Source organism: Pseudomonas sp. GW821-FHT09C10, assembly GCF_059418085.1.
Window position 1 is genome coordinate 171,735 of record NZ_JBWKPE010000006.1, and the last position, 163,876, is coordinate 335,610.

The window sequence follows — 163,876 nt, forward strand, 5'->3', positions numbered from 1 at the left end:
GTCCGACGAGCCAGTAGGGCTAAGCCTACTGGCTATTCAGAAAGCAGCTAAAAGCTCCCCAAAAAGAGCTGTTGTTTCATGGCCAGCAAAACCGATCCTTTTCAGTTGCAGGACGTTTCCTAGAGAATCCAACGGCCTTGTTTCCGTCGGCTCAGGTAGCCAGTCTCGCTCCGCCATCGAATGTTCGGTGACCTGAGGGGGCTTGCCCCCGATGATGCCAGTTGCCGCACTGCCGAGGGACCCGCTTGTTCTCTCCCTTGGGATTTGGAATGTTCAGGGGAAGACTGGCACTTTACCGAATCAAAAAGTCTATTCAGGATTTCCTCCAGTAACTACGCTGGGGGGTTGGTCAACAGGTAGACTAGGGCTTTAGGCGCCGGTCTGGAGATCTCATGGGCACGCAGAAAAATATGGCGAGTGCCGGAATAAATTCGCTTCGGCTTTCGCGGTTGCGGCTACGTGATTTCCGCTGCTTCGAAACAATGGATATAGACTTCCATCCGCAGTTGACCGTGCTGGTTGCGGCCAACGGTACGGGTAAGACGTCCATCCTGGACGCCATCGCTGTCGCTTTCGGCCCCTACGTGGGAGCGTTCGATGAGGCGGTAGGCAAACACCTTGAACCCAGCGATATCCGCCAGTTTCGTGCCAGGCGAACCACAACCAACGAAATGGAATACGCGCCCCAAGGGGCTCGGATCGAGGCGACAGGGGTCATTCCTGGAAGCTTGATGGATCAGTTGTCCGATGATCTATCGACCATTTGGCGCCGTCATTTATCAAGCACGACCAAGACCAAGACCTCGATCAAGGATGCCAAGGAGCTGGTGAGCTACGGCAAGCGCATGCAGGAAGCGGCGCGCACTCCGGGCACCGAAGTTGTTCTGCCACTCATCGCGTACTACGGTACGGGGCGACTGTGGCAGCAGAAGAAACTGACAGACGCAAAGAACATTCAACGCACCTCCAGAACCGTGGGCTATACCGATTGCCTGGATCCGGCCTCTAGCTATAAATCGTTTGTGCAGTGGTTTCGCTACTGGAGCCTGAATGCCAAGGAGGCCCAACTCAAAGCTCTTGAAGCTGGGGCCAGCATTGCCAAAACTGAATTCGACGACTACATCCAGTCAGTTAGTCGCGCGGTGAATGCGTGTATCCAACCAGCAGGTTGGAGCGGCATTCAATATTCGTTCACTCGTGACGCATTGGTCGCTCGCCATGAGCAATTTGGAGAGTTGCCGGTCGAGTGGCTTAGCGACGGCATTCGCAACATGATTGGCATGGTTGCCGATATCGCGTTCCGTGCGACCAAGCTCAACGGGCACCTTGGTGCACAGGCAGCTCAAGAGACTCCCGGCGTGTTGCTGATAGACGAAGTCGACATGCATCTGCATCCGGAATGGCAGCAAGTGGTGCTGCTCAACCTGACCGAAGCATTTCCGGCCATGCAGCTTATCGTTACTACCCACAGTCCTCAGGTGTTGAGCACCGTATCCTCGGACAGCGTCCGAATCTTGCGTACCGAAATCGATCCTGAGACCTCTAGTCGAATTACCAGCGTCAGCGAGCCACAGTGGCAGACCCGAGGGGTTGCCAGTTCCGACCTGCTCGCTCGTATCATGGGTGTGGACCCCGTTCCTGATGTGCCTGAGGCATCATGGGTTTCTGACTATCAGGCACTGATTCAGCAAAATCTCCACGAGCAGACTGCCGGACTCGCGTTGAGAACAAAGCTGGAGTCTCATTTCGGCGCTGACCATCCAGTTATTCGCGAATGTGAGCGGCAAATTCGATTGCAGGTCATTAAGCAGCGTCTTCCGCGCGACCTCGGCAACCGGGAGTATTGAGATGCGTCGTCTACGTCGGCAGGATGAACCTCCCTCGGGGCTGAAGCGTTACCGACACGGCCGAGACAGATGGACTCGCACATGCCCAACGCAAGAGGAACGCGACGGTATTTGGGCATCTTTAGAGCTCATGCAAGGTCCACGGTGCGCCTACTGTGAAGGACCGATCAGCCCAGGAAACCGTCATATTGAGCACTTCCGCCAACGGGATCGGTATCCGCAAGGTACTTATGACTGGAACAATCTGTTCGGCTCATGCGAGCGCGCCGGCACCTGCGGGAAGGCCAAAGACCGATGTGGAATCTACCCACCGGACGTTCTGATTAAACCGGATATAGAAGACCCCGATGCTTTTCTAGTATTCACACCCGGTGGAACGGTGGAACCACGGGCAGGCTTGAGCGCACGCGATCATCTTCGTGCACGCGAGACAATCCGTATTCTCGGTCTGGACGGCGCGCTGAATGAAATTCGGCGCGCGGAACTTAGCGGCTACCTCCAGACCATGGATTATTTTGTTGAAATCGCCGAAGCATTTCCCGAAGACGAGGAATGGATACAGGAGTTACAGCAGGAGGTGAGTAACGCTGCACACTTACCGTACGCGACGGCGATCAGACATGTTCTTACTCGACAGAGTGAATAATGGAAAAGACTGTGCCGAAGGGTCTGACGGAGCGATAAGACTCAACCTACTGACTACTCCGAGAATTTGTAAAACCCCTCTCAAAGGTCTGACTTTTAAGTGGCCAGCAAGACCGGTCCCTTTCATTTGCGGGACGTTTCCGAGAGAATCCCACGGCCTTGTTTCCGTCGGATCAGGTAGCTAGTCTCGCCCAGTCATCGAATGTTCGATGACCGGACGTGCAAGTCCGATCAGTGGAAAATGCGCAAAAGCCTTACCGTCCTATGCCAGCTTTTCAGGCATTGGCATGCTATGGCAGTTGTGCGCGGGAGGCCATTCGGCCTGCTGGGTTTTCCGCCCCGGTCTTGCACACCCGCGTACTGCTGCCACCCTAATTCGTGTGCAAGCGAACGGTTGCAGCTTCAAACCTAGCGGAAGGATTTACAACATGGTCAAAGTCACCCCCGATCCACCCAGTTTCCTCAGCGAAGACGCCCTGCTCAATCGCCGAGCCATCGACTACTACCTCAAAGCTTGCGCCCCGGATGCCCCGCCCTTCATCCTGAATGACAACCTGAGCCTCGAGGATGCACTCGCCCATGCGGCGGATTTGCTGCATTGCGCGGTGGGCTCTGCGCACTCGTCGGGCAAAGCGATGGATGTGCAGCAGCGGGCGGCGATGCATTTGGTGGAGATGGCGAAGGGGGTGGTGGATCGGGCGTTGGAGTGTGTGCAGCCTCGATGAACGACAGATAACCAATGTGGGAGGGGCGGTGCGACGATTCGACTTGCCCCCGATAGCAGTGGATCAGTCAGCTTATGTGTGGCTGACCCGCCGCAATCGGGAGCAAGCCCCCTCCCACATTTTTTTGAACGGCGTTGTTCTATCAGAACCCGCGATGTTTCTTCAGATGCTCATTGATCTTCGCCGCCGGCACTTTCTGCAGGGTGCACAGCAGGTCGTGGGACAGTTCGCGCAAGCCATGGGTACGCCGCAGTTCCTGGGCCAGGTGCGCCGTGAGGTTGGCGGCCATTTCCGCATCCGCCAGCGCGCGGTGGGCCTGGCCGGTGTGGGGCAGTTTCGCGTAGGCGTTGAGCGTGCCGAGCTTGTGGTTGGGCGCAGCCGGCATCAGGCGGCGGGCCAGCAGCAGGGAGCAGGCGAATTTTTGCAGGCGGGTGCGGCGGATCAAGCCCAGTTCGAAATCCCAGAACTTCTGGTCGAACGCGGCGTTGTGCGCCATCAGCGGCGTGGTGCCGACGAATTCGTTGACTTCGTTCATCACCCGCTCGGCCGGCGGGGCGCTGCGCAGCATGGCGTTGCTGATGCCGGTGAGTTGCTCGATAAAACCGGGCACGCGCACACCGGCGTTCATCAGGCTCTGGTAGCGGTCCACGATCTGGCCGCGTTCGAGGATAACCACCGCGATTTCCGTGGCCCGGCAGTGGCTGCTCGGGGTGATGCCGGTGGTTTCAAAGTCGATGACCGCTATACGTTCCAAACCTGTTCCAACTCCGTCTAACCCTTTATTTATTAAGCCGCCGTGCTTATTTGAGCAGCAACGCGCCTTCGATCGGCACGTAGCGGCTGGCGGCACGTATCAATGAGTTGGCCGTCAGCCCCGGTACACCGTAGGCCACGGCGTCGACGCCGTGCTTGTGGATGATGCGGTCGAGCAGCATGTCGAAATCGCCGTCACCCGAGGCCAGCACAATTTCGTCGACGTGGTCGGCGGCGTCCATGATGTCGATGGTGATGCCCACATCCCAGTCGCCCTTGGCCGAGCCGTCGCTGCGCTGGATATACGGCTTGAGTTTTACCGTGAACCCCAGGTTGCGCAGGATCTGCTGGAACTGCTGCTGCTTGCTGTCACCGCGGTCGATGGCATACGCATAGGCCTCGACGATCTGCCCACGCGAGCTGATATCAGCCCACAGGGCGGCGTAGTTGAAATGGCAGCCATAGGCCTGGCGGACGGTGTAGTAGAGGTTTTGTACATCGGCGAACACTGCAATTTTCTTCACCGCACTTCCCCATGACAGCCAGGCGCCAGGGCCCGGAAAGGGTGCCAGTATGCCAGCCGCGAGAAGGTTGCCGGGAAAAATCAGACCGGGGCGGCTCAGCGCCCCGGGCCGGGAGGGTCAGACGAAGGAATCGTCGTCGCCGAAGGAAGAGGAATCGTCGGAATAGTCGCTGTCGGCAAAGCTGTCCGAGGCATTGTCGCTGCCCCAGCTGTCATTGCCGGCGAACTTCTGGTCGTCGTTGCCCCAGTTGCCGTTGTCACTGGCGGGCGCCGGCTCTTCACGGATGATCTCTTCCACCACCTGCGGCTGTTGCGAGTTGTGGTTGAACAGGCTGCTGATGCCTTCGGCCAGCAACACACCGCCGGCCACGCCGGCGGCGGTTTTCATCGCTCCACCCAAGAACCCGCTGCCAATGGGGGCGGCGGCCGGTTGCTGCGGCTGTTGATAGTTCTGTTGCGGCGCTGGCTGGCCAAAGGACGGCCGCGCCGGTTCACGCCAGCCACCGCCCGACGATGCCGGAGCGCTCTGGGCCGGTTGCGGGTCACGGGAACCGCCGCCAAAGATGCTCGACAGGAAACCACCGCCGCTCGCCGGGGCCGGTTGCGCAGACTTGGCCCGCTGCAACTCATCCTGCAATTGCTGGATCTGCTGCGCCTGTTGCTTGTTCTGCGCGTCGAGACTCTTGAGCGCGTGTTCCTGCACCAGGATCGACTGGGTCATGTAGTACCCGGCGGCCGGTTGGCGAGTCATATGCTCCTTGATCCGCGCTTCTGCTTGCGCATCGCGCGGGGCTGAGTCCGTTTCGGCTTGCTGCAACCGTGAAAACAGTCCATCGATCAGGGTTTGCTCTTCGCTGTTCATGGCGACCTCGTTAGATTGCCGGTAGAAATCGTGGCCTTGCCTGTGATCAGGCCAGGTGCTTAACCGTTATGGGGGTGTTACGAGTTGTTTCAATGGTCTTTACTCAAGGTTTACATTTGCTTACCGCTGGCCATGATCGGTTAAAGTGTTGCCCTTGCTTTCAGGCCTGCGATGAACCCGATGAATCCGTTAGACGTATTGCGCGACTCCTTCCGTTTTACCCGAGGCAACCTGGGCGCAATCGTCCAACTTTGCCTGCCATTGGTGATCCTCGAAGCCCTGTTGCAACAGCTGCTCGACCACACGCTCGGCGCGGATGCGTTCCCCGGCTACAGCGTGGTGGTGGGTTTGCTGGTGTACCCGCTGTACACCGGTGCCTTGATCCTGTTTCTCGACGCCCGCACCCGCGGCGAGTCGCCGCGCACCAAGGACATTTGGGCCATGGCCCTGACCCTGTGGCCGCGCTTCGCCCTGCTGACCGCCATGAGCACCCTCCTGATTTTGCTGGGCCTGTCGCTGTATTTCCTTCCGGGGCTGTGGCTGATGGTGGTGTTGGCGTTCGCAGAGTACCTGCTGGTATTGCGCGGCATGCCGGCGCTGGAGGCGATGAAGGAAAGTTTGCGCCTGACCCGTGGGCATTTCTGGCGAATCCTGGTGTGCCTGCTGTGTGTCATGACGCCCCTGTGGCTGCTCAAAGGCGCCAGCGTCGCGGCCTATCCCAACCCCGCGCCGTTGCTGGGACTGCTGATGGACAGCGCCCACAGCTTCCTGCAACTGTTCACCAGCGTGGTGCTGTTCCGTTTATTCATGCTGATCGGTGGCGATGCCGACGCGCGGTGATATGCTCCACGCCACTCCTGAAACGCCATAAGCCGAGCCGATGACCCGTTTATTGCGCATCACCCTGCTGGGCCTGCTGATCGTCGCAGGCCTGCTGACGGCCCTGATCTACAGCCTGACCTGGCGCCCCGCCGCCAAGGAAACCCTGCCCGTCAGCTGCGTCGCGCCCCGTGCGCCAACCCTGTTGCCCGGGCAGGCGCTCAAGGTCATGACCTGGAACGTGCAATACCTGGCCGGCAAGAACTACGTGTTCTGGTACGACACCGCCGACGGCAGCGGCCCGGACGACCGCCCCACCGCAGAGGACATGGCCGCCAGCCTCGACGAAGTGGCACGGGTGATTCGCGACGAACAACCCGACATCCTGCTGTTGCAGGAACTCGACGAAAACGCCAAGCCTTCCCACTATCAGGACCAGCTGACGCTTTTGCAGGAGCGCCTGGTCGACCTCTACCCGTGCAGCGCCCAGGCCTTCGACTGGAAAGCCGACTTCGTGCCCGACCGGCATATCTTCGGCAGCGTCGGCCGCAAGCTGGCGACCCTGAGCCGCTACCAGATCGAACACGCCGAGCGCCTGCAATTGCCGGCCCCGGACGCCAACATCCTCAGCCGCCAGTTCCAACCCAAGCCGGCCTTGCTGCTGACCTACCTGCCCCTGAGCGATGGCGGCCAACTGGCGGTGCTCAACACCCGCCTGGATGGCGACGCGCCGGGGCGCAGTGCGGTGCAGGAGCAGGTGCAAACGACGGTGAAGCTGCTGGACAAGTTCGAAGGCCGTGGCACGCCCTGGCTGATCGGCGGGGATTTCAACCTGCTGCCCCTGGGGCAATTCCTGCGTTTGGAGGCGGGCAAGCGCGGGCAGTATTCGCCGGACAGTGAGCTGCATTTACTGTGGGACAAGTACCCGATGATCCCGAGCAACAGCCAATCCAGCGGGATTGATCGTGAGAAATGGCTGACGTATTTCCCCAATGACCCGAGCCTCGATGGTCCGGATCGCACCGTCGATTACCTGTTCTACAGCCCGCGGATCAAGCGGGTGGAGGCGAAGGTGAGGCAGGAGGATACGTTGCGTATCTCCAACCATCTGCCGGTGATTGCACGGTTCCTGCTGCCCGCGGCGCAATAACCCACACAACAGGATTAATGTGGGAGGGGCGGTGCGACGATTCGACTTGCTCCCGATGGCGGTGTGTCAGTCAGCTCATCTGTAATGGATCCACCGCCATCGGGAGCAAGCCCCCTCCCACATTTGGATCTTTGGCGTTACGACTTCCGGGGTTTGATCCGCGCGGTCGGCTCGGCTATCAGCGGATCATCCGGCCAGTAATGCTTGGGATACCTGCCCTTCAGATCCTTCTTCACTTCGGCGTAGGTACTGCGCCAGAAGTTCGCCAGATCCTGCGTCACCTGCACCGGCCGCCGTGCCGGGGACAGCAGGTGTAACTTCACCACCTGCCGCCCGCCGGCAATGCGCGGGGTGTCGGCCAGGCCGAACAGTTCCTGCAAGCGCACCGCCAGGATCGGCGGCTGTTCGCTGTAGTCCAACCGCACCGACGAGCCCGATGGCACCTTCACATGCTGCGGCGCCAGCTCGTCCAGACGCTGGGGCAGCGGCCAGGGCAGCAGGTTGTGCAGGTAGCTGGAGATATCCAGGTTGGCGAAGTGACTCAGCCGCGAGACTTTGCCCAGGTAGGGCATCAGCCAGTGCTCCAGGCTGGTGAGCAAGGCGCTGTCGCTGACGTCGGGCCATTCGCTGGTGTTGCCGGCGTCCAACTGGCGCAGCAGCAGGACGCGGGATTGCCATTGGCGCAGCTCCGGGGTCCAGGGCAGCAGCTCCAGGCCTTTGCGCCGCACCAGGTTGACCAGCGCCTGGCTGCGCGCGGCTTCGTCGAGGCCGGTGAGCGGTTCGCGGCTGAGCACCAGTTCACCGACTTTGCGCTGGCGTTCGGCGCGCAGCACGCCTTCGCGCTCGTCCCAGTCCAGTTGATCGACGTTGCGCACTTGTTCCGCGAGCACCGTGTCGAACAGCGCCGGATCGAAGTCCGCCGCCAGATAAATACGTTCTTCACGCTGGCCCTGGCGGCTGCCGAGGTCGGCGATCACCAGCCATGGCTGTTTCATCAGGCTGTCGGCCTCGGCGAATAATGCCGCGCGGCCATTGGCCAGGCGATATTCGGCACCCCCGGGGCGACGTTGCTGGGCGACACGGTCCGGGTAGGCCAGTGCCAGCAAGGCGCCGAGCCAGCGCGGGTGGTCGGGGTCGGCCACCGGCCGGGTCGCCTGGCCTCTCAAATAACCACGGTATTGCCGCGCCAGTTGCTTGGCGCGTTGCACGCCGCCTTGAGTACCGCGCGCACGCTCTTCACCGGACATCAGCGCCAGGCGGCTGTGCAAATCCGCGCCGCCACCGCGCAAAATATCGCGCTCGCCCAACAGTGCCGCGACATCACAGGCCGTGGCCGCCAGCCCCAGGTCCTGCCCGCGCAACAGCAAATGGGCGATGCGTGGATGGGCCGGCAACTCGGCCATCTTCTGGCCATGTGCCGTGAGTTTTTCGTCATTCAAGGCCCCGAGGCGTACCAGCAAATCCTGGGCCTGGGCATAGGCGGCGGTGGGTGGCACGTCGAGCCACACGAGCTGCGTGGGCGTGACGCCCCAGCGCGCCAGCTGCAAGGCCAGGCCGGCGAGGTCTGCGGCGAGGATTTCCGCACTGCCATACGCGGCCAGCCCTTCATGCTGGTCTTCGGACCACAACCGATAACACACCCCCGACTCCAAGCGCCCGGCCCGGCCCGCGCGCTGGGTGGCGCTGGCGCGGGAGATGCGCTGAGTGTCGAGGCGGGTCATGCCGCTGCCGGGGTCGAAACGCGGCACCCGCGCCAACCCGACATCGATCACCACACGCACGCCGTTGATGGTCAGGCTGGTCTCGGCGATGTTGGTGGCGAGCACCACTTTGCGTTTGCCGGCCGGTGCCGGATCGATGGCCGCGCGCTGGGCGTTGAGGTCCAACTCGCCATGCAGCGGGCAGAGCAACACGTCAGGGCTGTGCCCCAGGGCGTCGGCCAGTTGCTGATTGACCCGGCGAATTTCCGCCTGGCCCGGCAGGAACACCAGCACGCTGCCGGTTTGGTCATGCAGGGCTTCGAGGATGGTTTGCACCACACGCGGCTCGATAAATTCACCGGCCTGGTACGGCCGCCCCCAGCGCATCTGCACCGGGAACATGCGCCCCTCGCTGCGCAGGATCGGCGCGTCGTCCAGCAGGCTGGCCAGGCGCTCGCCTTCGAGGGTGGCGGACATCAGCAGGATTTTCAGCGGTTGCTCGTCGCGAAACAGGTCGCGGCCGTTCAGGCTCAGGGCCAGTGCCAGGTCGGCGTCGAGGCTGCGCTCGTGGAATTCGTCGAAGATCAGCAGACCGACACCGTCCAATGCCGGATCGTCCTGCAAACGACGGGTGAGGATGCCTTCGGTAACCACTTCGATGCGCGTGTGGGGCCCGACCTTGCTGTCGAGACGGATGCGATAGCCGACGGTTTCACCGACTTTCTCCCCCAGTTCGCTGGCCAGGCGTTCCGCGGCGGCACGGGCGGCCAGGCGCCGGGGCTCGAGCATCAGGATGGTCTGCCCGGCCAGCCAGGGCTCATTCAACAAGGCCAAGGGCACGCGGGTGGTTTTACCGGCGCCGGGCGGCGCTTCCAGCACGGCTTCATGGCGATTCGCCAAGGCGTCACGCAGGGCGGGTAAAACATCATCGATCGGCAACGAATTCATACTGGCTCCAAAGCAGAGCGGCGAGTATAACGGCGAACTGCCGGATGCCGACGCTGGTCTCAATGGCAGTGCTATATAGTCCCGTATCAACCGTGTTCAGGAGAGTCTCCATGCGTATCGCTTCCCGTGTCATCGGCGGTGTCCTCGCCGTCACCCTGCTGAGCCAACTCACCGCCTGCGGGTCGATTTTCTACCCCGACCGCCGCGGCCAGATCGATGGCAAGATCGACCCGACCATTGCCGTGCTCGATGCCGTTGGCCTGCTGTTCTACGTGATCCCTGGCCTGATCGCGTTCGGCGTCGACTTCGCCACGGGCGCGATCTATTTCGAACCCGGCAAGACTGCCCAGGTTGACCCGGAAAAACTCCACGAAGCCATCGGCGCTGACGGCAAGGTCGACAACGCCAAGCTGCAAAGCATCATCCAGAAGGAAACCGGCCGCACCCTGCCGCTGGACGATCCACGCATGATCCAGTTCAAGGGCAGCGTGCAACAACTCGCGTCCCTGGGCCTGAAACCCGCCGCCTAAGGAACGCTTATGACCAGCAGTCCCGAACACGCCCGGCTGTTGCGCCTGGCCACCCGCGCCTCGGTGGGTGTGGCCTGTGCGTTGATCGTCACCAAGGCGATTGCCTGGTGGCTCAGCGGCTCGGTGAGCATGCTCGCCGGGTTGACCGACTCACTGCTCGATGGCGTGACCTCGCTGCTGAACCTGCTGGCCGTGCATTACGCCCTGCGCCCGGCCGATGACGATCACCGTTACGGCCATGGCAAGGCGGAGTCGCTGGCGGGCATGGCCCAGGCGTTGTTCATCGGTGGCAGTGCGGTGTTGATCGCCTTGCAGGCCTACGAGCGCCTGCAGCATCCGGAACCGGTCGGCGCGCCGTGGCTGAGCATCGGGGTGATCGTGTTTTCCCTGGTACTGACCGTGGCGCTGCTGATGCTGCAACACCGGGTTGTGCGCGAAACCGGCTCCAATGCCGTGCGGGCAGACTCGTTGCACTACCGCTCGGACTTGCTGCTCAACGGCAGCATCCTGGTGGCGCTGGTGCTGGCGGGCATGGGCTTTCATCAGGTCGACGCCTGGTTCGGCCTGGGCATCGCTGCCTACATTTTGTGGAGCGCGATCCAGATCGCCAGGGAAAGCTTTGCGGTGTTGATGGACGAGGAACTGCCGCCGGACGTCAGCCAGCACATGCTGGAACTGGCGCGAGGCGTACCGGGGGTGTTGGGTGCCCATGACCTGCGCACGCGCATCTCCGGCAACCATTGGTTCGTGCAGTTGCACCTGGAACTGCCGGGGGAGTTGACGCTGTCAGTGGCCCACGGCATCAGCGACCAGGCCGCCGATGCCATTCACGCAGCCTACCCGCGCGCCGAAGTGCTGGTGCACGCCGACCCGCGAGAAGTGGTCACGGGCGCCAAGGCCTAGTACTGCACCTGATACCCGCGACTGCTCAGGCAGTTGCCCTGGGCCTGGCGGTAGGTTTGCACCACCGCCGGATCAGGGGCGTAGGTGACCGCCTGCGGGTCGAAGCCGCTTTGTTGCACTGCCCAGCGATAACAGTCGTAGCCGTCCTGCTGCACTTGCGCCGGTGACTGCCCGTTGGCGGGATAGGCCACCACGTCATAGCCATTGCCTTGGGGTGCTGGCTGCGGTGCCGGCACTTGCGTCGGCGGTTGCACCACCACGTATTGCTGGGTGCTTTGTTCGTAGGCGTAGTAGGCGCCAGCGGCCAGGAACAGCAGCGAGCCACCTACCCACACTTCGCGCGCATAGTCCGGCAGGTAATGCACGCGGATGCCATACGGCGGCGCCACGACCACATAGCGCGGGCCTTGGGGGCGGTACCAGTAGCCGCCGGAGAAGAAGTAATCCTGGCCACGGTACGGCACCCGGTAGTTGCGGTCGGGGAAGCGGTCGACGACATAGCCAGGCCGATACTGCGGGCCAGGCCCCCAGCCGTTGCCATGGCCGTCGGGGCGACCTGGCCAGCGGTTATCGTTGGGATGCCCGTTGTAGCCAGGCCGCGAACCTGGGCCGCCGGCCTCCCAATTGCGGTTATCGTCGTTGCGTCGAGGAATGTCACGGTAGTAACCCTGACGCGGTTCCTGGGTCTGGCGCACGGTATCGGGGCGACTCTGGATCGGCAGGTTGTTCGCAGGCTGCGGGGCTGGCCGAGGCTGTTCGGCACCTTGCGGGCGACCTTGCCACTGCCCGCCACCGTGGGGCGATTGCTCGGCGCGATCAAAATGCGGGTTCTGTGGACGTGGCTGATTATTTTCCGGCCGGGGTTGATTGTTCTGGGGCTGCGGGCGCGGTTGGTTATTTTGCGGGCGCGGTTGTTCGTTACCTTGACCTTGCCGACCGCCCTCCGGCCCTCTTTCATGCTGGCCGCCACCCTCAGGGCGCGGCTCGTCGGCCATCACTTGCGTGCCGACGGTGACCATCAGCAAACCTACACCTGCCATACGCCAGATGCGCTTCATGCTATTCCTCACTGCGGATAAGGGCCTGGAAGGTCCGGCCTCATAGATGAGACTGGAAAAGCCTCGCCCGGTTCTGAGACAGGTTATCAGTCACAAGAACAATTTTCTTAAGGCAAAAGAAAAGGGGTGACCCGTCGGCCACCCCTTGAGAACTTCGTCCATGCTCAACGCTTTTGACGTTGGCTCACCTCACGCCGTCTTGTGGACAGTGTGCAGCCTGGAGGCCGGCTCGACCCTGCTGGGGTGGCGGCCGCAGCACGCCTGATTGAGCGAGCTGCTGTGGACTGTTGTCCAGGCGGTGATTCTGTTGATAACGATACAGGCCAGCGCCGGACAGATGATTGCGAAGATTGCGTCAATAAACAGTGCTTGCGCAATTTTTAACCCTTCATGGATAATTCACCGCAATAGTTACGACAAAGGCCAACCCAATGAGCAAGCTTGACCGATACGACCTGAGTATTTTGGCGGAATTGCAGCGCGACGCGAGGATCTCCAACCAAGAGTTGGCCGAGCGTATCGGCCTGTCGCCTTCGCCCTGCTCGCGCCGGGTCAAGCAGTTGGAGGACGACGGCTACATCGCGCGCCAGGTCGCCCTGCTCGACCGCAAGATGCTCGGCCTGAGCCTCACCGCCTATGTGCTGATCGGCATGGACCGCCACACCCCCGAGCGTTTCGAGAACTTCGAAGCGGCCATCCGCACCCTGCCCCAGGTGCTGGAATGCAGCCTGGTCACCGGGATGGATGCGGACTATCAGTTGAAAGTGGTGGTGCCGGACATGGACCACTATCAGAAACTGCTGCTGGGCCACCTCACCCGGATCGAAGGCGTGACCAGCGTGCGCTCGAGCTTTGTGCTCAACCAAGTGCTCAACAGCACCGAATTGCCGCTGACCCACCTGCGCACCTGATCCCATGAACAATGAAGATCAAATGTGGGAGGGGGCTTGCCCCCGATGGAGTATCAGTCACCAGATACACAGCCTGACACACCGCTATCGGGGGCAAGCCCCCTCCCACATTTGGCCTGTGTTTCAACAGTGAAGTCTGCGTGCGACGCACCGACGCAGGTCAATGTTGCGCCTGTGACGCTGCCGTATACTTGCCGCCTGTCCCGTTGGAAGAGCCCATGAACAACATCGACCCCGCCCTGTTCGAAGAATGGATGATGACCGGCCTGGTCACTATCCTGATCATTTTCATGGGCTTTATCGTCTGGGACCTGGCAAAGAAATCCAAGGCCGGGCGCTTTGGTTCGTTCATCCTGTTTTTCGTACTGGGCCTGGGCGTGGCCGCGTTCATCATCAAGAGCGTGGTGATCGGCCTGATCGAGTCCGGCGCTTTATAAACGCGCGGGTACTTCCTTCCATTGGCCTTGGTCCAGGCCGTCGATTGTCCAATCGCCGATACGCACCCGCACCAGACGCAAGGTCGGCAGGCCCACGGCGGCGGTCATGCGCCGAACCTGGCGGTTACGCCCCTCTCGAATCACCAGTTCAAGCCAGTACGTCGGTAGGTTTTTGCGAAAGCGCACCGGCGGGTTGCGCGGCCATAACGCCGGCTCATCCAAACGCCGGGCCTCGGCGGGCAAGGTTTTGCCGTCGTTGAGTTCCACCCCGTCACGCAGGCGTTGCAGCAATGCTTCGGTGGGTTCGCCTTCCACCTGCACCCAGTAGGTTTTCGCCAGCTTGTGCTTGGGATCGGCAATACGCGCCTGCAACTGGCCGTCGTTGGTCAGCAGCAACAGGCCTTCGCTGTCACGGTCCAGGCGGCCTGCCGGGTAGATGCCGGGGATGTCGATAAAGTCCTTGAGCGTCGCGCGCCCGCCTTCGTCGCTGAACTGGGTCAGCACATCGAAAGGTTTATTGAACAGGACCAACTTCGGCTCGACCGGTGGCGCCTTGGCAACACGGCGCGCGGCAGAATACGGAGGTTTCACGCCAGGGCGGCGCGAATCGGGACGGGTGGGACGGGACATGGCAAAGGAACATCTAACGGTCAGGACCGACAATGCTAGTGGCCTGACCGCCAAATGACCATCCCAACCGCTTAGCGGAACGGCGGCTCGTCGAAGCTGCGCAGTTTGCGCGAGTGCAACGAGTTGAGTTCGGTGCGCAACAGGTCCACCGCCTCGATGCCGATCTTCAAGTGCTGGCTGACCGCACGTTCGTAGAACGCGTTGGCCGAGCCCGGCAGCTTGATCTCGCTGTGCAGCGGCTTGTCCGACACACACAACAACGTGCCGTACGGTACGCGCAAGCGGTAGCCCTGGGCGGCGATGGTACCGCTTTCCATGTCCACCGCCACGGCGCGGGACAGGTTGATCAACGGCCGTTCCTGGGCCCAGCGCAGTTCCCAGTTGCGGTCGTCGTAGGTCAGCACGGTGCCGGTACGCAGGCGTTTTTTCAGTTCTTCGCCTTTCTCACCGGTGACATTCGCCGCCGCCTGCTGCAAGGCCATCTGCACTTCGGCCAGGGCGGGGATCGGGATGTTCGGCGGTACCACCCGGTCGAGAATCCCATCGCGGCGCATATAGGCGTGGGCCAGTACGTAGTCGCCGATGGTCTGGGATTGGCGCAGGCCGCCACAGTGGCCAATCATCAGCCAGCAATGCGGACGCAGCACCGCCAGGTGGTCGGTGATGTTCTTGGCGTTGGACGGGCCCACACCGATGTTCACCAGGGTCACGCCGTGGCCATCGCTGGCCTGCAGGTGATAGGCCGGCATCTGGTAGCGGTGCCACACTACGCCGGCGGCAATCGCCGAGGCTTCGCCGTGGTCCATGCTCTTGTCGATGATGACGTTGCCCGGCAGCACCATGCGGATAAAACGCGGGTCGCTGCGCAGTTGTTCCAGGCCATGCAGGATGAACTGGTCGACATAGCGGTGGTAGTTGGTCAGCAGGATCCACGGCTGCACATGGCGCCAGTCGCTGCCGGTGTAATGCACCAGCCGGCGCAGGGAAAAGTCCACGCGCGCCGCATCGAACAGCGCCAGGGGCAGCGGGTCGGTGTTTTCCCAGTCGTACAGGCCATCGGCGATGCCGTCGGTGGCGGCCGACAGGTCGGTGCTGGGGAACACGCGCGCCAAGGTCGCGGCGGTCACACCGGAGCCGGCCAGTTCGTCGCCCTGCTCCACCACGTACGGATAAGGAATGTTCTGCTGGCTGACGCCCACTTCCACGGTCACGGTGAAGTCGTGCATCAGCGGCACCAGTTGTTCCAGCAAATACTTACGGAACGCCGCCGGATGCGTGACGGTTACGCTGTAGGTCCCAGGTAACTGGACCTTGGCATACGCCCGGGTAGTCTGTGGGACTTCGCCGTGGCAGTGGTAAGTCAGGCGCAGTTCCGGGTAGCGAAACAGCGCGCGTTGTTCGGCGTCGGGTTCGACGCGGTCCTTGAGGTATTGCTTGAGGGCTTGATTGAGCGCGCCGGTAGCCCGCTCATGCAGGGCCGCCAGCCGATCCACGGCTTCTTCGGCGGTTTGAACGACAACAAAAGCTTCGGTCACGGTAAGCATCCTGTGTTCTGACTTGCAGGCCTTTATCTTGCCTGTATCCCTGTCAGACGCAAACCTTGAATTGGAGTGCCCTCTCAAGATCGCTGCAAGCCCCCTCCCACATGTGGACCGTGTTTATTCAGAGACATTGGGACTTGACCGCGCGACGATGGCCCCGACATCGACGCCACGTGGCAAGGTGCCGTAGACGCGGCCAGACGACTGGCCCAAACGGCTGGCGATAAAACCATCGCTGACTGCGGTGTTACCCGCCTCCAGCAACAGCTTGGCCTGCAAAGCCACGGCAATATCCTCGGTCAACTGCCGCGCGCGGTACTGGATGTCCTGGGTGTCCATGAACGCCGACTTCAGGTGTTCGATATGCTGTGCCAGTTGCCTATCGCCATGCCCGTCACCGAGTTCGACAAACAGCGCTTCCAGCACGCCGGGCTCCTTGGACAGTACGCGCAGCACGTCCAGGCATTGCACATTGCCGGAACCTTCCCACGTCGAATTCACCGGCGCTTCACGGTACAGGCGCGGCAGAATGCTGTCCTCCACATAGCCCGCGCCGCCCATGCACTCGGCGGCTTCGTTGATCATCGCCGGGGCGCGCTTGCAGATCCAATACTTGCCCACCGCCGTTACCAGCCGAGCGAACTTGGCTTCGCGCTCATCGCCCAGGTTGTCCAGGGCGCAGCCCATGCGCATGCTCAAGGCCAGCGAGGCTTCGCTTTCCAGGGCGAGGTCGGCCAGCACGTTTTGCATCAGCGGCTGCTCGCTGAGCACACGGCCACCGACCCGGCGATGAGCACAGTGATGGCTGGCCTGGGTCAGCGCCTGGCGCATCAAGGCACTGGAACCGACCATGCAATCGAAGCGTGTCATGGCGACCATCTCGATGATGGTGGGCACGCCACGCCCCTCTTCGCCGATCATCCAGGCCAGGGCCCCACGAAACTCCACTTCACTGGACGCATTGGAGCAGTTGCCCAATTTGTTTTTCAGGCGCTGGATATAGAACTCGTTGCGGGTGTCATCCGGGCGATGCCGGGGCAGCAGGAAACAGGTCAGGCCTTTGTCGGTCTGGGCCAGGGTCAGGAAGGCGTCGCACATCGGCGCCGAGCAGAACCACTTGTGACCGACCAGTTCATAGGCTTGCCCGGGCCCGCCGGCGCCCACCGGATAGGCGCGGGTGGTGTTGGCGCGCACGTCGGTGCCGCCCTGCTTCTCCGTCATCGCCATGCCGATGGTTGCACCGGCCTTGTGGGCAATGCCGACATTGCGCGGGTCATAGTGGGTGCTGAGGATTTTCGGCAGCCAGGCCTGCGCCAGGTCGGGTTGCAAGCGCAGGGCCGGGACGCAGGCAAAAGTCATGGTCAGCGGGCAGCCGGTGCCGGCCTCAGCCTGACTGTGCAGGTAGGTCATGGCCGCACGCGCCACATGGGCACCGGACTGTGGATGGGCCCACGGCAGCGACGGCAGGCCATGCTCGACCGCGGTGCGCATCAGCTCGTGGTAGGCCGGGTGAAACTCCACAAGGTCGATGCGATGCCCATACCGGTCATGGCTGCTGAACACCGGTTTGTTCTGGTTGGCCAGGAACCCGGCCGCCATCAGCGGCCCGCCGGCCAACGCCCCGTACGCATCGATGCGCGCCTGCGCCCAGCCGGCGCCAAAGCGCCGCGACCAGTCTTGCAGGGGCACGTCGATGCGGTACAGGTTGGTGCCGTCCAGGGAGGGCGGCTGGTTGGTGACGTCGTGGGTTTCGGCGAACTGATGCAGGTTCATGACGGGCCTCCTGGAAAAAGGCCCTGTCGAATGCGCACCTACCCATAAAGAAAGGCGCAGATCGATTGAGGCCGGTTTTTTCAGTTAAGCACCGTCATCCGGGTTAAAAAAGTGGCATACCCGCCGAATGCCCGGCGCTTTCGCCCTCGAGCGCGCTCAACAAGCGGCGCTCCAGTACCGACTGCAGCGCCTCGAAGCGCACCGGCTTGGCCAGACGGTCGGTGATGCCGACGCCATGGCTGCGCTCGCGCTCGGACGTGTGCAGCGACGCACTCAAGGCGATCACCGGCAATTCACCGCAGCCCGGCAGTGCACGGATCTGACAACACAACGAGAAGCCGCCTTCGGGCACATCCAGCAAGACCGCGTCGAAGCTTTGTCCCTGCAAGGCCGCCAACGCCGCCGGGCCACTGTCCACGGTTTTCACCCGGTAACCCAGCTTGAGCAACATGCCGCGCACCGCCAACTGGCCCACGCTGTTGTCATCCACCAGCAATACCGCGCAATCCTGGGGCGCGCGTTGCCGGCCGGGCACCGGTTTTGCCTCGATCGGCACCGGGCTGACGTTCACGTCCAGCTGGAAGCGGCTGCCCTTGTGCGGCTCGGAATGATGGGTAAGGCGCCCGCCCAACAGCTCGATCAATTGCCGGCAGATGGCCAGGCCGATGCCCAGGCCGCCGTATTCGCGGGTCATGGAGCCATCGAGTTGGAAAAAGCGCTGGTACAAGGTCGCCTCGTCAAGGAAGGCGAAGCCAATACCGGTGTCGGTCACAATGAAGCTCAGGCGCACATCGCCGTCACTGTGAGGCACACCCACCACCCGCAGGCGAACGGAACCTTCACGGGTGAACTTGAACGCATTGTCCAACAGGCAATCCAGGCACTGGAGCAGTTTGTCGGCGTCGCCCACCATGCGGTCTGGCAGCTCATCGGCCACATCGATGGAAAACGCCAGGCCTTTGCCTTGGGCACTGGTGGTGAATTGCTGGCGCAGGGTGTCGAGCACGCCCCGCAGGCTGAATACCCGAGGCTGGGCACTCAGGCGCCCGGCCTGCAATTCGGTGAGGGTGAGGATGCCGTTGACCATGCGCATCATATCCCGTGCCGAACCGGCGGCCGTTTGCTGGTACTGCGCCAGGTCGTCGTCCAGCGGCACCGTTTGCATCAGCTCAAGGGAGCCGATCACACCGTTCATGGGCGTGCGCAGTTCGTGGGTCAGCGTCGCGAGGAATTCATCCTTGAGACGGTTGCTGCGGGCCAGTTGCTGGTTGAGCACTTCGAGCTTCTGGCTGGCATCGAACAGGATCTGTGCCTGTTGTTCACGCATGGCATTGATGCGGTCGGCGAGGGCCAGGGATAACAGCGCCACTTCAATTGCCGAGCCGATCTGGCTGGCGTACATGGTGAGGAACACATTGGGCAAGTAGCCCAGCACCATCAGCGTGTTCACCACGCCACCCAGCAGGAACGCCGACCAGGCGATGATGAAATACCGCGCCACTCGCTGGCCGCAGTACCAGGCCTTGATGGCGGCGACGAAGATCGTCACGGTGAATACCAGCGCCAGGCCGGTCGCCAGGCGCAAGGCCAGGGCGTAGCTGGTCAGCAGCGCCAGCGCCATCACTACGCCGCCGCACACCGCCAGTGCCAGCAAGAGCCGGTTGAGCCAGCGGCTGTGCTGCGCGGTATGCAGGAAGCTGCGGGCAAACAGGCTGCCGAACAGCGCCGCCGAACCGATCAGCAACGGCACCGCCGCATTCGCCCACCACGGGTTGTTCGGCCAGAAGTACTGCACGGCCACGCCATTGACCGACAGCTGGTACAGGCCAAACGAGGCGATATAGAGGATGTAATACAGGTAGCTGGTATCGCGCACGCTCAGGTAGATGAACAGGTTGTAGACCAGCATCCCCAGCAATACGCCATAGATCACCCCCAGCACAGACAGGCGCAGCGGTTGTTGCTCCAGGTAAGCGGTGCCGGCCCAGAGCGTCAACGGCGCCTGGATCGAGCCCTCGCTTTGCAGGCGCAGGTAGAGCGTTTGCTGCTGGTCGGGCACGAAATTGAGCTTGAACAGGTAGTTGCTCTGGCTGACCTCACGGCTGGAAAAAGGCAGCGCACTGCCGGTACGGCTGGCCAGCCGATAGTTGCCGGTGCCATCATTCTGGTACAGGTCCAGATGATTCAGCGGCGGGTAAGCCAACTCCAGGAACCAGGTGCGGGGGGCACGGGGGTCCTTGGCCACGTAATGCAGGTCGACCTTGAGCCAGAACACCGAGCGCGAATAGCCGGCGTTGAGGGTGGCTTTGTCATGGTGCTTGAATTGAGCGGCGTAGGCGGGGGAGCTTACTTCGGCGATGGTGAGGGCATCGGTGGGGTCTTCGAGCACTTGCATGGCTCGGCCCAGCGGCAGGCTTCGGGTGTCCTGGTTGAACTCGATGGCGCTGGCGAGCATCGGTAGCCCGCACAACAATAAGATCAGCAAATAGCGCATGCGAGCCCCAGCGTGGCCTGTCCGGTTATGTCAAAAGCCCCCCATTCCTTTTGAGAAGACGTACACCGGCGGTACAGTTAAGTTGTTTGAATCCACTTTAGCATAGCCGCTAAAGGCCATTGGACACCATTGAAATAATTTTTTGAAAGGCTCTAGAACAAGGCTTTCAGAGCGTTTTCGCAGCCGAGAAAACGCCAAAAAAGCGGCGTTCGCGCGACAACATTCAACCATCGCCCGAAGGCCCCGCCAAAAGCGTTTGGTGGTAAGCTCGCGCACCATGAATATCTACAGCTCTCGCCCCGTTGTCCTCTGTCTCTCCGGCCATGATCCCAGTGGTGGCGCCGGCTTGCAGGCAGATATCGAAGCCCTCCTCGCCCAAGGCTGCCATGCGGCCCCGGCCGTCACTGCCCTGACCGTGCAGAACACCGTCAATGTCAGCGATTTCCGCGTACTGGACCGTGAGTGGGTAATGGCCCAGGCCAATGCCGTCCTCGGTGACTCCGACGTGGCGGCGGTCAAGCTGGGCATGCTCGGCTCCACCGCGATGGTCGACACCGTGGTCGAACTGCTGCAGGCGCACCCGCACCTGCCGGTGGTGTGCGACCCGGTGCTGCGCGCCGGCGGCGGTGGCAGCCTGGGCAAGGACGAAGTCGGCTACGCCATGCGCGAGCGGCTGCTGCCGTTGTCGCTGATCGCCACGCCGAACCTGCCTGAAGCCCGTATCCTCGCCGAACTGCCCGAGGGCACCGCCGACGAATGCGCCGCGAAGCTGTTGCCGTTTATCAAGCACCTGTTGATCACTGGCGGCCATGGCGATGAGCACGAAGTGCACAACCGTCTCTACAGCCGTGATGGCACGCGCCAGACCTTTACCTGCCAGCGCCTGCCCGGCAGCTATCACGGGTCGGGCTGCACCCTGGCCAGCGCCCTGGCCGGACGGATCGCCCAAGGCGAAGGGCTGGTGAGTGCGGTGCAGTCGGCACTTAACTACACTTGGCGCACCCTGCGTGACGCCGAACAACTCGGCCAGGGCCAGTTCGTACCGCGCCGTCTGCCACTGGATTTCTGCTCGTAACTATCTGCTCTTAACAGCAAGAGGCCTGCCCGATGAAACTACGTGGCCTTTACGCCATTACCGACAGCCAACTGTTGGCCGGCAAGTTCCTCGCCTATGTCGAAGCGGCATTGGACGGTGGCGTGACCCTACTGCAGTACCGCGACAAAAGCAGCGACGAAGCCCGGCGCCTGCGCGAAGCCGAAAAACTGCGGGAGCTGTGCTCGCGCTACAAGACCCAGCTTATTATCAATGATGACTTCGACCTGGCCGCCCGCCTGGGCGTCGGCGTGCACCTGGGCCAGACCGACGGCCCACTGACACCGGCCCGTGCGTTGCTCGGTTCCAAGGCGATCATCGGCGCCACTTGCCACGGCCAGATCGAACTGGCCGAACAGGCGGCGAAGGAAGGCGCCAGTTATGTCGCCTTCGGCCGCTTCTTCAATTCCAACACCAAGCCGGGCGCTCCGGCCGCCACCGTTGAAATGCTCGCCGAGGCCCGCAAGCGCCTGCATGTGCCGATCTGCGTGATCGGCGGCATCACCCTGGAAAACGCCGCACCGCTGGTGGCCCAGGGTGCCGACCTGCTGGCCGTGGTCCACGGCCTGTTCGGTGCCGACAGTACCCAGGAAGTCACGCGCCGCGCCCGCGCCTTCAACGAACTCATCAAATCCTGAATTCAGAGAGCCCTCACCATGTCTCGTTCCGAAACCCTGTTTGCCGATGCCCAGAAACACATCCCCGGCGGTGTGAACTCCCCCGTGCGTGCGTTCAAAAGCGTGGGCGGCACGCCGTTGTTCTTCAAGCATGCCGAAGGCGCCTACGTCACCGACGAAGATGACAAGCGCTACGTGGATTACGTCGGCTCCTGGGGCCCGATGATCCTCGGCCACAGCCACCCCGACGTGCTGGACGCCGTGCGCAGGCAACTGGAGCACGGCCTGTCCTACGGCGCGCCGACCGCCATGGAAACCGAGATGGCCGATCTGGTCTGCAGCATCGTGCCGTCGATGGAGATGGTGCGCATGGTCAGCTCCGGCACCGAAGCCACCATGAGTGCGATTCGCCTGGCCCGTGGTTTCACCGGCCGCGACAGCATCATCAAGTTCGAAGGCTGCTACCACGGCCATTCCGACAGCCTGCTGGTCAAAGCCGGTTCCGGCGCGCTGACCCAAGGCGTACCCAGCTCGGCCGGCGTACCGGCAGCGTTCGCCAAACACACCCTGACCCTGCCGTTCAACGACATCGGCGCCGTCGAGCAGATGCTCAGCGAAGTCGGCCAGGACGTAGCGTGCATCATCGTCGAGCCGGTGGCCGGCAACATGAACTGCGTGCCGCCCGCCCCGGGCTTTCTGGAAGGCCTGCGCGAACAGTGCGACAAGCATGGCGTGGTGCTGATTTTCGACGAAGTGATGACCGGCTTCCGCGTTGCCCTCGGCGGCGCCCAGGCGCACTACGGCGTCACGCCGGACCTGAGCACGTTCGGCAAGATCATCGGGGGCGGCATGCCCGTGGGCTGCTTCGGCGGCAAGCGCGAAATCATGCAGCACATCGCGCCGCTGGGCCCGGTGTACCAGGCCGGCACGCTCTCGGGTAACCCGCTGGCCATGGCGGCCGGCCTGACCACCCTGCGCCTGATCAGCCGCCCGGGCTTCCACGCCGAGCTGACCGACTACACCACCCGCCTGCTGGACGGCCTGCAACAGCGCGCCGATGCCGCCGGTATCCCGTTCGTGACCACGCAAGCGGGCGGCATGTTTGGCCTGTACTTCAGCGGCGCCGATGACATCGTCACCTTTGATGATGTGATGGGCAGCGATGCCGACCTGTTCAAGCGCTTCTTCCACCTGATGCTGGAGGGCGGCGTGTACCTGGCGCCGAGCGCCTTCGAAGCCGGCTTCACCTCGATCGCCCATGGCGATGCCGAGCTGAAACTGACCCTGGATGCCGCCGAGCGCGCCTTCGCCGCACTGAAATAAGCCGGAGCAAAAACCTGACGTCGCTGCGGGCGGCGTCAGATTTGCTACTTTGCCTACAGGGATTTCCTTATTTTTCCGAGAATTTACCTGCAATCCGGCAGATAACTTGCCTAAGCAGCAGAAAAACGAGTAAAGACTTTGTAAGCAGAGGCCTGCTTATTTCATAATGCGCGCTTATTGGATCCCGAGAGGGTCCGCGCGCCCCGTCAGAGGTAAGTCGATTCCCATGAAACGCACCGGCCGCACCCTGGTACTGGGCTGCCTGTTGCTCCTTCAGCCGCTGCTGGCACATGCCCAGGCAGGCGGCAACTCGTTGTTAATCCCAGCGATGGGTCGTTGCACCCTCAATACCCAGCCGGACAGCCAGGCCGAAGCCCTGAGCGCGTGTCAGAAACAGGCCGACGGTGGGGATGCGCAGGCGCAATACGAGTTGGGCGAGTACTACCACGACAGCAAGAACCCGGCCCGTGACCTCAACAAAGCCTTGAGCTACTTCGAGAAAGCCTCGTTGCAGGGCCACGCCCAGGCGCAATTCCAGTTGGGCACCATGTTCTTCAAAGGCGAAGGCGTGCCGGCCAATAACGTCCAGGCCTATATCGTGCTGAAAATGGCCGCGGTCAACGGCGCCGAAGACGCGCTGGACACTGCCGACGAAGTCGCCGAGCACATGCAACGCGATGAATTGGAAGTGGCCACCCAGGTCCTGGGGCAGATTTTCCGCAACTACCTGCTGGAGCTGCAGAGTGCCGATGGGCGCTCGCCCTTCTCACCCCTGCCCTGACACCCCGCCTACTTTTCAGGCATCGGCATCGGAAACGGCATGACATTGCTCATGCCCCGGGCTTCGCTGATTTTCGGCGTGCCCAGGCGCTCGACTTCGTCGATGCGCACGATCGAATGCATCGGCACAAAACTGCGCACCACGCCTTCGAACTGGGCCTTGAGCTTTTCCTCGCCCGGGTCGACGACCAGCTGTGTGCGCTCGCCAAAGACGAACTCTTCCACTTCCAGGAAACCCCACAGATCACTTTGATAGATCTGCTTGGCGTACATTTCGAACACCTGGCCCTGGTTGAGGAAAATCACCTTATAGATTGGAGCTTCACGTTTGGTCATGGTGGGTGAGGAACACATGGGGGATATAAAAGAGGGCGCGAACTATAGCATGGCACCCGATGCACAGTGCTAGGAACCGATGGGCATGACCCCTATAATGCGCGGTTCTTTACCACCAGTTGACGATTCCCATGGCCAAGAAGCTTTATATCGAAACCCACGGTTGCCAGATGAACGAGTACGACAGCTCGCGCATGGTCGACCTGCTGGGTGAACACCAGGCCCTGGAAGTCACCGCCCGCGCCGAAGATGCCGACGTGATCCTGCTCAATACCTGCTCGATCCGCGAGCGGGCCCAGGACCGTGTGTACTCGCAGTTGGGCCGCTGGCGCGAATTGAAACTGGCCAACCCGGACATGGTGATCGCCGTCGGCGGTTGCGTCGCCAGCCAGGAAGGCGCCGCGATCCGCGACCGTGCGCCGTATGTCGACGTGGTCTTCGGCCCACAGACCCTGCACCGCCTGCCGGAAATGATCGACGCCGCACGCATCACCAAGCTGCCCCAGGTCGACGTCTCGTTCCCGGAAATCGAAAAATTCGACCACTTGCCCGAACCGCGCATCGACGGGCCGAGCGCCTACGTGTCGGTGATGGAAGGCTGCAGCAAGTACTGCACCTTCTGTGTGGTGCCCTACACCCGTGGTGAAGAGGTCAGCCGGCCGTTTGACGACGTGCTCGCAGAAATCATCCACCTGGCCGAAAACGGTGTGCGCGAAGTGACCCTGCTGGGCCAGAACGTCAACGGCTATCGCGGCCTGACCCACGACGGGCGCCTGGCTGACCTGGCGGAGTTGATCCGCGTGGTCGCTGCGGTGGATGGCATCGAGCGCATTCGCTACACCACCTCACACCCGCTGGAGTTCTCCGACAGCCTGATCCAGGCCCATGCCGATGTGCCGGAACTGGTCAAGCACCTGCATTTGCCGGTGCAATCGGGCTCGGACCGCATCCTCTCGGCGATGAAACGCAACCACACCGCCCTGGAGTACAAATCCAAACTGCGCAAATTGCGTGCAGCCGTGCCGGGCATCTGCATCAGTTCGGACTTTATCGTCGGCTTCCCTGGCGAAACCGAGAAAGACTTCCAGCAGACCATGAAGCTGATCGAAGACGTCGGTTTCGACTTCTCCTACTCGTTCGTCTACAGCCAGCGCCCCGGCACCCCGGCGGCGGACCTGCTGGACGAAACCCCGGAAGCACTGAAAAAAGAGCGCTTGAACGCGCTGCAACATCGCCTTAACCAGCAGGGTTTCGAGATCAGCCGACAAATGGTCGGTTCGATCCAGCGCATCCTGGTCACCGACTACTCGAAAAAAGACCCTGGCGAATTGCAGGGCCGTACCGAGAACAACCGGATCGTCAACTTCCGTTGCGATAATCCGACATTGATCGGTCAGTTTGCCGACGTGCATATCGATGCGGCGCAACCGCACTCGTTGCGCGGGTCTCTGATCCAATAAACCAAGTTTCTGTAGGAGCGAGCTTGCTCGCGAAAAACCTGAGGGCACCGCGTATATTCAGGCTGCACGCGTTATCGTTGACGTTTTTCGCGAGCAAGCTCGCTCCTACAGAATCGCCGTCAGCCAATATGCTCCGTTTAAGTGCTTTCGCACCCGGCGTGCTGGCGTTATCCTCTCTTTCACCTAAACAGCCAAAGGGCGGCTAAAAGCAACCTTGAACGCACCCATAGCAGAACCCCATCGTTTTCTCCTCGAGCCCTTTGAGGCTCGCCGTTTCGCCAACCTGTGCGGACAGTTCGACGAGCACCTGCGCCTGATCGAACAACGCCTGAGCATCGAGATCCGCAATCGCGGCAATCAGTTCGAGCTTATTGGTGAACCCCAACACACCACGTCTGCAGAAAACCTGCTGCGCCGCCTCTACCGCGAAACCAAGGGTAGTGAGCTGTCGCCGGAAACGGTGCACCTGTACCTGCAGGAATCCGCCGTGGAAGACCTGGCCAACAACCCGGTGGCCGAAGCCAGCGTGGCCCTGCGCACCAAAAAAGGCATGATTCGCCCGCGCGGCTTGAATCAGCAGCGCTACGTCAAGGAAATCCTCGGCAACGACATCAACTTTGGCATCGGCCCCGCCGGTACCGGCAAGACCTACCTGGCCGTGGCCTGTGCGGTCGACGCCCTGGAGCGTGAGCAAGTACGCCGTATCCTGCTGGTGCGCCCAGCGGTCGAGGCCGGTGAAAAACTCGGCTTCCTGCCCGGCGACCTGGCCCAGAAGATCGACCCGTACCTGCGCCCGCTCTACGACGCCCTGTACGAGATGCTCGGCTTTGAATACGTGGCCAAGCTGATCGAGCGCCAGGTGATCGAGATCGCCCCGCTGGCCTACATGCGCGGCCGCACCTTGAACAACAGCTTCATCATCCTCGACGAAAGCCAGAACACCACCGTCGAGCAGATGAAGATGTTCCTCACCCGGATCGGTTTCGGCTCCACCGCCGTGATCACCGGTGACGTCACCCAGGTCGACCTGCCCAAGGGCACCAAGTCCGGCCTGGCCCAGGTGATCGAGGTGCTCAAGGACGTGCCGGGTATCAGCTTCACGCACTTCATGCCCAAGGACGTGGTCCGCCACCCGCTGGTGCAGCGCATTGTCGAAGCCTACGAGCGCTTCGACCACCGCGATGACGCACCGGCCAAGGACGTTCGCCGCGATGCTTGAGCTTGACCTGCAGCTGGCCACCGAAGCGCCCGCCCCCAGCGAAGCCCAATTCCGCGAGTGGTGCGCCCTGGCCCTGCGCCAGCGCAGCGCCGACTCGGAACTGACCATCCGCCTGGTGGACGAGCCCGAGGGCCGCGAGCTGAACCACACCTGGCGCCAGAAGGACTACGCGACCAACGTGCTGTCGTTTCCCGCCGATGTACCCGATGAGTTGCTGGATATCCCCCTGCTGGGCGACCTGGTGATCTGCGTCGAGGTGGTCGAGCGTGAAGCGAAGGAACAAGGTAAGGAACTTGAGGCTCACTGGGCCCATCTAGTCATCCACGGCTGCTTGCATCTCTTGGGTTACGACCATATAGACGATGAAGAAGCCGAGGAAATGGAAGCACTGGAACGAACGTTGCTTGCAGAATTGGGTCACCCGGATCCATATGCAGACGACGAAAACTGATCAACACTCAACTGTCACATCAAAGGATTTAGAGTAATCGCTATGAGCGAAGACCGATCGAGCAACGGGCAAAAGTCATGGCTGGGTAAACTGACCCAGGCTTTTGCCCACGAGCCGAAAAACCGCCAGGAGCTGCTGGAGCTGCTGCGCGAGGCCCACCAGAACAAGTTGCTGGACAGCGAAGCGCTGGCCATCGTCGAAGGCGCCATCCAGGTGGCTGACCTGCAGGTTCGGGACATCATGGTCCCGCGCTCGCAGATGATCAGCATCAAGGCGACCCAGACCCCACGGGAATTCCTCCCGGCCGTGATCGACTCCGCGCACTCGCGCTACCCGGTTATCGGCGAAAGCCATGACGACGTCATGGGTGTCCTGCTGGCCAAGGACCTGCTGCCGCTGATCCTCAAGGAGAACGGTGACAGCTTCAACATCAAGGACCTGCTGCGCCCGGCCACCTTCGTGCCCGAATCCAAGCGCCTGAATGTGCTGCTGCGCGAATTTCGCGCCAACCACAATCACATGGCCATTGTGATCGACGAATACGGCGGCGTGGCGGGCCTGGTGACCATCGAAGACGTGCTGGAACAGATCGTCGGCGACATCGAAGACGAACACGACGTCGAAGAAGACAGCTATATCAAGCCGCTGCCCAGCGGTGACTTCCTGGTCAAGGCGCTGACGCCGATCGAGAACTTCAATGAATTTTTCGACAGCGAATTCTCCGACGACGAGTTCGACACCGTCGGTGGCCTGGTGATGAGTGCGTTCGGGCACCTGCCAAAGCGTAACGAAACCACCGAGATCGGCGCCTATCGCTTCCGCATCCTGAATGCCGACAGCCGCCGCATCCACTTGATTCGCCTGACACCTATTGCCCGCTAAGGATTGATATGCGCCGTCTGACCCGCCCCGGCTGGCCCGGTAATCTGCTGGCCGTGGTGGCCGGCGCCATCACCACCCTGGCGCTGGCGCCGTTCGACCTGTGGCCGTTTGCATTGGTCGCAGTCGGATTGTTCTATGTCGGGCTGCGGGAACTGACGCCGCGCCAGGCCCTGGGCCGTGGCTGGTGCTTCGGGTTCGGCCTGTTTGGCGCCGGCACCAGCTGGATCTACTACAGCATCCACCATTTCGGCGGCGCGTCGGTGCTGCTGGCGGGGTTCCTGATGCTGCTGTTCACCGCCGCCATTGCCTGGTTCTTCGCCCTGCCCGCCTGGCTGTGGGCGCGCTGGCTGCGTCGCAATGAAGCGCCGTTGGCGGATGCGCTCACGTTTGCCGCGTTGTGGGTCGGCCAGGAAGCCTTTCGCGGCTGGTTCCTCACCGGATTCCCGTGGTTGTACTCCGGTTACAGCCAGCTCGACGGCCCCCTCACCGGCCTGGCGCCAGTGGGCGGGATGTGGCTGATTTCCTTTGCCCTGGCACTGACGGCGGCCCTGCTGTGCAACCTGCCACGCCTGTTGGCCGGCAAACGCAATGGGTTTATCGGCGCCGGCCTGGTGTTACTGGTAGCGCCCTGGGCCATCGGCCTGGCGCTCAAGCATCATGCCTGGACCACCCCCTCCGGCGCGCCGCTGAAGGTCGCCGCGATTCAGGGTAACGTCGAACAAAGCATGAAGTGGGACCCGGAGCAGCTCAATGCGCAGCTCGCGCTGTACCGCGACATGAGCTTCAGCTCCAAGCCGGTCGACCTGCTGGTGTGGCCGGAAACGGCCGTGCCGGTGCTCAAGGAATCCGTCGAGGGCTACCTGGGAATGATGGGCAAGTTTGCGGCCGACCGGCACACCGCGCTGATCACCGGCGTGCCGATTCGCCAGGAAGTGCATCACCAGAAGCGCTACTTCAACGGCATCACCGTGGTGGGTGAAGGTGACGGCACCTACCTCAAGCAGAAACTGGTGCCGTTTGGCGAGTACGTGCCGCTGCAGGACATGTTGCGCGGCCTGATTGCCTTCTTCGACCTGCCCATGTCGGACTTCGCCCGGGGCCCTGCCGACCAGCCGATGCTGCAAGCCAAGGGCTATCAGATTGCGCCGTTCATTTGCTACGAAGTGGTATACCCGGAGTTCGCCGCCGGCCTTTCAGCCCAGAGCGACCTGCTGCTGACCATCAGCAATGACACCTGGTTCGGCCGCTCCATCGGCCCCTTGCAGCACCTGCAAATGGCACAGATGCGTGCGCTGGAGGCTGGCCGCTGGATGATCCGCGCCACCAACAATGGCGTGACCGGCCTGATCAACCCGTTTGGGCAGATCACCGTGCAGATCCCGCAGTTCGAACGCGGCATTCTCTACGGCGAAGTGGTGCCGATGCACAACATGACGCCGTACCTGCAATGGCGCTCGTGGCCGCTGATCATCGTGTGCCTGGCGCTGTTTGGTTGGGCGTTGCTGGCAGGCCGGATGGCCAAAACCGTTTAACAGCCAACGCGAAAAAAAATGTGGGAGGGGGCAAGCCCCCTCCCACACTTTGATCTGCATTTTAATCAGCAGGGTTATCGATAGAACAACCGGTAGCCTAGCTGTCCCACCGCTTCATTGATCAACTGCCCGCTCTGCCACACCGACTTGAACTCCGGCATCCAGCCGCCCAGCGGCCGGGCGTTGTCCACGCCGAGGAACCCCACCGGCGCCGGCACCACGGTGAAGCCGGCCTTTTCAAAACTCCACACCGACCGCGGCATGTGCCAGGCCTGGGTCACCACCACCACACGCTTGATGCCCTCGGGCAATAGAATCCCGGCACTCATCTGCGCGTTTTCCCAGGTGGTGCGGCTGCGTTCTTCCTTCCAGCGCACAGCAACGCCGAAGTCATCCTGCATCGACACCGCCATCAACTGCGCCTCGCTGGGCGGAGTGCCGTAATGCAGGCCACCGGTCGTCAACACCGGCAGCCCGGAGGCCTTGGCCAGCCGCGCGGCATACCGCTGGCGCTCCAGGCCGATACCGGTCGGCTGATCAGAACCCCAGGCCGGGTCGCCGCGCTCGCGTCCCGAGCCCAGCACCACAATGGCATCGGCGCGCTGGGCCAGGGTCGACCAGTCTTCACGGGCCAACGGTGGTTCGGTCTCCAGGGCACGTGCGCCCCACTCCACCGCCACCGGCAGGCTGATCAACCACATGCCGCCAAACCCGAGGGCAAAACAGCAGCCGGCCAAACGGGGGCGGCTGCGACGAAACCACCAGGCAAGGGCCAGCAGCAGCAAGAGAATGCCGGGTGGCAGGAGCAGTTGTTTGATGAAATAACGAATAGGCATCGGGCATCTCCATAGATGCCCGAAGCCTAAGGTGTAACGGGGTTTAGCGACAATCTTTACAGTGACATGGCACGATGATGTGTTCCTGGGGAGTGAACTACTTGAAGCGGGCGGACCGGAGCCTTTCCGGGCCACGACCGGCCGACAAGTCCTTGAGCCACACCACCTTGGCTGAGTGCGTAGGTTCTTTGGCTGGCGGGGTTGCCACCCAAGGAGGCGCACTGCGCCTATTACGTTCCAGGTAAGCTTTGATCAGTTCCAGCTCCGCACGGCTCAAGCCGCGCAGTTCCAACTCGACGGGCCGTTCATCACGCAATCGGCCCGCGGTCCTCGCTGCATCCAATGCACGACCCAATCGGTCGATCAGTCCTTCGTAGATTTCCGGTTTCGTTGCGATTCGCTGCGATTCAACCATCCCCTCACCTCATTGAAGAAAGACTTGCTCCCCAATAAACAGCGTAGTCCCCGTGGGTGCGCCTGCCCGGCGCCGCGACAGACGGCCCTTGCCGCGCAATCAGGGTTTCCCTCGATAGAGTGGGGTCATGTATGCTACGGCGCTTCCTGTAACTCCACTTCCCGCAGGGTTTGGGCACGGACGCGCCGCTTTTTGGTGTCGAACAACCTGAACGTTGCACCGAAGAGGATTAGGCCACCCCTATTCAGTTCAAAAGTAGCCATGCACGAACAATATCAGCCCCGTGAAATAGAAAATGCCGCCCAAACCTTCTGGGACGAGCAAAAGTCCTTTGAAGTCAGTGAACAGCCAGGCAAGGAGACGTTCTACTGCCTGTCGATGTTCCCTTACCCCAGCGGCAAGCTACACATGGGGCATGTGCGTAACTACACCATCGGCGACGTCATCTCCCGCTACCAGCGCATGCAAGGCAAGAACGTCCTGCAACCCATGGGTTGGGACGCCTTCGGCATGCCGGCGGAAAACGCCGCGATGAAAAACAACGTGGCCCCCGCCAAGTGGACCTACGAAAACATCGCCTACATGAAGACCCAGCTGCGCAGCCTGGGCCTGGCGGTAGACTGGTCCCGCGAAGTCACCACCTGCAAGCCGGATTACTACCGTTGGGAACAATGGCTGTTCACCCGCCTGTTCGAAAAAGGTGTGATCTACAAAAAAAGCGGCACCGTGAACTGGGACCCGATCGACCAGACCGTCCTCGCCAACGAACAGGTGATCGACGGTCGCGGCTGGCGCTCCGGCGCGCTGATCGAAAAGCGCGAAATCCCGATGTACTACTTCAAGATCACCGCCTACGCGGATGAACTGTTGTCGAGCCTCGACGATTTGCCGGGCTGGCCTGAACAGGTCAAGACCATGCAGCGCAACTGGATCGGCAAGTCAAAGGGCATGGAAGTGCAGTTCCCCTACAACGTCGACTCCATCGGCGAAGCAGGCGCACTCAAAGTCTTCACCACCCGTCCGGACACCCTGATGGGCGCGACCTACGTCGCCGTGGCCGCCGAGCACCCGCTGGCTACCCAGGCCGCACAGAACAATCCTGAGCTGCAGGCGTTCATCGCCGAATGCAAAGGCGGCAGCGTGGCCGAAGCCGACGTCGCCACCCAGGAGAAAAAAGGCCTGCCGACCGGCCTGTTCGTCGAGCACCCGCTGACCGGCGAGAAGTTGCCGGTATGGGTCGCCAACTACGTGCTGATGCACTACGGCGATGGCGCAGTAATGGCTGTGCCGGCCCACGACGAGCGCGATTTTGAATTTGCGGTCAAATACAACCTGCCGATCAAGTCCGTGGTCCGGACCAGTTCGGGCGACACCAACCCGGCCCCATGGCAGGACGCTTACAACGAGCACGGCACGCTGATCAACTCCGGTGAGTTCGACGGCCTGGACTTCGCCGGTGCCTTCGACGCCATCGAAGTCGCATTGATCAAGAAGAATCTCGGTGCCTCGCGCACCCAGTTCCGCCTGCGCGACTGGGGCATCAGCCGCCAGCGCTACTGGGGCTGCCCGATCCCGATCATCCACTGCCAGACCTGCGGTGACGTACCGGTGCCGGAAGACCAGTTGCCGGTCGTCCTGCCGGAAGACGTGGTGCCGGACGGCGCCGGTTCGCCATTGGCGCGCATGCCCGAGTTCTACGAATGCAGTTGCCCGAAATGCGGCCAGCCTGCCAAGCGTGAAACCGACACCATGGACACCTTCGTCGAGTCCTCGTGGTACTACGCCCGCTACGCCTCGCCGCACTACGAGGGCGGCCTGGTAGAGAAATCCGCAGCCGACCACTGGTTGCCGGTGGATCAGTACATCGGCGGTATCGAACACGCCATCCTTCACCTGCTGTATGCGCGCTTCTTCCACAAGCTGATGCGCGACGAAGGCCTGGTGAGTTCCAACGAACCGTTCAAGAACCTGCTGACCCAGGGCATGGTGATCGCCGAGACCTACTATCGTCGCGAAGCCAATGGCGCCTACACCTGGTTCAACCCGGCTGACGTCGAGCTTGAGCGCGACAGCAAAGCCAAGGTCATCAGCGCCAGACTGATCGCCGACGGCCTGCCGGTGGAAATCGGTGGCACCGAGAAGATGGCCAAGTCGAAGAACAACGGCGTCGACCCCCAGTCGATGATCGACCAGTTCGGCGCCGACACCTGCCGCCTGTTCATGATGTTCGCCTCGCCGCCTGACATGAGCGCCGAATGGTCCGATTCCGGCGTCGAAGGCTCGCACCGTTTCCTCAAGCGCGTCTGGCGCCTGGCGCACGCCCATGTCAGCCAGGGCCTGCCGGCCAAGCTGGACGTGGCGTCGTTGAGCGACGAGCAGAAACTCATTCGCCGCAGCACTCACCTGGCCATCAAGCAAGCCAGCCAGGACGTGGGCCAGAACCACAAGTTCAACACCGCCATCGCCCAGGTGATGACGCTGATGAACGTGCTGGAAAAAGCCCCGCAAGCCACCGCACAGGATCGCGCACTGGTACAGGAAGGCCTGGAAACGGTCACCCTGCTGCTGGCGCCGATCACGCCGCACATCAGCCACGAACTGTGGAGCCGCCTGGGCCACACAGATGCTGTGATTGATGCGCGCTGGCCAGTACAGGATGACAGCGCCCTGGTACAGGACACGCTGCAACTGGTGATCCAGGTCAACGGTAAACTGCGCGGCCAGATCGACATGCCCGCCAGTGCCAGCCGTGAAGAAGTCGAAGCGGCCGCACGGGTCAACGAGAACGTACTGCGCTTTACCGAAGGCCTGACGATCCGCAAGGTGATCGTGGTGCCTGGCAAACTGGTCAATATCGTCGCTAGCTAATCGGATCGGGCGTGGGGCTCAAGCCCTGCGCCGAACAAAGCCTTCAGGGCCTCGATAAGGCCCACATGGTTTCAAGGGGAGCAACAAAATGATCAAACGCAATCTGCTGGTTATGGGTCTCGCCGTACTGCTGAGCGCTTGCGGCTTCCAGCTGCGCGGCACCGGCACCAATAACCTGACGATCAAGGAACTGGACCTCAGCGCTCGCGACGCCTACAGCGAAACAGTGACCCAACTGCGGCAGGTTCTGGAAAACAGCGGCGTGCACGTCTATACCGGCGCGACCTACAAGCTGTTCCTGGCTAACGAGAAAGAAACCCAGCGCAGCCTGAGCTACGCCAGCGCCGGGCGTGCGTCCGATGTCGAACTGAGCACCGTGCTCAGTTTTGAAATCCAGGGCCGCGACCACCTGCCGTTGATGAATGACAACATCCAGGTGCAGAAGATCGTCAGCCACGACGGTAACAACTTGGTGGGTTCGGACTCCGAAATCATCCAGGTACGCCAGGAAATGCGTCGCGAACTGGTGCAACGCATGATGCTGCGCCTGTCGATGCTGACTCCGCAACAACTCGAAACCTTGCAGCAACGTGCTGACGACAAGGCCAAGGCCGATGCCGACGCGCTGAAAGCAGCGAAAGAGTACGAAGACAACACGCCGAAACAATCGCCTGTTGAAGTCCCTGTCGAGTAAGCCAGACGGGGCGCCCCAGGCGCCCCGTTCACCCTGCCTATGAAACTCGCCCCCGCCCAGCTCGCCAAACACCTGCAAGGTAGCCTCGCGCCTGTCTACATCGTCAGCGGTGATGACCCGCTGCTGTGCCAGGAGGCCGCCGACGCCATCCGTACCGCCGCACGCCAGCAGGGCTTCGATGAACGCCAGGTATTCAGCGCCGACGCCAGTTTCGACTGGGGCACGCTGCTGCAAGCCGGTGCAAGCATGTCGCTGTTCGCCGAAAAACGCCTGCTGGAGCTGCGCCTGCCGTCGGGCAAGCCCGGTGATAAGGGCGCGGCTGCACTGATGGAATACTGCTCGCGGCCCGCCGAAGACACGGTGTTGCTGATCAGCCTGCCCAAGCTCGACGGCAGCGCGCAGAAGACCAAGTGGGGCAAGGCCCTGGTGGAAGGAGCGCAGACCCAGTTCATCCAGATCTGGCCAGTGGACAGCAATCAGCTGCCGCAATGGATTCGCCAACGCCTGTCACAGGCGGGCCTGTCCGCAACACAGGATGCAGTGGAGCTGATCGCCGCGCGGGTCGAAGGCAACTTGCTTGCCGCCGCCCAGGAGATCGAAAAGCTCAAGCTGATGGCCGAAGACGGGCAGATTACCGTCGAGACCGTCCAGGGCGCCGTGGCAGACAGTGCACGTTTTGACGTGTTCGGGCTGGTGGATGCGATTCTCAATGGCGAGCCCGCCCATGCCCTGCGCATGCTCGAAGGCCTGCGTGGCGAAGGTGTGGAGCCACCGGTGATTCTCTGGGCCCTGGCCCGGGAGTTGCGGGTACTGGCCAATATTGCCCTGCAATACAGCCAGGGCACGCCGCTGGACAAGTGCTTCAGCCAGGCGCGACCACCAGTGTGGGACAAGCGCAAACCCCTGATGAGCAAAGCCCTGCAACGGCACTCGGCGCAACGCTGGGCGCAGCTGTTGCTGGAAGCGCAGCGCATTGATGCACAGATCAAGGGCCAGGCGGCGGGTTCGCCGTGGATGAGCTTGAGCCGTTTGTCGCTGTTGATGGCCGGACAACGCCTGGCACTTCCCGCCGAATAACCCCTCTCTTAAAAACACTGCAAAACCAATGTGGGAGGGGCTTGCCCCCGATAGCGGCGTGTCAGCCACTGCATTGTTGACTGAGCCACAGCTATCGGGAGCAAGCCCCCACATTTTTGAGTGCGTTTACAATTCATGGGCTTTACAGCGACCTGACTTCGGCAGATTATTTGCGCCGCACCTCCCCCTATCAAGAGCATCGACCATGAGCAAAAAGCCATCCAAGCATGGCCCCAACAAGGCCAAATCCATCATCGCCCAGCCACTGTTCCGCAGCCGTCAGGAACGCGCCGGCAAGGGCAAAGGCAGCTACCGCCGCGAAGCCTTCCAGTCTAATAGCTGGGAGGCTTCTTACTTTCTGGCCGCCTGAAGGCAAGCGCCCCTCTGGCATGATAAGGTCTGTGCCTGATTTGTAATTCCTGGACCTGTGCATGCCCTCTTGTCTTTCCCGTCGTTGGCACCTTCGCCAATTGATCGCTGCCTCCAGCCTCATTCTGCTTGTCGCCTGCGCGGAAAAACCCACCGCCGCCGATGCCCAACCCTTGCCGAAGCTCCAGACCGCCCCCGTGGTGGCCCCTGCCGTCGTGGCCCCGCTGGCCGTGGATAATCTCGACATCCAACCGACCCAGACCTTTGCTGAATGGCAGGCCGGTTTTCGCGCGCAAGCCCTGCAAGCCGGCATCACGGCCGACGTTTTCGACACCGCATTCGCCAATGTCACCCCTGATATGGCGGTGATCCGCGCCGACCGCAGCCAGCCGGAGTTTTCCCGCCCTGTGTGGGAATACCTCGACGGCGCCCTGTCGCCTGTGCGCGTACGCAATGGCCAGGCGCTGCTGATCAAGTACGCTGACATCCTGCAAAGCATCGAGCAGCGTTATGGCGTCGACCGCCAGGCGCTGGTCTCGGTATGGGGCATGGAAAGTAACTTCGGCCAGTTCCAGGGCAATAATTCGGTGATCCGCTCCCTGGCGACCCTGGCCTATGAAGGCCGTCGCCCGGCCTTTGCCCAGGCGCAATTGCTGGCGGCGTTGCAGATCATCCAGCACGGCGACATCGCCGCCGACCAGATGAAGGGTTCCTGGGCCGGGGCCATGGGTCAGACCCAGTTCATTCCGACCACTTACAACACCCACGCGGTAGACTTCGATGGCGACGGTCGTCGCGACATCTGGAACAGCCCGGCCGACGCCCTCGCATCGACCGCGCACTACCTGCAAAGCTCCGGCTGGCAGAAGGGCCAGCCGTGGGGCTTTGAAGTCAAGCAATTGCCGGCGAACTTCGACTACGCCCTGGCTGACGGCGGCGTGCGCAAGAGCATTGCCGATTGGATGAAACTGGGCATTCAGCTGCCACCGGGCGCGAGCATGCCGCCGAACGTCGACCAACTGTCCGCTGCCCTGCTGCTGCCGGCAGGCTACCGTGGCCCGGCGTTCCTGGTGCTGGATAACTTCCGTGCGATCCTCAAGTACAACAACTCGTCGTCCTACGCACTGGCGGTGGGCCTGTTGTCGGAGCGCTTTGGCGGCGGCGGTGTGATCCGTGGTGACTGGCCCAAGGATGAGCTGCCGCTGAGTCGCTCCCAGCGCATTGATCTGCAGACGGCGTTGAGCGCCAATGGTTATGACGCGGGCAACCCGGACGGGATTATCGGCGCCAACACGCGCAAGGCGATTCGGGCGGCGCAGCAGGCGTTGGGCTGGCCGGCGGATGGGTATCCGACAGTGAAGTTGCTGGAGTCGCTGCAAAACCGATAGATCCGCCTATGGCGACTACCGCAATCGGGGGCAAGCCCCCGATTGCGGTTTAGCAAACGCCAGCAGATTCAGGACCTGAAGACTACATCCTGCTCCAACACCACCCGCTGCTCCCCCGCATCCAGTCGTACCAAGGCGCCCATGGGCAGCGTCAGGTTCGGATCGCAATGCCCGCTGCGCCAGCCGGCCAGCACCGGTATGCGCAATGGCTCGAACGTCTGCGTCAGCAAGCGCTCCAGCGCCACGTTATCCACACCCGCCACATCCCCGACCAGTACACCGGCGACCTGGGCCAACTTGCCCGCCAGGCGCAGGTGGGTCAGCAGACGGTCGATGCGGTAGATCGGCTCGTTGACGTCTTCGATAAACAGGATGATGCCTTCTGCATCGATTTCGTATGGTGTGCCCATGACCGCCGCAATCATCGACAGATTCCCCCCCAGCAAGCGCCCACAGGCAATGCCAGGCTCGATCGTGGTCAGCGGGTACGCCACCGGGTGCGCAAGCACGCTGCCGGCGCCCAACTGGCCGCGCAGAAGGCTGAACAATGACGACTCGGTAGGAGGTTGCTTGCCGCCGAGCAGGTCGGCGTTGAGCATCGGGCCGTGAAAGGTCACGAAACCGGCGTAACGGTTGATTGCCAGGTGCAGGGCGGTGATATCGCTATAGCCGACGAACGGCTTGGGATTGGCACGCAGCAGGTCGAAATCCAGCGCGTCGAGCAGCCGTGGCGTGCCGTAACCACCGCGCAGACACAAGATAGCGTCGATATGCGGATCGGCAAAAGCCGCGTGCAGGTCACGCAGGCGCACGGCATCGCTGCCGGCGAGGTAGCCGTCGCGCTCATAGACACCGGGGAAAATTCGCAGATCGTAGCCGCGCGTGCGCATCCATTGGCCGGCCTTTTCAACATCCAGCACGGCGGGGCCGGCGGGGGCGATCAGGGCGATGGTGCCTTCAGAACGAAGGGCTGGAACGGCAGCGGTCATACACAACTCTCCCTAACTAACGCGGAGCGAAATGTGGGAGGGGGCTTGCCCCCGATAGCGGTGGATCAGCCAGCACATGTGGCGACTGACATACCGCAATCGGGGGCAAGCCCCCTCCCACACTGGGTCTGAACCCCGATCAGGAAACCAGGCTAGCCTTGACCAGCTTGGCCTGCTCATCGGCGTGGTACGAAGAACGTACCAGCGGGCCCGAGGCGACGTTCTTGAAGCCCATCTTGTAGCCTTCCTCGGCGAACCAGGCGAAGGTGTCCGGGTGCACGAAACGCTGCACCGGCAAGTGGCTGCGCGACGGCTGCAGGTATTGGCCCAGGGTCAGCATGTCGATGTCATGTTCGCGCATGCGCTTCATGACTTCGATCACTTCTTCGTCGGTCTCGCCCAGGCCGAGCATCAAGCCGGATTTGGTCGGGATGTGCGGCATCATCTGCTTGAATTTCTGCAGCAGGGTCAGCGACCACTGGTAGTCCGAGCCTGGACGCGCGGCCTTGTACAGGCGAGGCACGGTTTCCAGGTTGTGGTTGAACACATCCGGCGGCTCGGCAGCGGTGATTTCCAGCGCGACGTCCATGCGGCCACGGTAGTCCGGCACCAGGGTTTCGAGCATCACGTTCGGCGACAGTTTGCGGATTTCGCGGATGCAGTCGGCAAAGTGCTGGGCACCGCCGTCGCGCAGGTCATCACGGTCAACCGAGGTGATCACAACGTATTTGAGTTTCAGGTCGGCGATGGCGATGGCCAGGCTTTCCGGTTCGTTGACGTCCAGTGGCTTCGGCCGGCCATGGCCGACGTCGCAGAACGGGCAACGACGGGTGCAGATGTCACCCATGATCATGAAGGTGGCGGTGCCGCCGGAGAAGCATTCGCCCAGGTTCGGGCAGGAGGCTTCTTCGCACACGCTGTGCAGCTTGTGCTTGCGCAGCAGGGCCTTGATACGGTCGACTTCCGGCGAAACCGGGATGCGCACGCGGATCCAGTCGGGCTTCTTCGGCAACTCGGTGGTCGGGATGATCTTGACCGGGATGCGTGCAACCTTCTCGGCGCCGCGCAGCTTGACGCCGGCTTCCACCTTGGCACGCGGGGCCGGGGCCGGACGCTCGGTGATGTCCAGCGTCGGGATCATGGTTTGCACTGCATCAGTAGTCATAATCAGTCGATTCCGCCCGTGAGGGTCGTCTGCTCAGCATAGTCGAGGTGTTTGACGAGCTGCGCACGCAGCCGGGCACTTACCTCGGCAAATTTAATCGGTGTGGCGTGGTCGCTCAGTTGGGTCATTGCCAGCCCGGCATAACCGCAAGGGTTGATGCGCCGGAACGGTGCCAGGTCCATGTCCACGTTCAGGGCCAGGCCATGAAAGGAACAACCGTGGCGAATGCGCAAACCGAGGGAGGCGATTTTCGCGCCGTCCACATACACACCGGGTGCATCGGGCTTGGCCGCGGCGCTCACGCCGTAACTGGCCAACAGCTCGATCAGGCAAGCCTCCATGCGGCTCACCAGGTCGCGCACGCCAAAACCCAGCTTGCGCACGTCCAGTAGCAGGTACGCCACCAGTTGACCGGGCCCATGGTAAGTCACTTGGCCACCTCGGTCGACCTGCACCACCGGAATATCCCCCGGCAGCAGCAGATGTTCGGCCTTGCCGGCCTGGCCCTGGGTGAACACCGGCGGGTGCTCCACCAGCCAGATTTCATCGGGCGCCGAAGTACCGCGTTCATTCGTGAACCGCTGCATGGCGTGCCAGACGGGCTCGTAGTCCATCCGGCCGAGCTCGCGAAAGCCCAGGACTTGTGACATCACAGCACCATGTGCACGAAGCCGGTGGCCCGCAGTTCGCTATTGATGTCGTAGAGCTGGTCTTGACCGGTCGCAACGATGTGCAACTGGATCGTGGTGTACTTACCGTTGGTGCTCGAACGCTCGTCCACCCGGTTGTCATTGATCGTCGCGTGTTTACGCACGATATCCAGGATTCTGTCTTTGTTGCCTACACCGGTATCGCTGATCACCTTGACGGGATAATCCGTCACCGGGAATTCGATCTTTGGCGCCTTTACTTCTTTATCGGTCATGGCAGAACGGCCTCGTAAGCGGTAAGCCGTGGCGACGGCAAAGCCCCGCGTCGGATCAACGCGGGGCTTTGCAGGTGCACACAATCAGTTGAACAAGCCGTAGAAGAATAGACGGATGCTATCCCACACGCGGCGGAAGATACCACCTTCGTCGACGGCGTCCAGCGCGATCAGGTCGGCGCTGTGCACCACCTTATCGTCCAGTTTCACTTCGACTTTACCGATCACGTCGCCCTTGGCGATTGGCGCAACCAATTGCGGGTTCATGGTCATGCTGGCGGCGAGCTTTTTCAGCTGGCCTTTTGGCATGGTCAGGGTCAGGTCTTCAGCCAGGCCGGCCTTGACCTGTGAGGTCGCGCCTTTCCATACCGGCGCGGTCGCCAGTTCAGCACCCTTCTGGTAGAAGGTCTGGGTTTCGAAGAAGCGGAAACCGTAGGTCAGCAGTTTTTGCGTCTCGGCCGCACGGGCCTGCTCGCTGTTGGTACCGAAGACCACGGCGATCAGGCGCTGGCCATCACGTACCGCGGACGACACCATGCAGTAGCCGGCTTCGTCGGTGTGGCCGGTTTTCAGGCCATCGACGGTCTTGTCGCGCCACAGCAACAGGTTGCGGTTAGGCTGCTTGATGTTGTTCCAGAAGAATTCCTTCTGGGAGTAGATCGCGTAGTGCACCGGGTCGACACGAATGATCGCGCGCGCCAGGATCGCCATGTCGTGAGCCGACGAGTAGTGCTCAGGGTTTGGCAGGCCGGTCGGGTTCATGAAGTGGCTGTTGGTCATGCCCAGGTCGGCCACGGTTTTGTTCATCATGTCGGCGAACGCGTCTTCGCTGCCGGCGATGTGCTCGGCCAGGGCGACGCTGGCGTCGTTACCGGACTGGATGATGATGCCGTGCAGCAGGTCGCTCACAGTGACTTGCGAGCCGACCTTGATGAACATCCGCGAACCGCCGGTACGCCAGGCGTTTTCGCTGACGGTCACCGGGTCGTTTTCGCCGATCTGGCCGCGACGGATTTCCAGGGTCGCGATGTAGGCGGTCATCAGCTTGGTCAGGCTGGCCGGTGGCAGGCGCTGGTCACCATTGCTCTCGACCAGCACGTTGCCACTGGCGGCATCCATGAGGACCCAGGACTTGGCGGCCAGTTGCGGTGAAGCCGGTACCATTTCAACCGCCCAGGCGGCCGGGGTGATGATCAGCGAAAGAAGCAGGCACGTGCGTTTGGCTAAGGTGGTGATGTTCATCCGTCTCTCGAAATTGCTTATGGAAACTTGCCCTCGCGGGCAAAACTTATTCAGACAGCCCGCTACCAGACTGTCGCGTGTTCGGTTGCCCGCTCACCCCTTGCCCCTGGGTTTTATTGTTCAACGAGCCAACAACCAGGGTCCAGGCCCGTATGCGAGCCTCAACCATCAATTTATTATTCGGCAGTGACCACGCTGGGTTGCCCCAAGTTGGCCAGGCGCACACTGTTCTGCACTTGCGCAACCTCGCTCGGCGAACCGATCGGGCCCATGCGCACACGGTGCAACGTTTGCTGGTTACGCACGATGGAGCTGATGAATACCGGCGCGCTGACCATGCTGCTGAGCTTGGACCTTAACAGTTCTGCCGCATCCGGGTTGGCGAAAGCCCCCACTTGCAGGTATTGCCCGCCCGCGACCGCGGCGCCCGGTGCCGCATGGGGCACGACCACCGTATCCGGTGCGTGCTGCTGCGGTGGCGGTGTCCATTGTTCGATCTTGCCGGTGGATGCCGTCACTTGCGGCTGCGCACTCTGCGGCTCGTTGAGCATCAACGGCGCGGGCTTGCCACGCTGGGCCCAGTACTGCGCCGGATCGATGCCTTCGACCTTGACCCGCGCGGTACCGGTTTCGGCATAGCCGAGTTTTTTCGCGGCGGCGTAGGACAAGTCGATAATGCGATCCGAATAGAACGGCCCACGGTCGTTGACCCGCAGGATCACCGTGCGGTTGTTGTCCAGGTTGGTCACGCGAACATAGCTGGGCAGCGGCAGGGTCTTGTGGGCCGCGCTCATGCCGTACAGGTCATAGACTTCGCCGTTGGCGGTGTTCTGGCCGTGGAACTTGGTGCCATACCAGGACGCCGTGCCCGATTGCACATAGGTCTTGGAGTCCTGCAGCGGGAAGTAGGACTTGCCCAGCACCGTATAGGGGTTGGCCTTGTACGGGCCGGTGTGCAGGGTCGGCGTGGCGTCCGGGATCTTCGACACGTCGACATCCCACCACGGTGCGCCATCTTTGTGCGCGCGGTTGATGTCCAGCCCTGGCTGGGAACGCACCGCGGTGCCGCCGGACTTCTGTACCGGGCCACGGCTGGTGGAACAACTGACGACGAGCAGGGACAACGCGGCGAACGCCACCAGCTTGAGCGGTTGATTGAACGGCGATGCCCGCATTACTTGTTGCCCCGTGCTTGGACCAGCATGTCTGACAGCTGATGCACGGCCATGGCGTACATCACACTGCGGTTATAACGCGTGATTGCGTAGAAATTCTTCAGGCCCATCCAGTATTCAGGGCCGTTTTCACCTTCGAGGCGGAATGCCGTCACCGGCATATCGTCGCGTGGCGCATTCTGACTCGACCAGCCCAGCGCCCGCAACTCCCCGACGGTCTTGGCCGGCTCGATACCCTGGGTCAGGCCTTCATCGGCACGCTCCCCGCTGACGTCGGCGCGGATCACCACCGGCTCGCCACCGACCCAGCCATGGCGCTTGAAGTAGCTGGCCACACTGCCGATGGCATCGTCCGGATTGCTCCATATATTGATGTGCCCGTCACCGTCGAAATCCACCGCGTAGGCGCGAAAGCTGCTCGGCATGAACTGCGGCAAGCCCATCGCACCGGCGTAGGAACCCTTGAGGGTCAGCGGGTCGACCTGCTCTTCACGGGCCAACAGCAGGAACTCACGCAGTTCCTTGCGGAAAAAGTCGGCGCGCGGCGGGTAATCGAAGCCCAGGGTCGACAAAGCGTCGATCACCCGGTAACTGCCGGTATTGCGCCCGTAGAAGGTTTCAATACCAATGATCGCAACGATGACCTGGGCCGGCACGCCGTATTCCTGCTCGGCGCGGGCCAACACGGCCTCGTGCTGGCGCCAGAAGTCCACCCCCCGGGCCACGCGGGCGTCGGTGAGGAACATCGGACGGTATTCCTTCCACTGTTTCACGCGCTCGGCGGGGCGAGAAATCGCGTCGAGGATCGCCTGCTTGCGCTGGGCTTCGCGGAACACGCCCATCAGCTGTTCACCGGCGAAGCCGTAGTCGCGGGTCATTTCACCGACGAATTCGGCGACCTGGGGTGAGCCATCGTAGTCACCGGCCTGCGCCTCGTGCGTTGCCCCCAGCAGCCCAATCAGGCCCATCCAGGACGCATGCCGAGTCGCCCAGCCGCGCATTACTTGCATTGACATCTTCACCTTATTCAAACCTGTGCGATCCACTTGCGATGCGTATGAATCGACATCAAAACCCCAAACGCTGACAGCAATGTCACCAGCGAAGTTCCGCCGTAGCTAATGAACGGCAACGGCACCCCAACCACCGGCAGCAGGCCACTGACCATACCGATGTTGACGAAAACGTAAACAAAAAAAGTCATGGTCAGGCTGCCGGCGAGCAATTTGCCGAACAGCGTCTGCGCCTGTGCGGTAATCACCAGGCCACGACCAATCAATAGCAAATAGATCAGCAACAACGCGCAAATGCCCACCAGGCCGAACTCTTCGCCCATCACCGCAATGATGAAGTCGGTGTGGCTTTCGGGCAGAAAGTCCAAATGCGACTGGGTGCCGAGCAGCCAGCCCTTGCCAAATACACCGCCGGAACCGATGGCCGCCTTCGACTGGATAATGTTCCAACCGGTGCCGAGCGGGTCGCTTTCGGGATCCAGGAACGTCAGGATCCGCTGTTTCTGGTAGTCGTGCATAAAGAAGAACCACATGGCCACGGCCACCGGCACTGCCGCCGCCAGCACGCTGAGGATCCAGCGCCAGCGCAGCCCGCCCATGAACAGCACGAACGCACCGCCGGCCAGGATCAGCAGCGAAGTACCGAGGTCCGGCTGGCGCACGATCAGCACAAAGGGGATGCCGATCAGAATCAGGCTGATCCCCACATGCTTGAGCTGCGGCGGCAAGGTGCGCTTGGACAGGTACCAGGCGATCGTCGCCGGCATCAGGATTTTCATGAATTCCGACGGCTGGAAGCGAATCACCCCCGGAATGTTGATCCAGCGGGTCGCGCCCATGGCGTTGTGGCCCATGACGTCCACCACCACCAGCAGCAACACCCCGGCCACATAGCCAAGCGGCACCCAGCGCGCCATGAAACGCGGCTCCAGCTGGGCGATCACGACCATGGACAGCAGGCCCAGGCCAAACGACGAAGCCTGCTTGATCAGCAAGTCCCAGTTCTTACCGCTGGCCGAATACAGCACGAACAGGCTGCCGGCCGCCAGGGTCAGCAGCAGGATCAGCAACGGGCCATCAATGTGCATGCGCTGCAACAAAGTCGCGCGGCGACGCATCACATCCTCGCTGGAGAGGATGCGGTCAAAATTACTCTTCACTGGCCGTAACCTCTGGGGTTGAAGGGGGGCCGCCATATTCGGGCTTGAGCCTGCCGTCGTCGGCCAGCAACCAGGCGTCCATCACCTGGCGCACCACAGGCGCCGCCACACCGGAGCCGGACTCGCCGTTCTCGACCATCACCGCCACCACGATTTTCGGGTCGTCGGCCGGGGCAAAACCCACAAACAAGGCGTGGTCGCGGTGGCGTTCCTGGACCTTGGAACGGTCGTACTTCTCGCCCTGCTTGATCGCCACCACCTGGGCGGTACCACTCTTGCCGGCGATACGGTATTGCGCACCGATCGCCGCCTTGCGCGCGGTCCCGCGTGCGCCGTGCATCACCTGCTGCATGCCGTGGTTGACCTTGGTCCAGTCGGACGGGTCGCGCAGTACGATGTCGGGGATCGGGTTTTCATCCACAGGCTTTTCGCCTTCGATGGTCCGGGCCAGGTGCGGACGGTTCCAGATGCCTTTGTTGGCCACCAGCGCCGTGGCCTGGGCCAGTTGCAAAGGCGTGGCCTGCATATAGCCCTGGCCGATGCCGAGGATCAGGGTTTCGCCCGGGAACCATGCCTGGCGGCGGGTCGCACGCTTCCACTCCCGCGATGGCATCAGGCCAGGGGATTCTTCGAACATATCCAGGGAGACTTTCTGACCGAGGCCGAACTTGCCCATGTAGGCGGACAAGCGGTCGATCCCGAGCTTGTGGGCCAGGTCGTAAAAATAGGTGTCGTTGGAACGCATGATCGCGGTATCCAGGTCGACATAGCCGTCACCGGTACGGTTCCAGTTGCGGTACTTGTGGTCGTAGTTGGGCAGCATGTAGTAGCCCGGGTCGAATACCCGGCTGGAAGCCGTGACCACGCCCGCGTCCAAACCGGCAATCGCCACCGCCGGCTTGATGGTCGAACCCGGCGGGTACAGGCCGCGCAACACGCGGTTGAACAGCGGCCGGTCGATGGAGTCGCGCAACTCGGCGTAGGCCTTGAAGCTGATCCCGGTCACGAACAGGTTGGGGTCGAAACTCGGCTGGCTGACCATGGCCAAGACTTCGCCGGTCTTCGGGTCCAGCGCCACCACCGCGCCACGCCGGCCACCCAGGGCCATCTCGGCGGCTTCCTGCAGCTTGATGTCCAGGCTCAGCACAATGTCCTTGCCCGGCACCGGGTCGGTACGCTTGAGCACCCGCAGCACGCGGCCGCGAGCGTTGGTCTCGACTTCTTCGTAACCCACCTGGCCGTGCAGTTCGGGCTCGTAGAAACGCTCGATGCCGGTCTTGCCGATATGGTGGGTGCCGCTGTAATTGACAGGATCGAGGCTTTTAAGCTCTTTCTCGTTGATCCGCCCCATATAGCCGACGGAGTGGGCAAAGTGCGGCCCTTGGGGATAGTGGCGCACCAGCTGCGCCACCACTTCCACACCCGGCAGGCGGAACTGGTTCACCGCGATCCGCGCAATCTGCTCTTCGGTCAGCTCGAACAGGATCGGCACCGGTTCGAACGGCCGACGCCCCTGCTTCATGCGTTTTTCGAAGATCGCCCGATCTTCCGGGGTCAACTGCAGCACCTCGACGATGACATCGAGGACCTGCTGCCAGTCGCCGGAACGCTCGCGGGTCATGCTCAGGCTGAAGCTGGGCCGGTTATCCGCCACCACCACGCCATTGCGGTCGAAGATCAGCCCACGGGTCGGCGGAATCGGCTGCACATGCACGCGGTTGTTTTCCGACAACGTGGAGTGGTAGTCGTACTGGATCACCTGCAGGAAATACAGGCGCGCAATCAGCACCCCGATCAGCGCCACCACCATGATCGCGCCAAACACCACCCGCGCGCGTACCAGACGTGCGTCTTTCTCGTGGTCCTTGATGCGGATCGGCTGGGTCATCGGGAGGGGCGCAGATTATTTGTGGTAAGGGTGCCCGGACAGAACTGTCCAGGCGCGATACAGCTGTTCACCGATCAGGATCCTTACCAACGGGTGCGGCAGCGTCAGCGCCGACAGCGACCAGCGCTGGTCCGCCCGCGCGCAGACTTCCGGCGCCAGCCCTTCGGGGCCGCCGACCATGAAGTTGACGGTGCGTGAGTCCAGGCGCCAGCGATCCAGTTCCACCGCCAGTTGCTCGGTGCTCCAGGGTTTGCCGTGCACTTCGAGGGTGACGATGCGCTCGTTGGGGCCGACCTTGGCCAGCATCGCCTCGCCTTCCTGACGGATGAAGCGCGCCACGTCGGCATTCTTGCCCCGGGTGTTGAGCGGTATCTCCACCAGTTCCAGCGACAGCTCGGCGGGCAGACGCTTGGCATACTCGTGCCAGCCTTCTTCCACCCACTTGGGCATGCGTGAACCGACAGCAATCAGACGCAGGCGCACAGCCGTTCCTTATTCCTGGTCTTTGTTGAGCTTGTCGAAGTGCGCGTGGCCCACTTCCGGGCTGTGGTGCTTGCCATCGGCGGCACGGCTCTGCTCGGCGCCTTTCCACAGACGCTCCAGGTCGTAGAACTGGCGGGCATTGCTGGTCATCATGTGAACGATCACGTCGTCCATGTCCAGCAGCACCCAGTCGCTGTCGCCCTTGCCTTCTTCACCCAGTGGCTTCACGCCTTGGGCTTTGACGGCTTCGCGAACCTTGTCCAGCATCGCGCCGATCTGGCGGTTGGAGGTACCGGTGGCGATGATCATGAAGTCGGTGATGCTCTGCTTGTCGCGTACGTCCAGGACCTGGATGTCCTGGGCCTTCACGTCTTCCAGGGCGGCAACGGCGACTTTCACCAGCTCTTCGCCAGCCAGTTCCGGGCCAACGTGGGCTTCAACCGGCAGCGGGGCGCTTTTGAACGTGCCTTTGCGTTTTACTTTGCTTACGTCTTTGTTCGTCATAAAAAACTCGTTTTGCTCATATGTTCGGGCGCTCGCTGCACGAGTGTTCGTGCGTTCAAGCGCGCCTTTTCAGTTCGACGCACGGTAAAGCCCGTGCGCATCGATGTAGGCCAGGACCGCGTCAGGCACCAGGAAACGTACCGACTTCCCGCTGGCCAGCAGTTGACGGATCTGGGTGGCGGACACCGCAAGCGGGGTCTGCCAGACGAATGCAATATTCCCGTTCGGCCCGGTCAGGGCCAAGGGGTCACTTACCGACCGCGCGGCCAGCAGGTTGCGCAAGGCATCCGGCGGTTCGCTGTCGGCATCCGGGCGTTGCAAAACCAGGATGTGGCAGTGCTGGAGGAGTTCCTCCCAGCGATGCCAAGAGGGCAGGCCGCAAAATGCGTCCCAGCCCAAAAGCAGAAACAACTGGTCATCCGCGGCCAACTCGGCGCGCATCAGCTCCAGGGTGTCGACAGTGTAGGACGGTTTATCGCGCTTGAGCTCACGATCGTCCACCACCAGCGGCGGTATGCCTTCTACGGCCAGGCGCACCATTTCCAGGCGCTGCTGCGGCGACACCTGCGGGGTATCGCGATGGGGCGGCCGGAAATTAGGGATCAGGCGCAGTTCATCCAGCGCCAAGGCATCCGCGACTTCCAGGGCACTGCGCAAATGGCCGATGTGCACGGGGTCGAAGGTACCGCCGAGCAGCCCGATGCGTTTAGCCATCAAGTGCGCACATGACCGTCGCCGAACACCACGTACTTCTCGCTGGTCAGGCCTTCCAGGCCAACCGGGCCGCGTGCGTGGAGCTTGTCGGTGGAGATGCCGATCTCCGCCCCCAGGCCGTACTCGAAGCCGTCGGCAAAGCGCGTCGAGGCGTTGATCATCACCGAAGCGGAGTCCACTTCGGTGAGGAAACGCCGGGCATCGCTGAAATGCTCGGAGACAATGGCGTCGGTGTGCTTGGAGCCGTACGTGTTGATGTGTTCGATGGCCTGGTCCAGGTCGTCGACGATACGGATCGACAGGATCGGCGCCGTGTACTCGGTGTACCAGTCCTGCTCGGTGGCTTCGATCACGTCCGCGCCCAACAGCGCACGGGTGCGTTCGCAACCGCGCAGCTCCACGCCCTTGTCACGGTAGATGGCAGCCAGCGGCGGCAGCACGCGCTCGGCAATGCCGACGTGCACCAGCAGGGTTTCCATGGTGTTGCACGGCGCGTAGCGGTGGGTCTTGGCGTTGTCGGCGATGCGGATCGCCTTGTCGATGTCGGCGGCGATGTCGATGTACACGTGGCACACGCCGTCCAGGTGCTTGATCACTGGCACCTTGGCATCGCGGCTGACGCGCTCGATCAGGCTCTTGCCACCGCGCGGCACGATCACGTCGACGAATTCCGGCATGGTGATCAGCGCGCCGACAGCGGCGCGGTCGGTGGTTTCCACCACTTGCACCACTTCGGCCGGCAACTCGGCCACGGCCAGGCCCTGCTGGATGCAGGCGGCGATGGCGCGGTTGGAATTGATCGCCTCGGAACCGCCACGCAGGATGGTGGCGTTGCCCGACTTGAGGCACAGGCTCGCGGCGTCGATGGTCACGTTCGGGCGCGACTCATAGATGATGCCGATCACGCCCAGGGGCACGCGCATCTTGCCGACCTGGATACCGGACGGCAGGTAACGCATATCGCGAATTTCACCGATGGGGTCAGGCAGCTTGGCCACCTGACGCAACCCTTCGATCATGTCGTCGATACGTGCCGGCGTCAGCGCCAGGCGGTCCAGCAAGGCGGGCTCGAGGCCATTGGCGCGGCCGTTGGCCAGGTCCAGTTCGTTGGCGGCAGTCAGCTCGGAGCGCGAAGCGTCCAGAGCATCCGCGGCGGCCAGCAGGGCACGGTTCTTCTGCGCGGTGCTCGCACGGGCGATCAACCGCGAGGCCTGACGGGCAGCGCGACCCAGGCGGGTCATGTAGTCAAGAACGGACTCAGTCATGGTCAGGGAGTCTTGGCAAAGAGGAAAGCGGCAGATTATAGCTGTGACGCCGCCCGACTGACAGCGGTGAGGGGCGGATGGTCGAAATGAACTGTAAAAACCTGGGGTTCAGCCGTAATTAAGGTGGGAGTTGTTATTATTCCGTCACATTTAGCCGTATTAACCCCAGGCCACCATGCCCAGTTCTTCACCCCAACTCCCCGCCAGCGCGCTGCCTGACAGCTTCTTCGACCGTGACGCGCAAATACTCGCGCGAGATTTGCTTGGAAAAGTCATCCGCCATCGCGTCGGCGATAGCTGGCTTTCGGCGCGAATTATTGAAACCGAAGCCTATTACGTGGCCGAAAAAGGCAGCCACGCCTCACTCGGCTACACAGAAAAGCGTAAGGCTTTGTTTCTGGATGGCGGGCATATCTATATGTACTACGCCCGTGGCGGCGATTCGCTGAACTTCAGCGCGCAGGGGCCAGGCAATGCCGTGCTGATCAAATCGGCCTACCCCTGGGTCGATGAAACCTCCGGCCCCGCCAGCCTGGCGCAGATGCTGCTGAACAACCCGAATGCCGATGGCAGCCCGCGCGCGTCGCAAAAGCTGTGTGCCGGCCAGACGTTGCTGTGCAAGGCGCTGGGCCTGAAGGTGCCGATGTGGGATGCCAAGCGCTTTGATCAAGAAGGGCTCTATGTCGAAGACGTCGGCCAGACACCGATACAGATCATCCAGACCACCCGCCTGGGCATCCCCAGCGGCCGTGACGAGCACTTGATGTACCGCTTCGTCGATGCTGGCTATGCGCCCTACTGCACGCGGAACCCGCTGCGCCGGGGCCAGGTCGAAGGCCGCGACTATTTCCTGATTTGAATCTGTGGCGATGGAGTAACGATTTATGGGCCAATGGCTCGATAGCATTACCGGCTGGCTGACCGTCAACCCGCAATGGCTGGCGGCGGCGGTGTTTATCGTCGCGTGCGTGGAATGCCTGGCCATTGCCGGGCTGATCGTGCCGGGCACGGTGCTGCTGTTTGCCATTGCGGCAATGGCTGGCAGCGGCGCCTTGTCCCTGAGTGAAACCCTGCTGCTGGGGTTCCTGGGAGGCTTGTTGGGCGACGGGGTTTCCTACTTCCTGGGCCGACACTTCCATCAGAACATCCGCCGCCTGCCCGGCCTGCGCCACCACCCGGAATGGATGAGCGGCGCGGAAACCTACTTCCACAAATACGGCATCGCCAGCCTGCTGGTGGGACGTTTCATCGGACCATTGCGGCCAATGCTGCCGATGGTGGCCGGGATGTGCGACATGCCGTTTCCGCGTTTCGCCCTGGTCAGCCTGCTGGCGGCAGCCGGTTGGTCGGTCGCCTACCTGCTGCCAGGCTGGGCAACCGGCGCCGCGTTCCGCCTGCCATTGCCGGAAGGGTTCTGGCCTGAGGCGGGTGTTGTTACAGCCTGCCTGGCAGCCATGCTGGGACTGAGCCTGCACACCAGCGTGCGCGGCCATCGTCGCGCGACCTTGTGGATAGGGTGCGCCAGCCTGACATTATTGATCGCTCTGTTTATCGGCTATACCCACCTGGATGACTTTGACCAGGGCCTGAGCGCGCTGGTACAGGAACATCGCAGCCCCTGGCTGGACCACACCATGGTGATGGTGACCCAACTGGGTGAGTTCAAGAAAATGTTCTTCGCCAGCGCCGTATTCACCGCGCTGCTGCTACTGGCGCGGCAATGGCGTCATGCCGTGTTTGTCGGCGCAACACTGGCCGGGGCGGCGGTGATCAATACCGGGACCAAACTGTTTTTCGCCCGTGGCCGCCCGGAAATCCTCACCGACCCATTGACCAGCTTCAGCATGCCCAGCGGCCACGCCTCCGGTGCGTTTGCGTTTTTCCTGGCGTTGGCGGTGCTGGCCGGTCGTGGACAACCCACGCGCCTGCGCCTGACCTGGATGTTGCTGGGCTGTATTCCTGCAGCCTTCATCGCACTGTCACGGGTCTACCTCGGCGCCCATTGGCCCACCGACATCCTGGCTGGCACGCTGCTGGCAATGACTGTGTGCGCATTCAGCCTTACCGTCTGCCAGTACCGCAGCCCACTGCCGCCGATGCCGCAGAAGGCCTGGTGGCTGGTATTACCCGCGGTGGTGGCGGTGCTCGGTTTCATTGCCTTTACCGGCACCCCCCACGCGCTGCTCAGGTATGCCTATTGACCCTGAGCCGGACCGAGCCAGTCAACGGGTGCGGCGCGGCGTTCAATACACCGCTCGCGTCGTTCCAGCAACATCTCATCCGCTATTTCCGCGGCGCGTTCAGCGATGTATTCCGGACCGCGCTTGGCGTCCAACCGCAGCAATTGCACGGCAATATTGCCAAAAAAAACGTCCCAGGCTGCCTGCTCCGATTGCGCTAGCCGAATCATGCTCATCCCCGATCATTGTTGAGTGATCGGCGACTATTTCAGCCCTCGCACCGGGAGCAACGAAGAAACGTCTGAACGAGGTGCAGGACTGATCCGAAACTCAGGTGAACAACTCCCCCTGAAGCTCATCGAGCAGCATCTGGATCGCATCCAGCCGCTGCTGCGGGTCGTCGAGTTGCAGCAGGTCGATCTTGTCGGCCTCAGTGAACGGCAAGAGATAAGCCAGTTGATTGCCCAAGGCTTGCTGGCCATCGGCGTGAGTGTCCATGTCCAGCGACGCGACCATCGGGTGTTCGGCCAGGGCCTGGAGCAAGGCCAGCAGGTCGGCATCCTCTTCTTCCAGCGCCTGGTCCGGCAGTTCTTCCAGCCATTGCACCTCGGCCACCAGCAACTGGTCCTTCTGCACGCCGGCGTCTCGCACGCGGAAGCGCCGCCCGCCTTCGACGCGAATCCCCAGCAGGCCGTTGTCCTGCTGCTTGAAGTCGCGAATCAACGCTTCACAGCCGATCAAGGCATAGCCATCCGGAGCCATGCCCACCTCCTTGCCATCGAGGATGCACACCACGCCGAAGCTTTCGCCCTTTTTCATGCAGCGGCTGATCATGTCCAGGTAGCGCGCCTCGAACAGTTGCAGGTCGAGGATGCAGCCAGGGAACAGCACGGTATTGAGGGGGAACAGCGCCAGACTCATAAAGGCTTCCTTAAACCCGGTTTAAACAATCACTGACACGGCCAGCGGCAGGAATACCGCTGTGGCTACGCCCATCAGACTCATGGCCAGCGCCGCAAAGGCGCCACACTCTTCGCTTTCCTGCAGGGCCACCGAGGTGCCGACGGCGTGGGCAGTCATGCCCAGCGCCATACCGCGCGCCTCGGGACTGTGCACCCCAAGACGCGAGAGTAACGCCGGGCCAACCATCGCGCCCACCACCCCGGTAATCAGCACAAACACCGCCGCCAAGGCTGCCACACCGCCGATCTGTTCGGCCACCAGCATGGCAATCGGCGAGGTCACCGACTTCGGTGCCATGGTCATCAACATCCTGTGTTCGGCGCCGAACCACCAGCCCAGCAGTACGCACAGGCCGGTGGCCAACACGCCGCCTATCACCAGCGTAGTAAAAATCGGCCAGAACAATTGCCGAATCCGCCGCAGGTTCAGATAGAGCGGCACCGCCAGGGCCACCGTCGCCGGGCCCAGCAGGATCCCCATGATCTCCGTGCTCTTGCGGTACTCGGCGTAGCTCAGGCCGCACGTGAGCAACACGCCGATCACCAGCAGCATGGAGACCAGCACCGGTTGCAGGAAAATCCAACGGGTTTTCTCGAAACCCGCCAGCACCAGCTGATAGGCGCCCAGGGTGATCCCGATACCGAACAGCGGGTGATGAATCACCGCCGTCCATGCGCCGTGCCAGTCGAAGATCATTGATCCTGCTCCTTGCGCTTGACCATGCGTTCCATCAACAGCCCGACAAAGCCCATGGCGATCACCAGCGACAACACCAGTGCACCGACGATGGCCCAGAAATCGGCGGCAATATCCCTGGCATACACCATCACCCCCACCGCCGGCGGCACCAGCAGCAACGGCAAGTAGCGCAACAGGCTGCTGGCCGCCAGGCTCAGGGGCTCGCCGACTTCGCCACGCCAGATCAGGAACCCGAGCATCAACAGCAGGCCGATGATCGGCCCCGGCAGTACCGGCACCAGCAAATGATTGATCGCCGTGCCGATCAATTGAAACAGCACCAGCCATGTCAGACCACGTAACAGCATCCGTCCTCTCCCCCCTCAAGACCCGCCCGCATTATAAGCATGCCCGCCCTATGCTCCGGCATTCGCCAAAAGCATGGTGGGTTGACCGGGCTGGTTGGCCATGATGATCTACATTGGTTCTCTGTAACCCATAACAACAGCACCGATGAACCAAGGAGAGACGCAATGCCCTATGTACCCGTAGCGCAGCTCAAAGATTATGTCGGCAAGGAACTGGGACGTTCCGAATGGCTCACCATCGACCAGGCACGTATCAACCTGTTCGCCGAGGCCACTGGCGATCATCAGTTCATCCACGTCGACCCGGTCAAGGCCGCGCAAACCCCGTTCGGCACCACCATTGCCCACGGCTTCCTGTCGCTGTCGCTGATGCCCAAGCTGATGGAAGATATCCTGATCGTGCCCGAAGGCCTGAAGATGGCCGTCAACTATGGCCTGGACAGCGTGCGCTTTATCCAGCCGGTGAAAGTCAATTCCAAGGTGCGCCTGAACGTGACGCTCACCGACGTCACCGAGAAAAAGCCCGGCCAATGGCTGCTCAAGGCCACCGCCACCCTGGAAATCGATGGCCAGGAAAAACCCGCTTACGTCGCCGAGTCGTTGTCGCTCTACTTCGTGTAAGCCCATCCCTGTGGCGAGCCACTGAAACTCGCCACAGGGTATGTAAATTTATGTATGAATCTCGCAGCTGCGGCATACTCGGCGCTCAATTATCCGGATCCCGCTATGCGCCCACTCGCTCCCCTTGCCCTTGCCCTGTTGCTCACCGCTTGCGGAGACGGCGAATCGCTGTTGCCGCCCGATGCGCGCCTGCCCGATGGCGGTCGTTACCGGGGCGATGTGGTCAATGGTCTGCTGCAAGGCCAGGGCCGCGTGGATTATCCCAACGGCAGCTGGTACGCCGGGCAGTTCGACAAAGGCCAGTGGCACGGCCAGGGCGAATGGCATGGCAGCAACGGCGAAGTCTATAAAGGCCAGTTCCAGCAAGGTCTGTTCGATGGCCAGGGCAGCCTGACCACGGCCGGCAGCCACTATGTGGGCGGGTTCAAGAACGGTCGGCGCAACGGCGAAGGCACCCTCAAAGAAGGGCAGATGACCTATCGCGGCGAATTCAAGGACGACCAGTATTCCGGCCTCGGCCGCCTGGAACTGGCGGATGGCAGCCAGTATCAGGGCCAGTTCGCCCACGGCAAGCCGAACGGTGAAGGCCAGCGCAATGACGACAGCGGCAACCAATTCAGCGGCCACTTCGTCGACGGCCAGTTGGAGGGCAACGGTACATTCAACAGCGCCGACGGCGACATCTATGTCGGCCAGTTCAAACAGAACCAGCTCAACGGCAAGGGCCGTTATGAAAACGCCGATGGCGACGTGTGGATCGGCCAGTTCAAGGAAGGCGCCCTGAGCGGCAAGGGCGAGCTGATCGGCGTGGATGGCAGCCACTACGTCGGCCAGTTCAGCGACTGGCGCTTTACCGGCGAAGGCCGCCTGAACCTGACTGACGGCAGCTTCTATATCGGCGGCTTCGACAGCGACAACTATCAAGGCCGCGGCACCCTGGTACTCACCGACGGCACCGTGCAGGCCGGTACCTGGGTCAACGGCATGCGCGTGCGTGATGCCGACGGCAAGCTGTTGCCCGACCCGCTGGAAATCGGCGTACTGGCTCAGGGCCGCCTGCTGGACACCGCCCTCGCCGCCGTGCCCGCCTCCACCTCGGCCGTGGAGCTGTACACCCTGGCCGTGGCCGGCGACGGTAAACAAAGCGTGTTCCTGCGCGAAGCCGATTACGTCAGCAATATGCTCGCCACCCGCTTCGGCGCCCGTGGGCAGATCCGCCTGGTCAACCACCGCGACCATATCGCCGACCGACCACTGGCCACCCGCGAAAGCCTGCGCCGGGCCGTGCAGACCCTGGCCGAGCGCACCGGCCCGGAAGACCTGGTGTTTATCTACATGACCAGCCACGGCACCCACGAACACGAACTGGTGCTGGACCAACCGCGCATGGAGCTGGCCGACCTGCCCGCCGATGAACTGGCCGCCGTGCTCGCGCCGCTGAAAAACCGCGACAAGATCGTGGTGATTTCAGCCTGCTACTCCGGCGGCTTCATCCCGGCGCTCAAAGACGAACGCACCCTGATCATGACCGCCTCGCGTGCCGACCGCGTGTCCTTCGGCTGTTCCGAAGAGGCCGACTTCACCTACTTCGGCGACGCCCTCTTCGCCCAAGCCTTCAACCAGACCGACGATTTGCAGCAAGCCTTCAAGCTGGCGCAGCTGCATGTGAGCGAACGCGAACAGGCAGACAACTTCGAAGCATCCGAACCGCAGATCTGGGCCCCCAAAGGCGTGATCGCCCATTGGCAATTATTACGCAAACAGCAGGCACGAAAGGCGCTGGAAAGCGTCTCAATGAATAGCAAGGAAGCCAAAGGCAACTAAGCTGTAACGTGTAACGAGGGGGAAACACCATGTACCTGACACCTCAGCATATCCTGCTCGCTGGCGCCTCTGGCCTGACCGGCGAACACCTGCTCGACCGCCTGCTCAACGAACCCACCGTGACCCGCGTGCTGGCGCCCAGCCGCAAGCCGCTGGCCGAGCATCCGCACTTGGAAAACCCGGTGGGCGACCCGGCGGTGTTCCTGCCGCAACTGAGCGGCCAGGTGGATATTGCCTTCTGCTGCCTGGGTACCACCATCAAGAAAGCCGGTTCGGAAGAAGCTTTTCGTGCCGTCGACCTGGATATGGTCGTGGCCTTTGCCAAGCGCGCGCGGGAGATGGGCGCGCGGCACCTGATCGTGATCAGTGCGATTGGCGCCGACCCGAAATCCTCGGTGTTCTACAACCGGGTCAAAGGGGAAATGGAACAGGCACTCAAGGCGCAGGACTGGCCGCAACTGACCATCGTGCGGCCTTCGTTGCTGCTGGGGGAACGGCTGGAGCCCCGCTTGGCCGAGCAACTGGCCGGGCCGCTGTCACGGTTGATTCCGGGGAAATACCACGGCATTGAAGTCTGCGAACTGGCCCGGGCCATGTGGCGCCTGGCGCTGGAAGAGCAGGACGGGGTGCGGGTGGTGGAGTCGGACGAACTGCGCAAGCTCGGTAAGTAAGGCCTCCCACATTAGTTTTGTGGTGCCCAGGTCAGCGCTAGAGCCCGCCCGTGGCGTTAAATCCCACACCGAGCACCGTCAACACTGACAGCGGCAATAAAAGCGTGTCGAGCAACGCGCTGGCCGGCAGGTCGACGCCGGGATAGCTGGGCGCCTCGGCACCGAACCGGTCCTTGGCACAGCAGCCTCCGTTCATTGCATACAAATCCAATCGCGTGCCGGCATACACCACCGGCGCGCCGGGCTGCGCGGCGTCCAGGGTCCGCGCGGTGGCGCAGCCGGCCAGTTGCAGCGCCAGTATCACCAACAGCGCCTTATTCATCGCTGCTCAAATGGTGTTCGCCCCAACGCGGCAGCATGTCCTGGGGGATATTCAACAGGTTGAGAATGCGCGCCACCACGAAATCCACCAGGTCATCGATGGTCTGCGGCTGGTGATAGAAGCCGGGCGACGCTGGCAGGATGGTCACCCCCAGGTTCGACAGCTTGAGCATGTGCTCCAGATGAATGCTCGAGTACGGCGCCTCACGCGGCACGAGGATCAACTGGCGGCGCTCCTTCAGCGTCACGTCGGCGGCGCGTTCGATCAGGTTGTTGCAAGCGCCGGTGGCAATCGCCGACAGCGTACCGGTGGAGCACGGCACCACGACCATTGCCGCCGGCGCACCGGAGCCCGAAGCCACCGGCGACATCCAGTCTTCCTTGCCGTAGACCTTGATCTGCCCCGCCGCCGCACCGGTGTACTCGGTGAGGAAGGCTTGCATCATCTGCACCTTGGCTGGCAGCGCGACATCAGTCTCGGTGGCCATCACCAACTGCGCGGCCTTGGAGATCAGAAAGTGCACCTCACGGTCTTCACGCACCAGGCAATCGAGCAGGCGCAAGCCATAGGGCGCGCCGGATGCGCCGGTCATCGCCAGGGTGACGCGCTCCGGGCCACTCATTTCAGGGCCTCGGCCAGTTTGCCGTGCAAGCCGCCGAAGCCGCCGTTGCTCATCACCACCACATGGGTGCCAGGCTTGGCCTGGTGCTTGACGAACGCAATGATGCCCTCGATGGAGTCACAGACTTTCGACGGCACCGTGCACTGCGCCGCAATCGCCGGCAGGTCCCAGCCCAGGTTGGCAGGGGCATACCACACCACCTGGTCGGCATCGTTAACGCTTTCCGGCAGGCCGTCGCGGTGTGCGCCGAGCTTCATGGAGTTTGAGCGCGGCTCGACAATCGCAATGATCGGGGCATCGCCAACGCGTTTGCGCAGGCCGTCGAGGGTGGTGGCAATGGCCGTTGGATGGTGGGCAAAGTCGTCGTAGATGGTAATCCCATTCACGTCGGCGACCTTTTCCATACGGCGCTTCACGCTCTTGAATGCGCTCAACGCAGCAATGCCCATGGACGGCACCACGCCCACATGCCGCGCGGCCGCCAGGGTGACCAAGGCATTGGCGACGTTGTGCTGGCCAGTCATGTCCCACTCGACGATGCCTTGGGCCTCGCCTTCAAACAGCACTTCAAACCGGGAACCGTCTTCACTGAGCAACTTGACCTGCCATTGCCCACCCGCGCCGGTGGTTTGCACCGGGGTCCAGCAGCCCATCTCGATCACGCGTTGCAAGGCCGGCTCGGTGGTCGGGTGGATGACCAGGCCTTCGCTCGGAATGGTGCGTACCAAATGGTGGAACTGGCGCTCGATGGCCGCCAGGTCGGGGAAGATGTCGGCGTGATCGAACTCAAGGTTGTTGAGGATCGCGGTGCGCGGACGGTAGTGGACGAATTTGGAGCGCTTGTCGAAGAACGCACTGTCGTACTCGTCGGCTTCGATCACGAAGAACGGCGTATCCCCCAAGCGCGCCGACACCGAGAAGTTCTGCGGCACGCCGCCGATCAGGAAGCCCGGGCTCATGCCCGCGTGTTCCAGCACCCAGGCGAGCATGCTGCTGGTGGTGGTCTTGCCGTGGGTGCCGGCAACGGCCAATACCCAGCGACCTTGCAACACATGGTCGGCCAGCCACTGTGGACCGGACACGTAAGGCAAGCCTTTGTTGAGCACGTATTCGACAGCCGGATTGCCCCGGGACATGGCATTGCCGATCACCACCAGGTCCGGCACCGGGTCGAATTGCGCCGGGTCGTAACCCTGGGTCAGCTCAATGCCCTGGGCCTCGAGTTGCGTGCTCATGGGTGGGTAAACATTGGCATCGGAGCCCGTTACGTGATGGCCCAGTTCTTTGGCCAGAACCGCCATCGAACCCATGAAGGTGCCGCAAATACCAAGAATATGAATGTGCATAGTCGACCTCGTAAACATCGAGGCAGGTTAGCGCAGGGGGGCGAAAATCGCACTCTTTAGCTGTAGGACCGATCTATGGAGCCGCCCGTGCAATGCCGTGCCGGCGCAGCTTTCTATACAGCGTGTTACGGCTGACACCCAGCTGCTCCGCCGTATGGGTCATGTGCCAGCGTTGTTGCTCCAGGGCCGTGAGCAGGGCGAGTCGCTCGGCGTCGCCCAGGGGCGACTCTGCAAGCCTGGCCTCGGCCACTGCTTGCGGCCGTGCCTGGCGAATCAACGCGGGCAAATCCTCAAGGCCGACCCGCCCGTCGTCGCACAGCGCCGCCAGCGTACGCAACACCGTGCGCAGTTGCCGGACGTTGCCGGGCCAGGGGTAGGTCAGCAGCGCCGAACGCGCCGCCGGGTCGAGTTTTATGCTCTGGCCGCCCGCCTCCTGCGCCAGCAGGAAATCCAGCAACTGAGGCTTATCGCTGCGTTCACGCAACGCTGGCAAACCGACTTCCAGGCCGTTGAGGCGGTAATACAGGTCTTCCCGAAAACTTCCGTCCTGCACGCGCTCCAGCAAATTCCGGTGAGTCGCGCTGATAATTCTGACATCAACCGCCTGGGGCTCGCCGCCGATGGGCACCACCATGCGGTCCTCCAGCACCCTTAACAGGCGCGTCTGCAGCGCCAACGGCATATCGCCGATTTCATCGAGGAACAGCGTACCGCCGTCAGCCTGCTGCAACTTACCCTGCATGCCGTCCTTGCGCGCGCCGGTAAAGCTGCCGCCGCGATAGCCGAACAGCTCGCTTTCGATCAGGCTTTCCGGGATGGCGGCGCAGTTGAGGGCAACGAACGCCTTGTCGGCACGCTGGCTGGCGTGATGCACCGCCTTGGCGAAGGCCTCTTTGCCGGAGCCGGTTTCGCCGTTGATCAGCAAGGGCACATCGCGCTCGAATACCCGCAGCGCTTTGCGGAAGTCGCTCTGCAGCGCCGGGTCGCCGAGGCAGATACCGGCCAGGCGCACGGGCTCAGGCTTGGCGATGGGCGCGGGCACACTGCGTGATTGACCACGCAAGGCCGCGAACAAGTGCCGGCCATCCCGCGTGCGCAATGGCCAACTGGCGGTGGCATTGGCACTGGCGCGACCGAGCAGTTGGTCCAGGGAACACTCGAACAACGCCTCCACCGGTTGCCCCAGCAACCCGCCACGCACCTGCCCCAGCAGGTTGAGTGCGCTCTGGTTGACGGCACATATCCGCCCTTCGCCGTCAAACGCCAACAACCCTTCGCTGAACAGGCCCACCGACTCGGCCTGCAGGTGAAAGCGCAGCAGCCAATGGTTTTCGAAGTGACGCAGGAAGTAGCAACTCTCGATCATCTTCGCCGACAGGTTGACCAGCGCCATGGTGTGGAACTGGCTCTGGCGCGACACCTCCTCCCGGGCCGACGACACGTCCAGCACCGCCAAGAGGTCGCCGTGGGGGTCGAACACCGGGCTCGCCGAACAGGTCAGCCCGGTGTGGCGCCCACGAAAATGTTCATCGCGATGAATGGTCAACGACTGGCGTTCCACCAGGCAGGTGCCGATGCCGTTGGTGCCCTCGCACGCTTCGCTCCAATCGGCACCGAGCCACAACCCGGCGCGTTCGAAAATCTTGCGCTCGGACGGCGCCGTGACACAGTTGAGGATCACCCCACGGGCATCGGTCAGCAGCACCGCATGGCCCGCGCCCGACAGCTGCTGGTGCAGGCTGTTCATCTCGCTGCCGGCGATATGCAGCACCTGTTGCAGGCGCTCGCGGCTTTCCAGCAGACGGCCGTGCTCAAGCACCGTAGGGGCGATGGTCTGGGCAGGATCGAGGTGGTAGTCCTCCAGGCAGCGCAGCCAGGATCGGGCGATGGACGGGTCACTCGACGGGTCGCGCCCACGGGCCACAGTGAGGACTTGCTGGGCATGGCGACTGAAATGATCGTTGTGCATGTTCTTATTATTCTCCCTGCGTGAGAGCCCCCAGCATCCCCCAGGCACCCAGCCAATGCAATCCCGGACCGACTCGCCGGTCACGGCCTGTACCGTTTATGGCACAAACTGTCACAGCGCCTGTACCACCCGTGTCACAGCAATGCCTTGCAACAAACCCCAAGCCCTTGATTTTCCTGGCCTGCAAAGCAGTGGCCCAACCTTTGCTCTACGCTTTATCAAGCGCTTGCGCGCTGCACTCCAATAAACATAAAAGCCAGGAGATACCCACCATGCGTTACGCACACCCCGGTACTGAAGGCGCGATCGTTTCGTTCAAGGCCAAGTACGGCAACTACATTGGTGGCGAATTCGTTGCCCCGGTCGATGGCAACTATTTCACCAACACCTCGCCGGTCAACGGGAAGCCTATCGCCGAATTCCCGCGCTCCACTGCCAAAGACATCGACAAGGCGCTGGACGCCGCCCACGCTGCCGCTGACGCCTGGGGCAAGACCTCGGCCCAGGACCGCTCGCTGGTGCTGCTGAAAATTGCCGACCGCATCGAACAGAACCTCGAACTGCTGGCCATCACCGAAACCTGGGACAACGGCAAGGCCGTGCGTGAAACCCTCAACGCCGACATCCCGCTGGCCGCCGACCACTTCCGCTACTTCGCCGGTTGCATCCGCGCCCAGGAAGGCACCAGCGCCGAGATCAACGAACACACCGCGTCCTATCACTTCCACGAGCCGCTGGGCGTGGTCGGCCAGATCATCCCGTGGAACTTCCCGCTGCTGATGGCCGCGTGGAAACTCGCCCCGGCCCTGGCCGCCGGCAACTGCGTGGTGCTCAAGCCTGCCGAGCAAACACCGCTGGGCATCAACGTGCTGCTGGAAGTCATCGGCGACCTGCTGCCACCGGGCGTGCTGAACGTGGTGCACGGCTTCGGCAAGGAGGCCGGCGAAGCCCTGGCCACCAGCAAGCGCATCGCCAAGATCGCCTTCACCGGCTCCACCCCGGTGGGCTCGCACATCATGCATGCGGCGGCCGAGAACATCATTCCGTCGACCGTCGAGCTGGGCGGCAAGTCGCCGAACATCTTCTTCGCCGACATCATGAAAGCCGAACCGTCGTTCATCGAGAAAGCCGCCGAAGGCCTGGTGCTGGCGTTCTTCAACCAGGGCGAAGTGTGCACCTGCCCATCCCGCGCGCTGGTGGAAGAGTCGATCTACGACGATTTCATGAAAGCAGTGATGAAGAAAGTCGAGCAGATCAAGCGCGGCGACCCGCTGGACACCGACACCATGGTCGGCGCCCAGGCGTCCGAGCAGCAGTTCGACAAGATCCTGTCCTACCTGGAAATCGCCAAGGGCGAAGGCGCGCAATTGCTCACCGGCGGCAAGGTCGAGCAGCTCACCGGCGATATGGCTGGCGGCTATTACATCCAGCCGACCCTGCTCAAGGGCACCAATGAAATGCGCGTGTTCCAGGAAGAAATCTTCGGCCCGGTGGTGAGCATCACCACCTTCAAGGACGAAGCCGAAGCCCTGGCGATTGCCAACGACACCGAGTTCGGCCTGGGCGCCGGTGTGTGGACCCGCGACATCAACCGCGCCTACCGCATGGGCCGCGCGATCAAGGCGGGCCGCGTGTGGACCAACTGCTACCACCTGTACCCGGCGCATGCCGCGTTTGGCGGTTACAAGAAGTCCGGCGTGGGCCGTGAGACCCACAAGATGATGCTGGATCACTACCAGCAGACCAAGAACCTGCTGGTGAGCTACGACATTAATCCGTTGGGCTTCTTCTAACTAACCCCTCCCACAGTTGAAATGCACTCAAATGTGGGAGGGGCTTGCCCTCTCCCACACTTAGCTCTCCACAAGTACTTGCCAATTGCATTCGGCACACAGAGGCCGAGTTAAAAAACAATAACAATGAAAGGTACTTTCCCATGCCTAGCGAACCGACTGGATCTTCTGTCGACTTCGAAAAAGTCGACTCCCAATACTTCCAACAACGCGAACTGAAAAAAGGCGCCGCCGGCTGGGTCCTGCTGGTTGGCCTTGGCGTTGCCTACGTCATCTCCGGCGACTACGCCGGCTGGAACTTCGGCCTGGCCCAGGGTGGCTGGGGTGGGATGTTCCTCGCCACATTGCTGATGGCCACCATGTACCTGTGCATGTGCTTTTCCCTGGCCGAACTGTCTTCCATGATCCCCACCGCCGGCGGTGGCTACGGTTTTGCCCGCAGTGCCTTCGGGCCCTGGGGCGGGTTCCTGACGGGCACCGCCATCCTGATCGAATACGCCATCGCCCCCGCCGCCATCGCGGTGTTTATCGGCGCCTATTGCGAGTCGCTGTTCGGCATCGGCGGCTGGATGATTTACCTGGCGTTCTACATCATCTTTATCGGCATCCATATCTTTGGCGTCGGCGAAGCCTTGAAGCTGATGTTCGTGATCACCGCCATCGCCGCGATTGCGCTGGGCGTGTTCCTGGTGTCGATGGTGCCGCACTTCAATGTCGCCAACCTGCTGGATATTCCGGTGACCGAGGCCAAGGGCGCCAGCACCTTCCTGCCATTTGGCTATGTTGGCGTGTGGGCGGCGATCCCCTATGCGATCTGGTTTTTCCTCGCCGTAGAGGGCGTGCCGCTGGCCGCCGAAGAAACCAAGAACCCCAAGCGCGACCTGCCCCGGGGCCTGATCGGCGCCATTGTGGTGCTGACCAGCTTTGCCCTGTTGATCCTGGTGATCGCACCGGGCGGCGCGGGCACTTACGCACTGGTCAAATCCGGTAACCCGCTGGTGGAAGCGCTGGCGCTGTCCTATGGCGGTTCGACCTGGATGGGCAGTTTCGTCAACCTGGTCGGCCTGGCCGGCTTGATCGCGAGCTTTTTCTCGATTATCTACGCCTATTCGCGGCAGATCTTCGCCTTGTCCCGTGCCGGCTACCTACCGCGCAAACTGTCCCAGACCAATAAGAGCAAGGCCCCGGTACTGGCGCTGGTGATCCCCGGGATTATCGGCTTCGGCCTGTCGCTGACCGGCCAGGGGGACTTGTTGATCCTGGTGGCGGTGTTTGGCGCGACCATTTCCTACGTGCTGATGATGGCCGCGCACATTACCCTGCGCATCCGTCGCCCCAAAATGGACCGGCCTTATCGCACGCCGGGCGGCATCTTCACCTCCGGTGTCGCCCTGGTACTGGCCTGCGTGGCCGTCGTTGCGGGCTTTTTGGTGGATCCGCGGGTGGTGATTGGCGCCGCGATCATCTATGGAGTATTAATTGCTTACTTTGCTTTCTACAGCCGGCATCACTTGGTAGCAGGCACGCCCGAAGAAGAATTCGCCGCGATCCAGGCCGCAGAGGCCGCCTTGCACTAACTGCCGTAAACCTCGACGCGGGTTCCTCTCCTGCCCGCGTCGTCAAGGAGACACTGTATGGCAAGCTTTTCCCACGCGGTGGGTGCACAGACCTACCGCTTCGACAGCCTCAAGGACGTGATGGCCAAGGCCAGCCCCGCGCGCTCCGGGGACTTTCTCGCCGGCGTCGCCGCGCAGAACGACGGTGAGCGGGTGGCGGCACAAATGGCCTTGGCCAATATTCCGCTCAAGCACTTCCTCGAAGAAGCGCTGATCCCCTATGAAAGCGATGAAGTCACGCGGCTGATCATCGACACCCACGACAAGCAGGCTTTCGCCGTGGTCAGCCACCTGACCGTCGGCGGCCTGCGCGACTGGCTGCTCAGCGACGCCGCCGATGAACAATCCCTACGCGCATTGGCGCCGGGGCTGACACCGGAAATGGCCGCGGCCGTATCCAAGATCATGCGCGTGCAGGACCTGGTCCTGGTGGCGCAGAAGATCCGAGTGGTTACCCGGTTTCGCGGCACCCTGGGCCTGCGTGGGCGCCTGTCGACCCGCCTGCAACCCAACCACCCGACCGACGAACCGGCGGGCATCGCTGCGAGCATTCTCGATGGCCTGCTTTACGGCAACGGCGACGCCATGATCGGCATCAACCCGGCCACCGACAGCATCGCCTCGATCTGCGCCATGCTGGAGATGCTCGATGCGATCATCCAGCGCTACGAAATCCCCACCCAGGCCTGTGTGCTGACCCACGTCACCACTTCCATCGAAGCCATCAACCGCGGCGTGCCGCTGGACCTGGTGTTCCAGTCGATTGCCGGCACCGAGGCGGCCAATGCCAGTTTCGGCATCAGCCTGAGCGTGCTGCAGGAAGGTTACGAGGCGGGCTTGAGCCTGAACCGGGGCACCCTGGGCCAGAACCTGATGTATTTCGAAACCGGCCAGGGCAGCGCCTTGTCGGCCAACGCGCATTTTGGCGTCGACCAGCAAACCTGCGAAACCCGCGCCTATGCGGTGGCCCGCCATTTCAAGCCGTTTCTGGTCAACACCGTGGTCGGCTTTATCGGCCCCGAGTACCTGTACAACGGCAAGCAGATCATCCGCGCCGGCCTTGAAGACCACTTCTGCGGCAAGCTGCTGGGCGTGCCCATGGGCTGCGACATCTGCTACACCAACCACGCCGAAGCCGATCAGGACGACATGGACACCCTGCTGACCCTGCTGGGTGTTGCCGGGATCAACTTCATCATGGGCATCCCCGGCTCCGACGACATCATGCTCAACTACCAGACCACCTCGTTCCACGACGCCTTGTACGCTCGCCAGACATTGGGTTTAAAACCGGCGCCGGAGTTTGAACAGTGGCTGGCCAAAATGGGCATCTTTACGCAAGCCGACGGCAAGGTGCGCTTCGGCAACAGCCTGCCACCGGCGTTTCGCCACGCCCTGGCGCAATTGGGATGAAGGAGCCGCCTGTGCAACTCGACCTGCCTGAAAACCCGTGGCTGGAACTGCGCCGCCTGACCCCGGCGCGAATTGCCCTGGGCCGCACCGGCACCAGCATTCCCACCAACGCCCAACTTGATTTCCAATTTGCCCACGCCCAGGCACGGGACGCGGTGCACCTGCCCTTCGACCATGCCGGCCTGAGCAGTCAGTTGGCCGAGCGTGGGCGCGATAGCCTGTTGCTGCACAGTGCCGCAACCGACCGGCACAGCTACCTGCAACGTCCGGATCTGGGGCGGCGCCTGAGTGACGAGTCGGCCCAGCGCCTGCGGGATTACGCGGCTGCGCATCCGGGCGGCATGGACCTGGCAGTCGTGGTGGCGGACGGTCTGTCGGCGCTGGCAGTGCATAAACATACGCTGCCATTTCTGACGCGCATGGAAGAACAGACCCACGCCGAAGGGTGGTCCTTGTCGCCGGTGATCCTGGTGGAACAAGGCCGCGTGGCGGTCGCGGATGAAATCGGGCAACTGCTCGGCGCCAAGATGGTGGTGATCCTCATCGGTGAACGGCCGGGGCTCAGTTCGCCGGATAGCCTGGGCCTGTACTTCACCTATAACCCCAAGGTCGGCCTCACCGATGCCTATCGCAACTGCATTTCCAATGTACGCCTGGAAGGCCTGAGCTATGGCATGGCGGCCCATCGCCTGCTGTACTTGATGAGAGAGGCGTGTCGCCGGCAACTGTCGGGGGTCAATCTGAAGGACGAGGCGCAGGTTCAGACCCTTGAATCCGACGATCCGGACCTGATGAAGGGCAATTTCCTGCTCAGCCCACCCACCGACTGATCCCGGCACGATTGCGCTTTTTCGCGCCTTTAGGCAGCATCAAGTCACGGCCGCTCGTGTGGTCATACCCCATTTGGAAGTTGAGGCCTGGCATGCGGATTACTCAAGCGACCCTGGAACACCTGGACCTGTTGACCCCGTTGTTCGTCAAGTACCGCGAGTTCTACGGGGCCCTGCCCTTTCCGGATTCGTCACGGGCCTTCCTGGAAAAGCGCCTGCGCCGCAAGGAGTCGGTGATCTACCTGGCCCTCGCCGATGACGACGACAAACGCGTGCTCGGGTTTTGCCAGCTTTACCCGAGCTTTTCCTCGCTGTCGCTTAAACGCGTGTGGATCCTCAACGACATCTATGTGGCCGAAGACGCGCGCCGGCAACTGGTGGCGGATAACCTGATGCGCACGGCGAAGAAAATGGCCAAGGAAACCCACGCGGTGCGGCTGCGGGTATCGACCAGCAGTGACAACCAAGTGGCGCAGAAGACGTACGAGTCCATCGGGTTTCGTGAAGACACCGAGTTCAAGAACTACACCTTGCCGATCAGCGAAGACTGACGCCCTGACAGCATGGACACCTTGTGGGAGGGGGCTTGCCCCCGATGGCGGCTGGTCAGTCAGACTATTTATAACTGACCCACCGCTTTCGCGAGCAAGCCCGCTTCCACATTGAGTTTCTGGCGATCTTCAGACCTCACGCCACGACATCCCCCGCTACAAAACCAACAGGCTTTTCACCTCTCAATCCGTATAATGCGGACCTTTCAGGGTTGTAAGAAACACTACATACACGTGTAGCCTTATTACCCGAGCTTCCGCACAGGCCTGCCGAGTCGGGCCGTTCACACAGGTGCCATCCATGGATTTCAACCCGCTCGACCTTATCCTGCATCTCGACGTGTACCTCGACATGCTGGTAACCAATTATGGTCCGTGGATATACGCCATTCTGTTCCTGGTTATCTTTTGCGAAACCGGCCTGGTGGTCATGCCGTTCCTGCCGGGTGATTCGCTGCTGTTTATCGCCGGCGCCGTGGCAGCAGGCGGTGGCATGGACCCGGTATTGCTGGGCGGGCTGCTGATGCTGGCGGCAATCCTCGGTGACAGTACCAATTACGTGATCGGGCGAACGGCGGGAGAACGCCTGTTCAGCAACCCGAACTCGAAAATCTTCCGCCGCGACTACCTGCAAAAGACCCACGATTTCTACGACAGGCACGGCGGCAAAACCGTGACCCTAGCGCGCTTCCTGCCGATCCTGCGCACCTTTGCGCCGTTCGTCGCCGGCATCGCGAAAATGCCCTATGCACGGTTCTTCGGTTTCAGCGTGCTGGGCACCATCCTCTGGGTCGGCGGCCTGGTGACCCTGGGCTATTTCTTCGGCAACGTGCCATTTATCAAGAAAAACCTCTCGCTGCTGGTGGTGTTCATCATCCTGCTGTCGCTGGTGCCGATGATCATTGGCGTGTTCCGCAGCCGCTTTGGTCGCACGTCTTCAGAAGCCAAGTCGCAGTAACCCGGCATGTGGTCCCTCAGTGCCTGGCGGCGCCGGCGCCTGCTGGCCAAGCACCCGATTGCCGATGACACCTGGCAGCGGGTGCGCCACCACCTGACCCTCCTCGACGGCATCAGTGCCGAGCAGGATCAGTGGCTGCGCGAAGCCTGTGTGGTGTTCCTCGCCGAAAAACACCTCACCGCCCTGCCCGGCGTCGAGCTGCACCAGGAACAACGCCTGCTGCTCGCCGCCCAGGCGCAATTGCCGCTGATGAACCTGGGCGACCTCGACTGGTACCAGGGCTTCCATGAAATCGTGCTGTACCCCGACGACTTCCTCAGCCCCCAGCGCCATCGCGACAGCAGCGGCATCGAACACGAGTGGGACGGCGAACACAGCGGCGAGGCCTGGCAGCAAGGCCCGGTGATTCTTGCCTGGCCCGGCGTACTGGCCAGCGGTCAGTGGGAAGGCTACAACCTGGTGATCCACGAACTGGCCCACAAGCTGGACATGCTCAACGGCGACGCCAACGGCCTGCCGCCGCTGCACCACGACATGCGCGTGCAGGAGTGGGCCAGCGTGATGCAGGGTGCTTATGACGACCTCAATCGCCAGCTGGACGCCAACCCCGACGCCGAGACGGAGATAGACCCGTACGCGGCGGAAAACCCGGCGGAGTTCTTTGCCGTCACCAGCGAATATTTTTTCAGTGCCCCGGATTTACTCGTCAACAGTTATCCACAGGTGTACGCCCAACTCAGCCGCTTTTACCGCCAGGATCCCTTGGCCCGCCTGACCCGACTGCAAGCGCACGACCCGCGTTATCAGCCACAAGGCGAATGACCGTACGACGTCTGGCGCATGGCATCGCCGTCAGAATATGCCTATAATCGCCGCCACTTTTAGGCCAATCCGGCCATGTCATATGGCCAACTACGGGGGCAACGCCCAATGAGCTACAGCAAGATTCCGGCTGGCAAAGACCTGCCGAACGACATCTACGTCGCCATCGAGATTCCGGCCAACCACGCGCCGATCAAATACGAAATCGACAAAGACAGCGACTGCCTGTTCGTTGACCGTTTCATGGCCACCCCGATGTTCTACCCGGCCAACTACGGTTTTATCCCGAACACCCTGGCCGACGACGGCGACCCCCTCGACGTGCTGGTCGTAACCCCTTACCCGGTTACCCCAGGCTCGGTCATCCGCGCTCGCCCAGTCGGCATCCTGAACATGACCGACGACGGCGGTGGCGATGCCAAAGTGATCGCCGTGCCACACGACAAGCTGTCCCAGCTGTACGTGGACGTGAAGGAATACACCGACTTGCCGCCACTGCTGCTGGAACAGATCAAGCACTTCTTCGAGAACTACAAAGACCTCGAAAAAGGCAAATGGGTGAAGATCGACGGTTGGGGCAACGCAGACGCCGCCCGCGCCGAAATCATGAAGTCGGTCGCTGCCTACAAAGACTGATACCTGCTACTCATTGCCTCGGCAATTGAAAAAGCCCCGATTATTCGGGGCTTTTTTTGTGGGAAAAATTAAACGACAAGTTCAATATTTTATAGACTTAGTTTAATCACCATTAAAATCCGAAGCGCCAAGCTACAACTAAGCAAAAACCTACAGACCCAACTCAACGCATGGTTTATTTGATGTATTTTTCCGGCCAGTAAACTCTGCGTTTATGAATACATCAGGTGATCGCTTAAAAGCGCTATTACGGGAAGTTCATCTTTCCGCTTCCGACTTCGCCAAGAACCGTGGTGTCACACCTCAACACGTGAACAACTGGTTCAAACGCGGTGTACCCATGGGCCGACTCAACGAGATCGCAGAACTGCTATGCATCTCCAGCCGTTGGCTACGCACCGGCGAAGGCCCCAAACACCCACCGGCCAACTTCCTGCTGGAAGGCCCCGGCACCAGGAAAGGACTCCTCACCCGCGAAGAAACTGGCAAATACCTCACAGGCCCCGCCTGCCGCCCGGAAAAAATCGACGTGGAAATCCCCCTCCACCCCACCTTCACCTCAACCGAACGCATCCGCGTCTCCCTGCACACCCTCGAAACCCTCAACGTCAACCCCGACCGCGCGCTGGGCGCCTACATGGTCGACAACAGCATGATCGACATCATCCAACAAGGCGCCACGCTCGCCATCGACAAAGGCCGCACCCAAATCATCGACGGCGAAATCTACGCCGTCGAACACGATGGAATGCTACGCATCAAATACCTCTACAACCGCCCAGGGGGTGGCTTGCGCATGCGCAGCCACAATGCCGGTGAACATCCGGACGAATACCTGAGCCACGAACAACGGTTTGAGCAGAACTTCCAGATCGTGGGGTGGGTGTTCTGGTGGTCCACCCTGAATAACCGCCGCCCACCCGTGCCGCTGGATGAGCATCTTTTGGGCTGGGAAGGCTCTAAATCGGATCCGGAGGTGGGCAACTGAAGTGAATGTGGGTATCATGCGCCGCACATTTGGCAGGGGGTTGCGTTGCGCGATCCACCCTGCTCGGCGATGCGGAGGATTTCCCGCGGATGCCCCTACTATTCAGCCCGACGCAATGTGGGCTGAGCGATTTGAAGGCTGCTGAGGTTTGTCAAAAACAAGCTGAGGCAGTCAGCGAGAAGCCGGCCACAAGCCGGCTTTTTAATATCTGACAGTCCCCACAACTGTCCAACAGCTATTGGACAATTGAGTAATCAAAAGCGGGTTGCTATACCCTGCCCTTCTCTCAGTCGCCTTACGCGGACTGCAAACACTCCACAGCCAGATCCGCCACCATCTCCACCAAATGCATCACCGCTCTCTGCGGCGCACCCGAGGGTGCCCTGCGCACAGCCACCATAAAGTGCAGGTGAGAAGACACATGTCTTTGAGATGGCGCTTGCGCCTAGCGAGGTCCGGGCGACTAAACCCGATCACTGAATAGGCAGTGACGATCCGCAGCCTAGTCACGCATTCCGCTGGCGCAATGCGCTGGGGATTCTCTCGGAAACGTCCTGCAAATGAAAGCGATCCGCCCTGCTGGCCTTGAAAATCACACCACACTCCCCGTGTTCCCCTCCCGCACACCTGTGTTCCCAGGTGACATCTTCCTGCGCTCCCCCCATCCCATAAACCCAAAATGAAACGTCCTACATCCATATCTAAACAAGCCGTTTAACCCCTAATTCCCCGCCTCCCTCCTCCGCTGGCCCAAAACCTGCTTATTGAACACCGTACAATAAATCCGGCATCCAGCCGGTCTACCACCCACTACCGCTGCAAACGCAGCTTGAGGAATGCGGATGTCCACTATGAGGTTTCACCCATCCAACCACGGCTTGGCGCGATCACTGAAGGAGCGCCATGTCATGTTGATCGCTATCGGCGGGATTATCGGGGCCGGTTTGTTTTTGGGGTCGGGCAAGGCGATTGCCACGGCGGGACCGGCATTGTTGCTGGCGTATGCGTTGTGTGGAGGGATGATTTATTTGATTGCGCGGGCGCTGGGGGAGTTGTCGTTGTATCGGCCCGGCAGTGGGTCGTTTGCGACGTATGCGGAGGAGTTTTTAGGGCCGCGGGTGGCGTTTATCACGGGGTGGTCGTATTGGATGATCTGGATCCTGGTGGGGGTGTTGGAGGTAACGGGGATCGGTCTGTTGATGAAGTACTGGTTCCCGGAATTGCCGCAGTGGATTCCGGCGTTGGTCACCACGGGCGTGCTGATGGTGATCAATTTGTTTGCGGTGCGCACGTTTGGCGAGGTGGAGTTCTGGCTGGCGTTGATCAAGGTGTTGACGATTGTCGGGCTGATCGGCGCGGGGCTGGTGATTCTGGTGTTTGGGTTGGAGACATCGACACAGACGACACCTTCCGTCACCAACCTGTGGCGCCACGATGGCTTTTTTCCGAATGGCTGGAGTGGTTTCTGGTACGCGATTCCCGTGGCGGCGTTTACGTTTGCCGGGGTTGAGGTGATTGGCCTGGTAGCGGCGGAGACGGCCGAGCCGCAGCGTACGTTGCCACGGGCGATCAATAGCATCATTTGGCGGATGGCGATTTTCTATCTGGGGTCGACTGCGGTGATCATGGCGCTCTACCCCTGGAATCAGATTGATACGTCGCAAAGCCCGTTCGTGATGGTGTTCGACAGCATTGGCCTGGGGGTGGCGGCGGGCCTCATCAATTTCGTGGTGATCAGTGCGCTGGCGTCGTCGTGCAATACCGGGTTGTTTGCGACCAGCCGCATGTTGTTTGCTTTGTCGCACATTCAACAGGCGCCGCGCCAGCTGCAGGTGTTGAGCCCGCGACAAGTGCCAGCGCGTTGCCTGATGGTGTCGACAGCCATTCTGCTGGTGGGGGTACTGCTGAATTACTTGATACCGGAGAGCATTTTCAGCCTGCTGATCACTGGGATACTGGGCCTGCTGATTTGGGTGTGGGCGGTGATCATCACATCGCACATGGCGTATCGGCGCAAGGTGCAACGGGGTGAAGCGCCGGAGGTGGCATATCGCTTGCCCTGGGCCCGGGTCAGCAGCGTGGTGGTGTTGGGTTTTCTTGGTGTGCTGACGGTGTTGGTGATTCGCGATCCGGAGACGCGAGCGGCGTTCTATGTGGCGTCGGCCTGGTTTGCGCTGCTGTTGCTGGTGTATCCGAAACCTTCTGCAACGACGGAGGTGAACGATGTCTTGGGCGCCTGATAGCCGTGTGCTGGACCACTGCATTGAGCGTTACATCCGTGCCAACCCAAACAGCGCACGCCAGTTGGAATGGGCGGCGCGGGTGATGCCCGGCGGCAACACGCGCTCGGTACTGTTTTATGAACCCTTTCCATTGGTGATGTCGGCTGGGAAAGGCTGCTTTCTCGACGACGTGGACGGTCATTGCTATATCGACTTTTTGGCCGAGTACACCGCAGCGCTGTATGGACACTCCCATCCGGTGATCACCCACGCGCTGACCAAGGCAATGGCGAACGGGCTTAACCTCAGTGCTCACAATGAGTTGGAGGCACGCCTGGCGACATTGATTGTGGAGCGTTTCGGCTGTATCGAGCAGACGCGCTTTACCAATTCCGGCACCGAAGCAAATTTACTCGCGCTGGCGGCGGCAAAAGCCTACACGGGACGCGAAGCAATCATAGCGTTTAACGGCGGTTATCACGGCGGCGTGCTGAGCTTCGCCGGGCCGGCCACGAAGATGAATGTGCCGCACCGGATGCACATGGCCGACTACAACGATTTGTGCAGCGTCGAGCGTTTGCTGGCAGAGCATCCGGGCGAATGCGCCGCAATCCTGGTGGAGCCGATGCTCGGCGCGGGCGGATGTATCTGCGCCGAAGACGGTTTTCTCGAGGGGTTGCGGGCGTTGAGCCAGGCATACGGTGCGCTGTTGATTTTCGATGAGGTAATGACCTCGCGCCTTGCCCCCGGCGGCTTGCAGGAAAAGCTCGGCGTAACGCCCGACCTGATGACCCTGGGCAAGTACCTGGGCGGCGGCATGCCGTGTGGGATGCTGGGCGGGCGACGGGACATCATGGCGCAATTCGACCCGCGCCAGGGGAGTCTCTCCCATGCAGGCACCTTCAACAACAATGTGCTGACCATGGCGGCGGGGATCGCGGGGTTGGAGCAGGTGTATACCCGCGCCGAGGCGATAAGACTGAATGCCCGAGGCGATCTGTTGCGCGGGCAACTCAACGAGGTGCTGGCACACATGCCCATGCAATTTACCGGGCAAGGTTCGGTGATGAACCTGCATCCTACAGCCTTGCCAATTCGTCGGCCTGCAGACAGTCCAACGGATCGAAACAGCCTACGGGACTTGTTCTTTTTTCACCTGCTCGAATGTGGCATTTACAGCGCACGCCGTGGGCTACTTGCGTTGAGCTTGCCATTGACGGAGCGGGAACTGACCCTCCTGGTGACGGCGACGCAGTCATTCGTGGACCGCTATGGAGGGGTGTTGACTGCCGACTGACGTACGTTCCGCGAGAGCGACAGCGAATCGGCGACCGGCTATCCTTTCGCCGTCGCTCAACCGGAACCCACCACCATGACCAGCAAAACCGCGAACCCGCGAGGCAGGCGTAAGAAGGCCACTGGCGAAGCGTCCGAAAACCCACTGAACAAGGACGTCATCGTCGCCGCCGCATTGGCGCTGATCGACCGCGATGGCCTGGAGAAATGCAGCCTGCGCAACCTGGCAAACGACCTGGGGGTTTATCCAACGGCCATCTATTGGTACGTCTCGTCGCGCGAATTGCTGCTGGGTGAGGTGCTGGCCAAAGTCCTGGAACATGTAGCACCGGCTCCCCAAGAGCATTGGCAGGATTATCTGCGGGCGGCGATGGTCAACTGCCACAACGCGGTGCATGAGCACCCGAATATCGCGCCGTTGCTGGGTGCGCAATTGGTGTCCAACACCCGCACCGATTTCACCTTGGTGGAAGGTGTATTGGCGGCGCTGCAACAGGCCGGTTTCAGTGGCCCGCGCTTGGCGGGCGCCTACAACACGTTTATCGCCGCGCTGGCAGGCTTCACCACTCTGGAGTTTGCGCCGCTGCCAGACAACACCGAGGCGTGGCAGTGCCAAGTGCAAGAAAGCCTGCAGTGCGTCGATGCCGAGCAACACCCTACCCTTGTGCAGAATATGGCTCAACTGAGCAATCGCGGTTTCAGCCTGCGTTGGCAAAACGGTATACACGCGGCACTGGATGAAAGCTTTGCGTTCTATGTCGATACCATCCTCTGCGGCCTGGAAACCTTGGCTGCACGTCGCTGAAAAATTACGCAACACAACCTCAAAACCACTTAATTGTACGACGTACAATTTGTCGTTACAGTCCGCCACGCATAAGCACCCATGACCCGAATAACAATAACGTCAGAGGTCTTTTATCGTGACAATTGCATTCAACGACGTGGTCCAGGGCCAACGGCTTTGGCAACCCTCCCCTGAGCATATCCAGCACACCTACCTAACCCGTTACCTGAATTGGCTCAAGCATGAGCGCGGCCTGAGTTTTGTTGACTACGCCGCGCTTTGGCAGTGGTCGGTGAACGATCTGGACGCTTTCTGGCAATCCATCTGGGATCATTTCCAGGTGCAGGCCAGCTGCCCTCCTCAGGCGGTGCTCGGCCAACGTACGATGCCGGGCGCACAGTGGTTCCCAGGTGCACGGCTGAATTTTGCCGAACACATTTTGCGCAACGAGCGGGCTGGCGACGCGCTGCTCTACCTCAGCGAGACCTGCGCCCTGCAAGGCCTGCCCTGGGCGGAGTTTGCAGGTCAGGTGCGCAAGCTGGCCAAGTACCTGCGCGAGCTGGGCGTGGTACCGGGCGATCGGGTGGTGGCTTACTTGCCCAACGTTCCCGAGACGATGATCGCTCTGTGCGCATGTGCCGCCATTGGCGCGATCTGGGCCAGCTGTTCGCCGGATTTCGGAGCGGAGGGCGTGCTGGATCGGGTGCGCCAGTTGGCCCCCAAAAAGTTCTGCTGGCGGTGGATGGCTATCGCTACGGTGGCAAGGTTTTCGACCGGCGCGAGCAGGTTCGGCGGATCCTGTGCGAGCTGGGCAGTATCGAGCATTTGATCCTGCTGCCGACCCTGTATCCCGATGAACCGATCACCCTGCCCAATGCCCTCGACTGGCACACGCTGCACCTGCGCCCTACGGTGCGTGCGGCCGATTTCCACTGCGAGCAACTGCCTTTCGATCACCCGCTCTGGGTGCTGTTTTCTTCCGGTACCACGGGGCTGCCCAAAGCCATCGTCCAAAGCCACGGCGGGATCCTGCTGGAGCAATTGAAGGCCCTGCATCTGCATCTGGATTTCCGTTCCGGCGATACGGCGCTCATCTTCACCACCACCGGTTGGATGATGTGGAACACCTTGTTCAGCGCACTGCTGTGCGGCGTGTGCCCGGTGCTCTACGACGGCCACCCGACCTGGCCGGCCAGCGATACGCTGTGGCAAATCGCGCAGGACAGCCGCGCCAGTTTCTTCGGCACCAGCCCTACCTTTATCGAACTGATGAACCGCCAGGCCATCGTGCCCGGCGAGCACTTCGACCTGAGCGCGCTGCGCACGGTGATGCTCGTTGGCTCGCCGGTTTCACCACAATGCAATGCCTGGTTTTACCGCAACCTGAAAGCCGATATGTGGGTGACCACGGGCAGCGGTGGCACCGATATCTGCTCCGGGCTGGTGAGTGGCGTGCCGACACTGCCCGTGCATGCGGGCGAAATACAGGCCCGTGCACTGGGTGTAGATGCCCACGCGTTTGATGAACACGGCCAACCGGTACTCGATCAAGTCGGCGAATTGGTAGTTACGTCGCCCATGCCATCGATGCCAGTGTACTTTTGGGATGATCCTACGGGCGAGCGTTACCGGCAGAGCTATTTCCAGCCCTGGTCCGGCGTATGGCGCCATGGGGATTTTTTCCTGCTCAATGCGCGTGGCGGCTGTCAGGTGCTGGGGCGTTCGGATGCAACCCTGAACCGCTTTGGCGTGAGGATCGGCACCGCGGAAATCTACCGCGCGCTGGAGCCGATCACGCAAATCCAGGATGCGCTGATCGTCAATCTGGACCTGCCTGAAGGTGGTTTTTTCATGCCGCTGTTCGTGCAGTTGCAACCTGGCGCCGAACTGGACGACGCGCTGCAACAACGGGTGCGCGAGTGCCTGCGCCTGTCGTGTACACCGCGACATGTACCGGACTGCATCATCGCCGTGCCACTGATTCCCATGACCCTCACCGGTAAAAAAATGGAAGTGCCGGTGCGCCGGATCATGATGGGCCACGACCCGCGAAAAGTCGCCAACCCGAGTGCCATGCGCGACCCGCACGCGCTGGCGTTTTTTATCGAGTACGCCAATCGGAGCCATCAGCCATGAGAGGCAAAGCCTTTATCGTCGGCGCTTATGAACATCCTATCCGGCATGCCGTAGACCGCTCCCTGGCGCAATTGCATGCAGACGTGGCCCGAGGCGCCCTGGCCGATGCGGGGTTGAGCCTCAGCGATGTCGACGGCTACTTCTGCGCCGGCGACGTGCCGGGTTGGGAAGCGCCGGGTGTGGGGCCGTTCTCCATGGTCGAGTACCTAGGCATACGGCCTCGGCACCTGGAGACCACAGAAAGTTGGGGATCGTCTTACCTTCACCATGTCGCCCAGGCCACGCGCGCTATCGCCGACAGGCGCTGCAGCGTGGCGTTGATCACCCAGGCCGGGCGCCCGCGAGCCGAGCACAAACGCCCGGACGCCAGTCACCGCGATCAACCACAAACGACCTGCGAAGCCCCCTTTGAAATACCCTACGGCGCCGCGGTGACCAACCTGTACGCCATGTGCGCGATGCGTCACCACTACCAGTACGGTACCAGCGCCGAGCAATTGGCCTGGATCAAAGTCGCGGCGTCGCACCATGCCCAGCACAACCCCCAGGCCATGTTGCGCCAGCGGGTGACCGTGGACGACGTACTGAACTCACCCATCATCGCCGCGCCCTTGCGACGCCTGGACTGCTGCGTGATCAGCGATGGCGGCGGCGCACTGGTGGTCGCCCACCCATCCATTGCCCGCTCGCTCAAGCGACCATTGATTACGCCCATCGGCGCAGGTTATTCGATCAACCATCTGAATGGCGGCTACTTCGACCTGCTGGCTTCCGCCGCCGTGCAATCGGGTGCCGATGCGTTCGCCCAGGCACGACTCAAGCCCGGCGATATCCGCTACGCCTCGCTGTACGACAGTTTCACCATCACGGTTTTGATCCAGCTGGAAAACCTGGGTTTCTGCGCCGCCGGTCAAGGGGGCGCCTTCGTCGCCGACGGCAAGCTGATCAGTGGTGTCGGCCCGTTGGCGGTCAACACTGACGGTGGCGGACTGTGCAACAACCATCCCGGCCATCGCGGCGGCATGGCCAGGCTGATCGAAGCAGTACGCCAACTACGCGGCGAAGCACACCCGGCGGTACAGCGGCCCGACTGCGCACTGGCGCTGGCTCACGGCACCGGCGGCCTGCTGGGATCCCGGCACGGAAGCGCCACGCTTATTCTGGAGCGATTTTGATATGCACCTGACATCACCACACATCACCGCCGAAAGCGCGCCGTTCTGGGACGCGGCCAACCACGACCAACTGCTGCTGCGCCGCTGCCTGGACACCGGCCAAGCCTACCACTACCCCCGCGACCACAGCCCGTTCACCGGCACCGCGGCCACCGACTGGATCACCGCCAGCGGCAACGCCACGTTGTACAGCTTTACCTACAGCGCGGCGCAGTGCCTGGCTTACGTGACGCTGGATGAAGGGCCGACCCTGTTGTCGCTCATCCAGTGTGAAAACCCTCGGCATCTACGCATCGGACAGCGGCTCAAGGTGGCGTTCGCACCGACCCCGAGCGGACAGAAAATCCCGGTCTTTGTATTGTCTGATTCGAGTTAACAGTAAGGCTGTGCGTGGCGTTCCCGACCTTGTCGGCGCATCAGCACTGAGCTTGTCGCGGGTTTGATTGCGAGGCGGTTCCAGAATAGGACTGCTGCGCAGTCCAGCGCGAGGCAAGCTCGCTCACCACAAGTGACAGTCCCTGCCTGTTAGCCTGAGCCCCCCAGGAAGAGTTCTCAATCCAATATCAAATGCGGCAAAAACCGACTCGAATCCTTGGTAATCAAACTATTATCCTCCCGCACCCCAATCCCCGCCGCCTGGTCCCCAATCACCCAAGACCCAATCAACGTGTAGCTGTCCCCAAACCGCGGCAACGGCGCAAACTCCTGGAGAATAAACGGCGCATCCGTATAGGGCCCGTCCTCCTTCACAATCAGCCCATCGGCCGTCTGCAGCTCGATATTCGCCCCTTCCCGCGAGAAAAACGGCTTGCGCACCCAGCCCTTCGGCACAGCTTTACCCGGTTCGGTATCCAGGTGGGCCGCGAGCAGATTCGGGTGGCCTTTGTTGAATTCCCACAGCAGCGGCAGGATGCCTTTATTGGAAATGATGGATTTCCACGCTGGCTCGAAAAACTGTGTGTCACTCTCGGCAATCGCGGCGCCGAAGGGTTCGTGGAAGATGAATTCCCAGGCGTGCAGTTTGAACAGGTGGGGAATCCAGCGGTCCTGGAGGTCGACGAAGCGGCCTTCGCTGGTCAGGCCGATGTCTTCGATGTCGATGTGGCGCGATTCGATGCCGACTTTTTCCGCGACGAGGCGCAGGTAGTCGGTGGTGCCTTTGTCTTCGACCGAGTCTTTCATCGAGGCGAAGTAGAACGGCTGGTTGATCTGCAGTTGCGCGAAGGCCTGGTGCAGTTTGGTGTCGATGCTGTTGAACTGGTCGGCATGCTTGGGCAGCAGGCCGCGTTCGATGCATTGCTCCAGCCAGCCCCATTGGAACGCAGCCGCCTCGTAGAGGCTGGTGGGTGTGTCGTAGTTGAGTTCCAGCAGTTTGGCGGGCCCGGTGCCGTTGTAGGAGAAGTCCATGCGCCCGTACAGGTGCGGGTGGCCTTCGAGCCATGAGGTTTTGATCATGTCGAAGAAGGGCGCGGGGATGCTCAGGCGTTCGAGCAGTTCTTCGCTCTGGACCACGCGGGCGACGAGGTCCATGCACATGTCATGGATCTCGGTGGTCGGGTCTTCGAGGTCGTGCTCGATTTGCTTGAGCGTGAACTGGTAATACGCGCGCTCGTCCCAGTAGGGTTCGTCGTCGATGGTATGGAACAGAAAGCCGAGGTTTTCAGCCGTCTGTTTCCAGTCATGACGCTCTGCGCAATGGATTTTCTTCATGGCCCGGTTTCCTTAACTGCTCGACCCGCCACCGCCCCAGCCGCTGCGTGCGCTGGCCTTGCTGCCGAAGCCGCCACGGGAGGTGGCCGACGCCACGGAGCTCGACTGGTTGGAGGAGCGCAGCGTGTTGGTGTAGTTGCTGCTGCCGTACCGGGCCTGGTTGGAGCGGCCAAACGTCGCGCCATTGGAGACGCGCTGGTTGAGCGTGGAGTTGCCGTAGTTACCGCGATCATCGCGATAGCGGTACACCGGCTCGGAGCGGTAGCTGTTGCGATTGTTGCTCAGCATGTTGCCGATCAGCAGGCCGGTCAGCAGGCTACTGGTGGAGAAGCCTGAGCCACCACTGTTCGCCTGGGAGCCGCCCGCTTGAGCATTGGCGGCGTCTACCTGGGATTGTGTCACCTGGCCTTCGGCGGTCAGTTCGAAACCGCCCAGCTTGGGAATGAACTGGCCATTGGAGTCCAGTTGGCACCAGCCGGCGACAAAGTCGGCATCGCAATCGGCCTGGCTGGCGTACACCGGGGCGATGCGGCGATGCTCGGCCATGGCCGTCATGTAGGCATCCGAACAGACGTCCACCGGCAGTTTTTCATCGGCGCATTGCTGCACCGACTGGAAGTTGTACTTCTTCTGCAAATCGTAGGTTTTTTCCGTCGGCCCACAGCCGGATATCGCCATGGCGACCGACGCTGCCAGCGAAAGCTGGACGTACTTGCTTCGTTTCATCGGGAGCTCCGTGCGCAATCAGTTCTGGGTAGGTGTCATGCAGGCGGCATTCAACATGCCGACGCTGATGGCCACCGCCGCCACATAGATGCCCGCTGCGAGCTCGCCTCTCTTGATGCGCTCGGAAGTGCCTTTGAGCACGAGGCTGGTGAGCAGAAACGCCAGGAGTTGGACGACGGCGGCGATCACCGCCCAGACGACGAAGTCGAGGACGCTGATCGAATAGGCAATCACGTTGCTGGCCGGAATGGCGAAACCGACGATGGCACCGCCCAGGGCGACCGCTGCGGAAACGTTGCCCGCCCGGATCAGCTCGAATTCCTTGTGCGGGGTGACGCGGGTGTAGATGAACTGGAACAGCGCAAACAGTACGGCAGCCCCCAGGATGTAGGTGACAAACCCGAGCACGGCGGCTTTGTTCAGGGAGATGGAGAGAGCTTCTAGCATGGACTTCTTCCTTTTTTAGAGCGCATTCAAGTCGGTTGTGTACAGCGAAATGCCCAGGGAGGTGCTCAGGCTGACGGTGCCTTCAGCGTCTTCTTCGACAGAGAACAGCAGAAACTCGCGGCGATCGGTCAGGCCGGTGTCACGGGCATATAGCATCGAACGGTGCTCGACGCTGTAGGAGTCCTCGGGGTTTATCACGTGCTCGCTCATGGCCACCAATTCCGTCTGGCCAGCCTCGCTGCCCCACACGCGCGCGTATTCGACGCCGTTGTGGGTGTAGGTCGGCAACCCGATCGGACTCTGCGGCCCCGCCAGCCGGCGCAATTCAGCTTCGCTGCTGATAGTGACGCAGCTCAGGTAGTTGAACAGGATCACAGACTCGACCTGCCCGGCGATGTCGCCCGTGGTGTGCACCTGCAGCCAGTAATCTTCGTCGTTCATGTAGTAGCGCGACAGCCAGGTCGACTGCCCGAGGTCAACGGTGCCGTTACTCCAGATTTCCTGGGAGCCGGGGATAACCACCGTGGTCTTCCCGTCGAGCAACAACTTCAGGGTCGTGTCGAATATCACGCCTTTGCCCGGCGCCAGGCCAAGCGGCCCGGTGGTCGGCAGCGGTTCGGCGGCGCCTTTCGAGTGTGTATTCGCTTGCGGGGCCTCAAGCCCCATTAACTGTTTAAACCATCCCATTGGAGATTTCCTTGAGGCGGGTGGAGGCAATGTAGAAGAGTTCGCCGCCTTCAACGCGTGTGGCGCTGGGCGGGTTGATCGACGGTTGCGGCGCACCTTTGGCGCGATAGCCAATGAGGGTGGCGTTATGGCGCTCTTTCATCTGGGTGTACAGATCGCCAAACGTTGCTTCAAACGCCTCGGGCAATCTCATCAGGTATTGGGTAGCCCCCTGCCCCACACACAGCAGCTCATTAATGACCACCGACGAGCCCGGGTCCTGAGAGGCGCGCACCAGCATTTCGATAGCCATGCTTGAGGTGCACTCCAGGCTGGGGGCGTAGGAACTGGCCAGGGCGGCGATCTCACTTGCATTGAAGTGGGCGACCACATGCCCGACCGGATTCAATTGATTCACCGCCAGCACGGTGGCCAGCGTCAGATCGTCAGACGGGGTTCGCACCAGCACACGCTCGGCACCGGGCACACCGGCACGCAGCAACAGCGCTGTGGAGGACAAGCTCTCACCACGGATAAAGGCCGCCTTGCCCGGCATCGGGTTTTCTTCGAGGGTGCAATCGCAGATGACGATCAGGTTGTCGTTCGAGGTTTCGTCTTGCAGCAACAACTCGATGACCCGTTCACTGGACGCGCCCTCCCAGCCAATGAGCACGGTATGGCCGATTTTGCCGGTGAAATCGCCTTTGCCCTTCATGCCTTTTCTCCATGCATCGATGACAGTGCTGGTGGTTTTGCCGATGGCCGCCGTCAGCAGCGCAATGCCCCCGAGCATGATCCAGGTCGCTACGAACAAGCGTCCCAAAGAGGTCTGCGGCGATAGATCGCCATAGCCAACGGTCAGCGTGGTGGTGAGATAGAAGTAAACGAACGTGGCGGGCGCGGTGAGGTGTTGTTCGCCCAGAACCACCAGGCCCAGATAAGCCGTGCTCAGGTGTACCGCCAAGGCGATGACCAGGCCTGCCCAGCCGAAGCGGTGAAAGAGGGAAGCGGCGTACCTGCGCAACAAAAGAAAAATCGGCATTACGTCCCTGACTCCCTGGGTGCTCAAGTGCGTTCAGCCGGCATTAAACCTGCTGCGTGGTTGAGAGAGAAGTACCTTGGCGGCAATAAATCCGGCGAAGGCACCAAACAGATGCCCTTCGAAGGAAACGCCTTGGCGAGGCAGGAAGCCAAGGACCAGTCCGCCATACAGTACCGCCACGACACCAGCCGTGATCAGGTTGCTCCAGCTCCTGTGGAACCAGGCGCGAGACAACAGGTAGGCCCACAACCCGAACACCCAGCCGCTGGCCCCGACGTGCACACCCGCAAAACCGAACAGCCAGACCAGCGAACCGCCCAGCAGGATGATGATCGCGCTGACGGTCACAAACCGATTGAGCCCTTCGATCATCACCAGGCTGCCCAGGATCACAAAGGCAATCAGGTTGGCGCTCAGGTGGGCAAACGACCCGTGCAAAAACGGTGAGGTGAGGATGCCGGGCAGGCCCTGCAGCGTTCTCGGGATCAGGCCGAACGTCATCAGGCTGTAACCGGTAGCGGCATTGAGCAGTTGCAGCGCGACCATGAACAGCGCCAGGCCTGCGATTGTCTTGAAACCCTTCAGGGCGCCCATCCTGACCTCGACGTAAAAAAAGAAGGGCAGACACTGCCCTTCCTGCGGCGACGTTGCTTACTCGGCCGATTTTTGCTTCAGACGCTCCAGAATGGCATTGGCGCTGCCTTCGTTCGGCGTGATGCCGGCGTCGCGCAGCTTGCGCTCCAGGTCGGTCCCGGTCGATGCATCTGCCAGCTCATCCTGGGCTTGCAGTTCGGCGGCGCGTTGCTGCTGCTTGGCCTGCAAACGATTCAGCGTACCGACGGCGGTTTCCAGCTTGCCGTTGGCACCGCCGCTGGCGATGGAGGCGCTGACCTGGGCCTTCTGTACGCTGTCGCGCGCCTTGGCCATGTCCACTTGCTGACGCAGGCTTTTGATCCGGCTTTCGGCCTTGGTGATGTCCTTGCGCATGCCTTCCGCGTAGCCACCGAACTCGGTGGCTTGCTTATGCTCGACATCCCGCTCGTTGGTCAGGGTCGAGATGGCTTCGGCCACTTCCAGGGCGAGGTCTTCACGATTGGCCTGCAGGGCAGCCACGGCCTTGGACTCCAGGTCCTTGATCTTGGCGTCGTACTCGTTGACGCGATCAGTCGCCAGTTTGTGCTTGGCCATGATGCTCACCAGCTCACGCTTGGCGTTGGCCAGCGCGGTGTCGGCATCGCGGATTTCCTGATCGAGGATGCGCAGGGCCTGTTGGTCGACGATCGATTCGCCGACTTCGTTGGCACCGCCACGCAGCGCGGTGAACAATTTGCTCCAGATGGACTGAGTCATTGGATACTCCCGAATACTTAATTGAAGAAACGTTCGAAGGCTTCGCTGGCGCGCTGCACGTTGTCGACCAGGGTTTTCACCTCGGTGACGATATTGGTCAGGCTGGAGTCGGAGCTCAATGCACCGAACATGTTGTAGACCACTTGCCCGTTAGGCATGGACTCGATGCCGATGGAGGACAGCGGGAACATTTCCCGGCTGCGCAACACCGCGTCATTGAATTTAGCGACATCGTTGATGGACTCGACATCGACCAGCACGGTGTCAACGATGATCTGCTCGCCCACCACCGCGATGTAAATCGGCAGGCCACCGAAGTCGTTCATTTCCAGCTTGATGCTGGACTCGGAGCCTTGAACCAGAGAAAGCGTAATGTCCTTGGACACTACGTCGTCCAGGGCCTGAAGAGCGGTGAAGAGGCGATCGATATTCCAGTTAGTACCTGCGCTCATGAAATTCTCCGACATGAATGAGCCAGCCAGAATCGGCTGGCGAAGCTGTTTCTCCATCTGCTTGAGCAAGCTTCGGTTTTCGGGAAGCACCCAAGTCTCGTGTTTCACATAGCCGGCGGCCGCCAGGCCTGCACGCATCTGCTTCATGTAAAAGCTCGATGGCTTTTTGGCGGACGGCTTCAAGCGCTCTCCCTTGAGGCTTGCTGAATCGGTATCGGGCCCTTTAGGCGGACTCGATGGAGAGCTGCTTTCCATGGTACTGACCTCGCTGTGAAAAACTCACGCGTGAGAAAATCTACAGGCATTTTTTGCCACACTCAATAGCTCACGCGTGAGATTTTTTGACTTACTTTTTCGATCATCAAAAGGACAAATCCTGCTGACAATCCATTAATTGTCGCCTTTGAGTTGACGGTATTACCCATTCCAGCCGATTTATCCCCCAGCATCCACCCATTAATCTGTGCCCATGTTGAACGCAACGCCCAACCAACCTGAACAAAAAAGGATTCAACCATGAGCACTCCAACCTACAACCGCTTGAACAAAGACGACGCCGTAGTCCTGCTGGTCGACCACCAGACCGGCCTGATTTCCCTGGTGCAGGACTTCTCGCCCAACGAGTTCAAGAACAACGTGCTGGCCCTGGCCGACCTGGCCAAGTTCTTCAACCTGCCGACCATCCTCACCACCAGCTTCGAACAAGGCCCCAACGGCCCGCTGGTACCGGAGTTGAAAGAAATGTTCCCGGACGCGCCGTACATCGCCCGCCCCGGCCAGATCAATGCCTGGGACAACGAAGACTTCGTCAAGGCAATCAAAGCCACCGGTCGCAAGCAGATCATCATCGCCGGCGTGGTCACGGATGTATGCGTAGCGTTCCCGACCTTGTCGGCCCTGGCGGAAGGGTTTGAGGTGTTTGTGGTGACCGATGCTTCCGGCACGTTCAACACCACGGTGCAGCAGGCGGCGTGGAGCCGGATGACCCAGGCCGGTGCGCAGTTGATGAACTGGTTCTCGGTGGCGTGTGAGCTGCACCGCGACTGGCGCAACGATATCGAAGGCCTGGGCAATCTGTTGTCCCAGCGCATTCCCAACTATCGCAACTTGATGAATGGGTATGCGGCGCTGACGGCTCACCAGAAGTAAGTCAGCCGAGATTCGCGATAAGCCTGCTTTGAAAAGCAGGCTTTCGTTATTCAACCGAGCTTCCAACTTAAAGAACCACAGTGCACTGCTCTTCGATCAGCATGATCGCCATTTAAAGTAGCCCCCAACTGTGATTTGGGGCTGACTATTACGCGACCTTCGTAAGCCCTTTCTGATTTTCCCCACCGTTCATCCAGCCGCTTTTTACTGCGGCAGACAAATTTCACATCACAAAAGCTACAGAAAACACCGATCACCAGACTAGACCCTGAGCCGAATCCGCAGCACAATCGGCTCACCAAATGAGCCGAATAACCTCTTTATTCGGCTCACGCACCCAGGCATTCCACCATGGCTCATCCGCACTGGATCTGGCAACACGCCGACTGGCCTCACTTCCACTGGCAACCCGGTCGCCTCGCGACGTTGCTGCGCGAGTGCGGACAAGCCCAAGGCAAGTTGTTGGGCATGCTCGGCTCCGTCAGCCAGGCAGTCAGCGCACAGAATGAGCTGGATGCGCTGCTGCAAAATATCCTGACGTCCTCGGCGATTGAGGGTGAGCAGTTGAATGTCGGCTCGGTGCGCTCGTCCCTGGCAAGGCGGATGGGCCTGGAAGCGATGGAAGACGGTCAGGTAAGCCGCCGCAGTGAAGGCCTCGCCGAGTTGATGATGGATGCCACTCAACAATTCACCCAGCCGTTTACCCTCGCCCGCCTATTGAACTGGCATCACTTATTGTTCCCGGCCCCGGAAGCGGGCTATGCCGCTCGAGCGCTCAATATTGGATCCTTGAGGGGAGATGAGCCGATGCAAGTGGTGTCGGGCCGGCTTGATCGTCCGACCGTGCATTTCGAGGCCCCGCCACGTCTGGGACTGGAGCAGGCTCTGGTGGATTTCCTGGAGTGGTTCGAAACCAGCCGCGATCAGCCGGAACTGGACCCATTGGTACGCGCCGGCGTCGCGCACTTCTGGTTTGTCACACTGCACCCCTTCGATGACGGCAATGGTCGCCTGACACGCGCTATCACCGATCTGGCACTGGCCCAGGGTGAACACCAGGCCATCCGTTTCTATGCCATGTCAGCCAGCATCCTCGAAGACCGCACCGGCTACTACAACGCGCTGGAATCCAGCCAGAAGGCCTCCCTGGATATCACTGCCTGGCTGGAGTGGTTCCTTAAAACCCTGTTACGCAGCGTGCAGCAGGCCATGGCGCGGATTGACCGGGTGCTGGAAAGGAGTCGGTTCTGGCAGCAACACCGCGACGTCCCTTTGTCGGCTGAACAGATCAAGGTCCTCAATCGACTGCTCGACGGTGGTGAGAAGGGCTTCGAACACGGCATCAGCGCGGCGCAGTACCAGGCGGTGGCAAAGGTCTCCAAGGCGACAGCGACGCGACACCTGGCGGACCTGCTGGAAAAAAACTGCCTGGTTCGTCTCCCCGGAGGCGGCCGTAGCACGCGTTATCAGGTCAATACAGGGGGCGAGTGACACCCCACTCATTTGCCCGCTCATTTGCCCAGAATCCCCATGTCTGCTAGTGTCGCGCCGGTTTACCGTCTACCGGAATAGCCGCCATGGCCCGCAAAAAAGTTGCACTCGATTTCGAACAATCCCTCGCCGACCTGCAAACATTGGTCGAGCGTCTGGAGAACGGCGAGTTGTCGCTGGAGGACTCGCTGACGGCGTTTGAGCAAGGCATCGGCCTGACCCGTGACTGCCAGAGCGCATTGGCGCAGGCGGAGCAGAAGGTCCAGGTATTGCTGGAGCGTGACGGAGAGTTGGCCGAAGAACCTTTCGATGCGGAACAGCCGGAATGATCGACGCGTATCAGGCCAGTAGCCAAGCCCGGGTGAATGCGGCGCTGGAGCCCTTGTTTGTTGCGCCAAGCCCGGAAATGAAGCGTCTGTATGAAGCCATGCGCTACAGCGTGATGAATGGCGGCAAGCGCGTGCGCCCGTTGCTGGCGTATGCGGCCTGTGAAGCGCTGGGCGCGCCGGCCGAGCAGGCCAACGGTGCCGCCTGTGCGGTCGAGTTGATTCACGCCTATTCCCTGGTACACGACGATTTGCCGGCGATGGACGATGACGATCTGCGTCGTGGCCAGCCCACCACCCATAAAGCCTTTGATGAAGCCTATGCGATCCTCGCCGGCGACGGCTTGCAGAGCCTGGCGTTCAGCGCGTTGCTGGACCCACGCTTGAGCAGCGTCAACGCCGAGATCCGCCTGCGCATGGTCACCGCACTGGCCCTGGCTGCCGGCCCTGCGGGCATGGTGGGCGGGCAGGCGATCGACATGGGTTCGGTCAGCGTCAAGCTGGATCAAAAAGCCCTTGAGCACATGCACCGCCACAAGACCGGTGCACTGATCGAAGCCGCCGTGCACTTGGGCGCCCTGGCCAGCGGGCGTGCCGAAACCGCGCAATTGGCGGCGCTGCAGACCTATTCCCGGGCCATTGGCCTGGCGTTCCAGGTGCAGGACGACATTCTCGACGTGGAAAGCGATACCGCCACCCTGGGCAAACGCCAGGGCGCCGATATCGCACGGGACAAACCGACTTATCCTGCGCTGCTCGGGCTGCAAGCCGCCAAGGCCTACGCCGTGGAACTACGCGACCAGGCGCTGGACGCCCTGCGACCTTTCGACGCGGCGGCCGAGCCGCTGCGTGACCTGGCGCGGTATATCGTCGAACGTCGCCACTGATTACGGCGGCCATTGCAGCCGCATATCGGCCAAGTTCGGCGCTCTGCGTGGGCAGTTTGCGATGCTTGAGGTAAACTGCCGCCTCTTCTATACCTATAACGATTCGCCTGATGCCCACGACGTTTCAAGAGATTCCCCGCAAGCGCCCGTCCACGCCCCTGCTCGACCGTGCTGCCACGCCGGACGGCCTGCGTCGTCTGGGTGAAGCCGAGCTGGAAACCCTGGCCGATGAGTTGCGCCTGGAATTGCTCTACACGGTCGGCCAGACCGGTGGGCATTTCGGTGCCGGCCTGGGTGTCATCGAGCTGACCATCGCGTTGCACTACGTGTTCGACACCCCGGATGACCGGCTGGTGTGGGACGTGGGCCATCAGGCGTATCCGCACAAGATCCTCACGGGCCGCCGCGAGCGCATGGGCACGCTGCGCCAGAAGGACGGCGTTGCCGCCTTCCCGCGCCGCGCCGAAAGCGAGTACGACACCTTTGGCGTCGGCCACTCCAGCACCTCGATCAGCGCAGCGCTGGGCATGGCGATTGCCGCCCGCCTGCAAGGCAGCGACCGCAAGGCAATCGCCGTGATCGGTGATGGCGCGCTGACTGCCGGCATGGCCTTCGAAGCGCTGAACCATGCGCCGGAAGTGAACGCCAACATGTTGGTGATCCTCAACGACAACGACATGTCGATCTCGCGCAATGTCGGTGGCCTGTCCAATTACCTGGCCAAGATTCTCTCCAGCCGCACCTACGCCAGCATGCGTGAAGGCAGCAAGAAGGTGCTCTCGCGTCTGCCCGGCGCGTGGGAAATTGCCCGGCGCACCGAAGAATATGCCAAGGGCATGCTGGTCCCCGGCACGCTCTTCGAAGAGCTGGGCTGGAACTACATCGGCCCCATCGACGGCCATGACCTGCCCACGCTGATCGCCACGCTGCGCAATATGCGCGACCTCAAGGGCCCGCAGTTCCTGCACATCGTCACCAAGAAAGGCAAAGGCTTCGCCCCGGCGGAAGTCGACCCGATCGGCTACCACGCGATCACCAAGCTGGAACCCCTGGACGCCCCCGCCGCTGCGCCGAAAAAAGCCAGCGGGCCGAAGTACTCCGGTGTGTTCGGCGAATGGCTGTGTGACATGGCCGCCGTCGACCCACGCCTGGTGGGCATTACCCCGGCGATGAAGGAAGGCTCCGACCTGGTGGCGTTCAGCGAGCGTTTCCCGCTGCGCTATTTCGACGTGGCCATTGCCGAGCAGCACGCGGTGACCTTCGCCGCCGGCATGGCCTGTGAAGGCGCCAAGCCTGTCGTGGCGATCTACTCCACCTTCCTGCAGCGCGGTTATGACCAGTTGGTGCATGACGTCGCGGTGCAGAACCTCGACGTGCTGTTTGCCATCGACCGCGCAGGTCTAGTCGGTGAAGACGGCCCGACTCACGCGGGCAGCTTCGACCTGTCCTACTTGCGTTGCATCCCCGGCATGCTGGTGATGACGCCGAGCGACGAAAACGAACTGCGCAAGATGCTCAGCACCGGCCACCTGTATAACGGCCCGGCCGCCGTACGTTACCCACGGGGCAACGGCCCCAACGCGCTGATCGAGAAGGATCTGGAGCCTATCGAAATCGGCAAGGGCATTGTGCGTCGCCAGGGCAGCAGGACCGCGTTCCTGGTGTTTGGCGTGCAACTGGCCGAAGCCCTCAAGGTGGCCGAGAAGATCGACGCCACCGTGGTCGACATGCGCTTCGTCAAGCCGCTGGATGAAGCCCTGGTGCGCGACATCGCCGGCAGTCATGAGCTGCTGGTGACCGTCGAGGAGAACGCCATCATGGGCGGTGCCGGTGCGGCGGTCAGTGAGTTCCTGGCGCGGGAGAATATCCTCAAGTCGGTGCTGCACCTGGGCTTGCCGGATGCGTACGTCGAACATGCCAAGCCGGCGCAGATGCTGGCCGAGTGCGGGCTGGATGAAGCAGGGATCGAGGCTTCGGTGCGCGAGCGCCTGGCGCTGCTGGCCCTGTAGAAACCGGAACCAAAATGTGGGAGGGGGCTTGCCCCCGATAGCGGTGGATCAGTTACAGCTACTGAGACTGACACACTGCAATCGGGGGCAAGCCCCCTCCCACATTTGATTGTGCCATCCTCAACGCCATGGACAGCCCATGAAACACCTGTACCTTGCCCTGCCGCTTCTTCTGCCCTCCCCTGAATTGCTCGCCGACACCCGCGACAACGCCCTGAAACTCCCCGACGTCGTCATCAGCGCCAACCGCCAGGTCCAGGCACGCAACGACAGCAGCGCCGCCAACACCGTGTTCACCCGCGACGACATCGACCGCCTGCAACCCACCAGCCTCACCGACCTGCTCAGCCGTGTGCCCGGCGTACAAGTCGCCCCCTCCGGTGGCCGTGGCAGTTTGCCGGGCATCTACCTGCGGGGCACCAAGTCCGCCCAAAGCCTGGTGCTGGTAGACGGCCAGCGCATCGCCAATACGACGTCTGGCGACAGCGGCCTGCAATACCTCAACGTCGACCAGATTGAGCGTGTGGAAGTGCTGCGCGGCTCGCGCTCGGTGATCTACGGCAGCGACGCGATTGGCGGGGTGATCCAGGTATTCACCCGGCGCAATGCCGCGCAAGGCGTGCAACCGCGGGTGAAACTCGGGTTCGGCAGCCACAACACCTGGGAGCGCAGCCTTGGCCTTTCGGGCGGTGACAGACAGACGCGCTTCAACCTGGGCGCGAGCCTGGATGACACGGCCGGCATCAACTCAACCCGCCAGTCGTTCCCCAGCGACGGTGACCATGATGCTTATCGCAACCAGTCCGTGAGCCTGAACCTCAGCCATTCCTTCAGCGATGAACTGGAGGTGGGCTTCAATCTGTTGGATAACCGTGGCAAGTCGGAGTACGACAACAGCTTCGGCCGCTACGACGCCGCCACCGGGCAAACCGTCGGCCAGAAACCCTACACCGACTACGCTGTGAGCAGCGCCAGCGGCTATGTCGACGCCACGTTCAATGAGCACTGGCAATCGCGCCTGGAGCTGGGCCACAGCGAGAACCGCGACACCAAGCGCGACACCCTCAGCGAGGATTTCAGCGTATTCAACACCTACCGTGATTCGGTCAACTGGCAGAACGATCTGACCCTGGATGAGCAGAACAGCCTGATCCTCGGCGGCGACTGGTACGAAGACCGCTTCCACGGCTCCACCACCTTTACCGAAAACAGCCGCTGGAACCGCGCCGCCTTCGTGCAGCATCGCTTTCACAGTGAGTGGTTTTCCACCGAACTGGGCCTGCGTCACGACCAGAACCAGCAGTTCGGCGGGCAGAACAGCTGGAGCGGTACCCTGACCTTGCCGGTCAACCCCGACAATGACCTGCTGCTGAGCTACAGCGAAGGCTTCCGCGCGCCGACCTTCAACGACCTCTATTATCCGGACACGAAGTACAGCAACCCCCACCTGCAGCCCGAAACATCAAAGAGCTACGAACTGCAGTGGCGCAGCCAGTTGAGTGACAGCACGCGCCTGGAGGCCTCGCTGTACCGCACCGATTTGAGCGAGGCGATCATTCTCGACCAAACCGGCAAGCCGCAGAACGTGGCGTCGGCACGCATCAACGGTGTTGAGGCGGCGCTCAAGCAGGACCTGTTCGGCTGGCAAGGTAACCTCGGGCTGTCGGTCATCGACCCGCGCGACCGCGACAGTGGCCACACCCTGGCCCGCCGGGAACGGCGTACGTTGAGCCTGGACCTCGACCGGCAATTCGACCAGGTGGGCGTGGGCGCCAGTTGGCAGGCGATCAGCCACAGCTATGACGATGAAGCCAACACCCAGCGCCTGGGCGGCTATGGGTTGCTCGGGCTGCGCGGCAGTTGGGCGGTGACCCAGGAAGTGGGGCTGTCGCTGAAGGTCGATAACCTGCTGGACAAGTCCTATGCACGGGCGCGCTACAGCTACAACGATCCGGCATTCGTCAACAATCACGATTACCGTGAAGAAGGCCGGATGTGGATGTTTGGCGTGACCTGGACACCTGAAATCTGATTGTGGCCTGGACCGGCCTCAGCGGCCCGGAGCAATCACCTGACACAGCCGCGCCAGTGCTTCCAGCATCTGCCCGCTGGGCCGTTCCAGGCCTTTGTCCGGAACCAGCCGTACCCGCGCCGCCATCGCGGGCCAGACCTTCCAGGCTTCCTTCTGAGCCTGATCGCCCACCAGGATCATCTCGGGATTGCGCTGCAATACCGACTCGATGCTGACCTGCGGCGCGGGCAGCTTCAGGTCGTCAAACACATTGCGCGCACCGCACACGCTCAACGCGTCGCTGATGATCTGGCCGCCGCCCACGGTGTACAGCGGCTGGTTCCACACCTGGTAGAACACCCGCACCGGTTCGGCCCGCTGATAACGCTGACGCACCTGCGCCAGGCGCTGGCGCAGGTGCGCGGCCAATTGCCGGCCGGCGTCGGCACGGCCCAATAGCTCGGCGATGGCCTGGACCTGGGCGGTCATTTGTTCAAGGCTATGGGGTTCGGCGACATACACCGGGATATTCAGGCGCTGCAGTTGCTCGCGCTGGGCGGGGCCGACGCTGCCGGGCCAGAGCAGGATCAGGTCGGGCTTGAGGCTGAGCAGGCGCTCCATGTCCAACTGCCCATAACGCCCAACCGACGGCACGTTCGCCAGCGCCGCTGGCCGATCACCGCCATCGAGCACGCCCACCAGCAGGTCGGCAGCACCCAGCTCAGCCACGATTTCAGAAAGTGAAGGCGCCAGACTGACGACACGTTCGACCGCCAGGCCCTGGGCACTGAATGCCAGCAGCAGAATCGCCAGCCAGCGGCGCATCATCCCAACTGACGCGGGATGCGGTAGAGGTAAAACAACACCATCGTCGACAGCGCCAACAGGAAAAGCGGCACCGCTTCCAGACCGACGAACACCGCCAGTGCGCCCACCCAGGCCGGCACGGCAGCCACCATCAAGGCCGTGCGCCGACGGGCCGCCAGGGTGATCCAGGCAGCCGGTTCTTCAGCGGTATCGAGGGCTTTGGAGGTGGCGATCAGGGCGTGTTTATAGCCGTTGAAGTAGCGCAGGCTGAGGAACATCGATGCCACGCCGGCGATAAAGAACGGCATGGCCAGCACCGGCAACAAGGGCTCGCCCTGGCCAAACACCAGGTTGATCACGAACAGCGGGAGCAGCGCCAGGGCCAGGTACTGCCACCAGCTGAAGGACAGTCGCCGTTTCACCTGGCCACGGGTCACGCGCGGTCGACCTCGCCTTGATGCTCATTGCCCATCATGTGGTCGAGCTTGCTGGCCTTGGTCGCCAGGTAGAGTTTGTTATGCGGGTTGTGCCCGGTGTGCAGCGGTACGCGCTCGGCCACGGTGATGCCCATCTCGGTCAAGGCCTTGACCTTGCGCGGGTTGTTGGTCATCAGGCGCAGGGACTTCACGCCCAGGTGCTCCAGCATCGGCAGACAGATCGCGTAGTCACGCTGGTCGGCGGCGAAGCCCAGGCGCTCATTGGCCTCGACGGTATCGGCACCGCCGTCTTGCAGCTCATAAGCGCGGATCTTGTTCAGCAGGCCAATGCCACGGCCTTCCTGACGCAAGTACAACAGCACTCCACGGCCTTCACGGGCGATGGCGCGCATCGCCGCTTCCAATTGCGAGCCGCAGTCACAGCGCTGGCTGAACAGCGCATCGCCGGTCAGGCACTCGGAGTGCACGCGACCGAGAACCGGTGCGCCATCGGCGATATCGCCGAGGCTGAGCACAACGTGCTCGCGCCCGGTGGCTTCTTCGAGAAAGCCGCTCATGGTGAACGTGGCAAAAGGGGTAGGCAGCTTGGAAGCAGCGACGAAAACGACGGGCACCGTGTGCTCCTGATTTCAGATTTCACAGAGGCGGGCATTGTAACAGCAGGTTCCTACAGACGCTTAAGCTGAATTATCGCTGATAAAGATCAATAGGTTTGATTGGCCTTCGTCCCGGTTCTATGCAGGTCAGAACGGATACGGCAGTTTCCAGCGCAGGAAAATCGGCTTCAGCTCGCCGCTTTTCACCAGGACCGCCATGCGCTGGTCAAACACGGTGCGTAATGCCCGACCACGCTCGGTATCGGCAAAACCCACGTAGAGCGGCAGGTCGATGATGTGGGTGAGCCGGAACTGGGACGGGGCGTCCGCCTGACTGAGGACGTATCGGGCTTCGGTGAGCGCATCAATGTAGAAGTCGGCACGACCATGCTGCAGCATCGGCAAAATACCATCGCGCCGCTGGATCTGATTGAAACGGCGCACATGGGGCAAATACGCCTCGTACTTGTAGCCCCGCACCCAGGCCAGGCGATAATCCCCCAGCGTCGCGGCGCTTGGTATCGGCGAGGTCGCCAGCCCAAGGGCGTAGATGGGGTCGGAATCGAAGTTCCAGTGCGGGTAGAGCACACCCTTGACTTCATCGCGGTAGGAGCCGACCCAGCCATCCACTTCACCGCGCTGGGCCAGGCCGACCGAGCGGGTATAGGGCTCAATGCGGGTTTGCAGGGTGATCCCGACCGGTTCGAAGACGTGCCGCAACACATCCCAGGCCAGGCCGCTGCCGTCGGCATTGGTGTAGTCGTCCCAGGCCTCGCTGGCCAGCATGACCTTGCCGGGCACCACCGGCACCTCCTGCGCCTGGCTCCATGCCGGAAGGACACACAGCAGCATCAGCAGCCAGCGGCGTACATCCATGGCGATGATCTCCTGCAAATCCAACATCCAGAACGACGTAATAGAGCGTAGCGCAGCACGCGATTCAGGGTGCCGGGCAAAAATGTTGATAGCCACGGATGGCCGGGGTGATGTCTTGCCCGAGAGCGTCAAGCAGCGTGACTCCCTGCCCCGCCTGGACCTGGCCGATAACATGCACCGGCCAACCGTCAGCCAGCAACGGCGCCAACTCGACGGCCGGCAGGGTGAACACCAGCACGTAGTCATCGCCGCCGCTCAATGCGGCGACCCGCGCCTCGTCATCACCGACAAACGCCAGCAACGCGTTGGACAGCGGCAGCTTCTGGCGCTCGATCAACAGGCTGACAGCCGAGGCCTTGGCGATATGCCCGCAATCGGCCAGAAGACCGTCAGAAATATCCATCGCCGAGGTGGCCTTGCCCCGTAGAGCCAGGCCCAGGGCCAACTGCGGTTGTGGCGACCAGTAATGGGCCAGCAGCGGGTCGGCAATCGCGGCATCGGCGCTGCGCTGCCCCAATACCAGCGGCAAGGCACCGGCGGCATTACCCAACTCGCCGCCGACACACAAGAGGTCGCCCGGCTGTGCGCCGCTGCGGGTCAACGCTTGACCGGCCGGGACACGACCAAACACGGTCAGGGTCAGGCTCAGCGGACCGCGCGTGGTGTCGCCGCCCACCAGGCCCACACCGCAGTTTTGCGCCATGGCGTTCAACCCCTGGGCATAGCGTTGCAGCCAATCGGCATCGACGGTCGGCGTAGTGAGTGCGAGGGTAAACGCGAGGGGGTGGGCGCCCATGGCGGCCAGGTCGCTGACCGCCACGGCCAGCGAGCGCTGGCCGAGCAGGAACGGGTCACAGGGGTCGGCAAAGTGCACGCCGGCCACCAAGGTATCGGTGGAAATTGCCAGCTGCTCCCCGGCGGGGAGCGCCAGCAGGGCACAGTCGTCGCCGATCCCCAGGGCTATACCCTCGCCGCCCTGTGCGCACGGCGCGGCGGCGAAGTACTTGTGGATCAGCTCGAACTCGCCCATTCAGGACTCAAGCGCAGGTTAGCGCTTGTACGCCTTCACTTCGGCTTCACGCAGGCGCGGGGCCAGCTTGTCGAGCACGCCATTGACGAACTTGTGACCGTCGGTCGAACCGTAGACTTTCGCCAGTTCGATGCCTTCGTTGATCACCACGCGGTACGGCACGTCGACGCGCTTGAGCAGCTCCCAGGTGGACAGGCGCAGTACGGCCAGTTCAACCGGGTCCAGCTCTTCGAGGGTCAGGTCCAGGCACGGCGTCAATGCCGCATCGATTTCGGCCAGGTTGGCCGGAACCCCGTGCAGGATGTCGTGGAAGTAGCTCTGGTCGGCAAACGTGAAGTCGTTATCGACGCGAAACTGCGCTTCGATCTCGTTCAGCGAGGTGCCAGCCATGTGACGCTGGTACAGCGCCTGGGTGGCGAGCTGGCGGGCAGCACGGCGCTTTTCGCTTTTCGACGGTTTGCCGGCGTCCGCTGGGCGCTCGTCGCGTGGGTTGAAGCAATCGCTCTCGTCGGAAATCACTTGGCCTCCAACTGCGACAGCAGGCTGACCATTTCCAGGGCGGACAGGGCAGCTTCAGCGCCTTTGTTACCGGCCTTGGTGCCGGAACGCTCGATGGCTTGCTCGATGGAATCCACGGTCAGTACGCCGAAAGCGACTGGCACGCCGAACTCCATGGACACCTGGGCCAGGCCCTTGGTGCATTCGCCGGCCACGTATTCGAAGTGCGGAGTACCGCCACGAATGACCGCGCCCAGGGCGATGATCGCCGCGTATTCACCCTGCTGAGCAACTTTTTGCGCAACCAGTGGAATTTCGAAGGCGCCAGGGGCGCGGATGATAGTGATGTCGCTCTCGCTCACACCGTGGCGAACCAGGGCATCCACGGCACCGCTTACCAGGCTTTCAACCACGAAGCTGTTGAAGCGGCCAACCACCAGGGCATAGCGGCCTTTGGGGGCGATGAAGGTACCTTCGATGGTCTTCAGGGTCATTCGACAAATCTCTTAAAGAGCCGGGACGCGAAAAGTGCGTCCCTCAGTGATGATTTAACCGCGAACAAGGGGCAAAAAGCGCCGGCCTTTATTCGGAGGGCACGTATTCTACAACTTCCAGATCGAATCCGGATATCGCATTAAATTTCATCGGGGCGCTCATCAGGCGCATTTTGCGCACACCGAGGTCACGCAGGATCTGCGAACCGGCACCGACGATGCTGTAGGTGGCCGGCGTTTTCACCTGGGTCTGCTCGGCTGTTTCGCGAATATGCGCGAGCAGCACGTCGCCATCCACCGGGTTACCCAGCAGCAGCACCACACCGCTGCCGGCCTCGGACACCGCAGCCATGGCGGCGCGCAGGCTCCAGCGGCCCGGTTGCTTGACCATCAGCAGGTCGCGCAGCGGGTCCATGTTGTGCACGCGCACCAGGGTCGGCTCGTCGGCGCAGATGGTGCCCAGTGTCAAGGCCATGTGCACGTCGCCTTCCACCGAATCACGGTAGGTCACCAAATTGAATTGGCCCAGTTCGCTGTCCAGTGGCTGCTCGGCAATCCGCTGAACGGTACGTTCGTGGATCATCCGGTAGTGAATCAGGTCGGCAATGGTGCCGACCTTGATGTTGTGTTCCGCGGCAAAGGCTTCGAGTTCGGCGCGACGGGCCATGGTGCCGTCGTCGTTCATCACTTCGCAGATCACGCCACAGGGCTCGAAACCGGCCATGCGCGCCAGGTCGCAGGCGGCTTCGGTGTGGCCGGCGCGAGCGAGGGTGCCGCCCGGTTGAGCCATCAACGGGAAGATGTGGCCAGGGCTGACGATGTCTTCGGCCTTGGCGTCCTTGGCGGCAGCGGCTTGCACGGTGCGGGCACGGTCGGCGGCGGAAATGCCGGTGGTGACGCCGGTGGTCGCTTCAATCGATACGGTGAACTTGGTACCAAACCCTGAACCATTGCGCGGCGCCATCAACGGCAGCTTGAGCAGCTCGCAGCGCTCGCGGCTCATGGGCATGCAGATCAACCCACGGGCGTGCTTGGCCATGAAGTTGATGTGCTCAGGCTTGCAGGCCTCGGCGGCCATGATGATATCGCCTTCGTTTTCGCGGTCTTCGTCATCCATCAGGATGACCATCTTGCCTTGGCGGATGTCTTCAACCAGTTCTTCGATGCTATTGAGCGCCACAGGGCACCCCCTTGGTCAGGATTTCAGGTAGCCGTTAGCGGCCAGAAAACTTTCAGTGATGTTCCCGGCTGCAGGCTCTGCGGCCTTATCGCCCAACAGCAGGCGCTCCAGGTAACGGGCAAGCAAGTCGACTTCCAGGTTCACCCGGCGACCAGGCTGGTACGACGCCATGATGGTCTCGCTCAGGGTGTGGGGAATGATGGTCAATTCAAATTCGGCGCCATTCACGGCGTTCACGGTCAGGCTGGTGCCGTCGACGGTGATCGAGCCTTTGTGGGCAATGTACTTGGCCAGCTCCTTGGGCGCGCGGATGCGGAATTCCACGGCGCGCGCATTTTCGCTGCGGGCCACCACTTCGCCGACGCCGTCGACGTGGCCACTGACCAGGTGGCCGCCCAGGCGAGTGGTCGGGGTCAGGGCTTTTTCCAGGTTGACCGGGCTGCCGGCCTTGAGGTCGTTCATCGCGGTGCAGTCCAGGGTTTCCCGGCTGACGTCGGCGGCAAAGCCGTTGCCCGGCAGTTCGACGACGGTCAGGCACACGCCGCTGACGGCGATGCTGTCGCCCAGCTTGACGTCGCCGAGGTCGAGCTTGCCGGTTTCAACCAGCAGGCGCACGTCGCCGCCCTTGGGGGTCATGGCGCGGATGCTGCCGATGGATTCGATAATGCCGGTGAACATGGCCTTCTCCTGGAAAACGGTGCGGGCACTTGAGCGCCCGGTCAGAATTATACGCTCGCTGCTGGCACAGGGATGGCAGTGACTCGCCAGTCGTCGCCTACAGCGCGCATTTCAGTGATCTTGAGTTGGGGAGCGTCGGCCAGCTTCTCAAGTGGCCAGTCCAGCAAAGGCCGGGCAGCGGAGCCGAGGAACTTGCCGGCGACGAAAATCACGTATTCGTCCACCAGGCCCTGCTGGGCAAACGCGCCCGCCAGGCTTGGGCCGGCTTCCACCAAGACGTCGTTGACGCCACGGGCGGCCAGCGCCACCAGCGCCGAGCGCAGGTCGACCTGGCCGTCTACGCCCGGCACCACCAGGCACTCGGGGCCACGGGGGAACTGGTTTTCCGCGGTGACGCAGGTGATGACCAACGCCGGGCCGGCCTTGAAGAACGGTGCGTTGAGCGGCACGCGCAAACGGCCGTCGATCAGCACGCGCAGCGGCGGACGTGACATAGCCAGGGCCGTGGTGGCGTCGTCCAGGCCGAGTTCGGCGGCGCGGACGGTCAGGCGTGCGCCGTCGGCCAATACGGTGTCGGCACCGGTCAGCACCACGCTGGCCTCGGCGCGCAGGCGCTGCACGGCGGCGCGGGCGGCGGGGCCGGTGATCCATTGGCTTTCGCCGCTGGCCATGGCAGTGCGGCCATCCAAACTCATCGCCAGCTTGACCCGCACAAACGGCAGGCCATGCTCCATACGCTTGAGAAAGCCCTTATTCAGGGCCCTGGCTTCACCTTCCAGCACGCCGCTGCGCACCTCGATTCCGGCCTGGGCCAGGCGCTGCATGCCGCGCCCGGCGACTTCCGGGTTGGGGTCCTGCATCGCTGCGACCACCCGCGCCAGCCCGGCACTCACCAGCGCATCGGCGCACGGCGGGGTATGGCCGTAGTGGCTGCAGGGCTCGAGGGTTACGTACGCCGTGGCGCCGCGCGCCTTGTCACCGGCAGCCCGCAAGGCATGCACTTCCGCATGGGGCTCGCCGGTGCGCACATGCCAGCCTTCGCCGACAATCTGCCCAGCGCGGACAATCACGCAGCCCACACGCGGGTTGGGGTGGGTGGTGTACAGGCCGTTGCGCGCCAGTTCGAGGGCGCGGGCCATGTAATGAGCGTCCAGCACAGCCTGTTCAGCAGAAAGTGGGTTCATTCTTTGACCGGCTCACGGGCCAGGCGGTCGATCTCTTCGCGGAACTCGTTGAGGTCCTGGAAGCGTCGATACACCGAGGCGAAACGGATATAGGCGACTTCGTCGAGCTTTTGCAGCTCGCCCATCACCAGCTCTCCCACCACCAGGCTCTTGACCTCGCGTTCGCCGGTGGCGCGCAGCTTGTGCTTGATATGTGCCAGCGCCGCCTCCAGCCGCTCGACACTCACCGGGCGTTTTTCCAGGGCGCGCTGCATACCGGCGCGCAGTTTTTCTTCGTCGAAAGGCTGGCGGCTGCCGTCGGACTTGATCAGGCGCGGCAATACCAGTTCGGCGGTTTCGAAGGTGGTGAAACGTTCACCGCAGCCAGAGGCCAGGCATTCGCGCCGGCGACGCACTTGATCGCCCTCGGCGACCAGACGCGAGTCAATGACCTTGGTGTCGTTGGCACCGCAGAAGGGACAGTGCATGGTGGCAGGCAACAAAAAAAGGGAGGGCCATGGTAGCGCATCCCTGTGGCAAGACAAGCCATAGCCTTTACGGTATATAGGCAGGCCTATATGTTTCTTATATTTCAAGCCACGGATTTTGTCCTTTTCTGGAGCCGTACATGCAGTTACGACCACTTGTTTTGCTCACCGTGTTCAGTGTCCTGGTCGCCTGCAGCAGCGAAGCCCCCAAGCCGGCCGCCCCTCAACCGACGCCCGCACAAGAGAAAAAAGTCCCCGGCATTGAAGACCTCGGTCCCCTGCCCGCCTATCAACGCGAAATCAGCGGCAGCCTCACCAACGTGCCGGCCGGCGCCGAAGTCGAGATGGCGCTGCTGGTGATCGATGACCGTTCGCGCCCGCAACAACTGTTGGCGAGCAGCGTCTTGACCGGCAACGGCAAGCCCCTGGCCTTCCGCCTGCGCTACAACCCCGAGGCGTTCCCGGCCGGTGCGCGGGTCGAATTGCGTGGCCGTGCCAGCCAATCCGGCCAGTTGATCCTGCACCTGCCTGCCGTACGCATCACCCAGGCGATCACCCAGACCACCGGCCCTCTGGAACTCGTCAAGGCACCATGACGCCGCCGCTGGACTTGCAGCGCGCCCTGAGCGCGCTGATCGGCGACGCCCAGCTGGTGCCCTGCCCGCTGCCGGGCACCGCGCTTTCATTGTGGCTGCTGGATGCGGACAACATGGACCGCGCCTTCAGCCCCGAGGAAACCCGGCGCATCCTGCATGAACCGCCCTACTGGAGTTTTTGCTGGGCCAGTGGCTTGGCGCTGGCGCGGTATCTGGCGGCGAACCCGCAATGGGTAAAAGGCAAGCGCGTGCTGGATTTCGGCGCGGGCTCCGGTGTGGCCGGGATTGCCGCGGTCAAAGCCGGCGCGCTGGAAGTGGTGGCCTGCGACCTGGACCCGCTGGCGTTAGCGTCCTGCCGGGCGAATGCGGAACTCAACGGTGTGGAACTGAGTTACTCGGCGGACTTTTTCGCCGAAGCCGACCGCTTCGACCTGATCCTGGTCGCCGACGTGCTCTACGACCGCGCCAACCTGCCGTTGCTCGACCACTTCCTCAGCCGAGGCCGCGAAGCGCTGGTGGCGGACTCGCGCGTGCGGGACTTCCAGCACCCCGCTTATCGGCGGCTGGAGATACTCGATGCACTGACGTTGCCGGACCTGGCCGAGCCTTGGGAGTTTCGCAAGGTGAGCCTGTACCATTCGCGGCGCCAGCCCTTATAGTTGCCCCATTCCCGCTTTAATCGAGACGCCCCATGAGTGAACCCACGCCGTACATCTTCGACGTCACCAGCGCCAATTTCGACCAGGCCGTGATCCAGAACTCCTTCGAAAAACCCGTGCTCGTGGATTTCTGGGCCGAGTGGTGCGCGCCGTGCAAGGCGTTGATGCCCATGCTGGCGCAGATTGCCCAGAGTTATCAGGGTGAGCTGCTGCTGGCCAAGGTCGATTGCGAAGCGGAGCAGGACATCGTCGCGCGCTTTGGCATTCAAAGCCTGCCGACGGTGGTGCTGTTCAAGGATGGCCAGCCGGTGGATGGGTTTGCCGGGGCGCAGCCGGAGTCGGCGGTGCGGGCGATGCTGGAGCCTCACGTGAAGATGCCACCACCGGCGGCGGCTGACCCACTGGAGCAGGCCCAGGCGCTGTTTGCCGATGGCCGCATCAGCGACGCCGAGGCCGTGCTGGTGGCGCTGCTGGGTGAAGACAACACCAATGCCGCCGCGTTGATTCTGTACGCGCGTTGCCTGGCCGAACGCGGTGAGTTGGGTGAAGCCCAAACCGTGCTCGATGCGGTGAAGAGCGATGACCACAAAGCCGCCCTCGCCGGCGCCAAGGCGCAAATCACCTTCCTGCGTCAGGCCGCCGACCTGCCGGACGCCGCCGAGCTGAAAAGCCGCCTGGCGCAAAACCCGCAGGACGACGAAGCCGCCTATCAACTGGCCATCCAGCAACTGGCGCGCCAGCAGTACGACGCGGCGCTGGAAGGCTTGCTCAAGCTGTTTATCCGCAACCGCAGCTACAGCGAAGGCCTGCCGCACAAGACCTTGCTGCAGGTGTTCGAGCTGTTGGGCAATGATCACCCGCTGGTGACCGTGTACCGCCGCAAGTTGTTTGCTGCGCTGTACTAATCGCCGATCCAACTGTACAGCGGCGTATCGCCGCCGCTGGCCACCTTGACCTTGGCGCTGTGGCGCAGGCGCACCAACAGGCGCTTGCCCGCCGCGGCATCCCCCGCCAAACCTTCCAGGCGATCAAGCAGTTCCAGGCCGCTGAGTTGCCCGGCGTTGCGCAACAGGTCCTGGGCGTTCTGCCACAGATCATCGTTCGGCTTGACCGGCGCTGCCGGCGCGGCGGTCGCGCTTGCCACTGGCGTCGCCTGCAACTGCGCGCCGAGTCGTGCCCAATCGCCGTCGTCCAGCTCCAGGGTCAAGTCCACCGGCAGATCGCCGATGGTTCCACGAATTCGCAACATCGTCCTTACTCCTGCATTTTTTCTGACGAGCATGCTCCCATGCGGCTTGCGCAACGCCAAGCGGGCGGGCAAACTCTCGGCACTATTGTTATAAGATCACATAACAAAACTTTCATCTCTGGAGCTTTCCCATGCGCCGTCTGTTGCTTGCTTTGCCGTTTGCCCTGTTGCCACTCGCCATCGCTCAAGCTGCCGACGAGCATGACCACGATCACGAACACGAACACGGCAGCCTCGGCGCCCACGAACATGGCGTCGGCCGCCTTAACGCGGTACTCGACGGCCAGGCCCTGGAGCTTGAACTGGACAGCCCGGCGATGAACCTGGTGGGCTTCGAACACCTCGCCAGCAGCGCAGCCGACAAAGCCAAGGTCGCCGCCGCACGCAAACAGCTGGAGAACCCGCTGGCGCTGTTCAACCTGCCCAAGGCCGCCGGTTGCGTGATCAGCTCCCAGGAACTCAACAGCCCGCTGTTCGGCGACAAACCGGAAGCCGACCACGACGACGATGATGACCACGACGCCAAAGACGGCGCCCACGAGCATCATCACGATCACAGTGAAATCCACGCCCACTACCAATTCACCTGTGCTACGCCGACCGCCCTGGGCAACCTGGACCTGACCCAGGTGTTCAAGACCTTCCCCGCCACCCAGAAAATTCAGGTACAACTGATCGGCCCGAGCGGCCAGCAAGGTGTTGAAGCGACGGCCACAGCAGCCACCCTGAAGTTCTGAGTGCCCATGACCCACCCATTGATCGAACTGTCTGACCTGGGCTTCAACTGGCCCGGTCACCCACAGTTACTGGACATCCCCGCGTTCCGCCTGGAAGCGGGGGAAACCCTGTTTCTCAAGGGGCCGAGCGGCAGTGGCAAAACCACCTTGCTCGGCCTGCTCGGCGGTGTGCAGAAGCCCAGCCAGGGCAGCATCCGCCTGCTCGGCCAGGAGCTGACCGAACTCTCGGCCGGCGCCCGGGACCGCTTTCGTGTTGACCACACCGGCTATATCTTCCAGCAGTTCAACCTGCTGCCGTTCCTGTCGGTGCGCGAGAACGTCGAGCTGCCCTGTCACTTTTCCAAGCTGCGCGCGCAACGGGCGATCCAACGCCACGGCAGCGTCGACCAGGCCGCCGCGACCTTGCTGGCGCACCTGGGTTTGAAGGACAAAGACCTGCTGGAGCGCCGCGCCGACTCGCTGTCCATCGGCCAACAGCAACGGGTGGCCGCCGCCCGTGCGTTGATCGGCCAACCGGAGTTGGTGATCGCCGACGAGCCCACCTCGGCCCTGGACTACGACGCCCGCGAAGCCTTCATTCGACTGCTGTTCGCCGAATGCCGCGAAGCCGGCGCCAGCCTGTTGTTTGTCAGCCATGACCAGAGCCTGGCGCCGTTGTTCGACCGCAACCTGTCGCTGGCCGAACTCAATCGCGCCGCCACGCCCGCAGAGGTTTGAGATGTATCTGTTTCGTCTAGCCATGGCCAGCCTGGCTAACCGCCGCTTTACCGCGATCCTCACCGCCTTCGCCATCGCCTTGTCGGTGTGCCTGCTGCTGGCGGTGGAGCGCGTGCGCGTTGAGGCGCGCAACAGTTTCGCCAGCACCATCAGCGGCACCGACCTGATCGTCGGCGCGCGCTCCGGTTCGGTCAACCTGCTGCTGTACTCGGTGTTCCGCATCGGCAACGCCACCAACAACATTCGGTGGGACAGCTACGAGCACTTCGCCGCCAGCCCCCAGGTGAAATGGGCGATCCCGATTTCCCTCGGCGACTCCCACCGCGGCTACCGCGTCATGGGTACCAACGAGTCGTACTTCGAGCACTACCAGTACGGGCGCAAGCAAAACCTGGAGCTGGCCAGCGGCCGTGCCTTCGCCACCGACCCGTTCGAAGTAGTACTCGGCGCCGAAGTCGCCGATGCCCTGCACTACAAGCTCGGCGACAAGTTGGTGCTGGCCCACGGTGTGGCGGTGGTCAGCCTGGTAAAACACGATGACAAACCGTTCACCGTGGTCGGTATTCTCAAGCGCACCGGCACGCCGGTGGACCGCACGCTGCATATCAGCCTCGGCGGCATGGAGGCGATCCATATCGACTGGCACAACGGCGTACCGGCCCAGGGCAAAGGCCGCATCAGTGCCGACCAGGCGCGCAACATGGACCTCACACCGCAAGCCATCACGGCCTTTATGCTCGGCCTGAACAACAAGATTTCCACCTTCGCCCTGCAGCGGGAGATCAACGAATTCCGTGGCGAACCGATGCTGGCGATCCTGCCCGGCGTGGCGCTGCAAGAGCTGTGGAGCATGATGGGCACCGCCGAAAAAGCCCTGTTCGTGATCTCGCTGTTCGTGGTGCTGACCGGTTTGATCGGCATGCTCACGGCGATCCTCACCAGCCTCAACGAACGCCGCCGCGAAATGGCGATCCTGCGCTCGGTGGGCGCGCGGCCGTGGCATATCGCAACCTTGCTGATTTTCGAAGCCTTCGCCCTTGCCCTGTCCGGCGTGATCGCAGGCGTGGGCTTGCTGTATGTGTGCATCGCCGCATCGCGCGGGTATTTGCAGGCCAATTACGGTCTCGACCTGCCGATGTCGTGGCCCAGCGAATATGAATGGACCCTGCTCGCCGGTATCCTGGCGGCAGCGCTATTGATGGGCAGCGTGCCCGCCTGGCGCGCCTACCGACAATCCCTGGCCGATGGCCTGTCCATACGTTTATGAGGAAGGCTTCGATGCGTCGCGCTCTGTTTGCATTATTGCTGCTGGTAACGGTGCCGGCCTGGGCGGAGGACCAGCCCAGGGATTTGTCCTGGCAGGAGATGATCCCGCCGGACGCGCCGCCGGAAATCCCCAACATGAAACCGCTGCACGACCTGTCGAACATGGCCGATGCCTTGTCCGTCGAAGCGGCGCCAGCGGCCAAGCAGGATCTGCCCAATGCGCCGGTGGTGCAGAGCCTCGATGGCCAGCACATCCGCCTGCCCGGGTATATCGTACCGCTGGAAGTCAGCGAAGAAGGCCGCACCACCGAGTTCCTGCTGGTGCCGTACTTCGGCGCGTGCATCCATGTGCCGCCGCCGCCATCGAACCAGATCGTGCACGTGAAAAGCGAACTCGGCGTGAAGCTCGATGAGCTCTACCAGCCGTACTGGATCGAGGGTGCGATGCAGGTCAAACCGTCCACCAGTGAACTGGCCGACGCCGGCTACCAGATGGATGCCGAGAAAATTTATATCTACGAACTACCGGAATAACGCTGATCGCCCTTTCATTGAGCTGAGTCAAAAGACCGGACGGAACGATCTTTACCATTGGACGTACAACTTCTAAACGTCCTCTGGAGCTCCCATGAACAAGTCTCTGCTCGGCGCGTCCCTCTTCGCCCTCGCACTCGCCGCCCCTGCCGTCCACGCTCACGAAGCGGGCGACATTCTGATTCGTGCCGGTGCAATCACCGTGAACCCGAAGGCAGACAGCAGCACCGTCAAAGTTGACCAGGGCCCACTGGCCGGCGCCAACCTGGGCGGCAAGGCGACCATGAGCAGCGACACCCAGCTGGGCTTGAACTTCGCCTACATGCTCACCAGCCATGTCGGTATCGAACTGCTGGCGGCTACGCCGTTCGAGCATGACGTGAAGATCAAGGGCACCGCCCTCGGCGCCGCCAACGGCAAGCTCGGTACGCTGAAACACCTGCCACCGACCCTGAGCGTCGTGTACTACCCGCTGGACAATAAATCCCCGTTCCAACCGTACGTAGGCGCCGGTATCAACTACACCTGGATCTACGACGAACACGTCGGCAGCCGCGCCTCCGAAGCCGGCTTCAGCAACTTCAAGGCCGAGAACTCCTGGGGCTGGGCTGCGCAGATCGGCGCGGACTACATGATCAACGACAAGTGGATGATCAACGCCCAGGCGCGCTACATCGACATCAGCACCAAGGCCACCGTGGAAAACAACGCCGTGGCGCCTGGCACCCGGGCCAAGGTCAATGTGGACGTGGACCCGATGGTTTACATGGTGGGTATCGGCTACAAGTTCTAAGCAACACTGCATAACCAATGTGGGAGGGGGGTTGCTGTGGTGAGGGACAAGTCCCCATCACCACAGCCCCCCCTCCCACATTTTGCTTTGTGTCGTGTCAGCTATGGCGGTAGAACCGGTCCAGCAACGCCGGTAACCCCGCTCGCCACGCCCGCGGCTTGATGCCGAAGGTGTGGAGGATTTTCTTGCAGGCCAACACCGCATGCTGCGGTTCGTCTGCCGCATCCGGCCGTGCCGCGTGGGCCTGGGCGGTAGGCGCTTCAATGGCCAGCGCATGGTAGCTGCGCGCTTCGGTGAGGATCGCCTGGCCCAGCGCCAGCGGCGTGGTAGCCTCATGCCCGGCGTAGTGGTAAGTGCCCCACAGCGGCGCCGCGCAATCGAGTTGCTTGAGCACCGAAATGATCACCCGCGCGGCATCGTCCACCGGCGTCGGGTTACCGCGGCGGTCGTCGGCCATCAGCAACTCATCCGGTTTCTCGGCCCGGGCCAGGAAGCGCCCGAGGGTGCCGTCGACGCTGTCATCCAGCAGCCAGCCAAAACGCAACAGCACATGTTGCGGGCACGTCGCGCGCACGCTTTGCTCGATCCGCCACAACGCCTGGCCGCGCAGGCCCAGGGGCACCGGCTCGTCCTTTTCGCTGTAGGCGGTGGCGCGGGAGCCATCGAACACGCGGTAGCTGGACGGTTGCAGCAGGGTAATGTTGTGGTGCTGGCACAGTTCGGCCAGGCGCTCGATGGCGAACTCCTGGGCGGCCAGGCGGGTTTCGCTGACAGCTTCGGCCTGGAACCAGTCGAAATAGTAGGCGAGGTTGATCAACGCATCGGGACGGGTGTCGTCGAGCAATTGGGTGAGGCTTGCGGCATCCCAGCCGTCTTGGGGCGGTTTGGGTGCGAGGAAACCAATGTCTTCCTCTGCACCGAGGCGAATCAGCGCCTGCCCGAGGGCATTCCCGCCGCCCAGTAACATAAGGCGCATTCGCATAGATTGAGCAGGCCCGGTCTGTTTGGAACGATGGTTATGGTCGGCAAGCCCGTGAGGCGTGCCGTAGGTTTATTCCAGAATCGTTGCATTTTGCGGGTTTGTAGCGCAACCGTCACGGATAAAGTGCGGGGTTGCAACTTGTTGGAGTGGGCTGCATAACTTAGGCATGAACCTTCCTGAATCAACCGACACGGTCTTGAACGGCTTCCACCCCGCCGTCAGCACCTGGTTCCGCCACACCTTCCCTTCGGTGACCAGCGCCCAGGCCCAGGCGTGGCCGCTGATCCGCCAGCGCCGCTCGACGCTGATCGCGGCGCCCACCGGCTCCGGCAAGACGTTGACGGCGTTCCTCGCGGTGCTCGATGACCTGGTGCACCAGGGCCTGGCCAACGGCGGGCAACTGCCGGACGAGACGCTGGTGGTGTATGTGTCGCCGCTCAAGGCGCTGTCCAATGACATCCAGATCAACCTGCAAACCCCGCTGGCCGGGATCACCGAGCATTTACAGCGCCTGGGCCTGCCGCCGCTGGTGATTCGCACCGCCGTGCGCACCGGCGACACCCCGCAGAAAGACCGCGCACAAATGCGCAAGCGCCCGCCGCATATCCTCGTGACCACGCCGGAATCGCTCTACGTGCTGCTGGGCTCGGACTCCGGCCGGCAGATGCTGGCCAGCGCGCGCACGGTGATCGTCGATGAAATCCACGCCATCGCCGCCAGCAAACGCGGCAGCCACCTGGCCTTGAGCCTGGAGCGCCTGCAAGGCTTGTGTGCCGAGCCACTGACCCGCATCGGTCTGTCGGCCACGCAAAAACCCATCGAAGCGGTGTCGCGCTTTCTAGTGGGCACTGAGCGAACGTGCGACATCGTCGACATCGGCCATGCCCGCCGCCGTGACCTGGATATCGAAGTGCCGCCGGTGCCGCTGTCGGCGGTGATGGCCAACGATGTCTGGGAGCTGGTCTACGACCGCCTCGCTGCACTGGCCCGTGAGCACCGCACCACGCTGATCTTCGTCAACACCCGGCGCCTGGCCGAACGCCTGGCCCGGCACTTGAGCGAGCGCCTGGGCAAGAGCGCCGTGGCCGCCCACCACGGCAGCCTGGCCAAGGAGATGCGCCTGGATGCCGAGCAACGGCTCAAGGCTGGCGAGCTGCAAGTGCTGATCGCCACCGCGTCCCTGGAGCTGGGGATTGATATCGGCGATGTCGACCTGGTGTGCCAGATCGGTTCGCCGGGTTCCATCAACGGTTTTCTGCAACGGGTGGGCCGCTCCGGGCATCAGGTCGGCGGCACGCCCAAGGGGCGCCTGTTCGCCACCACCCGCGACGACCTGATCGAATGCGCCGCACTGCTCGATTGTGTGCGGCGGGGCGAACTGGACACCTTGCAGATCCCGGTGGCGCCCCTGGACGTGCTGGCCCAGCAGATCATCGCCGAGGTCAGTGCCCAGGAGTGGCCGGAACAGGCCCTGCTAGACCTGATCCACCGCGCCGCGCCCTACGCGGCCCTGGATGAACGCCACTACCAGGCGCTGTTGCAGATGCTCGCCGACGGCTACAACGGGCGCCAGGGTATCCGCAGCGCGTACCTGCACCGCGACGCCCTGACCCGCACCCTGCGCGGCCGCCGTGGCGCCAGGCTGACCGCCGTGACCAGCGGCGGCACCATCCCCGACAATGCCGACTACAGCGTGTTGCTCGAACCCCAGAGCCTGAACATCGGCAGCGTCAACGAAGACTTCGCGGTGGAAAGCATCGCCGGGGATATCTTCCAGCTCGGTAATACGTCCTACAGGATCTTGCGAGTCGAGGCCGGCAAAGTGCGGGTCGAAGACGCCCACGGCCAGCCGCCGACCATTCCGTTCTGGCTCGGCGAAGCGCCGGGGCGCAGCAATGAGTTGTCCGCCGCTGTCGCGCGTTTGCAGGGGCAACTCGACACCCTGCTCAGCGCCAGCCCCGGCGACCTGCAACCGGCGCAAGAGTGGCTCACCGGCACCCTTGGCCTGAACCGCGCCAGCGCCGAACAGATCCTCGACTACCTGGCCCGCACGCGCCTGGCCCTCGGCGCGTTGCCGTCCCGGGACACGTTGATCATGGAGCGGTTTTTCGACGAATCCGGCGGCACTCAGTTGATCATCCACACGCCGTTCGGCAGCCGCGTCAATCGGGCCTGGGGCCTGGCCTTGCGCAAGCGCTTTTGCCGCACCTTCAACTTTGAGCTGCAAGCGGCAGCCAGCGAAAATGCGATCGTGCTGTCGCTGTCCACCAGCCACAGTTTCGAGCTGGATGAGGTGTGGCGTTACCTCAACAGCAACAGTGCTGAACACCTGCTGATCCAGGCGGTGCTGGATGCGCCGCTGTTCGGCGTGCGCTGGCGCTGGAACGCCGGCGTGGCCCTGGCGCTGCCGCGCTTTACCGGCGGACGCAAAGTGGCGCCGCAGCTGCAGCGTATGAAGAGCGAAGACCTGATTGCCAGTGTGTTCCCCGACCAGATCGCCTGCCTGGAAAACCTCGCCGGTGAACGCGAAGTACCCGAGCACCCGCTGGTGGAACAAACCCTCGACGACTGCCTGCACGAAGCCATGGACAGCGACGCCTGGCTTGCCTTGCTGCGGCGCATGGAGCGCGGCGACGTGCGCTTGATCAGCCGCGACCTGCCGGCGCCCTCGCCCATGGCCGCCGAAATCCTCAGCGCGCGCCCCTACACCTTTCTCGACGATGCACCGCTGGAAGAACGCCGCACCCAGGCCGTGCTCAACCGCCGTTGGAGCGACCCGCAGAGCACCGACGACCTCGGCGCATTGGATGCGGACGCCATCGCCGGCGTGCGCGAAGAGGCCTGGCCGGCGCCCCATGGCGTGGATGAAATGCATGAGGCACTGATGAGCCTGGCGTGCATCGCCAGTCACGAAGTCACGGCGCAATGGGCCGAGTGGCTGAACGCCTTGGCCAAGGCTGGCCGCGCCTTTCAATTGTCCAATGGCCTGTGGGTCGCGGTGGAGCGCCTGGGGTGTTTGCAGGCGATCTACCCCAACAATTTGCCGTTGCTCCCCGGCTTCGATGAGCCCTGGACCTTTGACGACGCGCTGGTGGAACTGCTGCGTGCGCGCCTGGGTGGCTTCGGCCCGCAGAACATTATCGAGATCGCCGCGCCACTGGCCCTGCCGCTGGCCGACGTTACCCAGGCGCTGGCCCGCCTGGAGCAGGAAGGCTACGTGCTGCGCGGTTGCTTCAGCCCCGGCGCACTCGAGGAACAATGGTGCGAACGGCATCTGCTCGCCCGCATTCATCGCTACACGGTCAAGCGCCTGCGCCGGGAAATCGAGCCGGTGGCGCTGCAGGATTTCATGCGCTTCCTGTTCGATTGGCAGCATCTGTCCGAGAGCACACGTGGCCAGGGCAGCGCGATGCTGCCGCAGATTGTCGGCCAGTTCGAAGGCTACGCCGCCGCCACGTCGGCCTGGGACAGTGACCTGCTCAGTGCACGGCTCAAGGATTACTCATTGACCTGGCTCGACGAGCTGTGCCGCAGCGGCAGGCTGGTGTGGACGCGCTTGAGCAACAAGTCCGGCGCCATTGCCCTGCGCAGTACGCCGGTGGTGCTGTTGCCGCGCAGCCAGGTGGCCTTGTGGAGCGGGCTCACCGAACCCACCGATAGCACGACGCTGTCGCCCAAGGCGCAGAAAGTCCACCTGGCCTTGCGCGAACACGGCGCGCTGTTTTTCGATGAGCTGGTGCACGAAGCCCATCTGTTGCGCAGCGAACTGGAAACCGCGTTGCAGGAACTGGTCGGCGCCGGCCTGGTGAATGCCGACAGTTTTGCCGGGTTGCGCGCACTGACCACCCCGGCCAGCAAGCGCCAGGCGCGCAGCAGTCGGCGCGGGCGGGGGGCATTTATCGGCGGCATGGACGATGCCGGGCGCTGGGCGCTGATTCGCCGCCCCTCGACCGCCGCCGGCCCGCACTCGGCCGAAACCCTGGAACATGTGGCGATGACCTTGCTGCGCCGTTATGGCGTGGTGTTCTGGCGCTTGCTGGAGCGCGAGGCGGATTGGTTGCCGAGTTGGCGCGAACTGCTACGCACATTCCATCGGCTGGAAGCCCGGGGTGAGATTCGCGGCGGGCGGTTTGTCAGCGGGCTGGCGGGTGAGCAGTTTGCGTTGCCGGAGGCGATCCCGTTGCTGCGCGAAGTGCGGCGCAGGCCCCATGACGGGAGTTTGATCGCCGTGTGCGGGGCTGACCCGCTGAACCTGGTGGGCACGTTGTTACCGGGCAGCAAGGTGCCGGCGGTGAGTGGGAATCGGGTTGTGTATCGGGATGGGTTGCCGGCGGCGGTGATGATCGCCGGCAAGCAGCAGGTGTTGCTGGAGGTGGATCAGCAGGCGGTGCAGGAGAAGTTGATCAGGCATTGAATTTGAGGGCCTCATTGAGGCCTGGGCTGCTCCGTCAACACCACCGACGCCGGCACCTCTTCATCCGGCTCATCCACCTGGGATGTACGCTTTGGCAGCAAAACCTGCTGTGGATAAGTCTGCGCGAAGTGCACCTCATCGCAGTTATCCACAAGCTTTTTCAAACGCTGGTTGAACGCACGGCTCACCGCATATTGCCCACCCGACACGGTGCGAAACTGCGCCGTGAGCACCACGCCATTGAGGTCCATCTTGTCGACGCCAAACACCTCCAGCGGCCCTTGCAGGTTGTACTTGAGGAACACATCGTCGCGGATCGACTGCCCGGCCTCGCGGATCAGCTCCACGGCCTTGTCCACATCGGTGTCGTAGGTGAACTGCACCGAGAAGAACGCATAGGCAAATTGCCGCGACTGGTTGGTGACCGCCTTGATCTGCCCGAACGGTACCGAATGCACGAACCCCTTGCCATCGCGCAGGCGCAGGGTGCGGATGGTCAGGCCTTCGACGGTGCCGGCATGGCCGGAATCGAGCACCACCCAGTCGCCAATGGACAAGGTGTCTTCGATGATGATGAACAGGCCGGTGATCACGTCCTGCACCAATTGCTGGGAACCGAAACCAATCGCCAGGCCGACCACACCGGCCCCCGCCAGCAACGGCGCGACGTTGATGCCCAGGTTGGCCATGGTGGTGATTGCGCAGATCACCACCAGGATGATTTTGATCGCATTGCGCAGCAGCGGCAGGATGGTCTTCACCCTTGTGCTGGGCTGGCGGTTGGAGCGTTTGTTCACCGGCGGTTTTAGCGCTTCCTGGATTGCCGTGTCGAGTACGACCCAGAACAACCAGGTCATCAACAGGATCAGGCCGATGCTGCTGAGGGAGTCGCTGATCGCACGGCCCACCGAGTTGCGCTGGGCAAATTCGAACAGCGATACGCCCCAGATCCGCCCGAGGATTTCGATAAAGGCGATGGCCATGACGATACGCAGGATCGCGTGCAAGAGGCTGAGAAAACGCTCCTTGTAGGCACTGCTGCGTTGGATCGCCACCTGGCTGCGGGACTTGAACAGGTGTTGCAGCACCGTGCTCAGGAAGACCGTGCCGATCAACAGAACCGTGGTGAACAGCGCGCAGCGCAGGGCTTTCTGGTTGTCGTCGCCGGCGCCGATCAGGTTGATCGCCGAGACCAGCACCATCAACAGGATCGGCCAGTACCAAAGGCCGGAAAATATCCGCAGCGATTGCTGCAACGCCGGGTGTTTCAGGCGCTGGGCCAGCGGGCGGTTACGGATCAGGTGGGCCACCGGGCGGCGCAGGCGCACCACCAGCACGCCAAAGATCACCGCCGCGAACAGGCCGGTAAACACCGCGATACTGCTGGTGATATTGCCGCCGAGCTGGCGGGCGATCTGCGGACTGGTCAGGGCGTCGCTGAGGGCGGCGAGGAAGCCGATCAGGAACAGCGGCTTGGGGCAGTAGTCGCGAATGATCTGCACCGCCGGCCGCTTATGGCCGACGTTGAACATCACAATCACGCACAGCAGCATCGACGTGGAGAAGATGCCGCTGCTGGTCGCATAGGCAAAGCACAGCGCCAGGGCGCGACCTATGGACGTGGGCAGGAAGTGACTGACATAGAGCGTCAGCGGCAGGCAGATCAACGCCGGGATCGTGTAGGGCACCACATAACCCAGTACGCCTTGCAGGCGCCCGCGGCGCTCGACGAACGGGCGCCGGTTCAAGCGCCGCACGATAAAGCGCCCCAGCAACGTCAACAGCGCGAAGGCGCCAATCCACACACTGGACAGCAGCAGGAAGTCGCCGGCCACGCTCCACGGCGAACGCTCCGACGTCTGGTCAACCAACCGGCCGACTTCATCCGCCGCCCGATCCGCGCGTAAACGCCAGGCATCAACAAGGTTCTGATTGAGGTCGAGCTTGTTCTGCACATCATCGATGCTGGAACTGATGGCACCGAGCAATCCACCCTCCACCAGCAACTCCGGTTTGGCCGGCGCCTCGGGCTCCGGCGCGGTGGCCGCGGCGTACAGTGCGCCGCTGCCGCAGAACAGCAGCGCGCCGAGCAGTAATGCAGTCTTTAGATTCAGCAAAACACCGGGCTCCTTCAGAAGGGTCTGTAAGGAACTGACGGATTTGAGCACTGATCGTTCCCCTGCCTATTGCCGGACACCGATCCAAATGGGTTTATGCCGCCTGTAGGACGGCGGAAACTTTCGGCCAAAAATCGCAGTCAGCCATAAACGAGGGTCAGGCCCCTCACTCTTTCACAGGAGCAATCATGGCTGCGATCCCCGACTGGGTGCCCATCACCCCTAGCGTCGCCATCACTCGCTTCACGGTGCTGACGGTCAATATCCACAAGGGCTTCACCGCCTTGAACCGACGTTTCATACTGCCCGAACTGCGCGAAGCGGTGCGCAGTGTGGGCGCTGATATGGTGTTCCTGCAGGAAATTCACGGCACCCACGAGCGCCATCCCCAGCGCTACAGCGACTGGCCGAACATGCCGCAGTACGAGTTCCTCGCCGACAGCATCTGGCCGCAGTTCGCCTACGGGCGCAACGCGGTCTACCCCCATGGCGATCATGGCAATGCGTTGCTGTCGAAATTCCAGATCGTGAGTTACGACAACCTCGACATATCCCAAAGCGGCCATGAAAACCGCGGCCTGCTGCATTGTGTGCTGCGCCTGCCGGGCACCGGGCAGGAGGTGCATGCAATCTGCATCCACCTGGGCTTGCGCGAGGTGCATCGCCAGCAGCAATTGCGCTTGTTGGAGCAGCGTATCAGCGAGATCCCGGCCGATGCGCCGTTGGTGGTGGCCGGCGATTTCAATGACTGGCGCCAACGCGCCGACCTCAGCCAGAGCGGCCTGCAGGAAGTCTTCATGCAGGCCCACGGCAAACTCGCACGCACCTTTCCGGCGCGCCTGCCGCTGCTGGCACTGGACCGCATCTATGTGCGCAATCTAAAGATTCATAACCCCAAGGTGCTGACCACCCGCCCCTGGTCCCATCTGTCAGACCACGTGCCCCTGTCGGTGGAGATTGAACTATGAACATTGCCGTTGAGCACATTGCTACCGACCAGCCGCCGGATGAAGCCAAGGCCCGCGACGTCGATTACGGCTGGCAGCCGGACAACCGGCTCGAGTTGCTGGAGAACGGCGAGGCGTACTTTCCCAAAGTGTTCGAGGCCTTGCGCGGGGCGCAGCGGGAGATCCTGCTGGAGACCTTTATCCTCTTTGAAGACAAGGTCGGCCATGAGCTGCAACGCATCTTGATCGACGCGGCGCAGCGTGGGGTCAAGGTGGTGGTCAGCCTGGATGGCTTCGGCTGCGGCGAACTGAGCCGCGCTTTTCTCGGCGAATTGGCCCAGGCCGGGGTGGCCGTGCAGATGTTTGATCCGGCGTCCAAGACCCTGGGTATTCGCACCAACTGGTTTCGCCGCCTGCACCGCAAGATCGTGGTGGTGGATGCCGCCGTGGCGTTTATCGGCGGGATCAATTTTTCTGCCGATCACCTGGGGGATTTCGGCCCCGAGGCCAAGCAGGATTACGCGGTGCAGGTGATAGGCCCGGCGGTGGCCGACCTGCATCATTTCGCCCTCGCCCAAAGCGGCCGCCAGGTGCGCACGCGGCGCGGTTGGCGACGGCGCCAGCAACGGCCATCGCCTTGGCCTACCGATACAGGCGAGGGCCTGGTGCGCTTGATTTACCGCGACAACCTGCAGCACCGCGACGACATTGAAGAGGCCTACATCCATGCCTTGAGCAAAGCCCGGGAACGCGCGGTGATTGCCAATGCCTACTTCTTCCCCGGTTACCGCTTGCTGCGCGAGATCCGCAATGCGGCGCGCCGTGGCGTGAAGGTGCAATTGATCATGCAGGGCCAGCCCGATGTGCTGCTGGCCAAGCTGGCCGCGCGCATGCTCTACGACTACCTGCTCAAGGATGGCGTGGTGATTCATGAATATTGCCAGCGCCCGTTGCACGGCAAGGTCGCGCTGGTGGATGACGAGTGGAGCACCGTGGGTTCGAGCAACCTCGACCCGTTGAGCCTGTCGCTGAACCTGGAGGCCAACGTGCTGATTCGTGACCGGGCGTTCAATCAGCAACTGTACGAACGCCTGGACGTACTCGCCAAGGAGCATTGCCAGACCATGCCGGAAAACCGCAAGCCGCGCCTGTGGCTATGGCGATTGACCGTCGGTTTCCTGGTGTTCCATGTGATGCGCCACTTCCCCGCGCTGACCGGCTGGTTGCCGGCACACAAGCCACGGTTGAAACCCTTCGAGGCTCGAACCCATGACATCTGAAGCCAACGGTTCCCGCTTCAAGCGCTGGAAGAAACCGCTGACCTTGGCGTTCTTCGTGCTGCTGATCGTGCTGTTCACCCTGCTCGCAAGGCGTATCGACTGGAGCGAAGTGTTCCAGACCCTGGGCGATTTCAAGCTGCGCACCCTGCTGATCGCGGGCACGCTGACGTTGTGCAGCTTTATCGTCTACGCCTGCTTCGACTTGATCGGACGCACCTACATTCGCCAACCGCTGCGCTGGAAGCAGATCCTGCCGGTCGGGATCATCAGCTATGCGTTCAATCTGAACCTGAGTGCCTGGGTCGGCGGAATCGCCATGCGCTATCGGCTGTATTCGCGGCTGGGGGTGAGCACCGGCAATATCGCCAAGATTCTCGGGCTGAGCCTGGCGACCAATTGGTTCGGTTATATGGCATTGGCCGGGGTGGTGTTCAGCAGTGGCCTGGTGACCATGCCGCCGGGCTGGAAGCTCAGCAGCGGCGCCCTGCAGGGCGTGGGTGTGCTGTTGGTGCTGGCGAGCCTGGGCTATCTGGCGGCGTGCCAATTCTCGACAAAACGTGCATGGTCGATTCGCGGCATCGAGATCAACCTGCCGTCGCTGCGCATGGCCTGCCTGCAGTTGGCATTGGGCGCGTTGAACTGGTCGCTGATGGCGGCGGTGATTTTCACCTTGTTGCCCGCCAAGCTGGACTACCCGCTGATGCTGGGCGTGCTGCTGATCAGCGCGATCGCCGGTGTCATCACCCATATCCCCGCCGGGCTCGGGGTACTGGAAGCGGTGTTTATCGCACTGCTGCAACATGAAGCGTCGCGCGGCAGTTTGCTGGCCGGGCTGATCGCCTATCGCGCCATCTACTTTATCCTGCCGCTGCTGATCGCTCTGGTGATGTACCTCGGTGTCGAGGCCAAAGCCAAGGCACTACGGGTGAAGAAAACACCGGCATGATCGCGTTACTGGGACTGGATGATGCTCAACCGCTCGCCCACCACCATCTCGGTGATCCAGTCCACCAGGATCGAGGTGTAGGCTTGCTGTGACACTGGATCGCTCAGGGAGTGGTCGGCACCATCGATGATGCGGTGCGTCAGGGAGTGCGTGTGCTGGCACGCTGCGCGGTAGCTCATGATGGTGGCGTGGGGCACATGGTCGTCGGTTTCCGATTCGACAATCAGCACATCACCGGTAAATTGCGCGCAGGCCTGCAGCGCGCGGTTGGTTTCGGCGTGCACCAGGGTGCTGCGGTAATCCATCAGGTCGGCCTTATCGAGGTCACGCTTGGGCTTGAGCCATTCCTGGTCGCGGTACAGCGCCGGCACGCGCAGCGCCAGCCAGCGCACCGGGCGCAATGAGGTGAGAATCGCCGCCAGGTAGCCGCCGTAGCTGGTGCCCACCACCGCCACCGCCGAGGTGTCGATGGCCGGGTGCGAGAGCAGTCGGTCGTAGGCCGCCAGCAGATCGCGCAGGTTGTCTTCACGGGTGACGCGGGACAACGGGATACCTGTGCCCGCGTGGCCACGCAGATCGAACGTCAGGCACACGCATCCCAAGCCGGCGATACCTTTGGCGCGCTCCAGGTCGCGCTCCTGGCTACCGCCCCAGCCGTGCACGAATAACACCCCTGGCACCTTCGATTTGGGGCTGAGGAACGTGCCGCTCATCTGTTCGTCGTCGATGTCGATCGCAATGCTTTCGCTTCTAGCCGTCATAAGATTTAACCGTCACATACTTGAGAAGAAAGTCGCTGTTTTCCGCCGGGCCTCGGTACACCTCGATAGCATCCGCGGGCAGCGCCTGGTCCACGTAGGTCTCTACCGAAGACACATGAATGGCCTTGAGGCCCGGGTGGTTGATAAAGCTCTGCAGCGCCGCGACTTCCGCGCTGCTGGCGCCACCCATGCGCCAGGATTGTTCAAGCACACCACTGCGCCGCTGGCCGTCGCTGTCGAGGCCCTGGGCGATATCGTAGTTGCGCCGGGACGCGTAGAAACCCGGGTAAGCCTCATCGGCGGCCGCGTCGAAGACCTGGGCTTGCTCGATGGCTTGGCGCACGTCGCCGGGCAGCTCGAGCTTGAGCAAATCGTCATAACCGCCAGGCACCACCAGCAGGTTGGAGCCACCGTAGACCTCCTCGCCCTGTCCGTCCTGGGTCAGGTATTGCTCGCCGCAGTAGCTGATGACGTGATCGCCGATAAAACTCTGGCCCACACTATGGGTGACCACATCGTGCAGGTCTTGTTCCAGCACCACGCCTTCGCTGAACATCCGGGCCGCTTCGGGGCGCGCCAGCACGGCCTCGAACTCATCCAGGCTGTGGATAACTTCCTGGCCGCGCCCGGCGCAGGCATGCACCGGCTTAAGGCGGATCGGCCCGCTGTAGAGCAGGCGCTTGGCGGCTTCCCGTGCATCGTTGAGCGCAAATACGCTCAGGCCGTCCAGCACAACGTCGCGCACGCGCTCGCAGAACAACGGCGACCAGCCTTCGGGGGCCGCGGCGTCCGGGCCCAGCAGGCCGTGACTGATGGCTTTGGTGCCGATGAAATCATGCTCCACATAACCGCCCCACAGGTCTTCGGAACCCTTGATATCAAGGGCCCGCGCCTGCGCAGGGCCAATCAGTGTTTGCGTGGGAAGCAGGTAACGTTCACGGCCGGCGTGTTTACGTGGATCGTAATCACCGCCGTACTTGAGCCCAAGGATTTGCGCCAGCCAGCGCGCAAGGGCTCGGTTGGTTTCGACTTCATGCCGGGGAGCGCCTTCTCGCGTGGAGTGAGCGACTACCCATTTCTTGCGTTGAGTCGGGGTCATGCATCCCCCTTGGCCATCCCGCCATGTGTGTGGGTGGAAGGTTGCAGGGATCAGGCCAAGGCAGGTCCAAAAGTGAGGGGTTTGAAATCAATCACTTGCGCAAAAAGCGATAGCAGTTGGCCTGTATTATTCTGCACGACACCCCCTTGACCGTGGGGCGTTCTGCACGATTCACACGCCAAAACGGCTGCGGTAATCACTGGGGGCCAAACCGGTGATCTTCTTGAAGGTGGCGCGAAACGCACCAGGGTCCTGATACCCCACGGTCCAGGCGATGTGGTCGATGGTGGCGGTGGTGAACTCCAGCATTTGCCGCGCTTTGCCGACACGCAAATGCTGGCAGTATTCGGTGGGTTTCAATCCCGTGGCACTGCGAAAACGCCGTAGGAACGTGCGCTCTTCCAACCCCGCCTCTTGCGCCATGGCGGCCACGGACACATCCACCGCGCCACTGGCTTGCAACCAATGCTGGACCTTGAGGATGGCCGCATCGCCATGGCTGAGGATCGGTGCAAAGTTGCTGCCGCACTGGCTGGCACTGTCGCTGTGCTCGATCACCAGGAAACGCGCGGTATCGGCAGCGACGCTGGGGCCCATCAGGCGGTCGACCAGGCGCAGGCCCAGCTCGGACCAGGCCATCAGCCCGGCGGTGGTGATCAGGTCGCCGTCATCGACGATCGGTTTATCCGCCTCAAGGCGTACGGCCGGATAACGGGTCGCGAAGGATTTGGCTGAGGACCAATGCGTGGTGGCGCTGCGCCCGTCCAACAGACCGCTGCGCGCCAGCAGGATCGAACCGATGCACACGCCACCGAGCACGGTGCCCGCAGCGTGTTGCTGGCGAATCCACTCGAGCAGTGCGGGCGGCGCCTGGTCTTCGGTGAACTCGCCGATTGAAGGCGGCACCAGCACCGCCATCATCGGTTGCTCAGGCCCTGGGTGGCTGTCGAATACCCGCGTAGGTATACCATCGCCATCCACCTGCCAGTGGCTCACCCGCAGCAACGGCAGCTGTGCGGATTGATGCTCGGCGGCGATCCGGTTGGCGACACCAAACAGATCGGTCAGCCCATGCACCGCTGCCAACTGCGCACCGTGGTAGATCAACACGCCCAGCTCAACAACCGCCATTGTCAGTTTTCCCCCTGTTATTGTCGGTGCAGCCAATCCCCCGCTGCGGCGCCAGCTAACATACTGGCCCCATCAACCCATCACGAGGCAATACCCATGGCCAAGCAAGCGCTCATCCTAATCGATATCCAGAACGACTACTTCCCTCAAGGCAAGTGGCCGCTCGATGGCGTGGAAGCCGCCGCGGACAAGGCTGCGCAGGTGCTCCAGGCGTTTCGCCAGAACGGGGATGCAGTGATTCATGTGCGCCATGAGTTCACCTCCGAGGATGCACCGTTTTTCACGCCGAACTCTGAGGGTGCCTATTTGCACCCCAAGGTGCTGAACGAGGGCAGCGAGCCGGTGGTGCTTAAACATTTCGTGAATGCGTTCCGCGAAACCCCTCTACGCGCCCTTCTGGAACAGCGCAGCATCACCGAGCTGGTGGTGGTCGGCAGCATGAGCCATATGTGCATCGATGCGGTGGTGCGGGCCGCAGCGGACCTGGGCTACAAGGTCACGGTGATTCATGACGCGTGCGCCACCCGCGACCTGGAATTCAACGGGCAGGTGATTCCGGCGGCGCAGGTGCATGGAGCGTATATGGCGTCGCTGGCGTTTGGCTACGCAGGTGTGGTGTCGGCGGATGAGTATTTGAAGGCGCAAGCAGCAGCGGCGTAAGCGCTGCTTGCTTCTGTGCCGTCAGCGGGTCGCGATGATAAACAGACGCGGGAAAGGCAGTAATACGGTGCCATCGCCTAGCGCTGGATAAGCCTGTGTAATCCGCGCCTGGTATTCCTGTAGGAAAGCGGCTTTTTCGCTATCGCTCAGTGGCGCGAGAAAGGGTCGCAAGCCCGAGCCCTTGAACCACTCCACCACAGCGGCATGATCCGACAGCGGGTGCTGGTACGTGGTGTGCCACACATCCACGGTACTGCAGTGTTGGCTCAGCAACTCGTAGTAGTAGCTCACCGAGTGGCGCTCATTGTGTTGGAACGCGCCGATCTTTGCCGCCCATGGGCCATCTGCCGCCACTTCGCGCGCCAGCCGGTGTGCGGGTTCATTGAGGTTGTCCGGGGTTTGTACGGCGAGCGTGCCGCCAGGCGTCAACTGGTCGACCAGATGCGGATAGAGCGTGGCGTGGTTTGGCAGCCATTGCAGCGAGGCGTTGGCGAGGATCACGTCGAATGTCTGCGACGGACTCCAGGCACCGATGTCCGCCAGCTCAAAGTTCAGCGCGGGCAGGCGTTTGCGGGCGTCGACCAGCATATCCTCGGAACTGTCCAGGCCCGTCACCTGCGCCTGCGGGAAACGTTCGGCCAATACTTGGGTGGAGTTGCCGGGGCCGCAACCCAGGTCCACCGCTGTGTGCACCGCGGTATTCGGAATGGCCGCGACCAGGTCACGGACCGGACGAGTGCGTTGTTGTTCAAACATCGTGTATTGCTTGGCAGACCAGGTCATCGCGGCTCTCCTTGTTCTATGGAAGTGGGTTACAGCCTAAATCGAGTGGCCCCTGAGGACAAATGTCGGGGCCGGCGATCGTCCATCCCATGATTTAATCCGTTACGGGTGCAGCTTCATGCATCACGAAATTACAAAAAAGCCCCGAGAGCAGGGCTCACGGGGCTTTTTGGGAAATACTTTACAGATTGAGGCTCAGTCGTATCCTAGAACGGAATATCGTCATCAAAGCTGTCGAAATCCGGAGCCGGTTGCGGAGCGGCCTGTTGCGGCGCTGGACGCGACTCACGCTGTGGCTGCTGGCTTGGCTGCGGACGCGACTGCTGTGGACGCGGTGCCGAGTTGGACATGCCACCCTGACCCTGTTGGTCGCCCTGTGGACGACCGCCCAGCAGTTGCATGGTGCCTTGCATGTCGACCACGATTTCAGTGGTGTAACGCTTGATGCCGTCTTTTTCCCACTCGCGGGTTTGCAGCTTGCCTTCGATGTAGACCTGCGAACCTTTGCGCAGGTATTCACCGGCGATCTCTGCGACCTTGCCGAACATCGACACACGGTGCCATTCGGTTTTCTCGACCTTCTGGCCGGTCTGCTTGTCGGTCCACTGTTCGCTGGTCGCCAGACTCAGGTTGGTCACGGCGTTACCGTTAGGCAAGTAGCGAACTTCGGGATCCTGGCCGCATGTACCGACCAATATGACTTTGTTAACCCCACGGGCCATAACGTTCTCCTATGCTGGGCGCGCTGTCGGCACTGGGTTGACCAGTTGCTCGAGCGTCGCGCGATCCAATAATTCGGTGTCCAATTTGATGTAAATGGCCGCCTCTTCCGCGACCACGACAGCATCCGTTACCCCTACGACAGCCTTCAGGCGCTCTACCAGACCGCTTTCACGGATCGCCTCAGGCGATAGTGGCAAACGCAGACTTGTGACGTAGGGAGGTTCGCGCATGGTAACAGCAAAGGCCAACCAAAGTGCAGCCAGCCCGGCGCATCCAAGGAACACAACCGACAAACCGCCATGCTGGAACATCCAGCCGCCCATGATGCCGCCCAACGCTGAACCCAGGAACTGGCTGGTGGAATACACCCCCATCGCCGTGCCCTTGCCACCGGCCGGTGAAACTTTACTGATCAGCGAAGGCAATGAAGCCTCCAGCAGGTTGAAAGCGGTGAAGAACACCACCGTACCGATAACCAGCGCCCGTAGGCTGTCGCCGAACTGCCAGAAGAATAGTTCAGTGAGCATCAATGTCGCGACGGCGCCGAGCAAAACTCGTTTCATTTTGCGTTTCTTCTCGCCATAGATGATGAACGGGATCATGGCGAAGAACGAAATCAGCAGTGCGGTGAGGTAGACCCACCAATGCTGCTCCTTGGGCAGCCCGGCTTTTTGCACCAGGGCCAGGGGCAAGGCGACGAAGCTGCACATCAGCATTGCGTGTAATACGAAGATACCTAAATCCAGGCGCAACAGATCGGGGTGCTTGAGCGTCGGCAACAGGGCCTTGCGTGCGACGCCCGACTCACGGTGCTGCAACGTGCCAGTGGAGCGCGGCACCATGAAGGCCACGATCACGATCCCGAACAACGCCATGCCGCCGGTGGCAAGGAACAGGCCGTGCAAGCCAAAGGCGCGCGTCAGCAACGGGCCCACGACCATGGCCACGGCGAACGACAGACCGATGGTCATGCCGATCATGGCCATGGCCTTGGTGCGGTGTTGCTCACGGGTCAGGTCGGACAGCAGCGCCATGACGGCAGCGGAAATCGCCCCGGCACCTTGCAGGATGCGTCCGGCGATCACACCCCAGATCGAATCGGATTGTGCCGCGAGCACGCTGCCGAGGGCGAAGACAATCAACCCGAGGTAAATCACCGGACGCCGGCCAATGCGGTCGGAAATGATTCCGAACGGGATCTGAAAAATCGCCTGGGTCAGGCCATAGGCGCCAATCGCCAGGCCGATCAGTGCGGGGGTCGCGCCTGCCAGATCCATTCCATAGGTAGCCAGTACCGGCAACACCATGAACATGCCAAGCATACGGAACGCGAACACCAGGGCCAGACCGCTTGCTGCTCGGGTCTCGCCGCTACTCATGCGTTCGCTGTGGGGATCGTGCATGGAAAAACCTCGTGTGAACCGGCGGCGATTCTACCAGTCCCATCGATTGAGAGGGTATATGCGGCGCTTTGCCGCGCAGCTTTCATGTAAGGCTGCACACGGCACTTTGACAGTGTATATTCATCCAGTCTTTATCCGTATACTCCTGCATTATTTACGCCCGCCGTGCGAGGCCATCTTGGACAAGATCCTGATTCGTGGGGCTAGAACCCACAACCTGAAGAACATCGACCTGACCCTGCCCCGGGACAAACTGATCGTCATCACCGGCCTGTCCGGCTCCGGCAAATCGTCCCTGGCGTTCGACACGCTGTATGCCGAAGGTCAGCGTCGCTATGTGGAATCGCTGTCGGCCTATGCCCGGCAGTTCCTGTCGATGATGGAAAAGCCGGACGTCGACACCATCGAAGGCCTCTCGCCGGCGATTTCCATCGAGCAGAAGTCGACTTCCCATAACCCACGCTCCACCGTGGGCACCATCACCGAAATCTACGACTACCTGCGCCTGCTCTACGCGCGGGTAGGCATCCCGCGCTGCCCGGACCACGACATTCCGCTGGAAGCCCAGACCGTCAGCCAGATGGTCGACCTGGTGCTGGCCCAACCGGAAGGTGCCAAGCTGATGCTGCTGGCGCCGGTGATTCGCGAGCGCAAGGGCGAACACCTCTCTGTATTCGAAGAGCTGCGTGCTCAAGGTTTCGTACGTGCGCGTATCAACGGCAAGCTGTATGAGCTGGACGAAGCGCCGAAACTCGACAAGCAGAAGAAGCACTCGATTGATGTAGTGGTCGATCGCTTCAAGGTGCGGTCCGACCTGCAGCAGCGTCTGGCGGAATCGTTCGAGACCGCGTTGAAACTGGCGGACGGCATTGCCCTGGTGGCGCCGATGGATGATGAGCCGGGTGAAGAGATCATCTTCTCCGCGCGCTTTGCCTGCCCGATCTGTGGCCACGCCATCAGCGAGCTGGAGCCCAAGCTGTTCTCCTTCAACAACCCGGCTGGTGCCTGCCCGACCTGCGATGGCCTGGGCGTGAAGCAATTCTTCGACATCAAGCGCCTGGTCAACGGCGACCTGACATTGGCGGAGGGCGCGATACGCGGCTGGGACAGGCGTAACGTCTACTACTTTCAGATGCTCGGGTCGTTGGCGTCCCATTACAAGTTCAGCCTTGAAGTACCTTTCAACCAACTGCCGGCAGACCAGCAGAAAGTCATCCTCAATGGCAGCGGCTCGCAGAACGTCGACTTCAAGTACCTGAACGACCGTGGCGACATCGTCAAGCGCTCCCACCCGTTCGAAGGCATCGTGCCGAACCTGGAGCGGCGCTACCGCGAGACTGAATCGGCGAGTGTGCGCGAGGAGCTGGCGAAATTCCTCAGCACCCAACCTTGCCCGGATTGCCGGGGCACTCGCCTGCGTCGTGAGGCGCGGCATGTATGGGTGGGTGAGAAGACGCTGCCGGCGGTGACCAACCTGCCGATCGGCGATGCCTGTGAATACTTTGGTGTGCTGAAGCTCACCGGGCGCCGTGGGGAAATTGCCGACAAGATCCTCAAGGAGATCCGCGAGCGCCTGCAGTTCCTGGTTAACGTTGGCCTGGACTATCTGTCGCTGGATCGCAGCGCGGATACGTTGTCCGGCGGTGAAGCGCAGCGGATTCGCCTGGCCAGCCAGATTGGTGCCGGCCTGGTGGGGGTGCTGTACATCCTCGATGAGCCTTCGATTGGTTTGCACCAGCGGGATAACGATCGTCTGCTGGGCACGCTGAAACATCTGCGGGATATCGGCAATACGGTGATCGTGGTCGAGCACGATGAAGACGCGATTCGCCTGGCGGACTACGTGGTCGATATTGGCCCAGGCGCCGGCGTGCATGGAGGACATATTGTCGCCGAGGGCACGCCTGCCGAGGTAATGGCACATCCCGACTCGTTGACCGGCAAGTACCTGTCCGGCCGCGTGAAGATCGCAGTGCCAGCCAAGCGTACACCGCGCAACAAGAAGATGGCGTTGCACCTCAAGGGCGCGCGCGGCAACAACTTGCGCAATGTTGACCTGGAAATACCACTGGGCCTGCTGACCTGCGTGACCGGTGTTTCCGGCTCAGGCAAGTCGACGCTGATCAACAACACGCTGTTCCCCTTGAGTGCCACCGCCTTGAACGGCGCCACAACCCTGGAAGCCGCCGCGCACGACAGCATCAAGGGTCTGGAACACCTGGACAAGGTCGTCGATATCGACCAGAGCCCGATTGGCCGCACACCGCGCTCCAACCCCGCGACCTACACCGGGTTGTTCACGCCTATTCGTGAGCTGTTTGCTGGCGTGCCGGAATCCCGTTCACGGGGCTACGGGCCAGGCCGGTTCTCGTTCAACGTCAAGGGCGGTCGCTGTGAAGCGTGCCAGGGCGATGGCCTGATCAAGGTGGAGATGCACTTCCTCCCGGACATCTACGTGCCGTGCGATGTGTGCAAGAGCAAGCGTTATAACCGCGAAACCCTGGAGATCAAGTACAAGGGCAAGAGCATCCATGAAACCCTCGAGATGACCATCGAGGAAGCGCGGGTGTTCTTTGATGCGGTTCCGGCGCTTGCGCGCAAGCTGCAGACGCTGATGGATGTGGGTCTGTCGTATATCAAGCTGGGGCAGTCGGCGACCACGCTGTCCGGTGGTGAGGCGCAGCGGGTTAAGCTGTCTCGCGAGCTATCCAAACGCGATACGGGCAAGACCTTGTATATCCTGGACGAACCGACAACTGGCTTGCACTTTGCGGATATTCAGCAATTGCTGGATGTGTTGCACCGCTTGCGCGATCACGGCAACACCGTGGTGGTGATCGAGCACAATCTGGATGTGATCAAGACGGCCGACTGGCTGGTGGATCTAGGGCCGGAAGGCGGATCCAAGGGTGGCCAGATCATTGCGGTAGGTACGCCGGAGCAGGTCTCCGAGATGCCACAATCGCATACGGGCTACTACTTGAAACCATTGCTGGCGCGCGACCGGGCCTGATTTATCAGGCTCAATAAAAAGCCCCTGTCACTGCTGAAGTGACAGGGGCTTTTTTGTAGGAAATCAGAACTGCGATTGCAGGTAGTTTTCCAGGCCAATCAGCTTGATCAAGCCCAACTGCTTTTCCAGCCAGTAGGTGTGATCTTCTTCGGTATCGTTCAACTGCACGCGCAGAATTTCCCGCGTGACGAAATCGCTGTGCTGTTCGCAGAGCTCGATGCCCTTGCAGAGAGCGGCACGCACCTTGTATTCAAGACGAAGATCGGCTGCAAGCATGTCAGGTACGCTGGTGCCCACATCCAGATCGTCGGGACGCATACGCGGCGTGCCTTCGAGCATCAGGATACGACGCATCAGTGCATCGGCGTGCTGTGCCTCTTCTTCCATTTCGTGGTTGATACGCTCGTAGAGTTCGGTGAAACCCCAGTCTTCGTACATGCGCGAGTGGATGAAATATTGGTCACGAGCTGCCAGTTCGCCCGTCAGCAACGTGTTGAGGTAATCGATTACGTCGGGGTGACCTTGCATCGCCCTACATCTCCCTGCTTGAAAGTCTGTAGTTTGAACCATGATGACTCGGAGGTCACGGGACTAACGGCAGAAAAGTGAAGATTTCCGCAGAAAAGTAGCTGAAATAACGCAAAAACCGCCCAAATGAGGGCGGTTCTGCTTATCGTTTAGAGTCAGTTAAGCGATACACCCAGTGCCTTTGCGATTGCTTCTCCATAAGCAGGATCCGCCTTGTAGAAGTGCTGCAATTGACGCTGGACCACATCATCGGAAACTCCGCCCATTGCCCCTGCGATATTGCTGGTGAGCAACGCTTTCTGCTCATCGCTCATCAGGCGAAACAACGCACCGGCATGGCTGTAGTAGTCGGTATCTTCACGGTGATCGTAACGATCAGCCGCACCGCTCAAGGGCAATGCAGGCTCGGCGTACTGTGGCGCTTGCTTCGGAGCTTCGGCGTAGCTGTTCGGTTCGTAGTTCGGAGTCGCACCACCATTGCTGCCAAATGCCATCGAACCATCACGCTGGTAGCTATTGACCGGACTGCGCGGAGCATTCACCGGCAATTGCTGGTGGTTGGTACCCACACGGTAGCGGTGAGCATCTGCGTAAGCGAAAACACGACCTTGAAGCATACGGTCTGGCGACAGGCCAACGCCTGGAACCATGTTGCTTGGGCCAAATGCAGCCTGCTCTACTTCAGCGAAGTAGTTCTGCGGGTTGCGGTTAAGTTCCAGCTCACCCACTTCAATCAACGGGAATTCTTTCTGCGACCAGGTTTTGGTCACATCAAACGGATTCTCGTAATGGGCGTTCGCCTGGGCCTCGGTCATGACCTGGATGCAGACCCGCCATTTCGGGAAGTCACCGCGCTCGATCGCACCAAACAAATCACGCTGGGCGTAATCAGGATCAGTACCGGCCAGGCGGGCCGCCTCAGCCGGCGCCAGGTTCTTGATACCTTGCTTGGTTTTGTAGTGCCACTTCACCCAGTGCCGCTCGCCGCGGGCGTTAATCAAGCTGTAGGTGTGGCTGCCAAAGCCGTGCATATGACGGTAGCCATCGGGAATACCACGGTCCGAAAACAGAATAGTGACTTGGTGCAGCGCCTCTGGAGAGTGCGACCAGAAGTCCCACATCATTTGCGCGCTTTTCAGGTTGCTTTGCGGCAACCGCTTCTGAGTGTGGATGAAATCTGGGAATTTCAGCGGATCGCGTATGAAGAACACCGGTGTGTTGTTACCCACGATGTCCCAATTACCTTCTTCGGTGTAGAACTTCAAGGCAAAACCACGGGGATCGCGCTCAGTGTCTGCCGAACCACGCTCACCGCCCACAGTAGAGAAACGCAGGAACGTTGGAGTTTGCTTACCAACGGACTCGAACAATTTGGCGCTGGTGTACTGGGTGATGTCCCGGGTGACCGTGAAGATACCGTAGGCACCTGACCCCTTGGCGTGTACGCGACGCTCAGGGATGTTTTCACGGTTGAAATGGGCAAGTTTCTCGATCAGGTGAAAATCGTCAAGAAGCAGCGGGCCGCGCGGGCCGGCTGAACGGGAATTCTGGTTATCCGCAACGGGAGCGCCGCTGGCGGTGGTAAGGATTTTATTCTGGCTCATGCTCAATTTTCCTCAGGTCGGACTTGGAACTGCCGGCTAATCGGCTTGGAGGGAGTATTGACCATCAACATGACACCTACAAATTCATTAAATCGTAAGCTTCAATAGAAAATAACTAACAATACCCCAGCGCACATAGTGCTTAACGCTGTCTGAGGAAGCTTGTACACATCGCGCTTTTGTTACGCCCACAAAAAACCGGGCACTAGGCCCGGTTCTTCGTTACAGCTTGTCGTCTTACTCGGCGCTTACAGCTTCGCCGGCAGTAGCACGATCAACCAACTCGACGTACGCCATAGGCGCGTTGTCGCCAGCGCGGAAACCGCACTTGAGGATGCGCAGGTAGCCACCCTCACGGGTAGCGTAACGCTTGCCCAGGTCGTTGAAGAGCTTACCAACGATAGCTTTCGAACGAGTACGGTCGAAAGCCAGACGGCGGTTAGCCAGGCTGTCTGTCTTGGCCAAAGTGATCAGCGGCTCAGCAACGCGACGCAGTTCTTTAGCTTTCGGCAGTGTAGTTTTGATCAGCTCGTGCTCGAACAGCGACACCGCCATGTTTTGAAACATGGCCTTGCGGTGCGAGCTGGTACGGCTCAGGTGACGACCACTTTTACGATGACGCATGGTTCATTCCTTACCAAACTCACGTTCGGTGATTACGACGATCAGGCAGTCGCCTTGTCGTCCTTCTTAAGACTTGCAGGCGGCCAGTTGTCGAGGCGCATGCCGAGGGACAGACCGCGGGAGGCCAGAACGTCCTTGATTTCAGTCAAGGATTTCTTGCCCAGGTTCGGAGTCTTCAACAGTTCTACTTCGGTACGCTGAATCAGGTCGCCGATGTAGTAAATGTTTTCCGCCTTAAGGCAGTTAGCCGAACGTACAGTCAGTTCCAGATCGTCAACCGGGCGAAGCAGGATCGGATCGATCTCGTCTTCCTGCTCGATTACCACTGGTTCGCTGTCACCTTTGAGGTCGACGAACGCAGCCAACTGCTGTTGCAGAATGGTTGCAGCGCGGCGGATAGCCTCTTCAGGATCCAAAGTACCGTTGGTTTCCAGATCAATAACCAGCTTGTCCAGGTTAGTACGCTGCTCGACACGGGCGTTTTCCACCACGTATGCGATACGACGAACCGGGCTGAACGAAGAGTCAAGCTGCAAGCGACCAATGCTGCGGCTTTCGTCTTCATCGCTCTGACGCGAGTCGGCCGGTTCATAACCACGACCACGAGCTACGGTGAGCTTCATGTTCAGGGCGCCGTTAGACGCCAGGTTAGCGATTACGTGATCGGGGTTAACGATCTCGACATCATGATCCAGCTGAATATCGGCAGCGGTAACCACCCCCGAACCCTTCTTCGACAAGGTCAGCGTAACTTCGTCACGGCCGTGCAGCTTGATAGCCAGACCTTTAAGGTTCAACAGGATTTCAATTACGTCTTCCTGTACACCTTCGATGGCGCTGTACTCGTGGAGCACACCGTCAATCTCGGCCTCGACTACTGCACAGCCGGGCATTGAGGACAACAGGATGCGGCGCAGCGCGTTGCCCAGGGTGTGGCCAAAACCACGCTCGAGAGGCTCGAGAGTGATCTTGGCGCGGGTTGGACTGACAACCTGCACATCAATGTGGCGGGGTGTCAGGAACTCATTTACCGAAATCTGCATGGATGCACCTATTTTCTAGCCCTTACTTGGAGTAGAGCTCGACAATCAGGCTTTCGTTGATGTCGGCGGACAGATCACTGCGAGCAGGAACGTTCTTGAAAACGCCCGACTTCTTCTCAGTGTCTACTTCTACCCATTCTACGCGGCCACGTTGGGCACACAGATCGAGAGCTTGGACAATGCGAAGTTGGTTTTTTGCTTTCTCGCGAACTGCGACCACGTCACCAGCACGAACCTGGTAGGACGGAACGTTTACGGTCTGACCGTTAACGCTGATCGACTTGTGCGATACCAGCTGACGGGATTCGGCACGAGTCGAACCAAAGCCCATACGGTATACAACGTTGTCCAGACGGCATTCGAGCAGTTGCAGCAGGTTTTCACCGGTTGCACCTTTCTTGCCAGCAGCTTCTTTGTAGTAGCCGCTGAACTGACGCTCGAGAACGCCGTAGATACGACGGACCTTCTGCTTTTCACGCAGTTGGGTGCCGTAATCGGACTGGCGACCGCGGCGTTGGCCGTGGATACCAGGTGCTGCTTCAATGTTGCACTTCGATTCGATCGCGCGCACGCCGCTCTTCAGGAAGAGATCGGTGCCTTCGCGACGAGCGAGTTTGCATTTTGGACCAATGTAACGAGCCATTCTTTACAATCTCCTGGATTACACGCGGCGCTTCTTCGGCGGACGGCACCCGTTGTGCGGGATTGGCGTCACGTCGGTGATGCTGGCGATCTTATAGCCACAGCCGTTCAAAGCACGGACAGCAGACTCACGACCTGGACCTGGACCTTTGACGTTAACGTCGAGGTTTTTCAGGCCATATTCCAGCGCAGCTTGACCAGCACGTTCAGCAGCTACTTGAGCAGCAAACGGCGTGGACTTGCGGGAACCGCGGAAACCCGAACCACCGGAGGTAGCCCAAGAAAGCGCGTTACCTTGACGGTCGGTGATGGTCACGATGGTGTTGTTAAAAGATGCATGGATGTGGGCGATGCCATCAACCACTGTCTTTTTAACTTTTTTACGAGGACGAGCAGCAGGTTTTGCCATGATAATTTTCCTGTCGATTCGCTGGGGCGATTACTTGCGGATCGGCTTACGCGGACCTTTACGGGTACGCGCGTTAGTCTTGGTACGCTGACCGCGCACTGGAAGACCACGACGATGACGCAGACCGCGATAGCAACCGAGGTCCATCAAACGCTTGATTTTCATGTTGATTTCGCGACGCAGGTCACCTTCAGTGGTGAACTTCGCCACTTCGCCACGCAGCAATTCAATCTGCTCGTCGCTCAGATCCTTGATCTTAGCGGCTGGGTTTACCCCAGCAACTGCGCAAATTTTCTGCGCAGTAGTGCGACCAACACCATAGATGTAGGTCAGCGAGATAACAGTGTGCTTGTTATCTGGAATGTTAACGCCTGCAATACGGGCCATTCAGTGGGACTCCAATTGACAGCTACCTACGCCCCGGAAGCCAAGAAATAGGGCGCGAGATAATATCGCTGTAATAACAAATAATCAACCCGGCAGCGCACTAGCTGCCGGGCTTCAAGCGGATCACACTCAGCCTTGGCGCTGTTTGTGACGCGGTTCCGCGCTGCAAATTACTCGAACAACACCTTCGCGGCGAATAATCTTGCAGTTACGGCACAGCTTTTTCACCGATGCACGAACTTTCATCACCAACTCCTCGAACCTTATGGGTACTCAGCGCAACATGCCGCTGCCGTAACCCTTCAGGTTGGCTTTCTTCATCAGGGATTCGTACTGGTGCGAAACGAGGTGCGATTGTACTTGGGACATGAAGTCCATCACAACCACGACCACGATCAGCAACGAGGTCCCGCCAAGGTAGAACGGAACGTTTGCTGCAACCACCAGGAACTGGGGCAACAAGCACACGGCCGTCATATATAGAGCACCGAACAGGGTCAAACGAGTCAGAACGCCATCAATGTAGCGTGCCGACTGCTCACCTGGACGAATACCCGGAATAAAGGCACCGGACTTCTTCAGGTTTTCCGCTACGTCTTTCGGATTGAACATCAACGCCGTATAGAAGAAGCAGAAGAAAATAATCCCTGCACTAAACAGCAGAATATTCAACGGCTGACCAGGAGCGATCGACTGAGAGAGGTCCTGCAGCCAGCCCATATTTTCAGACTGACCAAACCAGGTACCCAACGAAGCCGGAAACAGCAAAATGCTGCTCGCGAAAATTGCCGGAATAACACCGGCCATATTCACTTTCAGCGGCAAGTGGCTGGTCTGCGCAGCAAAAACCTTACGGCCCTGCTGACGCTTGGCGTAGTGAACAGCAATACGACGCTGGCCACGCTCAATGAACACCACAAAACCGATAATCGCTACTGCCAGCAAACCGATGGCAACCAGGGCGAAGATATTGATATCACCCTGACGTGCAGACTCGAAAGACTGCCCGATTGCTCTCGGAAGACCGGCGACGATACCTGCGAAAATCAACATCGAGATACCGTTACCAACACCACGCTCAGTAATCTGCTCACCCAGCCACATCATGAACATCGCACCAGCCACAAACGTGGATACCGCGACGAAATGGAAGCCAAAGTCACCAGTGAACGCAACGCCCTGCCCTGCCAGGCCAACGGACATGCCGATAGCTTGGACCAGGGCGAGGACGACAGTGCCGTAGCGGGTGTACTGGCTAATCTTGCGACGGCCAGCTTCACCTTCCTTCTTCAACTGCTCCAGCTGCGGGCTGACGGCGGTCATCAATTGCATGATGATCGATGCCGAGATGTACGGCATGATCCCCAGTGCAAAAATGCTCATCCGCTCCAGCGCACCGCCAGAAAACATGTTGAACAAGCTAAGAATGGTCCCCTCATTCTGTCGAAACAGGTCTGCGAGTCGGTCCGGGTTGATACCTGGAACCGGGATGTGTGCGCCTATTCGGTAGACGATAATCGCCAGGAACAGAAAACGCAGACGAGCCCAAAGTTCAGACATACCGCCTTTGCCGAGCGCTGAGAGAGCACCTTGCTTAGCCATTTATTCCTCGAACTTGCCGCCAGCTGCTTCGATAGCCGAACGCGCACCTTTGGTGGCGCCGATTCCCTTGCCGATAGTGACAGCGCGAGTCACTTCACCGGACAGCATGATTTTCACACGCTGTACGTTGACGTTGATCACGTTGGCATCTTTCAGGGTCTGCACAGTAACGATGTCGCCTTCCACTTTAGCCAGCTCGGACAGACGCACTTCTGCGCGGTCCATGGCCTTCAGGGAAACGAAGCCGAACTTAGGCAGGCGACGATGCAGCGGCTGTTGACCGCCTTCAAAGCCTGGAGCAATGGTGCCACCGGAGCGGGAGGTTTGACCTTTGTGGCCACGGCCACCAGTCTTACCCAAACCGCTACCGATACCACGGCCCGGACGATGCTTTTCGCGACGGGAACCCGGCGCTGGACTCAGATCATTGAGTTTCATCGATTAACCCTCGACACGCAGCATGTAGTAAGCCTTGTTGATCATCCCGCGATTCTCGGGAGTATCCTGGACTTCTACAGTGTGACCGATGCGACGCAGACCCAAACCCTTAACGCACAATTTGTGGTTAGGGATGCGGCCGGTCATGCTTTTGATCAGCGTTACTTTAACGGTAGCCATGATCAGAAGATCTCCTTGACGCTTTTGCCACGCTTGGCGGCAATGGATTCAGGAGATTGCATAGCTTTCAAACCCTTGAAAGTGGCGTGAACCACGTTTACCGGGTTAGTCGAGCCATAGCACTTGGCCAGAACGTTCTGAACGCCAGCAACCTCGAGGACAGCACGCATAGCGCCGCCAGCGATGATACCGGTACCTTCAGAAGCAGGCTGCATGTACACCTTCGAAGCGCCGTGAGCGGACTTCATTGCGTACTGCAGCGTGGTGCCGTTCAGATCAACTTGGATCATGTTGCGACGAGCAGCTTCCATTGCCTTCTGGATCGCAGCAGGCACTTCACGTGACTTGCCACGGCCGAAGCCAACGCGCCCTTTACCATCACCCACCACGGTCAACGCGGTGAAAGTGAAGATACGGCCGCCTTTAACGGTTTTGGCTACGCGGTTAACTTGAACCAGCTTCTCAATGTAGCCTTCGTCGCGCTTTTGGTCGTTATTTGACATAACTTAGAACTCCAGCCCAGCTTCACGAGCAGCATCAGCCAGCGCTTTAACGCGGCCGTGGTACTTGAAGCCAGAGCGGTCGAAAGCCACTTGCGAGACGCCAGCGGCCTTAGCACGCGTAGCGACCAGCTGGCCAACCTTTGTGGCCGCGTCGATGTTGCCAGTGGCACCATCACGCAGTTCTTTATCCAAAGTCGAGGCGCTGGCCAGGACTTTGTTGCCGTCGGCCGAGATGACCTGGGCGTAGATGTGCTGCGACGAGCGGAACACGCAGAGACGCACGACTTCGAGTTCGTGCATTTTCAGGCGTGCTTTGCGAGCGCGACGCAGTCGAGTAACTTTTTTGTCGGTCATTTGCTATGCCCTACTTCTTCTTGGCTTCTTTACGACGGACGACTTCGTCCGCGTAGCGCACACCTTTGCCTTTGTACGGCTCTGGTGGACGGAAGTCGCGGATCTCAGCAGCCACTTGACCTACCAGTTGCTTATCGATGCCCTTGATCAGGATATCGGTCTGGCTAGGAGTCTCAGCGGTGATGCCTTCCGGCAGTTCGTAATCCACTGGGTGCGAGAAGCCAAGGGCCAGGTTCAAAACCGTGCCTTTTGCTTGCGCTTTGTAACCAACACCGACCAGCTGGAGCTTACGCTCGAAGCCTTGGCTTACGCCTTGGACCATGTTGTTTACCAACGCACGCGTGGTACCAGCCATTGCGCGAGTTTGTTGATCGCCATTGCGAGCAGCGAAACGCAGCTCACCAGCTTCTTCAACGATCTCAACGGACGAATGGATATTCAGTTCAAGAGTGCCCTTGGCACCCTTCACCGAAAGCTGTTGGCCTGCGAATTTGACTTCGACACCGGCTGGCAGCTTAACGGGGTTCTTAGCGACGCGAGACATGCTTATCCCCCCTTAGAACACAGTGCAAAGAACTTCGCCGCCGACACCGGCAGCGCGCGCAGCACGATCCGTCATCACACCTTTGTTGGTGGAGACGATAGACACGCCCAGACCGCCACGAACTTTCGGCAGATCTTCAGCGGACTTGTACTGACGCAGGCCTGGACGGCTAACGCGCTTCACTTCCTCGATGACCGAACGGCCTTCGAAGTACTTCAGCTCGATGGACAGCAGTGGTTTGATTTCGCTGCTGATCTGATAACCCGCAATGTAGCCTTCGTCTTTCAGGACTTTGGCAACAGCAACCTTCAACTTGGAAGATGGCATGCTTACGACGGACTTTTCAGCCATCTGGGCATTACGGATACGAGTTAGCATGTCCGCTAACGGGTCCTGCATACTCATGGGCTAGACGCTCCTAATACAAAAAAATTAGCCTTGCGGCTACATATATCGCTGAGAACTTCCGGGTAAAAAACACGGGCTCAGGCGAGCCGCGTATTTTAGACACACTCCGGAAATGAAACAAGCCCCAAAAGGGGCTTGTTCCAGATTCAAGGTCACCGGCGGTCAGTATCTTTCGATTCGGACCACCTGGACGCTGAAAGTACTTACCAGCTGGCTTTAACCAGACCTGGTACGTCACCACGCATTGCCGCTTCACGCAGTTTGTTACGGCCGAGGCCGAACTTGCGGTAAACGCCGTGTGGACGACCGGTCAGGCGGCAGCGGTTACGCATGCGCGAAGCGCTTGCGTCACGTGGCTGCTTCTGCAGGGCAACTGTAGCTTCCCAACGCGCTTCTGGACTTGCGTTCAGATCAACGATGATTGCTTTCAGTGCTGCACGCTTCTTGGCGTACTTGGCAACCGTGAGCTGACGCTTCAGCTCGCGGTTTTTCATGCTCATCTTGGCCATGGTCCTACTCCAATCAGTTGCGGAACGGGAATTTGAAAGCACGCAACAGGGCGCGACCTTCATCATCGTTCTTGGCAGTGGTGGTCAGGGTGATGTCCAGACCGCGGAGAGCATCGATCTTGTCGTAGTCGATTTCCGGGAAGATGATCTGCTCTTTCACGCCCATGCTGTAGTTACCACGACCATCGAAGGACTTGGCATTCAGGCCGCGGAAGTCGCGAACCCGAGGCAGGGAGATCGACAGCAGACGATCCAGGAATTCGTACATACGCTCACGGCGCAGAGTCACTTTGACGCCGATCGGCCAACCTTCACGGACTTTAAAGCCAGCGATGGATTTGCGAGCGTAGGTCACAACGACTTTCTGGCCGGTGATCTTTTCCAGGTCGGCAACAGCGTGCTCGATGACTTTTTTGTCACCGATCGCTTCGCCCAGACCCATGTTCAGGGTGATTTTGGTAACGCGCGGAACTTCCATCACGTTCCCAAGCTTAAGTTCTTCCTTAAGCTTAGGGGCGATTTCCTTCCGGTAAATCTCTTGTAGTCGTGCCATGGTCTAATCTACCTAGCAGTGTTCAAGCATCAACCGCTTTTTGGGTCGACTTGAAGACACGAATTTTCTTACCGTCTTCTACTTTGAAACCAACGCGGTCAGCCTTGTTGGTTTCGCCGTTGAAGATGGCGACGTTAGAAGCGTCCAGCGGAGCTTCTTTCTCGACGATACCGCCCTGCACGCCCGACATCGGGTTAGGCTTGGTATGACGCTTGACCAGGTTCAGACCACCGATAACCAGACGGTTATTAGCGAGAACCTTAAGCACCTTACCGCGCTTACCTTTGTCTTTGCCGGCGATCACGATGATCTCGTCGTCACGACGAATCTTTTGCATGTCGGATCTCCTTACAGCACTTCTGGGGCGAGCGAGACGATCTTCATGAACTTCTCAGTACGAAGCTCACGGGTCACTGGCCCAAAGATACGGGTGCCGATCGGCTCTTGCTTGTTGTTCAGAAGAACAGCAGCGTTGCCATCAAAGCGGATAATGGAGCCATCTGCACGACGTACGCCGTGACGAGTGCGGACTACAACAGCAGTCATCACTTGGCCTTTTTTCACTTTACCGCGAGGAATTGCTTCCTTGACGGTAACCTTGATGATGTCACCGATACCAGCGTAACGACGATGGGAGCCACCCAGCACCTTGATGCACATAACACGGCGAGCGCCGCTGTTATCGGCCACATCGAGCATGGATTGAGTCTGAATCATATAATTTCTCCGACCCCTAGTCCTTAGACTTCCACAGCGCGTTCGAGAACATCAACCAATGCCCAAGACTTGGTCTTGGCCAGCGGACGAGTTTCACGAATAGTGACTTTGTCGCCGATGTGGCACTGGTTGGTTTCGTCGTGCGCGTGCAGCTTAGTCGAACGCTTAACATATTTACCGTAGATCGGGTGCTTAACGCGACGCTCGATCAAAACGGTGATGGTTTTGTCCATCTTGTCGCTGACAACACGGCCAGTCAGCGTACGGACAGTCTTTTCGGCTTCAGCCATGATCACTTACCTGCCTGCTGGTTGAGCACAGTCTTCACGCGAGCGATGTCACGCTTAACTTGCGAGAGCAGATGAGACTGCCCCAACTGGCCAGTTGCTTTCTGCATGCGCAGATTGAACTGGTCGCGCAGCAGGCCGAGCAGTTGCTCGTTCAGCTGCTGTGCGGATTTTTCACGAAGTTCATTCGCTTTCATCACATCACCGTCCGTTTAACAAAGGCGGTGGCGAGCGGCAGCTTTGCAGCAGCCAGGGCAAAAGCCTCACGCGCCAGCTCTTCAGTTACACCCTCGATTTCATACAGGACTTTGCCTGGCTGAATCTGGGCTACCCAGTATTCCACGTTACCCTTACCTTTACCCATCCGAACCTCGAGAGGCTTTTTGGAGATCGGCTTGTCCGGGAATACACGGATCCAGATCTTGCCGCCACGTTTAACGTGACGGGTCAGTGCACGACGCGCTGACTCGATCTGACGAGCGGTGAGACGACCACGAGCTACAGACTTCAGCGCGAACTCGCCGAAGCTGACTTTGCTACCGCGCTGAGCCAGACCACGGTTGTGGCCTGTCATCTGCTTGCGGAACTTCGTACGCTTAGGTTGCAACATTTGGCGTACCCCTTACTTAGCAGCTTTTTTACGAGGCGCTGGTGCTTGTGGTTTCAGTTCTTCTTGGCGACCACCAATTACTTCGCCTTTGAAGATCCAAACCTTTACACCGATCACACCGTAAGTGGTGTGAGCTTCGTAGTTGGCATAGTCGATGTCGGCACGCAGGGTGTGCAGTGGCACACGACCTTCGCGATACCATTCAGTACGTGCGATTTCAGCACCGCCGAGACGACCGCTCACTTGGATTTTGATGCCTTTGGCACCAATGCGCATGGCGTTCTGTACGGCGCGCTTCATAGCACGACGGAACATTACGCGACGCTCCAGCTGCTGAGCTACGCTCTGCGCAACCAGCATACCGTCGAGCTCCGGCTTGCGGATCTCTTCGATATTGATGTGCACAGGCACACCCATTTGCTTGGTCAGGTCCTGACGCAGTTTCTCAACATCTTCACCTTTCTTCCCGATAACGATACCTGGACGAGCGGTGTGGATGGTGATACGTGCAGTTTGCGCCGGACGATGGATATCGATACGGCTTACGGACGCGCTTTTTAGTTTGTCTTGGAGATACTCACGCACCTTCAGATCAGCGAACAAATAGTCCGCATAAGTCCGACCGTCTGCGTACCAGACGGAGGTGTGCTCCTTGACGATTCCCAGGCGAATGCCAATGGGATGTACTTTCTGACCCATCTCTTCGACTCCGTTACTTGTCAGCAACCTTGACAGTGATATGGCAAGACCGCTTGACGATGCGATCAGCACGGCCTTTGGCACGTGGCATGATGCGCTTCAGCGAACGCCCTTCGTTGACGAAAACGGTGCTGACCTTCAGGTCATCAACGTCTGCGCCTTCGTTATGCTCGGCGTTGGCTACGGCCGACTCCAGCACTTTCTTCATGATCTCGGCGGCTTTCTTACTGCTGAAAGCCAACAGGTTGAGCGCTTCGCCCACCTTCTTCCCGCGGATCTGGTCGGCGACCAAGCGGGCTTTCTGGGCGGAGATTCGAGCGCCCGACAACTTAGCGGCTACTTCCATTTCCTTACCCCTTAACGCTTGGCTTTCTTGTCTGCCACGTGCCCACGATAAGTGCGGGTACCGGCAAACTCGCCCAGTTTGTGGCCGACCATGTCTTCGTTAACGAGAACTGGGACGTGCAGACGACCGTTGTGTACAGCGATGGTCAGACCGACCATTTGTGGCAGGATCATCGAACGACGCGACCAGGTCTTAACTGGTTTGCGATCGTTCTTTTCCGCCGCCACTTCGATCTTCTTCAGTAGGTGAAGATCAATAAAAGGACCTTTTTTCAGAGAACGTGGCACTGTCGTATCCCTCTATTTACTTGCGACGACGGACGATCATTTTGTCGGTACGCTTATTACCACGAGTCTTCGCGCCCTTAGTCGGGAAGCCCCATGGCGATACCGGATGACGACCACCAGAGGTACGACCTTCACCACCACCGTGTGGGTGGTCAACCGGGTTCATGGCAACACCACGAACGGTTGGGCGAACGCCACGCCAGCGTTTGGCACCAGCTTTACCCAGCGAACGCAGGCTGTGCTCGGAGTTCGAGACCTCACCCAGGGTCGCGCGGCATTCAGCCAGCACTTTACGCATCTCACCAGAACGCAGACGCAGGGTCACGTAGACACCTTCACGAGCGATCAGCTGAGCCGAAGCACCAGCGGAACGAGCGATTTGCGCGCCTTTACCTGGCTTCAATTCGATGCCGTGTACGGTGCTACCAACTGGAATGTTACGCAGCTGCAGAGCGTTGCCCGGCTTGATCGGTGCCAGGGCACCTGCGATCAGCTGGTCGCCAGCGCTCACGCCTTTAGGGGCGATGATGTAGCGACGCTCGCCATCTGCGTACAGCAACAGAGCGATGTGAGCAGTACGGTTTGGATCGTATTCGATACGCTCGACAGTGGCAGCGATGCCATCTTTGTCGTTACGACGGAAGTCGACCAGACGATAATGCTGCTTATGGCCACCACCAATGTGACGAGTGGTAATACGACCATTGTTGTTACGACCACCAGACTTCGATTTCTTCTCGAGCAGCGGTGCGTGAGGAGCGCCTTTATGCAGCTCCTGGTTGACCACCTTGACCACAAAACGGCGGCCAGGGGAAGTCGGTTTGCATTTAACGATTGCCATGATGCACCCCTTCCTTACTCAGCACTGCTGCTGAAATCGAGATCTTGGCCTGGCTGAAGGGAGATAACTGCCTTCTTCCAGTCATTACGCTTGCCCAGACCGCGAGCAGTGCGCTTGCTCTTACCCAGAACATTCAGGGTAGTAACACGCTCAACTTTCACGCTGAACAGGCTTTCGACGGCCTTCTTGATTTCCAGCTTGGTTGCGTCAGTTGCAACCTTGAAAACGAACTGGCCTTTCTTGTCAGCCAGAACCGTAGCCTTTTCGGAAACGTGCGGGCCAAGCAGAACTTTAAATACGCGTTCCTGGTTCATCCCAGCAGCTCCTCGAATTTCTTCACGGCCGACACGGTGATCAACACCTTGTCGTATGCGATCAGACTAACTGGATCGGAACCTTGCACGTCACGGACATCAACGTGTGGCAGGTTACGAGCAGCCAGGTACAGGTTCTGATCAACAGCTTCAGACACGATCAAAACGTCGGTCAGGCTCATGTTGTTCAGTTTGCCCAGCAGATCTTTGGTTTTTGGACTTTCAACAGCGAAGTCCTGAACCACGACCAGGCGATCAGTACGCACGAGTTCAGCAAGGATGGAGCGCAGTGCTGCGCGATACATCTTCTTGTTGAGCTTCTGAGAGTGATCCTGCGGACGAGCTGCGAAAGTGGTACCGCCGCCGCGCCAGATTGGGCTACGGATAGTACCGGCACGAGCACGGCCAGTACCTTTCTGACGCCAAGGGCGCTTACCGCCACCACGAACGTCGGAACGGGTCTTTTGCTGCTTGCTACCTTGACGGCCGCCGGCCATGTAGGCCACGACTGCTTGGTGAACCAGCGTCTCGTTGAATTCGCCGCCAAATGTCAGTTCGGAAACTTCGATCGCTTGAGCGTCATTTACATTTAATTGCATGTCAGCTTCCCCTTAACCGCGAGCCTTGGCCGCTGGACGTACAACCAGGTTGCCGCCAGTAGCGCCAGGAACAGCACCCTTGACCAACAACAGATTGCGTTCAGCGTCGACGCGCACTACTTCGAGGGACTGCACGGTCACGCGCTCAGCGCCCATATGACCGGACATTTTTTTGCCCTTGAATACACGACCAGGAGTCTGGCACTGGCCAATAGAGCCCGGGACGCGGTGGGAAACGGAGTTACCGTGAGTGTTGTCTTGACCACGGAAATTCCAACGCTTGATCGTACCCTGGAAGCCTTTACCTTTGGACTGACCGGTTACATCAACCAGTTGACCAGCAGCGAAGATTTCAGCGTTGATCAGATCGCCAGCCTGGTAGTCGCCTTCTTCAAGACGGAACTCCATGACAGTACGACCAGCTGCAACGTTTGCTTTAGCGAAGTGACCTGCTTGAGCAGCAGTCACACGCGAAGCGCGACGCTCGCCGACAGTGACTTGCACTGCACGATAGCCATCGGTTTCTTCAGTTTTGAACTGGGTGACGCGATTCGGCTCGATCTCAATGACCGTAACCGGAATGGAGACACCTTCTTCGGTGAAAATACGGGTCATACCGCATTTACGACCGACTACACCAATAGTCATGTTGTAAACCTCATGAGTGTACGGGGCTTTCACCCGCTATGGCCGCCCATTTCAGAGCGTTACACGACTAAGACCCAAGTCTTAGCCGAGGCTGATCTGTACTTCCACACCGGCCGCCAGATCGAGCTTCATAAGAGCATCAACGGTTTTATCCGTTGGCTGGACGATGTCCAGTACGCGCTTATGAGTACGGATCTCGTACTGGTCACGCGCGTCTTTGTTGACGTGCGGGGAGACCAGAACGGTGAACCGCTCTTTACGGGTAGGCAGTGGAATTGGACCACGCACTTGAGCACCAGTACGTTTCGCGGTTTCCACGATTTCCTGGGTGGATTGGTCGATCAGGCGATGGTCAAAAGCCTTCAACCTGATACGGATTTGCTGATTTTGCATTGGATTTCAGACTCCGGCTGCTATTCCCAGCGAGCGCAATACGCCCGTTAAAAGGAGGCGCAATTCTATAGACGCCCTAGATAGGTGTCAACCCAATAAAAAAGCCCCCGCTGAGCGGGGGCTTTTCAAAGCATCGAAGCTATCTCAGAAGAGACGCTTACTCGATGATTTTAGCTACAACACCAGCACCAACGGTACGGCCGCCTTCACGGATAGCGAAGCGCAGACCGTCTTCCATTGCGATGGTCTTGATCAGGGTAACTTCCATTTGGATGTTATCGCCTGGCATTACCATTTCAACGCCTTCTGGCAGCTGGCAGTTACCAGTCACGTCAGTAGTACGGAAGTAGAACTGTGGACGGTAGCCTTTGAAGAACGGAGTGTGACGACCGCCTTCTTCCTTGCTCAGAACGTAAACTTCTGCGGTGAACTTGGTGTGCGGCTTAACCGAACCTGGCTTAACCAGAACCTGGCCACGCTCAACGTCGTCACGCTTGGTACCACGCAGCAGAACGCCGCAGTTCTCGCCAGCACGACCTTCGTCGAGCAGCTTGCGGAACATTTCAACACCAGTGCAGACAGTGTTGGTAGTGTCACGCAGACCAACGATTTCCAGAGCATCTTGAACGCGAACGATACCGCGCTCGATACGACCAGTCACAACAGTACCACGACCGGAGATCGAGAATACGTCTTCGATTGGCATCAGGAACGGCTTGTCGGTCAGACGAACTGGTTCTGGGATGTAGCTGTCCAGGGTTTCAACCAGTTTACGAACGGCAGTGGTGCCCATTTCGTTATCGTCTTTGCCTTCCAGCGCCATACGAGCAGAACCGATGATGATCGGAGTGTCGTCGCCTGGGAAGTCGTAAGTGCTCAGCAGATCGCGCACTTCCATCTCAACCAGTTCCAGCAGCTCAGCGTCGTCTACCAGGTCAGCCTTGTTCAGGAAAACCACGATGTACGGAACGCCTACCTGACGGGACAGCAGGATGTGCTCACGGGTTTGTGGCATCGGACCATCAGCGGCCGAGCAAACCAGGATCGCGCCGTCCATCTGGGCAGCACCAGTGATCATGTTCTTCACATAGTCAGCGTGACCTGGGCAGTCAACGTGAGCGTAGTGACGGATCTTCGAGTTGTACTCGACGTGCGCGGTGTTGATGGTGATACCACGAGCTTTTTCTTCTGGAGCGCTGTCGATTTTATCGAAATCAACGACTGCAGAACCGAAAACCTCGGAGCAGACGCGAGTCAGAGCTGCGGTCAGAGTGGTTTTACCGTGGTCAACGTGACCGATAGTGCCAACGTTGACGTGCGGTAGGGAACGATCAAATTTTTCTTTAGCCACGACAATTAACTCCTTGCCTAAAGGACTGAATCAGCCTTGTTTTTTGGATACAGTTTCAGCGATGTGCGCCGGAGCTGTGTTGTATTTTTTGAATTCCATAGAGTAGCTTGCGCGACCCTGGGACATGGAACGAACGTCGGTCGCATAACCGAACATCTCACCCAACGGGACCTCGGCGCGAATCACTTTGCCGGAAACCGTGTCTTCCATACCCAAGATCATGCCGCGACGACGGTTAAGGTCGCCCATGACATCACCCATATAGTCTTCAGGTGTAACAACTTCTACCGCCATGATTGGCTCAAGCAACTCACCACCGCCCTTCTGGGCCAGTTGCTTGGTTGCCATGGAAGCAGCCACCTTAAACGCCATCTCGTTGGAGTCGACGTCGTGGTAAGAACCGTCAAAAACGGTTGCTTTCAGGCCGATCAGCGGATAGCCGGCAACAACACCGTTCTTCATCTGCTCTTCGATACCCTTCTGGATAGCAGGGATGTATTCCTTAGGAACAACACCACCCACTACTTCGTTCACGAATTGCAGACCTTCCTGACCTTCGTCAGCAGGAGCAAAACGGATCCAGCAGTGACCGAACTGACCACGACCGCCGGACTGACGAACGAACTTGCCTTCGATTTCACAGTTTTTCGTGATGCGCTCACGATAGGAAACCTGAGGCTTACCGATGTTGGCTTCGACGTTGAACTCACGGCGCATCCGGTCAACCAGGATGTCCAGGTGCAACTCGCCCATGCCAGAGATGATCGTTTGACCAGTCTCTTCATCAGTTTTGACGCGGAAAGATGGATCTTCCTGAGCAAGCTTGCCCAGAGCGATACCCATTTTTTCCTGGTCATCCTTGGTCTTAGGTTCTACGGCAACCGAAATAACCGGCTCCGGGAAGTCCATGCGAACCAGGATGATTGGCTTGGCAGCGTCGCACAAAGTCTCACCAGTGGTGACGTCCTTCATGCCGATCAAGGCCGCGATGTCACCAGCGCGCACTTCCTTGATCTCTTCACGGGCGTTTGCGTGCATTTGCACCATACGACCCACACGCTCTTTCTTGCCTTTGACCGAGTTGATCACGCCGTCGCCGGAGGCCAACACGCCCGAGTAAACGCGGACGAAGGTCAGAGTACCCACGAATGGGTCGGTAGCGATCTTGAACGCCAGAGCCGAGAACGGCTCGCTGTCGTCAGCATGACGCTCCATCTCTTCTTCCTCGTTATCAGGGTTGGTACCCTTGATAGCAGGAATGTCGGTAGGAGCAGGCAGGTAGTCGATCACGGCGTCGAGAACCAGGGGAACCCCCTTGTTCTTGAAGGAAGAACCGCAAACAGCCAAGACGATCTCACCAGCGATAGTACGCTGACGCAGAGCGGCCTTGATTTCCACGTTGGTGAGTTCTTCACCTTCGAGGTACTTGTTCATCAGCTCTTCGCTGGCTTCGGCGGCAGCCTCAACCATGTTGTTGCGCCACTCGTCAGCCAGTTCCTGCAATTCTGCAGGGATAGGCTTGCGAACAGGAACCATACCTTTGTCAGCGTCATTCCAGTAGACCGCTTCCATGTTGATCAGATCGATCTGACCCTGGAAGTTGTCTTCGGAACCGATAGCCAATTGGATTGGCACCGGAGTATGACCCAGACGCTGCTTGATCTGACCGATCACGCGCAGGAAGTTGGCACCAGCACGGTCCATCTTGTTTACATAAACAAGACGTGGAACGCCGTATTTGTTGGCTTGACGCCATACGGTTTCCGACTGAGGCTCGACACCCGAGGTACCGCAGAACACAACCACAGCGCCGTCGAGTACGCGCAGGGAACGTTCAACTTCAATAGTGAAGTCTACGTGGCCCGGGGTATCGATAACGTTGAAGCGGTGCTCATCTTTGTACTGCTTCTCGGAACCTTTCCAGAAGGCGGTAATAGCAGCAGAAGTAATGGTAATACCACGCTCCTGCTCCTGAACCATCCAGTCTGTGGTCGCGGCGCCATCATGCACCTCGCCCATTTTGTGACTTTTGCCGGTGTAAAACAGTACGCGCTCGGTGGTGGTGGTTTTACCAGCATCCACGTGAGCAACGATACCGATGTTACGGTAGCGGCTAATCGGAGTAGTACGAGCCATAAAGCCCTCGCAAAATTAGTGAAGCTAAGATTAGAAGCGGTAGTGCGAGAAAGCTTTGTTAGCTTCAGCCATACGGTGCACGTCTTCACGCTTCTTAACAGCAGCACCTTTACCTTCAGCAGCGTCCAACAGTTCGCCGGCCAAACGCAGAGCCATAGACTTCTCGCCGCGCTTACGGGCGAAGTCTACCAACCAGCGCATTGCCAGAGCGTTACGACGGGACGGACGAACTTCGACCGGAACCTGGTAAGTAGCACCGCCTACACGGCGCGACTTCACTTCGACCAGCGGAGCGATGGCGTCGAGAGCTTTCTCGAAGATTTCCAGGGGGTCGCTGTTCTTGCGTTCTTTAACCTTTTCCAGCGCGCCATAAACGATACGCTCGGCAACGGCTTTCTTGCCGCTTTCCATCACGTGGTTCATGAACTTGGCCAGAATTTGGCTTCCGTATTTTGGATCGTCAAGCACTTCGCGCTTGGCTGCTACGCGTCTTCTTGGCATGGATAAGCCCTCAAACGGTCTTCAGGTTCGCTCGGAATCGGTGCCCTTTCGGGACGCCTCCGACCTTACTCTTATCGACTCAGAAAATAAGATGATTCAGTTTTACAAAAAGCCGCTACTACTTAGGCTTCTTGGTACCGTACTTCGAACGACCCTGGTTACGACCTTTAACGCCGGAAGTATCCAAGGAGCCGCGTACGGTGTGATAACGAACACCCGGCAAGTCTTTTACACGACCGCCGCGGATCAGTACCACGCTGTGCTCTTGCAGGTTGTGGCCTTCACCGCCGATGTACGAGGAAACCTCGAAACCGTTGGTCAGGCGCACACGGCATACTTTACGCAGTGCCGAGTTAGGTTTTTTCGGCGTGGTGGTATACACACGGGTGCATACGCCACGACGTTGCGGGCAGTTCTGCAGCGCAGGCACGTCGGATTTCTCGACGATACGCTTACGCGGCTGACGTACCAGCTGGTTGATAGTTGCCATCTACTAGCTCCACTGTTGTCTTGCGACGCTATTGTCTTGCAAGAAAAGCAAAATGGCAGGAACGAATTCCCGCCAAATTTAGGGGTACAAGAGTCTAAAGAGGATCTTGCCCCCAGTCAAGGCAAGGCCCCGACCTCCCCTCCCGTCGAACCCAGGCAAAACTGCCTTGATCCGACGAATGGGGCTGCCAGGGCCCAGACTTATTTACCGCAGAACTCAGTTACCGCTTGAGTTCAGTGCTTCGGTCAGTGCAGCTTCCACTTCACTGGCGCTTACGCGCAACGGCTTGTCAGCATCACGGCGACGCTTACGCTCGCTGTGGTAAGCCAAACCGGTACCAGCCGGGATCAGACGACCCACGACCACGTTCTCTTTCAGGCCGCGCAGGTAATCGCGCTTGCCGGTTACCGCTGCTTCGGTCAGTACGCGAGTGGTCTCCTGGAAGGAGGCCGCCGAGATGAACGACTCAGTGGACAACGACGCCTTGGTGATACCCAGCAGTACGCGAGTGAACTTGGAAACGAATTTCTCGTCGCCAGCCAGACGCTCGTTTTCCACCAGCACGTGAGTCAGCTCCATCTGGTCGCCCTTGATGAAACTGGAATCGCCGGATTCAGCGATCTCAACTTTACGCAGCATCTGACGCAGGATGGTCTCGATGTGCTTATCGTTGATTTTCACGCCTTGCAGGCGGTAAACGTCCTGGATCTCATTGACGATGTACTTGGCCAGCGCGCTCACACCCAGCAGACGCAGGATGTCGTGTGGATCGCTCGGGCCGTCGGAGATCACTTCGCCGCGGTTTACCTGTTCGCCTTCAAACACGTTCAGGTGACGCCACTTTGGAATCAGCTCTTCGTACGGATCGGTACCGTCGTTCGGGGTAATGACCAGACGGCGCTTGCCCTTGGTTTCTTTACCGAACGCGATGGTGCCGCTGACTTCAGCCAGGATCGACGCTTCTTTCGGACGACGAGCTTCGAACAAGTCGGCAACACGCGGCAAACCACCGGTGATGTCACGGGTCTTCGAAGTTTCTTGCGGGATACGCGCGATAACATCACCGATCGCGATCTTCGCACCATCCGCTACACCGACCAGGGCGTTGGCTGGCAGGAAGTACTGAGCGATTACGTCAGTGCCTGGCAGCAACAGATCCTTGCCGTTGTCGTCGACCATCTTCACAGCAGGACGGATGTCCTTACCGGCAGCTGGACGATCTTTCGCGTCGAGTACTTCAATGTTGGTCATACCGGTCAATTCGTCAGTCTGACGCTTGATCGTGATGCCTTCTTCCATGCCCACGTAGGTCACGGTACCCTTCATTTCGGTAACGATTGGGTGAGTGTGCGGATCCCACTTGGCCACGATTGCGCCAGCGTCGACCTTGTCACCCTCTTTAACCGAAATCACAGCACCGTACGGCAGCTTGTAGCGCTCACGCTCACGACCGTAGTCATCAGCGATTGCCAGCTCACCGGAACGGGACACAGCAACCAGGTGACCATCCACTCGCTCAACGTGCTTCAGGTTGTGAAGGCGAACAGTACCGCCATTCTTCACCTGAACGCTGTCGGCTGCGGAGGTCCGGCTTGCCGCACCACCGATGTGGAACGTACGCATGGTCAGCTGGGTACCCGGCTCACCGATGGACTGGGCGGCAATAACGCCGACCGCTTCACCGATGTTCACCTGGTGACCACGAGCCAAGTCACGACCGTAGCACTTGGCGCAAATGCCGTAGCGGGTTTCGCAGCTGATCGGCGAGCGAACGATCACTTCGTCGATGCTGTTGAGTTCGATGAACTCGACCCACTTCTCGTCAACCAGAGTGCCGGCAGGAACGATAACTTCCTCGGTACCTGGCTTGAATACGTCACGGGCAATAACACGACCCAGTACGCGCTCACCCAGCGGCTCTACAACGTCACCGCCTTCAATGTGCGGAGTCATCAGCAGGCCGTGCTCGGTGCCGCAGTCGATCTCGGTGACAACCAGATCTTGCGCAACGTCTACCAGACGACGCGTCAGGTAACCGGAGTTAGCGGTTTTCAACGCGGTATCCGCCAGACCTTTCCGAGCACCGTGAGTAGAGATGAAGTACTGGAGTACGCTCAAACCTTCACGGAAGTTCGCAGTAATCGGCGTTTCGATGATGGAGCCGTCCGGCTTGGCCATCAGGCCACGCATACCGGCGAGCTGACGGATCTGCGCAGCAGAACCCCGTGCGCCCGAGTCGGCCATCATGTACATCGAGTTGAAGGATTCCTGGTCAACTTCTTCGCCGTGACGGTCGATGACCTTCTCTTTCGAGAGGTTGGCCATCATCGCCTTGGACACTTCGTCGTTGGCCTTGGACCAAAGGTCGATCACTTTGTTGTACTTCTCGCCCTGTGTTACCAGGCCCGAGGCGTACTGGCTTTCGATCTCTTTCACTTCATCAGTAGCTGCACTGATGATGCGGGCTTTTTCATCAGGGATAACGAAGTCGTTAACACCGATGGAAACGCCGGAAATGGTCGAATAGGCAAAACCGGTGTACATCAACTGGTCAGCGAAGATCACGGTCTCTTTCAGACCAACCACGCGATAGCATTGGTTGATCAGCTTGGAGATCGCCTTTTTCTTCATCGGCAGGTTGACGACGTCGTACGAGAGGCCTTTTGGCACAACCTGGTACAACAGCGCACGGCCAACGGTGGTGTCGACAATACGAGTGCCGCTCACGCTGCCGCCATCACGGTCGTTGACCGTTTCGTTGATCCGCACCTTGACCTTGGCGTGCAGTGCGGCTTCGCCGGCACGGAACACACGGTCAACTTCCTGCAGGTCAGCGAATACACGACCTTCGCCTTTGGCGTTGATCGCCTCACGGGTCATGTAGTACAGACCCAATACAACGTCCTGCGACGGAACGATGATTGGCTCACCGTTGGCTGGCGACAGAATGTTGTTGGTCGACATCATCAACGCGCGCGCTTCCAACTGGGCTTCCAGTGTCAGCGGTACGTGCACAGCCATTTGGTCGCCGTCGAAGTCGGCGTTGTACGCAGCACAGACCAGAGGGTGCAGCTGGATAGCCTTACCTTCGATCAGTACCGGTTCAAACGCCTGGATACCCAGACGGTGAAGGGTCGGTGCACGGTTGAGGAGAACCGGGTGTTCGCGAATCACTTCAGCGAGAACGTCCCAAACCTCTGGCAGCTCGCGCTCGACCATTTTCTTGGCCGCTTTGATGGTGGTCGCGAGACCGCGCATTTCCAGCTTGCCGAAGATGAATGGCTTGAACAGCTCAAGCGCCATCTTCTTAGGCAGACCGCACTGGTGCAGACGCAGGGTCGGGCCTACGGTAATTACCGAACGACCAGAGTAGTCAACACGCTTACCGAGCAAGTTCTGACGGAAACGACCTTGCTTACCCTTGATCATGTCAGCCAAGGATTTCAGAGGACGCTTGTTGGAACCGGTGATAGCGCGGCCACGACGACCGTTGTCGAGCAGGGCATCGACAGCTTCCTGCAACATACGCTTTTCGTTGCGCACGATGATGTCCGGAGCGGACAGATCGAGCAGGCGCTTCAAGCGGTTGTTACGGTTGATCACACGGCGGTACAGGTCGTTGAGGTCGGAAGTCGCGAAACGACCACCATCCAACGGCACCAGCGGACGCAGATCTGGCGGCAGAACCGGCAGAACGGTCAGCACCATCCACTCTGGCAGGTTGCCGGAACCCTGGAAGGCTTCCATCAACTTCAGACGCTTGGACAGCTTCTTGATCTTGGTTTCGGAGTTGGTTTGCGGAATTTCTTCGCGCAGACGACCAATCTCGTGTTCCAGGTCGATAGCGTGCAGCAGTTCGCGGACAGCTTCGGCACCCATGCGGGCGTCGAAATCATCACCGAACTCTTCCAACGCTTCGAAGTACTGCTCGTCGTTCAGCAGCTGACCTTTTTCAAGGGTAGTCATGCCTGGATCGATAACGACATAGCTCTCGAAGTAGAGAACGCGTTCGATATCACGCAGGGTCATGTCCATCAGCAAGCCGATACGGGACGGCAGCGATTTCAGGAACCAGATGTGGGCAACCGGCGAAGCCAGCTCGATGTGCGCCATGCGCTCACGACGAACCTTGGCCAGTGCAACTTCAACGCCACACTTCTCGCAGATCACACCACGGTGCTTCAAGCGCTTGTACTTACCGCACAGGCACTCGTAATCCTTTACCGGGCCAAAGATCTTGGCGCAGAACAGGCCGTCACGCTCAGGTTTGAACGTACGGTAGTTGATGGTTTCCGGCTTTTTAACTTCACCGAACGACCACGAACGGATCATCTCAGGCGATGCCAATCCAATACGGATGGCGTCGAACTCTTCGACTTGACCCTGGTTTTTCAGCAAATTCAGTAGGTCTTTCAAGGCCTTTCCTCCTGGCGGAGCAGAGAGCGGGCTAAACAGCCCCGCTCTCGATTCGCGTCACGTGTTATTCGGTTTCCAGATCGATATCGATGCCGAGGGAACGAATTTCTTTGATCAACACGTTGAAGGACTCGGGCATGCCCGGCTCCATACGGTGATCGCCATCCACGATGTTTTTGTACATCTTGGTACGACCGTTCACATCGTCCGACTTCACTGTGAGCATTTCTTGCAGAGTGTAAGCAGCACCGTATGCTTCCAGTGCCCAGACCTCCATCTCCCCGAAACGCTGACCACCGAACTGAGCCTTACCACCCAGCGGCTGCTGGGTAACCAGGCTGTACGAACCGGTAGAACGAGCGTGCATCTTGTCGTCTACCAAGTGGTTCAGCTTCAGCATGTACATGTAGCCAACAGTAACCGGACGCTCGAACTTGTTGCCGGTACGGCCGTCGAACAGCTGCATCTGGCCGCTTTCTGGCAGGTCAGCCAGTTTCAGCATGGCCTTGATTTCGCTTTCCTTGGCACCGTCGAACACCGGGGTAGCCATTGGAACGCCACCGCGCAGGTTCTTCGCCAGATCCAGGATTTCCTGGTCGGAGAAGGTATCCAGCTCTTCCTTACGACCGCCGATCTCGTTGTAGATCTCGTGCAGGAACTTACGCAGGTCAGCAACCTTGCGCTGCTCTTCGATCATACGATTGATCTTCTCGCCCAGACCTTTAGCCGCTAGGCCCAGGTGGGTTTCAAGGATCTGACCAACGTTCATACGCGAAGGTACGCCCAACGGGTTGAGGACGACGTCGACCGGGGTGCCATTGGCATCGTGCGGCATGTCTTCAACCGGCATGATCACGGAGACCACACCTTTGTTACCGTGACGACCGGCCATCTTGTCGCCCGGTTGGATGCGGCGACGGATTGCCAAGTAAACCTTGACGATTTTCAGCACGCCTGGAGCCAGGTCATCGCCCTGCTGCAGTTTGCGCTTCTTGTCTTCGAACTTGTCGTCCAGCAGACGGCGACGATCAACGATATAGGCCTGGGCCTTCTCGAGCTGCTCATTAAGAGCATCTTCAGCCATGCGCAGTTTGAACCACTGGCCGTGCTCAAGACCGTCGAGGATTTCGTCGGTGATGTCCTGACCTTTCTTCAGACCTGCGCCGCCTTCAGCCTTGTGGCCTACCAGGGCGGAACGCAGACGTTCGAAGGTCGCGCCTTCAACGATACGGAACTCTTCGTTGAGGTCCTTGCGGATCTCGTCGAGCTGGGTCTTCTCGATGGACAGTGCACGAGCATCACGCTCGACGCCGTCGCGGGTGAAGACCTGCACGTCGATGACAGTACCCTTGGTACCGGTAGGTACACGCAGGGAGGTGTCTTTAACGTCGCTGGCTTTTTCACCGAAGATGGCACGCAGCAGCTTCTCTTCCGGAGTCAGCTGGGTCTCGCCTTTCGGAGTGACCTTACCAACCAGGATGTCGCCCGCACCCACTTCAGCACCTACGTAAACGATACCGGCTTCGTCCAGCTTGTTCAGTGCAGCTTCACCCACGTTCGGGATGTCTGCAGTGATTTCCTCTGGCCCAAGCTTGGTGTCACGCGCCACACAGGTGAGTTCCTGAATGTGGATCGTGGTGAAGCGATCTTCTTGAACCACACGCTCGGACAGGCAGATGGAGTCTTCGAAGTTGAAGCCGTTCCATGCCATGAACGCGATGCGCATGTTCTGACCCAGAGCCAGTTCACCCATATCGGTGGACGGACCGTCAGCCATGATGTCGCTACGCTGAACGCGATCACCCTTACGCACCAGCGGACGCTGGTTGATGCAAGTGTTCTGGTTCGAGCGGGTGTATTTGGTCAGGTTGTAGATGTCGACACCGGCTTCACCGGTTTCAACTTCGTCATCAGCAACACGAACCACGATACGGCTGGCATCAACGGAGTCGATCACGCCACCACGACGAGCCACGACGCAAACGCCGGAGTCACGGGCTACGTTACGCTCCATGCCGGTACCTACCAGCGGCTTGTCGGCACGCAGGGTCGGTACAGCTTGACGCTGCATGTTGGAACCCATCAACGCACGGTTGGCGTCATCGTGTTCCAGGAACGGGATCAGCGACGCGGCGACCGAAACTACCTGCTTCGGCGATACGTCCATCAAGGTGACGTCTTCCGGCGCCTTGACGGTGAACTCGTTCAGGTGACGAACAGCTACCAGCTCGTCGATCAGGACTTTCTTGTCGTTCATCGTGGCCGAAGCCTGAGCGATCACGTGATCAGCTTCTTCGATGGCGGACAGGAACACGATCTCGTCGGTGACCAGGGCGTCTTTCACCACACGGTACGGGCTCTCAAGGAAGCCGTACTGGTTGGTGCGCGCATAGGCGGCCAGGGAGTTGATCAGACCGATGTTCGGGCCTTCCGGCGTTTCGATTGGGCATACACGACCGTAGTGAGTCGGGTGTACGTCACGCACTTCAAAGCCAGCACGCTCACGGGTCAGACCGCCCGGACCCAGTGCGGAAACACGGCGCTTGTGGGTGATCTCGGAAAGCGGGTTGTTCTGGTCCATGAACTGCGAGAGCTGGCTGGAACCGAAGAACTCTTTCACCGCCGCAGCCACTGGCTTGGCGTTGATCAGGTCTTGCGGCATCAGGCCTTCGCTTTCAGCCATCGACAGACGCTCTTTGACCGCACGCTCAACACGCACCAGGCCAACGCGGAACTGGTTCTCGGCCATTTCGCCTACGCAGCGAACACGACGGTTACCCAGGTGGTCGATGTCATCGACGATACCTTTGCCGTTACGGATGTCGACCAGAGTCTTCAGGACCGCAACGATGTCTTCCTTGCACAGCACACCCGAACCTTCGATCTCGGTACGACCGATACGACGGTTGAACTTCATCCGGCCGACCGCAGACAGGTCGTAGCGCTCAGGGCTGAAGAACAGGTTGTTGAACAGGGTTTCTGCAGCGTCTTTGGTTGGTGGCTCGCCAGGACGCATCATGCGATAGATTTCTACCAGCGCTTCCAATTGGTTGCTGGTGGAGTCGATCTTCAGGGTGTCGGAGACGAACGGACCGCAGTCGATATCGTTGGTGTACAGGGTCTCGATGCGAACAACCTGCGCCTTGGCGATTTTGGCCAGGATCTCGGTGTTCAGCTCGGTGTTGCACTCAGCCAGGATTTCGCCTGTAGCCGGGTGAACGATGACCTTCGCGGTAGTACGGCCCAGGACATAGTCCAGGGGAACTTCCAGCTCTTTGATACCCGCTTTTTCGATCTGGTTGATGTGGCGCGCAGTGATACGACGGCCAGCCTCAACGATGACTTTGCCCTTTTCATCCTGAATGTCCAGGACAGCAATTTCACCACGCAGACGCGAAGCGATCAGCTCCAGCTTGAGGGTTTCATCCTTCAGGCTGAATACGTTGGTGGTGTAGAACGCATCCAGAACTTGCTCAGTGGTGTAGCCGAGCGCGCGCAGCAGTACCGAGGCCGGCAGCTTGCGACGACGGTCGATACGCACGAACACGCAGTCTTTCGGATCGAACTCGAAGTCCAACCACGAACCGCGGTACGGAATGATCCGCGCGGAGTACAGGAGCTTGCCGGAGCTGTGCGTCTTGCCGCGGTCGTGGTCGAAGAACACGCCCGGGGAACGGTGCAGCTGGGAAACGATAACGCGCTCGGTACCGTTGATAACGAAGGTACCGTTCTCAGTCATCAATGGGATTTCGCCCATGTAGACTTCTTGCTCTTTGATGTCCTTGATCGCTTTGTTCGACGACTCTTTGTCGAAAATGATCAGACGGACTTTTACCCGCAAAGGTACGGCGTACGTAACACCGCGCAACACGCATTCTTTGACATCAAATGCCGGTTCGCCCAGGCGATAACCGACGTACTCCAGCGCAGCATTGCCGGAGTAGCTGATGATCGGGAAAACGGATTTGAAGGCCGCATGCAGGCCCACGTCGCGGAACTGATCTTTGGTCGCTCCCGCCTGCAAGAATTCACGATACGAATCCAGCTGGATAGCCAGAAGGTACGGGACATCCATGACGTCCGGCAACTTGCTAAAGTCCTTGCGGATACGTTTTTTCTCAGTATATGAGTAAGCCATCAGCGTTCCCCAGCTTGGTCACCTGCTTGTTTGGCCCTCCCGACGGGAGCAGCCAGAAAATCTTGCAAACCCCATGGTTTGCACCACCGCATCGGGTGGCTACAGCGCGTTAATGGCGGCGACCGAGTCGACAGCCAAGAACGGAAAAAGGCCGGTGGCAAGAGCCACCAGCCATCAGCCTTCAGCTTAACGCTTGGGCTGGAGACGCAAGGTCGATGCTTACTTCAGCTCGACTTTAGCGCCTGCTTCTTCCAGAGTAGCTTTGGCTTTGTCAGCTGCTTCTTTGGCAACAGCTTCCAGAACCATGGCAGGAGCGCCGTCAACTACAGCCTTGGCTTCTTTCAGGCCCAGACCGGTCAGTTCACGTACTGCCTTGATCACGTTTACTTTCTTCTCGCCAGCTTCGGTCAGCATGACGTTGAATTCGGTTTGCTCTTCAACAACGGCAGCAGCAGCAGCTGGGCCAGCGGAAGCAGCGGCAGCGGAAACGCCGAATTTTTCTTCGAAAGCTTTGATCAGCTCAACAACCTGCAGAACCGACATTTCAGCTACGGCGTTGAGGATATCGTCTTGGGAGATAGACATTGCTGTATTTCCTGAATTGGGGGACGGCCTACGCGGCCATCGAAATAAACAAAAATACGCGAGAAAAGTTGCTCAGCCTTAGGCTGCGGCAGCTTCTTTTTGCTCGCGAACTGCAGCCAGAGTACGAGCCAGCTTGCTGGTAGCGCCTTGAATCACGCTCATCAGCTGCGAAATGGCTTCGTTGCGGGTCGGCAGTGTTGCCAGTACGTCGATTTGGTTAGCTGCGAGGAACTTGCCCTCGAACGCAGCTGCCTTGATCTCGAACTTATCCTGACTCTTAGCGAACTCTTTGAACAAACGGGCAGCAGCGCCTGGATGATCCTTGGAGAAAGCAATCAGAGTCGGGCCAGTGAACACGTCGTTGAGGACACTGTATTCAGTGTCAGCAACGGCGCGCTTGAGCAGGGTGTTACGTACAACACGTACGTATACGCCAGCTTCACGAGCCTCTTTACGGAGTCCGGTCATAGCGCCTACTGTCACACCACGGGCATCAGCCACGACAGCGGACAGAGCAGCTTTGGCAGCCTCGTTGACTTCAGCGACGATGGCCTTCTTGTCTTCGAGATTAATTGCCACGGGTTTAACTCCTGCTTGTTACCGTTTCATCTGGCCGGAGCCGGATGTCGTTTTGGTGTCTGATTCGGTAAGGAACCGGGAGCACCATCTGCGTAGGCTTGTTGGTTTAAGACTTGCGTCGCCTACGGTCTTGGATAGCCCCCGCCAGGCAGGGACCCCAATCTTTCAATTGGCGCAATCGCTTACGCCAATTTGTGTCTTATACGTCCAGCGAGCCTTGGTCGATGACCAGACCTGGGCCCATGGTGGTGCTCAGGGTAACGCGCTTGACGTAGATACCTTTCGAGGAAGCTGGCTTGATACGCTTCAGATCGGCGATCAGGGCTTCAACGTTTTCCTTCAGCTTGACGGCGTCGAAGCCGACTTTGCCAACGGAGGTGTGAATGATGCCGTTTTTGTCGGTACGATAACGAACCTGACCAGCCTTGGCGTTTTTAACCGCGGTAGCTACGTCTGGCGTTACGGTGCCAACCTTAGGGTTAGGCATCAGGCCACGCGGGCCCAGAATCTGACCCAACTGGCCTACAACACGCATTGCGTCCGGGGAAGCAATAACTACGTCGTAGTTCAGGTCGCCGCCTTTCATTTCGGCAGCCAGGTCGTCCATACCAACGCGGTCAGCGCCGGCAGCCAGAGCAGCTTCAGCTGCCGGGCCTTGAGTGAAGACAGCTACACGAACAGTCTTACCAGTACCGTGTGGCAGCACAGTAGCGCTACGAACGACCTGGTCAGATTTACGTGGGTCAACACCCAAGTTTACAGCAACGTCAACGGACTCGCTGAACTTGACAGTCGACAGCTCGGTCAGCAGAGCAGCAGCGTCTACAAAATTGTAGGACTTGCCCGCTTCGATTTTGCCGGCGATAGCCTTTTGGCGCTTGGTCAGCTTAGCCATTACACACCCTCCACGTTAAGGCCCATGCTACGAGCAGAACCGGCGATGGTACGCACGGCTGCATCCATATCAGCTGCAGTCAGATCCGCGTTTTTGGTTTTCGCGATTTCTTCCAGCTGAGCACGAGTTACGGTGCCAACCTTAACGGTGTTAGGACGAGCGGAACCGCTAGTCAGACCAGCAGCCTTCTTCAGCAGAACCGAAGCCGGGGTCGACTTGGTTTCGAAAGTGAAGCTACGGTCGCTGTATACAGTGATGATCACTGGAGTCGGCAGACCTGGCTCAAGACCCTGAGTACGGGCGTTGAAAGCCTTGCAGAACTCCATGATGTTCACGCCGTGCTGACCCAGGGCTGGACCAACAGGTGGGCTTGGGTTGGCCTGAGCGGCCTTCACTTGCAGCTTGATGTAAGCGGTAATCTTCTTGGCCATGAGGCACTCCAATTACGGGTTCAAGCGCCTCGAAAGGCTCCCCGGTTACTTGCGCGTTTATCCCAGTGACGACAAAACCCCACAGCCTAAGGCTGCGGGGTTGGGATGCTTACTCAGCTAGACCTTCTCGACCTGGCTGAATTCCAACTCTACCGGAGTAGAGCGACCGAAAATGAGCACCGCGACCTGGATCCGGCTCTTTTCGTAGTTAACCTCTTCGACGGTCCCGTTGAAATCAGCAAACGGACCATCTGTGACACGAACAACCTCACCCGGCTCGAACAACGTCTTCGGCTTGGGCTTGTCGCTACCGTCGGCGACACGACGCAGAATTGCTTCTGCCTCTTTGTCAGTGATCGGAGCAGGCTTATCAGCAGTACCGCCGATAAAACCCATAACACGAGGAGTGTCCTTGACCAAGTGCCAAGTACCTTCGTTCATGTCCATCTGTACCAGCACGTAGCCAGGAAAGAACTTGCGCTCACTCTTGCGCTTCTGACCATTCCGCATTTCAACCACTTCTTCAGTGGGAACCAGAATTTCGCCGAAGCCATCTTCCATGCCTGCCAGCTTTACGCGCTCCAGCAAAGAGCGCATAACATGCTTCTCGTAACCCGAGTAAGCATGCACAACGTACCAACGCTTAGCCACGGGACACCCTTAGCCAACAATCAAGGAAACAAGCCAGCCGAGCAGGGAATCAAGCCCCCACAACAGCAACGCCATAACCAGAACAACAGCCACAACAATCAACGTGGTCTGTGTGGTTTCTTGGCGAGTTGGCCAAACGACTTTACGAATCTCGGTGCGAGCCTCCTTCACCAGGACCGCGAAAGACTTGCCTTTGGCAGTCTGCAGGCCTACAAAGGCAGCTACAGCAGCAAGGGCGAGCAAAACGAGAACGCGGTACAGGATCGGCGAAGCAGAATAGTACTGGTTGCCAACAACGCCCACGACCACCAAAGCGACCACAGCGAGCCACTTGACAAGATCGAAACGAGAGCTTTGAGCTTCAGCCTTAGGAGTCATCTATGAAGATCCTGTGAAAAGAAAGCCAGACACACCACGTGAATCTGGCAGGTCAGGAGGGAATCGAACCCCCAACCTACGGTTTTGGAGACCGTCGCTCTGCCAATTGAGCTACTGACCTAAAACAAAATCAGGCCGACCATTATGCAGACCCGAAAAAGACTTTACAACAACCAACCCCCAAAGACTTGAAATCACTCAACAACAAGCGATCTGAACACCATCAAGCCGAGCCAGCCGTTAAAACAAAGGCAGATATTTTCATATCTGCCTTGTTATATGGAGCTCTTGAGCGGATTTGAACCGCTGACCTCACCCTTACCAAGGGTGTGCTCTACCAACTGAGCTACAAGAGCGAAACACCGTGCACAACCTGCAAACTTGGAGCGGGTAGCGGGAATCGAACCCGCATCATCAGCTTGGAAGGCTGAGGTTCTACCACTAAACTATACCCGCGGAGCTTGCAGCTCACGCTAAAATGGTGGAGGGGGAAGGATTCGAACCTTCGAAGTCGTAGACGTCAGATTTACAGTCTGATCCCTTTGGCCGCTCGGGAACCCCTCCTAAGCGAGCCGGCATTCTACATCACGCCGGCCTTCTGTCAAGCATTTTCTCATTAAAAATATGAGGTTAGCTGCATTGACCTTCGCTTCGCACCTTAGACCTTAAAGGTCTTCACTGCGAAGCGGGCGCCATTCTATGCAAACTATTCGAGAGTTGCAATGCCTTCGCACAGCATTATTTTATGTTTTAACTCATTGAATTCCTTAGCAAGGTTTTCAAAGGGCAGGTCGTCAGCCAGGCGTCGGCTTTCCGGGGCAACTCGAAGCCAGTAACCTTGCGCATCAGGAGCACTCAGCAGCTGCACCTTAACCTTTATATCCAGGCTAGTGAGGCGCTGCTCAAGGAATTGCGCCTGTCGCTGGTCGGCAAAGCCTCCTATGTATAAGCAAGTATTTTGCGCATCAGATGCCTTAGCCCGATCCTTGCGCACCACAGCGTCGGAAGACTCGCTCAGCAGGCGAATATCCTGCTGCGTATTCCGATAGAGGCTCAGAGGAGTCACGTCTTTAGCACGCAACGGCGCCTCTTGCTGATGCCATATGTAGTAGAAGGCGTTCAGGATCAATAAAAGCAAAAACAGCCAACGCATAAACACCTCAAGATAAAGGGCACGCCATTGCCAGACCTACGAAAATCAAATCAGGAACGAGTCGAGCCTGAGGCACCGCATCCCTCACCAAATCAGCATCGCCCCCCGTCAGGAATACAGTGAAGTTATCACCCCAATAACTTCGGGCCAGCTCAAGCTGGGTCAGCACAAACCCTCTGAGCATCAACGTACAGCCACGCTCTACAGCCTCTACGGTCGTATGCCCTGGCGATAGGCGCTCCAAGGCTCTTTCAGCAGCTGCATCGTCGTAACGTATCTTGCGCGTATGCGTGCGCAGCTGATTGCGCATGAGGGGCATACCAGGACAGATGAAGCCACCTAAATGCTCACCATCACCGGCAACAAAATCTGCAGTAGCAGCCGTGCCGAAATCAAGCACCAGGCATGCGCCCGACGCCAATTTGAAGCCGCCCAGCATTGCTAACCAGCGATCAAGACCAAGACGCTCGAAATCTTCGTAACCGTTGCGCACCCCAGCCATTTCTCGCGCAGAAACAGCACAGGAAACCGCAACGCCAAAGGTCTCCACCAGCGCATCAACCAGATTTTTTGTTTCGTCCAGAGCACGAACACTCACCAACCGGCAATGTGTCAGTAACACACCAGGCAGCACTGACAGGCTTTCAATCAATGCAACATCCGAACTAGCGACACCTTCTGCAGATGCCGTCGCCCGATCCGAATCAAGTACGCGCCACTTGATGAAGCTATTCCCACAGTCGAGCTCAAGAATCATCACGCAACCTCAGGCTTAACTCACCACCACTGTATGTCTTCTCAACACCACCGACACTTAAGCGCAATGCCCCCTGACCATCGATACCCAGCACCACCCCATCGACATAGCTGGCGCCCGCTATGAGTGACACCGCCTTTCCCTGCCAGGCATGACCTTTTTCCCACTCATCCCGAAGCGATGAAAAACCTTGCGCCCTGTGTCGATCCAAGTAGCTTTGCAACCGCAAGCACAGGCGTGCCACCAAAGAGTTGCGATCAACTGGAGACCCCGTCTCCAATTGCACTGACGTCCATTGCTGATCAACCTCTTCAGCCTTCTGCATATTCACGTTAATACCGATACCGAGGACAACATGGCAAATATCCGCGGGATCCCCTACGAGCTCCAGCAAAATCCCGGCAATCTTCTTCTGCCCCACCAGGACGTCGTTTGGCCACTTCAGAGCCGCACCCCGCACTCCAGACTCTCGCAGTGCCTGCATGACCGCTAAGCCAACCACGAGGCTCAGGCCTTCCAGCTGTCGCGGACCATTCTCGATACGCAATAAGAGGCTGTAATACACGTTCTGAGCGAATGGGCTGACCCACTTTCGACCACGTCGCCCTCTTCCCGCCGTTTGCTGCTCCGCAAGCACCAGGTACGGCGTCGCACGCTCAACTTCAACAAGGCGCAGAGCCTCGGCATTTGTCGAGTCGATGGAGTCGTAGATATGGATAGGCCACGCGAGGGAAGACGTATGCAGTGCAATCTGCTCGGAACTCAAGAAAACCAGCGGCGAAGCTAATTGATATCCCCTCCCACGAACCTTGTGGACCGGCAGATTCAATTCGGCCTCAAGATGCTGGAGCTGCTTCCAGACTGCACTGCGACTAACGCCCAAGGCTGCGCCAAGTGCTTCTCCGGAATGGAATCGGCCATCTTTTAGAAGTTCTAACAACGTCAGCATGCAAGTATCGCCTCACAATGAGGCACGCATGATAGCCATGCGCAGGGTCATTGCATAGAAAGGCCGGACTTTAGCATTGAAGCCCCTGCCGAGGCGCCTCTTCGCACTTTCCGACCGCCCAAAACAAAACCCCATCTGCTCTCGCAAATGGGGTTTCGGAATTTAATCTTGACGA

171 protein-coding genes and 4 tRNA genes are annotated in these 163,876 nt (G+C 60.4%); 64 read left to right on the plus strand and 111 right to left on the minus strand.

Annotation, left to right across the window (positions count from 1 at the left end):
* Positions 1–392 precede the first annotated feature (392 nt).
* The 3 genes from AC07OT_RS14160 to AC07OT_RS14170 all read left to right on the plus strand — a co-directional run bounded on the left by AC07OT_RS14160 (position 393) and on the right by AC07OT_RS14170 (position 3,217).
* The gene (locus AC07OT_RS14160) at positions 393–1,847 is read left to right on the plus strand and encodes an AAA family ATPase (RefSeq protein WP_253492155.1); all 1,455 of its coding nucleotides are present in this window, start codon (positions 393–395) and stop codon (positions 1,845–1,847) included.
* 1 nt (position 1,848) lies between these two features.
* Positions 1,849–2,493, plus strand: coding sequence for a retron Ec78 anti-phage system effector HNH endonuclease PtuB (ptuB, locus tag AC07OT_RS14165; RefSeq protein WP_253492157.1), 645 nt, complete (start codon positions 1,849–1,851; stop codon positions 2,491–2,493).
* A 427-nt stretch (positions 2,494–2,920) separates the two neighbouring features.
* The gene (locus tag AC07OT_RS14170) at positions 2,921–3,217 is read left to right on the plus strand and encodes a DUF3077 domain-containing protein (RefSeq protein WP_495108335.1); all 297 of its coding nucleotides are present in this window, start codon (positions 2,921–2,923) and stop codon (positions 3,215–3,217) included.
* 142 nt (positions 3,218–3,359) lie between these two features.
* Here the strand turns inward: AC07OT_RS14170 and AC07OT_RS14175 are convergent, their stop codons facing one another.
* From AC07OT_RS14175 to AC07OT_RS14185, 3 genes are all read right to left on the minus strand, one after another.
* Positions 3,360–3,971 carry a 3'-5' exonuclease gene (locus AC07OT_RS14175; protein ID WP_065924992.1) on the minus strand — a complete coding sequence of 204 codons (612 nt, stop codon included), beginning with the start codon at positions 3,969–3,971 and terminating at the stop codon, positions 3,360–3,362.
* Positions 3,972–4,017: 46 nt separating this feature from the next.
* Positions 4,018–4,494: an NYN domain-containing protein gene (locus AC07OT_RS14180; RefSeq protein ID WP_065938345.1), complete on the minus strand. Its 477-nt coding sequence runs from the start codon at positions 4,492–4,494 to the stop codon at positions 4,018–4,020.
* A gap of 117 nt (positions 4,495–4,611) precedes the next feature.
* Positions 4,612–5,355 carry a DUF2076 domain-containing protein gene (locus AC07OT_RS14185; protein WP_253492159.1) on the minus strand — a complete coding sequence of 248 codons (744 nt, stop codon included), beginning with the start codon at positions 5,353–5,355 and terminating at the stop codon, positions 4,612–4,614.
* A gap of 180 nt (positions 5,356–5,535) precedes the next feature.
* Between AC07OT_RS14185 and AC07OT_RS14190 the strand changes: the two genes are divergently transcribed.
* Together AC07OT_RS14190 and AC07OT_RS14195 are read left to right on the plus strand one after the other, a co-directional pair.
* Positions 5,536–6,195, plus strand: a complete 660-nt coding sequence (locus tag AC07OT_RS14190; RefSeq protein WP_065925008.1) for a DUF7847 domain-containing protein — start codon at positions 5,536–5,538, stop codon at positions 6,193–6,195.
* A gap of 40 nt (positions 6,196–6,235) precedes the next feature.
* Positions 6,236–7,324, plus strand: a complete 1,089-nt coding sequence (locus AC07OT_RS14195) for an endonuclease/exonuclease/phosphatase family protein (protein WP_495108336.1) — start codon at positions 6,236–6,238, stop codon at positions 7,322–7,324.
* Positions 7,325–7,461: 137 nt separating this feature from the next.
* Here AC07OT_RS14195 and hrpB read toward each other — a convergent pair whose 3' ends face one another.
* Positions 7,462–9,972 (minus strand): ATP-dependent helicase HrpB, encoded by a 2,511-nt coding sequence (gene hrpB / locus AC07OT_RS14200; RefSeq protein WP_495108337.1) that lies wholly within the window; start codon positions 9,970–9,972, stop codon positions 7,462–7,464.
* Positions 9,973–10,082: 110 nt separating this feature from the next.
* Here hrpB and pmcY point away from each other — a divergent pair, with 110 nt between their 5' ends.
* Both pmcY and AC07OT_RS14210 read left to right on the plus strand, forming a co-directional pair.
* Positions 10,083–10,502, plus strand: a complete 420-nt coding sequence (gene pmcY, locus AC07OT_RS14205; protein ID WP_115487529.1) for a periplasmic Zn2+ metallochaperone PmcY — start codon at positions 10,083–10,085, stop codon at positions 10,500–10,502.
* A 9-nt stretch (positions 10,503–10,511) separates the two neighbouring features.
* Positions 10,512–11,405 carry a cation diffusion facilitator family transporter gene (locus AC07OT_RS14210; RefSeq protein WP_065938350.1) on the plus strand — a complete coding sequence of 298 codons (894 nt, stop codon included), beginning with the start codon at positions 10,512–10,514 and terminating at the stop codon, positions 11,403–11,405.
* On the opposite strand, the gene AC07OT_RS14215 is transcribed toward AC07OT_RS14210, so the two are convergent.
* Positions 11,402–12,463, minus strand: a complete 1,062-nt coding sequence (locus tag AC07OT_RS14215) for a DUF6515 family protein (RefSeq protein WP_141156084.1) — start codon at positions 12,461–12,463, stop codon at positions 11,402–11,404. The genes AC07OT_RS14210 and AC07OT_RS14215 overlap by 4 nt on opposite strands.
* A gap of 431 nt (positions 12,464–12,894) precedes the next feature.
* Here AC07OT_RS14215 and AC07OT_RS14220 point away from each other — a divergent pair, with 431 nt between their 5' ends.
* Both AC07OT_RS14220 and AC07OT_RS14225 read left to right on the plus strand, forming a co-directional pair.
* On the plus strand, positions 12,895–13,374 hold the full coding sequence (locus AC07OT_RS14220; protein ID WP_003194418.1) for an Lrp/AsnC family transcriptional regulator: 480 nt from the start codon (positions 12,895–12,897) through the stop codon (positions 13,372–13,374).
* 227 nt (positions 13,375–13,601) lie between these two features.
* Positions 13,602–13,811 carry a DUF2788 domain-containing protein gene (locus AC07OT_RS14225; protein ID WP_025999909.1) on the plus strand — a complete coding sequence of 70 codons (210 nt, stop codon included), beginning with the start codon at positions 13,602–13,604 and terminating at the stop codon, positions 13,809–13,811.
* Here AC07OT_RS14225 and AC07OT_RS14230 read toward each other — a convergent pair.
* From AC07OT_RS14230 to AC07OT_RS14245, 4 genes are all read right to left on the minus strand, one after another.
* Entirely contained in the window at positions 13,806–14,441 is a 636-nt protein-coding gene (locus tag AC07OT_RS14230; protein ID WP_495108338.1) for a pseudouridine synthase, read from the minus strand. The two genes, AC07OT_RS14225 and AC07OT_RS14230, sit on opposite strands and share 6 nt — an antisense overlap.
* Positions 14,442–14,512: 71 nt before the next feature.
* Positions 14,513–15,985 carry an AMP nucleosidase gene (gene amn / locus AC07OT_RS14235; RefSeq protein ID WP_024077553.1) on the minus strand — a complete coding sequence of 491 codons (1,473 nt, stop codon included), beginning with the start codon at positions 15,983–15,985 and terminating at the stop codon, positions 14,513–14,515.
* A 114-nt stretch (positions 15,986–16,099) separates the two neighbouring features.
* Entirely contained in the window at positions 16,100–17,755 is a 1,656-nt protein-coding gene (locus tag AC07OT_RS14240) for an acyl-CoA dehydrogenase family protein (protein ID WP_495108339.1), read from the minus strand.
* 103 nt (positions 17,756–17,858) lie between these two features.
* Positions 17,859–20,249 (minus strand): hybrid sensor histidine kinase/response regulator, encoded by a 2,391-nt coding sequence (locus AC07OT_RS14245; RefSeq protein WP_495108340.1) that lies wholly within the window; start codon positions 20,247–20,249, stop codon positions 17,859–17,861.
* Between the two features lie 277 nt (positions 20,250–20,526).
* Between AC07OT_RS14245 and AC07OT_RS14250 the strand changes: the two genes are divergently transcribed.
* From AC07OT_RS14250 to AC07OT_RS14265, 4 genes are all read left to right on the plus strand, one after another.
* The gene (locus AC07OT_RS14250; protein WP_027605261.1) at positions 20,527–21,324 is read left to right on the plus strand and encodes a hydroxymethylpyrimidine/phosphomethylpyrimidine kinase; all 798 of its coding nucleotides are present in this window, start codon (positions 20,527–20,529) and stop codon (positions 21,322–21,324) included.
* Positions 21,325–21,356: 32 nt separating this feature from the next.
* Positions 21,357–21,980 carry a thiamine phosphate synthase gene (gene thiE / locus AC07OT_RS14255; protein ID WP_065938355.1) on the plus strand — a complete coding sequence of 208 codons (624 nt, stop codon included), beginning with the start codon at positions 21,357–21,359 and terminating at the stop codon, positions 21,978–21,980.
* An 18-nt stretch (positions 21,981–21,998) separates the two neighbouring features.
* Positions 21,999–23,282: a glutamate-1-semialdehyde 2,1-aminomutase gene (hemL, locus tag AC07OT_RS14260; protein WP_027605259.1), complete on the plus strand. Its 1,284-nt coding sequence runs from the start codon at positions 21,999–22,001 to the stop codon at positions 23,280–23,282.
* 226 nt (positions 23,283–23,508) lie between these two features.
* Positions 23,509–24,063, plus strand: a complete 555-nt coding sequence (locus AC07OT_RS14265; protein ID WP_065924979.1) for a tetratricopeptide repeat protein — start codon at positions 23,509–23,511, stop codon at positions 24,061–24,063.
* Between the two features lie 8 nt (positions 24,064–24,071).
* Here the strand turns inward: AC07OT_RS14265 and AC07OT_RS14270 are convergent, their stop codons facing one another.
* Entirely contained in the window at positions 24,072–24,398 is a 327-nt protein-coding gene (locus AC07OT_RS14270; protein ID WP_003215457.1) for a DUF1820 family protein, read from the minus strand.
* A gap of 131 nt (positions 24,399–24,529) precedes the next feature.
* Here AC07OT_RS14270 and miaB point away from each other — a divergent pair, with 131 nt between their 5' ends.
* The 5 genes from miaB to lnt all read left to right on the plus strand — a co-directional run bounded on the left by miaB (position 24,530) and on the right by lnt (position 29,942).
* The gene (gene miaB / locus AC07OT_RS14275) at positions 24,530–25,858 is read left to right on the plus strand and encodes a tRNA (N6-isopentenyl adenosine(37)-C2)-methylthiotransferase MiaB (RefSeq protein ID WP_065938356.1); all 1,329 of its coding nucleotides are present in this window, start codon (positions 24,530–24,532) and stop codon (positions 25,856–25,858) included.
* A 214-nt stretch (positions 25,859–26,072) separates the two neighbouring features.
* Complete coding sequence (locus AC07OT_RS14280; protein WP_053138073.1) at positions 26,073–27,077, plus strand: PhoH family protein; 1,005 nt, start codon at positions 26,073–26,075, stop codon at positions 27,075–27,077.
* Positions 27,070–27,528 (plus strand): rRNA maturation RNase YbeY, encoded by a 459-nt coding sequence (ybeY, locus tag AC07OT_RS14285; RefSeq protein WP_065938357.1) that lies wholly within the window; start codon positions 27,070–27,072, stop codon positions 27,526–27,528. The genes AC07OT_RS14280 and ybeY overlap by 8 nt, the downstream gene beginning before the upstream one ends.
* A gap of 42 nt (positions 27,529–27,570) precedes the next feature.
* The gene (locus AC07OT_RS14290) at positions 27,571–28,410 is read left to right on the plus strand and encodes a CorC family transporter (protein ID WP_005791724.1); all 840 of its coding nucleotides are present in this window, start codon (positions 27,571–27,573) and stop codon (positions 28,408–28,410) included.
* 8 nt (positions 28,411–28,418) lie between these two features.
* Positions 28,419–29,942 (plus strand): apolipoprotein N-acyltransferase, encoded by a 1,524-nt coding sequence (lnt, locus tag AC07OT_RS14295; protein WP_495108341.1) that lies wholly within the window; start codon positions 28,419–28,421, stop codon positions 29,940–29,942.
* Between the two features lie 74 nt (positions 29,943–30,016).
* On the opposite strand, the gene AC07OT_RS14300 is transcribed toward lnt, so the two are convergent.
* Together AC07OT_RS14300 and AC07OT_RS14305 are read right to left on the minus strand one after the other, a co-directional pair.
* Positions 30,017–30,778: a YdcF family protein gene (locus tag AC07OT_RS14300; protein ID WP_027605248.1), complete on the minus strand. Its 762-nt coding sequence runs from the start codon at positions 30,776–30,778 to the stop codon at positions 30,017–30,019.
* A gap of 97 nt (positions 30,779–30,875) precedes the next feature.
* Entirely contained in the window at positions 30,876–31,193 is a 318-nt protein-coding gene (locus tag AC07OT_RS14305) for a hypothetical protein (RefSeq protein ID WP_115487516.1), read from the minus strand.
* A 261-nt stretch (positions 31,194–31,454) separates the two neighbouring features.
* On the opposite strand from AC07OT_RS14305, the gene leuS reads away from it, so the two are divergent.
* The 5 genes from leuS (at position 31,455) to AC07OT_RS14330 (ending at position 37,589) form a co-directional block, all read left to right on the plus strand.
* The gene (gene leuS, locus AC07OT_RS14310; RefSeq protein WP_495108342.1) at positions 31,455–34,061 is read left to right on the plus strand and encodes a leucine--tRNA ligase; all 2,607 of its coding nucleotides are present in this window, start codon (positions 31,455–31,457) and stop codon (positions 34,059–34,061) included.
* A gap of 88 nt (positions 34,062–34,149) precedes the next feature.
* Entirely contained in the window at positions 34,150–34,755 is a 606-nt protein-coding gene (locus tag AC07OT_RS14315; protein ID WP_065938361.1) for an LPS-assembly lipoprotein LptE, read from the plus strand.
* A 39-nt stretch (positions 34,756–34,794) separates the two neighbouring features.
* Positions 34,795–35,832: a DNA polymerase III subunit delta gene (gene holA / locus AC07OT_RS14320; protein ID WP_495108343.1), complete on the plus strand. Its 1,038-nt coding sequence runs from the start codon at positions 34,795–34,797 to the stop codon at positions 35,830–35,832.
* A gap of 205 nt (positions 35,833–36,037) precedes the next feature.
* Positions 36,038–36,202, plus strand: a complete 165-nt coding sequence (arfA, locus tag AC07OT_RS14325) for an alternative ribosome rescue factor ArfA (protein ID WP_003176285.1) — start codon at positions 36,038–36,040, stop codon at positions 36,200–36,202.
* A gap of 61 nt (positions 36,203–36,263) precedes the next feature.
* On the plus strand, positions 36,264–37,589 hold the full coding sequence (locus AC07OT_RS14330; protein ID WP_092488468.1) for a lytic murein transglycosylase: 1,326 nt from the start codon (positions 36,264–36,266) through the stop codon (positions 37,587–37,589).
* A 68-nt stretch (positions 37,590–37,657) separates the two neighbouring features.
* Here AC07OT_RS14330 and AC07OT_RS14335 read toward each other — a convergent pair whose 3' ends face one another.
* From AC07OT_RS14335 to AC07OT_RS14395, 13 genes are all read right to left on the minus strand, one after another.
* Entirely contained in the window at positions 37,658–38,578 is a 921-nt protein-coding gene (locus AC07OT_RS14335; protein ID WP_495102482.1) for a S66 peptidase family protein, read from the minus strand.
* Positions 38,579–38,717: 139 nt separating this feature from the next.
* Entirely contained in the window at positions 38,718–39,719 is a 1,002-nt protein-coding gene (lipA, locus tag AC07OT_RS14340; protein ID WP_057444888.1) for a lipoyl synthase, read from the minus strand.
* A gap of 26 nt (positions 39,720–39,745) precedes the next feature.
* Positions 39,746–40,393: a lipoyl(octanoyl) transferase LipB gene (lipB, locus tag AC07OT_RS14345; RefSeq protein ID WP_027605241.1), complete on the minus strand. Its 648-nt coding sequence runs from the start codon at positions 40,391–40,393 to the stop codon at positions 39,746–39,748.
* Positions 40,393–40,668, minus strand: a complete 276-nt coding sequence (locus AC07OT_RS14350; RefSeq protein WP_027605240.1) for a DUF493 domain-containing protein — start codon at positions 40,666–40,668, stop codon at positions 40,393–40,395. Before AC07OT_RS14350 ends, lipB begins: the two co-directional genes overlap by 1 nt.
* 84 nt (positions 40,669–40,752) lie before the next feature.
* Entirely contained in the window at positions 40,753–41,910 is a 1,158-nt protein-coding gene (locus tag AC07OT_RS14355) for a D-alanyl-D-alanine carboxypeptidase family protein (RefSeq protein ID WP_027605239.1), read from the minus strand.
* A gap of 176 nt (positions 41,911–42,086) precedes the next feature.
* Complete coding sequence (locus tag AC07OT_RS14360; protein ID WP_141156097.1) at positions 42,087–43,085, minus strand: septal ring lytic transglycosylase RlpA family protein; 999 nt, start codon at positions 43,083–43,085, stop codon at positions 42,087–42,089.
* Positions 43,085–44,095, minus strand: a complete 1,011-nt coding sequence (gene mltB / locus AC07OT_RS14365) for a lytic murein transglycosylase B (protein WP_027605237.1) — start codon at positions 44,093–44,095, stop codon at positions 43,085–43,087. The genes AC07OT_RS14360 and mltB overlap by 1 nt, the downstream gene beginning before the upstream one ends.
* Before the next feature lie 17 nt (positions 44,096–44,112).
* On the minus strand, positions 44,113–45,216 hold the full coding sequence (gene rodA / locus AC07OT_RS14370; RefSeq protein WP_051429342.1) for a rod shape-determining protein RodA: 1,104 nt from the start codon (positions 45,214–45,216) through the stop codon (positions 44,113–44,115).
* 31 nt (positions 45,217–45,247) lie between these two features.
* The gene (mrdA, locus tag AC07OT_RS14375) at positions 45,248–47,146 is read right to left on the minus strand and encodes a penicillin-binding protein 2 (protein ID WP_065938366.1); all 1,899 of its coding nucleotides are present in this window, start codon (positions 47,144–47,146) and stop codon (positions 45,248–45,250) included.
* 15 nt (positions 47,147–47,161) lie between these two features.
* Positions 47,162–47,629, minus strand: coding sequence for a 23S rRNA (pseudouridine(1915)-N(3))-methyltransferase RlmH (rlmH, locus tag AC07OT_RS14380; protein WP_003176297.1), 468 nt, complete (start codon positions 47,627–47,629; stop codon positions 47,162–47,164).
* Between the two features lie 9 nt (positions 47,630–47,638).
* Complete coding sequence (rsfS, locus tag AC07OT_RS14385) at positions 47,639–48,133, minus strand: ribosome silencing factor (RefSeq protein ID WP_003176298.1); 495 nt, start codon at positions 48,131–48,133, stop codon at positions 47,639–47,641.
* 69 nt (positions 48,134–48,202) lie between these two features.
* On the minus strand, positions 48,203–48,847 hold the full coding sequence (nadD, locus tag AC07OT_RS14390; protein ID WP_065910068.1) for a nicotinate-nucleotide adenylyltransferase: 645 nt from the start codon (positions 48,845–48,847) through the stop codon (positions 48,203–48,205).
* A complete protein-coding gene (locus tag AC07OT_RS14395) occupies positions 48,847–50,112 on the minus strand; it encodes a glutamate-5-semialdehyde dehydrogenase (protein WP_065938368.1) in 1,266 nt (421 codons plus the stop codon). Before AC07OT_RS14395 ends, nadD begins: the two co-directional genes overlap by 1 nt.
* Positions 50,113–50,287: 175 nt before the next feature.
* Between AC07OT_RS14395 and AC07OT_RS14400 the strand changes: the two genes are divergently transcribed.
* Positions 50,288–50,971 (plus strand): DNA-3-methyladenine glycosylase, encoded by a 684-nt coding sequence (locus tag AC07OT_RS14400; protein ID WP_065938369.1) that lies wholly within the window; start codon positions 50,288–50,290, stop codon positions 50,969–50,971.
* A gap of 25 nt (positions 50,972–50,996) precedes the next feature.
* Positions 50,997–52,313, plus strand: coding sequence for a bifunctional DedA family/phosphatase PAP2 family protein (locus AC07OT_RS14405; protein ID WP_495108344.1), 1,317 nt, complete (start codon positions 50,997–50,999; stop codon positions 52,311–52,313).
* On the opposite strand, the gene AC07OT_RS14410 is transcribed toward AC07OT_RS14405, so the two are convergent.
* The 4 genes from AC07OT_RS14410 to AC07OT_RS14425 form a co-directional block, all read right to left on the minus strand.
* Complete coding sequence (locus tag AC07OT_RS14410; protein ID WP_495108379.1) at positions 52,307–52,522, minus strand: hypothetical protein; 216 nt, start codon at positions 52,520–52,522, stop codon at positions 52,307–52,309. The two genes, AC07OT_RS14405 and AC07OT_RS14410, sit on opposite strands and share 7 nt — an antisense overlap.
* 100 nt (positions 52,523–52,622) lie before the next feature.
* Positions 52,623–53,213, minus strand: a complete 591-nt coding sequence (locus tag AC07OT_RS14415; RefSeq protein ID WP_065938371.1) for an LON peptidase substrate-binding domain-containing protein — start codon at positions 53,211–53,213, stop codon at positions 52,623–52,625.
* A gap of 21 nt (positions 53,214–53,234) precedes the next feature.
* Complete coding sequence (locus tag AC07OT_RS14420) at positions 53,235–53,951, minus strand: LrgB family protein (protein WP_027605228.1); 717 nt, start codon at positions 53,949–53,951, stop codon at positions 53,235–53,237.
* Positions 53,948–54,301: a CidA/LrgA family protein gene (locus AC07OT_RS14425; protein WP_065924885.1), complete on the minus strand. Its 354-nt coding sequence runs from the start codon at positions 54,299–54,301 to the stop codon at positions 53,948–53,950. The genes AC07OT_RS14420 and AC07OT_RS14425 overlap by 4 nt, the downstream gene beginning before the upstream one ends.
* A gap of 165 nt (positions 54,302–54,466) precedes the next feature.
* On the opposite strand from AC07OT_RS14425, the gene AC07OT_RS14430 reads away from it, so the two are divergent.
* The 3 genes from AC07OT_RS14430 to AC07OT_RS14440 all read left to right on the plus strand — a co-directional run bounded on the left by AC07OT_RS14430 (position 54,467) and on the right by AC07OT_RS14440 (position 57,417).
* Complete coding sequence (locus AC07OT_RS14430) at positions 54,467–54,922, plus strand: MaoC family dehydratase (protein WP_495108345.1); 456 nt, start codon at positions 54,467–54,469, stop codon at positions 54,920–54,922.
* A gap of 105 nt (positions 54,923–55,027) precedes the next feature.
* Entirely contained in the window at positions 55,028–56,746 is a 1,719-nt protein-coding gene (locus AC07OT_RS14435; RefSeq protein ID WP_027605225.1) for a C13 family peptidase, read from the plus strand.
* 29 nt (positions 56,747–56,775) lie between these two features.
* A complete protein-coding gene (locus tag AC07OT_RS14440; RefSeq protein WP_027605224.1) occupies positions 56,776–57,417 on the plus strand; it encodes an oxidoreductase in 642 nt (213 codons plus the stop codon).
* Positions 57,418–57,454: 37 nt separating this feature from the next.
* Here AC07OT_RS14440 and AC07OT_RS14445 read toward each other — a convergent pair whose 3' ends face one another.
* The 4 genes from AC07OT_RS14445 to AC07OT_RS14460 all read right to left on the minus strand — a co-directional run bounded on the left by AC07OT_RS14445 (position 57,455) and on the right by AC07OT_RS14460 (position 61,676).
* On the minus strand, positions 57,455–57,739 hold the full coding sequence (locus AC07OT_RS14445) for a YceK/YidQ family lipoprotein (protein WP_027605223.1): 285 nt from the start codon (positions 57,737–57,739) through the stop codon (positions 57,455–57,457).
* Complete coding sequence (ubiX, locus tag AC07OT_RS14450; RefSeq protein WP_027605222.1) at positions 57,732–58,361, minus strand: flavin prenyltransferase UbiX; 630 nt, start codon at positions 58,359–58,361, stop codon at positions 57,732–57,734. The genes AC07OT_RS14445 and ubiX overlap by 8 nt, the downstream gene beginning before the upstream one ends.
* Positions 58,358–59,707, minus strand: a complete 1,350-nt coding sequence (gene mpl / locus AC07OT_RS14455; protein ID WP_053138137.1) for a UDP-N-acetylmuramate:L-alanyl-gamma-D-glutamyl-meso-diaminopimelate ligase — start codon at positions 59,705–59,707, stop codon at positions 58,358–58,360. Before mpl ends, ubiX begins: the two co-directional genes overlap by 4 nt.
* A 73-nt stretch (positions 59,708–59,780) precedes the next feature.
* Complete coding sequence (locus AC07OT_RS14460; RefSeq protein WP_495108346.1) at positions 59,781–61,676, minus strand: sigma-54-dependent Fis family transcriptional regulator; 1,896 nt, start codon at positions 61,674–61,676, stop codon at positions 59,781–59,783.
* A 272-nt stretch (positions 61,677–61,948) separates the two neighbouring features.
* Here AC07OT_RS14460 and exaC point away from each other — a divergent pair, with 272 nt between their 5' ends.
* The 16 genes from exaC to AC07OT_RS14540 all read left to right on the plus strand — a co-directional run bounded on the left by exaC (position 61,949) and on the right by AC07OT_RS14540 (position 79,275).
* A complete protein-coding gene (gene exaC / locus AC07OT_RS14465) occupies positions 61,949–63,469 on the plus strand; it encodes an acetaldehyde dehydrogenase ExaC (RefSeq protein WP_495108347.1) in 1,521 nt (506 codons plus the stop codon).
* A 143-nt stretch (positions 63,470–63,612) separates the two neighbouring features.
* Positions 63,613–65,046: an ethanolamine permease gene (eat, locus tag AC07OT_RS14470; protein WP_024077594.1), complete on the plus strand. Its 1,434-nt coding sequence runs from the start codon at positions 63,613–63,615 to the stop codon at positions 65,044–65,046.
* Between the two features lie 57 nt (positions 65,047–65,103).
* Entirely contained in the window at positions 65,104–66,498 is a 1,395-nt protein-coding gene (locus AC07OT_RS14475; protein ID WP_027605218.1) for an ethanolamine ammonia-lyase subunit EutB, read from the plus strand.
* Positions 66,495–67,328 carry an ethanolamine ammonia-lyase subunit EutC gene (gene eutC / locus AC07OT_RS14480; protein ID WP_495108348.1) on the plus strand — a complete coding sequence of 278 codons (834 nt, stop codon included), beginning with the start codon at positions 66,495–66,497 and terminating at the stop codon, positions 67,326–67,328. Before AC07OT_RS14475 ends, eutC begins: the two co-directional genes overlap by 4 nt.
* Before the next feature lie 92 nt (positions 67,329–67,420).
* Positions 67,421–67,879, plus strand: a complete 459-nt coding sequence (locus AC07OT_RS14485; protein ID WP_027605216.1) for a GNAT family N-acetyltransferase — start codon at positions 67,421–67,423, stop codon at positions 67,877–67,879.
* A 301-nt stretch (positions 67,880–68,180) separates the two neighbouring features.
* Positions 68,181–68,837, plus strand: a complete 657-nt coding sequence (locus tag AC07OT_RS14490) for a DedA family protein (RefSeq protein ID WP_027605215.1) — start codon at positions 68,181–68,183, stop codon at positions 68,835–68,837.
* Between the two features lie 6 nt (positions 68,838–68,843).
* Positions 68,844–69,659 (plus strand): M90 family metallopeptidase, encoded by an 816-nt coding sequence (locus AC07OT_RS14495; protein ID WP_495108349.1) that lies wholly within the window; start codon positions 68,844–68,846, stop codon positions 69,657–69,659.
* Positions 69,660–69,767: 108 nt separating this feature from the next.
* Positions 69,768–70,295 (plus strand): inorganic diphosphatase, encoded by a 528-nt coding sequence (ppa, locus tag AC07OT_RS14500; RefSeq protein ID WP_495108350.1) that lies wholly within the window; start codon positions 69,768–69,770, stop codon positions 70,293–70,295.
* A 214-nt stretch (positions 70,296–70,509) separates the two neighbouring features.
* Positions 70,510–71,283 carry a LexA family transcriptional regulator gene (locus AC07OT_RS14505; RefSeq protein ID WP_115487504.1) on the plus strand — a complete coding sequence of 258 codons (774 nt, stop codon included), beginning with the start codon at positions 70,510–70,512 and terminating at the stop codon, positions 71,281–71,283.
* A gap of 908 nt (positions 71,284–72,191) precedes the next feature.
* A complete protein-coding gene (locus AC07OT_RS14510; RefSeq protein WP_495108351.1) occupies positions 72,192–73,523 on the plus strand; it encodes an amino acid permease in 1,332 nt (443 codons plus the stop codon).
* Positions 73,507–74,802, plus strand: a complete 1,296-nt coding sequence (locus AC07OT_RS14515) for an aspartate aminotransferase family protein (protein ID WP_495108352.1) — start codon at positions 73,507–73,509, stop codon at positions 74,800–74,802. The genes AC07OT_RS14510 and AC07OT_RS14515 overlap by 17 nt, the downstream gene beginning before the upstream one ends.
* Before the next feature lie 75 nt (positions 74,803–74,877).
* Positions 74,878–75,606, plus strand: a complete 729-nt coding sequence (locus AC07OT_RS14520; protein WP_495108353.1) for a TetR/AcrR family transcriptional regulator C-terminal domain-containing protein — start codon at positions 74,878–74,880, stop codon at positions 75,604–75,606.
* A 118-nt stretch (positions 75,607–75,724) separates the two neighbouring features.
* Entirely contained in the window at positions 75,725–76,417 is a 693-nt protein-coding gene (locus AC07OT_RS14525; protein WP_495108354.1) for an AMP-binding protein, read from the plus strand.
* Positions 76,327–77,724, plus strand: coding sequence for an acetoacetate--CoA ligase (locus tag AC07OT_RS14530; RefSeq protein WP_495108355.1), 1,398 nt, complete (start codon positions 76,327–76,329; stop codon positions 77,722–77,724). Before AC07OT_RS14525 ends, AC07OT_RS14530 begins: the two co-directional genes overlap by 91 nt.
* On the plus strand, positions 77,721–78,899 hold the full coding sequence (locus AC07OT_RS14535) for a thiolase family protein (protein ID WP_065938383.1): 1,179 nt from the start codon (positions 77,721–77,723) through the stop codon (positions 78,897–78,899). Before AC07OT_RS14530 ends, AC07OT_RS14535 begins: the two co-directional genes overlap by 4 nt.
* Position 78,900: 1 nt before the next feature.
* Positions 78,901–79,275 (plus strand): Zn-ribbon domain-containing OB-fold protein, encoded by a 375-nt coding sequence (locus AC07OT_RS14540; protein ID WP_065938384.1) that lies wholly within the window; start codon positions 78,901–78,903, stop codon positions 79,273–79,275.
* 176 nt (positions 79,276–79,451) lie between these two features.
* Here AC07OT_RS14540 and AC07OT_RS14545 read toward each other — a convergent pair whose 3' ends face one another.
* The 9 genes from AC07OT_RS14545 to AC07OT_RS14585 all read right to left on the minus strand — a co-directional run bounded on the left by AC07OT_RS14545 (position 79,452) and on the right by AC07OT_RS14585 (position 85,810).
* On the minus strand, positions 79,452–80,609 hold the full coding sequence (locus AC07OT_RS14545; RefSeq protein ID WP_141607409.1) for a glutathionylspermidine synthase family protein: 1,158 nt from the start codon (positions 80,607–80,609) through the stop codon (positions 79,452–79,454).
* Between the two features lie 12 nt (positions 80,610–80,621).
* On the minus strand, positions 80,622–81,335 hold the full coding sequence (locus AC07OT_RS14550) for a DUF1190 domain-containing protein (protein ID WP_141156108.1): 714 nt from the start codon (positions 81,333–81,335) through the stop codon (positions 80,622–80,624).
* A gap of 18 nt (positions 81,336–81,353) precedes the next feature.
* Positions 81,354–81,782: a DUF350 domain-containing protein gene (locus AC07OT_RS14555; protein ID WP_115487500.1), complete on the minus strand. Its 429-nt coding sequence runs from the start codon at positions 81,780–81,782 to the stop codon at positions 81,354–81,356.
* A 15-nt stretch (positions 81,783–81,797) separates the two neighbouring features.
* Entirely contained in the window at positions 81,798–82,469 is a 672-nt protein-coding gene (locus tag AC07OT_RS14560; RefSeq protein WP_495108356.1) for a DUF2491 family protein, read from the minus strand.
* Positions 82,456–83,490 carry an ion channel gene (locus AC07OT_RS14565; protein ID WP_495108357.1) on the minus strand — a complete coding sequence of 345 codons (1,035 nt, stop codon included), beginning with the start codon at positions 83,488–83,490 and terminating at the stop codon, positions 82,456–82,458. The genes AC07OT_RS14560 and AC07OT_RS14565 overlap by 14 nt, the downstream gene beginning before the upstream one ends.
* A 33-nt stretch (positions 83,491–83,523) precedes the next feature.
* On the minus strand, positions 83,524–84,084 hold the full coding sequence (locus AC07OT_RS14570; protein WP_108574245.1) for a rhomboid family intramembrane serine protease: 561 nt from the start codon (positions 84,082–84,084) through the stop codon (positions 83,524–83,526).
* A 57-nt stretch (positions 84,085–84,141) separates the two neighbouring features.
* Positions 84,142–84,840 (minus strand): PspA/IM30 family protein, encoded by a 699-nt coding sequence (locus AC07OT_RS14575; protein WP_027605206.1) that lies wholly within the window; start codon positions 84,838–84,840, stop codon positions 84,142–84,144.
* Between the two features lie 17 nt (positions 84,841–84,857).
* Positions 84,858–85,439: a YjfI family protein gene (locus tag AC07OT_RS14580; protein WP_027605205.1), complete on the minus strand. Its 582-nt coding sequence runs from the start codon at positions 85,437–85,439 to the stop codon at positions 84,858–84,860.
* Positions 85,440–85,609: 170 nt separating this feature from the next.
* The gene (locus AC07OT_RS14585) at positions 85,610–85,810 is read right to left on the minus strand and encodes a hypothetical protein (RefSeq protein WP_495108358.1); all 201 of its coding nucleotides are present in this window, start codon (positions 85,808–85,810) and stop codon (positions 85,610–85,612) included.
* Here AC07OT_RS14585 and ycaC point away from each other — a divergent pair.
* The 6 genes from ycaC to AC07OT_RS14615 all read left to right on the plus strand — a co-directional run bounded on the left by ycaC (position 85,809) and on the right by AC07OT_RS14615 (position 93,186).
* Positions 85,809–86,441: an isochorismate family cysteine hydrolase YcaC gene (gene ycaC, locus AC07OT_RS14590; RefSeq protein ID WP_027605204.1), complete on the plus strand. Its 633-nt coding sequence runs from the start codon at positions 85,809–85,811 to the stop codon at positions 86,439–86,441. The genes AC07OT_RS14585 and ycaC overlap by 2 nt on opposite strands.
* Before the next feature lie 351 nt (positions 86,442–86,792).
* Positions 86,793–87,932, plus strand: coding sequence for a Fic family protein (locus AC07OT_RS14595; protein ID WP_495108359.1), 1,140 nt, complete (start codon positions 86,793–86,795; stop codon positions 87,930–87,932).
* Between the two features lie 86 nt (positions 87,933–88,018).
* Positions 88,019–88,261, plus strand: coding sequence for an exodeoxyribonuclease VII small subunit (locus AC07OT_RS14600; protein WP_003176346.1), 243 nt, complete (start codon positions 88,019–88,021; stop codon positions 88,259–88,261).
* Positions 88,258–89,145, plus strand: a complete 888-nt coding sequence (gene ispA, locus AC07OT_RS14605; RefSeq protein WP_146477746.1) for a (2E,6E)-farnesyl diphosphate synthase — start codon at positions 88,258–88,260, stop codon at positions 89,143–89,145. Before AC07OT_RS14600 ends, ispA begins: the two co-directional genes overlap by 4 nt.
* Positions 89,146–89,255: 110 nt before the next feature.
* A complete protein-coding gene (gene dxs, locus AC07OT_RS14610; protein WP_495108360.1) occupies positions 89,256–91,154 on the plus strand; it encodes a 1-deoxy-D-xylulose-5-phosphate synthase in 1,899 nt (632 codons plus the stop codon).
* A gap of 139 nt (positions 91,155–91,293) precedes the next feature.
* The gene (locus tag AC07OT_RS14615) at positions 91,294–93,186 is read left to right on the plus strand and encodes a TonB-dependent receptor domain-containing protein (protein WP_495108361.1); all 1,893 of its coding nucleotides are present in this window, start codon (positions 91,294–91,296) and stop codon (positions 93,184–93,186) included.
* An 18-nt stretch (positions 93,187–93,204) separates the two neighbouring features.
* Here the strand turns inward: AC07OT_RS14615 and AC07OT_RS14620 are convergent, their stop codons facing one another.
* From AC07OT_RS14620 to nrdR, 11 genes are all read right to left on the minus strand, one after another.
* Positions 93,205–93,993 carry a cobalamin-binding protein gene (locus AC07OT_RS14620; RefSeq protein ID WP_495108362.1) on the minus strand — a complete coding sequence of 263 codons (789 nt, stop codon included), beginning with the start codon at positions 93,991–93,993 and terminating at the stop codon, positions 93,205–93,207.
* On the minus strand, positions 93,990–94,409 hold the full coding sequence (locus tag AC07OT_RS14625) for an MFS transporter (RefSeq protein WP_141156117.1): 420 nt from the start codon (positions 94,407–94,409) through the stop codon (positions 93,990–93,992). The genes AC07OT_RS14620 and AC07OT_RS14625 overlap by 4 nt, the downstream gene beginning before the upstream one ends.
* Complete coding sequence (gene ribA / locus AC07OT_RS14630; protein ID WP_065924905.1) at positions 94,406–95,023, minus strand: GTP cyclohydrolase II; 618 nt, start codon at positions 95,021–95,023, stop codon at positions 94,406–94,408. Before ribA ends, AC07OT_RS14625 begins: the two co-directional genes overlap by 4 nt.
* Positions 95,024–95,152: 129 nt before the next feature.
* A complete protein-coding gene (locus AC07OT_RS14635; protein ID WP_495108363.1) occupies positions 95,153–95,881 on the minus strand; it encodes a substrate-binding periplasmic protein in 729 nt (242 codons plus the stop codon).
* 64 nt (positions 95,882–95,945) lie between these two features.
* Positions 95,946–96,911 carry a thiamine-phosphate kinase gene (gene thiL / locus AC07OT_RS14640; protein WP_495108364.1) on the minus strand — a complete coding sequence of 322 codons (966 nt, stop codon included), beginning with the start codon at positions 96,909–96,911 and terminating at the stop codon, positions 95,946–95,948.
* An 18-nt stretch (positions 96,912–96,929) separates the two neighbouring features.
* Positions 96,930–97,430 (minus strand): transcription antitermination factor NusB, encoded by a 501-nt coding sequence (nusB, locus tag AC07OT_RS14645; RefSeq protein WP_027605194.1) that lies wholly within the window; start codon positions 97,428–97,430, stop codon positions 96,930–96,932.
* The gene (gene ribH / locus AC07OT_RS14650; RefSeq protein ID WP_003176356.1) at positions 97,427–97,903 is read right to left on the minus strand and encodes a 6,7-dimethyl-8-ribityllumazine synthase; all 477 of its coding nucleotides are present in this window, start codon (positions 97,901–97,903) and stop codon (positions 97,427–97,429) included. The genes nusB and ribH overlap by 4 nt, the downstream gene beginning before the upstream one ends.
* 88 nt (positions 97,904–97,991) lie before the next feature.
* Positions 97,992–99,083 (minus strand): bifunctional 3,4-dihydroxy-2-butanone-4-phosphate synthase/GTP cyclohydrolase II, encoded by a 1,092-nt coding sequence (gene ribBA, locus AC07OT_RS14655; protein ID WP_495108365.1) that lies wholly within the window; start codon positions 99,081–99,083, stop codon positions 97,992–97,994.
* 15 nt (positions 99,084–99,098) lie between these two features.
* Positions 99,099–99,761, minus strand: a complete 663-nt coding sequence (locus tag AC07OT_RS14660; RefSeq protein ID WP_027605192.1) for a riboflavin synthase — start codon at positions 99,759–99,761, stop codon at positions 99,099–99,101.
* A 47-nt stretch (positions 99,762–99,808) separates the two neighbouring features.
* Entirely contained in the window at positions 99,809–100,945 is a 1,137-nt protein-coding gene (gene ribD / locus AC07OT_RS14665) for a bifunctional diaminohydroxyphosphoribosylaminopyrimidine deaminase/5-amino-6-(5-phosphoribosylamino)uracil reductase RibD (protein WP_065942243.1), read from the minus strand.
* Positions 100,942–101,412 (minus strand): transcriptional regulator NrdR, encoded by a 471-nt coding sequence (nrdR, locus tag AC07OT_RS14670; protein ID WP_027605190.1) that lies wholly within the window; start codon positions 101,410–101,412, stop codon positions 100,942–100,944. The genes ribD and nrdR overlap by 4 nt, the downstream gene beginning before the upstream one ends.
* A gap of 140 nt (positions 101,413–101,552) precedes the next feature.
* On the opposite strand from nrdR, the gene AC07OT_RS14675 reads away from it, so the two are divergent.
* Genes AC07OT_RS14675 through trxA form a run of 3 tightly spaced genes read left to right on the plus strand, consistent with a single transcriptional unit; the run spans position 101,553 to position 103,572 of the window.
* Complete coding sequence (locus tag AC07OT_RS14675; protein WP_027605189.1) at positions 101,553–102,008, plus strand: YbaY family lipoprotein; 456 nt, start codon at positions 101,553–101,555, stop codon at positions 102,006–102,008.
* Positions 102,005–102,667, plus strand: a complete 663-nt coding sequence (locus tag AC07OT_RS14680) for a class I SAM-dependent methyltransferase (RefSeq protein ID WP_421147334.1) — start codon at positions 102,005–102,007, stop codon at positions 102,665–102,667. Before AC07OT_RS14675 ends, AC07OT_RS14680 begins: the two co-directional genes overlap by 4 nt.
* Before the next feature lie 32 nt (positions 102,668–102,699).
* Entirely contained in the window at positions 102,700–103,572 is an 873-nt protein-coding gene (gene trxA / locus AC07OT_RS14685; protein ID WP_115487486.1) for a thioredoxin, read from the plus strand.
* Here the strand turns inward: trxA and AC07OT_RS14690 are convergent.
* The gene (locus AC07OT_RS14690; protein WP_065946590.1) at positions 103,569–103,916 is read right to left on the minus strand and encodes a hypothetical protein; all 348 of its coding nucleotides are present in this window, start codon (positions 103,914–103,916) and stop codon (positions 103,569–103,571) included. The genes trxA and AC07OT_RS14690 overlap by 4 nt on opposite strands.
* Before the next feature lie 131 nt (positions 103,917–104,047).
* Between AC07OT_RS14690 and AC07OT_RS14695 the strand changes: the two genes are divergently transcribed.
* From AC07OT_RS14695 to AC07OT_RS14715, 5 genes are all read left to right on the plus strand, one after another.
* Positions 104,048–104,653, plus strand: a complete 606-nt coding sequence (locus AC07OT_RS14695; protein WP_495108366.1) for a DUF2796 domain-containing protein — start codon at positions 104,048–104,050, stop codon at positions 104,651–104,653.
* Positions 104,654–104,659: 6 nt separating this feature from the next.
* Positions 104,660–105,370 (plus strand): ABC transporter ATP-binding protein, encoded by a 711-nt coding sequence (locus AC07OT_RS14700; RefSeq protein WP_027605184.1) that lies wholly within the window; start codon positions 104,660–104,662, stop codon positions 105,368–105,370.
* 1 nt (position 105,371) lies between these two features.
* Positions 105,372–106,637, plus strand: a complete 1,266-nt coding sequence (locus AC07OT_RS14705; RefSeq protein WP_027605183.1) for an ABC transporter permease — start codon at positions 105,372–105,374, stop codon at positions 106,635–106,637.
* 11 nt (positions 106,638–106,648) lie between these two features.
* Positions 106,649–107,170 (plus strand): DUF3299 domain-containing protein, encoded by a 522-nt coding sequence (locus tag AC07OT_RS14710; protein ID WP_027605182.1) that lies wholly within the window; start codon positions 106,649–106,651, stop codon positions 107,168–107,170.
* A gap of 94 nt (positions 107,171–107,264) precedes the next feature.
* Entirely contained in the window at positions 107,265–107,963 is a 699-nt protein-coding gene (locus AC07OT_RS14715; RefSeq protein ID WP_027605181.1) for an OmpW/AlkL family protein, read from the plus strand.
* Between the two features lie 97 nt (positions 107,964–108,060).
* Here the strand turns inward: AC07OT_RS14715 and AC07OT_RS14720 are convergent, their stop codons facing one another.
* Entirely contained in the window at positions 108,061–108,945 is an 885-nt protein-coding gene (locus tag AC07OT_RS14720; protein WP_027605180.1) for a sugar nucleotide-binding protein, read from the minus strand.
* Between the two features lie 166 nt (positions 108,946–109,111).
* Here AC07OT_RS14720 and AC07OT_RS14725 point away from each other — a divergent pair, with 166 nt between their 5' ends.
* Complete coding sequence (locus AC07OT_RS14725; RefSeq protein WP_495108367.1) at positions 109,112–113,359, plus strand: DEAD/DEAH box helicase; 4,248 nt, start codon at positions 109,112–109,114, stop codon at positions 113,357–113,359.
* An 11-nt stretch (positions 113,360–113,370) separates the two neighbouring features.
* Here AC07OT_RS14725 and AC07OT_RS14730 read toward each other — a convergent pair whose 3' ends face one another.
* Positions 113,371–115,476: a mechanosensitive ion channel family protein gene (locus AC07OT_RS14730; RefSeq protein WP_495108368.1), complete on the minus strand. Its 2,106-nt coding sequence runs from the start codon at positions 115,474–115,476 to the stop codon at positions 113,371–113,373.
* 188 nt (positions 115,477–115,664) lie between these two features.
* On the opposite strand from AC07OT_RS14730, the gene AC07OT_RS14735 reads away from it, so the two are divergent.
* From AC07OT_RS14735 to AC07OT_RS14745, 3 genes are read left to right on the plus strand one after another with little or no spacing between them, the layout of a single operon-like run.
* On the plus strand, positions 115,665–116,444 hold the full coding sequence (locus AC07OT_RS14735) for an endonuclease/exonuclease/phosphatase family protein (RefSeq protein ID WP_495108369.1): 780 nt from the start codon (positions 115,665–115,667) through the stop codon (positions 116,442–116,444).
* A complete protein-coding gene (gene clsB, locus AC07OT_RS14740; RefSeq protein ID WP_495108370.1) occupies positions 116,441–117,703 on the plus strand; it encodes a cardiolipin synthase ClsB in 1,263 nt (420 codons plus the stop codon). The genes AC07OT_RS14735 and clsB overlap by 4 nt, the downstream gene beginning before the upstream one ends.
* Positions 117,693–118,649, plus strand: a complete 957-nt coding sequence (locus AC07OT_RS14745) for a lysylphosphatidylglycerol synthase domain-containing protein (protein WP_495108371.1) — start codon at positions 117,693–117,695, stop codon at positions 118,647–118,649. The genes clsB and AC07OT_RS14745 overlap by 11 nt, the downstream gene beginning before the upstream one ends.
* A 5-nt stretch (positions 118,650–118,654) precedes the next feature.
* Here AC07OT_RS14745 and AC07OT_RS14750 read toward each other — a convergent pair whose 3' ends face one another.
* From AC07OT_RS14750 to AC07OT_RS14760, 3 genes are all read right to left on the minus strand, one after another.
* Positions 118,655–119,410: an alpha/beta hydrolase family protein gene (locus AC07OT_RS14750; RefSeq protein ID WP_027605173.1), complete on the minus strand. Its 756-nt coding sequence runs from the start codon at positions 119,408–119,410 to the stop codon at positions 118,655–118,657.
* Positions 119,400–120,509, minus strand: a complete 1,110-nt coding sequence (locus AC07OT_RS14755; protein ID WP_495108372.1) for a DUF3182 family protein — start codon at positions 120,507–120,509, stop codon at positions 119,400–119,402. Before AC07OT_RS14755 ends, AC07OT_RS14750 begins: the two co-directional genes overlap by 11 nt.
* 171 nt (positions 120,510–120,680) lie before the next feature.
* Positions 120,681–121,640, minus strand: a complete 960-nt coding sequence (locus AC07OT_RS14760) for a GlxA family transcriptional regulator (protein WP_495108373.1) — start codon at positions 121,638–121,640, stop codon at positions 120,681–120,683.
* Between the two features lie 96 nt (positions 121,641–121,736).
* On the opposite strand from AC07OT_RS14760, the gene AC07OT_RS14765 reads away from it, so the two are divergent.
* Complete coding sequence (locus tag AC07OT_RS14765; protein ID WP_141156126.1) at positions 121,737–122,300, plus strand: cysteine hydrolase family protein; 564 nt, start codon at positions 121,737–121,739, stop codon at positions 122,298–122,300.
* 21 nt (positions 122,301–122,321) lie between these two features.
* On the opposite strand, the gene tam is transcribed toward AC07OT_RS14765, so the two are convergent.
* The 3 genes from tam to AC07OT_RS14780 form a co-directional block, all read right to left on the minus strand.
* On the minus strand, positions 122,322–123,083 hold the full coding sequence (gene tam, locus AC07OT_RS14770) for a trans-aconitate 2-methyltransferase (protein ID WP_408012714.1): 762 nt from the start codon (positions 123,081–123,083) through the stop codon (positions 122,322–122,324).
* 206 nt (positions 123,084–123,289) lie between these two features.
* The gene (locus AC07OT_RS14775) at positions 123,290–123,805 is read right to left on the minus strand and encodes a single-stranded DNA-binding protein (protein WP_003232445.1); all 516 of its coding nucleotides are present in this window, start codon (positions 123,803–123,805) and stop codon (positions 123,290–123,292) included.
* Positions 123,806–123,814: 9 nt separating this feature from the next.
* Entirely contained in the window at positions 123,815–125,209 is a 1,395-nt protein-coding gene (locus tag AC07OT_RS14780; RefSeq protein ID WP_024077673.1) for an MFS transporter, read from the minus strand.
* Between the two features lie 178 nt (positions 125,210–125,387).
* Here AC07OT_RS14780 and uvrA point away from each other — a divergent pair, with 178 nt between their 5' ends.
* Positions 125,388–128,222: an excinuclease ABC subunit UvrA gene (uvrA, locus tag AC07OT_RS14785; protein WP_098480843.1), complete on the plus strand. Its 2,835-nt coding sequence runs from the start codon at positions 125,388–125,390 to the stop codon at positions 128,220–128,222.
* Positions 128,223–128,285: 63 nt separating this feature from the next.
* Here uvrA and bfr read toward each other — a convergent pair whose 3' ends face one another.
* From bfr to birA, 49 genes are all read right to left on the minus strand, one after another.
* Positions 128,286–128,750: a bacterioferritin gene (gene bfr, locus AC07OT_RS14790; protein ID WP_017525959.1), complete on the minus strand. Its 465-nt coding sequence runs from the start codon at positions 128,748–128,750 to the stop codon at positions 128,286–128,288.
* 155 nt (positions 128,751–128,905) lie between these two features.
* Positions 128,906–130,354, minus strand: coding sequence for a catalase (locus AC07OT_RS14795; RefSeq protein ID WP_495108374.1), 1,449 nt, complete (start codon positions 130,352–130,354; stop codon positions 128,906–128,908).
* A 237-nt stretch (positions 130,355–130,591) separates the two neighbouring features.
* The gene (gene rplQ, locus AC07OT_RS14800) at positions 130,592–130,978 is read right to left on the minus strand and encodes a 50S ribosomal protein L17 (protein ID WP_003176402.1); all 387 of its coding nucleotides are present in this window, start codon (positions 130,976–130,978) and stop codon (positions 130,592–130,594) included.
* Positions 130,979–131,019: 41 nt separating this feature from the next.
* The gene (locus tag AC07OT_RS14805) at positions 131,020–132,021 is read right to left on the minus strand and encodes a DNA-directed RNA polymerase subunit alpha (RefSeq protein ID WP_003176403.1); all 1,002 of its coding nucleotides are present in this window, start codon (positions 132,019–132,021) and stop codon (positions 131,020–131,022) included.
* A gap of 22 nt (positions 132,022–132,043) precedes the next feature.
* The gene (gene rpsD / locus AC07OT_RS14810) at positions 132,044–132,664 is read right to left on the minus strand and encodes a 30S ribosomal protein S4 (RefSeq protein ID WP_003176404.1); all 621 of its coding nucleotides are present in this window, start codon (positions 132,662–132,664) and stop codon (positions 132,044–132,046) included.
* A gap of 18 nt (positions 132,665–132,682) precedes the next feature.
* Positions 132,683–133,072 (minus strand): 30S ribosomal protein S11, encoded by a 390-nt coding sequence (gene rpsK, locus AC07OT_RS14815; protein ID WP_002555466.1) that lies wholly within the window; start codon positions 133,070–133,072, stop codon positions 132,683–132,685.
* A gap of 30 nt (positions 133,073–133,102) precedes the next feature.
* On the minus strand, positions 133,103–133,459 hold the full coding sequence (rpsM, locus tag AC07OT_RS14820) for a 30S ribosomal protein S13 (RefSeq protein WP_024077676.1): 357 nt from the start codon (positions 133,457–133,459) through the stop codon (positions 133,103–133,105).
* A gap of 129 nt (positions 133,460–133,588) precedes the next feature.
* Complete coding sequence (rpmJ, locus tag AC07OT_RS14825; protein WP_002555468.1) at positions 133,589–133,705, minus strand: 50S ribosomal protein L36; 117 nt, start codon at positions 133,703–133,705, stop codon at positions 133,589–133,591.
* 27 nt (positions 133,706–133,732) lie between these two features.
* Positions 133,733–135,061 (minus strand): preprotein translocase subunit SecY, encoded by a 1,329-nt coding sequence (gene secY, locus AC07OT_RS14830; protein WP_003194637.1) that lies wholly within the window; start codon positions 135,059–135,061, stop codon positions 133,733–133,735.
* Positions 135,062–135,499, minus strand: a complete 438-nt coding sequence (rplO, locus tag AC07OT_RS14835; RefSeq protein ID WP_003176407.1) for a 50S ribosomal protein L15 — start codon at positions 135,497–135,499, stop codon at positions 135,062–135,064.
* A gap of 3 nt (positions 135,500–135,502) precedes the next feature.
* Positions 135,503–135,679, minus strand: a complete 177-nt coding sequence (gene rpmD / locus AC07OT_RS14840) for a 50S ribosomal protein L30 (protein WP_003176408.1) — start codon at positions 135,677–135,679, stop codon at positions 135,503–135,505.
* Positions 135,680–135,681: 2 nt separating this feature from the next.
* Positions 135,682–136,182 carry a 30S ribosomal protein S5 gene (gene rpsE / locus AC07OT_RS14845; protein ID WP_003186035.1) on the minus strand — a complete coding sequence of 167 codons (501 nt, stop codon included), beginning with the start codon at positions 136,180–136,182 and terminating at the stop codon, positions 135,682–135,684.
* A 3-nt stretch (positions 136,183–136,185) separates the two neighbouring features.
* Complete coding sequence (gene rplR / locus AC07OT_RS14850) at positions 136,186–136,536, minus strand: 50S ribosomal protein L18 (protein WP_003186037.1); 351 nt, start codon at positions 136,534–136,536, stop codon at positions 136,186–136,188.
* Between the two features lie 10 nt (positions 136,537–136,546).
* Positions 136,547–137,080, minus strand: coding sequence for a 50S ribosomal protein L6 (gene rplF, locus AC07OT_RS14855; RefSeq protein WP_003176412.1), 534 nt, complete (start codon positions 137,078–137,080; stop codon positions 136,547–136,549).
* A 12-nt stretch (positions 137,081–137,092) separates the two neighbouring features.
* Positions 137,093–137,485 (minus strand): 30S ribosomal protein S8, encoded by a 393-nt coding sequence (gene rpsH / locus AC07OT_RS14860; RefSeq protein ID WP_003176413.1) that lies wholly within the window; start codon positions 137,483–137,485, stop codon positions 137,093–137,095.
* Between the two features lie 206 nt (positions 137,486–137,691).
* A complete protein-coding gene (rpsN, locus tag AC07OT_RS14865; protein WP_003176414.1) occupies positions 137,692–137,997 on the minus strand; it encodes a 30S ribosomal protein S14 in 306 nt (101 codons plus the stop codon).
* 13 nt (positions 137,998–138,010) lie between these two features.
* Positions 138,011–138,550 carry a 50S ribosomal protein L5 gene (gene rplE / locus AC07OT_RS14870; RefSeq protein ID WP_003194642.1) on the minus strand — a complete coding sequence of 180 codons (540 nt, stop codon included), beginning with the start codon at positions 138,548–138,550 and terminating at the stop codon, positions 138,011–138,013.
* Positions 138,551–138,572: 22 nt separating this feature from the next.
* Positions 138,573–138,887, minus strand: a complete 315-nt coding sequence (gene rplX / locus AC07OT_RS14875; RefSeq protein ID WP_003176416.1) for a 50S ribosomal protein L24 — start codon at positions 138,885–138,887, stop codon at positions 138,573–138,575.
* Positions 138,888–138,898: 11 nt separating this feature from the next.
* A complete protein-coding gene (gene rplN / locus AC07OT_RS14880; protein WP_002555479.1) occupies positions 138,899–139,267 on the minus strand; it encodes a 50S ribosomal protein L14 in 369 nt (122 codons plus the stop codon).
* Between the two features lie 23 nt (positions 139,268–139,290).
* On the minus strand, positions 139,291–139,557 hold the full coding sequence (gene rpsQ / locus AC07OT_RS14885; RefSeq protein ID WP_003176419.1) for a 30S ribosomal protein S17: 267 nt from the start codon (positions 139,555–139,557) through the stop codon (positions 139,291–139,293).
* 2 nt (positions 139,558–139,559) lie between these two features.
* Positions 139,560–139,751 carry a 50S ribosomal protein L29 gene (gene rpmC, locus AC07OT_RS14890; protein WP_002555481.1) on the minus strand — a complete coding sequence of 64 codons (192 nt, stop codon included), beginning with the start codon at positions 139,749–139,751 and terminating at the stop codon, positions 139,560–139,562.
* The gene (gene rplP / locus AC07OT_RS14895; protein ID WP_003232424.1) at positions 139,751–140,164 is read right to left on the minus strand and encodes a 50S ribosomal protein L16; all 414 of its coding nucleotides are present in this window, start codon (positions 140,162–140,164) and stop codon (positions 139,751–139,753) included. Before rplP ends, rpmC begins: the two co-directional genes overlap by 1 nt.
* A gap of 12 nt (positions 140,165–140,176) precedes the next feature.
* Positions 140,177–140,863: a 30S ribosomal protein S3 gene (gene rpsC / locus AC07OT_RS14900; RefSeq protein WP_003176422.1), complete on the minus strand. Its 687-nt coding sequence runs from the start codon at positions 140,861–140,863 to the stop codon at positions 140,177–140,179.
* Between the two features lie 13 nt (positions 140,864–140,876).
* Complete coding sequence (gene rplV, locus AC07OT_RS14905) at positions 140,877–141,209, minus strand: 50S ribosomal protein L22 (protein WP_003103908.1); 333 nt, start codon at positions 141,207–141,209, stop codon at positions 140,877–140,879.
* Positions 141,210–141,220: 11 nt separating this feature from the next.
* Positions 141,221–141,496: a 30S ribosomal protein S19 gene (gene rpsS, locus AC07OT_RS14910; protein WP_003232420.1), complete on the minus strand. Its 276-nt coding sequence runs from the start codon at positions 141,494–141,496 to the stop codon at positions 141,221–141,223.
* A gap of 16 nt (positions 141,497–141,512) precedes the next feature.
* The gene (rplB, locus tag AC07OT_RS14915; protein ID WP_003186055.1) at positions 141,513–142,337 is read right to left on the minus strand and encodes a 50S ribosomal protein L2; all 825 of its coding nucleotides are present in this window, start codon (positions 142,335–142,337) and stop codon (positions 141,513–141,515) included.
* A 14-nt stretch (positions 142,338–142,351) separates the two neighbouring features.
* On the minus strand, positions 142,352–142,651 hold the full coding sequence (gene rplW / locus AC07OT_RS14920) for a 50S ribosomal protein L23 (protein ID WP_002555488.1): 300 nt from the start codon (positions 142,649–142,651) through the stop codon (positions 142,352–142,354).
* Positions 142,648–143,250, minus strand: coding sequence for a 50S ribosomal protein L4 (gene rplD, locus AC07OT_RS14925; RefSeq protein ID WP_003176424.1), 603 nt, complete (start codon positions 143,248–143,250; stop codon positions 142,648–142,650). The genes rplW and rplD overlap by 4 nt, the downstream gene beginning before the upstream one ends.
* A gap of 12 nt (positions 143,251–143,262) precedes the next feature.
* Positions 143,263–143,898, minus strand: coding sequence for a 50S ribosomal protein L3 (gene rplC, locus AC07OT_RS14930; RefSeq protein WP_007253310.1), 636 nt, complete (start codon positions 143,896–143,898; stop codon positions 143,263–143,265).
* Between the two features lie 81 nt (positions 143,899–143,979).
* On the minus strand, positions 143,980–144,291 hold the full coding sequence (gene rpsJ, locus AC07OT_RS14935; protein ID WP_003186070.1) for a 30S ribosomal protein S10: 312 nt from the start codon (positions 144,289–144,291) through the stop codon (positions 143,980–143,982).
* A 157-nt stretch (positions 144,292–144,448) separates the two neighbouring features.
* The gene (gene tuf, locus AC07OT_RS14940; protein WP_027605166.1) at positions 144,449–145,642 is read right to left on the minus strand and encodes an elongation factor Tu; all 1,194 of its coding nucleotides are present in this window, start codon (positions 145,640–145,642) and stop codon (positions 144,449–144,451) included.
* A gap of 30 nt (positions 145,643–145,672) precedes the next feature.
* Positions 145,673–147,778, minus strand: coding sequence for an elongation factor G (fusA, locus tag AC07OT_RS14945; RefSeq protein WP_003210087.1), 2,106 nt, complete (start codon positions 147,776–147,778; stop codon positions 145,673–145,675).
* 30 nt (positions 147,779–147,808) lie between these two features.
* The gene (gene rpsG, locus AC07OT_RS14950; protein ID WP_002555493.1) at positions 147,809–148,279 is read right to left on the minus strand and encodes a 30S ribosomal protein S7; all 471 of its coding nucleotides are present in this window, start codon (positions 148,277–148,279) and stop codon (positions 147,809–147,811) included.
* A gap of 118 nt (positions 148,280–148,397) precedes the next feature.
* Positions 148,398–148,769 (minus strand): 30S ribosomal protein S12, encoded by a 372-nt coding sequence (gene rpsL / locus AC07OT_RS14955; RefSeq protein WP_002555494.1) that lies wholly within the window; start codon positions 148,767–148,769, stop codon positions 148,398–148,400.
* Between the two features lie 216 nt (positions 148,770–148,985).
* Positions 148,986–153,185 (minus strand): DNA-directed RNA polymerase subunit beta', encoded by a 4,200-nt coding sequence (gene rpoC / locus AC07OT_RS14960; protein ID WP_027605165.1) that lies wholly within the window; start codon positions 153,183–153,185, stop codon positions 148,986–148,988.
* A 64-nt stretch (positions 153,186–153,249) separates the two neighbouring features.
* Positions 153,250–157,323 carry a DNA-directed RNA polymerase subunit beta gene (gene rpoB / locus AC07OT_RS14965; RefSeq protein ID WP_027605164.1) on the minus strand — a complete coding sequence of 1,358 codons (4,074 nt, stop codon included), beginning with the start codon at positions 157,321–157,323 and terminating at the stop codon, positions 153,250–153,252.
* 219 nt (positions 157,324–157,542) lie between these two features.
* Positions 157,543–157,908, minus strand: coding sequence for a 50S ribosomal protein L7/L12 (rplL, locus tag AC07OT_RS14970; RefSeq protein ID WP_027605163.1), 366 nt, complete (start codon positions 157,906–157,908; stop codon positions 157,543–157,545).
* Positions 157,909–157,986: 78 nt separating this feature from the next.
* A complete protein-coding gene (gene rplJ, locus AC07OT_RS14975) occupies positions 157,987–158,487 on the minus strand; it encodes a 50S ribosomal protein L10 (RefSeq protein WP_003176433.1) in 501 nt (166 codons plus the stop codon).
* A gap of 199 nt (positions 158,488–158,686) precedes the next feature.
* A complete protein-coding gene (rplA, locus tag AC07OT_RS14980; RefSeq protein ID WP_003176434.1) occupies positions 158,687–159,382 on the minus strand; it encodes a 50S ribosomal protein L1 in 696 nt (231 codons plus the stop codon).
* Entirely contained in the window at positions 159,382–159,813 is a 432-nt protein-coding gene (gene rplK, locus AC07OT_RS14985; protein ID WP_003176435.1) for a 50S ribosomal protein L11, read from the minus strand. Before rplK ends, rplA begins: the two co-directional genes overlap by 1 nt.
* A gap of 117 nt (positions 159,814–159,930) precedes the next feature.
* Positions 159,931–160,464, minus strand: coding sequence for a transcription termination/antitermination protein NusG (nusG, locus tag AC07OT_RS14990; protein ID WP_003176436.1), 534 nt, complete (start codon positions 160,462–160,464; stop codon positions 159,931–159,933).
* 9 nt (positions 160,465–160,473) lie between these two features.
* Entirely contained in the window at positions 160,474–160,842 is a 369-nt protein-coding gene (gene secE / locus AC07OT_RS14995; protein WP_027605162.1) for a preprotein translocase subunit SecE, read from the minus strand.
* Positions 160,843–160,887: 45 nt separating this feature from the next.
* Positions 160,888–160,963: transfer RNA gene (locus tag AC07OT_RS15000), tRNA-Trp, on the minus strand.
* 159 nt (positions 160,964–161,122) lie between these two features.
* Positions 161,123–161,198 (minus strand) — tRNA-Thr (locus tag AC07OT_RS15005).
* Positions 161,199–161,224: 26 nt separating this feature from the next.
* Positions 161,225–161,298 (minus strand) — tRNA-Gly (locus tag AC07OT_RS15010).
* A 23-nt stretch (positions 161,299–161,321) separates the two neighbouring features.
* Positions 161,322–161,406, minus strand: a tRNA-Tyr gene (locus AC07OT_RS15015).
* A 142-nt stretch (positions 161,407–161,548) separates the two neighbouring features.
* Positions 161,549–161,995, minus strand: coding sequence for a hypothetical protein (locus AC07OT_RS15020; RefSeq protein ID WP_027605161.1), 447 nt, complete (start codon positions 161,993–161,995; stop codon positions 161,549–161,551).
* Positions 161,996–162,002: 7 nt separating this feature from the next.
* Positions 162,003–162,752, minus strand: a complete 750-nt coding sequence (locus tag AC07OT_RS15025; protein ID WP_495108375.1) for a pantothenate kinase — start codon at positions 162,750–162,752, stop codon at positions 162,003–162,005.
* Positions 162,742–163,701, minus strand: a complete 960-nt coding sequence (birA, locus tag AC07OT_RS15030) for a bifunctional biotin--[acetyl-CoA-carboxylase] ligase/biotin operon repressor BirA (protein WP_495108376.1) — start codon at positions 163,699–163,701, stop codon at positions 162,742–162,744. The genes AC07OT_RS15025 and birA overlap by 11 nt, the downstream gene beginning before the upstream one ends.
* Between the last annotated feature and the right edge of the window lie 175 nt (positions 163,702–163,876).

Excerpts from the sequence above, each read along its gene's own strand:
- AC07OT_RS14445 (WP_027605223.1), bottom strand. The coding sequence starts at position 57,739 with ATGAATAAGGCGCTGTTGGTGATACTGGCGCTGCAACTGGCCGGCTGC.
- AC07OT_RS14395 (WP_065938368.1), bottom strand. The coding sequence starts at position 50,112 with ATGACTGAGTCCGTTCTTGACTACATGACCCGCCTGGGTCGCGCTGCC.
- AC07OT_RS14420 (WP_027605228.1), bottom strand. The coding sequence starts at position 53,951 with ATGATCTTCGACTGGCACGGCGCATGGACGGCGGTGATTCATCACCCG.
- AC07OT_RS14695 (WP_495108366.1), top strand. The coding sequence starts at position 104,048 with ATGCGCCGTCTGTTGCTTGCTTTGCCGTTTGCCCTGTTGCCACTCGCC.
- AC07OT_RS14210 (WP_065938350.1), top strand. The coding sequence starts at position 10,512 with ATGACCAGCAGTCCCGAACACGCCCGGCTGTTGCGCCTGGCCACCCGC.
- AC07OT_RS14350 (WP_027605240.1), bottom strand. The coding sequence starts at position 40,668 with ATGACCGATAAAGAAGTAAAGGCGCCAAAGATCGAATTCCCGGTGACG.
- AC07OT_RS14735 (WP_495108369.1), top strand. The coding sequence starts at position 115,665 with ATGGCTGCGATCCCCGACTGGGTGCCCATCACCCCTAGCGTCGCCATC.
- AC07OT_RS14510 (WP_495108351.1), top strand. The coding sequence starts at position 72,192 with ATGTTGATCGCTATCGGCGGGATTATCGGGGCCGGTTTGTTTTTGGGG.
- lipA (WP_057444888.1), bottom strand. The coding sequence starts at position 39,719 with ATGATCCCGACGCTGGACATCACCGAGCGTCCGGCCCCGGCCCCGCGT.
- ribD (WP_065942243.1), bottom strand. The coding sequence starts at position 100,945 with ATGAACCCACTTTCTGCTGAACAGGCTGTGCTGGACGCTCATTACATG.
- AC07OT_RS14635 (WP_495108363.1), bottom strand. The coding sequence starts at position 95,881 with ATGGATGTACGCCGCTGGCTGCTGATGCTGCTGTGTGTCCTTCCGGCA.
- bfr (WP_017525959.1), bottom strand. The coding sequence starts at position 128,750 with ATGCAAGGTCACCCCGACGTAATCGATTACCTCAACACGTTGCTGACG.
- rpmJ (WP_002555468.1), bottom strand. The coding sequence starts at position 133,705 with ATGAAAGTTCGTGCATCGGTGAAAAAGCTGTGCCGTAACTGCAAGATT.
- rplA (WP_003176434.1), bottom strand. The coding sequence starts at position 159,382 with ATGGCTAAGCTGACCAAGCGCCAAAAGGCTATCGCCGGCAAAATCGAA.
- rpoB (WP_027605164.1), bottom strand. The coding sequence starts at position 157,323 with ATGGCTTACTCATATACTGAGAAAAAACGTATCCGCAAGGACTTTAGC.
- rplR (WP_003186037.1), bottom strand. The coding sequence starts at position 136,536 with ATGACCGACAAAAAAGTTACTCGACTGCGTCGCGCTCGCAAAGCACGC.
- AC07OT_RS14660 (WP_027605192.1), bottom strand. The coding sequence starts at position 99,761 with ATGTTCACCGGCATTATCGAATCCATCGGCAGCATCCGCGCCATGACC.
- AC07OT_RS14195 (WP_495108336.1), top strand. The coding sequence starts at position 6,236 with ATGACCCGTTTATTGCGCATCACCCTGCTGGGCCTGCTGATCGTCGCA.
- rpsQ (WP_003176419.1), bottom strand. The coding sequence starts at position 139,557 with ATGGCTGAAGCCGAAAAGACTGTCCGTACGCTGACTGGCCGTGTTGTC.
- AC07OT_RS14560 (WP_495108356.1), bottom strand. The coding sequence starts at position 82,469 with ATGGGATGGTTTAAACAGTTAATGGGGCTTGAGGCCCCGCAAGCGAAT.
- AC07OT_RS14620 (WP_495108362.1), bottom strand. The coding sequence starts at position 93,993 with ATGATGCGCCGCTGGCTGGCGATTCTGCTGCTGGCATTCAGTGCCCAG.
- AC07OT_RS14575 (WP_027605206.1), bottom strand. The coding sequence starts at position 84,840 with ATGACTCAGTCCATCTGGAGCAAATTGTTCACCGCGCTGCGTGGCGGT.
- AC07OT_RS14600 (WP_003176346.1), top strand. The coding sequence starts at position 88,019 with ATGGCCCGCAAAAAAGTTGCACTCGATTTCGAACAATCCCTCGCCGAC.
- mpl (WP_053138137.1), bottom strand. The coding sequence starts at position 59,707 with ATGCACATTCATATTCTTGGTATTTGCGGCACCTTCATGGGTTCGATG.
- AC07OT_RS14270 (WP_003215457.1), bottom strand. The coding sequence starts at position 24,398 with ATGACCAAACGTGAAGCTCCAATCTATAAGGTGATTTTCCTCAACCAG.
- AC07OT_RS14705 (WP_027605183.1), top strand. The coding sequence starts at position 105,372 with ATGTATCTGTTTCGTCTAGCCATGGCCAGCCTGGCTAACCGCCGCTTT.
- AC07OT_RS14360 (WP_141156097.1), bottom strand. The coding sequence starts at position 43,085 with ATGCGGGCATCGCCGTTCAATCAACCGCTCAAGCTGGTGGCGTTCGCC.
- tam (WP_408012714.1), bottom strand. The coding sequence starts at position 123,083 with ATGACCTGGTCTGCCAAGCAATACACGATGTTTGAACAACAACGCACT.
- AC07OT_RS14330 (WP_092488468.1), top strand. The coding sequence starts at position 36,264 with ATGCCCTCTTGTCTTTCCCGTCGTTGGCACCTTCGCCAATTGATCGCT.
- rpsL (WP_002555494.1), bottom strand. The coding sequence starts at position 148,769 with ATGGCAACTATCAACCAGCTGGTACGTCAGCCGCGTAAGCGTATCGTC.
- AC07OT_RS14565 (WP_495108357.1), bottom strand. The coding sequence starts at position 83,490 with ATGCCGATTTTTCTTTTGTTGCGCAGGTACGCCGCTTCCCTCTTTCAC.
- AC07OT_RS14185 (WP_253492159.1), bottom strand. The coding sequence starts at position 5,355 with ATGAACAGCGAAGAGCAAACCCTGATCGATGGACTGTTTTCACGGTTG.
- rpsN (WP_003176414.1), bottom strand. The coding sequence starts at position 137,997 with ATGGCCAAGATGAGCATGAAAAACCGCGAGCTGAAGCGTCAGCTCACG.
- rplF (WP_003176412.1), bottom strand. The coding sequence starts at position 137,080 with ATGTCTCGCGTCGCTAAGAACCCCGTTAAGCTGCCAGCCGGTGTCGAA.
- AC07OT_RS14675 (WP_027605189.1), top strand. The coding sequence starts at position 101,553 with ATGCAGTTACGACCACTTGTTTTGCTCACCGTGTTCAGTGTCCTGGTC.
- mltB (WP_027605237.1), bottom strand. The coding sequence starts at position 44,095 with ATGCAAGTAATGCGCGGCTGGGCGACTCGGCATGCGTCCTGGATGGGC.
- eutC (WP_495108348.1), top strand. The coding sequence starts at position 66,495 with ATGAAGGAGCCGCCTGTGCAACTCGACCTGCCTGAAAACCCGTGGCTG.
- AC07OT_RS14245 (WP_495108340.1), bottom strand. The coding sequence starts at position 20,249 with ATGCGCTATTTGCTGATCTTATTGTTGTGCGGGCTACCGATGCTCGCC.
- AC07OT_RS14700 (WP_027605184.1), top strand. The coding sequence starts at position 104,660 with ATGACCCACCCATTGATCGAACTGTCTGACCTGGGCTTCAACTGGCCC.
- AC07OT_RS14355 (WP_027605239.1), bottom strand. The coding sequence starts at position 41,910 with ATGAACATCACCACCTTAGCCAAACGCACGTGCCTGCTTCTTTCGCTG.
- eat (WP_024077594.1), top strand. The coding sequence starts at position 63,613 with ATGCCTAGCGAACCGACTGGATCTTCTGTCGACTTCGAAAAAGTCGAC.
- rpsM (WP_024077676.1), bottom strand. The coding sequence starts at position 133,459 with ATGGCCCGTATTGCAGGCGTTAACATTCCAGATAACAAGCACACTGTT.
- birA (WP_495108376.1), bottom strand. The coding sequence starts at position 163,701 with ATGCTGACGTTGTTAGAACTTCTAAAAGATGGCCGATTCCATTCCGGA.
- rplP (WP_003232424.1), bottom strand. The coding sequence starts at position 140,164 with ATGTTGCAACCTAAGCGTACGAAGTTCCGCAAGCAGATGACAGGCCAC.
- AC07OT_RS15025 (WP_495108375.1), bottom strand. The coding sequence starts at position 162,752 with ATGATTCTTGAGCTCGACTGTGGGAATAGCTTCATCAAGTGGCGCGTA.
- hemL (WP_027605259.1), top strand. The coding sequence starts at position 21,999 with ATGTCTCGTTCCGAAACCCTGTTTGCCGATGCCCAGAAACACATCCCC.
- AC07OT_RS14265 (WP_065924979.1), top strand. The coding sequence starts at position 23,509 with ATGAAACGCACCGGCCGCACCCTGGTACTGGGCTGCCTGTTGCTCCTT.
- AC07OT_RS14725 (WP_495108367.1), top strand. The coding sequence starts at position 109,112 with ATGAACCTTCCTGAATCAACCGACACGGTCTTGAACGGCTTCCACCCC.
- arfA (WP_003176285.1), top strand. The coding sequence starts at position 36,038 with ATGAGCAAAAAGCCATCCAAGCATGGCCCCAACAAGGCCAAATCCATC.
- rpsC (WP_003176422.1), bottom strand. The coding sequence starts at position 140,863 with ATGGGTCAGAAAGTACATCCCATTGGCATTCGCCTGGGAATCGTCAAG.
- AC07OT_RS14720 (WP_027605180.1), bottom strand. The coding sequence starts at position 108,945 with ATGCGAATGCGCCTTATGTTACTGGGCGGCGGGAATGCCCTCGGGCAG.
- rplN (WP_002555479.1), bottom strand. The coding sequence starts at position 139,267 with ATGATTCAGACTCAATCCATGCTCGATGTGGCCGATAACAGCGGCGCT.
- ptuB (WP_253492157.1), top strand. The coding sequence starts at position 1,849 with ATGCGTCGTCTACGTCGGCAGGATGAACCTCCCTCGGGGCTGAAGCGT.
- AC07OT_RS14805 (WP_003176403.1), bottom strand. The coding sequence starts at position 132,021 with ATGCAGATTTCGGTAAATGAGTTCCTGACACCCCGCCACATTGATGTG.
- AC07OT_RS14710 (WP_027605182.1), top strand. The coding sequence starts at position 106,649 with ATGCGTCGCGCTCTGTTTGCATTATTGCTGCTGGTAACGGTGCCGGCC.
- AC07OT_RS14520 (WP_495108353.1), top strand. The coding sequence starts at position 74,878 with ATGACCAGCAAAACCGCGAACCCGCGAGGCAGGCGTAAGAAGGCCACT.
- thiE (WP_065938355.1), top strand. The coding sequence starts at position 21,357 with ATGAAACTACGTGGCCTTTACGCCATTACCGACAGCCAACTGTTGGCC.
- nadD (WP_065910068.1), bottom strand. The coding sequence starts at position 48,847 with ATGGCTAAACGCATCGGGCTGCTCGGCGGTACCTTCGACCCCGTGCAC.
- rplL (WP_027605163.1), bottom strand. The coding sequence starts at position 157,908 with ATGTCTATCTCCCAAGACGATATCCTCAACGCCGTAGCTGAAATGTCG.
- AC07OT_RS14190 (WP_065925008.1), top strand. The coding sequence starts at position 5,536 with ATGAATCCGTTAGACGTATTGCGCGACTCCTTCCGTTTTACCCGAGGC.
- hrpB (WP_495108337.1), bottom strand. The coding sequence starts at position 9,972 with ATGAATTCGTTGCCGATCGATGATGTTTTACCCGCCCTGCGTGACGCC.
- trxA (WP_115487486.1), top strand. The coding sequence starts at position 102,700 with ATGAGTGAACCCACGCCGTACATCTTCGACGTCACCAGCGCCAATTTC.
- AC07OT_RS14615 (WP_495108361.1), top strand. The coding sequence starts at position 91,294 with ATGAAACACCTGTACCTTGCCCTGCCGCTTCTTCTGCCCTCCCCTGAA.
- AC07OT_RS14160 (WP_253492155.1), top strand. The coding sequence starts at position 393 with ATGGGCACGCAGAAAAATATGGCGAGTGCCGGAATAAATTCGCTTCGG.
- ppa (WP_495108350.1), top strand. The coding sequence starts at position 69,768 with ATGAGCTACAGCAAGATTCCGGCTGGCAAAGACCTGCCGAACGACATC.
- AC07OT_RS14505 (WP_115487504.1), top strand. The coding sequence starts at position 70,510 with ATGAATACATCAGGTGATCGCTTAAAAGCGCTATTACGGGAAGTTCAT.
- AC07OT_RS14545 (WP_141607409.1), bottom strand. The coding sequence starts at position 80,609 with ATGAAGAAAATCCATTGCGCAGAGCGTCATGACTGGAAACAGACGGCT.
- AC07OT_RS14585 (WP_495108358.1), bottom strand. The coding sequence starts at position 85,810 with ATGGTTGAATCCTTTTTTGTTCAGGTTGGTTGGGCGTTGCGTTCAACA.
- lipB (WP_027605241.1), bottom strand. The coding sequence starts at position 40,393 with ATGTCACAAGTCCTGGGCTTTCGCGAGCTCGGCCGGATGGACTACGAG.
- AC07OT_RS14290 (WP_005791724.1), top strand. The coding sequence starts at position 27,571 with ATGAGCGAAGACCGATCGAGCAACGGGCAAAAGTCATGGCTGGGTAAA.
- secE (WP_027605162.1), bottom strand. The coding sequence starts at position 160,842 with ATGACTCCTAAGGCTGAAGCTCAAAGCTCTCGTTTCGATCTTGTCAAG.
- ispA (WP_146477746.1), top strand. The coding sequence starts at position 88,258 with ATGATCGACGCGTATCAGGCCAGTAGCCAAGCCCGGGTGAATGCGGCG.
- AC07OT_RS14250 (WP_027605261.1), top strand. The coding sequence starts at position 20,527 with ATGAATATCTACAGCTCTCGCCCCGTTGTCCTCTGTCTCTCCGGCCAT.
- AC07OT_RS14300 (WP_027605248.1), bottom strand. The coding sequence starts at position 30,778 with ATGCCTATTCGTTATTTCATCAAACAACTGCTCCTGCCACCCGGCATT.
- AC07OT_RS14490 (WP_027605215.1), top strand. The coding sequence starts at position 68,181 with ATGGATTTCAACCCGCTCGACCTTATCCTGCATCTCGACGTGTACCTC.
- AC07OT_RS14555 (WP_115487500.1), bottom strand. The coding sequence starts at position 81,782 with ATGCTAGAAGCTCTCTCCATCTCCCTGAACAAAGCCGCCGTGCTCGGG.
- rpmC (WP_002555481.1), bottom strand. The coding sequence starts at position 139,751 with ATGAAAGCGAATGAACTTCGTGAAAAATCCGCACAGCAGCTGAACGAG.
- AC07OT_RS14765 (WP_141156126.1), top strand. The coding sequence starts at position 121,737 with ATGGCCAAGCAAGCGCTCATCCTAATCGATATCCAGAACGACTACTTC.
- AC07OT_RS15020 (WP_027605161.1), bottom strand. The coding sequence starts at position 161,995 with ATGCGTTGGCTGTTTTTGCTTTTATTGATCCTGAACGCCTTCTACTAC.
- AC07OT_RS14780 (WP_024077673.1), bottom strand. The coding sequence starts at position 125,209 with ATGCACGATCCCCACAGCGAACGCATGAGTAGCGGCGAGACCCGAGCA.
- miaB (WP_065938356.1), top strand. The coding sequence starts at position 24,530 with ATGGCCAAGAAGCTTTATATCGAAACCCACGGTTGCCAGATGAACGAG.
- AC07OT_RS14550 (WP_141156108.1), bottom strand. The coding sequence starts at position 81,335 with ATGAAACGAAGCAAGTACGTCCAGCTTTCGCTGGCAGCGTCGGTCGCC.
- AC07OT_RS14430 (WP_495108345.1), top strand. The coding sequence starts at position 54,467 with ATGCCCTATGTACCCGTAGCGCAGCTCAAAGATTATGTCGGCAAGGAA.
- exaC (WP_495108347.1), top strand. The coding sequence starts at position 61,949 with ATGCGTTACGCACACCCCGGTACTGAAGGCGCGATCGTTTCGTTCAAG.
- rpsK (WP_002555466.1), bottom strand. The coding sequence starts at position 133,072 with ATGGCAAAACCTGCTGCTCGTCCTCGTAAAAAAGTTAAAAAGACAGTG.
- AC07OT_RS14540 (WP_065938384.1), top strand. The coding sequence starts at position 78,901 with ATGCACCTGACATCACCACACATCACCGCCGAAAGCGCGCCGTTCTGG.
- ybeY (WP_065938357.1), top strand. The coding sequence starts at position 27,070 with ATGCTTGAGCTTGACCTGCAGCTGGCCACCGAAGCGCCCGCCCCCAGC.
- AC07OT_RS14335 (WP_495102482.1), bottom strand. The coding sequence starts at position 38,578 with ATGACCGCTGCCGTTCCAGCCCTTCGTTCTGAAGGCACCATCGCCCTG.
- mrdA (WP_065938366.1), bottom strand. The coding sequence starts at position 47,146 with ATGACCCAGCCGATCCGCATCAAGGACCACGAGAAAGACGCACGTCTG.
- AC07OT_RS14405 (WP_495108344.1), top strand. The coding sequence starts at position 50,997 with ATGGGCCAATGGCTCGATAGCATTACCGGCTGGCTGACCGTCAACCCG.
- ycaC (WP_027605204.1), top strand. The coding sequence starts at position 85,809 with ATGAGCACTCCAACCTACAACCGCTTGAACAAAGACGACGCCGTAGTC.
- AC07OT_RS14760 (WP_495108373.1), bottom strand. The coding sequence starts at position 121,640 with ATGGCGGTTGTTGAGCTGGGCGTGTTGATCTACCACGGTGCGCAGTTG.
- rpsG (WP_002555493.1), bottom strand. The coding sequence starts at position 148,279 with ATGCCAAGAAGACGCGTAGCAGCCAAGCGCGAAGTGCTTGACGATCCA.
- dxs (WP_495108360.1), top strand. The coding sequence starts at position 89,256 with ATGCCCACGACGTTTCAAGAGATTCCCCGCAAGCGCCCGTCCACGCCC.
- AC07OT_RS14745 (WP_495108371.1), top strand. The coding sequence starts at position 117,693 with ATGACATCTGAAGCCAACGGTTCCCGCTTCAAGCGCTGGAAGAAACCG.
- AC07OT_RS14515 (WP_495108352.1), top strand. The coding sequence starts at position 73,507 with ATGTCTTGGGCGCCTGATAGCCGTGTGCTGGACCACTGCATTGAGCGT.
- AC07OT_RS14495 (WP_495108349.1), top strand. The coding sequence starts at position 68,844 with ATGTGGTCCCTCAGTGCCTGGCGGCGCCGGCGCCTGCTGGCCAAGCAC.
- AC07OT_RS14570 (WP_108574245.1), bottom strand. The coding sequence starts at position 84,084 with ATGGGCGCCCTGAAGGGTTTCAAGACAATCGCAGGCCTGGCGCTGTTC.
- AC07OT_RS14680 (WP_421147334.1), top strand. The coding sequence starts at position 102,005 with ATGACGCCGCCGCTGGACTTGCAGCGCGCCCTGAGCGCGCTGATCGGC.
- AC07OT_RS14315 (WP_065938361.1), top strand. The coding sequence starts at position 34,150 with ATGATCAAACGCAATCTGCTGGTTATGGGTCTCGCCGTACTGCTGAGC.
- AC07OT_RS14400 (WP_065938369.1), top strand. The coding sequence starts at position 50,288 with ATGCCCAGTTCTTCACCCCAACTCCCCGCCAGCGCGCTGCCTGACAGC.
- AC07OT_RS14440 (WP_027605224.1), top strand. The coding sequence starts at position 56,776 with ATGTACCTGACACCTCAGCATATCCTGCTCGCTGGCGCCTCTGGCCTG.
- AC07OT_RS14795 (WP_495108374.1), bottom strand. The coding sequence starts at position 130,354 with ATGAGCCAGAATAAAATCCTTACCACCGCCAGCGGCGCTCCCGTTGCG.
- AC07OT_RS14715 (WP_027605181.1), top strand. The coding sequence starts at position 107,265 with ATGAACAAGTCTCTGCTCGGCGCGTCCCTCTTCGCCCTCGCACTCGCC.
- AC07OT_RS14775 (WP_003232445.1), bottom strand. The coding sequence starts at position 123,805 with ATGGCCCGTGGGGTTAACAAAGTCATATTGGTCGGTACATGCGGCCAG.
- ribH (WP_003176356.1), bottom strand. The coding sequence starts at position 97,903 with ATGACCCTGAAGACCATCGAAGGTACCTTCATCGCCCCCAAAGGCCGC.
- AC07OT_RS14595 (WP_495108359.1), top strand. The coding sequence starts at position 86,793 with ATGGCTCATCCGCACTGGATCTGGCAACACGCCGACTGGCCTCACTTC.
- pmcY (WP_115487529.1), top strand. The coding sequence starts at position 10,083 with ATGCGTATCGCTTCCCGTGTCATCGGCGGTGTCCTCGCCGTCACCCTG.
- lnt (WP_495108341.1), top strand. The coding sequence starts at position 28,419 with ATGCGCCGTCTGACCCGCCCCGGCTGGCCCGGTAATCTGCTGGCCGTG.
- AC07OT_RS14485 (WP_027605216.1), top strand. The coding sequence starts at position 67,421 with ATGCGGATTACTCAAGCGACCCTGGAACACCTGGACCTGTTGACCCCG.
- rplK (WP_003176435.1), bottom strand. The coding sequence starts at position 159,813 with ATGGCCAAGAAGATTACCGCTTACATCAAGCTGCAAGTGAAGGCCGCT.
- AC07OT_RS14215 (WP_141156084.1), bottom strand. The coding sequence starts at position 12,463 with ATGAAGCGCATCTGGCGTATGGCAGGTGTAGGTTTGCTGATGGTCACC.
- AC07OT_RS14220 (WP_003194418.1), top strand. The coding sequence starts at position 12,895 with ATGAGCAAGCTTGACCGATACGACCTGAGTATTTTGGCGGAATTGCAG.
- nrdR (WP_027605190.1), bottom strand. The coding sequence starts at position 101,412 with ATGCACTGTCCCTTCTGCGGTGCCAACGACACCAAGGTCATTGACTCG.
- rpmD (WP_003176408.1), bottom strand. The coding sequence starts at position 135,679 with ATGGCTACCGTTAAAGTAACGCTGATCAAAAGCATGACCGGCCGCATC.
- rplE (WP_003194642.1), bottom strand. The coding sequence starts at position 138,550 with ATGGCACGACTACAAGAGATTTACCGGAAGGAAATCGCCCCTAAGCTT.
- clsB (WP_495108370.1), top strand. The coding sequence starts at position 116,441 with ATGAACATTGCCGTTGAGCACATTGCTACCGACCAGCCGCCGGATGAA.
- thiL (WP_495108364.1), bottom strand. The coding sequence starts at position 96,911 with ATGGGCGAGTTCGAGCTGATCCACAAGTACTTCGCCGCCGCGCCGTGC.
- AC07OT_RS14410 (WP_495108379.1), bottom strand. The coding sequence starts at position 52,522 with ATGATTCGGCTAGCGCAATCGGAGCAGGCAGCCTGGGACGTTTTTTTT.
- rsfS (WP_003176298.1), bottom strand. The coding sequence starts at position 48,133 with ATGACGAACAAAGACGTAAGCAAAGTAAAACGCAAAGGCACGTTCAAA.
- rplC (WP_007253310.1), bottom strand. The coding sequence starts at position 143,898 with ATGACTATTGGTGTAGTCGGTCGTAAATGCGGTATGACCCGTATTTTC.
- AC07OT_RS14750 (WP_027605173.1), bottom strand. The coding sequence starts at position 119,410 with ATGACGGCTAGAAGCGAAAGCATTGCGATCGACATCGACGACGAACAG.
- rodA (WP_051429342.1), bottom strand. The coding sequence starts at position 45,216 with ATGCGTCGCCGCGCGACTTTGTTGCAGCGCATGCACATTGATGGCCCG.
- ubiX (WP_027605222.1), bottom strand. The coding sequence starts at position 58,361 with ATGAGTGGCCCGGAGCGCGTCACCCTGGCGATGACCGGCGCATCCGGC.
- AC07OT_RS14580 (WP_027605205.1), bottom strand. The coding sequence starts at position 85,439 with ATGAAGCAGATGCGTGCAGGCCTGGCGGCCGCCGGCTATGTGAAACAC.
- AC07OT_RS14475 (WP_027605218.1), top strand. The coding sequence starts at position 65,104 with ATGGCAAGCTTTTCCCACGCGGTGGGTGCACAGACCTACCGCTTCGAC.
- AC07OT_RS14755 (WP_495108372.1), bottom strand. The coding sequence starts at position 120,509 with ATGACCCCGACTCAACGCAAGAAATGGGTAGTCGCTCACTCCACGCGA.
- AC07OT_RS14435 (WP_027605225.1), top strand. The coding sequence starts at position 55,028 with ATGCGCCCACTCGCTCCCCTTGCCCTTGCCCTGTTGCTCACCGCTTGC.
- amn (WP_024077553.1), bottom strand. The coding sequence starts at position 15,985 with ATGCTTACCGTGACCGAAGCTTTTGTTGTCGTTCAAACCGCCGAAGAA.
- leuS (WP_495108342.1), top strand. The coding sequence starts at position 31,455 with ATGCACGAACAATATCAGCCCCGTGAAATAGAAAATGCCGCCCAAACC.
- rplB (WP_003186055.1), bottom strand. The coding sequence starts at position 142,337 with ATGGCAATCGTTAAATGCAAACCGACTTCCCCTGGCCGCCGTTTTGTG.
- rplQ (WP_003176402.1), bottom strand. The coding sequence starts at position 130,978 with ATGCGTCATCGTAAAAGTGGTCGTCACCTGAGCCGTACCAGCTCGCAC.
- AC07OT_RS14460 (WP_495108346.1), bottom strand. The coding sequence starts at position 61,676 with ATGCACAACGATCATTTCAGTCGCCATGCCCAGCAAGTCCTCACTGTG.
- rpsE (WP_003186035.1), bottom strand. The coding sequence starts at position 136,182 with ATGTCAAATAACGACCAAAAGCGCGACGAAGGCTACATTGAGAAGCTG.
- holA (WP_495108343.1), top strand. The coding sequence starts at position 34,795 with ATGAAACTCGCCCCCGCCCAGCTCGCCAAACACCTGCAAGGTAGCCTC.
- AC07OT_RS14425 (WP_065924885.1), bottom strand. The coding sequence starts at position 54,301 with ATGCTGTTACGTGGTCTGACATGGCTGGTGCTGTTTCAATTGATCGGC.
- fusA (WP_003210087.1), bottom strand. The coding sequence starts at position 147,778 with ATGGCTCGTACTACTCCGATTAGCCGCTACCGTAACATCGGTATCGTT.
- rplW (WP_002555488.1), bottom strand. The coding sequence starts at position 142,651 with ATGAACCAGGAACGCGTATTTAAAGTTCTGCTTGGCCCGCACGTTTCC.
- rplD (WP_003176424.1), bottom strand. The coding sequence starts at position 143,250 with ATGCAATTAAATGTAAATGACGCTCAAGCGATCGAAGTTTCCGAACTG.
- AC07OT_RS14415 (WP_065938371.1), bottom strand. The coding sequence starts at position 53,213 with ATGAGTCTGGCGCTGTTCCCCCTCAATACCGTGCTGTTCCCTGGCTGC.
- rplX (WP_003176416.1), bottom strand. The coding sequence starts at position 138,887 with ATGCAAAAGATTCGTCGTGACGACGAGATCATCGTGATCGCCGGCAAA.
- AC07OT_RS14535 (WP_065938383.1), top strand. The coding sequence starts at position 77,721 with ATGAGAGGCAAAGCCTTTATCGTCGGCGCTTATGAACATCCTATCCGG.
- rpsJ (WP_003186070.1), bottom strand. The coding sequence starts at position 144,291 with ATGCAAAATCAGCAAATCCGTATCAGGTTGAAGGCTTTTGACCATCGC.
- secY (WP_003194637.1), bottom strand. The coding sequence starts at position 135,061 with ATGGCTAAGCAAGGTGCTCTCTCAGCGCTCGGCAAAGGCGGTATGTCT.
- rpsD (WP_003176404.1), bottom strand. The coding sequence starts at position 132,664 with ATGGCTCGTTACATTGGTCCAAAATGCAAACTCGCTCGTCGCGAAGGC.
- rplO (WP_003176407.1), bottom strand. The coding sequence starts at position 135,499 with ATGAAACTCAATGATCTGAGTCCAGCGCCGGGTTCCCGTCGCGAAAAG.
- rpsH (WP_003176413.1), bottom strand. The coding sequence starts at position 137,485 with ATGAGTATGCAGGACCCGTTAGCGGACATGCTAACTCGTATCCGTAAT.
- AC07OT_RS14170 (WP_495108335.1), top strand. The coding sequence starts at position 2,921 with ATGGTCAAAGTCACCCCCGATCCACCCAGTTTCCTCAGCGAAGACGCC.
- AC07OT_RS14690 (WP_065946590.1), bottom strand. The coding sequence starts at position 103,916 with ATGTTGCGAATTCGTGGAACCATCGGCGATCTGCCGGTGGACTTGACC.
- AC07OT_RS14240 (WP_495108339.1), bottom strand. The coding sequence starts at position 17,755 with ATGAACCTGCATCAGTTCGCCGAAACCCACGACGTCACCAACCAGCCG.
- rplV (WP_003103908.1), bottom strand. The coding sequence starts at position 141,209 with ATGGAAGTAGCCGCTAAGTTGTCGGGCGCTCGAATCTCCGCCCAGAAA.
- AC07OT_RS14230 (WP_495108338.1), bottom strand. The coding sequence starts at position 14,441 with ATGTCCCGTCCCACCCGTCCCGATTCGCGCCGCCCTGGCGTGAAACCT.
- AC07OT_RS14305 (WP_115487516.1), bottom strand. The coding sequence starts at position 31,193 with ATGGTTGAATCGCAGCGAATCGCAACGAAACCGGAAATCTACGAAGGA.